Below are 229,363 nucleotides of genomic sequence, written 5' to 3' on the forward strand. Positions count from 1 at the left end.
TGCGCATAGTGTCGAGTCGCCATGTCTACCGCAGCGCGCAGCGCGCCCCGCCTCCCGTGGTCGCTCGTCGTCCCGGTGAAGGTCCTCGCCCGGGCGAAGACGCGGATGTCGGCCGCCGCCGGCCCGTACCGCGCGGACCTCGCCCTCGCCGTCGCCGCCGACACCGTCGCCGCGGCGCTGGCCTGCGACCGCGTCCAGAACGTGATAGTGGTCACGGACGATCCCGTCCCGGCCGCCGAGCTGGCGGCGCTCGGCGCCCGGATCGTCCCGGACGAGCCGGACGCTGGGCTGAACCCGGCCTTGGTGCACGGGGCGGGCCGTGGCAGGGTCCTCGCCCCGAATGCCGGAGTCGGAGCCATTTCGGCAGACTTGCCCGCTTTGCGTCCTTTTGAACTTGCCCGGGTGCTGGACGCCGCGGCCCTCCGTCCCGAGGCGTTCGTGCCGGACGCCGCGGGCATCGGCACGACGCTCTACACCGCGCTTCCGGGGGTCCCGTTCGCCCCCGCGTTCGGCGGCGGCTCCCGCGCCGCCCACCGCGCCCGGGGCGCCGCGGAACTGCTCCTGGACGGCATCGCCACCGTCCGCCGCGACGTGGACACCCCCGACGACCTCCGTGAGGCCCTGCTGCTCGGCACGGGCCCCCGCACGGCGGAGATCGCCGCCCGCCTCCCCGCCCTCCGCTGACCGGCCCGCCGCGGCGCCCGCGCCGACGGCGGACGGGGCCGGGATAGGGTGCCGTCATGCAGGGGACCGTACGGACCTTCGACACCGCCACGCGCACGGGCAGCGTGCTGCTCGACGACGGCACGGAGCTGCCGTTCGACGCGGAGGCGTTCGGGGCGGGCGGGCTGCGGCTGCTGCGGTTCGGGCAGCGGGTGAACCTGGCGCTGGACGGCGACCGCGTCGCGGTCGTGACGCTCTCGACGTTCCCCCTGCCGCCCGCGCGCTAGCCGCGCCGCGAACCGGATGCCGGACCGCGCCCGGAACAAGGCGCTGGGCCCCGCCGCGAGGCGGGTGCCGGGCAGCGCCGCGAGGCGGACCTGGCCTTGCGCATCGGGCCCGCAGCGGAGGTGGCCGCGTACGGGATCGGGAGTCTCCGCTCATGCGTCAGCGCCCGGGTCGTCCACATTCGGGACCCGGGCGCTGAGGCGATGAGGCCTACTTCTTGCCGGCCACGAGGTTCTTGAAGTCCGCCCCGGCCTTGAACTTGGGCACGGACGTCGCGGGAACCTCGATGGTCTTGCCCGTTGCGGGGTTCCGGGCCGTACGGGCAGGCCGGTCGGCCTTCTCGAACGAACCGAACCCCGTGATCGCGACCTTGTCGCCCTTGGCGACGGTGGTCTGGATCGTCTCCAGGATCGCGTCGACGGCCTCGGCTGCGGCCTTCTTGCTGCCCAGCCGGTCAGAGATCGCGTCGACCAGCTCACGCTTGTTCATGGGTTACTCCTCTGGTTCCCCCCTTGCCCAGACGAAACTAAGGGACCCATACCGAGGACACAATCACCTGCACGCAATAGTTGCCGTGTCGCTGGCGTTTTTGTCGGACTCGCCCCCGTCTCGCCGGGCGGCCGGACCGTATCCGGCCACTGCGCACGCTAACGGACGTCGGGTGCGTCCTGGAAATCGGCCGCACCCGGGTGGCCTGCCGCACCCTGCGGATCCGCCGGGTTCCGGAAGCCCGCCGCGCCCCCGACATCGGCGAGGAAGCCCTCCAGGCGGCGGCCGGCGAGACCGGCGTCCCGCTTGGCCAGGTCGGTGATCGCCAGCAGGTGCCGGATGAGCCGGCGGCGGGTCTCGGGCGGCAGCGGCGCGACGGCGCGGTGCGCGTCGCGGAGCCGCCGGGCGAGCCGGGTCAGGTCCGGGTCGTCCCACTGCGGCCCGGCCCATGGGACCGTGCTCAAGGTCATGCCCCCCAACGCTCGCGCCTTCTCGCCGTCGGGGACGATTGTCCGCCCACGGGACCGGGCGGCGGGCGGCGGGGTCGCCGAAAGCCCGGCCCGCGCTCGCGGACCGGGCCTGACGTGCGGCGGGTCAGAGGGTCACGGGCAGCCAGGCGGCCCGGTCCCCCTCGAACCCGCTGATCGCGTCGGCGTGGCGGAGGGTCAGCCCGATGTCGTCCAGGCCCTCCATCAGGCGCCAGCGCGTGTAGTCGTCGATCTCGAAGGACGCCGTGTCGGCGCCCCAGCGGACCTCGCGCCCGTCGAGGTCGACGGTGATCTCCAGGGCGGGGTCCTTCTCGACCGCGCTCTGCAGGGCCTCGACCTGCTCGCCCGTCAGGACGACCGGCAGCAGGCCCATCTTCGTGGAGTTGTTGCGGAAGATGTCGCCGAACCGGGCCGCGATCACGACGCGGAACCCGTACTGCTGCAGCGCCCAGACGGCGTGCTCCCGGGACGACCCGGTGCCGAAGTCGGGCCCGGCGACCAGGATGCCGGCGCCCTCGTACCGCGGCTGGTTCAGGACGAACTCCGGGTCCTCCCGCCAGGCGGAGAACAGGCCCTTGTCGAAGCCTGTGCGGCTGACCTGCTTGAGCCAGACGGCCGGGATGATCTGGTCGGTGTCGACGTTGCTGCGGCGCAGCGGCACCGCGCGGCCGGTGTAGGTGGTGAAGGCTTCCATGCTCTGCTTCCTCACAGGTCGGCGGGCGCGGCCAGGCGGCCGGTGACGGCGGTGGCGGCGGCGACGGCGGGCGACACCAGGTGGGTGCGTCCGCCCGGCCCCTGCCGTCCCTCGAAGTTGCGGTTGGACGTGGAGGCGCTGCGCTCACCCGGGGTCAGCTTGTCCGGGTTCATGGCGAGGCACATCGAGCAGCCCGCCTCGCGCCATTCGGCCCCGGCGGCGGAGATGACCTCGTTCAGCCCCTCGTCCTCGGCCTGCTTCTTGACCTTCATCGAGCCGGGGACGACCAGCATCCGGACGCCGTCGGCCACCTTGCGGCCCCGCAGCACGCCCGCGACGGCGCGGAGGTCCTCGATGCGGCCGTTGGTGCAGGACCCGACGAAGACGGTGTCGACCGCGATGTCGCGCAGCGGCGTCCCGGCCGTCAGGCCCATGTACTCCAGGGCGCGCTCGGCGGACTGCCGCTCGACCGGGTCGGCCAGGGTCGCCGGGTCCGGGACGGAGTCGCCCAGCGGCAGGCCCTGGCCCGGGTTCGTGCCCCACGTGACGAACGGCGTCAGCTCGGCGGCGTCGATGACGACCTCCTTGTCGAAGACCGCGTCGTCGTCGGTGCGCAGGGACGTCCAGTACTCGACGGCCCGGTCCCACTCCTCGCCCCGCGGGGCGTGCGGGCGGCCCTTGAGGTACTCGAAGGTGGTCTCGTCGGGGGCGATCATGCCGGCGCGGGCGCCCGCCTCGATGGACATGTTGCAGACCGTCATGCGGCCCTCCATCGACAACGACCGGATCGCCTCGCCCCGGTACTCGACGATGTGCCCCTGGCCGCCGCCGGTGCCGATCCGGGCGATGATCGCCAGGATCAGGTCCTTGGCGGTGACGCCCGCGGGCAGCCCGCCCTCGACCGTGACCGCCATGGTCTTCGGCTTGACCTGTGGCAGCGTCTGGGTGGCGAGGACGTGCTCGACCTCGCTCGTCCCGATGCCGAACGCCAGGGCGCCGAACGCGCCGTGCGTGGAGGTGTGGGAGTCGCCGCAGACGACCGTCATGCCCGGCTGGGTCAGGCCCAGCTGCGGGCCGATGACGTGGACGATGCCCTGGCCCTCGTCGCCCATCGGGTGCAGCCGGACGCCGAACTCGGAGCAGTTCTTGCGCAGCGTCTCGACCTGGGTGCGCGACACCGGGTCGGCGATCGGCTTGAGCAGGTCGGTCGTCGGGACGTTGTGGTCCTCGGTGGCGATCGTCAGGTCGGGGCGGCGGACCCGGCGGCCCGCCATCCGCAGCCCGTCGAACGCCTGCGGGCTGGTGACCTCGTGGACCAGGTGCAGGTCGATGTAGAGGAGGTCCGGCTCACCCTCGGCACGCCGTACGACGTGCGCGTCGTACACCTTCTCGGCCAATGTACGGCCCATGCTCCACCTCACCTGTCACGGTCGTCGGCGCTCCGCTGCGCCGTGGTCTCGGTCACCCTGACTTGCATCTCAGATTACGAGACTCCAATATCAAGACATGGACAACTCTAGCGGAGTCGGCGTACTTGACAAAGCGGTTCTCGTCTTGAACGCGCTGGAGGCCGGCCCGGCCTCGCTCGCCCAGCTCGTCCAGACGACCGGTCTGGCCCGTCCCACCGCCCACCGGCTCGCCGTCGCGCTGGAGCACCACCGCCTCGTCCACCGCGATACGCAGGGACGATTCATCCTCGGTCCGCGCCTCGCCGAGCTGGCCGTCGCGGCGGGGGAGGACCGCCTCCTCGCGATCGCCCAGCCGATCCTCGCCCAGCTGCGCGACCTCACCGGGGAGAGCGCGTCGCTGTTCCGCCGCCAGGGGGACGTCCGGGTCTGCGTCGCCGCCGCCGAGCGGACCAGCGGACTGCGCGACACGATCCCGGTCGGCGCCGCCCTCCCGATGATCGCCGGCTCCGCCGCCCAGATCCTGCTGGCCTGGGAGGAGCCGGACCGGATGCACCGCGGCCTGCGCGGCGCCAAGTTCGAGGCGACGACCCTGGCCTCGGTCCGGCGGCGCGGCTGGGCGCAGAGCGTCGGCGAGCGCGAGCAGGGCGTCGGCTCCGTGTCCGCCCCGATCCGCGGTGCCGGCGGCCGGGTGATCGCCGCCGTCTCCGTCTCCGGCCCGCTGGAACGCCTGACCCGCTCCCCCGGCCGCCTGCACGCCGGCCCGGTCGTCGCCGCCGCCGAGAAGATCTCCGAGGGGATGCGCCGCACCGCCTCGTGATCTCCGCCGCGTCGCGGCATAGGGTCGTGGACCGGGTGGTGGTGCGTCATGTCCGTTCCGGAGGACGATCTGCGCGGGCGGGTCGCCCGGCTGACCCTCGACGAGAAGGCCGACCTGCTGACGGGGGCAAACTTCTGGACGCTGCGGGCCGTCCCCGAGATCGGCCTGCGGCGGCTCGTCCTCTCGGACGGGCCGAGCGGCGTCCGGGGTGTGGCGTGGGACGAGCGGGCGCCCAGCCTGCTGTTCCCGAACGCCACGTCCTTGGCGGCGACCTGGTCGGTGCCCTCGGCCGAGCGGGCCGGGTTCCTCAACGGCGCGCAGGCGCGGGACAAGGGCGTCCACGTGCAGTTGGCCCCCACCGTCAACCTGCACCGGACGCCCCTGGGCGGACGGCATTTCGAGAACTACTCCGAGGACCCGCTGCTGACGGCGCGCATCGGCGCGGGATTCGTGCGGGGCGTCCAGTCCACGGGGGTCGCGGCGACCGTCAAGCACTTCGTGGGCAACGACTCGGAGACGGGGCGCATGTCGTACGACGCGCGCATTTCCCCCTCCGTGCTGGAGTCGGTGTACCTGCGGCCTTTCGCCGAGGCGGTCCGGGCGGGCGCATGGGCGGTCATGGCGGCCTACAACAAGGTCAACGGGACGTCCATGACCGAGAACCGGCCCTTGCTCACCGAGGTTCTCAAAGAGCGCTGGGGTTTCGACGGAGTCATCGTGTCGGACTGGACCGCGATCCGGTCGACGGAGGCGAGCGCCAACGCGGGAATGGACCTCGAAATGCCGGGCCTGCCGTCCAGCCGATGGCGCGCGAAACTGGCCGCGGCCGTTCGTGAAGGGCGGGTCGCCGAGGAACTCGTGGACGACAAGGTCCTGCGCCTGCTGCGTCTCGCCGCCCGCGTGGGAGCGCTCGAAGGCGTCCCGGAGCCGCCACCGGTGACCACACCGCCCGACGCCCGTGACCAGCTTCGGGGGCTCGCGGCCCAGGGCATGGTCCTGCTCCGCAACGAGGGCGGTGTACTGCCCCTCTCCCCCGGGTCCGCGATAGCGCTGATCGGGCCGAACGCGGTGCGTTTCAGCGCGCAGGGCGGAGGCAGCGCCCACGTGAACCCGGCCCACGTCGTGACCCCCGTGGAGGGCCTGCGACGGGTCTTCGGCCCCGCGTTCCCCGTCCATTCCGGCGTCCACCCACATGACCGTCTGGCGCCTCTGCCGATCGGCATGGCCACCGACCCCGAAACGGGGGAACGCGGCGTCCGGCTGGAATTCATCGACGCGGACGGAGCACTTCTGAACTCCGAGCACCGCTCGGCCGCGCATTTCATCATCCTGGACGGCCTCCCGCCGGGCACCGCACAGATCGTCCTCCGCGCGAACGTCACCCCCGCGACCGACGGAATCCACACGTTCGCGGCCGCGGGCGTCGGCGCGCACGAACTGCGGATCGGCTCCCTTTCCACAACGGCGACGCTCACCGCGGACGGCCTCGATCCCGTCGAGGCTCTGATGCGTCCACCGGAGCACCGCATGGAAGCCGAACTCTCCGCGGGACGGACCGTCCCTGTGGAATTGCGGCACGCGACCGGCGGACGGGGCGCCGCGTTCAGCCTCGGATATCAGGAGCCGCACCTGCCGGAGGACGAGGAATTCGCCGCCGCCGTCGCGGCCGCCCGCGCGGCGGAGACCGCCATCGTGATCGTGGGCACCCACGACGGCGTGGAGAGCGAGGGCTTCGACCGCACGACCCTGGCCCTCCCCGGCCGCCAGGACGCCCTGATCTCGGCCGTGGCCGCCGCCAACCCCCGCACGATCGCGGTGGTGAACGCGGGCGCGCCCGTCCTGATGCCCTGGCGGGACGAGGTGGCCGCGATCCTGTGGGCCTGGCTGCCCGGCCAGGAGGGAGGCGACGCCATCGCGGACGTCCTGTGCGGCGCCGCCGAACCGGGGGGCCGCCTCCCCACCACCTTCCCCGCCTCCGAGAGCGACCTCCTCTCCCCCGTCCCGGACGCCGACGGAACCCTCGCCTACGCGGAGGGCGCCGACATCGGCCACCGGCACTACGCGCCCGACGACATCGCCTTCCCCTTCGGGCACGGCCTCGGCTACACGACCTGGGAGTACACGTCGCTCAAGCTCCAGGACGGCGTCGCCGAGGTGACCGTCCGGAACACGGGCACCCGACCGGGCCGCGAGGTCGTCCAGTGCTACGACGCCTCACGGCTCGTGGGCTTCGAGGCGGTGGAGGCGGAACCGGGCGCAGAGGCGACGACTCGGATATCCCTGGACGGTGAGCCCCGCACCGTGCGCGCGGGCCGTTCGTCCGCCGACATCCGTCTGACCGGATGAACCCCGCGACCTGCACGGTTTCCGTGTATCCCGGCATATTCAGTGGGAATTCATATCGGCTTTCGTCGCCTACCATGAGTCCCCGGGCGCGATCGATCATCGCGCCCGCCGAGCGACGCAGAGGGGGATGATGACCGCGACGCAAGCCCCCGGCCCGTCCGGCGGCTGGGCCGACCGCCTGCTCGCCGAGGGAACGGACCCCGACCCCCGTTTCACTCTCGCCAACGAGCGCACGTTCCTCGCCTGGATCCGCACCGCGCTGGCACTGATCGCGGGCGGCATCGGCGTCGCGCTCAGCGGAGACCTCGTGGACGCGCCCCTCCGCATCGGCCTGGCGATCGTGTTCTCCGGGACCGGCGCCCTGGTCGCGGCCCTCGCCTTCCGCCGCTGGCTCCGCACCGAACGCGCCCTCCGCCGCGCCGAGACCCTGCCGCCCCCGGCCCTGGCCCCGCTCATGTCGTACGGCCTCGCCGCGACAGCGATCGTCCTGCTCGTCGCGCTGCTGGCGACGCGATGACCCTGTGGGACCGCGGAGCCCAGCCGGAACGGACGGCGCTCGCGTGGTCCCGCACGACCCTCGCGCTGATCGTCGCGGGTCTGCTGTGCGTCCGGTTCGCCCCGTCGATGCCGGCCGCCGCGGCGTCGGCCGCCGTCGTCTGCGGCGGCGCCGCCCTCCAGCTCCGCCGCGCCCGGATCGCCCTGCGCCTCCGCCACCACCGGCTCGCGGAGGGCACGAGCGTCGCCGACCCGGTCTCCGTCCTCCTGACGACCGCTCTGACGATCACCCTGGCCGTGGCCGGCCCCCTGCTCGCGCTGGCCTGAGCTAGGTTGCGGGTGTGCCCGGTGGTCGTCCGTTCATCAGCCTGGCCACCGACTTCGGTGCCGCCTACACCGCCATCTGCGCGGGAGTGATCTACAACATCGCCCCCGCGGCGAACGTCCTCGTCCTGAGCGACGAGATCACCCCGTTCGCCGTCACCGAGGGCGCGATGCTCCTGCGCCAGGCACTCCCCTACCTCCCGGCCGGCGTCCACGTGGGCATCGTCGATCCAGGCGTGGGCACCTCCCGCCACCCGGTCGCCGTGGAAACCGGACGCGGCGACGTCCTGATAGGCCCCGACAACGGCCTCCTCTCTCCAGCCGCGGAGAAGCTCGGCGGCCTGGTGAGGGCGCACCGCCTGGAGAATCCCGCCTACCGCCTCCGGGAGATCTCGACGTCCTTCCACGGCCGCGACATCTTCTCCCCGGCTGCGGCCCACGTCGCCTCCGGCGTCCCGATAGCGGAACTGGGCCCGCGGACCGAGCTCCTTCCGCTGGACGTCCCACGCCCCGTCCGCGCGGACCGCGCGCTGACCGTTCCCCTCCTCTACACCGACAGGTACGGAAGCCTGATCCTGGGCGCCGAGCGCCCCGACCTGACCGAGGCCTTCGGCGACCTGCCCTACGGGACGCCCATCACAGTTTCCTGGACGACCCCGGAAGGCGAACGCGCGATCGAGGTCCTCTTCGTGGAGACCTTCGGCTGCGTCGCCCGCGGTGAGCCCCTGCTCTGGATCGACTCGTCCGGCCTGCTCGGCCTGGCCGTCAACCAGGGCTCGGCGGCCGCGACCCTGGGCATCACCGGCCCCGTCACCCTCCGTCCCGGATACTGATGCGCATGGCGGTTCTGGACGTGGTGGCGTGGGTGCAGGTGTCGGACGGCCGGTTGCTGACCGTCCGGGCCCGAGGCCGAGACCTGCTGTACCTCCCCGGCGGCAAACGCGAACCCGGCGAATCGGACTGGACGGCGCTGTCCCGCGAGGTCCGCGAGGAACTGGCCCTGGACCTGGACGAGCCGTCCTTCCGAGAACTGGGCGTCGTCCACGCCGAAGCCCATGACCAGCCGTCCTTCACGCACGTCCGCATGGCATGCTTCACCGCCGGCTACAGCGGAACCCTCACCCCGGCGTCCGAGATAGGCGAGTACCGCTACGTCCTCCCGTCCGACCGCCGCCTCCTGGCGCCCGCCAGTCAAGCCGCCCTGGACCTGGCCGAAGAACACGGCCTTCTCGGCTAGCGCCGAGCAGGCGATCGCGACCCACCCGAACGGCCGATGTCAGTCGGCGAAGGTCGCAGGTGTCGCCGCGTCCCAGAGAATCGATGCCTCGTCGAGGAAATGCGCGAACCACGGGTCGTCCGGTTGCAGGGTGAATTTCGGCTCACCGGCCGCCTGGTACGTGTAGTACTCAAGGAACAGCGCGGGCCGCGCGGCGGGGTCCGGAGCGGGCCAGTCGGCGGCGAGAAGCCCGATCGCCAGGGGATGCTCGGTGAGCCGGACGCTCAGCCCCTCATGGGCGCGGCCGAGTTCCTCCAGGAGACGCAGCGTGTGGCGTATGCGTTCGCGCAGGCTGTCGGTGGAGCGCTGCGCGTAGTACCGTTCCGCGGCGACCGCCACGGCCGGCGAATCGGGATCGATGAGCAGGACGCGGATCTCGCATCCGTCCCGCAGCAGGCGCTCCAGCAGGCCGTATCGGGAATGCACGAGGCTGTTGCGGGTGACCCCGGTGACGAACAGCCGCCGGGCCGAGGCGAGCCGGGTATCGAATTCCTCATCGAATTCGGTCACGAACGAGGGTCGCGGCGTTCCCTCCGGAGGGATCCGCCGGTCCAGCGGCCACGGCAGCCCGTCCTCCCACATGCGGCGGGCCTCCGCCGTGAAGTGGTCGAACCAGGGGCCGTCGCGGCGTTCGAGCCACAGGATGGGGGCGGCCTCCTGTTCCGACCGGTGCTCGTAGTGCTGCACCAGAACGCCGCCGTCCCGGGATTCCAGGTCGATCCCGTTGAACCCGATGACGGGGACGAACGGGCTCACCCGGACCTCCAGATCACCGCCGGTCGAGTCGCGCAGATGGATCAGATCCTCGAGGGACGCCTCGATACGTCCGCGCAGCCTCTCGGGGCCGCCGTCCGAAGCGCGGTTGCGGGCCGCTTCACGGACGAGCCGCTCGTCCGTCGGATCGAGCAGGAGGATCCGCGCCTTTCCTCCCGCCTCCAGCATCCGCCGCAGATCACGATGCATCGTCCGGATCGTCCTCGACCCGGAGATGCCGACGAACAGGAAGGTCCGCGCCCGCGCCCTGCGCGCGTGGTACTCCTCCGGGAATTCCGTACGCAGCAGGACCAGATCGTCGCTCGCGCGCTCCCGCGCGATCGCGCCTATCTGGTTCCGGGACTTGATCTGCGAGAACGCCATGAAGGCCAGCAGCGCGAGAACCGCGGACGAGAGCGTCTTCACGTCCGAGATGCCCAACCCGCCGAGCAGGGTGAACACCAGGGCGGTGATGATCAGGCAGTAGAGGTCGAGGTTGGCGTCGGCGGCCACGCGGCCCAGCAGGGCCCTCAGTTTGCTGATCACGTTTTCACCCTAGAAGAGACGAATCCGCACGGGACCGGCAGCCTGCGGGTGCCGATCCTCAATGCGGGCACTCCGCGCCGAGGGTCACCCCCGCTCGCCCGGCGTGAAGCCGTCGACGCGGAAGACGGGGTGGTCGATCGCGACGCTCTCGAACCGGCTCAACGGCGCGGACCGGTCGACCGGGAAGTGCGGACGCGCGCCCGGCGCGATGTCGAGGTACCGCTTGAGGATCGGGGCGCGCTCGGCGGTGGGCACTTCGATGAGACGCACGTTCCACGAGCCGCCGTGGCGGATGAGCGCCTCGCCGTGGGCGGCTCGCACGTTACGGACCCAGTTCGCGTTCGCGCCGAGCATGGACACGGCGTACCAGACGCCGTCGACGTCGGCCAGGACGATCGGAAACGTGATCGGCCGACCGCTCGAACGTCCCCTCACCCCGAGTTCGACGTCACGGGAGCGTGCGAGGAGGGTTCCCGACCGGTACTGGCGCGACCAGTACCGGTTGAGCAGCTTCGCGACGGCGTGAGGCTTGTCCCCCCGATAGATCCACCGCTTGATCCAGTGCAGGCCGCGCAGGCGTGGGCGCTGATCGATCACGGGATCATCATCACACGCGGACCGGTACGAAACAGACGACCGGTCCTGCTGTCGGCGCCCACCGCTCCCGCCAGGGGGCTGCTCGAAGTCCTTACCGGGGGCAAAAAGGGTTAGGACTCCGAAGAGGTCGAAACAGAAAAGCCCGATCACCGTAGTGATCGGGCTTTGCGCTGTACCCCCGAGCGGATTCGAACCGCCGTTACCGCCTTGAGAGGGCGGCGTCCTAGGCCACTAGACGACGGGGGCCGGACTCAACGAAGCCTCCGCAGTCTCCCGCTCGGGCTTCGCCAAGCTTACCGGACGTTCACCTCTCCCTCGACCGGCTTTTCCCTACGCGGGGCCGGGCTCTCCGGGCGTTCCAGCGCGACCTCGGGCAGGACGCGGGCCAGCGGGGCGGGAAGCCACCAGGCCCGGCGGCCCAGCAGGTGCATGACCGCGGGGACGATCAGGCAGCGGATCACCACGGCGTCCAGCAGGATCGCGACCGTGAGGCCGAGGCCGAACTGCTGGAGCATCCGGTCGGGGCTCAGCAGGAAGGCGCCGAACACCACGATCATGATGGCGGCGGCCGCGGTGATGACCCCGCCGGTGGCGGCGAGCCCCTCGCGGACGGCCCGCGCGTGGTCGCGGGTCGCCGCCCAGCGCTCGTGGATGCGGGAGACGAGGAAGACCTCGTAGTCCATGGAGAGCCCGAACACGATGGCGAAGATCATCACCGGGATGAACGCCTCGATCGGGCCGGGCTGCGCGCCGAACCGGCCGTCCTGGAAGACCAGGGTGATCGCGCCGAGGGCGGCGGCGATCGACAGCAGGTTGAGGACGGCCGCCTTCAGCGGGATGAGCAGCGAGCGGAAGACGAGCATGAGCAGCAGCGACGACAGTCCCACGACGATCGCGACGAACAGCGGCATCCGGTTCTCGACGGAGTCGGCGAAGTCGAGCGCGGCCGCGGTCGGCCCGCCGATCAGGTAGGCCGTCCCGGTGTCGGCGGTGAGCGGCGGCAGCACGTCGGCGCGCAGGACGCGGACGAGGTCGGCGGTCTCGGCGGCCTGCGGGGCGCTCGCCGGGAACGCGATGACCGTCGAGATCGCCCCGTCCTTCGACGGGATCGGCGGTGTGGCCGCCGCGATGCCGGGGGTACGGGCCAGGGTGTCGCGCAGCTTCGCGGCGTCGCCGTCCGCGACGACGATCAAGGGGCCGTTGAACCCCGGCCCGAACCCCTCGGCGAGAAGGTCGTACGCCTGCCGGCTCGTGGACGCCTCGGCGTCATTGCCCGCGTCGGCGAAGCCAAGCCGCATGTCGAGCGCGGGCGCCGCGAGGGCGAGCAGCGCGGCCACGGCGACGACCAGGGCCGGCACGGGACGGCGCTGCACCCCGTTCGCCAGCGCCTCCCAGCGCCGTCCCTCCCCGCGCCCCTTCCGATCGGCCTTCGCCGCGCGGCGCAGCACGTGCCGCTGGACGCGCCCACCGAAGATCGCCAGCAGCGCGGGCAGCAGCGTCAGCGACGCCGCCATCGTGACCAGGACGGTCAGCGCCACGGCGAGCGCCACGCCCTGCAGCGACCCGAGCCCGAGGGCGACGAGACCGAGCAGCGCGATGATGACGGTGCATCCCGCGAAGAAGACGGTCCGTCCCGCCGCGTCGAGAGCGGCGCGGGTGGCGTCCGGGCGCTCCGCGCCGGCCATCAGCTCGTGCCGGTACCGGTAGAAGATCAGCAGGGCGTAGTCGACCCCCACCCCGAGACCGACCAGCATCATGATCGGCGGCGTGAAGTCGGCGACGGTGAACACGTGCGAGGCCAGCGTGATCAGCCCGATCGAGGCGGCCACCGCGAAGATCGCGGTGATGAGCGGCAGTGCCGCCGCGAGCACCGAACCGAACAGCAGGACGAGGATCACCAGCGCGGCGAGCATCCCGGCGCCCTCGCCGCCGCCCCCGCCCTCCTCGGACACGCCGCGCACGGCGTCACCGCCGACCTCGACCCGCAGGTCATCGGCCGCGATGCCGTGGGCCGTGTCGATGAGGCGCTTGACGTCCTCCTTGGGAACGGTCTCGGACGCGCCGTCCAGGACGACGGCGGCGTAGCCGATGGTGCCGTCACGGGAGATCGCGGAACGGTCGGTGAACGGGTCGCGGACGTCCGCGACGCCCGGCAGAGCACGGACCCGGTCGAGCATCGGCACGATCCGCGCCCGATCGTCGCGCAGCCCGCCGGGGGACTGGAAGACGATCTGGACGCCTCCGCCCGCCTGCGCCGACCCGTGCCGTTCCAGAAGATCGGCCGCGGCCTGGGAGTCGGTACCGGGCAGGGCGAAGTCGTTGCGCCACGCTCCGCCGGCGAGCTGCGAGCCGGCGACGACCGAGGCCACCACCGCGACCCACAGGACGATCGCGATGAACCGGCGCCGCTGCGCCCACCCGGCCAGGCGCCCGAGAACACCTGAATTGTCAGAGAAGGACATGCCGTCATCATCCGAACACGGCATGCCTCGGGGCATCGGCCGGGAGCTGTCACCTGCCGTACCCCAGCGGTTGCGGCCGGCGTCCCGGCATACCCCGGAAGTTGCGTCAGCGGTCCAGCCAGCCGGGCGTGACCATGCCCGACTCGTACGCCATGACCACCAGCTGGGAGCGGTCGCGGACGGCCAGCTTCGTCATGATCCGGCTCACGTGCGTCTTCGCGGTCGCGGGGCTGAGCGTCAGGTGCGCGGCGATCTCGTCGTTGCTGAGACCGACCGCCACGAGCCCCATGACCTCGCGTTCCCGCTCGGTGAGGGCGTTCAGCGCGGGGCTCGGACGGGGCGCCGCCACGCGTCCGGCGAACTCGGCGATGAGCCGCCGGGTGATCGCCGGGCTGATCAGCGCGTCGCCGCGCGCCGCGACCCGCACCGCGTGCACCAGCTCCTCCGGCTCGCTGTCCTTGACCAGGAACCCGGAGGCCCCGGCCCGCAGTGCCCCGTAGATGTACTCGTCCAGGTCGAACGTCGTGAGGATGACGACCTTGACCCCCTCCAGGCGGGGGTCCGCTCCGATGAGGCGGGCGGCCTCCAAGCCGTCCGTGCCGGGCATCCGGATGTCCATGAGGACCACGTCCGGACGCAGCTCACGGCACGCCGCGACGGCCGCCCCGCCGTTGTCCGCCTCACCGACGACCTCCATGCCGTCCTCGTCCTCGAGGATCGAGCGGAACCCCGCCCGGACGAGACGCTGGTCGTCGGCCAGCAACACCTTGATCATGAACGCGGCTCCGTCCCGGTGAAGGGCAGAACGGCCCGCACCGCGAACCCGCCGCCCGGCGCTGGACCGGCGGTCAGCTCGCCGCCGAGCGCCCGCGCCCGCTCCCGCATCCCGGCGATGCCACTGCCGGACGACTCGGCCCGCGCCGGACCGCGCCCGTCGTCCACGACCTCCACGGTGACGAGTCCGGGCGCGCACTCGACACGGACATCGACACGCGTCGCGTGCGCGTGGCGGGCCACATTGGTGAGCGATTCCTGGACGACCCGGTACGCGGCGAGCCGCACCTCCGTCGGCGGGGCGTGCCCCGCGCCGCCGATGCGCGTCCGGACGTCGAGGTCCGCGAGCCGAGCGGACGCGGCCAGCTCGTCGAGCCACGCGCCGTCGGCCGCGGGTGCCAGTGGGGCGGCCTCGCCTGGCCGGCGCAGGATCCCGAGCGTGGCGCGCAGGTCGCCGAGCGCCTCCCGGCTGGACCGCTTGATCTCCGCCAGGGCGGTCTCCGCCTGAGGCACGCCCACCTCCGGATTCTTGCGCATCCGCCGCAGCGCCGCCGCGGCCTGCACATTGATCATGGACAGATGGTGCCCGACCACATCGTGCAGTTCCCGCGCGATCCGGAGCCGCTCCTCCCCCGCCGCCCGCCGCTCGGCCTCGCGCGCGTAGGCCAGCCGGCTGTGCCGCGCCCACCCGAGCGAGACCATCCCGACCAGCCATCCGGTGAACATGAACAGCGCGACCGCGGTCACGTCGTCGTTCCCGGCGAGCGTCCCGGCGCCCGTCCCGAGGACCCCGAGCAGCCCCAGCACCACCGCCGACCGCAGCCGTCCCGCCGCCGCCACCCCGTACAGCGCGATGACGTACACGACCATCAGCGGCCCGTCGTAGGCGCTGGCGACGTAGTACACACCGGTCACGACCAGGGTGAACGCGGTCACGGCGACGGGATACCTGTGCCGCCACGCCAGCGAGGCGCAGGCGGCGAAGATGAGTGCCCACCCCATCGCGGTGGCGCCCCAGGACTCCTCCCGCGCGCCGAGCAGCGAATGGAGCGTGGCCAGCCCCACCAGCAGGAAAACACCCCCGGCGAACGCCGCGTCCGCCGCCCGCCCGGACGGCCGCCGCACCCCCGACACGGCAGACAACATGCCGCCACCCTATTCCGCCCCGCCCCACACCCCGAGTACGGGCCGACCGGCCCCGGCCCCACGCGCAACCCAACGGCGAGAGCCGAGCAGCGTGCCGATGCCCAGGTCCCGGACTCGCGTGTGGGGCATGGATTCAGAGTCTCCGATGCGCGCAGCGGCGGCCGGAATACCGACGCGTGGAACGGCCTCGATGCCGGATGGCCACGTTCGCGCGAGGTAGAGAGCCGAGAGGACCGCATGTCCGCACGGTTCCAAAAACAAGAAACCCCGCCCGATGGCGGGGTGTGGGGGCTCCGCCCCCACATCGGGGGTTCCAGGGGGTCGCCCCCTGGGAAGACACCGCGGGCCCTGGCGAAGTTGCCGCCGGAGGCGGCAACGAGCATGGAAGGCCCGCCACGTACCCCCGAGCGGATTCGAACCGCCGTTACCGCCTTGAGAGGGCGGCGTCCTAGGCCACTAGACGACGGGGGCGTGGTCCACGTATGAGCGTGGACTCAGCTGGGGTACCAGGACTCGAACCTAGACTAAGTGAACCAGAATCACTCGTGCTGCCGATTACACCATACCCCAGTGTGGTACTCGCTTCCGGCCGTTTCCGGCTGGTCGCTCGCGCCTCGAAGAGAATACAGGAGTCCGCGACCTTGGGCCAAAACGATTACCGAACGGCCCCGCCAAACGCGTTCAGCGGGTGGACTCGGCCGGCCCGATGTGCTCGTGCCCCCAGTCGACCAGGGGGCGCAGGAGGCGCCAGGAATCGCGGACGCGGGCGAGCACCTCGTCCGGGTCGGACATCCAGGGGTCGGCGGGCCAGCCCCGGTGGGCGTACAGGGAGCGGTGGCGGAGCAGGTCCAGGCGGGGATGGTCTTCCGGTGTGCCGCGCGGGCGGGTCTTGAGGCGGTCGCCGGCGATCTCCAGACCTGCGGCGCGGAGGCCGTCCACGATCTTCTGGAGTTCTCCGCCGGACGCGCCGGCGTCGACGGCGGCGCGGTAGCGGCGCAACTGCTCGGGGGTGGGGGCGTACATGCCGCCCGCGACCATGAGGCCGTCCGCGTCCACCTGGAGGTAGAAGCCCTCGCCGGTGTGCGCGCCCTGGTGCGTCTTGTAGGGCGTCTTGTCCTTGCTGAAGCGGACGTCGCGGTAGGGGCGGAAGAGTTTCGCGGGCCCGAACTCGTCTTCGAGATCCGCGCAGAGTTCCGCGAGGGGGCCGCGGACGTGGCGTTCGTAGTCGTCCTTGTGGGCCGTCCAGTAGGGCTTGCCGTTGTCGGACATCAGCCCCTCGTAGAACGAGAAGGTCTCGGTGGTGAATCCCGCGAACGCCACGTTCCCCTCCGGAGGTGTCAGTCTCGGGCGACGACCCGGTTGGTGAGGCCGCCGATGTCCTCGACGGTCACGGTGACCTCGTCACCGATCTCCAGGGGGCCGACGCCGGCGGGGGTGCCGGTGAGGATCACGTCGCCGGGCAGGAGGGTCATGACCTGGCTGACGTACTCGACGAGCGCCGGAATCGTGTGCATGAGCCGGGACGTCCGGGCCCGCTGGCGGACCTCGCCGTTCACGGTCGTGATGATCTCCAGGTCGGACGGGTCGGCCTCCGTCTCGATCCAGGGGCCGAGGGGGCAGAACGTGTCGAAGCCCTTGGCCCGGGTCCACTGGCCGTCCCTGGCCTGGAGGTCGCGGGCGGTGACGTCGTTGGCGCAGGTGTAGCCGAGGATGACGTCGGCGGCGCGGGCCGCGGGGACCTCGCGGCACATGCGGCCGATGACGACGGCGAGCTCGCCCTCATAGTCGACGCGCTCGGACAGCTTCTGCGGGTACGCGATCGCCTCGCCCGGCCCGATCACGGCCGTGGACGGCTTGCCGAAGATCAGCGGCTCCGCGGGGGCCTCGGAGCCCATCTCGGCGGCGTGCTCGGCGTAGTTCTTCCCGATCGCGATGATCTTGCTGGGCAGGATCGGGGCGAGGAACCGCACGTCGGTGAGCGGGTACCGCTGCCCGGTGAAGGCGAGATCCCCGAACGGGTGGGCCGCGATGGCGGCGACGGTGTTCTCCTCGACCACCCCGAAGGACATTCCCTCGTCGGTGGCGAACCTGGCGATGCGCATGCCGGGAACCTTAGTACGCGGCTACGACACGGTCAGAATCCGCACGCCTTGCCGTTGAGGCGGCACGCCTTCGGCGGCGCGGGGGCGCCGACCGCCCCGTACTGGATCTCCCAGGTGCCGCCGGGCGGGATGGCCGGGGCGTTCTCCAGGTTCTGGATCTCGGCCTTGGCGCCGCCGCGGGTCAGCCGGGCGCCCCAGATGTTCTTCACGTCCCGTCCGGGTGCGTCGAACGTGAGCTTCCACGCCTTCATCGGCTTCGTGCCCCGGTTGGTGATCACGATCCGGCCCTCGTAGTAGCCCGGGTCCTGCTGGACGAGCTGGTACGTGATGCCCTTGCCCCGCAGCAGCGGGCCGATGGGGGCGGTGGTCGGCGACGGCAGCGGGGACGCCGGCTGCTGGACGGGAGGCGTCCCGCCGGGCGTCGGGGCCCCGGACGGGACGGGCGAGCCGGGCGGGACGGGCGTACCGGGCGGAGGCGAGGCACCGGGACCGCCCGGTGCGCCGGGCTCCGTCGCGCCGCCGCTCGGTGCGGTGCTCGCGGCCCGCGGGGGCACGGGGTCCTTGCCTTCGGGCGAGTCGCCGTCCCCGGTCAGGAAGAAGGCCGCCGCGACCCCGCCCGCCAGCAGGAGGACGGCGAGAGCGGCGGCACCGATGACCAGAGGGAGCCGGGAGCCGCCCGGCCGGGGGGCGGACGGTATCGGCTGCGCGGCCGGCGGCAGCGGCGGGGCGGCGTGCTCCATGGGGGCCGGCGCCGGCGGCGCGGGCTGCGCCATGGCGGCGGGGGGCACCGGACCGTGTCCGGGGGCGGTGGCCTCGCTCCCGGCGCCGAACTGAGCCGTCCAGGGGGCCTGGGGCAGGATCGGCGGCTGCTCCGGCGCCTGGGGCGCGGTGCCCGGCTCGCCCGGCGTCGTGAAGGGAACGTCCGTGGCCGTCTGCGCCGCCCCCTCCGCGGAGAGGTCGGTGACGGTCTGGGGCGCGTCCCGCGCGGACAGGTCCGTGGCGGTCTGCGGGGGTTCCGCCGGCAGGTCCGTGGCCGTCTGCGGCGCTTCCGCCGCCAAGTCGGTGACGGTCCGGGGCGGTTCGTCGACGGGGGCACCGGCGAACGTGGTGTCCGCTTCCCCTGCCGCCTTGGCGGGGGCGGCGAACTCCGCGGTCGTCTTGTGGTCCGGGGGGATGTACCCGGGCTGGTCGCCGCTCACGTCGTCACCCTCCGTTCCGGCCGGCCTCTTGGTGTCCGACGCCGCCGGGAGCGTATCGGTTCATGCCGGACGTCGCGGATCACCCGGCGGGTGCGGGCTCGACGCCGCGGCGGGCCGCCTGCCGCTGGTGCCGGTTGAGCATGTCCGTGATCAGCTCGATGGCGTCGGGGGTGGTGGCGTCCGGTGCGCCGCTCAGCCAGCGGGTGGCCTCGGCCAGGAGGTCCTCGGCGGAGATGCCGGCGCGGCCGGTGTCGGCGAGGCGGCCGAGGACGGCGCCGAGCCGGAGGGCGGCGTCCGGGTGGCCGGCCTCGGCGGCGCGGCGGTACCAGCCGGCGGCCTGGTCGAGGTCGCGCATGCGCTCGTACAGTTCGCCGAGGCCGAAGAAGATGCCGGCGGCGGTGCCGTCCGCGATTCCGCCCGAGGGACGCCCGGGATCGGGGCTCCAGGGTCGGACAGGCATGCGATCACTCCGGCTGGTCGGGTGCTGGGAGACGGGCGCGCGGAGACGGCTCGCGCGCCGTGCGGCACCCATGCTGGCGGGCGGTCGCGACATCCGCCACCGCTTTTGCCACATTTGTTGAAATTTCTCCGCAACAGCCCCACGAGTACCGAATGGCGTTGCGCGTCCCGGCCACGTCCCGGCGGCGCGGGCGCCTCCCGGTACGGTGGTCGCGATTCAGATCATGAAGGGGGTGGGCACGTGTCCGTGGTGAAGATCAACGTGCTGACGGTGGCGCCGGAGATGCGCGAGGAGATCGAGCGGCGGTTCGCCGGCCGGGCCGGGCTCGTGGAGACCGCCGAGGGATTCGAGGGCTTCGACCTGCTGCGTCCCGTCGAGGGCCTGGACAGGTACATGGTCGTCACGAAGTGGCGCAGCGAAGAGGACTTCCAGCGCTGGACGGAGAGCCGCCAGTTCCAGCAGGGCCACGCGCAGGCCGCGCAGGACCGTCCCGCCGGGCACGGGCACGGCCACGGGCATGGCGGTCCCGCCGCGATGGGCTCGGAACTGTGGAGCTTCGACGTCGTGCAGAGCGCCGCGCCGAAGTCCGCCGAGGGCTGAGAACGGCGCGGCCGCGGGGGCTCGCCGCGGCCGCGCCACCCCTCTCAGGAGGCGGACGACTGCACGAGGTCCTGGTAGTCCGGGTGCTGGTCGATCCACCGCTTGACGAAGGAGCAGGCGGGCACCGCGCGCAGGCCCTGGCCGCGGACGTCGTCCAGCGCGCCCTGGACGAGCCTGCCGCCGAGCCCCCGGCCCTCCAGCTTGGAGTTGATCTCGGTGTGGGTGAAGACGACCCGGCCGGGCCGCGACTCGTAGTCGGCGAAGCCCGCGAGATCGCCGTCCAGGGTGATCTCGTAGCGGGCCTTGGCCTCGTTGTGGATGACCTCGGTGTTCATGACCGGATAATGCCCGCCTGACGGAGGGCATTCCCGATCCGGTCAGCCGGCCTCGTAGCCCGCGCGCAGCAGGCAGTACGAGACGGCCTCCTCCAGCGCCTGCCAGGACGCGGCGATGACGTTGTCCTCCACGCCGACGGTGCCCCATTCGCGGTCCCCGTCGCTGGACTCGATGAGCACGCGGGTGCGCGCCTCCGTCCCGTGCGTCCCCTCCAGGATGCGGACCTTGTAGTCGACGAGCTCCAGCCTCGCCAGTTCGGGGTAGAGGCGGCCGAGGGCGACGCGCAGGGCGTTGTCCAGGGCGTTGACGGGGCCGTTGCCCTCGCCCGTCGCGATGATCCGCTCGCCCTTGGCGCGGAGCTTGACGGTGGCCTCGCTGACCATGGAGCCGTCCGGGCGGCGCTCCACGATCGACCGCCACGACTCGACCTCGAAGTGGCGCTGCCGGACGCCGGTCAGCTCCTCGCGCAGCAGCAGCTCGAACGAGGCGTCGGCGGCCTCGAAGGTGTAGCCGGTGGACTCCAGCTCCTTGACGCGGTCGACGACGGCCTTGGCCTTCTCGCCGGACAGGTCGTACCCGAGCTCGCGGCCCTTCAGCTCGACGGACGCGCGTCCGGCCATGCTGGAGACGAGCATCCGCATGTCGTTGCCGACGCGGGCGGGGTCGATGTGCTGGTAGAGGTCCGGGTCGACCTTGACGGCGGACGCGTGCAGGCCCGCCTTGTGCGCGAACGCCGACAGGCCCACGTAGGGCTGCTGGGACGCGGGAGCGATGTTGGTGACCTCGGAGACGGCGTGCGCGATCCGGGTCATCTCGGCGAGCTGCGCGTCCGTGACGATCTGCATGCCGCGCTTGAGCTGGAGGTTCCCGACCACGGTGAACAGGTTCGCGTTGCCGCTGCGCTCGCCGTAGCCGTTCGCGCAGCCCTGGACGTGGGTCGCGCCGGCCTTCACGGCGGCGAGGGTGTTGGCGACCGCGCAGCCGGAGTCGTCGTGGCAGTGGATGCCGACGCGGACGCCGAGGCCCACGACCTCGTGGACGACGTCGGCCAGCTCGTCCGGCAGCATGCCGCCGTTGGTGTCGCAGAGCGCGACGACGTCGGCGCCCGCCTCGACGGCGGTGCGGACGGCCTCCAGCGCGTAGGCGCGGTTGGCCTTGTGGCCGTCGAAGAAGTGCTCGGCGTCCAGGAAGACGCGCTGGCCCTCCGCACGCAGGTGGGAGACCGTGTCGCGGATCATCGCGAGGTTCTCGGCCAGCGTGGTGCGGAGGGCCAGGTCGACGTGCCTGTCGTGGCTCTTGGCGACAAGGGTCACGACGGACGCGCCGGATTCGCGCAGGGCGGCCACCTGGGGGTCGTCGGCGGCCTTCACTCCGGCCCGGCGGGTCGCGCCGAACGCGGTGAGCTGCGCGTGCTTCAGGTCGAGCTCTGTTCGAGCCCGCCGGAAGAACTCGGTGTCCTTGGGGTTCGCCCCGGGCCAGCCGCCCTCGATGAAGCCGACGCCCAGGTCGTCGAGATGCCGCGCGATGACGAGCTTGTCGGGCACGGAGAGGTTGAGCCCCTCCTGCTGCGAGCCGTCGCGCAGGGTGGTGTCGTAGACGTGGAATGCGTCGCCTTGCATGTCGTGAACCCCCAGGGATGGGCGATCAGCGCCAGGGCACAAAAAAGACCCCTCACGGACGTGAGAGGTCTGCGCGCCGGCGGTGTCCCGTGTCAGATGCCGGCGCGCCAGCCGATAATGACGAGGCTGATGCGCATGATGTCCACAGTCTGCCACACCGCCACCGCGCCTGGGACATCCGTCTCGCATGTCGAGACGCCGCCTCGCCCTGACATCTGTCGCACAAAATGCGACATGGACGGCGATTCACCGGCTCGACCATTTATCTCCTCGGCACTCTTTCTGCATTCCGCAAAATGCCTTGCGCAATGCGCCGATGCCGACGGAGTATCGAATCGCTCGCCGAGAAATACCTGGTAGTGCCCGGCGGGACGGTCGTGCCCGGCGCGTTCGCGCGCCGGTCGGCCGACGGCCGACGGCGCACGGCGGTGGACCGGCCGCCGTACCGGGCGGGCATTCACGGAACATTTCCGAAGGGAAAATCCCGACATGCACATGCAGAAGTTCGGCCGGACGGCCGCGATCTCCGGAACGGCCCTGGCGCTGGCGCTCGGCGCCGCGCCCGCGATGTCGTCGGCGTCCGTCCTGCCCGGGGCGTCCGAAATCGGGGTCGTCGGGCATCCGGCCCCCGAGCGCGAGGACCGCTTCACGTTCACCCGGAGGCACGAGAACTACTGGCACCGGGACCGGATCGGGCAGTTCAGCGCCCGCGTGGACCTCGACGGGGAGCACTCCCGCCGGTACCCGATGCGGTGGAGCTTCCAGATCACCAGCGAGCGCCTGAAGGACATGGCGCGCGGACGCGCGGTGTGCACCACCGAGCGCGACGACGACCACGACCGCCGCGAGGACCGCGAAGTGATCCGGGTCGGCGACACCTGGCGCTCGGACGTGGCGTGGCACCGCATCCGCCGGGCCTACGAGCTCGAGGGCGAGTGCAAGTTCCGGGTCCGGGACGGCGGCCGGCGCGGCGAGGCCCGCGTCAGCTTCGAGTTCCGGTACGAGATCGACCCGGGGGCGCACGGCAGCGACCCGCACGAGGCCTCGGCGGCGTTCGAGACGGACTACGAGTTCGACCGCTGACGACCGTCCGGGACCCCGGTGGCCCGCCCCGCGCCGCAGGCACGCGCGGCCGGGGCGCGGGAAGCGGGCCGCCGGGGTCCCGGCGTCAGACGATGCGGTGCACCCAGCCGTACGGGTCGGGGCGGGTGCCGTACTGGATGCCGACCAGCTCCTGGCGCAGCCGCATGGAGATCTCGCCGGGCTCCCCGGTCCCGATCGCCCACTCGCGGTCGGCGCCCTTCACCCGGCCGACCGGGCTGATGATCGCGGCGGTGCCGCAGCCGAACACCTCGGTGATCGCGCCGGACTCGCAGCCCTCCTGCCACTCCTCGATGCTGATCTTGCCCTCCTCGGCGGGGATGCCGAGGTCGGGCGCCAGCTTGAGCATGGAGTCGCGGGTGACGCCGGGCAGCAGCGTCCCGGTGAGGGCCGGGGTGAGCAGCCGCGCGTCCGAGCCGGAGCCGTAGACGAACATCAGGTTCATCGACCCGACCTCCTCGACCCACCGGTGCTCCACGGCGTCCAGCCAGACGACCTGGTCGCAGCCGTGGGCGACCGCCTCGGCCTGGCCCGCGAACGACGCCGCGTAGTTGCCGCCGAACTTGGCCTCGCCGGTGCCGCCGGGCGCGGCGCGCGTGTACTCCTGCGACAGCCACACCGTGACCGGCTTGATCCCGCGCGGGTAGTACAGCCCGGACGGCGACGCGATGACCATGAACAGGAACTCGTTCGCCGGGCTGTTCACGCCGAGCGCGCGGGTCGTCGCGAACATGAACGGGCGCAGGTAGAGGCTGTGGCCCTCGGCGTCCGGCACCCACTCCCTGTCCGTGCCGACGAGCAGCTCGCAGGCCCGGACGAACAGCTCCTCCGGGATCCCCGGCATCGCCATCCGCTTCGCGGACCGGTTCATCCGGGCGGCGTTCATGTACGGCCGGAACGTGACGATCGAGCCGTCCGGCTGCCGGTAGGCCTTGAGGCCCTCGAACAGCTCCTGCGCGTAGTGGAAGACCTGGCTGGCCGGGTCCATCGGGATCGGCCCGTACGGTTCGAGCCTGGCGTCGTACCAGCCCCGGTCCGCGCTGTACCGGATCGTGATCATGTGATCGGTGAAGTGCCGTCCGAAGCCCGGGTCGGCCAGCACGGCGGCCCGCTCCTCCGCCGAGGCGGGCCGATCGGTCAGCGTGATCTCGAAGTCCAGTGTGCTCATCGCGGTTGTCCTCTCGCGGATCGCCGGCGCGGCCTCGTTGCCGCCACGGCCTTCCATAGTCCCTATTGTCGTACTCCGTCCAGTCCCCTCGCTCGTTCACGGCGCGCACAGGAAAAACCGGGCGCGCCGCGCGGCGCGCCCGGGGTGTCCCTGCCTGAGGCCGGAGAGGCGCGCCCTCAGCCCGATACTCGCTTGGCGATCGCGTCGCCGATCTGCGCGGTGGAGCGGGCGCCGAGAGCGGCGCGCTCCGCCAGGTCGTCCGAGACGGCCTGCTCGACGCGGCGCGCGGCGTCGCCGGCACCGATGTGGTCGAGCAGCATCGCCACGGACAGGATCGTCGCGGTCGGGTCGGCCTTGCCCTGGCCGGCGATGTCGGGGGCGCTGCCGTGCACCGGCTCGAACATCGAGGGGGCGGTGCGGTCGGGGTTGACGTTTCCGGACGCGGCGAGCCCGATGCCGCCCGCGATCGCGGCGCCGATGTCGGTGATGATGTCGCCGAACAGGTTGTCGGTGACGACGACGTCGAAGCGCCGCGGCTGGCTGACGAAGAACATCGTGGCCGCGTCGACGTGGCAGTAGTCGGTCGTGACCTGGGGGTACTCCGCGCCGACGCGCTGCAGCGTCCGCTGGTAGAGGTCTCCCGCGAAGGTCAGGACGTTGTCCTTGTGGACGAGCGTCAGCTTCTTGCGCGGACGCGACGCCGCGACCTCGAACGCGTAGCGGATGACGCGCTCGACGCCGAACGCCGTGTTCACGCTCTCCTGGGTGGCGACCTCGTGCGGCGTGCCCTTCCGCAGGACGCCGCCGACGCCCGTGTACGGGCCCTCGGTGCCCTCCCGGACGACGACCATGTCGATGTCGTCCGGCGTGACGTCCGCGAGAGGGGTCCGCACGCCCGGGAACAGCTTCACCGGGCGCAGGTTCACGTAGTGGTCGAGTTCGAACCGGGTCCGCAGCAGCAGCCCGCGCTCCAGCGTGCCGCTCGGGACGGTCGGGTCGCCGACGGCGCCGAGCAGGATGACGTCCTGGGCGCGCAGCTCCTCGAGGACCGAGTCGGGCAGCGTCTCCCCCGTGCGGTGCCAGCGGGCGGCGCCGAGGTCGTACGCGGTCTGCTCGAACGCGAGGTCACCGGCCGGGGCGACGGCATCGAGGACCTTCAGCCCTTCGGCGACCACCTCGGGGCCGATCCCGTCACCGGGGATGACGGCCAGTCGAATGCTGCGGGAAGCCATGGGCGAACTCTACTGCATGTCGTCTCATTGCTTGAACCTATGTCTCACCCTTTGGGCAGCAGGGCGCAGTCGCCGCACATCTCCCCGCCGGGCGGGACGCGGTAGTACAGGCAGCAGCTCCGCCGGACGAACCCGGCCGGCCCGAGGCCGCCCGTCCCCGTCAGGGGGGCACGGTCCAGCAGCGCCCGGACGAGCGCCTCCCGCACGGCGTCCCGAGGCCCGACGGCGAGCCCGCCCGCCAGCGCGGAGGCCGCGTTCCCCCAGATCAGGCCGTCCGGCAGCCGCACGAGGGCGCGCAGCGTCACGCTCAACGGCACGAGCTGCCCCGCGACGACCGTTCCGTGGACGAGAGCGGCGCCGTCCACCGGGCCCTCGACGCGCCACCCGCGCGGCTCGGGAAGGCGGAGCGCGGTGGGGGCGCCATGCGCCCAGAGCAGACCGGACAGATCGGGGACGATCCCGCGCGCGGCCGCCGCGACGACCGGCGACCAGAGCCGCGAGGCCAGGCCCTGGAACAGGATCGAGGCCGCGACGCGCCGCTCGTCCGTCGCGAGCCGTTCGGCGTAGACGTCGACGAGTTCGCCGAGGTGTCCGGGCGCGGTCTCCGCGAGAACGCGCCACCCGGCGCCGTTGTCCGGCCCGGTGTCGATCACGAAGTACGGCCCGAGGCGCGCCACGTCCGCGAGGACGGCCGCGACCTCACCGGGATCCGCTTCGCCGCCCCTGCGGCTCCTCTCCATCCCCACCCCCACATGGTCCCGCACGTCCCGGCCGGGCGGGTCGCGGCGTGGACGGCGGCGAGCGGGCTCCCTCAGTACCCCCGCCCGCCTCCGTGCCGCGGCCGATCCGGAACGGGGGCCGGGCATGGAAGAAGGGGCCGTCCAGGTGGACGGCCCCTTCCCGGAAGTCGGGTCACCGGCTGGGGTGACCGCCGTTGTCGCGGCGGTCCAGGGCGGTCTGGAGGGCGCGGGCCGCCTCGTCCTGCGCGTCGTCGGCCGGCACGGTGGTGTTCTGGTTCATGATGGCTCTCCCCGAGAGTCGCTGGGCTGGTGGGGCCGGGGAGCCGGGTCCGCGTGGTTCGCACGCTCCGGCCCGCCGATGATCAGGCCCTGCTGCGGCAGCGAAGGATCACAACGAGCGCCGCGACTGGACACCACGGTACCCGCGAATCCGCTGGTCATCCCGACCCGTGGCGGAACTTCCCAGAATGTGAGACGGCCGGCCGCCAGGGGAACCGGCCGCCCGACTCACGCCCTGCCAAGGAGTGCCCACCGCGACGAGTCATCTGACCACGACCGGAACGCCGTTCACACCGGGTCCAGGAGACCTCAGCCACCCACGCGAACGCGATGCCGCGTTCGCCCGGGAACGGTCACGAGCAGCCGTCAGGCGAGCGCAGTGGGCCGCAACCGCAGGGATTCAGCCGTCGAGGTCGACGCGGCGGCCCATGTCGGCGCCCACTCCGGCGGAGATGGCGTCGAGCAGCTGCGGCGGGATGGCCGAGTCGACGGTCAGGGCGATCAGCGCCTTGCCGCCCTTGACGTCCCGGCCGACCTGCATGCCGGCGATGTTGACCCCGGCGTCGCCGAGCAGCTTGCCGACGGCTCCGACGATGCCGGGGCGGTCGACGTAGGAGAAGAACGCCATGTGCTCGGTCGGGACGAGTTCCATGTCGTAGCCGTTGATCTCGACGAGGCGCTCGGCGTGCTTCGGGCCGGTGAGCGTGCCGGACACCGACACGACGGAGCCGTCGGCCATCGTGCCGCGCACTTGCACGACGTTGCGCCAGTCGGGGCTGTCCTCGCTGGTGGTGAGGGTGACCTCGACGCCGCGGTCGCGGGCCAGCAGCGGCGCGTTGACGAAGGTCACGGCCTCTTCGACGACGTCCACGAACACGCCCTTGAGCGCGGCCAGCTCCAGGACCTTGACGTCGTGCTCGGCGATCTCGCCTCGGACGACGACGTCGAGGCGGACGGGGACGCCGCCGGCGAGGGCGGTGAAGATGCGGCCGAGCTTCTCGGCGAGGGGCAGGCCGGGCTTGACGTCCTCGGCGACGGCGCCGCCCTGGACGTTGACGGCGTCGGGGACGAACTCGCCGGAGAGGGCGAGCTTCACCGAGCGGGCGACCTGGGTGCCCGCCTTCTCCTGCGCCTCGTGGGTGCTGGCGCCGAGGTGCGGGGTGACCACGACGTTGTCGTGGTGGAACAGCGGGCTGTCGGTGCACGGCTCGGTGCTGAACACGTCGATGCCGGCGCCGGCGACGCGGCCCTCCTTGAGGGCGAGGTCGAGCGCGCCCTCGTCGACGATGCCGCCGCGGGCCGCGTTGACGATGCGGACCTCCGGCTTGACCTGCCGCAGCTCCTTGTCGCCGATGAGCCCGAGGGTCTCGGGCGTCTTCGGCAGGTGGACGGTGATGAAGTCGCTCTCGCGCAGCAGCTCGTCCAGCGTGACGAGCTTCACGCCGAGCTGGGCGGCGCGGGCGGCCTGCACGTACGGGTCGAAGGCGACGACGTTCATGTCGAACGCGGCGAGGCGCTGCGCGACGAGGACGCCGATGCGGCCGAGGCCGAGGACGCCGACGGTCTTGCCCTGAAGCTCGACGCCGGTGTACTTGGAGCGCTTCCACTCGCCCTGCTTGAGGGCGGAGTGGCCCTGCGGAACGTTCCGGGCGGTGGCGAGCAGCAGCGCGATGGCGTGCTCGGCGGCGGTGACGATGTTGGACGTGGGCGCGTTGACGACCATGACACCGGCCTTGGTCGCGGCCTCCACGTCGACGTTGTCGAGGCCGACGCCGGCGCGGGCGACGACGCGGAGCTTCGTGGCGTGCTGGAACACCTCGGCGTTGGCCTTGGTGGCGCTGCGGACGATCAGCGCGTCGACGTCCGCGACGGCCGGCAGCAGCGCGGCGCGGTCGCTTCCGTCGACGTGGCGGACCTCGAAGTCGGACTCCAGAACGGCGATGCCGGCCGGCGAGAGCTCTTCAGCGACGAGGACGACGGGCTTGCTCAAGGAAAACAGTCCTTCGGGAAGTCGGATGTTCTGGTGGTGTGCAGGTGAAGTCGCGAGTCACCGCGTCGTGCCCTCGCCCCCGCGGCGAGTCTATCCCCCGCGGGCGGGCGCCCTGCGGGCACCACCGATCCCGGCCCTAAATTCCCATTTGCCCAATATCCTGCGGCAATGCGGCCGGTGGCCTGGTTCAGCGGACCGGGCGCACGTGGCCGGGTTCACCCGGGCGGCTCCGCCCGGCCGGTCAGGCGGCGCTGGGCGCCGGGACGGCCGCGAGGACGGCGGCCACCCGCTCGGCGTCCGCGACCCGGATGTGCGGGACGTCCACGAACACGCGCAGCGGCCCGGCGGGCAGCCCGAGCTCCTCGGCGACCTGCACCTGGACGGCCCGCAGCGGGATGTAGGTGAGGTAGCCGCCGAAGACGTTCTGCGACCGGAACGTCGCCGTCATGATCAGCCGGTAGCCGCGGATGCGGAACGACAGGGCGGTGAGGCACGGCAGCCCGTCGGCGGGCTCGCCCGGCAGCGTCAGGGAGATCCACGCGCTGGTCGTCCACGGCCGGGCCCGCAGCAGGTCGACGACCCAGCGGAGCTGGTCGACGCCGTCGAGGTCGTGCAGGCGCGGACCGTAGCGGCCGTGGACGGCCCGGCGCGTCCGCTCCCGGGCGCGGCCGGCGAGCACCGCGTGGTCGCCGTGCTCGCGGAGGATCGGGTCCTCCCAGCTCAGTGCGGAGACCTCGAAGAGGAACGGGGGCGCCTCGACGATCGGGCCGCCGTCCTCCAGGCCCGCCTCGCCGGCCCGCCAGACGTGCCGCAGGACCGCGATCCACGCCTGGCCGCAGGTGGCGAAGCGCGGAAGCGCGCGGCCGACCTCCACCGGTACATCACGACGTCGCGCCATAATTCACCCCATGGCCGTGAAAGGAGAACGGGGAATTACCTGCGCCCGGGTCCACCGCCCCGAGGATGAATTGCGTCTTCCGCGGGACGCGTCGCCGCGCGCCCGTCCCGGATCGCCTCGCGTCTCCCACGCACTCCGCCCCACCGCCGCCACGGCGGCGGCCGGACGAGCGGGCACGCAGGTCACCCGCACCGGCCGCGGCCGTCGCGACTTTCCTTAAGTATGGGGCAAAGTACCCACAACGGATAGCTTCTAATATCCGATCGGCACGACTTCACCGGCATTCTGACCGGATCCCGGGCGAGTGGTCATTTGGACAATGTGTCCAACGCTCTCACCACGGCTCGGGGGCGTCCCGGTGCAGCACCACATAGCCGCCGGAGCGGAACACCTCCCGGTATCCCTGCGCCCGCAGCGTCTCGACCCGGCGCCGCTGCTCGCCCGGCGCGACGAACGGGAACTCCAGCCGCTCCACGTCCGCGATCACCCACGGGGCCCGGCGCGGCTGCCAGTCCCACAGCAGGACGCGGGTCCGCCCGGTCAGCGCGGGACCGACCGTGTTCGGCGCCTCGACGAGCGCCCCGTCCGGGATCCGCGCCGCCGCCGCGGCGGCCGACCGCGCCCGCTCGTTCGGCCGCCACAATCCCGGGTCGGCGAGGTGCGCGAACGCGAAGAACGGCACGGCGGCCAGTGTCGCCGCCAGCATCCCGGCGGCGGGCAGCGCCCTCGGCACCCGCCGCGGCGGGCGGCGGTTCCCGAACCGGGCGCGCAGCGGGCCCGCGAAGCGCGTCCGCAGCCGCGCCGCGCCGTCCACCGCCGCGAGGACGAGGACCGCGATGAGGAACGCGTTGTAGTGGTAGCTCGGCTGCCACCAGTTCTCGAACCGGCTGGCGAGCATCCGCTCCGCCAGCAGCGGCAGGACGGTCAGCGTCAGCGGCGAGCAGAGCGGGAGCAGCAGCAGCGGCAGGACCAGCAGCGCCATCGTGCCGAGCTTGACGGGCGGGCTGCCGAGCAGCGCCAGCGCGTCCCACGGGTGGGTGAGCAGGTGCGCGGCGGCGCGCGGCAGGTCCGGGCCGAGCCCACCGTACGCCCAGTAGTAGTCGTTGTCGCCGCCGAACGCCGCGATGAGCACCCGGGAGCACAGCCAGGTCGCGACGAGGCCGCCCGCCACGTAGGCGGCGCCGGCGCGGCGGTCGCCCCGCCGGGTCAGCAGGAACAGCCCGAACCCGGCGAGCAGGAGGCCCATGTCCTCCTTGACGAGCAGCAGCGCGAGGGCCGCGGCCGCCGCCTGGCCGCGCCGCCCGGCGTCGTGGCGCTCGACCATCAGCGCGGACAGCGCCGGGACGAACGCGACCTCGTGGAAGTCGAACGCGAGCGCCTCCGCGACCGGCCACGACAGCGCGTAGGCGCCCGCCGCGCAGTACGCGCCCGCCGCGCCGGCCCGGCGCTCCGCGAACCGCCAGATCGGCACCATCGCCAGCGCGAACAGCACCGCCTGCGCGACGAGCAGCGTCCCCGGGCCGTCGTGGATCCAGTAGAACGGCGCCAGCAGCGCGAGGATCGGCGAGAAGTGGTCGCCGAGGATCGCGAAGTCGGGCCCGAACCCGTTGTGGACGCCCTTCACCATCGCCACCGGCCGCTCGAACCGGCTGTAGGAGCGCACCGCCTGGTCGAAGATCACCAGGTCGTAGCTGCTGGCCCGGAACGCCCGCAGGCGCAGCAGCGAGTACAGCGCGTACAGCGCGGCGCTCGCCACGACCAGCACCGCCAGCGCGGGCCGGCGCCCGCCTCTCCCCGTTCTCTCCGCGCGGGCTGGGGCCTCGTCCACCGGCCCCTCCAGCACAACCGCGTCAGCCACGCGCCGGACGCTACCAGCCGGAGCGCCGTGCGGCGTCCCGCGGGCCGTCCGGCGCGTCAGGCCGGCCGGCGGGTCACCGGCAGCCGGCTCCGGGTGGACAGCCCGGCGGCCAGCATCGCCAGCAGCGGCACCGCGACCCCGATGAGCAGGAGGAGCTGCCAGGGGATGTCGATCGTGGGGCCGTGACCCGGGGCGGCGACGGCACCGTCCGCGCCCGGCTGGGCGGGGATCTCCTCGACGGCCGTCAGCGGGCGCGCGACCGCGATGCCCGGGACGAGTCCGCCCGCGAGGCCGAGCCAGCAGCCGAGGACGGCGACGAAGCCGGCCTGCCCGGCCATCAGCAGCCGCCGGGTCCGGGGCCGGGCGCCGACGGCGGCGAGGGTGGCGAGGTCGGGCCGGGCGTCCGCGGCCGACAGGCCCGTCGCGATCAGCGTGCCGCCGAGCGCGAGCACCGCCCCGGCCGCCGCCAGCAGCAGGAGGACGGCGGACGCCGACCCGGTGAAGCCCCGCTCGACGTGCACGGACCCGTCGTCGCCGGAGTACCCGGCGAGCAGTTCCTTCAGCCGGGCCTCCTCGTCCGGGGTGACGCGGTGGTCGGCCCGGTCGACGCCGAGCGCCTCGATGCGCGGCGCCACCCCGATCCGCTTCGCGGCCGACGGCGGGACGATCGCCCGGACGTGCGCGTCCGCCGCGACGGCGACCGCGGGCAGGTCCGGGACCGCGCGCAGGACGTGCCGCTGATCGTCCTTCCACACCGCGACCGTCGCGGTGGTCGTGCCGTACGGCCTGGGCTGCCGGCCGAACAGGACCACCCGCCCGGCCGCCAGCGCCCGGCTCACCTCCGGATCGTCCCTGCCGAGCAGCAGGCGGGCCTCGCGGGCGCCCCCGACCACGATGTCGGCCACGTTCTCGTCGCCGGTGGCCACGCCGGGCCCGGCGGTGCTGCCCCCGCCGAAGGAGACCGACGGGCAGCGCGCGGTGTCCTCGTGCCCGCACACCGAGAACTCGCCCGGCAGGGCCTTCAGTTCCAGCACCGGCACGCCGGGCATCTCGCGCCGGGCGCCGGCGGCGACCGCGTCCGCGCGCTCCAGCGGCGGCCTGATCACGGCCGACCCCATGGGGAGCCGCGCCTCGTACTCCAGCCGCTCCTGCCGGAAGTCGCTGGAGGCGCCGACGGCCAGCGCGGTGACAGCGGCCGTCGCCGCCATGATCGCGGCGACGACGGGCGCGGCCCGGCCCCTGTTGCGGGCCCCGTCCCGGACGGCGAGGCGCAGCGGCAGCGGCAGCCACCGCGCGGCCCGTCCGGCCGCCCCCACCAGCCACGGCGCGGCGAACACCCCGCCGATGATGATCGCTACGGCGCCGAGGGCGGGACCGAACTCGCGCAGCCCGCGCGTCCCGGCGAGGCACAGCACGACGCCCGTGCCGGCGAGCGCTCCCCCGGCGAGCGGCCAGCCTCGCCGGGACCTGGCCGCCTCGCGGCGCCCGCCGAGCGCCGCGACGACGTCCATCCGGGCTGCCTGGACGGCGGGCACGGAGGCGGCGGCGACGGCGCTGCCGGCGCCGAGCGCCATGGTCGTCAGCACGAGCGGCCACGGGACGTCGAGCGGGCCGAGCACGTGCCCCGTCGTCGCGCGGATCACCGGCTTGGCGGCGATCGCGGCGAGCAGCCCGAGCAGCGCCCCGGCCAGCGCGGCGGCGGCCCCGAGCACCAGGCCGCCGGTCAGCACCACGGTGCGCAGATGCCCGGCGTCGCCGCCGGCCGCCGCCAGCAGCGCCAGATCTCGGCGCTGCCGCCGGATGCCGACCGCGAACGCGGGACCGGCCAGCAGCACGACCTCCAACACGATCATGGCCACCGCGGCCGCCATGATCGTCCGCTCCTCGGCGGCGGGGCCGCTGTCAGCCGCCGCCGCGGGATCCCGCCGAGGCGGATCGTCCACCACGGACCGCGACAGGACGGTGATGCCCTCCTGGTTGAGATCGGTCACGTCGTCCCACGTCACCGGGGCGCCGACGCTGATCAGCCACTGCGGGAGCGAGTCTGCCGGGCCGGGGATCCCGCCCGGCAGGGTCACCACGACATCGTCGCGGGGCGACCGCGGGTCCCGGGCGAACCCGACGACCCGCAACCGCACGCCGTCGCGGCCCTCCCGGACCGCCGCGCCGTCCCGGCCCGCCCGGACGGTGGCTCCGAGGGGGAACCGCCCGGCGAGCGACGGGGCGACGGCGATCTCGTCCGGCGCCGCCGGCGCCCTGCCCCTCGTCACCTCCAGGATCCCGCGCGTCATGGGGTCGCGCAGGTCGAGGCCCGTGTGCCGGACCGCCAGCACGCCGCGGCCGGTCTCCAGCGCGGCGCGTCCGCCGGTCTCGATCGGCTGGACGCGGGCGCGCGGCCCGTAGCGCGCGACGACCCTGCGGGTGATCTCTGCCGTGGTCCAGGGCCGCTCGGCGCCGGCTCCGGGCTCCGGCTCGGACGACCCGTGGAACGGCTCGTCCGACTCCGGATCCTGGCGGACGGGCGCGTGCCCGGTGCCGGTGAGGCGCGCGTCGGCGGCGCCGATCTCGTACGGCAGCGCCTCGCGCGGCGACCACGTCCCGGTCGCCGACAGCACGGCGAGCGCGACGACCGCCGCCACCGGCAGCCCGATCATGGCGAGCACGAGCGCCGTACGGCCGCGGGCCCGCAGCGCGTCCCGCCGCGCGATCCGCAGCGCGGCCAGGAACCCGCTCACGAGGCACCCTCCAGCAGGCTCTCCGGGCCTGGGCGGCCGGGGGTCGCATCGATGAGCAGGCCGTCGCGCAGGAACACGACCCGGTCGGCCCAGGCGGCGTGCCGCGACTCGTGCGTGACCATCAGGCAGGCGGCGCCCGCGTCACAGCGGGCCCGCAGCGCCCGCATGACCTCCTCGCCGGTGTGGCTGTCGAGCGCACCGGTCGGCTCGTCGGCGAGGACGAGCCGGCGGTCGCCGACCAGCGCCCGCGCGATCGCGACGCGCTGCTGCTGGCCACCGGACATCTCCTCGGGGAACCGGTCGGCCAGCTCGCCGACGCCCAGCTCGGCGAGCGCGTGCAGCGCCTCCCTGCGGGCCTGACGGGCACGGACGCCGTCCAGTTCGCGAGGCATCATGACGTTCTCGGCGGCGGTGAGGCTCGGGATGAGGTTGAGGTCCTGGAAGACGTAGCCGACCGCGCGGCGGCGCAGGGCCGAGCGCCCGGCGGGGCCGAGCGCGCCGAGGTCGGCGCCCTCGACGACGACCTGGCCGGACGTGGGGGTGTCGAGGCCGCCGGCGATCGTCAGCAGCGTCGACTTGCCGGATCCGGACGGGCCCATCACGGCGACGAACTCGCCCGCGGCGACGTCCAGGTCCACCTGGCGCAGGGCGTGGACGAGGGCGTTCCCCGTCCCGTGGTCGCGGGACACCTGGCGCATGCTCAGGACCGTCATCGACGCGTCTCCTCCGTCGGTTCGGCGGGTTCGGCGGCCGCACCGGCTCCGGCGGGCGGTGCCGGCGGGGCGGGGCGCCCGGCGCGGGCGACGTAGACCTCGCAGTGGTCGAGCCACCGCACCTCGGCCTCCGCCTGGAAGATCATCGATTCCAGGACGAGCCGCCACGCGCGGTCGGGCTGGTCAGCGGGCACGGCCGGCGCGCCCATCTTGAGGCGGGTGAGGTCCTGCAGCGTCCGCAGCGTCGCGGCGCGCTGTGTCTGGACGACCGCGCGCACGTCCACGCCGGGAGCGGTGACGGCCATCGCCAGCTTGATCGCGAGCTCGTCGCGGGGCCGGTCGGCGGCGGCGACGGGGGTGGCGAACCAGCGCCGGACGTCCGCCTCCCCGGCAGGGGTGATCTCGTAGACGAAGCGGCCCTCGCCGTCGTCCCCGGCGCGCACGACGAGCTCGTCGCGTTCGAGGCGGGCGAGGGTGGAGTAGACCTGGCCGATGTTGAGCGGCCAGGTCGCGCCGGTGGACGACTCGAACTCGGCGCGCAGCTGGTAGCCGTACCGGGGACCCTGCGACAGCAGGGCCAGCAGGCCGTGACGGATCGACATGGATACCAAGTATGCATACCGCGTATGCGCAAGGCAATACCGAGTATGCATCCAGGAGGACAGGCTCTACGGTCTTTCACTGTGCGCGACCGCACCGGGGCCTAACGTGACCCTCGTGACGACCGACGACACGATCAGCGTGCTACGCGACCTGCTGCGGGTCTACGACCAGCGATTCCTCTGCCTCGACGGCGGCCAGCGCGAGGGGCTGCTGGAGGGCACCCGCAAGGTCATCGGCGCCGAGGGGCTGAGCGAGGACGCCCGCGCCGTCCTGCCCTCGTCCGTCCGCCTGCGAGCGTTCTGCATCCAGCACGGCCTGCGCGACGAACTGGAGCGGCTGATCCGGGACGAGGCCGACGGCGGCCCCGCCGGCGCGGTCGTCGTGGGCGGACGCGTCTACGCGCTGTACCCGTACCTGCGGGGCGTGTCCCGGCAGGACGCCGACATCACCGCCGAGGTCGGCGTCGACCACCGCCTCGACGGCGCCGGCTGGCACGGCAGGAAGATCAGGATCCGGGGGACGGCCGCCCTCCAGCGCGTCGAGACGCACCGCACCGCCGTGGACGTCGTCGTGCGCGAGCGGACGTCCGGAAAGGAGCACCGCGTCGCCGCGCAGCCCCGCGACGGCGGCTTCGAGGCGGTCGTCGACCCGGCCGCGCTCGACCCGGGCCGCTGGGACGTGCACGTCGCCGCCACGTCCCTCGGCATCACCCGCGAGGCGCGGCTCGGCGCCGTCCGCGGCCCCGCCCTCAGGACCGGCCTCCAGCGCCGCACGACCGCCCCCGACCGCGACACCGTCATCTACTTCACGCGCGGCGGGCACCTGGCGCTCCAGGTGATCGCCGACCCGGGCACGCCCTCGCTGCTCACCCGGATCCGCCGCCACCTGACGCGCTGACCCCCGCTCCCGCGGCGGGGCCGGGGGCCGGCGCGTCGACGGCTCAGTCGTCGATCCAGCTCATCATCGGCCGCAGCTCGGCGCCGGTCTTCTCGATCGGGTGCTCGGCGAGCGCCTCGCGGTACTTGCGGAACCGCGTCTGGCCGCCCTCGAACTCCTCCACCAGCTCCTTGGCGTACTCGCCGGACTGGATCTCGCCGAGGATCTTCTTCATGGCGGCCTTGGTCTCCGGCGTGATGACGCGCGGGCCGCTGCGGTAGCCGCCGTACTCGGCGTTGTCCGACACCGACCAGTACATCTTGGAGATGCCGCCCTCGTACATGAGGTCGACGATCAGCTTCAGCTCGTGCAGCACCTCGAAGTAGGCGACCTCGGGCTGGTAGCCGGCCTCCGTCAGCACCTCGAACCCGGCCTTGACCAGCTCCGACGCGCCACCGCACAGCACGGCCTGCTCGCCGAACAGGTCGGTCTCGGTCTCCTCGGTGAAGGTGGTCTTGATGCCGCCGGCGCGCAGGCCGCCGATGCCCTTGGCGTAGGACAGGGCGAGCGGCCACGCGTTGCCGGACGCGTCCTTCTCCACCGCGACGATCACCGGGACGCCGCGGCCGGCGACGAACTGGCGGCGGACGAGGTGACCCGGGCCCTTGGGGGCGACCATGGCCACGTCCACGCCCTCGGGCGGCTCGACGAGCCCGTAGCGGATGCTGAAGCCGTGCCCGAAGAACAGGGCGTCGCCCTCGACCAGGGCGGGCCGGATGTCCTTCTCGAAGATCTCCCGGTGGTGGTGGTCGGGAGCGAGCAGCATGATGAGGTCGGCCTCCTCGGCCGCCTCGGCGGGGGTGACGACGCGCAGGCCCTCGGCCTCGGCCTTCTCCCGGCTGGCGGAGCCCTCGCGGAGCCCGACCCGGACGTCGGCGCCGGAGTCGCGCAGGGACAGCGCGTGGGCGTGGCCCTGGCTGCCGTAGCCGATGATCGCCACGTGCCGGCCCTGGATCACGCTCAGGTCGGCGGCGTCGTCGTAGAACATCTCAGCCACAGTGCTGCTGCCTTTCTGGATTTCGGTAAGAGGGATTACGCGCTGCGCTCGATGGCCCGCAGCGAGCGGTCGGTGATGGACCGGGCGCCGCGGCCGATGGCCACCATGCCCGACTGGACGAGCTCCTTGATGCCGAACGGCTCCAGGACGCGGATCAGGGCGTCCAGCTTGTCGCGGTTGCCGGTCGCCTCGATCGTGACGGCGTCCGCGGCGACGTCGACGACCTTGGCGCGGAACAGCTGGACGGTCTCCAGGACCTGCGACCGCGTCTCGGCGTCCGCCCGCACCTTGACCAGGACGAGCTCGCGCTGCACCGACGCCGAGGGGTCCAGCTCGACGATCTTCAGGACGTTGATCAGCTTGTTCAGCTGCTTGGTGACCTGCTCCAGGGGCAGGTCGGCGACGTTCACCACGATCGTCATCCGGGAGATCTCCGGGTGCTCGGTGGTGCCGACGGCCAGGGACTCGATGTTGAAGCCGCGCCGCGAGAACAGGGCGGCGACCCGCGCGAGGATGCCCGGCTTGTTCTCGACGAGCACGGAGAGGGTGTGCAGGCTCATCGTCAGTCTCCGTTCTCCCAGTCGGGAGCCATGTCCCGGGCGATCTTGATGTCGTCGTTGGTGGTGCCGGCGGCGACCATCGGCCAGACCATCGCGTCCTCGTTGACGACGAAGTCGATCACGACGGGAGCGTCGTCGATCTCCATGGCCTTGGCGATGACGGCGTCGACGTCCTCGGCGCGCTCGCACCGGAGCCCGATGCAACCGTACGCCTCCGCGAGCTTCACGAAGTCCGGAATCCGCTTGGCCGCGTGCAGGTTCGTGTTGGAGTAGCGGGCGTCGTAGAACAGCGTCTGCCACTGCCGGACCATGCCGAGATTACCGTTGTTGATCACGGCGATCTTGACCGGGATCCCCTCGATCGCGCACGTCGCGAGCTCCTGGTTGGTCATCTGGAAGCAGCCGTCGCCGTCGATGGCCCACACCTGGGTGTCCGGCGCGCCGACCTTGGCGCCCATCGCGGCCGGGACGGCGTAGCCCATCGTGCCCGCGCCGCCGGAGTTGAGGAACGCGCCGGGCCGCTCGTACCTGATGAACTGCGCGGCCCACATCTGGTGCTGGCCGACGCCCGCGACGTAGTACGCCTCCGGCCCGACGATCCTGCCGATGCGCTCGATGACGTACTGCGGCGACAGCGACCCGTCGTCCGGCGTGTCGTAGCCGAGGGGGTAGGTCTCCCGCCAGGCGTTGAGCTGGCGCCACCAGTCGGCGTAGTCGCCGCGGCGGCCCGCCTCGTGCTCGTTCTGGACCGCGACGATCAGGTCGGCGATGACCTCGCGGGCGTCGCCGACGATCGGCACGTCCGCGTGCCGGTTCTTGGAGATCTCCGCCGGGTCGATGTCGGCGTGGACGACCTTCGCGCCGGGCGCGAAGCCGTCCAGCTTGCCGGTGACGCGGTCGTCGAACCGGGCGCCGAGCGTGACGAGCAGGTCGGCGCGCTGGAGGGCGCCGACCGCGCCGACCGCGCCGTGCATGCCGGGCATGCCCATGTGCAGCGGGTGGCTGTCGGGCAGCGCGCCCTTGGCCATCAGGGTCGTGACGACGGGCGCGCCGGTCAGCTCGGCGAGCACCTTCAGCTCGGCGGACGCGCCGGCCTTCAGGACGCCGCCGCCGACGTACAGGACGGGCCGCCGCGCCTCGACGATCAGCCGGGCCGCCTCGCGGACCTGCTTGGAGTGCGGGCGGGTGACCGGCCGGTACCCCGGCAGCTGCATCTGGACGGGCCACTCGAACGCGACCGGGGCCTGGAGGGCGTCCTTGGCGATGTCGACCAGGACCGGTCCAGGGCGGCCCGTCGAGGCGATGTGGAACGCCTCGGCGATCGTCCGGGCGATGTCCTCCGCCTTGGTGACCAGGAAGTTGTGCTTGGTGATCGGCATCGTGATGCCGGCGATGTCGGCCTCCTGGAACCCGTCCGTCCCGATGAGGGACGTCGAGACCTGACCGGTGATCGCCACGATCGGCACCGAGTCCATGTAGGCGTCGGAGATCGCCGTGACGAGGTTCGTCGCGCCGGGGCCGCTGGTGGCCATGCAGACACCGACCCGGCCGGTCACCATCGCGTAGCCCTGGGCGGCGTGTCCCGCGCCCTGCTCGTGCCGGACGAGGATGTGCCGCAGCTTGTCGGAGTCGTACAGCGGGTCGTACGCCGGGAGGATCGCGCCCCCCGGGATGCCGAACACGGTGTCGACGCCGACGTTCTCCAGAGCGCGGACCAGCGCCTGGGCTCCCGTCATCTGCTCGGTCGTCATGATCCTGTTTCCTTGCGAAGGGTGTGGTCTGGCTCGCCGGGGCAACAAAAAACCCCCGTCGCCGCGACGGCGATCGAGGGGAGGCGCGCAGGTCGGAAAACTCGGTCAGCCCGCGCGCCGACCAAGTACTACGAGGATGGTGGAAGTGTTCTGCACGCAGCCACTTTCGCCGACTTCGCGCCCACCGTCAAATCCTTGGACGTGTGATCCCACCATCTGAGACCGCTCACCCGGGCAGCGGCAGCGGGAGCGCCCCCGGCGCGCCCGGCGCGCCCTGCTGGGACAGGTTCGTCCGGACGAGCGATTCCACCCGTCCCGCCGCCATCGGCCGCGCCACCAGGAACCCCTGGCCGCGCGGACAGTCCATCCCGCGGAGCAGCTCCAGCTGCTCGGGACGCTCGATGCCCTCCGCGACGACCGTGAGACCGAGATCACGGCCGAGCCGCACGATCGTGCGGGTCAGCAGCGTCAGCGTCTCGTCCGACCCGAGCCCCGCCACGAACGACGGGTCGATCTTGATGATGTCGACGGGCAGCTGCCCCAGGTAGGCCAGCGACGCGTAGCCCGTCCCGAAGTCGTCGATCGCGAGCCGGACGCCGAGGTCGCGCAGCGCCGACAGCCGCGCCACGTTCTGCGGGTCCTCCACGAGGACCTCCTCGCGGACCTCCAGCGTCAGCGCGTGCGGCGGCAGGCCCGTCTCCTCCAGCGCCGCCGCGACCGACTCCGCGAACCGGGGCGCGGCGATCTGCCGGGCGGTGAAGTTCACCGACAGGCCGACGTCCCAGGACTCGCGGCGCCAGCGCGCCACCTCCCGGCACGCCTCCCGCAGCACCCAGTCACCGAGCGGGATCATCAGGCCGGACTCCTCCGCCGGGCCGATGAACTCCTCCGGCGGGACGGCCTCGCTGCCCCGCCACCACCGCAGCAGCGCCTCGACCCCGGTCACCCGGGACGTCGCGAGCTCCACCACCGGCTGGAACTCCACCGCGAACTGCTCGTCGGCGAGCGCCCGCTGCAGGTCGCTGCCGAGCTCCAGGCGCCGGACGACGTCCGCGTGCATGTGCGGGGCGAACACCTCGACCCGGCCGCCGCCGAGCTCCTTGGCGCGCGCCATCGCGAGGTCGCCGTTGCGCATCAGGTCGGCGGCGCTGCGGCGCAGCCGCCGCCCCACCTCCGAGTCGCGGGCGGGCCGCGGGCTGCCGCCCTTCGGCGGCTCCTCGTCGCCGGCGAAGGCGATGCCGACGCTCGCCGTCAGCACCAGGTTCTTGCTGCCGACCTGGTAGGGGTCCTCGGACAGCACCCGCAGCAGCCGCTCCGCGAGCTCCACCGCGCCGCGCGTCTCCCGGTCGTCGGCGGGCAGCTGCACGAGCACGGCGAACTCGTCCCCGCCCCACCGCGCCACGGTGTCGTCGGCCTGGACGGTCGCGCGCAGCCGCCGCGCCGCCTGCGCGAGGACCTGGTCGCCCGCCGCGTGCCCGGCCGAGTCGTTCACGTCGGTGAAGCCGTCCAGATCGACGAACAGCACGGCGACCCGGCCGCCGGACGCCTGCCGGGACAGCACGTCCCGGGTCCGCTCCTCGAAGAACGACCGGTTCGGCAGGCCCGTCAGCCCGTCGTGGAACGTCAGGTGCGCGACCTGCCGCTGGAGCGCCGCCTGCTCGCTCAGATCGCGTGTCGTGATCAGCAGCCGGGTGGCGCCGCCCGTCCCGGCGTACCGGGAGATCGTCGACTCGGTGGGCAGCCACGTCCCGTCGGCCGCCCGGACGCGGCACGACACGCGCGCGGGGTCGGCGTCGGCGTCGTTCACGAAGTCGGCGAAGACCTCCTCGACGCGGGGCAGGTCCTCGGGATGGACGATCTCCGGCAGCGCCCGGCCGAGCAGCTCGCCCCGCGCGTACCGATACGAGCGCAGCGCGCCCGCGCTGGCGTACTGGACGATGCCGCGCGTGTCGCAGATCACGACCGCGTCGTTGATGCTCTCCGACAGCGCCCGGAAGTGCTCCTCGCCGGTGCCGACGGCGCGGCGCAGCACCGCGTTCTCGCCCAATAGCCCGGCGAGCCGCGCGACCAGCACCAGCGCGGCCGAGCCGGCCACGACCGGCACGACCGCCTCCAGGCCGTCGCGGCCGGCCAGCGCGTGCCCGGCGACGAACAGCGCGGCGGCGGCGGCGATCGCGGCGGGCGCGAGCCCGGCGCTCTGCATCCGCCCGGCCCCGTCCTCGGCCTCGTCCACGGTGACCGAGTCGGGGATGTCGTCGACCTCGTCGGGCGAGGCGCCCGCCGGGCCCGTCCACGGGACGAGCAGGAGCAGCAGCAGCCCGGCGAGCCGGAGGATGTCGGACGGGTCGTCGGCCGGGCCGCCGCCGCGCAGCCGCACGACCGTCGTGACGACGTCGGCGACCGCGAAGGCCGCCAGGGCCCCGTAGCCCATCCAGGCGGGCCGCCGGTGCCCGCGCGCGGCGCCGCGGACGAACGGCAGCGCCCCGCAGACCAGCACGATCCCGATCAGCGGGTACAGCAGCTCCAGGAAGAACTCGGACGCCGACTCGCCCGAGCGGTGGTACAGCGAGCCGAACAGGCCCACCCAGCCCACGACGAACAGGGCGGCCGCGCAGACGTAGGCGTCGGCGGCGTAGCGCAGCCAGGTGCCCGCGTCACGGGCCGGCCTGACCGGCACGATCAGGCCCGTCACCAGCGCGAACACGGCGAACAGATAGAACAGGTCGGGCACCGACAGCGACAGCGCGCTGCGGTTGACGCCCGCGGACGCGGCGCTTCCCACGGCGCCGACGAACCAGCAGGCCCCGGCGATCCCGAACCAGCGCCACGACGCCCGCCACAGGGGCCCCTCACCGGGCGCCGCGGCACGCGCACGGGTGCCCGCGGGACGGCGCGCCGACAGCAGGAGGGACGCCGCGGCGGCGCCCGCAGCGCACGCCTCCGCCCAGGCGATGAAGGCCGTGCCGCCCCACCCGAGCAGCGAGCCGACGGCGTACAGCACGCCGACGACCGCGGCCAGGGCGACGGGAGGCGTCCACGGCGGCATCCGCCGGGCGTTCGCGCCGCTCATCACGCCGTGTCCCTTCCTGCCCCGCTGGGAGGCGGTCAGCCCCTCGGAGGCGCAGCGGCGCGCCGGAGGGGATGTGGGTCCGTTCCTCATCGATCACCGGGATAACGGCCGTGAGGTCCTGGATCGTGCCCGCGCAGGGTCGGCGCGGGCCGGCGGCGGGCACGGGCCTCGCCGGCCGGAGATCAGCGACGTTGCTGCACTGCGGGATCACCGTGTCGCTCAATGTACGCTCCGTATGTCACGGAGCGATTGAGGCTGGGCGTCCTCCCGGCGACGAACGGGCATGTCGGCGATCCGATACGCCCCTCCGGCGGGGTGAACGTCCCTGCAACGGAAATGTGCCGGAGATCACGTTCCGTGATGAATTTTGGGGCATTTCTTCGGTGCCATCGGGTGGTTGTGGCGCATGTCGCTTTGTGTCTTGAATGGCGTATGCGCCGCCTCAGCGTCCTCACGGTCCTCACGCTGGCCGCTCCAGCGCTCGTCCTCACCGGGTGCGGCGACGACCCGCCGGAACCGGCGCCGGTCGTCCGGAACGAGAGCGCGCCGGTCTCGCCGCCACCGCCGGTGACCGGGTCGTCGCGTCCCGGCGACCCCCGCGTTCTCGTGCGGGGACGGCAGGTCACCTGGGGTCTGGCGTTCCTGCCGGGCGGAGACGCCCTGGTCACCGAGCGGGACACCGCGAAGGTGCTGCGGGTCTCCCCGGGGGGCCAGGTAAGAGAGCTCGGGAAGGTGCCGGGAGTGTCGCCCGGTGGTGAGGGCGGTCTGCTCGGGATCGCCGTCCGCGCGGGCCACGCCTACGTGTACTTCACGTCCGGGTCCGACAACCGCATCGCCCGCTTCCGCCACGACGGCGGCATCGGCGCGCTGGAGACGCTCGTCACCGGCATCCCCAAGGGCGTCAACCACAACGGCGGCCGGCTCGCGTTCGGCCCCGACGGGATGCTGTACGCCGCCACCGGCGAGGTCGGCCGGGAGGAGCTCTCCCAGAACAGGGAGTCGCTCGGCGGCAAGATCCTCCGCATGACCCCCGAGGGGAGGCCGGCACCCGGCAACCCGTTCGGGACCCTGGTGTGGACGTACGGGCACCGCAACGTCCAGGGCCTCGCCTGGGACGGCGACGACCGCATGTTCGCCACCGAGTTCGGCCAGAACACCTGGGACGAGATCAACCGCATCGAGAAGGGCCGCAACTACGGCTGGCCCGTCGTCGAGGGCAAGGAGGGCCGGGACGGCTTCACCGACCCGCTCCTCGTCTGGCGGCCGTCCGAGGCGTCCCCGTCCGGCCTCGCCTACGCGGGCCGCTCGCTGTGGGCCGCCGCCCTGCGCGGGCGGCGGCTCTGGCAGGTGCCCGTCCGCCCGGACGGGTCGCTCGGCGAACCCGTCGCCCACTTCGAGGGCCGCTTCGGCCGCATCCGCTCCGCCACCCGCTCCCCCGACGGCCGCGCCGTGTGGCTCACCACCGACAACGACGAGGACGACAAGGTCATCGTCGTCCCGCTCCGCTGACCCGCCGGGCGGGCCGCGGAGCGGGACGACGGCTCACGACGCGCCGAGCTTCTCCAGGATCAGCTCGCGGGCGCGCCCGGCGTCCGCCTGCCCGCGCGTCGCCTTCATCACCGCGCCGACCAGCGCACCCGCCGCCGCGACCTTCCCGGACCTGACCTTGTCGGCCACCGCCGCGTTGTCCGCGATCACCCGGTCGATGATCGACGACAGCTCGCCCTCGTCGCTGACGACCTTCAGGCCCCGCGCCGCGACGACCTCGTCCGGCGCGCCCTCGCCCGCGAGGACGCCCTCGAACACCTGCCGGGCCAGCTTGTCGTTCAGCTCCCCGGCCGCCACCATCGCCTGGATCCGGGCGACCTGCTCCGGCGTGATCGGCAGGGCGTCCAGTTCGACGCCCTGCTCGGTGGCACGCCGCGACAGCTCGTTCATCCACCACTTGCGCGCCGCCCCGGCGTCCGCGCCCGCCGCCACCGTCGCCTCGATCAGCTCGACGGCACCGGCGTTCACGACGTCGCGCAGCTCCAGGTCCGACAGCGCCCACTCGGCCTGGACGCGGCGGCGGCGCGCGGCGGGCAGCTCCGGCAGCGACGCCTTCAGCTCCGCCACCCACTCCCGCGACGGGGCCATCGGCACCAGGTCCGGCTCGGGGAAGTAGCGGTAGTCCTGCGCCTCCTCCTTGCTGCGCCCGCTCGTCGTCCGGCCGGTGTCCTCGTGGAAGTGCCGCGTCTCCTGGACGATCCGCCCGCCGCCCGACAGCACCCCCGCCTGCCGCTCGATCTCCGACCGCACGGCCCGCTCCACCGACCGGAGCGAGTTCACGTTCTTCGTCTCCGTCCGCGTCCCCCACTCGGCGGCGCCGCGCGGCATCAGGGACACGTTCACGTCGCACCGCATGGAGCCCTCCTCCATGCGCACGTCGGACACGCCCAGCGACCGGACCAGCTCCCGCAGCTCCGTCGCGTACGCGCGCGCCACCAGCGGCGCCTTCTCGCCCGTCGCGGGGATCGGCTTCGTGACGATCTCGACGAGCGGGATGCCGGCCCGGTTGTAGTCGACCAGCGAGTGGTCCGCGCCCTGGATCCGCCCGGTCGCGCCGCCGACGTGCAGCGACTTGCCGGTGTCCTCCTCCATGTGGACGCGCTCGATCTCGATCCGGTACGTCTCCCCCTCGGCCTCCACCTCGAGGAACCCGTTGACGCAGAGCGGCTCGTCGTACTGCGAGATCTGGAAGTTCTTCGGCATGTCCGGGTAGAAGTAGTTCTTCCGGGCGAACCGGCACCACTCCACGATCTCGCAGTTCAGCGCGAGCCCGATCTTGATGATCCCCTCGATCGCCGCGTGGTTCGTCACCGGCAGCGCCCCGGGAAGCCCCAGGCACACGGGGCACACTTGCGTGTTCGGCTCGGCCCCGAACCCCGTCGGGCACCCGCAGAACATCTTCGACGCGGTGCCGAGCTCGATGTGCGTCTCGATCCCGAGCACCGGCTCGTACTTCGCGAGCGCCTCGTCGTACTTCATCGGCGTTTCCACGCTCACAGAAATCCCAGTCCCTTCAACGCCTCTTCCGTCTCGGCAACCCAGGCGGCGTACGCCGGTATCTGCGCGAGCACATCGAGGTCGACGTTCTGTCCTATGTAGTCGTAATAGTCGGCCCGGGAACGCCGCCCGCTCCGGGGGCGGACGGCATCCAGCACGAGCTTCGGGTCTTGTAGCTTCTCCACGTCCCGGGGCCGCGCGGGCATCCTGGACGGGTCGCTCCCGCGCAGCCCCGCCCACACCGCCCGGTCGGCCAGCAGCCATGCCTCGGTCTCCCGCACCGGCACCAGCGGGATCACCGGCGTGGTCAGCCCCCGCTTGGCGAGATCCGCTCGCACCGCGTCGGCCTTGCCGCGTTCATTGTGGTCGTTGTGGACGCAGATCAGGTGGCAGTCCTCGGCGAGTTCCAGTACCGCCTGACAGACACGGTCGGGGTCCTTGATAGTCCAGCATTCGCCGACCTCGGTCCTGGCCACGTCCACGACATGCCGTGACCCCTTCTCCGTCAGCGCCCTGATCTGCCGGAACACCACCGCACCGAGGAAGCGCTCGTCGGTGGTGTTCTCCGCGACGAGCCCCGGAACCAGCGGACGGCTCACGGCGCGTCCTGCCGCACGGTGCCCAGGTACCTTCGCACCTGACGCGGCGACACGTACGTTCCCGGCTCCCCCTCGTCCCGGACGGGCTTGGCCACGCTCACGCGCGACACCCGGTCGTTCTCCGGATCGACACGCACCGCCGCGTCCATGAACACCAGCGACTCCGGGCATGTCCGGTACAGCTCGGACACCACCACGGGCGAATGGCTCGTGATGATGACCTGCCGCAGCGGTCTTCCCAGGGACTCCGGATCGTTGAGATCCGTGACCCTCTCCTGGATCCGCCGCAGCAACTCCGCCAGCCGCGCCGGATGCAGCCCGTTCTCGATCTCCTCGACCATGAGCACACCGGGATGATCCGGATCATGCAACGCCGCCAGGAGCCCGATGATGCGCAGTGTCCCGTCCGACAGCAGGCTGCTGGGGACGAGTCCCTGCCCCTCGACGACGAGGTCGAACGACCACTCCTGCCGCTTCTCGTCCAGTTCGGTCCTGATCTCCTTGACGTCCGGCATCAGTGCAGCCAGATCGACCATGAGATCGTCCAAGGCGTTGGAGGAACACATCCGGCCGAGCACGGCGGCCAGGTTGCCGCCATTGGTCAGCAGCGCCCGCCGGTCAGCCCGGTTCGCGACGGCCCGCATCTCGTGCGGATCGGGAACGTACGGCCGGACCTGCGCCATCTCTATTTCGACCGCGAATGCCAAGTCGCTGACGTCGTCGCCATCGGCAGCGGCATGTACCGTCCCGGACTCTCGCGCGCGGACGGCGTCCGGCACGCCCTGTTCAGTCCTCAGATGGAGGACCTTCCTGGCCAGATTCTTGGGAACTGGAACACCGCTCTCGAGGTATGCGCCCTCGCTCCATACGAATGCCGCAAATCCGTCGGCGATCCTCACCAGGCGACGTGTCTTGATCGTGAATTCGCCGACCGGACGGCCAACACCGTCTCGGTGGAACAACTCCTGCGGACGGCCCCGGCGCGCGGCCAGCAACGCCTCCTCCGACGACATCAAGGCGTCCCGGACGTAATCGATCGCGTCGAAGAGGTTGGACTTGCCACTGGCATTGGGGCCGACCAGGGCAAGGAAGGGCGGTACGTCCAGCTTGAAGTCCAGGAAGGACTTGAAGCCGTCGATCTCGATATGCGTGATCACTGACGTACCACCGTTCCGGTGCCTAGAGGGCCGGGGCCTGTGCGAGCAGCGGGCCGCCCCAGCGGTCTTCGAGCGCGCGCTCGATCGCCGCGCCGACCCGGTAGACGCGGTCGTCGGCGAGGACGGGCGCCATGATCTGCAGTCCGACCGGCAGGCCGTCCGACAGCCCGCACGGGACGGAGATGGCGGCGTTGCCCGCCAGGTTCGTCGGGATCGTGCAGAGGTCGGCCAGGTACATCGCCATCGGGTCGTCCGCGCGCTCCCCGATCGTGAACGCGGTCGTCGGCGTGGTCGGCGAGATCAGCACGTCGACCTGCTCGAACGCGGCCTCGAAGTCGCGCTTGATCAGGGTGCGGACCTGCTGCGCCTTGCCGTAGTAGGCGTCGTAGTAGCCGGACGACAGGGCGTAGGTGCCGAGCATGATGCGGCGCTTCACCTCGGGGCCGAAGCCCGCCGCCCGCGTCAGCGCCATGACCTCCTCGGCGCTGCGCGAGCCGTCGTCGCCGACGCGCAGGCCGTAGCGCATCGCGTCGAACCGGGCGAGGTTGGACGAGCACTCCGACGGCGCGATCAGGTAGTAGGCGGGCAGCGCGTAGGTGAAGTTCGGGCAGGACACCTCGACGACCTTCGCGCCGAGCGACTCCAGCACCTCGACTGCCTCGTCGAACCGCGCGGTGACGCCCGGCTCGTAGCCCTCGCCGTGGAACTCCTTCACGACGCCGACGCGCAGGCCGTTCACATCGCCCCTGCGCGCCGCCTCCACCACCGGCGGAACGGCCGCGTCGATGGACGTGGAGTCCATCGCGTCGTGGCCGCTGAACGCCTCGTGCAGGAGCGCCGCGTCCAGCACGTTCCGGGCGAACGGCCCGGGGGTGTCGAGCGACGACGCGAACGCGATCATCCCGTACCGGGACGCGCCGCCGTAGGTCGGCTTCATGCCGACGATGCCGGTCACGGCGGCGGGCTGCCGGATCGACCCGCCGGTGTCGGTGCCCGTCGACAGCGGCGCCTGGTACGACGCGACCGCGGCCGAGCTGCCGCCGGACGAGCCTCCCGGGATCCGGGAGGTGTCCCACGGGTTCCGCGTCGGCCCGTAGGCGCTGTTCTCCGTGGACGAGCCCATCGCGAACTCGTCCATGTTCGTCTTGCCGAGGATGACCAGACCGGCCTTGCGCAGGCGCGCCGTCACCGTCGCGTCGTACGGCGGCAGCCACCCTTCGAGGATCTTCGAGCCCGCCGTGGTCGGCATGTCGGCGGTGGTGAACACGTCCTTGTGCGCGATCGGCACCCCGGCCAGCGGGCCGAGCTCCTCCCCCGCCGCGCGCCGCTCGTCGACGGCCCGCGCCTGCGCGAGCGTCGTCTCCGCGTCCACGTGCAGGAACGCGTTGACCTGCCCGTCCACCCGCGCGATCCGGTCGAGATGCGCCCGCGCGACCTCCACGGCCGACACGTCGCCGCCGGCGATGAGCTCCCCGAGCTCCGCCGCGCCCTTCGTGACCAGCTCCGACATCAGGCTTCCTCTCCCAGGATCCGCGGGACGCGGAAGCGCTGCTCCTCGGCCGCCGGCGCGCCCGCGAGGGCCTGCTCCGGCGCGAGCGACGGGCGGACCTCGTCGGCCCGGTACACGTTGGTCAGCGGCAGCGCGTGCGAGGTCGGCGGGATGTCCTCCGCCGCGACCTCCTGCACCCGCGCGACCGCGGAGATGATCTGGTCGAGCTGGGCGGCGAGATGGTCGAGCTCGTCATCGCCGAGCGCCAGCCGGGAAAGCCGGGCGAGGTGAGCGACCTCGTCACGGGTGATGGCGGACATGTTCGAAGACCGTTTCTGAGATCGATTGGGTTCCCCAGCATCCTATGGGTCCGGCGTCCCGAGCCCCGCACCGTTCGCGGGGCACGCCAGCGGGTCGTTTCAGATCCTGGTGAGGGGAACATTGTCCAGCGTCCACCCCCAGGACGACGGAAGGAGCCCGCCGTGACCATCGGCGGCAGCATCGCCCTCATCATCATCGGCGCGATCCTGGCCTATGCGGTCAACTACGAGTTCAGCGGCATCGACATCCGGCTGGTCGGCGTCATCCTCATGATCGGCGGCCTGATCGGCCTCGTCATCGGCATCGCCCGCATCATGTCCGCCCGCCGCGCGGTCGACCGCCGCCCGCCCCCCGCGGTCCGCGAGGAGCGGTACTACGAGGACCCGAACCCCGAGATCCGCCGCCGCTACTGACCCCGGCGTCCCGGCCCCGTCACCGCCGCGCGGGAGAGCGGCGGTGTTCGTTCCGCCGCGCTAGCGGGTGAGGATGCCCGTGCCCGTGGGCGGGGGGTTCGACGGGGGGCGCTCTCCCCCGGCGAGGCTCCGGAGCCAGGCGGTCGCGGACGCGGCGTCCATCGGACGGCCGAAGTGCCAGCCCTGGGCGGCGTCGCAGCCCATCTCGCGGAGGGCCTGGGCGGTCTCGGCGTCTTCGACGCCTTCGGCGACGGAGCGCAGGCCCAGGGTGCGGACCAGGTCGACGATGGAGCGGACGATGACCGCGTCGTCGGAGGACGTGGTGAGGCGCTGGACGAACGACGCGTCGATCTTGATCTCTTCGACGGGAAGGCGCTTCAGCCGGACGAGGGACGAGTAGCCGGTGCCGAAGTCGTCCAGGCTGAGGGGGATGCCGAGCCCGGCGAGCGCGGCGACGGTGTCGGACGCGTAGGCGGGCTCGTTCATCAGGATGCGCTCGGTGATCTCCAGCTGGAGCGCGGCGGCGGGCAGGCCGTGGGCGGCGAGGCCCTCCTGGACCGTCTCGGTGAGGCCGGTGTCGAGCAGGTCGCGTCCGGACGCGTTCACGGCGACCTGGACGGTGAGGTCCTCGCGCCACCAGGTGGCGGCCTGCAGCAGCGCGGCCCCCACGACGTGGTGGGTGATGGAGCGCATCAGGTACGTCTGCTCGGCGATCGACAGGAACGCCTCGGGTTCGAGGAGGCCCTTGTCGGGGTGGCGCCAGCGCAGCAGCGCCTCCATGCCGACGAGCTGGCCGTCCCGCAGGGCGACCTTCGGCTGGTAGAAGAGCTCCAGTTCGCCGCGGTCGACGGCGCGGCGGAGGTCGCCGAGCATGCTGAGGCGGGCCGGCGAGTTGCGGTCGCGGGCGGGCGAGTACACCTCGACGCCGGTGCGCGACTCCTTCGCGTTGTACATGGCGACGTCGGCGCGCTGGAGGAGCAGCTCGAAGTCGGGGGCGTGGTCGGGGAACAGCGCGATGCCGACGCTGCCTTCCAGGTCGAAGGACATGCCGTCGAGGCGGACGGGTTCGCTGAGGGCCGCGCGGAGCCGGACCGCGACCTCGCGGGCGGCGGCCTCGTCGCGGACGGACGGCAGCAGCACCGCGAACTCGTCGCCGCCGAGCCGCGCGACGAGGTCGCCGGGGCGGACGCTGTGCGTGAGGCGGTGCGCGACGAGCTGCAGGAGGCGGTCGCCGGTCGGGTGCCCGAGGGTGTCGTTGACCTCTTTGAAGCGGTCGAGGTCGAGGAGGAACAGGCCGGCGCGGCGGTCGCCGGCGGCGGCCCGGCGGCGGCCGCCGCGGGCGTCGGCGAGGGCCTCCTCGGTGCGGATGATGAGCAGCTTGCGGTTCGGCAGGCCGGTGAGCCCGTCGTGCAGTGCCTGGTGCTCGCGCCGGACCGACACGGACGCGTTCAGGTAGACGGCGATGAACGGCAGGACGATCAGCGGGACGAACACGGCGGACCGGTCCATCGCGATGACCATCAGGGGCGCGAGGCCGAGCAGCGCCAGGTGCACGAGGACCTGGTACCCGAGGTCCCAGCGGAGCGCCTTCACGAGCGCCACCCGCTCGTGCAGGGCGACGGCGGCGCCGACGAGCGCGTCGTTGCAGATGAAGTAGACGGCGCCGGCGAGCGCGATCGCCGGCAGGTCGCCGCCCTCGGGCACCCACAGCGACGTCGGGGACGCGTCTACGCCGAACAGCGTGAGGACGACCTGCGCCGCGCCGAGGCTGAGCGTGTACTGGGCGGCGTTGAACGCGATGCGGTGGGACGCGCTGCCCCGCAGGACGCCGCACGTGATGACCGCCACGGCCTGCAGCGCGGCGGCGATCGGCAGGCCCGCGTACAGCAGCGCGGCGAAGGAGAAGGTGGTGGAGGTGGTGGCGCCGTTCTCGGAGCCGGGCGTGATGATCGGCCGCAGTTCGCCGAACACGATGAAGCAGCCGAGGATCCAGAAGACGGGATTGCGGGCGAGCGCGTTGAGGTCGTCGCCGTCCAGCCCGGTGAACGCGGCGGAGCCCGCGGCGACGCCGAGCACGACGACGGCGACGAAGTAGATCCACAACGGGGAACCGCGCCGGGGGGCCGTGTTCCGCGTGTTGTTCGGGTCCTTCATCACATCCTCGGGGGGAGGTTCGGGGGATCCGTCCCCCGGTCCCGGACGTCCCGGCCACGGGGGCTTCCCCGGGTGACGCGTCCGGACATTCAGGTGGGTCGTGATGTCTGGGAGGGTAAGGCCTGGATGGAACCTCGCGGAACCGGTTGCGTACGTACCGTTATTTCCATAGCGTACCGCCGCACAACCGGCGGGTAGCCGTAGTGTACCGCTGAGTAACCCGATACAGGTGACGGTCCCCGCCGATACGCGGGGGTCATTCGCCGGAGCGCACCGTCACGGACATGGCCGCATCCGGCCCCTCGGCGAGCAGAACACGAAAACCCTCCTCCGCGAGCACCGGCACCCCCAATTTGACGGCCTTGTCGTACTTGGAGCCCGGATTGTCGCCCACGACGACGAACCCCGTCTTCTTCGACACCGAGCCGGACACCTTCCCGCCGAGCCTCTGCACCGCCTCCGTCGCCGAGTCGCGGCTGTACCCCTCCAGCGAACCGGTGATCACGACGGTGACGCCCTCCAGCGGGCGCGGGCCGCGCGCGCCCTCGTCCTCCATCCGGACGCCGGCCGCGCGCCACTTCTCGACGATCTCGCGGTGCCAGTCGACCTCGAACCACGCCCGGACCGACCGGGCGATCGTCGGGCCCACGCCGTCGACCGCGGCCAGTTCCTCCTCCGACGCGTTCGCGATCCGGTCCATCGAGCCCAGCTCGCGGGCGAGGTCCTGGGCGGCGGACGGGCCGACGTGCCGGATCGACAGCGCCACCAGCACCCGCCACAGCGGCTGCCGCTTCGCCTTCTCCAGCTCCTCGAACAGCAGCTCGACGGTCTTCTTCGGCTCGCCCTGCCTGTTCGCGAAGAACGACACGACCTTCTGCTCGCCGGTCTTCGGATCGGTCTTCGGCGTGCCCGTCCGCATGTCGAGCACGAGGCTGCGGATCGGGAGGAGCTGCTCGACGGTGAGATGGAACAGGTCGCCCTCGTTGCGCACCGGGGGGTCGCTCGGCTCGAGGGGCTGCGTCAGCGCGGTCGCGCCGACGTAGCCGAGCGCCTCGATGTCGAGCGCGTTGCGGCTCGCGATGTAGAACAGCCGCTCGCGCAGCTGGCCGGGGCAGAACCGGGCGTTCGGGCAGCGGATGTCGGCGTCGCCCTCCTTCTCGTACGCCAGTTCCGTGCCGCATTCGGGGCAGTTCGCCGGCATGGTGAACGGACGCTCCGAGCCGTCCCGCAGCGCGGTCACCGGCGCGACGATCTCGGGGATCACGTCGCCCGCCTTCCGCAGGACGACCGTGTCGCCGATGAGCACGCCCTTGCGCTCCACCTCGCCCGCGTTGTGCAGCGTCGCGCGCTCCACCGTGGACCCGGCGACCTGGACCGGCTCCATCACGCCGTACGGGGTGACGCGCCCGGTGCGCCCGACGCCCACCTTGATGTCGAGGAGCTCGGTGTTGACCTCCTCCGGCGGGTACTTCCACGCGATCGCCCAGCGCGGCGCGCGGCTCGTCGACCCGAGCCGCCGCTGCAGCGCGAACTGGTCGACCTTCACGACGACGCCGTCGATCTCGTACTCGGGATCGTGCCGGTGCTCGCCGTAGTGGGCGATGTACTCCCGGACGGCCTCCAGCCCGCCGACGACCCGGTACCGGTCGCTGACGGGCAGCCCCCAGCCGCGCATCAGCTCGTACGCCCCGGACTGGCTCTCCGGCCTCGTCCCGCCGCGCCAGGCGCCGAACCCGTGGACGAGCATGCCGAGCGGCCGCCGCGCCGTGATCCGCGGATCCTTCTGCCGCAGCGACCCCGCCGCCGCGTTCCGCGGATTGGCGAACGGCTCCTTGCCCGCCTCGACCTGCGCCGCGTTGACCTGGTCGAATCCCTCGACCGGCAGGAAGACCTCGCCGCGGACCTCCAGCACCTCGGGCCAGCCGTCGCCGGCGAGCCGCCCTGGGACCGCGGCGATGGTGCGGATGTTGTTGGTGACGTCCTCGCCCGTTCGCCCGTCGCCGCGCGTGACACCGCGGACGAGCCGCCCGTTCTCGTACGTCACCGCGATGGCCAAGCCGTCGATCTTCGGTTCGCACAGATAGCCGGCGACCTCGCCGACCTCCTTGACGACCCGCTCGTCCCACGCGAGGAGCTCGTCGGCGCTCATCGCGTTGTCGAGGCTCTGCATCCGCTCCAGGTGCTCGACGGTCGCGAAGTCGGTGACGATCGGCGCGCCGACCCGCTGCGTCGGGGAGTCGGGCGTGACCAGCCCGGGGTACTCGGCCTCCAGGGCCTGCAGCTCCCGCATCAGCGCGTCGTACTCGGCGTCGGCGAGCGCCGGCCGGTCAAGCACGTAGTAGCGGTAGTTGGCGTCGTCGATCTGCTCGCTGAGGTCGAGATGCCGGTGCCTCGCCTCGCCGGGAACGCCGTCGCTCGTGGTCATGGGCCCATTCTGGACGCTGCGACCGACATTTCCAGGGCTGCCGCGCCCCGTCAGTCCGCCGCCTCGAACAGCATCCGGGCGGTGTCGCGGCACCGCTCCAGGGCGTCCCGGACGTACCGGGGCGACGCGCCCGCGAGCCCGCACGACGGGGTGATCACGACCTGCCGGGCGAGCCGCGCGGGCGGGAACCCGAGCCGCCGCCACAGCTCCCTCACCGGCTCCCCCGTGCGCCGCAGCGCGGGCAGGGCGGTGTCGGTCCCGGGCACCGCGCCGAGGAACAGCCCGACCCCCGCGTCGATCGTCTCGCCGATCGCGTCCTCGTCCCGCCTCGCCACGAGCGACAGGTCGACCGAGACGGCCCTGGCCCCCGCGCCGCGCAGCAGCCCGTACGGGACGTTCCGCGCGCAGCAGTGCACGACGGGGAACGCGCCGGCGGCCTCGATGACCCGCCGCAGCGCGTCCTGGACGAGCGGCGCCTCGACGGCGCGCAGGCGGGACAGCCCGCTGGCCGTCGGCAGGGCGCCCGCGAGCACGGCCGGCAGCGCGGGCTCGTCCAGCTGCAGCAGGATCTCGGCGTGCGGGGTCCGCCGCCGCACGTCCGCGACATGCCTGGCGACGCCTTCGGCGAGCGAGTCGACGAGGTCCCGGACGGCCCCGGGATCCCGCAGCGCCCGCTGGCCGTTGCGCAGCTCGATCGTCGCGGCGAGCGTCCACGGACCGCACACCTGGATCTTGAACGGCCCGTCGTGCCGGCCCGCGACCTCCTCCAGGACGTCGAGGTCGCGGGCCAGGTGATCGCGCGTCCGGACCGTGTCCCGTCCGGGCCGGTCGGAGAACCGCCACCCGGACGGCTCGAGGTGCACCGGCAGGTCCACCAGCAGCCCGGCCGTCCGGCCCGTGAGGTCGGCCCCCGGCCCCCGGGCGGGCAGCTCCGGCAGGTGCGGCAGCTCGGGCAGTTCGCCGAGGACGGTCCGGAGCGTCTCCTCCGGGTCGCTCCCCGGATAGGACCCGACGCCGGAGGCCGTCCCCGGCCGCCACGGAAAATCAGTCACGGCCGGAACCCTATCGACGCGATCAGAGCACTCCGGCGATCCGGTCGAGCCGGCGCAGTGTGTCGTCCGCCGGCTCGGTCGGCAGATTGAACAGGATCTCGGTGACGCCCGCGGCCTCCAGCTCGGCGATCACGGCGGGCTTGGGCGGGACGCCGAACAGCGTCACCGGCACCTCGCGCCCGGCCTTCTCACGGAGCTCGGCGATCTGCGCCTTCAGCGCGTCCGTGCCGCGGCCGAAGATGGGCATCCAGCCGTCGCCGAACTCCACGACGCGGTCGAACGTCGTCGGACCGGAACCGCCGATCATGATGGGCGGGTGCGGGTCCTGGACGGGCTTCGGGTAGGAGAACACCGGGCCGAAGTCGACGAACTCGCCGTGGAACTCCGCCCGCTCCTTCGTCCACAGTTCCTTGACCGCGAGGACGCGCTCGCGCAGCAGCCGCATCCGGGTGGCGGGATCGGTGCCGTGGTTGCGCATCTCCTCGCGGTTCCAGCCGGCGCCGACGCCGAGGACCGCGCGCCCGCCGGAGACCAGGTCGAGGGACGCGGCCTCCTTGGCCAGGATGAACGGATCCCGCTGGATGACCAGGGCGATGCCCGTCCCGACCCGCAGCCGCTCGGTGACCGTGGCGGCCGCCGTGAGCGCCACGAACGGGTCCAGCGTGCGGTAGTAGTGCCGCGGCAGGTCGCCGCCGCCCGGCCACGGCGTCTCCCGGCTCGCCGGGATGTGCGTGTGCTCGGCCAGGAACAGCGACCCGAACCCGCGCTCCTCCAGCGCCCGCCCGAGTGCCGCGGGGCCGATCCCGTCGTCCGTCACGAACGTGGAAACACCGAAGTCCATCTGTACTCTCCCAGCGCCGATCGTCTGCGTGACGATAACGGCACCGGAAGGGCCGCGGTTATTCCCGGATCAGGCGAGGACCCGGGCCGCCTCCGCGATCGTGGCGGAGCCGAGGACGCGATCGCCGTCGTAGAGGACGACGGCCTGGCCGGGCGCCACGCCCCGGGCCGGGGCGCGCAGGCGGATGCGCAGGCGCCCGCCGTCCGGCTCGACCTCGCATCCGTGCACCTCGCCGTGGGCGCGGAGCTGCACCTCGCAGGTGAACGGGCCGGCGGGCGGCTCGCTCAGCCACACCGGCCGCTCAGCGGTGATCTGCCGGACGTCCAGGGCCTCGCGCGGCCCCACCGTGACCGTGTTCGTCACCGGCGAGATGTCGAGGACGTAGCGGGGACGGCCGTCGGGCGCGGGGGTGCCGAGGCGGAGGCCCTTGCGCTGGCCGACCGTGTAGGCGTAGGCGCCGTCGTGGTCGCCGACCCGGTTGCCGTCGGTGTCGACGATGGGGCCGGGCGCCGCGCCCAGGCGTTCCCTCAAAAAGCCCCGGGTGTCGCCGTCCGCGATGAAGCAGATGTCGTGGCTGTCGCGCTTGGCGGCGACCTGGATGCCGCGGCGCTCCGCCTCGCGGCGGATGTCGGCCTTGGTGGTGTCGCCCAGCGGGAAGAGGGAGTGCGCGAGCTGCTCCGGGGTGCAGACCGCGAGGACGTACGACTGGTCTTTGCCGCCGTCCACCCCGCGGCGCAGGACGCCGTCCTCCAGGCGGGCGTAGTGGCCCGTGCAGACGGCGTCGAAGCCGAGCGCCATGGCGCGGTCCAGCAGCGCCGCGAACTTGATCTTCTCGTTGCAGCGGAGGCACGGGTTCGGGGTGCGGCCGGCCGCGTATTCGCTGACGAAGTCCTCGACGACGTCCTCGTGGAACCGCTCGGCGAGGTCCCAGACGTAGAACGGGATGCCGATCACGTCGGCGGCGCGGCGGGCGTCCCGGGAGTCCTCCAGGGTGCAGCACCCCCGCGCGCCCGTCCGGTACGACTGGGGGTTCGCCGACAGCGCCATGTGGACGCCGGTCACGTCGTGCCCGGCGTCCGCGGCGCGGGCGGCGGCCACGGCGGAGTCGACGCCGCCCGACATGGCGGCGAGTACGCGAAGAGTCATGGTTCTTCGAGGGTACGCGCCCCGGGAGGGTCGGCCGAAGCGGTTTCCGCGTACGATGAGGCGCGCTATGGGAATCTTCCGCCGCCCCCGCGACACGTCCGCCGCGACCCCGCCCGCGATCGGCGATTTCTGGGAATGGTGGGCGCAGGCCCGCCCGACGATCGAGGCGTCGCTGGCCGCGGCGCCCGGCGACCCCGCCGAGACGCCCGGTGAGGGGCTGTCCACCGACGTGGTCGAGGAGCTGTCCCGGCGCGTCCACCGGATCCACCCCGAGCTCCAGTGGGAGATCGGCGGGTCGGACGACCGGCACCCGAGCCTCACCGTGACCGGCGGCGGCGACCCGGCGCTGCGGGGCGTCGCCGAGCGGTGGTTCCGGGCGGCGCCCAAGAGCGGGAACTGGACGTTCCACCCGGCGCGGCAGGCGGACGCGGAGATGCTCTCGCAGGACCTCGTGCTCGGCGACCACGAGTTCGACCTGGAGTACGTGCGGCTCGGCATGCGGGCCGACACCGACCGGGCGCTCGTGCACGTCACGGCCTACCATCCCGACTTCCTCTTCGTGTCGGAGGAGCAGCGGCTCCAGGTGGCCATGCACGTCCTCGACTGGGCCATCGGCGAGGACGACGTCGCCCGCTGGATCGGCGAGGTGTCGATCGCGACGGAGGCGCCGATCGACTCGCTGCCGCCGTCGATGCTGCCGGTGGTGGTCGAGCAGGTGTCCGAGCCGTTCGGCGAGCCGGCCTGGCTGTCGGGCGAGGGCCGGACGCCCCGCGGCCACCCGGCCCGGGTCGCGGCCCGGTTCCCGCTGCACCGGCAGGACCACCCGCTGTGCGACCTGCACGTGGCGGTGACCGTCCCGTACGCGCACGGCAACCCCGACCGGCTGCCAGTGGAGCCGTCGGCGGGGGCGCTGCGCGCGTTCGAGAAGAAGCTCGCGAAGCTCGGCGACGGCGCGGTCCTCGCCGTCCGCGAGACGGGTGACGGGCTGCGGGTGTTCCACCTGTACGCCGACCCCGACTCGGGGGTGCTCGCCGAGCTCGACCAGCTCGCCGCGAGCTGGACGGAGGGCAAGGCCAAGGTCGCCTCCACGGGCGACCCCGGCTGGAAGGCCCTGGCCCCCTACCGCCCGTGACTCACCGAGTCGGGTGGACGGCCTCCACCTTGCGGTACCGGGCCTCGCAGAACGAGTACAGGCCGAAGATCAGGACGCCGATGGCCACCGCCACCAGGCCCCAGGGCCCGGCGGGAGTGTCGGCGAACTCGCGGAGGGTGCCGTCGACCCCCTGCGCCTTGTCCGGCTGGTATTCGGCGGCGGCGTAGCCGAACAGGGCGCCGGCCGCGATCGCGACCAGGCCGCGCGCCGAGTGGCCGACGATGCCGACGGTCTGGACGACGCGGTACGCCGTCCGGCTCATGCCGCCGGTCTTCAGGTCCCTGAGGAACTTCCGGCGGGCGGCCTTGACCAGCATGGCGACGCCCCAGACCACGAATCCGGCCGCGACGGCGAAGATCAGCCAGCGGCCGCCGGGCTGCTCCATCGCCCGCGCGGTCAAAGCCTTGGACTGCTTGTCGCTGGAGGAGGCCGGGCTGCCGAGCAGGAAGGCGACCGTCGCGGCGCATCCGACGGCGTAGACCGCGCCGCGGGCCGCGGACGAGAGCCGCTTCCGCGGCTTGTCGCCGTCCGGGACGGGACGGCCGTAGCGGGATTCGGCGAACTGCCAGAGCGCGAGCGCCGCGAACCCGATCGCCATCACCCACAAGATGATCTTGCCGCCGGGCTTGTCCGCGACGACCACCAGCGCGCCCTTCCGGTCGGCCTCCTGGCCGCCGTTCCCGAAGGCGATCTGGAGGGCCAGCCAGCCGATGAGCAGGTAGAGCAGGCCGCGCGCCCCGAGTCCGACGCGGGCCAGCCGGTGGAACCAGGGATGGCCGGCGACCTCGTGCCCCACGCCCCGGACCTTGTTGTCGACCGCCATGGTTCCCGCCTCCGTAAAGCCCGCTCCAAATGACGGCAGGGCTGTCCCCGAACAGCGGAACGCCAAACATGGGGAGCGCCGCCGCGGCGCGACGGGCCGGTCAGCTCAGACCGGCGCGCCGGGCGCGTTCCACCACCGGGCCGATGGCGTCGGCGAGGGCCTTGACGTCCGCTTCGGTGGAGGTGTGGCCGAAGGTGAAGCGGAGTGAGCCCCGGGCGCGTTCGGTACCCGCGTCCATCGCCAGCAGGACGTGGCTGGGCTGCGAGACCCCCGCCGAGCACGCGGATCCGGTGGAGCAGGCGATGCCGCGCGCGTCCAGGAGCATGAGGAGGGCGTCCCCCTCGCAGCCGGGGAACGAGAAGTGCGCGTTGCCGGGGAGCCGGCCGTCCGGGTCGCCGTTCAGGACGGCGTCGGGCACGGCCGCCCGGACGGCGTCGATGAGGCGGTCGCGCAGCGCGCCGAGCCGGGCGGCCTCGGACTCCCGGCGGGCGGCCGCGACCTGGACGGCGGCGGCGAACCCGGCGATCGCGGGGGCGTCGAGCGTGCCGGACCGGACGTCCCGCTCCTGTCCCCCGCCGTGCAGCAGCGGCACCGGGTCGCGGAACACCGGCTCCTTCGGCTTGGCGAGCAGCAGCGCGCCGACGCCGAGGGGGCCGCCGACCTTGTGGCCGGTGATGGTGAGGGCCTGCGCGCCGCTCGCGGCGAACCCGACGGGCAGGTGCCCGGCGGCCTGGACGGCGTCGGTGTGGAACGGGACGCCGTGCTCGGCGGCGACGGCGGCCAGCTCCGCCACCGGCTGGACGGTGCCGACCTCGTTGTTGGCCCACATGACGGTGGCGAGCGCCACGTCCGGGCCCATGGCCTCGCGCAGCGCGTCGGGCCGGACCCGGCCGAGGCGGTCGACCGGGACCCAGGTGACGGCGGCGCCCTCGTGGTCGGCGAGCCACTGCACCGCGTCGAGGACGGCGTGGTGCTCGACGGCGCTCGCGACGACGCGGACACGGGCGGGCTCGGCGGCGCGGCGCGCCCAGTAGATCCCCTTGACGGCGAGGTTGTCGGCCTCGGTGCCGCCGGAGGTGAACACGACCTCGCTGGGCCGGGCGTCGAACGCCTCGGCGATGATCTCGCGGGACTCCTCGACGACCCTGCGGGCGCGGCGGCCCGCGGCGTGCAGCGAGGACGGGTTGCCGAGAGCGCGCAGCTCGGCCGTCATCGCCTCGATCGCCTCGGGCAGCATCGGAGTCGTCGCCGCATGGTCGAGGTAGGTCACCACGCGGTCAACATTATCCGCGTGCGTCCTGTTCCTCTCGGGTGGTGCCGGACTTGGGCGCGGACGGTGCGCTGTGTTGGGGATCACCATGGTGACCTGGGAATACCACGGGATCGGCGGTGTTTCGTATACCGTCCGGCCGGTACAGTAGAGGAGCCATGAAGAGAGACGCCCTCCTTGACGCCGCCGAGTCCCTGCTCTCCGAGCACGGGACGCAGGCGCTGACGCTCGCCGCGGTCGCCGACCGCGCCGGGGTCAGCAAGGGCGGGCTGCTGTACCACTTCCCGACCAAGGAAGCCCTGGTCAAGGCGCTGGTCGCGCGGGTCATCGCGGAGTTCGACGAGCTGATCGCGTCCTATGACGACGGAACGCCCGGCTCCTACACCCGCGCCTACGTCCTCGCCACCTTCGAGATCCTGGGCGGCGAGGCCCGGACGCACCGACGATGGTCGGCGATCACCGCCGCGGCGACGGATCCCGAGCAGGCCGAGCCGCTCGGCCGGGCGATGCGCCGCTGGCACGGCCGCGCCCCCGCCGACGATCCGGACCCGGGCACGGCGGCGGTGGTCCGCCTGGCCGCCGAGGGCCTGTGGGAAGTGGTCAGCCACGCGCCGGACCTCTACGGCGAGGCGCAGCTGGCCGCGCTGAAGGCGCGCCTGCTGGCCCTTCTCTGATCCACCGCACCGGCGAACTCCGGGACGAACCGTCCTGGAGCGTTCCATGACGTCTGCTCCCATCGAGCCGAGAAAGAGGTGAACCATGCTGTCGCGCGCCCGTACCGGGACGTTCCTGACCTTCGCGCTGGCCGGCCTGCTGACCGGAGCGTGGGTGGCCCGCATGCCCGCCCTGGCCGCCAAGTTCGGGACGAACGAGGGCGAGATCGGCATCGTCGTCCTCGTCTGGGGCCTCGGCGCGATCGCGGCCATGCAGGCGCTGCGCGGCGTCCTGGCCCGCGCGGGCAGCCGCACCACCCTGCGCCTCGCGCTGCCGCTGACCGCCGTGTCCTACGCGGGCGTCGCGCTCGCCCCGTCCTACGGCCTGCTGCTCGTCGCCGTCGCCGTGTTCGGCATGGCGTTCGGCATCACCGACATCGCGATGAACGCGCAGGGCAGCGTCGTGGAGCGGGCCTACCGGCGGCCGATCATGTCCGCCATGCACGCCGGCTGGTGCGTCGGCGCGATGAGCGGCGGCCTGTTCGGCGTCGCCACCGCCGCCGCCGGGCTCGGCTTCACCCCGACCGTGCTCGCGGCGTCCCTGCTCAGCCTGCCGTTCGCGCTCGCGCTCGGCCGCACCTACCTGGCCGACCCCGCCCCCGCCGGCTCGGCGACCGGGCGCGGGGCCCGCCGCATGCCGCCCGCCGTCTACCTCATCGGCGCGCTCGCGTTCATCGCGTTCATGGCCGAGGGGTCCATCGCCGACTGGAGCGGGCTGCTCCTGCACGACGAGCTCGGTACCTCCCAGGCCGTCGCGGCGCTCGGCTACCCGGTCTTCGAGCTGGCCATGCTGATCGGCCGGCTGCGCGGCGACCGGCTCCGCACCCGGCTCGGCACCCGCCGCCTCCTCGTCGGCGCGGGCCTCGGCACCGCGCTCGGCATGACGGTCGTCGTCCTCGCCCCGGCCACCCCGGTCGCCATCGCCGGGTTCTTCGTCACCGGCCTCGTCGTCTGCACGATCGTCCCCACCACGATCTCCCTCGCGGGCACCGCCGACCCCGAGCGCCCCGCCGCGGCCGTCGCCCAGGTCGGCGCGATGGGCTACGGCGGCCTCCTCCTCGGCCCGGTCGTCGTCGGCTTCCTCGCGGACGCGACGTCCCTGCGCGTCGGCGTCGGCGTCGTCGTGCTCCTCGCCCTCCTCATCGCCGTCGGCGCCCGGTACGTCCCGATCCCCGCGGCCTTCGAGGAGGTCACCCCGGCGACCCCCGCGGACCCCCGCCCGGAACCCGTCGCCGCCTGACCGCGCTGCCCATCCTGCCCGGAGCGGAGCAACGCCCCACGAACGCGGCCGATCCTGTATAACGCGGGCATGTCGGTGTGGCGGGTCGGTGGGTACAGCGAGATGCGAGTGCTCGGGGAGGGCGCCCAGGGACGCGTCGTGCTCGTCCGGCACGACGCGACGGGGCTCCCCGCCGCGATCAAGTACCTGGGCGCCGCGTTCGTCCGGGACGCGGGGTTCCGGGAGAGGTTCCGCGGCGAGGCCGAGCTGCTGCGGCGGCTGCGGAACCCCTACGTGGCGCGGCTGTACGGGTTCGTCGAGGAGGAGGCGGGCGCGGCGATCGTCATGGAGGCGGTGGACGGGGCGCCGCTGAAGACGGTCCTGTCCGAGCGGGGGCCGCTGGAGCCGGAGGCGGCCCTGGCCGTCCTGAAGGGGTCGCTGCTCGGCCTGGCGGCGGCGCACGATCTCGGGATCGTCCACCGCGACTACAAGCCCGCCAACGTGATCGTGCGGGCGGACGGGCTGAGCAAGCTCATCGACTTCGGCGTCGCCGTGGAGGCGGGCGAGGCGGGCGCCTCCGGGACGCCGGTCTACATGGCGCCCGAGCAGTGGCGCGCCGAGCCCGCCTCGCCCGCGACGGACGTCTACGCGGCGACATGTGTGTTCCACGAGTGCGTGACGGGCCGGCGCCCCTTCGCCGCCGACGACCTGGACGCCCTGCGGGAACGGCATCTGACCGGGCCCATCCCGGTCGAGGACGTCCCGGAGGCGCTGCGCGGGCTCGTAGAGCGCGGCATGGCCAAGGACCCCTGGGAGCGGCCGCTCGGCGCCGCCGCGTTCGTCGCCGATCTGGAGGAGGCGGCGGCGCGGGCGTACGGCGGCGACTGGGAGGGACGCGGCCTGCGGACGCTCGCCGGCGCGGCGGCCGCGCTGTCGACGCTGTTCCCGCTGGCCGCGCTCGGCATCGGATCGGGCGGCGCCGGAGCGGGGGCCGGCGCCGGAGCGGGGGCCGCCGGCGGCGCGGCGAGCGCGACCGCCGGGAAGGGCGTCGTCGGGGCGCTCGGCGCCAAGGGGGCGGCGGCGATCGCGGGCGGCGCCACCGCCGTCGCCGTCGGCGGGGGCGCCGCCGTGTACGTCGCCGTCCAGGACGAGGCGCCGAAGCCGCCGCCGCCCATCGCGGTCGAACTGGTCGCGCTGAACGAGCCGCAGCTGCGCCTCGGGTCGGGCGGGACATGGCGGGCGCAGGGACGGGTCGTCCGGGTGAGGGGCATCGGGAACGCCGCGCTCGCGCAGCGCGTCGACCGGGCGCTGCGGGCGCCGATCGACCGGCGGTTCGCCCGCGACCGGGAGATGCTGGCGCGGTTCCCGGGGACGTTCACCGAGATCATCCGGCCGTCGGTCGTGCTGCGGAACGACCGGCTGGTGTCGGTCTGGTACGACACCGACGTCCAGGGGCAGCTCGGGGCGGGATGGAACACCCCCAGCGCGGTGACGGTCGATCTGAAGACCGGGACCGGGTACGAGGCGGCCGGCCTCTTCCGGCCGGGGGCGCGCCTGGCGCCTCTCCACTCCACGGTGGCGCGGCACCTGCCCGGCGGCGGCTACTGCCAGGGCGACCCGACGCCCGTGCCGCGGCGCCTCGTCCCCCTGCCGCCGCCCGACGAGATCGCGATGGCCCTCACGCCGCAGGGGCTGCGGGTGGGGTTCCACGGCGCGTCGCTGGGCTACGCGTCCGCGTGCGGGCTCCAGCTCGCGCGCGTGCCGTACGCGGAGGTCGCGGCGCTGCTGAAGCCGCCGCTGCTGGCGGCCGTCCCGTTCCCGTCGCCGGCGCGGTCGTGACGGCCGGACGCCCCGGCCGGTGGGAACCGGCCGGGGCGTCCGCAAGGCGATCGTCAGGCGCTCACTTGCGCTTGTTGATCTCCTCGGTGAGCTGCGGAGCGATCTGGAAGAGGTCGCCCACGACGCCGTAGTCGACGAGCTCGAAGATCGGCGCCTCCGGGTCCTTGTTGATGGCGACGATGGTCTTCGAGGTCTGCATGCCCGCCCGGTGCTGGATGGCGCCGGAGATGCCGACCGCGACGTACAGCTGCGGCGACACGGTCTTGCCGGTCTGGCCGACCTGGAACGTGTGCGGGTACCAGCCGGCGTCGGTCGCGGCGCGGGAGGCGCCGACGGCACCGCCGAGCGAGTCCGCGAGGTCCTCGATCAGCTTGAAGTTCTCCGCGCCGCCGACACCGCGGCCACCGGAGACGACGATCGCGGCCTCGGTCAGGTCGGGGCGCTCGCCCTTCTCCTGGACGACCTTCTCCACGACCTTGGCGCCCTTGTCGGCGTCCGACAGCGTGACCGACACCTGCTCCTCGGCCGGGGTGGCCGCGGCCGCCTCGGGGGCGATGGAGTTCGGCCGGACGGCGATGATCGGCGTGCCGGTCTTCACCTTGGCGTGCGCGATGACGCCGCCACCGAAGATCGAGTGCTCGGCGACGAAGCCCTCGGTGACGTCCACGACGTCGGTGAGGACGCCGGAGCCGGTCTTGACCGCGAGGCGGCCCGCGATCTCCTTGCCCTCGGCGGTCGCGGAGACGAGCACCGCGGCCGGGGCCCTGTCGGCGACGAGCTGGGCGAGCAGCGTGGCCTTCGGGGCGACGACGTAGGAGGTCAGCTCCTCGTCGGCGGCCACGTAGACCTTGCCGGCGCCGTACTCGCCGAGCTTGTCCTTGGCGCCCTCGTAGCCCGCGCCGACCCACACGGCGGCGGCCTCGCCGAGCCGGTTGGCCAGCGTCAGCAGCTCGAGGGTGACCTTTTTGACCTCGCCGTCGACGTGGTCGACGAGGACGAGAATCTCAGCCATTGTTGTTAAGTCCCCTTCCCCGGTCAGACGAACTTCTTCGACGCGAGGAACTCGGCGATCTTCGCGCCGCCGTCGCCCTCGTCGGTGACGATCTGACCCTGCGCGCGCGCCGGGGCGTCGGCGAAGTCGACCACCTCGGTGGCCGCGTTCGCCAGGCCGACCTGCGCGGCGTCGATGCCGGCGTCGCCGAGACCGAGCGTCTCGACCGGCTTCTTCTTGGCCGCCATGATGCCCTTGAAGGACGGGTAGCGCGGCTCGTTGATCTTCTCGACCACGCTGACCACGGCGGGCAGGGTCGCCTCGACCCTGTCGTAGCCGTAGTCGGTGACGCGCTGCGCCTTGATGGCGGAGCCGTCGATCTCGACCTTGTTGGCGAGCGTGATCTGCGGGACGCCCAGCCGCTCGGAGAGCATCGCGGCGAGGACACCGGTGCGGGCGTCGGTGGACTCCGACCCCAGGATCACGATGTCGAAGCCGGTGCGCCCGAGCGCCTGCTGGATCGCGTAGGAGGTCTGCAGCGCGTCGGAGCCGGCGAGGCCGTCGTCGACGAGGTGCACCGCCTTGTCGGCGCCCATCGCGAGCGCCTTGCGGATGGAGTCGGTCGCCTTGGCGGGGCCCATGGTGAGGACGGTCACCTCACCGCCGTGGGCCTCCTTGATCTTCAGCGCCTCTTCGATCGCGTATTCGTCGAGCTCGTTGATGACGCCGTCCGCGGCGGCGCGGTCGAGCGTGCTGTCATCGGACTTCAGCTTGCGCGGGCTCTCCGTATCGGGAACCTGCTTCACCAGGACGACGATGTTCATGGCCGGTGGCCGACCTCCCTGCATTCGGTTGGCCGCTTAACGGGTAAGCGGGCAGAGGGCGCCGCCCTGACGGGTCGACGCGGCATGCGTTCTCGTGGGTCACAGCCTGCCAAACACCCGAATGCGCTTCGGAGCCGGGTCCCCGGTTCGGCCGTGCGAGACAAATGTTACCCATCGGTAGCTCACTGGCAACTCCCAGCTCGTGAGACCTTACCCACCCATCGGCGATCATTTCGGCACGGTCCCGGCACGCAGGACGCCGTGACGCAGATCACGCCTCAGAGCCGGGTGAAGGCCGCCTGGAGCCGGTCGACGGAGTTCTCCAGCGTGCTCTGCAGGCCGTACATGGGGGCGAAGCTCGGCGTCAGCGACATCGCCCCGACGACCGCGAGCAGCGCCAGCACGCCGAGGACCGCCACCGCCGCCGCGATGCGGCGCGGCACCCGCGCGACGGCCAGGAACGCCGCCTCCAGCCGGCGCCGGGGACCGCGCACGCCCGGCGCGGCCCACAGCACGGCCGCCCCGGCGCCCGCGCCGAAGGCGCACGCCATCAGCGAGTCGATCTCGCCGCCGACCGCCGACACCGCAGCGAGCACCGCCGGCACCGCGACCGTGACCGCCGCCGCGTACGGGACGGTCACCAGCGTGCGGCCGAGCGCGCCCGGCCAGCCGCGCGGCCCCGGCGCCGCCGCCAGCCGCAGGCCGGCGACCGCCGCGAGCGACAGGACCAGGCCCGTGACCGGCATCATCACCGTGACACCGACCGCGACCACCACGACGAGCGCGGCCAGCAGCCGCGCCCACCCCTGGGCGACCGCGAGCTCGTGCGCCGCCGCGAAGTCTGGCATCCCCGTGCTCGCCGGAGGCGCCGGCGCGGGCTCTGGCCGGGGCGGCGGCGCCGGACGGGCCGTCCTCGCCGCCGGACGGGCGGCGGGGGCGGCGGGCAGCTCCAGCCGGGCGGCGGCCTCGGCCAGCTCGGCGGCGGACGGGCGGGCGGCCGGGTCCGGGTGCAGCGCCGCGGCCACGAGCGGGCGCAGGCCGTCCGGCAGCGATCCGTCCGCGAGCGCGTCCGCGGCGGGCACGCCGAGGCGCCCCGTCGCGGCGAACGTCACGGTGGCGGCCCAGCCGGGGATGTCGTCCAGGGGATCGGCGTCCGGCACCAGACCGAAGTCGACGACGACCGGCGCGCCGTCCACGACGAGGACGCTGTCCGGCACGAGCGCGCCGTGCGCGAGGCCGGCGCGGTGGATCGCCACGAGGGCCTTCGCCAGGCCCAGCGCCATGCGGCGCAGCTCGTCGCCGCCCATCGGTCCGCCCTCGGCGACGGCCTCGGGCAGCGGGCGCCCCGGCACGAACCGCGACACGACATGGCCGGGACCGCCGTCGAGGACGTCCACGGCGTACGGGCTGAGCACCGCGCGCATCCGGTCGACGTCGGGGCGGACGCCGGCCGGCAGCAGCCGGATCGCGACGTCGCGGCCGTCGGGGCCCGCGGCGCGGTGCACGTCGCCGCCGCCCAGCCGGGACAGCAGCCGGTACGGCCCGATGTGCTCCTGGTGGCTCGTCTCACCGCTCATATGGCCGTCACCCTACCGACAGCGGAGCGCCTCCCGGGATGCGTCAGAGGAACGGCAGCCAGTCCAGGAGGTCGCGGGCGTCCGCCCTCAGCTCCTCCAGGCTCTGGCCCATGCCGTCCAGCGGCGCCGTGTCCGGGGGCTGCCGCTGCGACAGCGCGATCAGCACCGTCGCGAACACCCCCACGATCAGCACCCCGGCGGCCGCCGCCTCCGTGCGCGGCAGCAGCGCCCCCCACACGCGCGCCAGCTGGCGGCGGGGCGCGCCGCTGCCGGGCGCCAGGCACAGCAGCCCGATCACGGCCATCGAGGAGTACGCGATCGCGTGCGACGCCGTCATGTCCGGCATCGCGAAGATCAGCACGATCAGCAGGACGAGCCCGGCGAGCAGGCTGAGCGCTCCGAGCAGGACCGTCGTCATGACGGCGCCCGGCAGGTGCAGGGGCGTGCGGAACGCCGCCGCGACCGCGTCGCCCGAGCGCGGGCCGCGCCGGGTGCGCCGGTCCTCCATGCCGCGGGCGGCCTTGTCGGACATCCGCAGGAAGAGGACGCCCACGAGCGTCGTGACCAGCGCGTAGATCGGCATGAACGCGGCGTAGCCGAGCAGCGCGGCCAGGACCAGGAGGCTGATCACCCGGTACAGGCCGTAGGGCTTGCGGCGTTCCGGCGCGGGGCCCGGCGGGCGCTCGGGGGGATGCCGCCTCGGATCCGGTTCCGGGTGCCGCCGCTGCGGCGGCCGGTGCGCCTGCTGCGGCGGCGCGTAGGGCGGCTGCCCGCCGTAGCCGTACGCGCCCGACTCGTACGGCGCGGGTTCGTACGGCGCGGGTTCGTAGGGCGCGGGTTCGTAGGGCACGGGGGCGGGCGGCGGCGCTGCCGGGGGCAGCTGGCCGACGAAGTCCTTGGGCTGCGCCGGGACGGGCGCGGGCACCGGCGCCGGGGTGGGGACGGGCGGCGGCGTCGGGGTGGGGGCGGGCGGCGGCGCGTCCGGCGCGGGCATGGTGAACACGCGGGAGTGGTCGGCCGCGGGCGGCGCGGGGGCGGGCTGGTCGACGGACGTGCTCTCCGCCGGCCGGTAGTGCTGGTCGATCCGGGTCTGGTCGGTGATCGTCGCCTCGACGTGGATGCGCCGCGTGAGCTGGACGAGCCCGACCGCGGTCGGGCGCTCGGCCGGATGCCGCGCCATCGCCGAGCGGAGGACGGGCAGCATCGCGTCGGGCACGCCGTCCAGGTCGGGCGTCCCTTGAATGATCTTGTAGAAGATGGACTCGAAGGTGCCGGATCCGAACGGCGGACGGCCGGTCGCGGCGTACGCGACGGTCCCCGCCCAGGCGTGCACGTCGGACGGCGGCCCCGCCTCCTCCCCCTCGATGATCTCGGGGGCGAGGTAGCCGGGCGTCCCGATCACCATGCCGGTCGCGGTCAGCCGGGTCGCGTCGGCCGCCTGCGCGATGCCGAAGTCGATGACGACGGGCTCCCCGTCCACGAGCATGACGTTGCCGGGCTTCATGTCCCGGTGCACGATCCCGGCGCCGTGGATCGCCGACAGCGCCGACGCCAGCCCGACCGCGAGCCGCTGCAGGCCCTGCCCGTAGACCGGGCCGGCCTCCTCGACGATCTCTTCGAGCGTCCGGCCGGGGACGTACTGCGTGACGATGTAGGGCTGGTCGGCGGTCACGTCCGCGTCGAGGATCTCGGCGACGTGCGGGCTGTGCACCCGCCGCATGGAGTCGACCTCGCGGGCCAGCCGGCGGCGCGCCGTGGCGTCCCCCGCCACCGCGGGCCGCAGCACCTTGATGGCCACGTTGCGCCCCTGCGGGTCGGCGCCGAGGTGGACGACGCCCATGCCCCCTTCCCCCAGGGTTCGGAGCACCCGATAGTGGCCGATACGGTCCCCGGACAGGACAACCCCCTCCATCGTTTCCGAAACCCTACCCCGGTCGCCTCAGGCCGCCACCCCGCGACCACGCAGCCGGTCCGGTCCGTCACCGTGCGGCGCGGGGCCGGCCAGCGCCCCGGCGAGCCAGCGGGCCCGGGGGCGGTCGGCCGGGTCGCGGCGCTGCGCCGCCCGCACCAGGCCCGCCACCGGTTCCGGGACCCCGTCCAGGTCGGCCTCGCCGCGCAGGATGCGGAAGCACACTCCGTGCAGCGACCCCCGCCCGAACGGCGGCCGCCCCGTCGCGGCGTAGGCGACCGTCGACGCCCAGGAGAACACGTCGGACGCGACGGTGGCGACCTCTCCCTCGATCAGCTCCGGCGCGAGGTAGGCGGGCGTCCCCACGACCATGCCGCGCCGGGTGATCTGCGGGGCCCCCGCCGGATGGGCGATACCGAAGTCGATCAGCGTGGGCCGGTCGCCCTGCACGATCACGTTGCCCGGCGCGACGTCCCGGTGCAGGACGCCCGCGTCGTGGACGTCCGCGATCGCGATGGCCAGCCGCCGAGCGAACCGGACGAGCCGGTCACCGGTCAGCGGCCCGTACGCGGGGACGAGGTCGGCGAGCGGCGTCCCCGGCACGTACTCCAGCACCACGAACGGCCGCTCCGCCGTGACCAGGCCGTCCAGCAGCCGCGCCACGTACGCGCTGCGCACCCGGCCCTGGGCGGCCATCTCGCGCGCCATCCGGTTCAGGGCCTCGGGCTCGCCGACGAACTCCGGCAGCAGCGCCTTGACCGCGACCTCCCGCCCCTGGGCGTCCAGCGCGAGGTACACCGCGGACGTGCTGCCCCGGCCGATCTCCCCCAGCAGCCGGTGCCCCCCGAGCCGCCGTCGCATCCCCATACCGGATCAGACGCCGGAGAGACCCGGAGCGTTCCGGCGGAGGCGCTACCGGCGCGCGGCCCTGCGCGCCCGGCGCTCCTCGCGGCGGGTCTCGAACCTGGTCGCGGCGGCGTCCAGCTGCTCCATGAACTCGCCGAGCTCCTCGCGGGCCTTCTCGCCGTCGCCGCTGAGGTCGGTGCGGTCGAAGACGTTCCACTTGCGCAGGACGGGGACGAGCACGTCGTCGTGGTGCAGCCGCAGGTCGTAGATCCCGGCGTTCGCGATGACGACGGACTTGCGGAGGAAGCCGTCGATGCCGTGGCCCGGCATCTGGAAGTCCTTGACGACCTCGGTGATCGCCCGCATCGTCTCGTTCGGGGAGGCGTCCAGGGCCGCGCCGAGCAGGTTGCGGTAGAAGATCATGTGGAGGTTCTCGTCGGCGGCGATGCGCGTCATCATCTGCTCGCAGACGGGGTCGCCGGACGCCCTGCCGGTGTTGCGGTGCGAGACGCGCGTCGCCAGCTCCTGGAACGAGACGTACGCGGCGCCGTGCAGGAACGAGTCGCCGTGCGCGGCCTCGTAGCCCTCCTCCATGTGGCTCATCCGGGCGCGTTCCAGCGCGACGGGGTCGACGGCGCGGGTCACGGTGAGGTAGTCGCGCAGGACGATCCCGTGCCGGTTCTCCTCCGCCGTCCAGCGGTTCACCCAGGTGCCCCAGGCGCCGTCGCGGCCGAAGACGGTCGCGATCGCGCGGTGGTAGCCGGGCAGGTTGTCCTCGGTCAGCAGGTTGACGATCAGCGACTCGCGGGCCTCCGGGCTCAGCTTGGACTGCTCCAGCGACCACTCCTCGCCGCCGAGCGGGCCGTCGAAGTCGCGGCCCTCGCTCCACGGCACGTACTGGTGCGGGAACCACTCCTTGGCCATCTCGAGGTGCCGGTTCAGCTCCTTCTCCACCACCGGCTCCAGGTCGAGCATGAGGTGGATCTGTGCCTTGTCTACGGACGTCACTGACATGCGGTTCCTTCGCTGGACGAGGGGTGGAGCGGACCGGTTCGGGCGGGGCCGCGGCACCGGCCGGCCGCCTTAACCTACGGAAGCGTAGGTTCCGATGGTCGCGATCGCCCCCCACCCGCGTCAAGTCACCAGGGCGACAATCAGCCGCACTCGTCTTTTGTAGGCCCGGTGGAACCGGGCGCTCAGCGGCTTCCGGCCGCCTGGTGCCACATCCGGTTCACGGCGGCCCGGAGCAGCGGCCTCGGTACCAGCTTCAGCGCGGGCAGCACCGCCTTGTACTGGACGCCCGGCACCGCGAGCGCGCGGCCCGCCGCGACGGCGTCCAGCCCGGCCCTGGCCACGTCGTCGCGGCGCAGCCACAGCAGGTTCGGCGCCGCGTCGTCCTCCGTCCGGGTGAAGCCGGGGCACAGCGCCGTCACGTGAACGCCCTTGCCCGCCACCTCCGCGTGCAAACTCTCCGAGAACGAGATCACGTACGCCTTGGTCGCCCCGTAGGTCGCGCTGCCAGGCGACGGCGCGTACCCCGACATCGACGCGACGTTCAGCACCCCGCCCCGGCCGCGCCCCAGCATCCCGGGCAGCGCCGCGTGCGTCAGCCTGACCAGCGCGGACACGTTCAGCTCGATCTCGGCGAGCTGGTCGTCCAGGGGGATCTCCGCGAACGCTCCGAAGGCGCCGTACCCGGCGTTGTTCACGAGGAGCTCGACCGGCTCGGCGCGCAGCCGCCGCTCCACCTCCCCGCGCTGCCCCGGGTCGGTGAGGTCCGCGGCGAGCACCTCGACCGCCACCCGGTACCGCTCGACGAGCTCGCGGGCCAGCGCGTCCAGCCGGTCGGCCCGGCGGGCCACGATCACCAGATCGGTGCCGCGGCCCGCCAGGATCCGGGCGAAGCTCTCGCCGATGCCGCTGGACGCGCCGGTCACCAGCGCCGTTCGGTACGCCTGTCGCATGGCGGCAGATGCTAGCCGTGATCTTGCTCCGGCACCCGGGACCGCGCCGAAATAGTGCTATCTACCCGCGAACTTGGCCTTACCTGGACCTTCCTCAATAAAGCTCTTCATCCCGGACGCCTGGTCCTCCGTCGCGAACAGCGCCGAGAACTGGACGCGCTCGATCTCCAGACCCGAGTCCAGATCGACCTCCAGACCCGCGTCGATGGCCTGCTTCGCCGCCCGCAGCGCGATCGCCGGGCCGCCGGCGAGACCCGCCGCCCACTCCCTCGCCGCCGGGTAGACCTCGGCGTCCGGGACGACCCGGTCGGCCAGCCCCATCGCGAGGGCCTCGGCCGCGCCGACGTGCCGTCCGGAGAAGATCAGGTCCTTCGCCCTCGCCGGGCCGACCAGCCGCGCGAGCCGCTGCGTCCCGCCCGCGCCCGGGATGATGCCGAGCTGGATCTCCGGCTGCCCCACCTTCGCGCCCTCGCCCAGCACCCGGAAGTCGGCGGTGAGCGCCACCTCCAGGCCGCCGCCGAGCGCGTACCCGTTGATCGCCGCGATGACCGGCTTCGGTATCGCGGCGAGCGCCTTCGTGAAGTCCTGCAGGAGCCGGGAGGGGCCCGCCGACATCTGCGCGTACGACATGGACGCCATCTCCTTGATGTCCGCCCCGGCCGCGAACACCCGCTCCCCGCCGTACAGCACGACCGCGCCGACCGCGCCGTCCTCGGACACCTCGCGGGCCGCGTCCATCAGCTCCCGCTGCATCCGCGCGTTCAGGGCGTTCATCTTCGGCCGGTCCAGCCTGATCGTCGCGACCCCGTCCTCGACCTCGACCCGTACGAACTCTCCCACGGCGCACTCCCTCACGAACTCGGCGGCGGACGCCCCGAGCCTAACGAGCGGGCCTGCGCGTCCCGTCACAGGCCGCTGGTAGCTTCGGGGACCATGCTCGTCGCGCACGCCACCTGGCACGGAGGGGCTCTCTGCGTGTGGGCGGAGCGCACCGGCCCGGACGGCGGCGCACCCGGCGGCGGCCAGCCGTTCGCGACCCGCGACTTCACCGGCACGTCCTACGAGCCCCTCGTGCGGGGCGCCGCGCGGGTGGAGCTGACGATGACGCTCCCCACCCGCTCCGGCCGCCCGCTGCACTCCTCCGAACCCGTGCCGGACGGGGCGGAGCTGCGCCCCTGGCCGGTCCCGGCCCTCGTCCTCGACCCCTTCCCGGCGATGGCCCTGCTCCAGGCGGCCGAGGAGAGCGGCGACGTGGTCCCCGGCGCCGACCTGCGCTACCTGTGCGCCCTCGCCCGCGAGGCGGTGCACCTGACCGGCCGCGGCCAGGTCCTGCCGGCGCTGCTGCGCGAGGACGGCGACCTGGTCGCCCGCTGGCGTCCCGTCCTGGACGATCCGGTCCGGTTCCGCGACCTGGCGCGCTCGATGCCGGCCGCCTGCCGCGCCGCCGGCGGCGGCCGTCCCGCCGCCGAGGTCCTCCGCGACGTCCTGAACGGCCTGGTCGACACCGCCGTGCGCGGGGTCGTCCCGCACCCCCTGCTCCCGGCCCGGCGCGGCAAGGCCCCCGACCGCCTGCCCCTGGCGGAACGCTGGGTGGAGGCGCTGACCGGCCCGAACCCGGAGGTCCGCCGCGAACCCCGCGACGACGCCGACGACCTGATCGCCGAACTGGACGCCTGGGCCGCCGCGGCCCGCCGCCCGTCCGGCCCCCTCCGCGTCTGCTTCCGCCTGGCCGAGCCCGGCGCGGAGGGCTTCGAGGAGGAGCCCGGCGAGAAGGCGGACGCGGATGCCTGGCGGGTCGAGTTCGCGCTCCAGGGCACCGACGACCCGAGCCTCTACGTCCCCGCCGCGATGGTCTGGCAGGGCGAGGCGACCTCGGTCCCGGACGCGGAGGAGACCCTCCTCGCCGGTCTCGGCCGCGCGCTGCGCCTCTTCCCCGACATGGCCCCGGCCCTCGACGGCCCGGCCCCGTCCGAGCTGGTCCTCGACACCGGGGGCGCGTTCCGCTTCCTGCGCCGGGCCGCGCCGATGCTGGCCGCCGCCGGGTTCGGCGTCCTGCTGCCCCAGTGGGCGGGCAGGGCGAAGCTCGGCATGAAGCTGACGACGCGCGCCGACCCCGAGGCGTCGTCCGGAGCGGCCGCGTCCTCGGGCTTCGACCTGAAGGCGATGGTCGACTTCCGCTGGGATCTCGCCCTCGGCGAGGAGACCATCGACGAGGCCGAACTGGAGGAGCTGGCCCGCCTGAAGACCCCGCTCGTCCGCCTGCGAGGCCAGTGGGTGGAACTGGACGAGGAGCAGCTGGAGGCCGCCCTCGACTTCCTCCGCCACCCGCGCCGGGGCCGCATGACGGCCGGCCAGGCGATGCAGGCGGCCATCCACGCGGGCGACGAGACCCTCCCCCTCACGGCCGTCGACGCCGACGGCACCTTCGGCGACCTCCTGTCCGGCGAGGCCGACCGCCGCCTCACCCCCCTCGCGACGCCCGCCGGGGTCACCGTGAGCCTGCGGCCGTACCAGGAGCGGGGGCTTGCCTGGCTGGCGTTCATGCACGACCTGCAAATTGGGACATTGCTGGCAGACGACATGGGATTGGGTAAAACAGTCACCGTGCTCTCCCTGCTCGTCCACGAGCGGACGGGCGGCGACCGCCCCGCCCCCACGCTCGCGATCCTGCCGATGTCGCTGGTGGGGAACTGGCAGCGGGAGGCCGCGCGGTTCACGCCTAAGCTGCGGGTCTACGTCCATCACGGGACCGGGCGGCATCGGGACGAGGAGCTCGTGCGGGCCGTGGCGGGAGCCGATCTCGTGCTGACCACGTACGGGACGGCGGCGCGCGACGCCGAGATGCTCGCCGGCATCGCGTGGGGGCGGGTCGTCTGCGACGAGGCGCAGGCGCTCAAGAACAGCGGGACGCGGCAGGCTCAGGCGGTGCGGGGGATCCCCGCGCGGACGCGGATCGCGCTGACCGGGACGCCCGTCGAGAACCACCTCACCGAACTGTGGTCGATCATGGAGTTCACCAATCCGGGGATGCTGGGGCCGCGCGCGGCGTTCCGGGAGCGGTTCGCGATCCCGATCGAGAAGGACGGGGACGAGCGGGCGGCGGCGGCCCTGAAGCGGGCGACCCGGCCGTTCATGCTGCGCAGGCTCAAGACCGACAAGTCGATCATCTCGGATCTGCCGGAGAAGCAGGAGATCAAGGTCTACTGCAACCTCACGCGGGAGCAGGCGTCGCTGTACCAGGCGACCGTGGACGACATGCTCCGGCAGATCTCGGAGGCCGACGAGAAGCAGCGGCGCGGTCTCGTCCTGGCGACGATGGCCAAGCTGAAGCAGGTCTGCAACCATCCGGCGCATCTGCTGAAGGACGGGTCGCGGCTGCCGGGCCGGTCGGGCAAGCTGGAGCGGCTGGAGGAGATCTGCGCCGAGGTCGTCGGGCAGGGCGAGAAGGCGCTGGTGTTCACGCAGTACGCCGAGTTCGGGACGATGCTGCGGCCGTATCTCGCGGCGCGCCTGGAGCGTCCGGTGCTGTGGCTGCACGGAGGGACGTCCAAGCAGGCGCGGGACGAGCTCGTCCAGCGGTTCCAGGGCGATGACGAGCCGAGCGTCTTCCTGCTGTCGCTGAAGGCGGCCGGCACCGGGCTGACGCTGACGGCGGCGAACCATGTCGTGCACGTCGACCGGTGGTGGAACCCGGCGGTGGAGGACCAGGCGACCGACCGGGCGTTCCGGATCGGGCAGACGAAGAACGTGCAGGTCCGCAAGCTCATCTGCGTGGGGACGATGGAGGAGCGGGTGGACGAGATGATCGAGCGGAAGAAGGCCCTCGCCGAGTCGATCGTCGGCACCGGCGAGGACTGGCTGACCGAACTGTCGGTCGCCGAGCTGCGCGACGTCCTGCGGCTGTCACCCGAGGCGGTGAGCGACTGATGACCGACGGTATCCGGGCCCGCAACAAGCGGGGGTCGATCGGCGCCGAGTGGTGGTCGCGGCGGTTCATCGACCTGGTCGAGTCGTTCGCCGACACCGGGCGCCTCCAGCGGGGCCGCACGTATGCGCGCAAGGGCAACGTGGTCGACCTGCGGGTCGCGCCGCATGAGGTGACGGCGCGGGTGCGGGGGTCGGCGCCGGAGCCGTACGAGGTGGCGCTCGGGATCGAGGCGATCGACGAGGCCGGCTGGCGGCGCGTGGAGGCGGCGCTCGCGTCGCGGGCGGTGTTCCGGGCGCGGCTGCTCGCCGGGGAGATGCCGCCCGAGATCGAGTGGGTGTTCGCCGAGCTGGGCCTCGCCCTGTTCCCGTCGTCGGCGGCCGACCTGCACCTGATGTGCGACTGCCCCGACTGGGGTGACCCGTGCAAGCACACCGCGGCCGTCCTGTACCTGCTGGCGGAGGCGTTCGACGACGATCCGTTCCTGATCCTGGAGTGGAACGGCCGTTCGCGGGACGAGCTGCTGACGGCGCTGCGGCGGAGCGCCCCCGCCGAGGCCGAGCCGGAGATCGAGGACGAGCCGCTCACCGTGTCGGGGTTCTGGACGGCGCCGTCCCTGCCCGCCCGGCCGGCCGCCGCGCCGGTGCCGCCGGATTTCGTCCTGCAGGTGGTGGCGCCGCCGCCGGTCAAGGTCCGCCGCCGCGACCTGGCCGACGTCCTCGCACCCGCGTACGAGGCGCTCGCCGACTCCTGACTTCCCCGCGATCCTCGATCTTGCGATCCTGCGATGAGATGTAGTACATCTACTATCACTCGTACTGATGATGTGGTCAATGGAGGAACCGGATGGGTGCCGATGAGCGAGAAGGAGCACGTCCACAACCGGATCGCGGTCCTGCGGGCGGAGCGGGGGGTGTCGCGGCGGGAGCTCGCGGCGGCGTTGGGCGTCCACTACCAGACGGTCGGGTACCTGGAGCGGGGGGAGTACAGCCCGAGCCTGCACCTGGCGCTGCGGATCGCGGCGTTCTTCGAGGTGCCGGTCGAGGTCGTGTTCGCGCTGGAGCCGTTCCCGAGGCTGGGCGCATGAGCCGGCGGGCCGGGCTCCTGCAGGACCGCCCCGTCCCGTCGTGGGCGCGGACGCGCCGGCGCCGCCGCGCGGTGGTCGCCGCCGGCGGCGCGGCCGTCGCGATGCCGTGGGCCGCGACGGTCGTGTGCTGGCACCTCGCCCCGAGCGACACGGCCATGGTCGCGACGTTCGTCCTCCTCGGGGTCGCGACGGCGCTCGCGTTCCCGGTGATCTCACTGCTGAACGCGGCGACACGGGGGGCGACGTCGCTGCAGGAGCACGAGCTGGACGAGCGGCAGGTCGCCGAGCGGCTCCGCGCCCACACGGCCGCGCACCGCACGATGCTGGCGCTGCTCGCCGGGCTCGTCTTCGCGGTGCTGGCCGTGCCGGGCGACCGGGGCACGGAGGTCCCCATCGCGGCGATCACCGTCGGCGTGGTGGCGCTGTTCCTGACGCATCTGTCGCTGCCGCTGCTCGTCGCCGGGTGGCGGATGCAGGATCCGCCGCCCGACGACGAGGACGGCGTCTAGCGCAGGTTGCCGTTGGTCATGCCCGCCGGGGCGGGCGGCAGGGCGACGAGGCCCATCTCCGCGCGCCCCGCCAGCATCGGGTGGGACGGGACGACCCGGACGCTGTACCCGAACGCGCCGCTGCGGGCGAGCGGCACCTCGCCCGAGTAGCGGACGCGGCCGTCGTCAGCGGGGCCGTCGGGCTTCAGCTCCAGATACGTCGGGTCGATGATGGTGTCGGACTCGTCGACGCGGCCGTAGGCGACCTCGACGGCGATGTCGTCGGGCTCCAGGCCGCCGGGCGCGACGACGACCCGGACCGGCAGCCGGGTCCCGGCGTGCGGGCTCTCCTCGCCCATCGACTCGACGTGCTCGACGGCGACGCCGGACCAGGCCGCCGCGACCCGCTGCTTCCAGGCGGCGAGGGCGCGGGCGCCCGCGTGCTTGTCGGCGCTCATCCTGCGGGCCGCCTCGGCGGCGGGCGCGTAGTACCCCTCGACGTAGTCGCGGACCATGCGGGTGGCGAGCACCTTCGGGCCGAGCGTCGCGATCGTGTGCTTGACCATCTCCAGCCAGTGCCGGGGCAGGCCCGCCCCGTCGCGGTCGTAGAAGGTGACGGCGACGTGGTCCTCGATGAGCTCGTAGAGGGCGGCCGCCTCCAGGGCGTCGCGCCGCTCGGGGCCGGCGAGGCCGTCGGCGGACGGGATCGCCCAGCCGTTCTGGCCGTCGTACCACTCGTCCCACCAGCCGTCCCGGATCGACAGGTTCAGGCCGCCGTTGAGCGCGGCCTTCATCCCGGACGTGCCGCACGCCTCCAGGGGGCGCAGCGGGTTGTTCATCCACACGTCGCAGCCCTGGACGAGGAGCTGCCCGAGGTCCATGTCGTAGTCGGGCAGGAACACGATGCGGTGCCGGACGTCCTCGGACCCGGCGAACTTCACGATCTCCTGGATGAGGCGCTTGCCGCCCTCGTCGGCGGGGTGCGCCTTGCCCGCGATGACGATCTGGACGGGGCGCTCGGGGGCGAGCAGGATCGACCGCAGCCGGTCGCGGTCGGCCATCATCAGGGTGAGCCGCTTGTACGACGGGACGCGCCGCGCGAACCCGATCGTCAGGACGTCCGGGTCGAGGGCGTCGTCGATCCAGGAGATCTCGGCCTCGCTGGCGCCGCGCTGCCGCCACGACTCGCGGAGCCGGCGCCGGGCGTCCATGACGAGCCGTTCGCGCAGCACCCGGCGCAGCCGCCAGATCTCCTCCTCGGAGACGTTGCGCACGGCCTCCCAGCCACGGCCGCCCTCGATCAGGACGGGGACCTCCCGGGCGGCGAGCTCCAGGATCTCGCGGGCGACCCAGGTGGGGGCGTGCACCCCGTTGGTGATCGATCCGACGGGGACGTCGGCGGTGTCGAACCCGCCCCAGAGCCCGCCGAACATCTCGCGGCTGACGTGGCCGTGCAGCCGGCTGACGCCGTTGACGCGCTGCGCGAGCCGCATGCCCATGACGGCCATGTTGAAAACGGTCCGGTCGCCGCCGGGGTAGTCCTCGGTGCCGAGCGCGAGGACGCGGTCGACGGGGACGTACGGGTCGGTGTTCTGCCCGCCGAAGTACTTGGTGATGAGCCCCCGGGGGAACCGGTCGATGCCGGCGGGGACGGGGGTGTGGGTGGTGAACACGGTCCCGGCGCGGGTCGCCTCCAGGGCCTCGTCGAAGGTGAGGCCCTGCTCGGACACCAGCTCGCGGATCCTCTCCACGCCGAGGAACCCGGCGTGGCCCTCGTTGGTGTGGAAGACCTCGGGCGCGGCGTGGCCGGTGATGCGGCAGTAGGCGCGGATGGCGCGGACGCCGCCGATGCCGAGCAGCATCTCCTGCAGGAGCCGGTGGTCGCCGCCGCCGCCGTAGAGCCGGTCGGTGACGTCCCGCGCGGCGGGGTCGTTGACCTCGACGTCGGAGTCGAGGAGGAGCTGCGGGACGCGGCCGACGCGCGCGAGCCACACCTGGGCGGTGAGGTCGCGGCCGGCGGGCAGCCCGATCGTGACCCGGACGGGCGTCCCGTCGGCTTCGCGGAGCAGGGTGAGCGGCAGCCCGTTCGGGTCGAGCGAGGGGTAGCGCTCGAGCTGCCAGCCGTCCGGCGACAGCGACTGGGAGAAGTACCCGTGCCGGTAGAGGAGCCCGACGCCGATGAGCGGGACGCCGAGGTCGCTGGCGGTCTTGAGGTGGTCGCCCGCGAGGATGCCGAGGCCGCCCGAGTACTGCGGCAGCGCGGCGGTGATCCCGTACTCGGGCGAGAAGTAGGCGATGGCGGAGGGGCCGCCCTCCTGCGACTGGTACCAGCGGGGCGCCGTCAGGTAGTCGCGGAGGTCCTCCACGGTGTCCTGGAGGCGGCGCCGGAACCGGCGGTCGCCGGCGAGCCGTTCCAGCCGCTCCGGTGCGACCTCGCCGAGGAGGCGGACCGGGTCGTGCCGGACGGACCGCCACAGGTCCGGGTCGACGGCGCGGAACAGGTCGAGGGTCTCGTGATGCCACGACCAGCGCAGATTGAGGACGAGCTCTTCGAGTTGGACGAGCGGCTCGGGAAGGACAGTGCGTACCGTGAGTCGTCGGATTGCCTTCACGTGTGACCACGTTATGCGGTGACCGCGAGTGCCGCGAGCGCGTCCATGGAAACATCACGCGCCGGGCGCAAAGATCTCGCCAACTACCGGAGAGTAAGGGCCGCTTCCCGGGCAAGGACGTTTTGGATGTCCCGATCGGGTAGGTGGTGGCACATGCACGTCGAGACCGAAGGTGTCGGCCGTATTCCCATTTTGGACGTGGAGCCGGTGGTGGGCTGCGGCCGGTGGCCCGCGAAGGCGGTGGCGGGAGAGACGGTCGAGGTGCGCGCGACGGTGTTCCGCGAGGGCCACGAGCGGCTGGGGGCGGCGGTGGCGCTGCGCACCCCGGACGGCGAGGAACTGCCGGGCGCGCACATGACCGAGGTCGGCCAGGGGCTGGACCGCTGGGCCGCGGAGGTGACCCCGACCGAGCCCGGATCGTGGTCGTTCCGCGTCGAGGCATGGGGCGACCCGATCGCGCACTGGCGGCACGACGCCCGCATCAAGGTGCCCCGCGGCCAGGACGTGGACCTGATGCTTACCGAGGGGTCGCTGCTGTTCACCCGCGCCGCGGACGCCGTCCCGAGCAAGGACCGTCCGACGCTGACGCGGCTGGCCAGGCACCTCGCGGACCCGACCGTCCCGGCGGGCGAGCGGCTGCGGGCCGTCGAGAACGCCGACGTGTGGGAGGTCCTGGAGCGGCACCCGCTGCGGGACCTGCTGACCGTCACCCCGTGGTTCCCGCTGGTGGTGCACCGGCAGCGGGCGCTGTACGGGGCGTGGTACGAGTTCTTCCCGCGGTCGGAGGGCGCGCAGACCGACCCGATGGGGCGGCGCGGCCCGACCTCCGGCACGTTCCGGACGGCGATGAAGCGGCTGCCCGCGATCGCCGACATGGGGTTCGACGTCGTGTACCTGCCGCCGATCCACCCCATCGGCACGACCTTCCGGAAAGGGCCGAACAACACGCTGGACGCGGGGCCGTACGATCCCGGTTCGCCCTGGGCGATCGGTTCGCCGGACGGCGGCCACGACGCGATCCACCCCGACCTCGGCACGCTCGCCGACTTCGACGCCTTCGTCGCCCACGCCAGCCACAACGGCCTCGAGGTCGCCCTCGACCTCGCGCTGCAGTGCTCCCCCGACCACCCCTGGGTCAGGGAGCACCCGGAATGGTTCACCACCCGCGCGGACGGCACCATCGCCTACGCCGAGAACCCGCCGAAGAAGTACCAGGACATCTATCCGCTGAACTTCGACAACGACCCCGAGGGGCTCTACTCCGCCGTCAAGGGGGTCATCCGCCACTGGATGGACCACGGCGTCCGCATCTTCCGCGTCGACAACCCGCACACCAAGCCCGTGCCGTTCTGGGAGCGGCTGCTGGCCGACATCCGGGCCACCGACCCGGACGTGCTGTTCCTCGCCGAGGCGTTCACCCGCCCGGCGATGATGCACACCCTCGCCAAGATCGGTTTCCACCAGTCCTACACGTACTTCACCTGGAAGAACTCCGCCGACGACCTGCGGGAGTACTTCTCCGAGCTGAGCGGGCCGGCGGCGTCCTACATGCGGCCGAACGTGTTCGCCAACACCCCCGACATCCTCAACGAGTACCTGCAGCACGGCGGCCGGCCCGCGTTCGTGATCCGAGCGGTCCTCGCCGCCCTCCTCTCCCCCACCTGGGGCGTCTACTCCGGATATGAACTGTGCGAGAACATTCCCGTCCGGCCGGGCAGCGAGGAGTATCGTGATTCGGAGAAGTACCAGTTCCGGCCCCGCGACTGGGACGCCGCCGAACGCGACGGCACGTCCCTCGCCCCCCTCATCACCCGGCTCAACACCTTCCGGAACGCGCATCCCGCCCTTCAGTACCTGCGCGGCCTCCATTTCCACCACGTCGACCAATCCGAACTGATCGCCTTCTCCAAACGCCATCCCGGCACCGGCGACACCGTTCTCGCCGTCGTCAACCTCAATCCGCACCAGGTCCGCGAGGCGACCGTCTTCCTCGACCTGCCCGCCCTCGGGCTGCCCGCGGACCCCGACCGGCCGTTCACCGTCACCGACGCGCTGGACGGCGCCTCCTACACGTGGCGCCACGCCAACTACGTCCGGCTGGATCCCCATGTCCAGCCGGCGCACATCCTCACGTTCCGGAGTGACGAGAGTTGAGCGGACCTTACGAACCTCGCTATCCAGGCGGCCCCGACGACGCGCCCGGCCCGATGCCGGGCGACGAGCTGCGCGGTGAGATCCCGCCCGAGGGGCTGCCCCCGGCGCACGAGCCGATCCCGGACTCCTTCAGCCCCGAGACGCCCCGCGATCCGCACTGGTTCAAGACCGCGGTCTTCTACGAGGTGTCGGTGCGCGGGTTCGCCGACTCCAACGGCGACGGCTACGGCGACCTGCGCGGGCTGATCTCCAAGCTCGACCATCTGCAGTGGCTCGGCGTCGACTGCCTGTGGCTGCTGCCGATCTACCAGTCGCCGCTGAAGGACGGCGGCTACGACATCGCCGACTACACCAAGATCCTTCCCGACTTCGGGGAGCTCGGGGACTTCGTCGAGCTGATCGAGCAGTCCCACGCGCGCGGCATCCGGGTCATCGCCGACCTCGTCATGAACCACACCAGCGACGCGCACGCGTGGTTCCAGGCGTCCCGCAAGGACCCGGACGGCCCGTTCGGCGACTTCTACATGTGGTCCGACACCGACGACAAGTACTCCGAGGCCCGCATCATCTTCGTGGACACCGAGTCGTCCAACTGGACGTTCGACCCGGTCCGCGGGCAGTACTACTGGCACCGGTTCTTCTCGCACCAGCCGGACCTCAACTACGACAACCCGGCCGTCCAGGACGCCATGCTGGAGGTCCTGCGCTTCTGGCTCGACCTCGGCATCGACGGGTTCCGGCTCGACGCCGTCCCGTACCTGTACGCCCGCGAGGGCACGAACTGCGAGAACCTCCCGGAGACGCACGCCTACCTCAAGCGGGTGCGGGCCGAGGTGGACCGCCTCTACCCGGACCGGGTCCTGCTCGCCGAGGCGAACCAGTGGCCCGCCGACGTGGTCGAGTACTTCGGCGACCCGGGCGCCGGCGGGGACGAGTGCCACATGGCGTTCCACTTCCCCGTGATGCCGCGCATCTTCATGGCGGTGCGCCGGGAGCAGCGCTACCCCATCTCCGAGATCATGGCGCAGACCCCGAAGATCCCGGAGTCCTGCCAGTGGGGCATCTTCCTGCGCAACCACGACGAGCTCACCCTCGAGATGGTGACCGACGAAGAGCGCGACTACATGTACTCCGAGTACGCCAAGGACCCCCGGATGAAGGCGAACATCGGGATCCGCCGCCGGCTCGCGCCGCTCCTCGACAACGACCGCAACCAGCTGGAGCTGTTCACCGCGCTGCTGATGTCGCTGCCGGGCTCGCCGGTGCTGTACTACGGCGACGAGATCGGGATGGGCGACAACATCTGGCTCGGCGACCGCGACGCCGTCCGGACCCCGATGCAGTGGACGCCCGACCGCAACGCCGGCTTCTCCAAGTGCGACCCCGCCCGGCTGTACCTGCCGATCATCATGGACCCGATCTACGGTTACCAGTCCGTTAACGTGGAGGCGCAGGCCAACAACCCCGGGTCGCTGCTGCACTGGACCCGCAAGATGATCGAGATCCGGCAGCGGCACCCGGTGTTCGGGGTCGGGACCTATGTCGAGCTGTCGGCGTCCAACCCCTCCGTCCTCGCGTTCACCCGCGAGATCCACAACGGTGAGAGCAACCAGTGGGGCGGGCAGGACACCGTCCTCTGCGTGAACAACCTCTCGCGCTTCCCGCAGCCCGTCGAACTGGACCTGCGGCGGTTCGAGGGGTCGACGCCGATCGAGTGCATGGGCGGCGTCCAGTTCCCGGCGATCGGCGAGCTGCCGTACCTGCTCACGCTGCCGGGGCACGGCTTCTACTGGTTCCTGCTTCCACCCCCGCCGGAACGCGCGGGCGAAGGAGGGGTGTGACCCATGCTCTTGTTGGATCGGTCCATCACGGACCTGCTCGCGAACTGGCTGCCCCGGCAGCGCTGGTTCGGCGGCAAGGACCGCGTCATCGACGGGCTGTCGATCGGCTCGGCGACCGAGCTGGCCTCCGGCGAGCCCGGCCTGCACCACCTCGTCCTGGACGTGCGCCAGGGCGGCGCCGTCGAGCGCTACCAGGTGCTCCTCGGCGTCCGCGACCACCTGCCGGACGCGCTGCGCGCGCACGCCATCGGGCGCGTCGCCGGCGGGCACGGCATCGGCGGGGAGATCTACGACGCCGTCCACGATCCCGAGCTCACCCGCCTGCTGCTCGCCCACCTGTCCGGCGAGACCACCGTCGGGCCCCTGCGGTTCCGCCGGGCGCCGGACGCCGTGATCCGCACGGGCCTGCACGGCGTCCCCACCTCGGCGGAGCAGAGCAACACCTCCCTGGTCTTCGGTGACGCCTACATCTGCAAGCTGTTCCGCCGGCTCTCGCCGGGCACCAACCCCGATCTTGAGATCAACCTCGCGCTGTCCCGGCAGGGGTGCGCGCACGTCCCCGCCCTGTACGGCTGGCTCGAGCTGGACGCGGGCGGCGCCGAGCCCGCCACGTGCGCGCTGCTGTCGGAGTTCCTGCTCAGCGCGACCGACGGCTGGCAGCTCGCGCTGACGAGCGCCCGCGACTGGTTCGCCCAGCCCGTCCCGCCCGGTCCGCCAGAACCCGTCTTCACCAGCGCGGACGCGGGCGCGGCGGGCGGCGACTTCGCCGCCGAGGCGGAGCGGCTCGGTGCCGCCACCGCCGCCGTGCACCGCGACCTCGCCGCCGCGTTCGGGACGGACACGCTGCCGGCCGCCGAGGTCCGCGACCTCGCCGGCCGGATGACCGCACAGCTCGACGAGGTGGCCGCCGCCGTCCCGCAGCTGCGGCCGCACGCCCCGGCGATCCGCGCCGCGTTCGGCGCCGTCGCGGCGGAGGCCGGCGAGCTGCCGGTGCAGCGCGTCCACGGCGACTACCACCTCGGCCAGGTCATGCGGACCGACGCCGGATGGGTGCTGCTCGACTTCGAGGGCGAGCCGGCCAGGACCCCGGCGGAGCGCCGCGCCCCGGGCCATCCGCTGCGCGACGTCGCCGGGATGCTCCGGTCGTTCGAGTACGCGGCGCGGTTCCTGCCCGTCCAGGACGGCGACGCGTCCCCGGACGCGGCCGTGTCCCTCGAGCGGCGCGCGGTGGCGTGGGCCGACCGGAACCGGGACGCGTTCTGCGCCGGCTACGCGGCGGCCGGCGGGCCGGATCCGGCCGCGCACGCGGCGCTGCTGCGCGCGTTCGAGCTCGACAAGGCCGTCTACGAGATCCGCTACGAGGCGCGCAACCGCCCGGCGTGGCTGCCCGTCCCGCTGCGCTCCCTCGCCCGCCTGTCCGGCTGAGCCGCCGCCCGCCCGCCGGTCCGCGTCACAGGTCGATCGAGTAGTCCAGGATCACGCGGTCGGCGGGCAGGACGATGTCGCGGCACACCTCCATCACGCCCCGTCCGGACAGCAGCCGGCGAGTGATCGCGAACACGGGCACGCCGCCCGGTATCCGCAGCGTCTCCATCTCCTCCGGGGTCGGCATCCGGGACCGGACGGACTCCTCCACCCGGGTCGGCGGGTGGCCGAGATAGGCCAGCTGCGCGAGCGTCCCGCCGGGCCACGGCTCGCGCGCCGGGTCGGCGACCGGCGTCTCCCCGACGAGGTCCCACGGCAGGAAGGTGACGGAGATCTGCTGCGGCTCGCCGCGCGCGTAGAACACGAACCGGCGGCGGAGCAGCTCCGTCCCGGCCGGGCGCTCGAACAGGGCGCCGAGGTCGGCGTCGGCCCGCACCCGGGTGAACTCCCGGTCGAGCCGGTACTCCTGCCAGGTGATCCGCTGGTCGCGGGTGAACGTCGTCTCCGGCGCCGCGCGGGCCTCCGCCACGCCCCGGTACCGGTCCATCGCGACGCGGCGGGCGGGCGGGACGACCCGGACGACGGTGCCGCCACCGCGCCGGGTCTCCACCAGGCCCTCTCCGCGCAGCAGCGCCACGGCCTGCCGGACGACGATCTCGGAGACGCCGTGGGCCGCGCAGAGCTCCGCCATCGTCGGCAGCCGGGTGCCGGGTGCCAGCGTGCCGTCCCGGATCCCCTCTCGGAGCCGGTCCGCGATGCGCAGGTAGGCGGGACGGTCGGGCACCGGCGTCACCTTCCCTTCGGCGGGGCGTTCGCGGGACGGCGCCCGCGCTATCCGCGGGGGCACGGTCCACTTACGCCCAGCTTGACACTCTTCAAGCGGAGTCAGACTTTTGTATACAGAAGAACCGTCTCGTGGAAAGGACGACCTTGATGGGCGACTTCGCGGAGCGGAAGGCGGCCATCGAGGAGGACTTCCCCGGCTGGCAGGTGTGGCGCAGCGACGCCGGCCGCTGGTACGCGACGCGCAGCGGCGACCTCACCGACGCTCAGCTCCGGGCGGGATACGCGATGACCGTGGCCGCCGACGACGCGGCCGGTCTGCGCGCCCTGCTGCGGGAGCAGACGCGGGAGGGCTCGTGAGCGGGCGGCGGGGGACGGGACGGGGAGCCGTGTGGCCTGCGGGGTGGGGAGCGGCACGTCCCGGTCCGCGCGGGGGCGGACCGGGACGGTGCCGAAGGGGGCACCGGGACGAAAGGTACCTGTGTCCCGGAGGTGACACCGGCGGCTGACCGCGGCGCCGGTGCCGGTGTCACTCCGGGGCCCGTACGAGGTCACCGCGGAGGCCGCCGGGCGGCGCCGCGGGGCCGCCGGACGTGGCCGCACGGGCGGCGCATCCGGCGCGACCCCCGACGAAGGTCGCGCCGCCCGTGCGGTCGCACCACGTCGGGCCGAAGGAACCGCAAATCTTCGCGGAATCAGCGTGGCGCACCGTGTGAGACGGGCCCGTCTCCGGGCAGTCCTAAGGAGGTACAGCCCTCTGGAGGACAGCAGCGAGGAGGCCATGAGGCCATGGCTCGGGTGACGCGCGCGGAGATCGACCGGCTCGTCGGCGGTGACCACCACGACCCACACGGTGTCCTCGGGGCCCATCCCGGGCGGGACGGGGTGACCGTCCGGGCGCTGCGGCCGCTCGCGGAGAAGGTGGACGTCCTGCTGCCCAACGGCGACCGGCATCCGCTCCGCCATTTCCACGAGGGCGTGTTCGCGGGCACCCTCCCCAAGACCGCCTCCCTGTCGGGCGGCGGCGCGGACAAGGCGCCGCTCGCCGTCCCCGACTACCGCCTCGCCGTCACCTACGGCGACGGCGCCGAGACGATCCAGGACGACCCGTACCGGCACCTGCCGACGCTCGGCGAACTGGACCTGCACCTCATCGGCGAGGGCCGGCACGAGGAGCTGTGGAAGGTGCTGGGCGCGCGGGTCCGCACCTACGCGTCGGCGTTCGAGACGGTCACCGGCACGGCGTTCGCGGTGTGGGCGCCGACGGCCCGGGGCGTCCGCGTCGTGGGCGACTTCAACCACTGGGACGGGCGGGCGCACCCGATGCGGTCTCTGGGCTCGTCCGGCGTGTGGGAGCTGTTCGTGCCGGGCGTCGGCGACGGCACCCACTACAAGTTCGAGATCCTCTGCGCGGACGGGCGGTGGCGCGCGAAGGCCGACCCGATGGCGCAGCACACCGAGGTCCCGCCGGCGACGGCGTCCCGGGTGTTCACGTCGCGGTACGAGTGGTCGGACGGCGACTGGATGGACGCCCGTAAGGGCCGCGACTGGCTGCACGAGCCGATGGCGGTGTACGAGGTGCACCTGGGGTCGTGGCGCCCGGAGCTCGGATACCGGGAGCTCGCCAAGGAGCTCACCGAGTACGTCACGGAGATGGGCTTCACCCACGTGGAGTTCCTGCCCGTCGCGGAGCACCCGTACGGTCCGTCGTGGGGCTACCAGGTGACGTCGTACTACGCGCCCACGTCCCGGTTCGGCGACCCGGACGACTTCCGGCACCTGGTCGACGAGCTGCACCGGGCGGGGGTCTGCGTCATCGTCGACTGGGTGCCCGCCCACTTCCCCAAGGACGAGTGGGCGCTGGCCCGCTTCGACGGCACGGCCCTGTACGAGCACGAGGACCCCGGCAAGGGCGAGCACCCCGACTGGGGCACGCTCGTGTTCAACTTCGGCCGCGCGGAGGTCCGCAACTTCCTCGTCGCGAACGCGTCGTTCTGGCTGGAGGAGTTCCACATCGACGGGCTCCGCGTGGACGCCGTGGCGTCCATGCTGTACCTGGACTACTCCCGCAAGGAGGGCGAGTGGACGCCGAACATCTACGGCGGACGCGAGAACCTCGAGGCCATCTCCTTCCTCCAGGAGATGAACGCGACCGTCTACAAGCGGAACCCCGGCGTCCTGACCATCGCCGAGGAGTCGACCGCGTGGCCCGGCGTCTCCCGCCCCACGCATCTCGGCGGGCTCGGGTTCGGGTTCAAGTGGAACATGGGCTGGATGCACGACACCCTCGAGTACCTCAGGCACGAGCCCGTCTTCCGGAACTACCACCACAACGAGATCACGTTCTCGCTCATCTACGCGTTCTCGGAGAACTACGTCCTGCCGCTGTCGCACGACGAGGTCGTCCACGGGAAGGGCTCACTGCTCAGCAAGATGCCCGGTGACGCCTGGCAGAAGTTCGCCGGGCTGCGCGCCCTCCTCGCCTACATGTGGTCCCACCCCGGAAAGCAGCTCCTGTTCATGGGGCAGGAGTTCGGGCAGGGCGCCGAATGGGCCGAGCAGCGCCCGCTGGACTGGTGGCTGCTGGAGAACGCCGCGGAGGGGGCCCTCCATGTCGGGCTGCAGAAGCTCGTCAAGGAGATGAACCACGCCTACCGCTCCCACCCCGCCCTTTGGCAGTGCGACAGCGAGGAGAACGGGTTCCGCTGGATCGACGGGAACGACGCCGCCGGGAACACTGTGTCCTACCTGCGGTACGGGTCCGGTCCGGACGAGGAGCGGCCCGTCCTGGCGTGCGTCGTGAACTTCGCGGGCGCTCCCCACGAGAACTACCGGATCGGCCTGCCGTCCGAGGGCGGCTGGCGGGAGGTCCTCAACACCGACGCCTTCGAGTACGGCGGCAGCGGGGTCGGGAACCTGGGCCGGGTCGAGGCGACCGGGGAGCCCTGGCACGGGCTGCCCGCGTCCGCGACGCTGCGCGTCCCGCCGCTCGGCGCCGTCTGGCTCGTCCCCGAGTGATCGGGGCCGGGCGGCTCAGCGGCGCGGCAGGTGGTCGAGGAGCCAGCGGGGGCCGGTGACGGCGGCGCCCGCCGCCTCGCAGCGGGCGCGCAGCTCGCGGTCGGCGGTCACGACCAGGTGCGCCTTGTCGGGGCCGCGGCCGGTGACGAGGTCGACGATCCGGTCGTCGCCGCTGCCGGGCGCGGCCACGACGCCGACGCCGTCCGCCGGCTCGTCCGCGACCGCCCTGGCGGCGCCCTCCACGACCATGACGACCTCGGGGAAGAAGCGGTCGAACGGGACGAGCCCGCCGCCGGGGACGCCCCCCGCGACCGCCTTCAGGTCGTCGCGCAGCCGCGCGTTGGCCCCGGCCCGGTCCTTCCACCACCCGTCCGCTCTGGCGCCCACGACGTTGGCCGCGTCCACCACCAGGACGACCTGCTTCATGGCGTTCCGGAGCACGGGCCAGGAGCGCGCGAACGGCGCGAACAGCCTGCGCTGCCCTACCTCCTCCGCCCGGACCCATTCGGCCCTCCGGGTCTCCCTGGAGGCGGGGCGGACGGGCACCATCTCCGGTATCTCGCCGGCCACCGAGGTGAAGGACCAGCCGCCGTGGTCCTCGATCCGGGTGCCCCTGACCTCCACGAGACCGATGTCGAGCGTGCACTCCTCCGACGTCTCCCGGAGGGCGCCCGTCACCGGGTCCTCATGGCTGTGGATGGCACCGCCGAACATGCCCCATGTCCCCGCCCCGAGCCCCCACATGCCCCGCTGCTGCAAGAGCACCCACACCTGGCCGTCCGCGTCGCGGTGGTACGCGAGCAGCCCCGCCGCGCCGTGCCGGCCCCAGTGCGTGTGCCCCTGCCCGCACCCGGCCCATCCGTCGCCGTCTCCCATGGTGGCGACGATATCCTCGTCACCCGCCCCGGCGCCCCTGGTGACGAACGGCACAGTGCCCGGCCCCGCTTGACCGAATACGATTCGGAGATTGTCCGCGGAGCAGGGAGAGTGGCGTTGAGCGTCGAGGCGGATCCTGGAACGTCCCAGCAGGAGGCGGCCGAGATGTGGAACAGGTTGTCCGGCGCCGAGCTCATCCGGGCGATCGGTGAGGGCCGCTTCCCGGAGGTGTCGGACGTCGCGTCCTACATCGGGCAGCGGATCACCGGCGCCGACCCGGGCCGCGTCGACATCGCCTGGACGCCCGGAGAGCGCCTCTGCAATCCGGGCGGCACCGTCCACGGCGGCTACATCGCGATGATCCTCGACAACGCGGTCTGCCTCGCCGCGACGAGCACCTGCGACGTGTTCATGCCGATGCTGACGCTCAACCTCAACGTCGACTACCTGCGCGCCGTCCACGCCGGCGAGACCTACACGGTGACCGGCACCTGCGTGCACCCGGGGAGGACCAGGATGTTCTCCACGGCCGCCATCACCGACGCCGCCGGGCGACCGCTGGCGCAGGCGTCGGCGAGCGTCATCCCCAACAAGGCCTTCACGCGATAGGCGGTACCGGCGCATAGGCTGGGGGCCATGGTGGATCCCGGCACAGTCGTCAACGTCATCAAGCAGGCGAAGGAGCGGCGGACCGCCCCGCTGGTCCTCGAACTGGACCTCACCGACGGGATCGTGGAGACCGCGCCCGCGGACCCGATCTCGGCGCTCATGTCGATGCGCCGCACGACCCTGCGGGACGTCCTGGACGGCCTGCGCCGCGCCCGCACCGACCCCCGCGTCCGGGCGCTGGTCGTGAAGATCAGCGGCGGTGTCGGGCTGGCGCTCGTCCAGGAACTGCGCGAGGCCGTCGCGGAGCTGCGGGAGGCCGGCAAGCTGACCGTCGCCTGGGCCGAGACGTTCGGCGAGAGCGGGCGCGGCACGATCTCCTACTATCTGGCGACCGCGTTCGACACCGTGCACCTGCAGCCCACCGGCGACGTCGGGCTGACGGGCGTCGCGCTGGAGGAGCCGTTCTTCGCGGGGGCGCTGGAGAAGGCCGGCGTCCAGCCGCGGTTCGGGCAGCGGTACGAGTACAAGACCATGGCGAACACCTTCATGGAGAAGGCGTACACGCCGGAGCACGAGGAGTCGTCCAGGCGCCTGGTCGCCTCCATCGCCGAGCAGGTCGTCCGCGGCATCGCGGAGGGGCGGGACCTGCCGGAGGACAAGGTCCGCGACCTCGTCGACCGTGGTCCGCTGCTCGCCGGCGAGGCTCTGGACGAAGGGCTCGTCGACCACCTGTCCTACCGCGACGAGGTCTACGGGGCCCTGCGGGAGCGGTTCGGCGCCGCCGTCCAGCTGCGCTACGTCGCCCGCTACAACCGGACGCACGGGCTCGCCCGCCGCATCCCCCAGCCCGGCCGCCACGACGGCATCGCGCTGATCAACGGCCAGGGCCCGATCCGGCTCGGCCGCAGCGGGCGCGGCGGCCCGCTGCCGGGCTCCGGCCCGGCCATGGGGTCCGACACGATCGGCGCCGCGTTCCGCGCGGCCGTCGAGGACGACCACGTCAAGGCGATCGTGTTCCGCGTGAACAGCCCCGGCGGCTCCGCGGTCGCGTCCGACGCCATCTGGCGCGAGGTCGTGCTGGCGCGCCGCGCCGGCAAGCCCGTCATCGTCTCCATGGGCAATGTCGCCGCGTCGGGCGGCTACTACGTGTCCATGGCGGCCGACACGATCGTCGCCCAGCCCGGCACCCTCACCGGCTCGATCGGCGTCGTCGTCGGCAAGGCCGTCGTCAACGGCCTCCTCGACCGGATCGGCGTCGGGATGGGCAGCGTCGCCGAGGGCGAGCACGCCCGCTTGTTCAGCTCGACGAAGGACTTCAGCGAGTCGGAGTGGGAGCGCGTCAACGCGTCCCTCGACCGGATCTACGACGACTTCACCGCCAAGGTCGCCGACGGCCGGTCCCTGACGCGCGAACGCGTCCACGAGCTCGCGCGGGGCCGGGTCTGGACGGGCGCGGACGCGAAGGAGCACGGCCTCGTCGACGAGCTCGGCGGCCTCGGCACGGCCCTCGACCTGGCGCGGAAGGCGGCGGGGCTGGCGGCCGACGCACCGGTCCGGAGCTACCCGCACACGTCGCCGCTGGAGCGGCTGCGCCCGCCGGAGTCCAGCGAGGACCGCACCGCCGCGTCCGCCCGCTTCGACGGCTGGGGGTCGCTCGGCGGGATCGCCGCGCGGCTGGGCCTGCCGTCCGCCGGGCCCCTCACCCTGCCGGGTACATGGAACATCCACTAGGGCGGCCGGACTTCCTGGACGCCGTCGCCGGGTTCGCGACGGGTGTCGTGGTCCTGACCGTCCGGGACGGGCGCGACGACCACGGGACGACGGTGACGTCGTTCATGTCGGTGTCGCTGGAGCCGCCGATGGTCGCGGTGGGGGTGGCGTCGTCGTCCTACCTGGCGGAGGTGCTGCGGCGCCGTCCCCGGTGGGCGGCGACGGTGCTCGGCGCGGGGCAGCGGGCCCTGGCGGGCCGTTTCGCGGCGGCGGGACGCCCGGGGGCCCGGATCCTGCTGGCGGCGGAACCGCACCATCGCGGCCCCCTGTCGGAGGCCCTCATCGTGGACGACGGGCTCAGCGCACTGGAGTGCGAGACCCGTCAGACGGTGGACGCGGGTGACCACGTCCTGTTCATCGCCGAGGTCCTCTCCGCGGAGTACGTGGCCGCTTCGGCGGATCCCCTGATCCGGGTGAACCGGCGCTACCTCACATGACCCGGCGGCCCGCCTTCCAGACGGCGGCCGTCTGGGGGACGCCGGGCCGGTAGGCGAGGTGGATGTGGGACGGGGCGTCCAGGACATGGACGTCCGCCCGCGCTCCCGGGGCGAGGTTCCCGACGTCGGTGCGGCGCAGCGCGCGCGCTCCGCCCGCCGTGGCGGCCCACACGGCCTCCGCCGGCGTCATCCGCATGTCCCGGACGGCGACCGCCACGCAGAAGGCCATGCTGGACGTGTAGCAGGAGCCGGGGTTGCAGTCGGTGGCGATCGCGACGGTCGCCCCCGCGTCGAGCAGGCGGCGGGCGTCCGGATACGGCTGGCGGGTCGAGAACTCCACCCCGGGCAGGAGGGTCGCGACGGTCCGCGACGAGGCGAGGGCGTCGACGTCCGCGTCAGCGAGGAACGTGCAGTGGTCGGCGGACGCGGCGTCCAGTTCCACGGCGAGCCGCACGCCCGGCCCCCGCGTGAGCTGGTTCGCGTGGAGCCGGGGCGCGAGACCGGCCTTGATGCCCGCCTCCAGGACCTCCCGGGCCTGGTCGGCGTCGAACGCGCCCTCCTCGCAGAAGACGTCCACCCACCGGGCGTGGGGGGCGCAGGCGGCGAGCATGTCCGTCGCGGCGAGGCGCGTGTAGGAGGACGCGTCGGAACCGGCCGGAACGACGTGCGCGCCCAGGTAGGTGACCTCGTCCGCCAGTTCGGCGGCGATCCGCAGGGAGCGCTCCTCATGCTCGACCGTGAGCCCGTACCCGGACTTGCACTCCACGGTCGTCGTCCCCTGGCGGGCCATCTCGCCGATCAGCCGCCGCAGGTTGGCGCGGAGGTCGTCGTCGGAGGCGGCGCGGGTCCGCTCCACGGTGGTGCGGATGCCGCCCGCCGCGTACGGGCGCCCGCTCATCCGGGCCTCGAACTCCTCCGCGCGCTCCCCCGCGAACACCAGGTGGGCGTGGGAGTCGACGAAGCCGGGCAGGACGGCCCGTCCGGCCGCGTCGAACCGCTCGTCGGCGGGCGGCGCGGCGGCGGACGGCCCCGTCCAGGCGACCCCGCCGTCCTCGATCACGAGCGCGGCGTCCCGCAGTACGCCGAGCGGCCCCTCCCCGGTGCCGGGCTCGTTGGTGACCAGTTCCCCGATATTCGAGATGACGGTGCTAATCGTCGGGCTCCTCGTAGGTGACGGCCTCGATGGCGGCCGAGAGCGCGGCGGGCACGTCCTCCACGAGGAGGTGGCGCCCATCGTGGACGATCTGCCGGCCCGAGACCACGACGTGCCGGACGTCGGCGGCCGTCGCGGCGAACACGGCGGCCTCCGCCGCACCCCCCGGCCCGGCACCCGCGGTGCGGACGGTGTCGAGCGCGACCGTGGTCAGGTCGGCGTACGCGCCGGGCTCGATGCGGCCGGCCTCGGGCCAGCCGAGCGCCTGGTGGCCTCCGGTCGTGGCGGCGGTGAGCAGCTCCCCCGCCGTCCAGTGCCCGCGCACGCGGGAGCGGAGCCGCTCGTTCAGCTCCACCGCCCGCGCCTCCTCGAACAGGTCGATCACCGCGTGCTGGTCGGAGCCGAGGCAGAGCGGCGCGCCCGCGTCCGCGAGGCCGCGTGCCGGGCCGATGCCGTCGGCGAGGTCCCGCTCGGTCGTGGGGCACATGCAGACGCCGGTCATCGTCGCGCCGAGCAGGCCGATGTCGTCCTCACTCAGATGGGTGGCGTGGACGGCGGTGGTGAGCGCGCCGAGCGCGCCCGCCTCGGCGAGCACCCGCGTCGGGGAGATCCCGTAGGCGTCCTCGCACGCCTCGTTCTCGGCGGGCTGCTCCGACAGGTGGACGTGGAGGGGCGCCCGGTGGTCGCGCGCCCAGTCCGCCACGGCGCGGAGCTGCTCGCGGGGAACGGCCCGGACGGAGTGGATCGCGGCGCCCACGCGGGCGTGCAGCCGTCCCGTCTTGCCGGTCTGCTCGAAGAGGGTGTCGACGCGGCGCGCCCAGTTGCCGGCGGTCCCGTCGCCGAAGCGCAGCTGCGGCCCGGTGAGCGGCTTCCCGATCCCGCCCGCCAGGTAGCAGGTGTCGAGCAGCGTGATGCGGATCCCGGCGTCGGCCGCGGCCGAGATCACCGCCTCCCCCATCGCGTTCGGCGCGTCGTAGGGGTCGCCGCCCGGCCGGTGGTGCAGGTAGTGGAACTCGCCGACGCAGCTGATCCCCGCGAGCGCCATCTCGGCGTACACGGCGGTGGCGAGCGCGCGGTAGGAGTCGGGGTCGAGGCGGTCGGCGAGCGCGTACATCTGCTCGCGCCACGTCCAGAAGGTGCCCCGGTGCATCTGGACGCGGCCGCGGAGGGCGCGGTGGAAGGCGTGGGAGTGGGCGTCGGCCAGGCCGGGGAGGGTCAGGCCGGGGAGGCGGAGGGCGTGCGGGGCGGAGGGGACGTCGCGGGTGACGCCGGTGATGCGCTCGCCGTCCGCCTCGATGAGGACGTCGGCGGCGACACCGTCACCGAGCCAGGCGAACTGGGCATGCCATTGCATATCGGGCTTCCTACCCGTTCGCCAGGTCGGCCAGCACCGAGGTGAGCGCTTCCACTCCGGCGAGGCAGTCGGCCGGCTCGGCGCGCTCGGCGGGCGCGTGCGAGACCCCGGTCGGGTTCCGGACGAACAGCATCGCGGACGGGACGCGCGACGAGAGGATACCGGCGTCGTGCCCGGCGCCGGTGGGGAGGACGGGAACGTCGCCGAGGACCGCGGCAAGGCGCTCACGGAGGCCCTGGTTGAAGTCGACGACCTCGGTGTAGGACTCCTGCTCCACCTCGACCTCCACACCGTGGGCGCGGCCGGCCCGGCGCGCCGCGTCATGGGTTTCGGTCACGGTCCTCTGGACGGCCGCGTCATCCGGGCCCCGCGCGTCGAGCCAGGCCGTGACCGACGACGCGATGGCGTTCACCCCTCCCGGCGTGACCCCCACCTTCCCGACGGTCGCGACGGTCTCATTGCCTTCCGCCGACGCGCGGGCGGCGAGCACCATCTCGGCGAAGGGAACCATGGGGTCGCGCCGGTCTCGCAGACGCGTCGTCCCCGCGTGGTTGCCCTCGCCGATGAAACCGAACCGCCACCGCCCGTGCGGGACGATCGAACTCGCGATACCCACCGGCTCGCTGAGGGCACGCCCCTGCTCCACATGGAGTTCGACATAGCAGCCGATGCGCGCCAGGAGATCCTCATCAGGCCCGATGGAGGCAGGATCCAGCCCGGCCTTGTGCAGGACGTCCGCGAACGCGTTGCCGTCCTCATCCGTGAGGGCGCGCGCCCGTCCCGGGTCGATGGCGCCGGTGAGGAGCCGCGACCCGAGGCAGGCGACCCCGAACCGGGCCCCCTCCTCCTCCGCGAAGACGGCGATGCCGATGGGCCTTCCCGGGGCGGTCCCGCGCTCGCGGAGCAGGTCGACGGCGGCGAAGGCCGACACGACGCCGAGCGGCCCGTCGAACGCGCCGCCGCCCGGCACGGAGTCGAGATGGCTCCCGGTCAGGACGGCGCCGTCCCGCGCCCCGCCGGCCGGCAGCCACCACGCGATCATGTTGCCGTTGGCGTCGTGCTCGACCTCCAGGTCGCGGCGGCGCGCCTCGTCCAGGAACCAGGCCCGGCAGTCGAGCTCCGGCGGCGTCCACGCGAACCGGTGGTAGCCGCCGGACGCCGCGTCCCGGCCGACGGGCAGCAGGTCCGCCCACATCTCCTCGAAGCTCATCGGCCGAGCATCGGGATGTGGACGCCCCGGTCGGCGGCGACCTCGGCGGCCCGGTCGTAGCCCGCGTCGACGTGCCGCATGACGCCCGTCCCGGGGTCGTTGGTGAGGACGCGGCGGAGCTTCTCGCCCGCGAGGGCCGTGCCGTCCGCTACGCAGACCTGCCCGGCGTGGATCGACCGCCCGATGCCGACACCGCCGCCATGGTGGATGGAGACCCAGGTCGCGCCGGACGCGGTGTTCAGCATGGCGTTCAGCAGCGGCCAGTCGGCGATGGCGTCGGAGCCGTCCAGCATCCCCTCCGTCTCGCGGTAGGGGCTCGCCACCGAACCGCAGTCGAGGTGGTCGCGACCCAGGACGATCGGCGCGCTGATCTCCCCGCGCGCCACCAGGTCGTTGAACACCTCCCCTGCCCGGTCACGCTCCCCGTATCCGAGCCAGCAGATCCTGGACGGCAGACCCTGGAAGTGGATCCGCTCCCCCGCCATCCGGATCCAGCGCGTCAGCGGCTCGTTGTCGGGGAAGAGCTCCAGGATCGCGCGGTCGGTGCGGGCGATGTCCTTCGGGTCACCCGACAGGGCGGCCCACCGGAACGGCCCCTTGCCCTCGCAGAACAGCGGACGGATGTAGGCGGGCACGAAACCGGGGAAGTCGAACGCCCTCCCGTACCCGGCCAGCTCCGCCTCACCACGGATGGAGTTGCCGTAGTCGAACACCTCCGCACCGGCGTCCTGGAAACCGACCATCGCCTCCACATGGGCGGCCATCGACTCCCGCGCCTTGGTGATGAACCCCTTCGGGTCCTTCTCCCGCTCCGCGGCCATGTCCGCGAACGCGACACCGCGCGGAAGGTACATGAGCGGATCGTGCGCGCTCGTCTGGTCGGTGACGATGTCGATGGGCGCGCCCCTGCGCAGCAGCTCCGGGACGACGTCCGCCGCGTTGCCGAGCAGCCCGACCGACAGGGGCCGCCGCGCCGCCCTCGCCTCCTCGGCGAGGCGCAGCGCCTCGTCCAGCGAATCGGTGCGCAGGTCGCAGTACCGGTGCGCGACCCGCCGGTCGATGCGGGACGGGTCGCACTCCACGCAGATCGCGACGCCGCCGTTCATCGTGACGGCGAGCGGCTGCGCGCCGCCCATCCCGCCCAGCCCGGCCGTCAGCGTGATCGTCCCGGCCAGGGACCCGCCGAACCGCTTCTCCGCGACCGCCGCGAACGTCTCGTAGGTGCCCTGGAGGATGCCCTGCGTGCCGATGTAGATCCACGACCCGGCGGTCATCTGCCCGAACATCGTCAGGCCGAGCGACTCCAGCCGGCGGAACTCGTCCCAGTTCGCCCACTGCGGCACCAGGTTCGAGTTCGCGATGAGCACGCGGGGCGCCCACTCGTGCGTCCGGAAGATCCCGACGGGCTTGCCGGACTGGACGAGCAGCGTCTCGTCCCCCTCCAGGCCCGTCAGCGACCGGACGATGGCGTCGTAGGCGTCCCACGTGCGGGCCGCCTTACCCGACCCGCCGTAGACGACGAGCTCGTCAGGGTGCTCGGCGACCTCGGGGTCGAGGTTGTTCTGCAGCATGCGGAGGGCGGCCTCCTGCGGCCAGCCCTTCGCGGACAGCGTGGTTCCGCGCGCGGCGCGGACGGGACGGGGACCGGACATGAAGGCTCCTTAGGCGAGGGGGCCGGTGACGGCTTCGGCGGCGGCGACGAGCGCCCCGTCCCGCACCAGCTCGACGGCGGCGGCGATCTCGGGCGCGAGATACCGGTCGGGGCCGGGGCCCGGGACGGCGTCCCGCAGCCGCCGCACCACCGCACCGGTGGCGGGGCCGGGACGCAGCGGGCGTCGCAGGTCCAGCGCCCGCGCGGCGGTGAGGATCTCGACGGCGACGACCTGCGTCAGTCCGTCGACCACGTTCCGGAGTTTGCGGGCGGCGTTCCAGCCCATCGACACGTGGTCTTCCTGCATCGCCGAACTCGGAATGGAATCGGCGCTCGCCGGCGCCGCCAGCCGCTTCAGCTCGGACACGATCGCGGCCTGCGTGTACTGCGCGATCATGTGGCCGGAGTCGACCCCCGGGTCGTCGGCGAGAAAGGCGGGAAGCCCACCCGACCGGGCCTTGTCGAGCATCCGGTCGGTACGCCGCTCCGACATGGACGCGACATCGGCGGCCGGAATGGCGAGAAAATCGAGAACATAAGCGACGGGCGCCCCATGGAAGTTCCCGTTGGACTCAACACGTCCATCCGGCAGCACCACAGGATTGTCGATGGCAGAGGCCAACTCCCGCCCGGCAACGAGCTCGGCATGGGCCAATGTGTCCCTGGCGGCCCCGTTGACCTGGGGCGTGCAGCGCAGCGAATAGGCGTCCTGCACCCGCGTGCAGTCGGGCCCCCGGTGCGACTCCATGATCTCCGAGCCGGCCAGCAGCGCCCGCAGATTCGCGGCGGAAACGGCCTGCCCGGGATGCGGCCGCAGGTCCTGCAGATCGGCGGCGAACACCCGGTCCGTCCCGAGCAGGGCCTCAACGGACATGGCCGCCGCGATATCGGCGGTCGTGATGAGCCGATGCAGATCCTGGATGGCGAGGACGAGCATGCCGAGCATCCCGTCCGTCCCGTTGAGAAGGGCGAGCCCTTCCTTCGCGGCGAGCTTCACCGGCGTCAGCCCGGCCTCGCGCAACGCCGTGGCCGCGGGCTTGAGTTCGCCCTCCGCGTCCCGGACGAACCCCTCCCCGATGAGCGCGAGCGCGACATGGGCGAGCGGCGCGAGGTCCCCGGAGCACCCGAGGCTCCCGTGCTCGAACACCTGCGGCGTGATCCCCGCGTTCAGCATCGCCGCGAGCGTCCGCGCCGTGACCGGCTGGACCCCGGTCCGCCCCGTCGCCAGCGTCCGCAACCGGAGCAGCATCAGCGCGCGGACGACCTCGCGCTCGACCTCCGGCCCCGACCCCGCCGCATGCGACCGGACGATGTTCAGCTGCAGCTGATCGCGCATCTCCGGCGCGATATGCCGGGTCGCGAGCGCCCCGAACCCGGTCGAGACCCCGTAGACGGGACGCGGCAGCGCCGACAGCTCCTCGATGTGCGCCCGCGCCTCGCCGATGAGCCGCAGCGCCTCGTGGGTCATCACGACCTCGGCCCCGCCCCGGGCGACGGCCACGACCTGCTCGAAGCTCAGCGGATCCGGACCGACCGCGACACCCTTGTCCCCCATGACGAAGCTCATACCCACCATTGCAGCCGCCTCGCGCCCGGTGAACGAGGGCCTGCGACCACATAACGTCTCGGATACGAGACAATGTCCTCATGTCCCAGGTACCGGCGGCACGCCGGGCCCTAGCGGTGCTCCGCCTCCTCGCCGCGTCCCCCGGCCCGGTGCCCGCGTCGTCCATCGCGACCGCCCTCGGCCTGCCCCGCTCCAGCACCTACCACCTGCTGACCGCGATGGCGGAGGACGGCTTCATCACCTACCTCCCCGACGAGCGCCGCTGGGTCCTGGGCGTCGCCGCATTCGAGATCGGCTCCGCCTACCTGCGCCACGAACCCCTGGAACGCCTGGCCCGCCCCCTCCTGCGCCGCCTCGTCGACCGAGTGGGAGAGACGGCCCAACTCGGCATCCTCCACGGCCCGGAGACCCTCTACCTCCTCAAGGAGCAGCCCCGCCGCCACGCCACCCTGGTCACCGACGTGGGCGTCCGCATGCCGGCCCCCCTGACCGCCAGCGGCCGCTCCCTCCTGGCCCACCTGCCGTCGGCCCAGGTGAGAGCCCTCTTCACGACCCCGTTCATCACCCGCACGGGCAAGGGCCCGAAGAACCTGAGAGACCTGCGCCGCCTCCTCGCGGAAGACGCCCGCCGAGGCTGGTCCGTCGAGGACGGCCACATCACCGAGGGCTTCGCCAGCATCGCCGCCGCCGCCTTCGACCACACGGCGCGCCCCACCGCCGCAGTGACCATCACATTCCGCCGAGAAGACCACCCGGAAGAGACTTGGCCGTCTCTGGCAGACCAGGCCCGCAAGACCGCCGCCACCCTGACGACCCGCCTCAACGGCCGCCCGCCCGCTCCTCCATAGGGCCGAAGACGGGGTTCGAATCTCGATCGCCGACAGTGGAGGGGCGCGCGGGCTGTGAGCTGCTGTCCTTGACCGGCTCAGGCCCCGCGCACCTGCTGTGTGGCCAGGGACACCAGGCGGCCGCGTGTCGTCCGGTCGCGCAGGCTCAGGGTGAATCCCGCGTGAAGGTGACGCCGGGCCGCCCACTCCAGGCAGTCGATGGCATCGGCCTGAGCGTGAAGGCAGAGTTGTTCGCCCAGGCGTGTTCGAGCGCCCACGCATGGGCCGAGCAGAGGTCGGCGCCAGCCGGCTCGAACTCGTCCGACGTCGCGTCCCACACTCCGCCGGTACGCATGCCCCGAACATGGACGCGGTAGGCGGCCAGCCCCTCGGCCACCGTCCCCGCCTGCGGGACGGGAATCGGTTCGACGATCACACGTCCATTGTCCGCCACAGGCGCCATGCGGCGCCCGGCGCCGCGGGACATGTGCGGGGTCAGTGCCAGGTGGCTTGTTCGAGGCGGGTGGTGAGGCCGAAGGTGTTCCAGTTGTCGACGACCAGGATCTTCGACTCCGGCAGGTAGACGGTCTTCTGGGTGAAGCCGCCCTCGTCGCCGCCGCCGGCGGGGCTGACGCACGTGAGGTTCCACTCGCGGTAGTCGGCGCGATGGCCGAGGCCGACCTGCAGAAGCTTCTGGACGGTCGGCGCGCCGTTCGTCGTCGTGAAGGCGGACGGCCTGTTGGGGCAGGGCACCGAGTCCGTCCGCGGGTAGAAGGGGCGGTCCGGGGTGAAGGGGCGGCCCTCGTTGCCCAGCGCGATGTCCTCCGCGCTGAACAGCCAGAAGCCGCGGCAGGTGTCGGCCTCCGGGTAGCCCTTCTTGTCGCAGTGGCCGCCGGTGGTGACGTGGACGCGATCGCCGACGGAGTCGTCCGCGAAGCCGCTCCACGTGTACGGGATGCGAAGCGTCATCCCCTGGAAGTCGAGCGGCTTGGAATTGCCGGAGGTCTTCTTCGTGCCGGTGTGCTTCCGCGTGGTGGACGAGTTGCCCGACCCGACCTTGACGGTGCAGGCCGACATCGGCAGCAGAGCGAGCACGAGCGTCAGCGCGACACAGCGGGACCTGGACAAGACCGAACTCTTCCCCTCAGAAGGCGATCCGCCGACCGGCCGACTCCGGCCCCGGCGAACAGCGTGATGTCCGACGCGGCCCTCACCCGATTTCGGGCGACTTCCGCGTCTCCTCCGAGAGGATGCCGCGAAGACATCGCTCGGCCACAGGGACCACCGTCCCGTCACGAACGGGCGCGCATTCAGGACACACCGCACCGAACTTTCCGTCCGCCACAATGCGTTCATGAATCGCCAGGAGATCAGCATGCTCGCGCATGCCGACCACCCCATCGCCGCTCCGCTGCACGACGCCTCCGTCGAACGCCTGCTCACCCGGGCACTTCGCCGGGGCGACGAGCGCGTCCTCGACCTCGGTTGCGCTGAGGGCGCCTGGCTGATCCGGGCCGCGACCGAACGTCCCGGCGTCCGAGGAGACGGCGTCGACCTGAGTGCGCCCGCACTGAAGCGAGGCCGTGCGCGGGTCGAGGCGGCCGGGCTCGCCGGTCGTGTTCGCCTCCATCAGGCGGACGCGGCGACCTACTCCGATCCGCAGCCGTACGACCTGGTCATGTGCGTCGGCAGCACACACGCGCTCGGCGGCCTCCTGCCCGCCTTGGACGCGGCGGCCCGCCATCTCGCGCCCGGCGGCACGCTCATGATCGGCGACGGCTTCTGGGAGCGGGAACCCGGCGAGGAAATACTGGCGGCGGGCTTCACGCCGGACGAGTACACCGACCTCCCCACCACCATCGATCGGATCGAGGCGAAGGGCTGGGTCACCGCGTACGCCCACACCAGCACCCGTGCCGAATGGGACGACTACGAATGGTCCTGGACCGGCACCCTCGCCCGCTGGGCCCTGGAACACCCGGAGGACCCGGACAGCGGGGAAGCTCTGCGGACGGCCCGGCGGCACCGCGACGAATGGCTCCGCGGCTACCGCGACACGCTCGGATTCGTCACCCTTCTACTCCAACGCGACGGAACCGCGCCGGAATACAAGTGAACAGAGCGGAAGCCATGGATATCCGGCTCGATCAACGGCCCCGCGGCAACGCCGCAATCGATCACTTAACTTCGCGACATTCGCGTGGGGTGGGGCGTGGGGAAGGTGGCGCGGACGGTGCGGGCGTGCTCGTTCCCGCGCCAGGACCAGGTGGCGGCGAGGGCGGCGACGGTGAGCAGGCCCCGGCCGCCCTCCGCCCATTCGTCGACGTCGCGCACGCTCGGCTCGCCGGGACCGCCCTGGTCATCGACGCAGACGACGACGCCGGCGAGGTCCTTGCCGATGTGCACGGTGAAGCGTCCGCCGCTGCTGCCCGAGCGCGTGTGGCGGATGGCGTTCACGGACAGTTCGTCCAGGACGAGCAGGACGTCGTCCAGCACCGGAAGGCCGGTGAGGAGGTGTGCGGCGAACGCGCGGACGGCGCGGACCTGGTCGGTCCGGCCGGGGAAGTCGCGCCGCCAGTACATCGCGTCGTCGGTCGTGTCAGGGGCGGGGATGGCGAGCAGCATCGATCACCTCGGTTAGCGGTTCGTTCGCAGGCCGTTCCATCGTCACGGGCCGCGCCCCTCCCGTCCGCGGAAGCGTCGACCGTGCCGCCCGCGACGGCACCGGGCACATGGGCGCCGGGAACGTTCGGATCGTTTACGTAAACGATCCGAACGTTCGCGCGCGGAACGGGGCGTCCTGGCGAACACGCTTTCGAGGACACCAACAGATGCCGCGTGGTAACACAGGGTGCGGCGCCGGTCACCGGACCGTCGCGGCCGCCCTCGTCCGCCGGACCGCTCCTGGAGGTCAGCGGTGACCAGCCCCTTCGTCCGCCGCAACCGCCTCGCCATCGAGCTGCGCGCCCTGCGCGAGCAGCGCGGCATGACCGCCGAGGACCTGTCCAAGCAGATCTTCCGGTCCCGCATGACCATCTCCAAGCTGGAGAACGCCCGCTGCCGCCCCCAGATCGGCGACGTCCTCAAGATCCTGGATGCCCTCGGCGTGGAGGACGACGAGTGGCGCCGCATCCTCGGCATCGCCCGCGACGCCGCCGAACGCGGCTGGTGGGACGCCTTCGGCGACGCCATGGGCGCGCGCCAGCGCATGTACGCCGACATCGAGTCCGGAGCCGACACGATCCGTGAATACAACCAGTTCACGATTCCGGGCTTTCTGCAGACTCCGGACTTCATCGAGTTCATCATCGAAATGGCGTTGGCCGAGGGCGAATCCAGCTTCACCCCGGACCGCCTCTTCGAAGCACGGCTGCGCCGCCAAGAACAAATCCTCGGACGAAGCGGTCCTCGCTACGAAGTCATCCTCGACGAACTCCTCATACGCCGCCCGACGGCACCCGCTCCCGTCATGCTGCGTCAGCTCAGAAGCGTGATCGACGTGGCACAGACCCATCCACGAATCACGGTCCTCGTCCTGCCGCTGGTCGCGGACTTCACGGGCCGACTACTCCCCAAGTCAGCGTTCTTCCTCTACACCTTCCCCGACCCGGCAGACCCACCGATGGTGGTCGTTGACACCGTGAGCGCCGACATCGTGCACACCACCGACAAGGAATTCATGAGGTATAACCAACGATACGAGCATCTTCGGCAGGCCAGCCTTTCGGGCGCCGCCAGCCTTGGCCTCCTGATCGATGCGGCCGACGCACTCGAGAACGGGATGACGTCCTCACCATGACCGCTCAGCTCACACGATGGCGCAAGGCCCGCTTCAGCGAGGCCGACGGTGCATGCGTTGAGATCGCGCGCTTTGCCGACGGCATGATCGGCGTGCGCGACTCGAAGGCCGGTGACCGTAGCCCCATCCTGAACCTCACCCCGAACCAGTGGACGGAGTTCCTTCACGTCATCCGGTCCTCATAGCGCGGGTCGAGCGGTCAGAGCAGGCGGGTGAGGGCTTGCGTCAGCTGGGCCTTCAGCGGGTCGTGTGCTGGGCTCAAGCGGTGGCGGGGAGCTTTTCGTTCCTCGCCGTACAGCCATATACCGGGGTGCGGCGGAACTCCTCCGGCTCCCACGTGTACCGGGGATGGACGTGGGCGTGCAGGTGGGGCCACGCGTTGCCGAGGATCTCGTAGTTGAGGCGCGCGAAACCGGAGTCGCGCGCGGCGCAGACCGTTTCCACCGCCTCCCCCAAAATGGCCATGTCCGAGAGGAACGCGGCACGTTCCGCCCGTGACAGGTCGGTCAGGTGGTCGGCGCGGCCCGCGTACAGAAGCAGGCTGTAGCCCGGCAGGTGCTGGGTGTCGCCCATGACGGCCCAGCCGGTGGTCATGCGGGCCAGGACGGTCGGGTTCTCGCCCTGCTCCGCCGCGGCGATCCGGTCGTCCAGCAAAGGTGTTCCTCTCCTGGAAATGGCGAGGCCCGCCGTCGGGTGACGGCGGGCCTCGGCGCGGGTTCTAGACCAGGGCGTTCTCGGTCAGCCAGGTCTTGGCGACCTTGGCCTGGTCCTCCTTGTCGATGGCGATCTTCTTCATCAGGTCGAGGAGGTGCTGCGTGGTGAGCTTGGCGGAGACGGCGTTGAGGGCGGCCCTCGCCTGCTCGTTCACCTGCGACTTGTTGATGAGGGGCGTGACGTTCTGGGCGCTGAAGACGTTCTTCGGGTCTTCCAGGACGACCAGGCCGTTCTCGGTGATGGTCGGGTCGGTCGTGAAGAGGTCGGCGGCCTGGATCTTGTTCTCGGTGAGGAGCTTCACCAGGGCGGCCTGGGCGCCGGCGTCGAACGGCTGGAACTTCTTGAACTCGACGCCGTAGACGTCCTTGAGGCCGACGAGGCCCTGCTGCCGGGTCTTGAACTCGGACGGGCCGCCGATGACGAGCTGGTTCGCGACCGGCTTGAGGTCGGCGATCGTCTTCAGCTTGTACTTGGTCGCCGTCTCCTTGTTGACGGTGACGGAGTCCTTGTCCTCGGCGGACGCCGAGTTCAGGATCTCGACGGCCGACGGGAGCTTCGCCTTGAGCGCGGTGTTGATCTCGTCGGTCGTCACGGCCTTGCTCGCCTTGTCGACCGAGGTGGTCAGGAGGGCGCCGTTGTACTCCGGCATGACGGAGATGCCGCCCTTGACGACCTGGTCGTAGTAGATCTCGCGGGCGCCGATGTTGAACTTCCGCTCGACCTTGAGGCCCTTGGCCTCGAGGGCCTGGGCGTAGATCTCGGCGAGGAGGTTGCTCTCGGGGAAGTTGGCGCCGCCGACGGTGATCGTGCCCTTCTCCCCGCCGCCTCCGGCCAGGGGGTCGTCGTCCCCGCCGCCGCCGCAGGCCGTCAAAGTCAGGGCGGCCACCAGGCCGACCACGGCGCCTCGGATCAATTTCTTCATATCGTCTTCCTCTCAGGACGCGCGGGCCAGGCCCGGCGAGATCACTAGGCGCCGCAGGGCGGCGAAGGCGAGCTGGACGAGCACGGCCAGGGCGACGACCAGGAACGTCCCGCCGACGACGAGCTGGTAGTCCTTGCGGGCCAGCCCGTCGATGATGTAGCGGCCGAGGCCGCCGAAGCCGGGGTAGGCGGCGATCGTGGCCGTCGCGACGACCTGGATCGCGGACGTGCGGAGGCCGAGGAGGATCAGCGGGAGCGCGATCGGGATCTCCGCCCGCCACAGGACGCCCCAGCCCGTCATGCCCATGCCGCGGGCGGCGTCCCTGGCGTCCGGGTCGACGCCGCGGACGCCCTCGTAGGTGTTCACGAGGATCGGCGGGACGGCCAGCGCCACGAGGGCGACCAGGACGGGCACGATGCTGTAGTCGATCACGACGATGAGGAGGATCAGGCCGAACGTCGGGATGGCGCGGGCGATGTTCGCGACGCTGACCGCGAGGAATCCGCCGCGTCCGGTGTGTCCGACGAGAGCGCCGAGGGTCAGGCCGATGAGGGCGGCGAAGAGGAGCGAGACGCCGCTGTAGTAGAGGTGCTCCAGGAGGCGGTGCGGGATGCCGTCCTCACCGTGCCATTGCGCGGACGCGGTGAGCCACGCCCAGGTGAGCTCGATCTGGTTCCACACGGTCATGCCGCCCTTCCGCGCGCCCAGGGGGTGAGGAGGCGCTGCACGAGGACGAGCAGCGCGTCCGTGATCAGGGCCAGCGCGACGATGAGCACGGACGCCGCGACGATCTGCGTCGGGAACTGGAGCTGGTAGCCGCGGATGATGTCGTAGCCGAGCCCGCCCTGGCCGATGAGCTGGCCGATCGCGACGAGGCTGATGGACGAGACGGCCGCGACGCGGACGCCGGCGATCACGATCGGGACGGCGATCGGCAGTTCCACCCGGACGAGTCGTCGGAGCGTTCCGAATCCCATCGCGGTCGCGGCCTGCCGGACGGGTTCGGAGACGGAGCCGAGGCCGTCCACGACGTTCGGGACCAGGACGGAGAGGCTGTAGAGGGTCAGCGGGATCATCACCGTGGCCGGTTCCAGGCCGGTGTACTGGATGAACACCATGAACAGGGCGATCGACGGGATCGCGTACAGGATGTTCGACACCGTCAGGACGGGCGCGTACAGCCGGCCCCAGCGGCGGCAGGCGAGCCCCAGCGGCAGGGAGATCAGGAGGCCGAACAGGACGGGCAGGAGCGCCAGCCTGAGGTGGGTCACGGCGTTCGCGGAGAGCGTGTCGGTGTGCTCTCCTATCCAGCCCCAGTCGATGTCCATCAGCGCGGGCCCTCCAGGAGGTCGGTCCCTCCGGCGACCCCCACGACGGACCCGTCGCCGTCCACGCCGACGGCCAGGCCGGAGGCGGACAGGACGGCCGCGTCCAGGGCGACCCGCACCGAGTCGGTACCGGGGCGGAAGGTGGGGCCGACCGGGGCGAGCGCCGCGTCCGCCAGGGAGCCGTCGACGTCGGCGCCCCGCGCCCATCCCAGCGGACGGCGTTTCTCGTCCACGACGAGCACCCAGTCGAGGCCCTCCGTGTCGCTGGAGGTGACCGGGCGTACGACGTCGTCGCGCAGCCTCAGCTTGGACGTCCCGGCGAAGGACAGGCTCCGGATGCCGCGGTTCTGCCCGATGAACCCGGCGACGAAGTCGTCGGCCGGGTCCGCGAGGAGCTCTTCGGGGGCCGCGACCTGGACGAGCTTCCCGCCCGTCCGGAAGACCGCGATCCGGTCGCCGAGCCTGATGGCCTCGTCGATGTCGTGGGTGACGAACACGATGGTCTTGCGGAGTTCGGCCTGGAGGCGGAGGAGCTCGTCCTGGAGTTCGGCGCGGACGACGGGGTCGACGGCGCTGAACGGCTCGTCCATCAGCATGACCGGCGGGTCGGCGGCGAGCGCGCGGGCGACGCCGACGCGCTGCTGCTGGCCGCCGGACAGCTGGTACGGGTACCGCTTCGCCATGCCGGGCTCGAGGCCCACGCGTTCCATCAGCTCGCGGGCGGCCGCGCGGGCGTCCTTCTTCCTGCGACCGAGCAGGTACGGGACGGTGGCGATGTTGTCCTCGATGGTGCGGTGCGGGAACAGCCCGGCGTGCTGGATGACGTAACCGATGCCGCGCCGCAGTTCGGCGGGTCTGCGGTCGCGCACGTCGCCGCCGTCGATGAGGACGCGCCCGCCGGTGGGATCGACCATCCGGTTGATCGTGCGCAGCGCGGTGGTCTTGCCGCCGCCGGACGTCCCGACGAACACGGTGATCCGGCCGGTGGGGCACTCGAGGGTGACGTCGTCGAGCGCCACGGTGCCGTCGGGGTAGCGCTTCGTCACGCCCTCAAAGGTGATCAAAGAGATTCACATCCTGATGATCGATTCCGGTCATCGCCCTGCACCCTAACCAAAAGTCCGTTATAGCCATCACGTCCCGGTGGACGCCCGGACGACGAGGGCGGGTTCCCGGACGACCCTGCGCCGCCGCGGCACGCCGTCGATGACGTCCACGACCAGCCGGACGGCGGCGTCGACGATGCCGCCCATGTCCCAGTCGACGGTGGTGAGCGGCGGGGTGAGCAGCCCGGACATGGGGTGGTTGTCGTAGCCGCAGACCGCGACGTCGCCGGGCACGCGCAGGTCGAGTTCGCGCGTGGCGGCGTAGACGCCGTAGGCGATCGAGTCGGCGAAGCAGAACACGGCCGTGGGGTGGTCGGGGCGGCCGAGGACCCGGGCGGCGACCTCGGTGGCCTCGCCCAGGGACTGCGGCACGGCCACCACGTCCACGCGCAGGCCGAGCCGCTGCGCCTCGGCGTGCACGTACACGTCGGCCGGGCGGTCCGGGGTGCTCGCCCGCGTGGACGTGAAGACGGTGACGCGCCGGTGGCCCAGCCCGCGCAGGTGCTCCAGGGCGACGGTGACGCCGCGCCGGTTGTCGAAGACCACCTCGCCCTGGGCGCGACCGCCGTGCAGGGAGTCCCCGATCGAGACGACCGGGACCGTCTCGGCGAGTTCCGCCCAGAGCTCCGCGGCGGGGTCGAGCGGCTGCACGATGAGGCCGTCGACGCGCTGGTCGCGCAGCCGCCGGGCGAGGGCGAGCTCGCGCGCCGGGTCGCCGCCCGCGTCCACGATCAGGGCGTAGCGGTCGCGGGCGAGGAGCGCCCGGCCGATCCCGACGGCGAGGGACTGCTGCCAGTAGTCCTCGAGGGAGCCGCACAGCAGCCCCACCTGCCCGGTGCGCCCGGACGCCAGGGCGCGCGCGATCGGGTGCGCCTCGTACCCCAGCTCCCGCGCCGCCGCGCGGACGCGCTCCTGCGTCCGCTCCGACGTCTGGATGCCGCGCAGGGCGTAGGACACCGCCGCGGGCGACAACCCTGTCGCCTGCGCCACCTCGCGGATGGTCGCGCGCTTGCGCCTGTCCGGCATCCCCCAACCCTAAAGCCAGGGTCGGACGAAACGACCGTCCGTTCTCGCCGCCAACCTGCTGAAACGCTTCAGTGAAACGTTTGAGCGACGTGATTCCGCCAACGTCGCGCAGGGCTCCGGCAGGCCCCGGACGGGGGTGACGGGGCCTGCCGGAAGGGGCCGCCGCCCGGATGCCGCCCTGCGCCGGCCGGCCGCCCTCATTCCTTAAGCGCCCGCCATGCGGGAAATGTCACCCCGCCCGTGCGGGCTGCTCCCGCACGTTCTCGGAACCGGTCTCCACGGCAGGACGCTGGACCGGGACGATCGCCTGCACCGGGTGCAGGGCCGCGCGGAGCCGGGGCCGCAGCCACGCCGCCGCCGGACGCTCGACCCACCGGTGCACGGCGTACGCGGCGGCCAGCGACACGGCGGTCAGGAGCACCAGCGCGGCCCACCTGTCCAGCGCCGGGTACACCGCGTCCAGCAAGGGGAGCGCCACCTGCGAGTGGACGAGGTACAGCGGGTACGTCAGCGCGCCGAGGACCGTCAGCCCGCTCCAGCGCAGCCGGCGGAGCCGCCCCGTCGCCACGAGGATCATCACGAGGAAGATCCCGGTCACGGCGGCGGACACGACCGTCTCCTCCCCGCCCTCGAAGGCGTGGCGGGCGCGCCAGGCGCCCCAGTGGAGCGCGAGCAGCCACGAGACCGCCACGAACCCCCACAGCAGGAGCGTCGGGCCGAACCGGTGGATCATGTAGAGCGCCATGCCCCCGATGAAGTACGGGCTCCATGTCGGCACCAGCATCACCTGGAGCAGTTCGCTGCCCGCCTCGTCCGCGTACAGCCCGCCGAACAGCCACGCCGCCATGAAGACGAGGCACGAGCGGTAGCTGAGGCCGATCCCGGCCAGCACGGCGACGAGCACGTAGAAGTGCATCTCGACCCAGAGCGTCCAGTAGACGGCGTCCACGTTCCGGACACCGAGGCCGCCCTGCATCATCGTCAGGTTCGGGACGACCAGCCCCGGCACGCCGTGCCCCTGCCGGAACACCAGGTACACCGCCGCGCCGAGCAGCACGCTCAGCCAGTAGGCGGGCATCAGCCGGACGAGGCGCGACACGCCGAACTCGCCCGGCCCGCGCCCCCACGCGCTCATCAGGATCACGAACCCGCTGATCATGAAGAACAGGTCCACGCCGAGATAGCCGTAGCGGGTGATCCCCGCGATCTCCGGAAAGACCTCGGCGGACGGCTCGGGCCACGCGCCGGGGCCGGCGAAACCGGTGAAGTGGTACAGCACCACCGCGAGCGCGGCGGCGAAGCGCAGCAGGTCGAGTTCGCGGAGACGGTCGTGTCGGGTCACCGCGGCACCCTCCCGCCACCGGATGGCCCGCCCCGATCCTGCGCGTGAGCCACCGGTGAACGCCGGGTGTAGCCCGGACGGCGCGGCCCGATGCGGACGCCGGGCGGGGCGATGCGCGCAAGCGCGTGTCCGGGGGCGGCATCGATCAGTAAGATGCTCGTGCCCCCCGATTGAACTGGTGGTATTCCATGACATCTCGCCGCGCCCGACGCGGCGCGGCGCTGCTCGCGCTGTGCCTCGGCCTCACGGCGCCGGCGACGGCCGGCTGCCTCGCGGGCGGCGGGCCGGGCCAGGGCTCGGCCGCCGCCGCCGGGCCCGCCTCGACCGCTGCGGCGGCGGCGCGCACGTCCCCGCCGGTCGTGATGATCCTCGGCGACAGCTACACCGTCGGGGAGCGCGGCGTCCGGCCCGAGACCACCTACGCGTCCGCGGCGGCGCGGCTGCTCGGCTGGCAGGTCGTCCTCGGCGGCCGCGGCGGGACGGGGTTCGTCGTGACCGGCGGCGGCCGGGACGCGTTCCTCCAGCTGTTCGAGAGCCAACTCGGCTGGCGGCCCGCGCCCGACATGCTGCTGGTCTCGGGCGGCCACAACGACTGGAACGTGCCGCCCGCGGCGGTCGCCGCGGCCGCGCACGTCGTGCTGGAGCGGGCCCGGCAGCGCTGGGCGGGCACGCGGCTCGCCCTGATGGGCCCGCTGTGGGGCGACGGGTCGCCGCCGCAGCGCGCCCTCGCCGTCCGGGACGCGCTGCGGAACCTGGCGGCGCAGCTCGGCATCCCGTTCATCGACCCGATCGCCGGCCGCTGGATCACCGGCGACCGGCTCTCCGGCATGGGGAACGCGCTCCGCTACATCAAGCGGGACGGGACGCACCCGACCCCGGCGGGCCACCGCTACCTGGCGACCCGCCTGGCCGAGGACGTCCGCCGGCTGGGCATCGCCCGGCCGCGCCGGGCCGGCTAGCCGGAACGCCGGCGCGGCGGGAACGCGCCGGGTCAGCCGGCCGGGCGCGCCAGGGACAGCGAGAAGTCACCGGCCTCGTCCGTCCAGAACTCCGCGAGTTCCAGGCCGGCCGCGCCGAGTTCCGTTTCGAGGCGGTCCCTGCGGAACTTGGCCGACACCTCCGTGCGCATCTCCTCGCCCTCGCGGAACGACACCTCCAGGTCGAGGGCGCCGACGCGCACGTCCTGGTCCCGGACGGAGCGGAGCCGCATCTCGATCCACTCGTCGCCGTCGTCCCAGACGGCGACGTGCTCGAACGCCGCCGGGTCGAAGTCGGCGCCGAGTTCCCTGTTGATGACGTGCAGGACGTTCCGGTTGAACTCGGCGGTGATCCCGGCCGCGTCGTCGTAGGCGGGGACGAGCCGTGCGGCGTCCTTGACGAGATCGGCGCCGAGCAGCAGGAAGTCGCCGTCGGACATGGTCGCGCGCAGGCCGCCGAGGAACCCGATGCGCGCCGCGGGCAGCATGTTCCCGATCGTCCCGCCGAGGAAGGCGATCAGGCGCCGCTCACCGCCGGGGAGCAGGTGCAGGTGCTGCTCGTAGTCGGCGGCGACGGACCGGACGGCCAGGTCCGGATGGTCGGCGGCGATCCCGGCGGCGGCGTCGGCCAGGAAGTCGCCGCTCACGTCGACCGGGACGTAGGCGCGCAGCGTGCCCGACAGCGCGTCCAGCAGCAGCCGCGTCTTCTCCCCCGACCCGGCGCCGAGTTCCAGCAGCGTCCGCGCGCCCGTGATGGCCGCGATGTCCGCCGCGCGGGCGATGAGGATCTCGCGCTCGCGGCGTGTCGGGTAGTACTCCTCCAACCGGGTGATCTCCTCGAACAGGGCGCTGCCCCGCTCGTCGTAGAACCACTTCGGCGGCAGCGTCTTCGGTGTCGCCGTGAGGCCCTCCCGGACGTCCTGGCGGAGCGTCTTGGCGAGGTCGTCGGCGGTCAGGAAGGTGTCCATGGGTTTCTCTCCTAAAGGGGGTCGATCCGGACGCCGGTCGCCGGCCCGGCCGTGACGAGCGAGCGGTCGGGCACCGGACGCCAGCCGGGGCCGTCGTCCAGTGGTTCCGACGCGATCCGGACCTCCTCCCCCGTCTCGTGGACGAACAGGGAGTCGCCCCAGGTCGTGGCGGCGAGGGCCGTCCCGTCCGAGGCGAGCAGGTTGTAGCGGCCCGGCGCGATCGCGGCGACCGCGTCGACGACCTCGGCGAGGCCGTCGCCGAGGGGCGTCCCCGCCCGCCACAGGCGGACGGCGTGGGCGAACAGCGGTGCGGAGTCGAGAGGGGCGCGGGCGTCGGGGACGTCGGCGACGTCCCCGGCGAGGTCCCGCAGCTTCGTCTCGACCGCCGGGAAGTCCTGGACGACGCCGTTGTGGCTGAACAGCCAGGGCCCGGAGCGGAACGGCTGCGCGCACGACTCGTCCACGGGGAACCCCGCGGTCGCCGAGCGGATCGCCGCGATCGCGCAGGACGCCCGGATCGCTCCCGCGACCTCGCGGAACGACTGGTCGGTCCAGAGCGGCTGCGCCCGCCGGAACCGGACGGGGCGGCCGTCCTGGTACCAGCCGGCGCCGAACCCGTCGGCGTTGAGGAGGTTCCCCCGCGTCATGCGGGGCGCGTAGGTCTGCCGCTCCAGCGAGTGCTCACCGTCGTAGATGAGGGAGCGCAGCGTGACGGGCGCCCCGAGATAGCCGAGGTGCCGGCACATCAGGCGCCCTCCCCGGCTGAGCGCGCGCAGCGGAAGCCGGCGAAGATCTGGCGCCTGACCGGGTAGTCCCAGTTGCGGAAGGTGCCGCGGACGGCGAGGGGGTGCGTCGCCCAGGAGCCGCCGCGCAGCACCTTGTACTCCGGGCCGAAGAACACCTCCGAGTACTCCTTGTACGGGAAGGACCGGAATCCGGGGTAGGCGTGGAAGTCGGACGACGTCCATTCCCATACGTCGCCGATGAGGCGCCGGACGCCGTGAGGGGACGCGCCGTCCGCGAACGCGCCCTCCGGTGAGGGACGCAGGGCGCGCTGCCCGAGGTTGGCGCGTCCCTCCTCGTACGTGTCGCCCCAGGGGAAGCGCCGGGAGCGCTGCGCGTCCGGGTCCCAGCGGGCGGCCTTCTCCCATTCGGCCTCGGTCGGCAGCCGCCGGCCCGCCCAGCGCGCGTAGGCGTCGGCCTCGTACCAGCACACGTGCTGGACGGGTTCGGACATCGGGACGGGCTCGGTCCGCCCGAAGCGCCGCCGCAGCCACGCCCCGCTATCGCGGTGCCAGAAGGCGGGGGCGCGTTTGCCGCTGAAGTTCCGCCACTCCCAGCCGGCGGGCGTCCACCAGCGGGGGTCGTCGTACCCGCCCGCTTCCATGAACGCGTGGTAGGCGGCGTTCGACACCGGTTCCGTGTCGATGAAGTAGGCGGGGACGTCGACGATGTGGCCTGGACGCTCGTTGTCGTAGGCCCACGGGTCGTCCGAGGTGCCCATCTCGAACGGCCCCGCCTCGATGAGCACCTCGGCGGCGTCCGTCCGGTCCGGAACCGCGGACGGCGGCGGCGGATCGAGCAGGGCGGGCGCACCGCGGCGGAGCTGGTGCGTGGCGAGCATCGTCTCGTCGTGCATGTGCTCGTGCTGCACGACCATCCCGTACACGAACCCGCCGCCGGTGAGCGGGTTCCCGGTGTCGAAGCGCACGGACGGCAGCGCGTCCAGCACCCGCTCCCGCACGGCGGCGAGGTAGGCGCGGGCCTCGTCGGGCGGCAGCAGCGGCAGCGACGGCCGCTCGGCGCGCGGGTGCTCGAACGCGTCGTACAGCCCGTCGATCTCCGGGCGTATCGCGTCCGCGCCGGTGACGGCGCGCAGCAGCCACAGCTCCTCGTAGTTCCCCACGTGCGCGAGGTCCCAGACGAGCGGCGACATCAGCGGCGACACCTGCGCGGTGAGGTCGGGGACGTCGAGGACGCCGGTGGTGAGGCCGAGGCTGCGGTCGCGGGACGCGCCCAGCTCGGACGCGATCAGCTCCTTGAGCGCATCCGGTTCCGGGTGGCTCAGCGGACCCATGAGGTCTCCTCCTGGACATGGCGGGCGGGCCGGTCGTCGGCGGGGCAGCGGCCGGCGTCGGGGTAGCGGCGGGTGTACTCGTCCACGACCGGGACGAGGGCGTCGGCGCCGAGCCTCGGCAGGGCGTCGAGCGCGGCGTGGAAGCAGGCGCGGGCGGCGCGGGCCAGGGCGGGATCGGACAGGCCGGCGCGGGCGGCCTCCGCCCACCGGTCCGCGACCGGTTCCGTCGCCTCCTCGGCCGCAGCCGACGCGGCGGGGTCGTCCATCAGCGCCGCGGCGACCGCGACCGGAACCGGCCAGTACCGGCCGGGCAGTGCGTCGATCATCCGGAGTTCCAGCCAGCCGCGCGGCCGGACCGGCGGGAACAGCGTCGACAGGTGGTAGCGCAGGTCATCGGCGTCCGGCTCGCCCTTGTCGAGCCATTCGCGAAACGACATGCCGGGGTCGGCCGCCCAGCCGCCGGCGGGCGTCCGCATCAGCATGACGCGCGCGTCGAGGGCGTACCGCGCCCATGCCTCGGCCGGGTCCCCGGCCGCGCCGTCACGCAGGACGGGCAGGGTGCGGCACGGGTCGAGCTCCGTCCAGATGCCCTGCCGGGACGACCGGAACCCGGTGCGCCGGCCCGCCCGGAACGGGGAGTTGGCGAACGCGGCGATGAGGACGGGCCCGAGAGCGTGCGCGAGGCGCCAGCGGCGGGCCGCGTCGGCGGTGTCGGCGCCGATGTCCACGCACACCTGGACGGACGCGGTGGAGCACATCATCGCGAGCCCGGCGTCGGGGAAGCCGCCCGCCTGGAAGTAGTCGCGCATGCACTGGTAGCGGGGATGCTCGGCCTGGAACCGGGGCCGCCGCACCGGGTCGACGCCGTGCCCCACGAGCGCGAGCCCGGCGGGGGCGAGCGCGTCCCGGACATGGGCGATGTCGCCGTCGAGCGCCGCGTACAGCGCGGCGAGGCCGGGGAAGGGCGCGGAGCTGAGCTCCAGCTGCCCGCCCGGCTCGTAGGTGACGCCGCTTCCGCCGGACGGCGGCCCGGCGTCCGCCACGAGCTCCCGGACGCGCGCGGCCGGGACGTGTGCCTCGGGATCGGCGGCGTCGACGACCAGCCACTCGGTCTCCGCGCCGACGGTCCCGGGCGGGCCGGTCTTGAAGCAGACCCCGCGGATGTGCTGATAGACGTCGTCCACGGTCAGGCGCGTCATGGGCCGACCCCCTCCGGATTTCGACAGCGAGTTCGAAGCCTTCCCAGCTGAACCGGATCAGAAATCCGGCATCGGGGAATGAAGTTGCTTAAATCTCGGTGAACATCACTCAGAGTAGTCATGCGGTGACATGAGGCACTATTCGGCGCCACGCCCGGCCGCCTGCTTCTCAGCCGTCCACCCGAGCCGCTAGAGTCCCGCTACCCGGCGGTAGGACCAGGACGGACCAGGACCGACATAGCACCGGCGCCGGCAGCACCCACCCGGAGGTCACATGCGCGGGGACTCGGGCTCCCTGTACGACGCGCACGCCGCCCGGCTCTACGCCCACTGCTGGTCGCTCGTCGGCGACCGGGCGGCGGCCGCGGCGCTCGCCGACACGTTCGCGGCGGCCGTGCACCAGCCCCCGCGCGGCGACCGCGTCCTCTGGCTGCACTCCCTGGCCCGCGCCGCCTGCGCCTCCCACGGCGACGGCGGGCCGTTCGGTGAGGACGACGCGCTGCTGCGCGCGGCCGGGACGCTCCGGCCCGACCAGCGCGAGGTCCTGCTGCTGTGGGCGGGCGAATGGCTCGAGACGCACGACATCGCCCGCGTCCTCGGCATCGCGCCCGACACCGTCGCGCAGCTGCTGGCGGCGGCCCGCACCCGGCTGGAGCGCGCCGTCCTCGACATCCTCATGCGCGGGACCGACACCCCGGAGCACGACCTCATCACCGCGTTCGAGAAGGGCCGCCTGCCGCAGCTGCTGGCCCGCCGCGCGCCGTCCGCCCCGCCCCCGCCGCTGCGCGACGAGATCATCGCGGCGTGCGAGCGGGAGGCCGCCCGGCTCCTGCCGAGCGTCGCCGCGCCGGCCCCGCTCATCGTCATCGGCGACGGCGGGACGCGGGAGCGGCGGGCGAAGCCCCGCGGGCTGTCGCGCGGGCTCTCCGCCGTCGCCGGGCTCGCCGCGTCCGCGGCCGCCGTCGTCGGCCTGCTCATCTCGTGGCCGATGGCGAAGGGCGGCCCGGCGGCGTCGCTCGTCCCGACGTCGGGCAGCGGCACCCCGGACCTGCCGTCCGCGGAGCCGGCCGGGCACACCCCCGCGCCGGACGCGACGCCCGGCGCGGGCCGCGGCCCGTCCGAGAACCGGGTGACCAGCGCGCACGACGGCGAGCCGGAGCCTGCCGGTCCCCCGTCGAACGCGAGCCTCCCGGCGCCCGGTGCCCGTCCGGCCGCGCCCCCGCCCGGCACCCCCGAGGCGTCCCCGGCCGAGCCGTCGAAGCCCGCGAAGCCGAAGCCGATCAAGCGGCCGGTGCGTCCGCCGACGCCCACGGCACCGCCGGAGACCCCGCCGGCCCCGGTGCCGGACGACTCCACCCCGCCGCCCGCGACGACGCCTCCGGCGGAGACGCCGTCCGAGCCGCCGAGCCCGGCGCCGACGGCCGGCCCGTCACCGGAGCCCGCCCCGGGCTGACGCGGAGGCGTACCGCCCTCACGCCGCGGCGGCGCCGTCGACGGGGCTCGTTCCCCTGCGGACGAGCAGCGCCGCCAGGATCGCGGCCAGCGCGACGGCGCCCGCCACGGTCAGCGAGGTCTGGAAGCCGTCCATGAAGGCCAGGTGGCTGCCCGTCGTGATGGCCTCCGCCACGGGTTCCGGCGAGCCGGGCGGGACGGGCGCGACGCCCTGCGACACGAGCCCGCCCTCCCCGGACAGCCGCTGCGCCGCGCTCCCCGGGACGCCCGCGTCCGTGAGCCGCCCGAACAGGACGTCGCCGACCCTGGTCGACAGCAGGACGCCGAGCACCGACGTGCCGAGGATCCCGCCGATCTGGGACGCGGTCTGCTGCAGCCCGCCCGCGACGCCGGCCAGCTCCGCCGGGGCGTTCCCCACGATGGCCTCCGTCCCGGCGACGATCACGAATCCGAACGCGAGCCCGATCAGCACGAACCACGGCCAGAGCTGGACGTAGGCGGCGTCCACTCCGATCCGCGACAGCCCGAACATCGCGCTCGCCGTGAACGCCATGCCGAGGGCGAGCGGCAGACGCGGACCGAACCGGCTGGTCAGCGCGCCCGCGATGGGCGAGGCGACGATGAAGACACCGGTCATCGGCAGCATCCGGACGCCCGCGTCCACCGGGCTCATGCCGTGCACCTGCTGCAGGTAGAGGGTGATGAAGAACAGCGTCCCGAACATGCCGAAGAACCCGAGGACGATCAGCCCGGTGGCCGCCGACAGGGCCGTCGAGCGGAACAGGCCGAGAGGCAGCAGCGGATGCGGCACACGCAGCTCGTTCCACACGAACACGGCGCCGAGCACCGCGGCGGCGGCGAACGACACCAGCGGCACGGTCGCGCCGAACCCGTCCTCGCCCGCCTTGATGAGACCCCAGACCAGCGCGAACAGCGAACCGCTCAGCAGGGCGACGCCGGACAGGTCGAACGCGCCGCCCGCGCTTCCGTCCCGCGACTCCCGGATCACCCAGGACCCGACGGCGAGCGCGATCAGGCCGAGCGGCGCGTTGAGGAAGAAGACCGACTCCCAGCTGACGTTCTCGACGAGCAGGCCGGCGACGATCGGCCCGCCCGCGATGGAGATGCCGACGGTCGAGCCCCAGATGCCGATCGCGGCGTTGAGCCGCTCCGGCGGGAACGTGTTGCGCAGGAGCGCGAGGCTCGCGGGCTGCAGCAGCGCCCCGGCGAACCCCTGCACGACCCGCCAGAAGATCACCATGCCGAGGCTCCCGGACGCGCCGATCAGCACGGACGCGACCGCGAACCCGATGACGCCCGCCAGGAACGTTCGTTTCCGCCCGAAGCGGTCGGCGATCTTCCCGGCCGGGATCAGGGTGACCGCGAGGGCGAGCAGGTAGGCGTTCGTCACCCACTGGAGACCCGCGAGGTCGGCGCCGAGGTCCTTGGCGATGGCGGGGTTGGCGATGGTCACGACGGTCGCGTCCAGGCCCACCATCATCACGCCGAGCGCGACGGCGAGGAGCGTGAGCCAGGGGTGCCCGTGCCCGGCGCGGCCCGGGGCGACCCGGTCGAGTGTCTGAGCCCGAGGGGCTCCACGTGTGTCGGTCTGCATGCGCCACAAACTGTCATGTGATGACATATGTCGTCAACCGTCGATCGACGTGATGCGACAAAATACATGGAACGACAAGAAGTACTTGGTGTCGCGTCGGCGTCCCGTTACAATGCGCGCATGACCGCGACCGCTCCCGAGGCCCACCCCGCGGAGCCCGGCTCCCCGCCCCCGGGCCGGCGCGAACGCAAGAAGCTGCAGACCCGCGAATCACTCATCGACGCGGCGTTCCGCCTCTTCGCGGAGAAGGGCTTCGACGCCACCACCGTCGAGGAGATCGCCGACGCCGTCGACATCTCGTCCCGCACGTTCTTCCGCTACTTCGCCTCGAAAGAGGACGTCGCGCTCACCTTCCAGGAGGAGCAGTCCCGGGCGCTGATGGCGGCGCTGGCCGCCCGCCCGCCCGACGAACCGATCATGACCGCGATCCGGCGCACCGTGGTCGGCATCACGCGCGCCTGCGAGAACGGCGAGCTCGGCTTCGACCCGCAGCGCTTCGAGTGCATGCTCTCCATGACCTCCGACAGCGGCGCCCTCATGGCGGGCAGCCTGGAGCACGCCCAGCGCAAGCACCGCGAGATGACCCAGGTCATCGGCGCGCGGATGGGCCTCGACCCCGCCACCGACCTGCGCCCCCACGTCGTGGCCGCCACGGTGATGGCCGCCTTCCGCGCGGCCTCCGAGGCCCTGGCCGATCCGAACTTCCCCTACACGACGCTCTCCGAGGCCGCGGACGCCGCCTTCGCCGTCCTCGAAGAGGGGCTCAACCTCCCCGCCCCGCAGAACGGCCGATGACGGCCCTCCACGGGTGGAGGGCCGTGGCCAAGGCTTCGTCGCACCCCGAGTAGGTCAGCGGGGGGCGCGGGGAAGCCCCAGGCCGATCATGGCGATGAGCTCGCGCTGGATCTCGTTGACGCCGCCGCCGAACGTCAGGACCAGGGCGCCCTTCGCCAGGCGGTCGGTACCGGTCATCATCTTCGCCGTCCGCGGGTCGCCCGGGTCGCCGTAGCGGGCCAGGACGTCACCGATGATGCGGCCCACCTCCTGCATGCGCTCCGAGCCGTAGATCTTGGTGGCCGACGCGTCGGCGGCGCCCAGCCACCCGAGGTCCTGGTTGGCGGCGACCTGCCAGTTGAGGAGTTCGTTGACGCGCAGGTAGGCGTACACCTGGGCCACGGCGCGGCGGACGGCCGGCTCGTCCAGCAGGGGACGGCCGTCGCGGTGCGTGGTGCGGGCCCACTGCTCGAACTTGTCGTAGAGGTGGCCGAGGTTCCCCGCGGGGCCGAGGGTGACGCGTTCGTGGTTGAGCTGGTTGACGATGAGGTCCCAGCCCTTGTTCTCCTCGCCGATGAGCTGGTCGGCGGGCACGCGGACGTCCTGGAAGTACGTCGAATTCGTGTGGTGCCGGCCGTCCATCGTGATGATGGGCGTCCAGGAGTAGCCGGGGTCCGCGCAGTCCACGATGAGCATCGAGATGCCCTTGTGCTTCTTCGCGGACGGGTCGGTCCGGGCCGCGAGCCACACGTAGTCGGCGGTGTGGGCGCCGGACGTGAAGATCTTCTGACCGTTGACGACGTAGTGGTCGCCGTCCCTGACGGCGGTCGTGCGGAGCGCGGCGAGGTCGGTGCCGGCGCCGGGTTCGCTGTAGCCGATCGCGAAGTGGCACTCCCCCGCGAGGATCCTCGGCAGGTAGAACGCCTTCTGCTCGTCCGTGCCGAACTCGAGGATCGTCGGGGCGACCGAGTTGAGCGTGATCAGGGGGTACGGGACCTCGGCGCGGGCGATCTCGTTGGCGAAGATCGTCTGCTCGACGGGGCCGTACCCGCGTCCGCCGTACTCCCTGGGGAGCGCGACGCCGAGCATGCCGTCGCGGCCGAGGCGCTTGCAGTGCTCCCGGTAGGCGTCGCCGAACGGGTCGTTGCGGATCGTCGCGAACTCGTCCGGGGTGAGGCAGTCGCGGAAGTAGGAGCGGAGTTCGGCGCGCAGCTTCTTCTGCTCGTCGGTCAGGTCGATGAACATTCAGGCCTCCTGGGCGACGAGCGCGCCGAGCGTGTCGAGCTGGTCCTCCGCACCGCCCAGAAGGTGGCCGCAGTGCTTGGCCAGGGCGAAGTAGCGGTGCAGGGGGTACGTGACGTCCAGGCCGATGCCGCCGTGGAGGTGCTGGCAGGTGTAGACGGCCTTCATCACCGGGTCGGACGCGTTGTACGACGCGATCGCCAAGATCTCGTCGGTGTCGTCGGCTTCTTGAGCCATGCGCCAGACGGCCGCCCACATCGCGACGTCCAGGGCGCGTTTGGCGATGTAGACGTCGCCTATCTGCATGGTGACCGCCTGGAACTGGGCCAAGGCGCGGTCGAACTGCTCGCGGGTCTTCACGTATTCGGTCGTGAGCTTGAGGGCGCCCTCGATGGCGCCCGAGGCCAGGGCGACCGCGCCCGCGACGGCCGAGCGGCGGAAGGTGCGCCATGCCCCCTCGCCCAGGAGGGCGTCGGGACCCACGCGGACGTCGTCGAGCTCTACGCGGGACAGCGGTTCCGTGGTCGCCGCGGGCTGCGGAGTGATGCCCGCCTGGTCGGGCCGCACCAGGAAGACCGCGACGGCGCCGTCCAGCCGGGCCGGGACCAGGATCACGGACGCCTCCGCCGCGTACGGGACGAACGTCTTCACGCCGTTCAGGACGTACCCGCCGCCGTCGCTGCGGGCCGTCGTCGCGACGGCGCCGGACGGACCCGGCTCGCGGTACGCGCCGGTCAGGACCGTCCCGCCCTCGGCAAGAGGGGTGAGGAGGGCGCGCTGCGCGTCGGTGCCGTGGGCCGCGACCGGGACGGCGGCCAGCGCGAGCGACGCGTAGGCCGGAACGGGCGCGGCGTGCGCGGCGACCTCGCGGAGGATCACCGCCAGCTCGACCGGGCCGAGGCCCGCGCCGCCGAGGTCCTCGGGCAGGACGGCGCTCAGCAGTCCCGCTTGCGCCAGCGCCCTCCACGTGCCGGCGTCGTAGGCCGCGCCCGTCCTCTCGAACGCTTCGAGGCGCTCCTGCGCGGCTTCGCGCGCGAGCAGATCCGCCGCGAGCCCTCTCAGTTCACGCTGGGTCTCGTCGAGGTCGAAATCCACTCATCCGCTCCCTTCCAGGAGATGCAGGCGGTCGCGCCGCTCGAACTCGGCGCGCAGCCGGGCCCGGTCGTCCGCGGTCATCGGGCGGTAGACGAGGTCCCTGCCGGGGCGCCACCAGACCGGGTCGCCGGTCGTCCAGCCCTCCGCCACCAGACGGCGCTTGAGGATCTTGTTGGACGCGGTGGCGGGCAGGTCCCGCATCAGGCGCACGTAGCGGGGCGGCCACTTCGGGCCGAGGTCGGCACGTCCGCGCAGGTAGGCGGCGAACGCCTCGGGGTCGAAGGCGTCGGCGGCGAGGGCGAGCATCACCTGGTCGCCGGACGCGGCGTCCGGCACCCCGTACACGGCGAGCTGCCGGACGCCCGGCAGGTCCGCGAGGACGCGCTCGACCTGGGCGGCGCCGAAGTTCTCACCGTCGACGCGAAGGCGGTCGGCGGTGCGTCCGGCGAAGAACGCGTAGCCGTCCGCGTCGGCGTAGGCGTGGTCGCCGCTCCAGAACCTGCCGTCGTGGAGCCGGTCGGGGGCGTCCTCGTTGTAGTAGCCGTCGAAGAGGCCGAGGTCTCCGGTCGCGACGAGTTCGCCGATGGCCTCCTCGCCGTTGACGAGGCGTCCGGCCTCATCGAACACCGCGGGAGGGCAGGGCTCGCCCGTGGCGGGATCGAGGATCGCCACCCCGTCGGTCAGCTTCCCCAGCGCGCCGTGCGGGCCGAAGGGGTCGGGCGCCAGGGAGATGGCCGTCTCGGTCGAGCCGTAGCCGTCGATGACGAAGCACCCGAAACGGTCGCCGAACGCCTTCTGCTCGGCGGGGGCCGCCTCGTTGCCGAACGCGAACCTCAGCGGATTGTCGCCATCGTCCTCCGCCTCGGACGTGGCGAGTACGTACGAGAGCGCCTTGCCGACATAGTGCAGGTAGGTGCAGCCGTACGTCCGGACGTCCGGCAGGACGCTCGACGCGGAGAAGCGTCCGCGCAGGACGAGTTCCGCACCCGACACCAGGGCCGGCGCGAAGGCGGCCATGACCGCGCCGGAGTGGAACAGGGGCATGGGGCAGTAGACGACGTCCTCCGCCGAGAGCATGCGCTGCGCGAGGTGCTCCCCGGGGATCACGACCTTCCGATGGGTGATGCGGACCGCGCGCGGCCGCCCCGACGTCCCGGACGTGAAGATGAGCATGAGCAGCGTGCCGTCGTCGATCCCCGGGTCATCGGGCAGCGGCGCATCGGCCGGCAGCCGCGACGTGTACGCGTCGTCCTGGACGTCCAGGACCGGCAGGCCGATCCCCGCCGCCAGCTCGGCGTGCGCGGCCTGCGTCAGCACCAGGTCGCAGTCGGCGCGCTCCGCGTCGCCCGCGAGCTCGGCGGCGGCGCGGGACGTGTTGAGCGCCACCACGGTCGCGCCCGAGAGCGCGGCGCCGCCCAGGAGGAATATCATCTCCGGCAGGTTGTCGAGCAGCACGCCCACGTGCACCGGACGGTCGGCGCGCGCCCGGCCGGCCATCCAGGCGGCCCGCGCGGCGCACTCGGCGACCGTCTCCCGCCACGTCCAGGACCGGCCGTCCTCCGCGGACCGCAGTCCGGGACGGTCGTCGCCGGCCCTCGCCCGCAGTAGCGCCGCCACCGTCATGCGCGTCCCACCTCCGCCCTCACCGGACGCAAAAGTAGAACAGATTCTAGTAACTGTCCAGAGGTCGGACCGGGACCGGGCGAACCCGAATTCTCCCCGCAAGTTAGGGCTCACTGACCCTCGCGGATCCCTCCGACATACGGCCGACGGCGGCCGGGCAGATAACACGTTCTCACCCGGACCTGTACCCTGGGACCGGGGAACCCGGCAGCGCAGAAGGGACGATCGTGACCGCAGAGCCGACAGTGACCGAGGACGACCCCCCCGGTCGGCCGGCGGCGGGTCCGAGCGTCCGCTCGCGCAGCCAGCACCAGCGACGCCGCCGGATCGTCCAGGCCGCGGCGGCGCTCGCGTCCCGCGGCGGCATCGAGGCCATGCAGATGCGCACGGTCGCCGAACGCGCCGGCGTCGCCCTCGGCACCCTCTACCGCTACTTCCCCTCCAAGATGGACCTCGTCGTCGCGGTCGTCGCCGAGGAGCTCGACCTGCTCGAAGCCAGTATCGAGCGGCGCCCGCCGCGCGCGGCGACCCGTCCGCAGCGGGTCGTGGACGTCCTCATGCGCGCGACGCGCGGCCTGATCCGCGAACCCGAGCTGGCCGACGCCCTGATCCGCTCCCTGCTGCTCTCCGACATCAAGATCGAGTTCGGCGACCGGACGACGAACCTGCTGCTCCGCGCCGCCTACGGCCCCGAGGAGCCCATCCCCGCCGGCGACGAGCGCCGCGTCGTCACGAAGGCCCTGACCAGCATCTGGGCCATGGAGATGATCGAGATCCTGCGCGGCCACAGCACCCTCGACGAGACGCAGGTCCGGCTCGAGGTCTCCGCCTCCCGCCTCCTCTCCGACGGCTGAGGCGGGCCCGCCCCTCCCTGAGCATCGCCGCCCAGGGGCCACTCCCGCTTCGCCGAATCCCGCCCCGCGTCCGCGCTCGACTATGCCGTGTGCGGGGCGTCACTCCGCACTACGCTGGGACGCGACCAAGCCCGGGACGAAGAAGGTGTGGCAGTGACCGAGCAGCAACCGATCCTCAGCGACGGGGTCATCATCGAGTTCATCGATGGCAAGGACGTGCCCGTCCAGCACAAGGACTTCGGTGAGAGGGCCGTCGTGATGCGGGACGCGAAGAACCCCGACGGCCCCATCCTCTACTTCACCGAGGCCGAGTGGGACGCCTTCATCCTGGGCGTCAAGGACGGCGAGTTCGACGACCTCCTCGAAGAGGAACCCTCCGAAGCCTGACCGCGAGCGAAGGCGCCCCCGGCCCATGCCCGGGGGCGCCTTTCCGGCTACCCGCCTACCCGCCTACCCGAAGATCTCCTGCGCAGAGGCGCTCCGGGCGGCACGTGTCAACCATTCGTCCAGTACGGACATGTCCTCACACGCGAGGACACGCTCCCGCACCTCATCGGACACGAGCACCCCTCGCGCGGCGCACAGCTTCAGTACCGCCCGCGCCGTGCCACGCGCCTCACCGCGGGCCTCACCACGGGCCTCACCGCGGGCCTCACCGCGGGCCTCGCCACGGGCCTCACCGATGGCCTGGTGTCGCAGCGCCAAATCGCTTCTGAACTGGTAGTCGTGGAAACCCACCGCGATCAGTCGAAGATGTCCTGAGCGGACGTGACGCTGGCCGCGCGCAGCAGCCACTCGTCCAGGACCGCCGTGTCCTCACAGGAGAGGACCCGCTCCCGTACCTCGGTCGACACGCACAGTCCGCGCCCTGCGAGCAGCTTCAACACCGCCTTCGCCTCTCCCCGGACCTCGCCGCGAGCCTGGTTGCGGAGGGCGAAGTCGCTCTTGAACTGGTATTCAGACGTTCCGGACTGCACGAGACCCTCCAGAATCTTCTCTGCCGCCGGCGGCAGGGCATCGAGTAGAACATCAGTGTAGTAGTGGGCGTTCTCATGGCCCTGGTTGTCGAGCGTGGCCAGGGCGGCGTGGGCGATCTCCATGACCTCCTCGGTGGGGTCGGTGACATTCGCGAGCGTGGCCAGGATGGTCATCTCCGGGTACCGGGCGGCCTCGGCCGTCGTGGTGACGAGTGGGCCGGTGCCGGGGCCGATCACCAGCGGTGTGAGATCGAACCTGGGGTGACCCGTCTCGATGCTCCGGCGCGCCCAGTCCGCCACACGACGCTTCGGGCAGAAGACGAGCAGGCAGCTCGGCGCCCGGATCTTCGCGCGGAGGGCCGCGACGTAGAGGGGCCAGCTGTAGGGCTTCTCGTCGTCGATCGCGAGCTGGGTCTCCACGACGACTCCCCTGGACACCCCGGACGCGTTGAGTTCGTAGAACTCCACGACGCTGTCCGCCCGGTACGCGGTCGGCACCAGCTGGGTGAAGTCCTCCGAGGCGCATTTGGTCTGGACGTTCTCGGGGATCTCGATACCGAAGGCGGTACGGAGCATCTGCGCCACTACGTCCGGCTTATCCCGAATGATTTGACCTGGCGTTTCGTGTTTCTTGGTGACCACGCACGGAAATTTACTCCGCGATCACCCTTTCCGATGCGTGTTTCTATCGACGGATACCGTGGCGCTCGTCACGGTCAAATTCCGCGATCCACGAAAAACCCGACAAGGCGTCTTCTGTATATTCCAGAGATATCCAGCCGCTATAGGACATTTCGTCGAGGGCCTTGAGGAGGGCGGCGAAGTCGAGGCGGCCGGTGCCGGGGCGGCCTCGGCCGGGGGCGTCGGCCAGCTGGACGTGGCCTATGTCGTCCGCGTGGGCTCGGATGACCCGCCGCAGGTCGTCCCCGTTGGTCGCCAGGTGGAAGGTGTCGAAGAGGAACTTGACGTTCGGTTCCGCTCTGACCCGGTCGAGGACGCTTCTCACGTCTTCCGCTGTTTCCAGGGGGTAGGCTCCGTTGAGGCCGCGCGACAGGGGTTCGATCAACACGGTGCCGCCCAGAGCGGCGTACCGGCGGGCCGCGTACGCGATGTTCTCGGTGGCCGTCTCGTCTTGTTCATGGATCGGGATGTCGTCCCGGCGCTGGCCGTAAAGGGCATTCGACAGGCGGACACCCGTGCGCTCCGCTATTTCCAGGAGAGGCGGGATGCTCTCGCGGAATTCGGTGGTCCGGGACGGGTCGGAGAGGACGCCCCGCTCCCCCGCCGCCATGTTCCCCGCATAGAAGTTCAGGCCGATCAGCTGCACGCCGGCCTCGTCGATCGCCCGGCAGAAGGCATCGATCTCGGAAGGTTCCGGGACGGGGCGGCCGTCCCAGGGCCACCAGAACTCCACCGCGTCGAAGCCCGCGGCCTTCGCGGCGGCCGGGCGGTCCAGGAGCGGCAGGCCGGTGAACAGGATCGAGCAGTTGACCGCGAAGCGGCGCGTCATCGGTCTCCCTACCAGGTGGCGGCGCCGGTGAAGGCGGTGGCGTGGGGCTCGTAGCCCAGGGTCGTGCGGGCGGCGGTGATGTCGTACGTGCGCTCGAACGCCAGGTGGCTGATCGCGTAGCGGGTGATGCGGGGCGGCTCCGGGCGCCGGGCCAGGAGGAACGCGCCTTCCACGGCGGCGGCCACGGGTGCCGCCGCGCGGTGCGGGATATAGACCGGGCGGGCCCTGACGCCGCGCTCGCGCAGGATCTCGCGGAACGCGTCGTCGATGACCAGGGGCGCCGCGTCCGTGATGTTGAAGACGCCCGATCGGGCCGGTCCGGTCGCGGCCAGGACGCAGGCCCGGACGAGGTTCGCCAGGGACGTCAGGCTGATGCGCTGGCGGCCCGTCCCGACGGCCGTGAGGAAGGGGCCCCGGACGGCGGACAGCACGCGCGGCAGCAGGGTCGTGTCACCCGGCCCGTAGACGGCGTGCGGGCGCAGGACGATCGCGCCGGCGGCGATGGCGGCGCGTTCGGCGGCGGCCTTGGAGGCTCCGTAGGCGTTCAGGTAACGGGCGACGGGCGCCTCGTCCTCGGTGGCCATGACGCTCGGACGGAACGGGTCGTACACGCTGGCGGTGCTGACGTGCACGAACCGGGCGCCGGGGAAGGACGCCAGCGCGCTGCGGGTGCCGGTGAGGTTCGCGGCGAAAAGGCCGGCCGGCCGGCCCCAGTCGGTGACGCTGCCCGCGCAGTGGATCACCGCGTCGACGTCCGGGGCGTCCGCGAGAGGGCCGCGGGTGAGGTCCCAGGAGCGGTACTCCGCGCCTGCGATGTGCTCGCGCGCGACCGATCGGCGGCGGCCGTACGCGTGGACGGTGTGGCCGTCCGGTGCGAGGGCCCGGCAGACGGCGCCGCCGATGAAGCCGGACGCGCCGGTGACGGCGATCCTCATGGCGTCACCAGTTCGCGGAGCCGGTCGCGGTCGAGTTTGCGGGTCCGGCCGGAGCGGGGCAGCTCGGGCAGGACGACGATGCGGTCGGGCAGCGCGTCGTGGTCGATGACGTCCGGGAGGCGGCGGCGGAGGGCCGCGGGCAGGTCGTCGGGGCCGACCACGGCGAGCACCACCTCCTCGTCCCCCGTGGACGGGTCGGGGACGCCGACGATCGCGGCCTCGGCGACGTCCGGCAGCGCGGCGATCGACGGTTCGTACAGGCCGGGGTACAGGTTGAACTTGCCGCGGATCAGCATGTCCTTCTTGCGGCCCGTGAGGACGAGGCGCCCGTCGTCGAGGCGGGCCAGGTCGCCCGTGGCGAGTTCGGCGCGGGGTTCGGCGCCGAGGTAGCCGCGGCAGAGGTTCGGGCCGGAGAGGATCAGCTCGCCGTCGCCGGCCAGCCGGGCTCCCACGCCGGGGAGGGGCGCGCCGAGCAGGTCGCCCTCCGCGCCGGATTCGGTGTGGGCCAGTTTCTCCTCGGCCGAGGCGATGGCGACGGGGAGGATCTCCGTCATCGCGTAGACCGACAGGACCTCTGCCGCGGGGGCGGCCGCGACGGCGCGGCGGAGGATGCCGGCCGGGGCGGGCGCCGCTCCGAGCAGGACGTGGCGGAGCGATTCCGGCAGGCGCGGCTCCGCGTCCAGGATCTCCGCGAGGTGGACGGGCACGCAGAAGGTGTGCGTGGCGCCTCGTTCCCGCATGAGCCGGACGAAGCCGGCGGGCGGGCAGAACAGCGGCGGCATCGACCAGCGGGCGCCCGAGATCAGGGTCGGCAGCCCCAGCATGAGCTGGTCGGTGTGGACGACGTCGCCCGCGCCGAGGGGCAGCCGGGCCCGGAACAGGTCGAGGGCGGCGGCGAGCGACGCCTGGGTGTGGACGACCGCGCGCGGGGCGGCCGTCGTCCCGGATGTGAAGATCACGGCCGCGGGGGCGCGCGGGTCGCCGTCGTCCTCCGGCTCGGGCGAGGCGCCCGCCGCGAGGTCCGCGAACGCCAGCGCGCCGCGCGGGACGCCCGGCAGGCGCCGCCCCACATGGACGTGCCGCATCGTCCCCTCACCGGGGATCCGCAGGTCGGCGAGGTTCGGCAGCAGCAGCCCGCGCCGCCGCGCGTAGGCGCGGACGAGCCGCAGCCGGCTCCCCGCGTACAGGATCGACTCGGCCGCCGACCAGCGCGGGCGCGCCAGCCGCAGCCGCGCCGTGAACATCTCCGGCCCGGTGCCGGGGTCGGCGAACACGACGACGCCTCCGGCGGCCACGACGCCGAGCGCCAGGACGAGCGATTCGGGCGAGGGGCGGACGGAGAACAGCACCCCGTCGCCCTTCTCGAGCCCGTTCGCGAGCAGCCCGCGCCGGACGGCGAGGACCCGCCGGCGCAGTTCACCGTAGGTCAGGGACGTGCCGTCCCCCGCGACGAGCGCGATGGCGGACGGCGTCCGCGCGGCCTGGTCGAGCAGTTCCCGTACGAGCGTCATCGCGCCGCCCTCCGCACGCGGAACGTCCGGTAGGTCGGGATCAGGACGCCGCGGGCCGCCGCCCGGCGCGTGATCGTCAGCGGGCCGGCGTCCAGCAGCGTCCGGACGATCAGGCGGATCTCCGCCATGGCCAGCGGGTAGCCGATGCAGAAGTGCGGGCCGGCGCCGAACCAGAGGCGCCTCAGCTCGGGCGGGTGCGGGCGATCGAGGTCGAAGTCGCCGAAGGCCCGGCAGCAGTTGTGCGTGGCGATCAGGATCCGGTCGCCGGGCCGTACCGCGACCCCGCCGACGGACGTGGCGCGGTGCACGCTCCGCAGCATCACGGGCGTCGGGGTCGCGACCCGCATCGCCTCCTCGATGGCGGGGTCGAGCAGCGTGTCCGGCGCGGCGGCCACCCGGGCGAGCTGCCCCGAGTCGTGCAGCAGCCCGATCAGGCGCGGGATGAGGGTCGCGACGGTCTCGGTGCCTGTCAGGAAGAACGCGCCCGCCGCGCCGCGCGCCTCGTCCTCCGAGAGCCCGAGGGTCCGCATGCGGCCCATGACGGTCGACTCGTCCCCGGACGCGTACGCCTTCGCCGCCGTGTCGCCCAGCGGGTCGAGCACCTCGCGCGCCCGCGCGACCTGCGACGGGGAGAGCCGGCGGGTGCGCAGCGACACCATCGACACGATCCGCTCGCCCTGTTCGAACAGGTGCCGGTGGGCGGCCTCGTCCCGCGCCTCGAGCCCGATGACCTCGCTGATCACGGCGGCGGCGAGCACGCGGGAGGCGTCCACGAGGTCCACCTCGGCGCCGCGCGCCAGCCGGTCGCCGAGCCGCGACAGGGGCGCGGCCAGGACGCGGCCGCACAGCTCCTCGGTGTAGGACGGCGTGAACAGCTCGGTCAGGCGGCGCCGCAGCGCGCGGTGCGCGTCCCCCTCCATGTTCAGCAGGACGGACGGCCCGAGCACCGGCGTCCACAGCTCGCCCGGGGAGCCCGGCCCGTCCTTGCGGAAGGTCTCGCCGTCCATCAGCACGGGCCGCGCCGCCGCGGCGGAGTTGACGATCACGCCGACGCCCGGCACCCGGACGACCGGACCGCGCCGCGCCGCCGCCCTCAGCAGCGGGTACGCGAACGGGTGCGCCGTCATGTAGAGGCGCCGCTCCCACGCCATGGCGCTCATCGGATGCCCGCCCCGCTCATCGGATGTCCACGACGGCGGGCCGGTACCGGTGGTCGGCGTACCAGCCGAGCGTCCGGACGAGCCCGAACGCGCGCAGCCGCCGCACCGACCCGTACACGATGACGTCCTTGCGCAGCCCGTACGCGGCCGTCAGGTAGCGGACGCGGTTGACCAGGGCGCGGTCCTCGTGGACGTCCTCGATGCGGGTGCGGGGGAAGCCGCCCGCCCGCTCGTACAGCCCGGCGGTGATCGCGATGTTGCAGCCGGGCATCATCACGTAGGGGCCGAGGTAGAGCGGGTCCTGGTTGCCGGGGCGGAACCGCCCGAACGCGGCCGCGATGTCGATCACCGCGGGCAGCAGGCGGCGCTCCCAGAACCGCAGGGGGAACTCGTCGGTGCGGGGCACCAGCGGCCCGCTGACCATCTCCAGCCCGGACGCGAACGCGCGCCGCACGGCCGCGATCCAGCCCGGGTGCGGGAGGCAGTCGGCGTCGGTGCGGGCGATGTGCGTGGCGCCCGCGGCGATCGCGTGCCGGAACCCGGTGTCGGAGGCGGCGCCGGTGCCCTTCTCCGGTTCGTCAACGATCCGGATGTCGAGCGCGGGGCGTTCGGCGGCGAACTCCTTGACGGCCTGCACGGTCCCGTCCTGGCTGCCGTTGTCGACGACGACCAGGGTGAACGCGGCGTCGGTCTGCGCCGCGAGGCCGCGGAGGGTGGCGCCGATCGAGCGTTCCTCGTTGTAGGCGGGGATGACGACCCAGAGGTTCACGTTCACAGCTCCGCGAAGAGGACGCCGAGGCTGACGCCGCCGGCGAGGCCGATGAGGGCGACGCGGTCGCCGGGCCCGCAGCGTCCCTCCCGGCGGGCGGTGGCGAGCTGGAGCGGCAGGCTCGCGGACGCGACGTTCCCGTGGTCGGGCAGCGTCACGACGAGCTTCCCGGCGGGGATGCCGAGGATCGACCGCAGCACCTCCAGGTACGGGAGCGTCACCTGATGCACGGCGATCACGGCGAAGGCGTCCCAGGTCAGCCCGGTCTTCTCCAGCGCCGTGAAGAAGATCTCGGGGCCGTTGCCGAGGAACGCGTCCTTGAGCTTGCGGCCGTCGCCGCTGAAATAGGTGGCCTCGGGGTCGCGGGGGTTCATCGACCCGCCGGCGGGGAGGGTGCCGACGTGCCAGGCGCTGGAGCGGGCGGCGAAGTCGCGGTAGAAGATCCCGCCGTCGGGGGCGGCCTCGACGAGCATCGCGGCGCCGCCGTCGGAGAGGGTGTAGCCGGCGAACGCGTCCACGAACTGGGCCCGGTCGCGGACCTTCCAGCGGATCGCCCGGGACGGGCTCTCCCCCGTGCAGACGAGCACCCGCTCGTGCTGCCCGGTGCGGATCAGCGCGTCCGCCATCTGGAGGCCGTTCAGGAAGCTGTTGCAGGCGTTCTTCACGTCGAAGACGGGGCAGGACGCGCCGAGCTTCGCGGCCACGATGTGCGCGGTCGCGGGCTCGATGAGGTCCTGGGAGGCCGAGCCGAAGATCAGCAGATCGATGCCGGACGCGTCCGTGCCGCGCTCGGCGAGGACCCGCCGGGCGGCGCCGGCGGCCAGGTCGGACGCCTGCTCGTCGTCCGCCATGACGTGCCGGGACCGGATGCCGGTCATCCGCTCGACGATCGTCGGGTGCGGCCGGTAGCCGGCGCTCTCGGCCGTGACGCGGGCCTCGACCTCGGCGCTGCTGACGGTGCGCGCGGGCAGGTGCGCCGCGACGGCGGTGATGCGGGCTCTCATGAGCGGATCCCCCGGTTCCTGTGCTCCCTTTGCCGGACCTATGCCGGTTCGTCGTCCTACCGGACCAAGCATCGGGGCTCCCGGCCGCTCCGGACAGGGAGACGATACGGAACCGCGGCCGGGCGATGTACCCCGGTACGCCGTGAGTACCAACACTCAAACGAAGTGAGAGGTATGTCCATTTCCACTGGGCGCCGCGAGACGGCACAATCTGCTCGTGACCAGCAGAAACGACGCGATCGCCGCACAGCATGAGGCCCGGCTGCTGTGGAGGGGCAACCGGGGCCTGTTCGCCCTCCTCCAGGCCGCCGCGCACGCCGGGCCGATCGCCCGCGTGCCCCGGCTGGGCTGGATCGTCACCGATCCCGTGCTGGCCCGCCGGGTCCTGAACGACCACGACGCGTTCAGCATGAACGGCGAGGGCGGCGTCGGCCACCTGTGGACACAGCTGTTCGGCGACGAGATGGGGCGGTTCTTCGGCGGCGCCCGGCACACCGAGGTGCGCACCCGCGTCCGGGACCTGTTCACCGAGGACGCCGCGCGCGCCCTCATCGAGCGGTCGCAGGGACCGCACCACCGGGTCCTCGCCGGGCGGCTCGCGGCGGGCGGGACCGTCGACATCGCCGACACCGCCCGGATCCTGGCCGGCCGGATGGTCGCCGACCTGCTCGGCCTCCCCGCCGGCCTCCCCGACGCCGCCTACCGGGAGGTCTTCGCCGCCGGGGAGCGCCTCGCCGGGCTGGCCATGGGCACCGCGGCGTCCACCGAACTCGACCAGGCCACGGTCGCGGAGGCGCGCTCGATCGTCGGCGAGATCACGGCCGGGGTGCCGGACGCCTACCGCACCGCCGGCGGCGACACCCTCCTCGGCCGCTGCCGTGAGATGGGCCTCGGCCTGCCCCTCGCCACGGGGCTCGCGACGCTCCTGGTGATCGCGGGAACGGAGACGGGGGCGTCCGGGACGGTCCGCACGGCGGCCCTCCTGCACGACACGGGCCAGCAGGACGCGCTCCTCGCCGACCCGTCGCTGATGGAGAACGCCGTGAGGGAGGGCCTGCGCGTCTCCACCCCCGCCCCCGTGATCGGACGGCACGTGGCACGCGACGCCGAGGTCGGCGGGCGCGTCCTGCGCCGCGGCGAGCGCGTCCTCGTCCTGACCTACCTCGCGACCAACGGCGCCGGGCCGTTCGACGTCCGGCGCCCTTACATCCCGGAGACGCGCCAGCTGTGGTTCGGCGCGGGACGGCACCTGTGCCTGGGCGCCGCCGTCGCCCGCGCGCAGGTCGCCCGGATGCTGGAGACCCTGCACGCGGACGGCCGCCCCTACCGCGTGGAGGGGCGCCGCGCCGCCCGCCGCGTCCTGGTCCCCGCCTACGCGGAACTGCGCGTCGCGGCCGCCCGCTGATCGGGACCCCGCTTCCGCGCAAAATTAGAACCGGTTACCGTCGGGGGTCGAATCTCGTTCTAGAAGGAGACCGCATGGGTACCCCGGTGATCGTGGAGGCGGTGCGCACGCCGCTGGGCAAGCGCAACGGCTGGCTCGCTGGCCTGAAAGCCCAGGCCGTGCTCGCCCACACACTGACGGCGGCGATCGACCGCGCGGGCATCGCGGCGGCCGAGGTGGAACAGGTTTTCGCCGGCTGCGTGACGCAGGCGGGCGAGCAGGGCGGGCACGTCGGCCGGTACGCCTGGCTGTACGCGGGGCTGCCCTGGCAGACCGGCGTGACCACGATCGACGCCCAGTGCGGCTCCGCGCAGCAGGCCGTGCACCTGGCCGCCTCGCAGATCGCGGCGGGGGTCGTGGACGTCGCGATCGGCTGCGGCGTCGAGGTCATGAGCCGGTCGCCGCTCGGCAGCAACGTGCTGCCCGCGAACCCGCGTCCGGACGACTGGTCGCTCGACATGCCGAACCAGTTCGAGGCGGCCGAGCGCATCGCGACGCGGCGCGGCCTCACCCGGGAGGACCTGGACGCGTTCGGCGCCCGGTCGCAGCAGCTCGCCGCGAAGGCGTGGGCGGACAACCGGTTCGAGCGGGAGATCGCGCCGATCGAGGCGCCCGTGCTGGACGCCGAGGGCAACCCCACCGGCGAGACCCGGACGGTCACCCGCGACCAGGGGCTGCGCGAGACGACCGCCGAGGGGCTCGGAAAGCTCAAGCCCGTCCTCGGCGAGGGCACCCGGCACACCGCCGGGACCTCGTCGCAGATCTCGGACGGCGCCGCCGCGGTGGTGCTGATGTCGGAGGAGAAGGCGCGCGCCCTGGGGTTGCGGCCGCGGGCGCGGATCCGGGCGCAGGCCCTGGTCGGCGGCGAGCCGTACTACCACCTGGACGGCCCGGTGCAGTCGACCGAGCGGGTGCTCGCGCGGGCCGGGATGACGATGAACGACATCGACATCACCGAGGTCAACGAGGCGTTCGCCTCCGTCGCGCTGTCCTGGGCGTCGGTCCACGAGCCGGACTTGGACAAGGTGAACGTCAACGGCGGCGCGATCGCGATCGGTCACCCGGTCGGCGCGACCGGCTCCCGGCTGATCACGACGGCGCTGCACGAGCTGGAGCGCCGGGACGCCGGAACGGCCCTGATCACGATGTGCTGCGGCGGAGCCCTCTCCACCGCGACGATCATCGAGCGTGTCTGACACCGGCGGGACGGGGCGGGCCGCGGCCCGCCCCGTCGTCCCGCGGCACGGAGGGCGTGGGCGTGCGACCGGAACCTGAGGATCTCGGCGGCGGACTGTGGAGCGTTCCGGTCCCCATTCCGGGCAATCCGCTCGCGTACACGCTGGTGTACGCGATCGAGAGCCCGCGCGGCCCGGTGCTCGTCGACGCGGGCTGGCAGCACGAGGACGCCTGGACCGCCCTGCGCGACGGCCTCGGCTCCCTCGGCGTGGACATCGCCGACGTGCACGGGGTCGTGGTCACCCACTACCACCCCGATCACGCGGGGCTGGCGGGCCGGGTGCGCGAGACGTCCGGCGCGTGGATCGGGATGCACCACCTGGACGCGGACGTCATCCGGAGGTTCCGCGCCGCCGTCGAGGACGATCCGCAGCGCGCCTTCGAGAAGGCGGCGGTGCGGATGGCGGGCGGCGAGGAGTCGGAACTCCCCGGCGCGGGCGAGCCGGGCGAGCGGGTCCAGCCGCCCGCGCTCCCGGACCGGGAGCTCACCGACGGCGACCTCGTCGACGTGCCGGGCCGCAAGCTGCGGGTCGTGTGGACGCCGGGCCACTCCCCCGGCCACATCTGCCTCCATCTGGAGGACGGCGACCGGATCTTCACCGGTGACCACGTCCTGCCCCGCATCACGCCGCACATCGGGCTCTACCCCTACGACCAGCCCGACGTGGACCCGCTGGGCGACTTCCTCGGCTCCCTGGCCCGGGTGGCGGGGATGGACGTGGCGGAGGTCCTGCCCGCCCACCAGTACCGGTTCACCGGGCTGCGGGGCCGCGCCGACGAGATCATCGGCCATCACGAGGAGCGCCTCGCGGAGGTCGCCGCGCTGCTGTCGGACCGCCCGGTCACGCTGTGGGAGCTGACCTCCGGGCTGACGTGGCGGCATCCCTGGCCGGCCATGGAGTTCCAGGCGCGCCGGATGGCCGCCGCCGAGGCCGCCGCCCACCTGCGCACCCTGGAGAACCGGGGCGTCGCGGTCCGTGTCGGCACGGACGATCCGCTCCGCTTCACCCTCCGTTAGTTCGGCCACCTCGGGCCCCTCCGCCGACCGCGGAGGGGCCTTTCGCGCGCGCCGTCAATGCCGGACGGGCCGGTGCGACCGATGTCACTATCGCCGTCTAGACCCTTGATGAGACTCCAGTCTCATGTTAGAAATCGTCTAGATCGTCTTGCCCAAGCAAGCGCTCAGTTATGCATCGTCGCCACCGTTCGGTGGGGTCACCCCCGGCATGAAGGGCCCGTCCACATGGCACCTGAACCCCGTACCGCGCCCGCGTTCGCCGCCGAGACCGCCGCCCCCGCCGCCCCCCGGATCGACGTCGTCGACCCCGGCGTCTACGAGAAGGGCGGCGCGCCCCACGAGCAGTTCACGTGGCTGCGCGCGAACGACCCCGTCCACTGGCACCCGGACCCGAACGAGGGCGTCCCGGGCTTCTGGGCGATCACGCGGCACGAGGACGTGGTGCGCGTCTCGCGGAACCCCGACCCGTACTCCTCGCACGCCCGGACGTCGATGTTCGAGGAGTTCACCGACGACGACATCGCGCTCTACGGGCAGATGATGCTGTTCCAGGACCCGCCGGACCACACCCGGCTCCGCGGCATGGTGAACAAGGGCTTCACCCCCCGGATGATCGGCCGGCTGGAGGACCACATCCGGGAGAGCTGCCACCAGCTCATCGACGAGGCGACCGGGCTCGGCGAGTGCGACTTCGTGGAGGAGTTCGCCGTGCCGCTGCCGCTGTTCACCATCTGCGAGCTGCTCGGCGCCCCGATGGAGGACCGCGAGAAGATCTTCCACTGGTCGAACAAGCTGGTCGCGTTCAACGACCCCGAGTTCATCGGTGACAAGACCGAGTCGACGGTGTGCGCCGCCGAGTTCGCCGAGTGGGGCGGGCAGCTCGCCGCCGCCCGCGCGTCCACGCCGCGCGACGACATCGTGACCAAGCTCCTGCAGCCCGACGCGGACGGCAACAAGATCACCCTTGAGGAGTTCCAGCTCTTCATCATCATGCTGTCGATCGCGGGCAACGAGACGACCCGGACCGCGACCGCCGGCGGCATGATCGCCTTCTTCGAGAACCCCGACCAGTGGGAGCGCCTCAAGGCCGACCGGAGCCTGCTGCCGACGGCCGTCGAGGAGATCGTCCGCTGGGTGAGCCCGCTCAACCAGTTCCGCCGCCAGGCGATCAGGGACGTCGAGCTCGGCGGCAAGCAGATCAAGGCCGGCGACAAGGTCGTCATGTTCTACCCGTCCGCGAACCGCGACGAGAGCGTCTTCGAGGACCCGTTCACGTTCGACGTGGGCCGCGACCCCAACCCGCACCTCGGCTTCGGCGGCGGCGGGCCCCACTACTGCCTCGGCACCCACCTCGCCCGGCTCAACCTGCGGATCATCTTCGAGACGATCATGGACCGGATGCCCGACATCCGGCTCGCCGGGGAGCCGCGGCGACTGCGCTCCAACTTCGTCAACGGGTTCAAGGAGATCCCCGTCCGATTCACCCCCACCAAGCGCTAGACCGGGAAGTGTCGGCGGGAGATCCTTTCCGCAACAAGGAGGTTCGCGGTGAAGATCACTCCCCCGGCGATCGACCTGGTGGACCCCGGCGCGTACGAGCGCGCCGGGATCCCGCACGCGCAGCTCGCCTGGCTGCGCGAGCACGATCCGGTGCACCGGCACCACGGCGACCCCGAGCGCGGCAACCCGCCCTTCTGGGCGGTGACCCGTCACGCGGACGTCGTGCACGTGTCGCGGCATCCGGAGCTGTTCTCGTCCTACGAGCGGCTCGCGCTGTTCGACGAGCCCACCGAGGAGCATCTGCTGCTCCAGCGGATGATGATGCTCAACCAGGACCCGCCCGACCACACCCGCAAGCGGAGCATCGTCAACCGGGGCTTCACCAAGCGCGCCATCGGCGCGCTGGAGGAGCACATCCGGGACATCTGCCGGCGGCTCGTCGCCGAGACCCTCGAGCGCGGGGACGAGGCCGACTTCGTCCGCGACCTCGCCGCCCCGCTGCCGCTCTACGTCATCTGCGAGCTGCTCGGCGCCCCGCCCGAGGACCGGCAGAAGATCTTCGACTGGTCGAACACGCTGATCGGCGCGGACGACCCGGACTTCCAGATCACGCCGGAGGACGGCCAGCGGGCCGCGGGCGAGCTGTACGCGTACGCCAACACCCTCGCGGAGGAGCGGCGGAGGAACCCGCGCGAGGACATCGTCACGAAGCTGCTCCAGCCGGACGCGGACGGCGAGATCCTCTCCGGCGACGAGTTCGAGCTGTTCATCATGCTGCTGTCGGTCGCGGGCAACGAGACGACGCGCAACGCCGCGTCCGGCGGGATGCTCGCGCTCCTGGAGCACCCGGACCAGTGGGCGCGCCTGAAGGCCGACCCGAAGCTCGTGTGGACGGCGGCAGACGAGATCGTCCGGTGGGTGACGCCGGTCAACCTCTTCCGCCGCACCGCCGTGCGCGACACCGAACTCGGCGGGCGGGAGATCGCGGCGGGCGACAAGGTCGTCGTGTTCTACGGCTCCGCGAACCGCGACGAGAGCGTCTTCACCGACCCCCGCACGTTCGACATCGGCCGCGATCCGAACCCCCACCTGGGCTTCGGCGGCGGCGGGCCGCACTTCTGCCTCGGCGCCCACCTCGCCCGCCTTGAGCTCGGTGTACTTTTCGAAACACTTTTGGACGCGATGCCCAATATTGAACTCAGCGGTAACGTACGGAGGCTAAGGTCTAGTTTCATCAACGGCATCAAGGAGATGCCGGTGCGCGTGCGCCCGGCGATCCTCGGCTGACGGGAGCGGTGTGTGGCAGGGGCATGGCGTGAGTGAGGCAGATGAGCCGCTGGACGGTCGCTTGCGCGTGGCCCTGCTCTCCTACCGGAGCAAGCCGCACTGTGGCGGGCAGGGCGTCTACCTGCGGCACCTGAGCCGGGAACTGGTCGATCTCGGGCACCGCGTCGAGGTGCTGTCCGGCCAGCCCTATCCCGAGCTGGACCGCGACGAGATCGTCCTGACGAAGCTCCCGAGCCTCGACCTGTACCGGGACGACGACCCGTTCCGCACCCCCGGGCTGCGCGAGTTCCGCGACTGGATCGACGTCCTGGAGTTCGCCCACATGAAGACCGGCGGCTTCCCCGAGCCGCTGACCTTCAGCCTGCGGGCGCTGCGCGAGCTGAGGCGCCGCCGCGCCGACTTCGACGTCGTCCACGACAACCAGGTCCTCGGCCTCGGCAACCTCGGCATCACCCGGCTCGGGCTGCCGCTCGTGACGAGCATCCACCACCCGATCAGCGTCGACCGCAAGATCGACCTGGAGGCCGCGCGCGGCATCAAGCAGAAGCTCGGCAAGCGGCGCTGGTACGGGTTCGTGCAGATGCAGTCGCAGGTGTCCCGGCGGATCGGCCCGGTGCTGACCGTCTCGGACTCCTCCAAGGTCGACATCGTCAAGGACTTCAAGGTCGACCCCCGCGACATCGAGACCCTTCCGCTCGGTGTCGACACCCGCATCTTCCACCCGCGCGGCGAGCGCGTCCCGGGCCGGGTCGTGGCGATGGCCAGCGCCGACGCCCCGATCAAGGGCGTGGACGTGCTGCTGCGCGCGGTCGCCAAGGTCGCCACCGAGCGGGACGTCCACGTCATCGTGGTGAGCCGCCCGAAGAAGGACGGCCCGACCGAGCGGCTCGTCCGCGAGCTCGCGCTCGGCGACCGGGTGCGGTTCGTCAGCGGCATCAGCGACGACGAGCTCGGCGAACTGCTGGCGTCCGCCGAGGTCGCGACCGTCCCGTCCCGGTACGAGGGCTTCTCGCTGCCGGCCGTGGAGCACATGGCCTCCGGGACGCCGCTGGTCGCGAGCCGCGCGGGAGCGCTGCCCGAGGTCGTCGGCGACGCCGGGATCCTGGTCGCGCCCGGCGACGTGGAGGAGCTCGCCGCCACCCTGCACCGGCTGCTCGGCTCCCCGGACGAGCGCGCCCGGGTGGGCGCCGCCGGGCTGGCCCGCGTCCAGGAGCGGTTCGCCTGGCCGGCGGTGGCGAGGGCCACCGTCGAGCACTACCGCGCGGCGATCGTCCAGCAGAACTACCTCAGGCTGGCGGCGGCGAAGAGGCGCCGGTCCGACACGGGCTGAGCCCGGCACGGGCCGGGCCGAGAAGGCCGAGTCTGGGAGAGACCAGGGGACCCCGCGACCGGGCGTCCCCCGTACGGAAGGAGCACGACCCTGCTGACCGTGGATTTCCAGCGGTTCCGCATCACCCACGGAGACCGCGTCCTCGACATGGGATGCGGTGCCGGACGGCACGCCTTCGAGCTGTACCGCCGGGGTGCGAACGTCGTGGCCTTCGACATGGACGCCGAGGAGCTCAAGGGCGTCGACACGATGTTCGGGGCCATGCGGCTCGAGGGCGAGGTCCCCGAGGACACGACCGCCGAGACCGTGCAGGGCGACGCGCTCGACATGCCGTTCCCCGACGACCACTTCGACTCGATCATCGCGTCCGAGGTGCTGGAGCACATCCCCGACGACATGCGCGCGATGCGCGAGCTGCTGCGCGTGCTGAAGCCCGGCGGGCGCCTCGCGGTGACCGTGCCGAGCTGGCTGCCGGAGCGGATCTGCTGGGCGCTGTCGGAGGACTACCACACCGCTCCCGGCGGGCACGTGCGGATCTACACCCGCGCCGAGCTCGAGGCGAAGCTCAAGTCCACCGGGTTCCGGATCGGCGGCCACCACCACGCGCACGGGCTGCACGCCCCGTACTGGTGGATCAAGTGCGCGGTCGGCGTCGACAACGACGGCAACCCGCTCGCGAAGGCGTACCACCAGATCCTCGTGTGGGACATCATGAAGCGGCCGCTCGCCACGCGCGCCGCCGAGGCCCTGATGAACCCGCTGATCGGCAAGAGCGTCGTCGTCTACGTCGACAAGCCCGCGGTGCCGGGCGCCGCGGCCGCACCCGCCGGGGAGACCGCGGATGCGGTCTGATCCGGCGGCCGGCGACGGGCTCCGCCCCGCACCGCCGGCCGTGCCCGGGGTGGTGACCTCGGAGGAGATCGTCGCGACCGCGCGCAGCATCGCGGCGCAGCAGGAGGCGTCCGGCGCGATCCCGTGGTTCTCGCCGGTCGGCGGCGTGCCGGGGCACGTCGACGCCTGGAACCACATCGAGGCGGCGATGGCGCTGACCGTCGCCGGGCTGGCCGACGAGGCGCGGCGCGCGTACGCGTGGCTCGCGTCGGTCCAGCGGCCGGACGGGTCGTGGCCGGCCAAGTGGGTCCTCGGCGAGGTCACCGAGCCGGGCGGCGAGTCCAACCACGCCGCCTACATCGCGGTCGGCGTCTGGCACGAGCTGCTGATGACGGCGGACGAGGAGTTCGCCCGTGAGATGTGGCCGGTGGTGCGGCGGGCGATCGGGTTCGTGCTGGAGCTGCAGACCCGGCGCGGCGAGATCATCTGGATCCGGCACGAGAACGGCGAGGCGTCCGACCACGCGCTGCTGACCGGCTGCTCGTCGATCTACCAGTCGCTGCGGTGCGCGGTCGCGCTCGGCGAGCGGCTGGGCGAGCCGCAGCCCGACTGGGAGCTCGCCGCCGACCAGCTCGGCCACGTGGTGGCGGCGCACCCGGAGGCGTTCGCCGACAAGAGCCGCTGGTCGATGGACTGGTACTACCCGGTGCTCTGCGGGCCGGTGCGCGGCGAGGACGCCGCGCGGCGGTTCGCCGGCGAATGGGACACCTTCGTCGTCCCGGGCCTCGGCTGCCGGTGCGTGTCCGACCAGCCGTGGGTGACGGCGGCGGAGAGCTGCGAGCTGGTCATGGCGCTGGACGCGGCGGGCGACCGGGAGCGGGCGCTGGAGCTGTTCGCGACGATCCAGCACCTGCGGCACGAGGACGGCTCGTACTGGACCGGCTGGCAGTTCGAGAACCGGCGGCACTTCCCGGGGGACCGCTCCACCTACACGGCGGCGGCGGTCGTCCTGGCCGCGGACGCGCTGGAGGGCGCGTCCCCCGGCGCCCGCATCTTCAAGGAGATCGCGGGCAGCCCGCTCGGTCCCGCGGAGGCGTCGGATCCCAACGCGTGCGGATGCGAGCTCGTCTCGGTCGCCAACCCCGTCCGGACGCGCCTGTAGTCATCGTGGAACGGCCGAGGGGCCGCATCGGAGGTTCCTCCGGCGCGGCCCCTTGTTTCGTGCCTGATGGGGCTTATGGGGCTTCTGCGAGCGGGTCGCCGCCGGAGACCCGCTCCAGGACCCGCAGGGAGCCCTCCGCGCGGCGCTCCTCGAACACTCCGCTCGCGAGCGCCCGCAGGTAGACGCGGTAGGGCGCCTGCCCGCCGTCCTTCGGATCGGCGAAGACGTCGTGGATGACGAGCGCGCCGCCCACGGCGACGTGGGGCGCCCAGCCGGCATAGTCGCCCTGCGCGTGCTCCTCGGCGTGGCCGCCGTCGATGAACAGCAGCGCCAGGGGCGTCCGCCAGAACGCCGACACCGTGCGGGACTGGCCGACGACGGCGACGACCTCGTCCTCCAGGCCGGCGTTCGCGATCGTCTTACGGAACGTGGGCAGCGTGTCCATCCGGCCGGTGCTCGGGTCGACCAGGGACGGGTCGTGGTGCTCCCACCCCGCCTGGTTCTCCTCCGAGCCGTGGTGGTGGTCGACCGTGAACACGACCGTGCCGGCCTGCCGCGCCGCGGCGCCCAGGTAGACGGCCGACTTGCCGCAGTACGTGCCCACCTCCAGGAGCGGGCCCTCGCCGGCGAGGCGGGTACCGTATGCCAGGGCCGTCTCGTACAGGGCGCGGCCCTCGTCCTCCGGCATGAACCCCTTCGCCTGGCGGGCGGCGCGCAGCAGCCCGGACGGCATCGGGAAAATCTCGCTGGTCGTCCCCGAACCGGTGGACGCCTCTGTGTGGGTCATCGATCTCCTCCGCGGGGCACACTATCCGAGATCACGGGGGGCGGCGCTCGGGTCTTGCCGACCCAGAATGTAACGTGTTCTACTTTCGAGGTGAGCGAGCGTACCTCACCGGGATCGTGAACGGAGCAATGCGATGAAGGTGACAGTCGACCCGCTCGTGTGCGAGGCCAACGCCGTGTGCGTCGGGATCGCGCCGGAGGTCTTCGACCTCAACGACGACGACATGCTGGAGATCCTCATGCCGGACGTGCCGGCCGAGCACGCGGACCGGGTGCGGCACGCCGTCCGGTCCTGCCCCAAGGCGGCGCTGGCCCTGGAGGACTAGCCCGGCCGTCGTCCCCACCCCCCGGACGGCCCGCCGAGGCCGCGGGCCGTCCCCACCTCGATGTGGAGGCAGCCATGGCTCGAGCCGCGGTACTGCACGCGGTCGGCGACGCCGAGCTCGACCTGCGCGACGACGTCACCGCCGTCGACCCCGGACCCGATCAGGTCAAGGTGCGGATCAAGGCGACGGGGGTGTGCCATTCGGACCTCTCCACGATGACGGGGGTGCTGCCGACCGCGACGCCCACCGTCATCGGGCACGAGGGCGCCGGCGTCGTGACGGCCGCGGGCGACCGCGTCCGCGGCGTCCGGGAGGGCGACCACGTCGTCGTCAACTGGACGCCCGACTGCGGCCTGTGCGCCGAGTGCCGGCGCGGCGAGCCCTACCTCTGCATGACCCACCTGGCCGAGTCGTTCTCCTCGCCGGGCTTCCGGCTCGGCGACGGCACCCCCGCGTTCGGCATGGCGGGCACCGGCACCTGGGCCGAGGAGATCGTCGTGCCCGGCCGCGGCGTCGTCCCGGTCGCCGACGACGTGCCGTTCGAGTACGCGGCGCTGCTCGGCTGCGGCATCCCCACCGGCGTCGGCGCGGTGTTCAACACGGCGCGGATCGCTCCCGGCTCGACGGTCGCCGTGGTCGGCGCGGGCGGCGTCGGCCTCTCGGTCATCCAGGGCGCCAAGATCGCCGGCGCGGCGACCATCCTCGCGATCGACCCGAACGAGGCCAAGCACCCCGTCGCCAAGCGGTTCGGCGCCACCCACACCACGACGCCCGACGGCCTGGAGGAGGCCAAGGGCCTGCTCACGGGCGGGGCGGGCTTCGACTGCACGTTCGAGGTCGTCGGCCGGTCCGCGGCCATCACGACGGCGTGGAACGCGACCCGGCGCGGCGGCGACGTCATCGTGGTCGGCGCGGGCGCGATCGACGACGAATGGAGCCAGACCGCGTTCGCCCTCCTCTTCGACGGCAAGAGCCTCAAGGCGTCCCTCTACGGCGGCTGCGACCTCAAGCGCGACATCCCGCTGTTCGTCGACCTGTGGCGCGCCGGGAAGCTCGACATCGACGGGCTGATCTCGCGCCGCATCCGCTTCGAGGACCTCAACGACGCCGTCCGCGCGCTGCGCGACGGCGACGTGATCAGGCAGGTCGTCCTCTTCGACTGATTCCGGCCCGGGGGAATGCCACTCCCGGGCCCGTCCCCGCGTACGATCCTTGGCGTCGGCGCGCCCTGTCGCCGGCGCACACGGACGATCGGGAGCGTGGGGTGGCGTACGCGCGTGGAGCGGGACGGGCCGTCCGTCCCGCGACGGTGCTGCTGGCGGCCGCGGCCGTCACCGTCCCCCTCGCCGTGCCCGCCCTCCCCGCCCTCCCCGCCGGCGCGGCCGCGGCGCCCGGTGTCCGCATCCGCGACGTGCAGGGCGCGGGGCACGTGTCGCCGCTGCACCGGCGGGCGGTCGCGAGGGTGCCCGGCGTCGTGACGGCCGTGACCGGCAACGGGTTCTGGATGCAGGACGCGGAGCCCGACGGCAGCGACGCCACGTCCGAGGGGGTCTTCGTCTTCACCCGCACCCGGCCGTCCGCCGCCCCGGGCGACGCGGTGCGGGTGGACGGCCGGGTCAGCGAGTTCCGGCCGGGCGGCGGCGCGTCCGGGAACCTCACCCGCACCGAGATCGACGCGGAGCGCGTCACCGTCCACGCGCGCGGCGCCGCGCTCCCCGCGCCCGTCGTGCTCGGGCCGGGGGGGCGCAGGGCCCCCGCGAGCGTCGTGCGCGCCAGGGCCGGCGACGTCGAGAAGAGCGACGCGTTCGCCCCGAAGCGCAACGGGCTCGACTTCTACGAATCCCTCGAGGGCATGCGGGTCCGCCTCCGGGACGCCGTCGCCGTGGGGCCGTCCGGCGACGGCGAGGTGGCGGTGCTGCCCGCGAACGGCGACGGCGCCGGGCCGCGCACCGAGCGCGGCGGGATCCTGGCGCGCGACGGCGACGCCAACCCCGAGCGGGTCCTGCTGGACGACACCCTCGCGCCGCTGCCCGGCATGAACGTCGGCGACCGGCTGCCCGGCCCGAACGACGGCGTCCTCGACTACTCCTACGGCCACTTCTCGCTGCTGCTCACCGCGACCCCGCGCCGCGCCGCCGGCACGCCGCGGCGCGAGACGACCCGTCCGCAGCGGGCCGGGGAGATCGCCGTCGCCACCGCCGGGCTGGACGGCCTGCACCCCGACGCGCCCAAGGCCCGGTTCCGCGCCCTCGCCGACGACATCGTGCGGGGACTGCGCAGCCCCGACCTGATCGCCATCAGCGGGCTCGAGGACAACAGCGGCCCCGCCGACGACGGCACCGTCGCCGCCGACCAGACCGTCGCCGAGCTGATCACCGCGATCAGCGAGGCGGGCGGTCCCGGCTACGACTGGCGGGCGGTCAACCCCCGCGACGACGCCGACGGCGGCGAGGACGGCCACAACAGCCGCGTCGGCTTCCTGTTCCGCACCGACCGGGGGCTCGCGTTCGTGGACCGCCCGGCCGAGCAGGACCCGATGCCGGACGAGCCGCCCGCGGCCCGCCCCGACCCCCGCACGACCGCCGTGCGCGCCGTCCCGCAGGGCGGCACGGCGGGCCTCAGCCTCAGCCCCGGCCGGATCGCGCCCGGCGACGGCGCGTGGGCGTCGACCCGCAAGCCCGTCGCCGGGGAGGTCACCTGGCAGGGCCGCCGGATCATCGTCGTCGCCGGCCGCCTGTACTCCGGCACCCGCGACGACCAGCCTGTCTTCGGCCGGTTCCAGCCGCCGCAGCGGCCCAGCGGCTGGCGGCGGGACGCGCAGGCCCGGATCGTCGCCGGATTCGTGCGGTCCGTCCGGGCCGTGGACGCGAACGCCAATGTGATCGTCGCCGGGTCCCTCAACGAGCGCGAGGGCTCCGCCCCCGTCCGGCGGCTGGAGAAGGAGGGCGGGCTGACCGACCTGCCCGCGCGGCTTCCCCGCGGCGACCGGTACACCGCCGTCACCCAGGGGAACGCGGAGACGCTCGACCACATCCTGCTCAGCCCGTCCCTCCGCAAGCGCAGGCACGAGTTCGACATCGTGCACCGCAACGCCGAGTTCGCCGAGCGGGCCGGTGACCGCGACCCGACCGTCGTCCGCATCGACCTGTCGGACGGATGACCCGTTTGGGCGGTGCCGAAAAGATCGGCACGACCCCGCCCTGAACACCTCCGGCGTTTTCCTTCGCCCCCCTGGGGAAACGGTCGATCGTCACATCCCCCCACATGGAGGTGTCGCCCACATGGCGTACCGTTCCCGGAGCGGCATCAGCGTCGTCGCCCTGATCTACATCATCATCGGCGTGTTCATCGCCTGGGACCGCGGCTACATCACCGCCGACCTGGTGCGCCGGGTCGCCAGCGCGCTGCTGGCCGTCTTCCTCTGGTTCCTCGTGCTGCTGGGCGTGGATCTGCACATCAACCCGTGAGATAGGCGCACATGCCCCCCGAGGTGATAGACCGGTGCGTGGCGCCGGGGTTACGTTCCGTCCATGGCGAACAAATCGTGCAGTTGCGGACATGGCAGCGGATGCTCGTGCCCCAAGGGATGCTCCTGCGGGTGCAACGGCTGACTCCGTGGCACCCCTGGGCTACGGCGCCCGGTAGAGCAGCGGCGCCTCGCCCCTGTGGTCGGCGGCCGCGCCGACCGCGACGAACCCCTTCCCGAGGCCCGACAGGGCGGTGAGCCGCCGGTCCCCCGGGCCGTCCAGCCCGGGGACCGGCAGCCGCCGCCAGGACGCGCCTCCCGGCCCCGCGGCCGTTCCGGTGGACCACGACCACAGGGCCGCGCCCCGCCCGCCGGCGGTGCCCGCGACGGTGAACCCCGTGGCCGTCGCCGTCACGGCGGTGAGGCCCGCGGCGCCCGGCGGCACGCCGGCGCCGCCCGTGTTCCAGGTGCCGCCCCCGTCCGGCGAGACGAGCGGCGCGGGCCCGGTGCCGACCGCCACGACCACGTCCCCGCGCGCGGCGACCTGCGTCAGCGGCCCGGTCGCCGGATCGGCGGGCAGCTTCACCGCCGTCCACTTCAGACCGTCGGGCGACGTCCACACGGCGGGCGCGGTGCCCTTCGCGCCGACCGCCGCGTACCCCTTCGAGGTGGCCACGACGTCGGCGAGCGTGCCGTCCACCCCGGCGCGCCGCCAGCCCTTGAGGTCGCCCGAACGCCAGGCGCCTCCCGGTCCCACCGCGACGTATCCGGCCTTGCCCGACGCGACGCCGGTCGGCGCCGGACCGGGCGGGAACGACGGCCGGCTCCACGTCCGCCCGTCGGGCGAGGCCAGCACGAGCGCACCGGCGACGCCGCGTCCGACGGCGACCCATCCCTGGGGGCCGTGGACGGCGTCCGCGAGCGAACCCGCCGCCATCGGGACGCCGGCCCGCGTCCACCGGGCCCCGTCCGGCGCGCTCCACACCGCCACCCCGCCGTTGGTTCCGCCGACCGCGACGAGCCCGCCCGGCCCCGCCGCGACGGCGCGGACCGTCCGCTCGGGACGGACGGCCCCCGGGACCGCGCGCAGATCCACGCCGGACAGGAAGGCGTCGTCCCCCCGCCGGCCGGCCAGCGCGACGGAACCGCCCGCGACCGTCAGCCCGTTCACCTGCGGCGGCCCGACGGTGCCCTGCCGCCGCCACGTCTTCCCGTCGGTGCTGCCGAGCACCGCGCGCGGCCCCTTCTCGACCCGTACGACGGCGGCGAACCCGTCCGCGCTCCCCCCGAACCGGTCGACGCCGGCGAACCTCTCCGCACCGAACTGCCCGGCGGGCTTCCACGTCCGGCCGTCCGGCGACGTGAACAGCACACCGAACCGCGACGTCTTCCGCTTCTTGCCCTTGCCGGTGGCGCGCTTCCCGTCCCGGGCGGTCGCGAACACTCCCCCGGGACCGGCCACGAGGCCCTTCGTCGGGCCATGCGAGCCCTGCGCCTGCGGGACGCCCACGGGCGCCCACGTCCGGCCGCCGTCGGCGGAGCGCCACAGCCCGTCCCCGCGCACGGTCGCGGTGACCTTCTTCTTGCCCTTCTTCTTCGTCACCTTCCGCGCGAACGTCCCGTGCGCGACGACGACCCGCCCGGACGCCGCGACCCGGTCGAACGCGGTCGCGTCCTTGCCGACCGGGACGCGCTGCCAGGCCCGTCCGTCCGCGGAGCTCCACACGACGGCCCCGCCGGCGCCCGCGCTGCCCACGGCCACGAACCCGCCCTCGGCCCGCACGAGCCCGTTCACGCGGTCGGCGGGCGTGAACCCGCCCGCCGGCTGCCGGACCCACGTCCCGCCGTCCGCACTCGTCCACGACACGACGGCCCCGCCCGCAGCGCGGCCGAGCGCCACCCATCCTCCGGCGGCGCCCGCCACGAGCTGGGCCCGGTCGCCCACCGGGGGCTCCGCCCCGTCCGCGTTCCGGACCCGCGCGAGCCGCCAGGTCCCCCGGTCGGCGTGGAGGAACTCGGCGCGCTCCCGGCCCGCCCCGCCCTCGTGGCCGACCGCGACGACCGTGCCCCCGGCCGCGGCGATGGACGCGAGCTCCTGGACGAGCCCGTCCGTCTTCGCCGCGGGATCGACGGCGAACGCCCGCTCGGCCACCACGGCGCCGGGTGCCGGAGCCCGCCGGAGCGTCCCCTCGTCCCGCGTGGCGACGTAGGCGGCCCCGCCTCCCGCGAGCACGACACCGGCCAGGACCACCGCGCCGGCACGCCGCCCCCGGCGCCTCCGCGCCTTCACCGGCGCGGCCGGAACCTCGGCGGCCGGGGCTCTCACGGCTGCGCGGTTCGCGACGGCCCGGTTCGCGGCGGCGGGGTCCCCGGCGGCGTTCGGCACCGGCTCCGCGGGGAGGTCGTGCCCCCAGGGCACACCGGCGGTGCGCCACGCCTCGTAGGCCCGCTGCCAGGGCGACATCCCCCCGGGCAGTCCGGCGAGTCCCTCGGCGACCCCGAACGTCAGGCGTCGCCGGACCGCACGAGACCCGGCGTGCTCGTCCTGCTCCGGAGTGCTGGCCGTCACGAATGCTCCCTCACTGCTGAATGCGGGAGCGTTCTATCAGCTCACCGCGGCTGCTTCCAACCTTTCACCACAATTGCCCCCTTGTAGGCGAAACCCTGGACATGCACGACGGGGGCACCCGGTGCGGGATCGCCGCCCACATCCGCGGAGACGCCGAGCCCGCCGGCCTCCACGCGGACGCCCGGGGGCACGACGATCTCGGAGTCCGACTTGTAGGCGATCACGCGGATCACCGTGACCGGCCCGGTCAGTTCGGCGGCGCTCAGATCGACCACCGCGTGGCTCTTGTAGAGGGCGGAGGTGAACCGGGAGGGCACCCGCCACCGCCCGGAACGCCGCACGCCGCCCTTGTAGGCCACCTGCAGCCGCCCGGCGGTCGCGCGCGCGGGCGCCGGCGCGTCCGCGTGCCCCTGCGGCAGGTCGGCCGCCACCCGTCCGAGATCACCCCGCGTGCGGGCTGCGAGCGCGAGGTCGATCCGCTCGTCCAGTTCGCTCTCGTCCAGCCTGCCTTCGGCGTAGGCGGTGTGGAGCCGCACCAGCACCTCATCGCGCTCGCGATCCGAGGCGCGCCGCTCGACGTCCATCGCGTCTCCCCTTCCGGGCGGAGTTGCGATGTATCTTAACTTCCCGATCCTCTCGGAACGAGAGGTCCGGACGACCGATCAGGGTGCCCGCGCGGACACCGCGACCGGCCCCGGCGCGCCGGCGCGGCCATCGCCCCGCTCAGCTCATACGCCTCATGATGTGCTCGACGAGGGTGATGAGGATCTGCTTGGCGTCCTCGCGGTCCCGGACGTCGCAGGAGACGACGGGGATGTCGGAGGGCAGGTCCAGGGCGTCGCGGACCTGGTCGGCGGTGTGCGGGGCCGCGCCGTCGAAGCGGTTGACGCCGATGATGAAGGGGACCCCGCGCCGCTCGAAGTAGTCGACGGACGCGAAGCAGTCGGCGAGTCGGCGGGTGTCGACGAGGACGACGGCGCCGAGGGCCCCCTTGGCGAGCTCGTCCCACATGAACCAGAAGCGGTCCTGGCCGGGGGTGCCGAAGACGAAGAGGACGAGGCCGTTCGGCAGCGTGATGCGCCCGAAGTCCATCGCCACGGTGGTGGTGGTCTTCGACGCGACCGCGCTGGTGTCGTCGATCCCGATGCTCTTCTCGGTGAGGGCCTCCTCGGTGCGCAGCGGGCGGATCTCGCTGACCGCGCTGACGAGGGTGGTTTTGCCCACGCCGAAACCGCCGGCGACGAGGATCTTGACGGTCAGCGCCGAGTCGCCCGCGGGCGGGGCGGCCGTGTCAGAGCGCACGGATTCCATCGATCACTTCCTTGAGTACGCGCTCGCTGGGGAACTGCGCCACCGGGGCGGGGCGCCGGACACCGATCAGCGAGTGGTCGAGCAGATCGCCGAGGAGGACGCGGACGACCCCGAGCGGGAGTTCGAGGTCCGACGCTATCTCGGCGACCGACAGCGGTGTACGGCAAAGGTCCAAGATCATCTCATGTTCCGGCTCCGGGGCCCACGGCGCGTGCGGGAGCGCGCCGTCGGCCTCGGGGGCGGCCTCCGCGGTGACGATCAGGGCGACGAGGTCGAACTCGCCGCCCTCATAGTGGGTGCGGCCGCGGGTGAGCGCGTAGGGGCGCACCACGGGGCCCGCCGCGTCGTCGTACCAGCCGGTGCCGTGCGGCCCCTCTCCTTCCGTGCCGTCCATGTCAGACCCCCGCCACCCGGGGATCGGCCGACAGGTGCTGGCCGACGCGCGTCACCAGCATCGCCATCTCGTAGGCGATCATCCCGAGGTCGGCGTCGGAGTCGGCGAGGACGGCGAGGCAGGCGCCGCGCCCGGCGGCGGTCACGAAGAGGAACGCCGACTCCATCTCCACGATGGTCTGCCGGACGGGCCCGCCGCCGAACGACTCCCCGGCGCCGCGGGCGAGGCTCTGGAAGCTCGCCGCGACGGCGGCCAGGTGATCGGACTCCTCGGCGGCGAGGCCGCGCGACGCGGCGATGCGCAGCCCGTCGCTGGACAGGACGACCGCGTTCTGCACCTGCGCGACGCGCTGCACGAGGCTGTCGAGCAGCCAGTTCAGCTCGGCGCCCGCACCGCCCTGAGACTCCTTGCCGGAGTGCTGGGCATTCGTCATGGGGTGTCGTCCTCCTGGTCGCCTCGGTTCCGCCCTGCCTCGCCGTGCTCCGCGTCCGGGGGCGGCGCGTCGGTACGGGCGCGCTCCCAGCCGCGTTGCATGGCGGACAGCTTGCTTCGCATCGTCTCTGGTGAACGGTCGTCCCCGCCCGGACCGGGGGGAGGGGGTACAGGGGCGGCCAAGGGCGCGGCGGGGGCGGGCTCCGCGGGAGCGGGCTCGGGGACCGGCAGGCCCTGGGCGGCGAGGTGGGCGTCCACCCGCGCCTTCAGCTGGGGCGCGAGGTGGGTCTGCCGGCGGCGCTTGGGAAGGTCGCCGCCGGGCTCGGGCGCGGCGGCCGGCTCGGGCGCGGCGGCCGTGGCGGGAGCCGGGTCGGGTGCCGCGACCGGTTCGGGGACGGTCTCGACGAGCCGGACGGGCGCCTCGACGGCGGGCGCGGCCGGGGCGGCGACCGCTGCGGGCGGCTGCGCCTGCGGCAGGGGGAGCGGGCCGGTGGTGCGGCGGACGGGCTGGTCCGGCTCGGCGTCCTCGACGAGGAGGGCGCCGGGGATCAGCGCGATCGCGGTCGTCCCGCCGTAGGGCGACGGCCGGAGCGTCACCTTGATCTCGTGCCGTTCGGCGAGCCGCGCGACGACGAACAGGCCGAGCTGGGCGCTGTCGGACGGGTCGAACTCGGGCGGGTGCGCCAGCCGCTCGTTGGCGGCGCGGAGGGCCTCGGGGGTCATGCCGAGGCCGCGGTCCTCGATCTCCAGGGCGAAGCCGTTGGACACGGGGTGGCCGCTGACCCGGACGGGCGACTGCGGCGGGGAGAACGTGGTGGCGTTCTCGACGATCTCGGCGAGCAGGTGGATGACGTCGGCGACCGCGGAGCCGACCAGCGCGACGCGCGGCAGCGGCTGGACGCGGACGCGGGGGTAGTCCTCGACCTCGGCGACGGCGCCGCGGACGACGTCGACGAGCGGGACGGGCCGCCGCCAGCCGCGTCCGGCGGACTTGCCGGCCAGGATGACCAGGCCCTCGGCGTGCCGCCGCATGCGGGTGGCGAGGTGGTCGAGCCGGAACAGGTCGGACAGCTCGGCGGGGTCCTCGGTGCGGCGCTCCATGGTGTCGAGCAGGCTGAGCTGCCGGTGGACGAGCGCCTGGTTGCGGCGGGCGAGGTTGACGAACACCTCGCTGACGCCGCGGCGGGCGGCGATCTCGCCGGCGGCCGCGCCGAGGAACGCGTCGCGGGCCCTGTCGAACGAGTGGGCGATCTGCTTGATCTCGTTGATCCGGTAGTCGAACTCGGGGGTCTCGCCCGGGTCCATCGGCTTGCCCTCGCGGGCCTGCCGGGCGAGCAGGGGCAGCCGTTCGCGCGTGAAGTCGACGACGCCCGCGGCGAGCGTCCGGCACTCGCGGATGAGCCGGCGGGACACCCGGACGGCGATGAGGGTCGACACCAGGATGGCGAGGAGGCCGAGGCCGCCGGCGACGGCGAGGCGCGCGAAGACGCCCATCGCGATGCCGCGGGCGTGCCCGACGATGTGGTCGAGGACCTGGTCCTCGAACGCGAACAGGCGCGCGTTGACCGTGTCCATGAGGGAGCGCCAGCTGCTCGGGTCGACGGGCAGGGCGCGGGCGGAGCTCGTGCGGGCGCCGTCGGCGGGCGTGCCCGTCCGCCGACGGGCGGGCGTCGCGGACGTCGTGGGCGACGTGGGCGCGGCGGGACCGGTGGTGCGGTCGAGCTCCCCGCGGATGACCTGGTTCTCCAGCGCGCGCAGCTGCGCGTACTGCGGCGAGGACGTGATGAGCCGGTACTTCGCGAGGTCGTCCTCGTAGAGGTCGCGGGTGCTGTCGCTGAACAGGTTCCGCTGGGCGCCGACGAGCTGGGCGAACTCGCCGCGCTCGGCGGCGGTGAGGCGGCCGGCGGCGAGCGCGCCGGTGAGCAGGGCGTCCTCGCGCGAGAGGTACTCGCGGGACCGGCTGATGGCGGTCAGCGCGCGCGCGTCGGAGGTGATGCTGCCGTCCTGGGGGGTGGCGGCGGTGTAGACGGCGTAGCAGGCGTCGATGAGGTCGGAGTACTCGCGCAGGGCGCGGGCGCGGTCGGTGGCGCGCTGGTCGACGCCGCGGCGGATCTCGTCCAGGGTGCCGAGCGCGGTGACGAGCGCGTCGAGCCGCTGGAGGACGCGGTGCTGGCTGACGCCGCGCAGGCTCTCACCCCGGACGTTGCTCCGAAGCACCTCGCTGATCTGGTCGGTGGCCTGCCGCTGGCTCCGCATGGCACCGGAGTTCGCGGTGCGCGGGTCGCCGAGCTCGGCGAGCGAGAGGCGGCGTTCCCTCTGCAGCGCGATGACGAGGTCCTGGGTGGGGGTGAGCCCCTCCTCCTGGAACGTCTGGCCCCGCACCAGGTTCAGGGCGTCGCCGAAGGTGACCGCGGTGAGGAAGCTCCACAGGGCGGCGAGCGCGAGCAGCGGCACGAGGACCAGCACGGCGGTCCTCGTGCGGATCGAGGAGAGGCGGGGGGCCATCACGATGGGCGGACCAGCCTCTGCTGCGGGAAGCTCACGGGTTCGGCCTTCGGCATTGGGGGTGCGACATGCGGGGAAACCTCCCGATGCGGGGTATACGGGGGTCTGCCGGAGCCTACTACGTCGGCGCTTCCGGCGATCGGACGGCCGGATGGCCCCGGACCCTGCGATGATAAAGGCGGACGGCCGCACCGGGAGAAGTTTCGTCCCATATGCCCCGTAGCCCCCTGTCGGTGGTAGAGAGTATCCAGCGACCCGTCTGGAAGGGAGACCGGCGATCTATACCGGCAGCGACCGCGGCGACGACGCCGCGACCGGCCCCCCGCGGCGGCCGGACGACCCCCCGTACCCGCGGCTTGAGCAGGGCATGGCGCCGCCGCACGACCGCGGGGGCGTTACGATTCCCGCCGTGAGTTCCGATAGCCAGGCATCCGAGGCACTTCCGTCGCGCCGCCGCCGCACACCCCGCGGCGGGCGGCACCGCGGCGACGAATCCTTCCTGCTGCCCCCCGGCTCGCCCACGCTCGTCCTGGCCGTGCCCGGCGCCGCCCGGCGGACCGGCGCGGAGATCGCCGCGGAGCTCGCGCGGCTGGTCGAGATCGAGCACACCGGCCAGCCCGCGCTCGTCGGCCACGTTGCGGGCGACGAGGCGAGCCTGCCCGCGGTCCTCGCGGCCCTGCCGCGCCAGGACGAGGTCACCGCCGTGGTCGTCCCCCTGACCACCGGGCCCGACCCGGCGCTCGAGGCCGCGATCGGCGCGGCCATCGCCGCCGCCCCGGTGCGCGCCGTCGCCGCCGAGCCGCTCGGCCCGCACCCCCTCATCGCCGAGGCGCTGCACGACCGGCTCGCCGACGCCGGCCTCGCCCGCGCCGACCGCATCCGGATGATGACCATGGTGACCGCCGCGACCGGCGTCATCGTCGCCACCCCCGGCGGCGCGACCGCCGTCCGGCAGGCCGAGGTCACCAGCGTCCTGCTGGCCTCCCGGCTCGCCTCCCCCGTCTTCACCGGCTCGCTCACCGACGACGCGACCCTCCGGGCCATGGCCGACCAGCTGCGCGCGTCCGGCGCCGCCAGCGTGGCGCTCGCCCCCCACCTCATCGGCATCGAGCCCGAAGCCGGCCGGATCCCCGCCGCGGCCGCGGCCGTCGGCGCCGCCTACGCCGCACCCCTGGGCGCCCACCCGGCCCTGGCCCGGCTGGCGGCGCTGCGCTACGTGGAGGCTCTTTCGTCCGCCCTGGCGGGCTGAGGGGGACGACCCCCCTCAGCCCGGGGCGGCGACGGGCAACCGCACGGCGTTCACCGGCGCTCGCTCCTGCGGTGCCCGCCGCCGGACCGGGTCGGGGATCCTCTCAGCGGTCGTGGAAGGTGGGCGGGCGTTTCTCCATGGTCGCCGACATGCCTTCGACCAGGTCCTCGGTGAAGAACGCCAGGGTCTGGATGCCCGTCTCCGCCAGCAGCTGCTGACGCAGGCCCGGGACGTCCAAGGACATGTTCAGCAGCTCCTTCGTGCGGCGCAGGCCGTACGGGGAGCGGGCCAGCAGGGCGTCGGCGAGGGCGTGCGCGGCGTCCAGGTCGCCGCCCTCGGGGGCCAGTTCGGTGATCAGCCCGAGCGCCTCGGCGCGCGTCACGTCGAGGCGCTGGGCCAGGTAGGAGATCTCCGCCGCCCGCGCGGGGCCCACCAGCCGGGGCAGCAGCCAGGACAGGCCGCAGTCGCCGGCCGACAGGCCGAGGTTGGTGAACGGGACGACGAAACGGGTGGTGGGGTCGGCGACCCGCAGGTCGCAGGCCAGCGCCCAGGAGACGCCCATGCCCGCGACCGGGCCGTGCAGGGCCGCGATCACCGGCTGCGGGATCTCCCGCAGCCGGGCGGTGACCTCGCCGCCCCGCGCGATGCCCTGGTAGAGGCGCTGCGCGCGGCCCTGCGAGCTCGTTTCGCCGCCGTCGCCCTGGATGTCCATGCCGGAGCAGAAGCCCCGGCCCGCACCGGTGAGCACGACGACACGGGTCGCGGTGTCGCGCATCAGCTCGTGCAGGACGTCGAGCATCTCCTCGGTCAGGGCGCCGTCGACGGCGTTGAGGCGGTCCGGGCGGGACAGGGTGATGGTGAGCACCCCGTCCCGCCGGTCGAGCGCGATCCCGCCCAACGGCTCAGGAGGTGAGCTGCTGGATGAGGGGACCCATCTGCTCGCCCACGTTCTTGAAGACCGTGAGCGGCTCGGCGGCGTTGACGGCCGCCCAGTTGTCGCGGACGTCCTCGACCGACAGGGTCGCCTTCTGGCCGTAGCCGGGGCCCTCCGCCACGAAGATCTTGGCGATCCGGCCGCCGCCGACCGTGTAGACCTCGCCGGAGTCGGTGTTGTCCTCGTGCGCGAGCCACGCCACGAGCGGCGTGACCTGGTCGACGCCGAGCTTGTCGGCGAAGTCGGCGGGCAGGAGGTCCTCGGTCATCCGGGTCCACGCGACGGGGGCGATCGCGTTGGCCTTGATGTTGTACTTGGCGCCCTCCTGCGCGAGCGTCTTGGTGAACCCGACGAGGCCCATCTTCGCGGTCGCGTAGTTGGCCTGGCCGAAGTTGCCGAACAGCCCCGCCGGGGACGAGGTGTTGACGATGCGGCCGTAGCCCTGCTCGCGCAGGTGCGTCCACGCGGCGCCCGAGACCAGGAAGGAGCCGCGCAGGTGCACGGCGATGACCGAGTCGAACTCCTCGACGGACATGTTCTTGAACGACTTGTCGCGCAGGATGCCGGCGTTGTTGACCACGATGTCGATCTTGCCGAACGCGTCCAGCGCGGTCTGGACGATCGCCTGCGCGCCCTCGGGCGTCGCGACGTTGTCGGGGTTGGCGACGGCCTCGCCGCCGTTCTTCTTGATCTCGTCCACGACCTCCTGGGCCGGGCCGGCGGAGGCCCCGGCGCCGGTCCGGTCGCCGCCGAGGTCGTTCACGACGACCTTCGCACCGCGTGCGGCCAGCTCGAGGGCGTGCTGGCGGCCGAGGCCGTGCCCGGCCCCGGTCACGACCGCGACGCGGCCGTCGTAGCGCAGTTCCGACATGTCTGTCTCCTCACATCGCACCGACTGCGATCACGGTGATCACCACGGGGTCGCCCCCGTGGCACCAGTAAACCGAATGTCGCTCGGCTTCGCCTCCCTGGGGTGCCCGCCGACACACCGGACCGGGGGCCACTCCTGCGGCTTCTGGGGAAGTTGCGTCGAATGCACGATTTCACCGGGACGGTACGCGTAGTCTCCTCTGCCATCGCCCGCCGACCCGGAGGTCCTCCCCCGATGAGCCCGGACGAAGCGACCCCTCCGCTCCCCCGCCCCTACCGCGTCGTCCAGTGGGCGACCGGGGCGGTCGGCCGCGCCGTGATCCGCGACGTCCTGGACCGGCCCGGCCTGGAACTCGCCGGCGCCTGGGTCCACACCCCGGGCAAGCACGGCGTGGACGCCGCCGCCCTGGCGGGCCGCGACCCGATCGGCGTGCCCGCCACCGGCGACATCGACGACATCCTCGCGCTGGACGCCGACTGCGTCGTCTACGCGCCCGGCCCGATGGGCGATCCGTTCGCCGACCTCGAGCCGGTCCGCGCGCTGCTCGCGTCCGGCAAGAACGTGATCTCCCTGACCGGGCTCGTCTACCCCTACGCGCACGGCCCCCGCCTGGCGAGCGAGCTGGAGCAGGCGTGCAAGCGCGGCGGCGTGTCCGTGCACGGCTGCGGGGTCAGCCCCGGCTTCATGCCGGACGTGATGCCGATCGTGCTGTCGCGGCTGTCCCGCCGGATCACGCACGTGTACGTCCGCGAATGCATGGACCTGTCGGAGCACCCGTCCTGGCGGCTGGTCCACGACACCCTCGGCATCGGCAGGGACGAGGAGTCCTACCTGCGCTCGCTGCGCCCCACCCGCACCGCCGTCCGGTCGGTGTTCTCCGAGAGCCTGCACCTGGTGGCGGCCGGGCTCCGCGTCGACCTCGACGACATCGACGTGGACGTCGACTACCGCTTCGCCGGCACCGACCTGCCCACCGCGGCGGGCGTCGTCCGGCGCGGGAGCGTCGCGGCCGCCCGCTGGACGGTCAGCGGCCTCGCGGGAGGGCGGCCCGTCATCACGATCGAGGTCGTCCACAAGGCGGACGCGGCCCGCATCCCCGACTGGGGGCCGCCCGGGTACGCCGTCCGCGTGCACGGCCGCCCCTCCATCACGCTCACCACCGGCGAGGACTGGGTCACCAGCGGGGTCGCCGCGGCCGCCTCGCACGCCGTCAACGCGATCCCCGTCGTGTGCGCGGCCGAGCCCGGCATCAGGACGTACCTGGACCTGCCCCTCGTCACCGGCCGGATGGAACTCGACGGCCCCTGATCCGCGCGGCGGGCGTAGTTTGCAAGCAGGAGCGGGCGGCGGGCACGCGGGAAGGGGCGCCAACATGATCGCGCAGGAGATCTCGGGCGGCCGGTTCGTCCGGCAGCCGAACCGGTTCACCGACACGATCACCGCGGACGGGTCGAGCGGGTATCCCGCCGAGCCCGGCCGGTACCGGCTGTTCGTGTCCTATGCCTGCCCCTGGGCGCACCGGACGCTGATCGTCCGGCGCCTCCTCGGCCTGGAGGCCGCCATCGGCGTCGGTGTCGTCGACCCGATCCGGGACGAGCGGGGCTGGCGGTTCCCCGAGCGCGACGAGGTGACCGGAGCGGTGTTCCTGTCCGAGCTGTACCTGTCGAGCGACCCGTCCTTCGAGGGCCGCTACACGGTGCCGTGCGTCTGGGACACGGTGACCGAGCGCCTGGTCACCAACGACTATCCGAAGATCACCACGATGTTCGAGACGGAGTTCGCCGCGCACCACCGCGCGGGCGCCCCCGACCTGTACCCGGCGGAGCTCCGCCTGGAGATCGACGCGCTGAACGAGGTCGTCTTCACGACCGTGAACAACGGCGTCTACAAGGCGGGGTTCGCCACCGCCCAGGACGCCTACGAGGAGGCGTTCGACGCCCTCTTCGAGACGCTCGACCGCCTGGAGGAGCGGCTGGCCGGCCGGCGCTACCTGTTCGGCGACCGCGTCACCGAGGCGGACGTCCGCCTGTACCCGACCCTGGCCCGGTTCGACGCGGTCTACTACTCGCACTTCAAGTGCAACCTGCGCCGGCTCGTCGACTATCCGAACCTGTGGGCGTACGCCCGCGACCTCTACGCGATCCCCGCGTTCGGCGGGACGACCGACTTCGACCACATCAAGCGGCACTACTACGGGACGCATCCGCACATCAACCCGTCCGGCGTCGTTCCCAAGGGGCCCGCCATGGACTGGACCGCCCCGCACGGCCGCGCGCACCTCGGCACCGGCTGACCAGCGCGATCAGGATCCCGATCGTCCGACGCCCGGATCAGGCCACCGGAACGAAAGCGTTCAAACCCGGTCGAATCAGATCGTTATGCTGGCGATACTCCGACCCACATGAGAGGCCACGACATGCGCAGCCAATTCTTCGGCAACCTCGACCAGGGCCAGCCGCTCCCCGGCCACTTCGCGCTCCAGAACTCCAAGATGCTCCGCGTCCACCTGAACGGCGACGTCCTCGCCCGCCAGGGGTCCATGGTCGCCTTCCAGGGCCAGATGGAGTTCGACTACGAGGGTTCGGGCGGCATCGGCAAGTTCATGAAGAAGGCCCTCACCGGCGAGGGCGTCCCGCTCATGCGGGTCAAGGGCCAGGGCCTCCTCTTCGTCGCCAACGACGCCGACGACATCCACCTCTTCTACCTGGAGAACGAGGGCATCACCGTCAACGGCAAGAACATCCTCGCCTACGACTCCACCCTCCAGTCCGACATCCAGCGCGTCCAGGGCGCCGGGATCGCCGCGGGCGGCCTGTTCAACACCACTCTGCAGGGCACCGGCTGGGTCGCCCTCACCACCCACGGCACCCCGGTCATGCTCGACTGCGGCCGCGCCCCGACGTTCGCCGACGGCCAGTCCGCCGTCGCGTGGAGCACCAGCCTCCAGGTCGGCGTCAACCGCACCTTCAAGGCCGGCGCCCTGATCGGCCGCGGCAGCGGCGAGGCCATGCAGCTCGCGTTCCAGGGCCAGGGCTTCGTCCTCGTCCAGGCCAGCGAGGGCCCCACTGTGGCGCCGCACACTCACTGACGTCTTTTCGGAGAGTGAAATAGGACGAACGTCCCGCAATTGCCTGAGAAGCGGCCCCTTCTCAGGCGGGACGGGCCACTCCACCGCAGGTTGGCGTCTCGGTGCGGTAAGTACGAGTAGCCTTGATGCCGTCTCTTATCTCACTTGCGAGCTGCGGAAGAGGGCGATCTCCGCCGTGTCGACAGAGTCAGCGCAGACCAGTGCCGACCCAAAGATCACAGACTTCGGTGCCAATGAGTGGCTGGTCGACGAGCTGTACCAGAAGTACCTCGAGGACCCCAACTCGGTCGACGAGGCCTGGTGGAACTTCTTCGCGGACTACCAGCCGGGCTCCCGGCCGTCCGTGACCACCGCTCCGGAGGAGGGCGCGGCGGCGGCCGGCGTCCCGAGCGGCACCGCGGCCGCGCCGCCGACACAGCCCCCGCCGGTGCAGGCGCCCAAGGCGCCTCCCGCCGAGCCGGCCCCCAAGGGCGCGGCCAAGGCGGCCCCGCCGCCGGCGCCCGAGGGCGCCGAGGAGGTGCGGCTGCGCGGCGTCGCCGCCCGGACGGCCCTCAACATGGAGGCCAGCCTCTCGGTGCCGACCGCGACGAGCGTGCGCGCCGTCCCGGCCAAGCTGCTGATCGACAACCGGATCGTCATCAACAACCACCTCAAGCGCGGGCGGGGCGGGAAGGTCTCCTTCACCCACCTGATCGGGTACGCGATCGTCAAGGCGCTCGCGGCGATGCCCGAGATGAACGCCGCGTACACCGAGGTGGACGGCAAGCCGGTGCTGGTCAGGCCCGAGCACGTCAACTTCGGGCTGGCGATCGACCTGCAGAAGCCCGACGGCACCCGGCAGCTGGTGGTGCCGAGCATCAAGGCCGCCGACACGCTGGACTTCCGCCAGTTCTGGGCCGCCTACGAGGAGATCGTCCGCAAGGCGCGCGGCAACAAGCTCACCCTCGAGGACTACCAGGGCACCACGATCAGCCTGACGAACCCGGGCACGATCGGCACGGTCCACTCGGTGCCGCGCCTCATGCCGGGCCAGGGCACGATCATCGGTGTGGGCGCGATGGAGCACCCCGCGGAGTTCGCGGGCGCGTCGGAGGACACGCTGTCCCGGATGGGGATCAGCAAGGTCATGACGCTGACCTCCACCTACGACCACCGGATCATCCAGGGCGCCCAGTCCGGCGACTTCCTGCGGCGCATCCACCGGCTCCTGCTGGGCGAGGAGGAGTTCTACGACGAGATCTTCGAGGCCCTGCGCATCCCGTACGAGCCGGTGCGCTGGGTCAAGGACATCTCCGCCTCGCACGAGGACGACGTCGCCAAGGTCGCCCGCGTCCACGAGCTGATCCACGCCTACCGGGTCCGCGGCCACCTGATGGCCGACACCGACCCGCTGGAGTACAAGCAGCGCCGGCACCCCGACCTCGACATCCTCAAGCACGGCCTCACCCTGTGGGACCTGGAGCGCGAGTTCGCGACCGGCGGGTTCGGCGGCAAGTCGACGATGAAGCTGCGCGAGATCCTCGGCGTGCTGCGGATGGCGTACTGCCGGACGGTCGGCATCGAGTACATGCACATCCAGGACCCGGAGGAGCGCGCCTGGATCCAGGAGCGCGTGGAGGTCCCGCACGACAAGCCGTCGCGCGAGGAGCAGCTGCACGTCCTGCGCCGGCTGAACAGCGCCGAGGCGTTCGAGACGTTCCTGCAGACGAAGTTCGTCGGGCAGAAGCGGTTCTCGCTGGAGGGCGGCGAGTCCGTCATCCCGCTGCTCGACTCGGTGATCTCGGCGGCCGCCAAGGCGAACCTGGACGAGGTCGTCATCGGCATGGCGCACCGCGGCCGGCTGAACGTCCTCGCCAACATCGTCGGCAAGTCCTACGCGCAGATCTTCGGTGAGTTCGAGGGCAACCTCGACCCCCGCAGCGCGCAGGGCTCCGGCGACGTGAAGTACCACCTCGGCGCGTCCGGCGACTTCGTCGCCGACGACGGGTCGAAGATCCGCTGTGAGCTGGTCGCGAACCCGTCGCACCTGGAGACCGTCGACCCGGTGCTGGAGGGCGTGGTCCGGGCGAAGCAGGACGTCCTGGACGTCGGCGAGGGCGGCTTCACCGTCCTGCCGGTCCTGATCCACGGCGACGCCGCGTTCGCCGGGCAGGGCGTCGTCGCCGAGACGCTGAACCTGTCGCAGCTGCGCGGCTACCGCACCGGCGGCACCGTGCACGTGGTGATCAACAACCAGGTCGGGTTCACCACCGCGCCCGAGTACTCGCGCTCCAGCGTGTACGCGACGGACGTGGCCCGGATGATCCAGGCGCCGATCTTCCACGTGAACGGCGACGACCCGGAGATGTGCGCCCGCGTGGCGCGGCTGGCGTTCGAGTACCGGCAGACGTTCAAGAAGGACGTCGTCATCGACATGGTCTGCTACCGGCGGCGCGGCCACAACGAGTCGGACAACCCGTCGTTCACGCAGCCGCTGATGTACGACCTGATCGACGCGAAGCGTTCGGTGCGCAAGCTCTACACCGAGGCGCTGATCGGCCGCGGCGACATCACGGTCGAGGAGGCCGAGCAGGCGCTGCGCGACTACCAGGAGCAGCTGGAGCGGGCCTTCACCGAGACCCGCGAGGCCGTGAAGAAGCCCCTGGAGCCGGGGTCGGTCGTCAAGCCGGACGTCGAGGAGAGCATCCCGATCGACCACGCGTCGGCCGGGTCCGCGATCCCGCCGGAGACCGTCAAGCGGATCATCGACTCGCAGGTCTCGCTGCCGGAGGGCTTCAGCGTCCACCCGCGCCTGCAGCCGATCCTGCAGCGCCGCGCGCAGATGGTCGAGGACGACGCGCTCGACTGGGCGACCGGCGAGCTGCTCGCGCTCGGGTCGCTGCTGATCGACGGCCGCCCGGTGCGGCTCGTCGGGCAGGACAGCCGGCGCGGCACGTTCGGCCAGCGGCACGCGGTGCTCGTCGACCGCAAGACGGGCGAGGAGCACACGCCGCTGAAGCAGTTCGGGCAGGGCGTGTCGAAGTTCTACGTGCACGACTCGCTGCTCAGCGAGTACGCGGCGATGGGCTTCGAGTACGGCTACTCGATGACGCGGCCGGACGCCCTGGTCTGCTGGGAGGCCCAGTTCGGCGACTTCGCCAACGGCGCCCAGTCGGTCGTGGACGAGTACATCTCGTCCGGTGAGCAGAAGTGGGGTCAGCACTCCGCGGTCGTGCTCCTGCTGCCGCACGGGTACGAGGGCCAGGGGCCCGACCACTCGTCCGCGCGGATCGAGCGCTACCTGCAGATGTGCGCGCAGGACAACATGACGGTCGTGTACCCGACGACCCCGGCGAACTACTTCCACCTGCTGCGCTGGCAGGTGCTGTCGGGCCGCGGCAAGCCGCTCGTGGTGTTCACGCCGAAGTCGCTGCTGCGGCACAAGGCGGCGACGTCGCCGGTCGCGGAGATCACCCAGGGCGCGTTCCAGCCGGTGATCCCGGAGTCGAACCCGGCGATCGACCCGGCGGGGGTGCGGCGGGTGCTGCTCACCACCGGCAAGATCTACTACGACGTGGCGGCGGCGCGGGACGCGAAGGGCGCCACCGACACCGCGATCGTGCGGGTCGAGCGGCTGTACCCGCCGCCGGTCGACGAGATCAAGGCGGAGCTGGCGAAGTACCCGGGGCACACCGAGGTCGTGTTCGTCCAGGACGAGCCGGCGAACATGGGCGCGTGGCCGTTCATGGCGCTGAAGCTGCCGCACCACATCGAGGGGCTGAGGCTGACGCGCGTGTCGCGTCCGGCGTCGTCGTCTCCGGCGGTGGGGTCGGCGAAGCTGCACATGGCGGAGCAGGAGGCGCTGCTCGCCCGCCTGTTCGGCGACGACCAGTAGAGACGGGACGGTCCGGAGGCTCCGGTGCGCGTTCGCGCCGGGGCCTTCGGCGTCCCCGCGGGAAAGGGCACGGCATGTACTTCACCGACCGCGGGATCGAGGAGCTGGCCGAGCGGCGGGGCCACGAGGAGGTGAGCCTGACGTGGCTGGCGGAGCGCCTCCGCGAGTTCGTCGACCTGAACCCGGACTTCGAGGTTCCGGTGGACCGCCTGGCGACCTGGCTCGCCCGGCTCGACGACGAGGATGAGGACGAGTAACGCGATATGTCTTGACCGCCGTCCTGGACGCGACATATCTTGAAGTCGTCGAGAGAGGCCGAGGTAAGGGGCGCCACGATGCCGCGCTGGACGATCGATGAACCGACCGCGCTCGACTTCGACGGCGTGGTCGCGCTGCGGGCCACACTGATCACGGGGAGCATATCGGTGCTCGCCTCCGACGAGCGGCCATCGGTCATGGTCAGCCTGGTGGAGGGGCCGCCGCTGATCGTGGCGCACGAGGCGGGCATCCTGACGATCACCCATGAGAAGCGCTGGGAAGGGCTGCTGACCTGGCTGCGCACCCAAAAGTGCCGTGCGGACATCACGGTCACGGTCCCGCCCGACTGCCCGGTCGGCCTCAACCTCGTGACCGCGGAGGCGGTCATCACGGGGCTGACGGCGCCCGCCCACATCAAGAGCGTGTCCGGCGACGTGACCCTCGACGGGGTGACCGGCACGATCGACGCGAACACCGCGTCCGGCGCGATCGAGGCCCGGGAAGTGGACGGCACGGTGTCGTTCACGTCCGTGGCGGGCGACCTGTCCCTCGCGGGCGGCGCCGTCGACCGGCTGTCGGCGCAGACCGTCAGCGGCCGTGTCGCCGCCGACGTCGACCTGATCGGGGTGGGCGACGTCCACGTGCACACCGTGTCCGGCGAGGTGACGCTCCGGATCCCCGAATCCGCGGACGCCGAGGTCACCCTGAGCTCCGCCGGCGGGCGGGTCACCTCGTCCTTCCCCGGGCTCTCCCGCGCCGACCGGACCGGTTTCCAGACGGTGTCCGGCAAGATCGGAGACGGTTCGGGCCGGCTGTCGGTGAACTCGGTGGCGGGTTCCATCGCGCTCATGGGCCGCCCGGACGACCCCGACGCCGAGATGGAGAAGTGACGTGAGCCCCGTTTTCGGCCATGGCCGCCTGCGGCTGTACCTGCTGAAGCTGCTGGAGGAGAGCCCGCGGCACGGCTACGAGGTGATCCGGCTGCTGCGCGACCGGTTCCTCGGCGTGTACTCGCCCTCCCCCGGCACGATCTACCCGCGGCTGGCGCGGCTGGAGGCGGAGGGCCTGGTCAGCCATGAGGTCGTCAAGGGCAAGAAGGTCTACTCGCTGACCGACGACGGCCGCGCCGAACTCGAACGGCGGATGGACGAGCTCGCCGACCTGGAGGACGAGATCTCCGCGTCCGCGCAGGAGTTCGCGCGGGGCGTCCAGGAGGACGTCCGGCAGACCGTCCGGACCCTCCGGGAGGAGCTCACGCAGGCCGCCCGGACGATGCGCGACCAGGGCCGCACCACGTCGAAGGAGGCGTGGAGGGAGCAGAAGGACCACTGGCGCGAGCAGACGCAGACGTGGAAGGAGGAGTGGCGGCAGAACTGGGAGGACGCGTGGAAGACCGCGACCGGCACTCCCGACGAGGTCGCCCGCCTCAAGCTGGAGCGGCTGCTCCGCACGTTCGTCGAGGACGTCCGCAAGGCGGCCAAGAACGCCAAGCTGGACGCGGACGCCCTCGCCGCCGCCCAGGCCCTGCTGGGCGAGACCCGGGAGCGGCTGAAGGACGAGGTGTTCCGCAAGGACGGGCGCTGAGCGCCAATCCCCGTCTCACGGCGTGAAGACGATCTTTCCGAAGAGGTCGCCGTCCGCCATCGCGGCGAACCCCTCGCGCGCCTCGGCGAGGGGCAGCACGCGGTCGATCGGCGGCCGCGTGCCCGTCTTCACCAGGAACCGCGCGAGCCGCTCCAGCTGCGCCCGCGTCCCCATCGTCGAGCCGACCACCGACAGCTGCAGGAAGAACACCCGGTTCAGCTCGGCCGGCGGCACCTGCCCGCTCGTCGCCCCGGACACCACGATCCGGCCGCCGGGACGCAGCGACTTCAGCGAATGCGACCAGGTCGCCTGCCCCACGGTCTCGATCACGGCGTCGACCCGCTCCGGCAGCCGCGCGCCCGGCTCGAACACGGCGTCCGCGCCGAGGTCCCGCGCCCGCTTCCGCTTGGCCTCGCTGCGGCTCGTCGCGTAGACGCGGAAGCCGGCCGCCGACGCCAGCGCGATCGCCGCCGTCGCGACACCGCCGCCCGCCCCCTGCACCAGGACGGACGACCCGGGCTCCAGGTCCGCCTTGCCGAACAGCATCCGGTACGCGGTCAGCCACGCCGTCGGCAGGCACGCCGCCTCCTCGAACGACAGTTCCGCCGGCTTGCGGACGAGATTGCGGCGCGGCACCGCGACCCTCTCCGCGAACGTCCCGTCGTGGAGCTCCGACAGCAGCGACCGCTTCGGGTCGAGGGTCTCGTCGCCGCCGCCCCGGTCAGGGTCGCCGATCACGGAGTGGACGATGACCTCGTCGCCGTCCTCGTCGATCCCGGCGGCGTCGCAGCCGAGGATCATCGGGAGACGCTCGGCGGGCAGCCCCACGCCCTTCAGCGACCACAGGTCGTGGTGGTTGAGCGCGGCGGCCTTGACCGTGACGGTCGTCCACCCGTCCGGGACCTCGGGGTCGGGCCTCTCCCCCAGCGTGAGCCCGTTCAGCGGATTGTCGGCGTCGATCTGCGTGGCCGTGACAGCGAACATGCCCGCACCCTAGCCGCTCCCGCGGACGCCGGACGGCCCGCCCCCGACGCGGGGACGGGCCGTCGGACGCGCCGCGTCAGAGGACCTTGGAGAGGAAGTCCTGCGTGCGGGGGTGCTGGGGGCGTGCGATGACGTCACGGGGGGTGCCCGCCTCCACGACCACGCCGCCGTCCATGAAGACGAGCGAGTCGCCGACCTCGCGGGCGAAGCCCATCTCGTGCGTGACGACGACCATGGTCATGCCGTCCCGCGCGAGCTGCTTCATGACCTCGAGGACGTCGCCGACCAGCTCGGGGTCGAGCGCCGACGTCGGCTCGTCGAACAGCATCAGCGCGGGTTCCATGGCGAGCGCCCGCGCGATCGCGACCCGCTGCTGCTGCCCGCCGGACAGCTGCGCCGGGTAGCTCTGCGCCTTGTCGGCCAGCCCGACCCGCTCCAGCAGCGCCAGCCCGCGCTCTTTGACCTGCGCCTTCGGCTGCCTCTTCACCCGGAGCGGCGCCTCCATGATGTTGTCCAGCGCCGTCATGTGCGGGAACAGGTTGAAGCGCTGGAACACCATTCCGATCTCGCGGCGCTGCGCGGCGACCTCCCTGTCGCGCAGCTCGTACAGCTTGCCGCCCTTCTCGCGGTAGCCGACGAGGTGCCCGTTCACCCACAGCCGTCCTGCGTTGATCTTCTCCAGGTGGTTGATGCAGCGCAGGAACGTCGACTTCCCGGACCCGGACGGCCCGATGACGCACATCACCTCGCCCCGCCGCACCTCCAGGTCGATGCCCTTGAGCACCTCGACCCGCCCGAACGACTTGTGGACCTGCTCGGCCTTGACCATCGGCCCGGTGTCGGCGGACGACCGCTCCCCGGCCGGATCCTTCTGCACGTTCATTGGCCGCCGCCTCCCCCGCGGAACCGGATGCGTTGCCTGGCCTCCGCGGACCTGCTCGTGCCGCGCGCGTAATACCGCTCCAGGTAGAACTGCCCCACCATCAGGATCGAGGACAGCAGGAGGTACCAGAGGCAGGCCATCACCAGCATCGGGATGATCTTGTAGGTGCTGGCATAGATGGTCTGCGCCGTGAACGTCAGCTCGGAATAGGGGACGGCCACGACCAGGGAGGTGTTCTTCAGCATCGAGATGGTCTCGTTGCCCGTCGGCGGGACGATCACCCGCATCGACTGCGGCAGCACGATCCGCCGCAGCGTCTGCAGGCGGGACATGCCGAGGGCGCTCGCCGCCTCGGTCTGCCCCTCGTCGACCGACTGGATCCCGGCGCGGACGATCTCCGCCATGTAGGCGGCCTCGTTCAGGATCAGCCCGAGGGCCGCGGCGAGCGCCACATTGACGAGTTCCTGCGTCTTCCACGTGTGGAACTCCGGGCCGAACGGGATGCCGACGCCGATCGTCGGGAGCAGCGAACCGATCGCACCCCAGATCAGCAACTGGGTGTAGAGCGGCGTGCCCCGGAAGAACCACAGGTAGACGAAGGCCGCACCCCGCAGCAGCGGGTTCTCCGACATGCGCATCAGCGCGAGCACGATGCCGAAGACGATGGCGCCGATCATCGCGGCGACCGTCAGCCAGATCGTGTTCCGGACGCCCTTGAGCACCGGATCGGAGAAGAGGTACTTCCACTGCTCCGGCCATTCCAGCGCCTTGCTGGTGACCAGGAAGTGGACGAACATCGCGATCAGGACGAGGATCACGGCCGCGCCGAGCCAGCGGCCCGGATGACGGACCGGGACGGCCTTGATCGCCTCAGGCCGTCCCGGTTCGACGTCGCTGTCGACGGTCATGCGATCAGCTCTGCGCGCCGTTGATCACCGGGTCGGTGATGGCGCCGCTCTCCACGCCGTTGTCCGTGAGGATCTTCTTGTAGGTGCCGTCGGCGATGAGGGCCTTCAGCGCGGCGAGGACGGCGTCCTTGAACTGGCCGCTGTCCTTCTTGAGCGCGTAGCCGTAGGGCGCCGTGTCGTAGGCCTGGCCGATGATCTCCAGCTTGCCGCCGGTCTTCTTCACCGCGTCGCCGACGATCGGGGAGTCGGCGGCCATGCCGTCCACCTTCCCCGCGACCAGGTCGTTGTTGACCTCGGTCTGCTGCTTGCGGACGACCGTCTTGATCTCCGGCTTGCCGGCGTCGGCGCACTTCTTGCTGCGCGCCTTCAGGTCGTCGACCTGCACGGTGCCCTGCTGGACGCCGATGGTCTTGCCGCACGCGTCGTCCGGGTTGACGCCCTTCGGGTTGCCCTTGAGAGCCGCCCACGTCGTGCCCGCGGAGTAGTAGGTGACGAAGTCGACGACCTTCTCGCGCTCCTTGTTGTCCGTGAAGGAGGAGACGCCGATCTCGTACTTGCCGGACTGGACGCCGGGGATGATGGTGTCGAAGCCCGCGTTCTGGAACTCGACCTTCAGCCCGAGCTTCGCCGCGACCGCGGTGAACAGCTCCACGTCCCAGCCGACGATCTTCTGGCTGGCCGGGTCGACCGACTCGTTGGGCGGGTAGGACGCGTCCGTACCGATGACGATCTTGCCGTCGCTCTTGACGGCGTCCGGCACCATCGCCGCGAGCTTGGCGTCGGCGTTGGCCGCGGGCGCCTTCGCGTCGTCGGAGCCGTCGTCGCCGCCGCAGGCCGACAGGGCGAGGGCGCCCGTCAGCACGAGGGCACCGGCGGCGAGGGTGTGGCGGCGCAGAGAACCGGTGATCACGGGTCCCCCTTCACGTGGAGTGACGGATCCGCAGAGATCCGAAGGTCAAGTGCACAGTTTGGCGCAATGTGGACCTGATCTGGATAAAGGGTCCGAAACAATCGGACAACGGGAAGGCCCGGCCGCCCGGCCTTCATTACCGTACGCCACCGATCCGTGACCTTGCGATATTTGACCGTGACGGTCACCACGAGCCCCGCACCGGGAAGCACGCCGGCGCGTATGGCACAATCGGACAACGGGTGACCCCCGTACGTCGCGAGTTGTCCCTCCAGGTGATCAGGCCATCAACCCACACCTACCGCGCGACATCGCCCGAAAGCCCATCTTTCACTGACAGGGGTCGCTGTGGCTGCTGAGCCCAATCCCAACGAACCGCTTCCGCTCGATCAGGATCCGGCCTTCCGCCTGCACCTCGGCGGCAAGCTCGAGATGCGCTCGACCATCCCCGTCCGCAACAAGGACGACCTCTCCCTCGCCTACACGCCCGGCGTCGCGCGGGTCTGCACCGCGATCGCCGACAACCCCGAGCTCGCCTACGAGTACACCTGGACCTCCAAGGTCGTCGCCGTCGTCACCGACGGCACCGCGGTGCTCGGCCTCGGCGACATCGGCCCGGCCGCGTCCATGCCGGTCATGGAGGGCAAGTCCCTGCTGTTCAAGGAGTTCGCCGGCGTCGACTCGGTACCGATCGCGCTGAACACCACGGACACGGAAGAGATCATCGAGACGGTGATCCGGATGGCGCCGAGCTTCGGCGGCATCAACCTGGAGGACATCAGCGCCCCCCGTTGCTTCGAGATCGAGGACCGTCTCCGCGCGGCGCTCGACATCCCCGTCTTCCACGACGACCAGCACGGCACCGCGATCGTCGCGCTGGCCGCGCTGAAGAACGCCGCCCGGTTCGTCGGCAAGCCGCTGTCGGAGCTGCGCGCCGTCGTCGCCGGCGCGGGCGCGTCCGGCATCGCGGTGTCCCAGATCCTCATCGAGGCCGGCATCGGCGACATCGCCCTGTCCGACAGCAAGGGCCTCATCTACGAGGGCCGGGACGGGCTGAACCCGGTCAAGGAGCGCATCGCCAAGATCACGAACCGGTCGAAGCTGACGGGCTCCACCGAGGAGGCGCTGCGCGGCGCGGACGTTTTCATCGGTCTGTCCGGCAGCACAGTCCACGAGTCGTGCGTCGCCACCATGTCGGAGAACGCGATCGTGTTCGCGCTGTCGAACCCGACCCCGGAGGTCCACCCCGAGGTCGCGCGCCGGCACGCGAAGGTCGTCGCCACCGGGCGCAGCGACTACCCCAACCAGATCAACAACGTGCTCGCGTTCCCCGGCATCTTCCGCGGCGCGCTGGACGTCCGGGCGCACACGATCACCGAGGGCATGAAGCTCGCGGCGGCGAACGCGCTCGCCGACATCGTCGGCAGCGACCTGACCGCCGACTACGTCATCCCCGGCCCGTTCGACGACCGGGTCGCCCCGGCCGTCACCGCCGCGGTCGCGGCGCAGGCCCGCGCCGAGGGCGTGGCGCGCATCTGATCGAGCGCCGGGAAATGACCCGCGCCCCTTTTCGGGGCGCGGGTCATTGCGGTTTATAGGGTGTAATATCCGTCACGGGGGAATGACCCTGGGGATTCGTCCGTTCCGGCCGAGACCAGCGGGGAGCGAATGTGGATCTCGTCTCTTATGCGGATCTCGCGATCGAGCTCGTGAACACCCAGCACGCCCACCACGACGACCTCCGTGACCTCGACGGGCTCCGGGCGCTGCTCACCCGCCGGCCGCATCTGGAGGGCCGCACGACGCACCGCGACCTCGACGCCGTGCGCGAGCTCCGCGCCGAACTGCGCGCCATCTTCGTCTCCGTCTCGCGGGGCGACGAGGACGACGCGGTGGACCGGCTCAACACGCTGATGATCCAGCATCCGATCCATCCGCAGGTGTCCCGGCACGACGACCAGGACTGGCATCTCCATTTCAACGAGGCCGGATCCATCCCGGACCGGGTCGCCGCCCGCACCGCGATGGGCCTCGCCGCCAAGATCGGTTCCGAGGGCATCGACCGGCTCGGGATCTGCCGGGCGGACGGCTGCGGGCAGGTCTACTTCGACACCACCGCGAACCACTCCCGCCGCTACTGCTCGGAGCACTGCGCCGGGCGGCCGCGGGCGACCGCGGCCTGCCATCCGCCCGTCGCCCGGGTGACGGCGCGTCCGCCGACGGCGACGCGCGAGAGCGGCCGGTAGCGCGCGGCGACGCGTCCGATCACCAGGTCGTCGGGGACGGCGCCGAAGTCCCAGCTGTCGCTGCGGCCCGGGGCGCGCTGGTTGTCGCTCTCCAGCCACCACCCGTCCCGCTCCCGGCGCGCGGCACGCTTCACGATGAGGAGTTCCGGACGCTCCGGATGCCGGGCGACGACCGCGTCGCCCGGCGCGGGGCGTCCGGGCGTCCACACCAGGAGCCAGTCGCCGGGCCGCAGGGCGGGCAGCATCGACTCCCCCGCCACCTCGACCGCCCGCACCCGGCGCTTGAGCAGCCCGAGCCCCAGCAGAACGGCCCCGCAGGCCGCCGCGGTCCGAATCACATGCCCCTCCCCGCATGGCCCGCCGCATCGCGGTCACCACTTCACCGGGACCGGGCGGCCTACGCCGAATTACCGACCGCCCTAGCCGTACGGCGTCCGGCCCTTCAGAGTAATGTCGGTGCCCTGAGCATGATCCGAACGAGGGAAGGGATTCGCAGGTGTTGCTCAAGCTTCTGCGCCCGAAGACGACGGTCTCCGCACACTGCGACCTGCCGTGCGGTGTCTACGACCCGGCGCAGGCCCGGATCGAGGCCGAGTCGGTCAAGGCGATCTGCGAGAAGTACGCGGCCAACGAGGACCCGGAGTTCCGGGCCCGCGCGATCCTGATCAAGGAGCAGCGTTCCCAGCTGGTCAAGGAGCACCTGTGGGTGCTCTGGACCGACTACTTCAAGCCGCCGCACTTCGAGAAGTACCCCCAGCTGCACCAGCTGTTCAACGAGGCCACCAAGCTCGCCGGCGCCGGCGGCACCAAGGGCTCGATGGACGTCAAGAACGCCGAGGACCTGCTGGGCCGGATCGCGGAGATCGACAAGATCTTCTGGGAGACCAAGCAGGCATGATCGAACGGTGAAGCCGGGGCCCGTCCAGCGGCTGGACGGGCCCCGGCTTCGCGACCGCCCCGCGTGCGCGGGGAGCAGCGCCTTGTAGCGCTATCGTCTCTTCTCCCCGCGGGCCACCGCCGCAATGGCATCGGCGTCGAGCCGGTAGACGGTCCACTCGTCCTGAGGGCGGGCGCCCATCGCCTCGTAGAAGGCGATCGCGCTGGAGTTCCAGTCGAGAACGGACCACTCGACGCGCGTGTAGCCGCGCTCGTCGGCGATGCGGACCAGCTCCGTCAGCAGGGCCTTGCCGTAGCCGTTGCCCCGGACGGCAGGGTCCACGAACAGGTCTTCCAGGTAGATGCCGTGGCGGCCCGTCCAGGTCGAGTAGTTGACGAACCACACGGCGAAGCCTGCGGCCTTGCCCTCGTGCTCGGCGACGTGGGCGAACACCTTCGGGTCGTCCCCGAACAGGCTCGCGCGGACCAGGTCCTCGGTGGTCTTCACCTCGTGCGGGGCGCGCTCGTACTCGGCGAGCGCGTGGATCAGCCGGAAGATCGCGGGTACGTCATCGGGACGAGCGGGTCGAATCACCCCGGCAGGCTACCGGCCTCCCGGAGTGATCATCGCCTCGCCGGGAAGGGGTTTGGAACGCGTCCTTTCACGTCGGCGCGGACATTGGTGAGAAAGCCACGCGCGGCGGATCGTCGCGGGGGGCCCGGGGCGCGGTAGTTTCGAAGACAGCGGGACCCCACCCTGCGAGGGAGTGACGTGACCGAGGAAACCGCAGCAATGCCGGCCGGCACACAGTTGTCCGTCCGCGACGTGGTGACCGTGAGGCTGCCCGCCGCGAGTGCCTACCTGTCCGTCCTGCGGACGGCGACGGCGGGACTCGCGGCCCGGCTGGACTTCACGCTCGACGAGATCGAGGATCTGCGCATCGCGGTCGACGAGGCGTGCGCGATGCTGCTCGCCCAGGCCGTCCCCGGGACGGATCTGACGTGCGAATTCGAGCTGACCGGGGAGGCCGTGCGCATCTCCGTGTCGGTCCTGACCATGGACGGCCGCGAACCGAGCCGCGACACGTTCGCCTGGACCGTCCTGTCGTCGCTCGCCGGCGAGGTCGACGCCCAGGTCGGCCCCGACGACCGGGTCATCGTGACGCTGCAGAAGCGGCGCGGTGCGGAGGCCCCGTGACGGAGAAGACGACCATCGCCGGAACCGGCAACGAGCGGTCCGACAGCTCCGTGCCGGACCGGGCCCGCGCGCGCGCCCTGTTCGAGCGGCTCAACGAGCTCCCCGAGGGCGACCCGGAGCGCCAGCGCATCCGCGACCAGCTGGTGGAGCTGCACCTGCCGCTGGTCGAGTACCTCGCGCGCCGCTTCCGCAACCGCGGTGAGTGGCTGGACGACCTCATCCAGGTCGCCACGATCGGCCTGATCAAGTCGATCGACCGGTTCGACCTGGAACGCGGCGTCGAGTTCTCCACCTACGCGACCCCGACGATCGTCGGGGAGATCAAGCGGCACTTCCGCGACAAGGGCTGGGCGGTGCGGGTGCCGCGCCGGCTCCAGGAGCTGAAGCTGTCGCTGACCAAGGCGATCAGCGACCTCGCGCAGCGCGAGGGCCGCGCGCCGACCGTCAGCGAGCTGGCCGCGCACCTGCAGATGAGCGAGGAGGAGGTGCTGGAGGGCCTGGAGTCGGCGAACGCCTACTCCACCGTGTCCCTGGACGCCCCCGACTCGGGTGACGAGGACGCTCCCGCCGTCGCCGACTCCCTCGGCATGGTCGACGAGTCCCTCGAGGGCGTCGAGTACCGCGAGTCGCTCAAGCCGCTGCTGGAGAAGCTGCCCGCGCGGGAGAAGAAGATCCTGCTGCTGCGGTTCTTCGGCAACATGACCCAGTCGCAGATCGCGGCCGAGCTCGGCATCTCCCAGATGCACGTGTCGCGGCTGCTGGCCCGCACGCTCGCGCAGCTGCGGGAGGGCCTCACCGCCGACGAGTGACGCTCACGACCCGTCGCCGGGCTCCTTGCGGGGCTCGGCGAGGACGGGTCCGTCGTCGTCCTCCGCCTGAGGGGTCTCGACCAGCCACGCCGTGCTGGGCGGGCTGAGGACGGCGACCAGCGTGAGGACGGCGACGAGCCCGAGCGGCACGGCCAGCGCGACCTGCTCGCTCTGCCACAGCGACCACGCGACCGGCAGCGCGAACAGCTGCGTCAGCACGGTGGGGGCGCGGCTCCACGGCTCGGCGCGCAGCATCCCCCGCGCGCACGCGAGCATGCCGAGCCCGCCCGCGAGGGCGAGGACGGTCACGCCGATCGCGCTCACCGGGTCGACGGCGGCGCCGCGGGCCGTCTCGGCCCCCGTGAACACCCCGAAGCCGACGGCGGCGAGGCCCTCGGCCGCTTCGAGCACGGCGGCGGCCCGCACGGTCTTGGGAGGCTTCGACACAATCGCCAACCCTACTCGCCCCCTGGTCGCCCGACCGCCCCGCACCCGCTGGGCCACCGGAGCGGGCGAACCCGTGGCCGAGCCGCGCGGAACGGCAGATAGCCTGGCGCTCGTGCGCGCCATGCTGATCGCCAACCCCAAGGCGACCTCGACCTCCCGGCGGGTCCGCGACGTCCTCATCCGGGCGTTCACCGGCGACATCGACCTCGTCCTCGCCGAGACGGCCCACCGCGGCCACGCCGCCGAGCTGGCGGGGCAGGCGGCCGCGGAGAACTACGACGTCGTGATCGCCCTCGGCGGCGACGGCACCGTGAACGAGGCGGTGAACGGGCTGCTCGCCGACGGCCCGTCCCCGGACCTGCCGGCGCTGGCCGTCCTGCCGTCCGGGAGCGCGAACGTGTTCGCCCGCGCCCTCGGCCTCCCCGGGGACCCCGTCGGCGCGACCCGCTCCGTTTTGGAGGCGCTCCGCGCCGGACGGCACCGGACGGTCGGTCTGGGCACGGCCGCGCTCGACGACGGCTCCGATCGCTACTTCACCTTCTGCGCGGGCGTCGGCCTGGACGCGGAGGTCGTCCGCGAGGTGGAGCGCGCCCGCGGGACCGGCGCGAAGGCGGATCCGTCGCTCTATGTGCGCACCGCCTTCCGGCATTTCTTCACCGGGACGGAACGGCGCCGGCCCCCGCTGACGCTGGAAGTCCCGGGCCGCCCGCCGAAAGCGGGGCTGTTCCTCGCGTTCATCTCGAATACGTCGCCGTGGACTTTCATGGGGCCGATCCCGGTGAATCCGAGCCCCCGCGCGCACTTCACCCGGGGCCTCGACGTGTTCGGAATGCGCTCGCTCGACATGGGGCCGACGCTCGGCGCGGTCGCGCAGATGCTCACCGCCCGTGGCCGTCCCGTGCAGGGCCGCCGGGTGGTGAACGTGCACGATGCGGCGGAGGTCACATTGCGCGCCGACCGTCCGATGGCCTTTCAGCTCGACGGCGAGTACCTCGGTGAACAGGCGCACATCACGTTCCGATCCGTCCCGAAGGCGATACGCATCGTCATATGAGTGCGCGACCGCGCTCCGTTAACGACAAAGCAACGCGGCCGACCCACTGATGTGACACAACCGACACCCATACTTTGAGAATCCTTTCTCAAAGCTCTTGCGTCGTCCCCGGCCGCCCTGACACGCTCAAAGTGCGTCCGGCCGACCGGGTACAACGTCGTCAGCCCAGGTCACGGCGCCGTCGAACAACAATCCCCGAATCCGGCCACCGCCGGCCTCCGGGCGTTCGCGACATGTGAAACCGTTCACAAGAGTGGAATGACTCCACCACCCCGACGAAGGAGTGGACCGCATGGACTGGCGCCACCGCGCAGCCTGCCGTGACGTGGACCCCGAGCTGTTCTTCCCCATCGGCAACACCGGCCCGGCGATTCTGCAGATCGAAGAGGCCAAGCAGGTCTGTCGCCGCTGCGACGTGACCGACGCCTGCCTCCGCTGGGCCCTGGAATCCGGCCAGGACTCGGGCGTATGGGGCGGAATGGGCGAGGACGAGCGACGCGCCCTGAAGCGCCGCCAGCGCCGCCTGGCGACGACGCAGGCGCGTCCGAGCGGTGCCCTCGGCGTCGGGCGCGGTGTTTGATTGCGTCGCCTTCGGCGTCGGGCGCTAGAACGCCCTCCTTCTACGGGCGCCGCGGTGCGATCGCTGCATCGCTTCGACTCGCCGAGGGCTCGCTGCGCGATCAGGTTCTCGCTTCGCTCGAACCTGGCTTCGCTCGCGATCGCTAGGGTTCCGGTCGTTGACAGCTGGGCCGCCGGTTGAGCATGTCGCACCTCTTTGAGCGCCCGCAGCATTCGCTGCGGGCGCTTTGCGTTCTAGGGGCGGGCCGGGCGGTGGTGCTGGTCCAGGGAGATGTCGACGATCACCTGGGTGCCGCCGCCCTCCCTCGGGTTGAAGTCGAGGCGGCCGCCCAGCTCGCCGACGATGAGGGTGCGGACGATCTGCAGCCCCAGGCTGTTGCTGCTCTCCACGTCGAAGTCCGGGGGCAGGCCGCGGCCGTTGTCGGTGACGGCGACGATCAGGCGGCGCCCCGAGGGGGCGTCCTGGCTCTGCCGGGGTTCGTGGTCGCCGGGACCGTGCAGCTCGCCCCAGGCGGGGGTGGCGCCGGGGGCATGCCCCTCGCCGTAGCGGTGCGCCTCGACCTCCAGGGTCCCGTTGCGGTTGGCGAGGCCGTGTTCGAGGGCGTTCTGGAGGAGTTCCGTCAGGGCCATCGCGAGCGGCGTGGCGATCTCGGCCGGAAGGACGCCGAAGTTGCCGATGCGCTTCGGGATCACCCTCGTCTCGGGGGTGGACACCTCCCCCGCCATCATGATCACGCGGTCCGCGATGTCGTCGAAGTCGATCAGCTCGTCCGGGGTCAGGGACAGGGTCTCGTGGACGATCGCGATCGACCCGACCCGGCGGACCGCCTCGTCCAGCGCCGCCCTCCCCTCCGGAATCCGCAGGCGGCGGGCCTGGAGGCGGAGCAGCGCCGCGACCGTCTGCAGGTTGTTCTTGACCCGGTGGTGGATCTCCCGGATCGTCGCGTCCTTCGTCATGAGCTCGCGGTCCCGCCAGCGCAGCTCCGTCACGTCGCGGCACAGGACGATGGCGCCGATGCGGGTCCCGCCCACCACGAGGGGGATCGTCCGCAGCTGCATGACCGAGCCGCGCGCCTCCACCTCGACCTCGCGCGCCGCGCGGCCGGACAACACGACGCTCAGCGCCTCCTCCATCGGCTCGCCGGTGTCGCACAGGTCAGCGGTGGTCCGGCCGAGCGCCTCCCCCACCAGGTCGGCCGGATGGCCGAGGCGCCGGTACGCCGACTGCGCGTTCGGGCTCGCGTAGATCACCTTGCCGGTGCGGTCGAGCCGCATCAGCCCGTCGCCGACGCGCGGCGAGCGGACCATGTTCGGCTCCTCGCCCGGCACCGGGAAGCAGCCCTCGGAGATCATCGTGGCGAGGTCGCTGGCGCTCTGCAGGTACGTCAGCTCCAGGCGGGACGGGGTGCGCGCCGAACTGAGGTTCGTGCTCCGCTGGATCACCCCGAGGACCTTCGCGCCGCGCCGCACCGGGATCGACTCCTCCCGGACGGGGATGCCGCTGCCCCATTCGGGGTCGCCCTCCCGGACGATCCGGCGCTCCCGCCACGCCACGTCGATCAGGCCGCGGCGGCCCGTCCGGACGACCTTGCCGACGAGGTCCTCGGGGTACGCGGTCGGGCCGGTAGTGGGCCGCATCTGCGCGATCGCGACCCAGCCGGGGACGTCCGCGCCCGTGTCGACCCGCCGCCGGCGGCGGCCGGGCTCGTCCTCGGGGGGCAGGATCTCGGCTGAGCGGAGCGGCACCCACAGCAGGAGGTCGGCGAACGACAGGTCGGCGAGGAGCTGCCAGTCCGACACCAGCGCGTGCAGCCACTCCAGGTCGGCCTCGGTGAGGTCCGTGTGATCGCGGACCAGATCGGTCAAGGTAGGCACGCGACCATCATCGCCCATCCGTTTTGTCGGACCGGCCGCTCCCCCGTCCGGCGCCACCTGGCAGGATGCCGGGCATGACCGCAGGCGCTGACCCGCTGGCGCGGCTCCGGCAGGCGACCGCGCGGCGCACCGCGGCGGGCCTCCGCCGGACGCTGCGCCCCCGCCCGCCCCGTCCCGGGCTCGTCGACCTGGCGTCCAACGACTATCTCGGCCTCGCCGGCGACCCCCGCCTGGTCGAGGCCGCCGTCGCCGCCGCCCGCGCGTGGGGGACGGGCGCCACGGGGTCGCGCCTGGTCACCGGCACCACCGAACTGCACGCCGAGCTCGACGGGCGGCTCGCCGCGTTCTGCGGGTCTGCGGCCGGGCTCGTCTTCTCGTCCGGCTTCCTGGCCAATCTCGGCGCGATCGCCGCCCTCGCCGGCCCCGGCACGCTGGTGGTGTCCGACCAGGTCAACCACGCCTCGATCGTGGACGCGTGCCGCCTCTCGCGGGCCCGGGTGGTGATCGTCCCGCATCGGGACACCGCCGCCGTCGAGGAGGCGCTGCGGGGGCGCGACGAGGACCACGCGCTCGTCGTCACCGACGCGGTCTTCTCCGTGGACGGCGACGTCGCCCCCCTGCGGGACCTGCACCGGACGGCCCGCGCCCACGGGGCCCTCCTCGTGGTCGACGAGGCGCACGCCCTCGGCGTCGTCGGCGAGGACGGCCGGGGCGCCGTCCACGCGGCGGGCCTGGCCGGCGAGCCCGACGTCGTCCTCACCCTCACCCTGTCGAAGTCGCTGGCGTCCCAGGGCGGCGCGGTGCTCGGCGCCCCCGAGGTGATCGAGACGCTGGTCGACACGGGCCGCGCGTTCATCTTCGACACCGGCCTGAACCCGCCCGCGCTGGGCGCGGTGCTCGCCGCGCTCGACGTCCTGGAATCCGAGCCGGAACTGCCGGGACGCGCCCGGGAGCGCGCCCTCCGGATGGCCGAGATCGCGGCCGGTTCCGGCCTGGAGACCGCCGCCCCGGCCGCCGCGGTCGTCCCCGTCTTCCTCGGCGAGCCGCACGCGGCGCTGCGTGCCGCGGAGATCTGTGCTGATCACGGGTTCCGTGTCGGATGCTTCCGCCCGCCGTCGGTCCCGAAGGGCCGCGCCTGCCTCCGGCTCACCGCGCGCGCCACCGTCGGCGAGTCCGACCTCACAGCCCTCGGCACCGCCCTGACAGAAGTCTCACGCTCTACCGGTCGTAGTCTTCACGAATAACATCGGGGGAAACCGATGATGAACGTGAGGAGATGCCGTGACGGAGGTCAGGGGCGGGCCCCGGCACGGGGGCGGATACGAGCGGCCTGCGCTCAGTGACCTGGGCAAGCACCACTCCAGCCAGGCGCCCCGCATCCCCAAGTACTACAAGCTCAAGGAACTGCTCGTCGAGCTGATCCAGTCGCTTCCTCCCGGCAGCCCCCTGCCCCCCGAGCGGACCCTCGCCGAGAAGTACGAGACGTCCCGGACGACCGTCCGGCAGGCCCTCGCGGAACTCGTCGTGGAGGGACGTCTCCAGCGCATCCAGGGCAAGGGGACGTTCGTCGCGAAACCGAAGGTGTCGCAGGAGCTCCAGCTCGTCAGCTACACCGAGGACATGCGCCACCACGGCCTCCGCCCGGAGACCCGCATCCTGGAGGCCGGCTACGTCAGCGCCGACGAGCGCCTCGCCACCCTTCTCGGGATCCGGCCGGGCGGGCGCGTCCTGCGCATCCACCGCCTCCGCCTCGCCGACGGCGAGCCCATGTCGATCGACACGTCCCACCTGCCGGCGCGCCGCTTCCCCGGCCTGCGCCGCGAGCTCCCCCGCCACCTCTCCCTGTACGAGACGCTCGCCACGGCCTACGACGTCCACCTGACGGAGGCCGAGGAGACGATCGAGACCGTCCTCGCCACCCCCCACGACGCGCAGCTCCTGGGCGTGGACGTCGGCCTTCCCATGCTCCTTCTCTCCCGGCACGCCTTCGACTCGACCGGCCAGCCGGTCGAATGGGCGCAGTCCCTGTACCGGGGCGACCGCTACAAGTTCATCACCCGCCTCCGCCGCGGCGACCACCGGTAGCGACGCTCCGGAGCGGGGCGCGTCGGAAGGCGGCCCGACCCGTCGGTCTCCCGATCGAGCCCGCGCGACCGCTCAGGCCGGGGACCCGGGTGCCGCGTGGTGGAGCATGGGGGTGATGATGCGGGCGATGACGTCGGCCAGGTCGGTGAGCGGCCGGTCCGAGCCGCTCTCGATCTCGGCCAGGGCGAGTTCGTTCACGGCGGCCATCGCCGCCATCATCTCGTGGACGGGCATCGGGCGCGGCACGGCGTGGCCCCTGGTCCGCTCAAGCTGGGCCCAGACCGCCGTGCAGTAGTCGAGGAGCACCTGGCGGCGTGCCTCCAGGCCGCGGTGGCCGAGGCCGTAGATGTCCATGTAGTGCGCGCGCGTGAGGGCGGGTTCACCGTCGAGCAGGGCGAGGAACGCGTGCATGGCCCGGCGCAGCGCGTCCGCCGAGGAGCCCTCCTGCTCGATGGCGGTGGCGATCGTCGCCGCCGCGCGCGCGCTGGCGATCTTGTAGAGGTCGAGGAACGCGTCGTCCTTGCCCGGGTAGACGCGGTAGAAGTCCCGTTTGGAGACGCCGGCGCGCTCGACGATGTCGCCGATGGTGGTCGCGGCCAGGCCCTTGTCGGTGATGGCGGACGCCAGACCGGCCAGCAGCCGCCGCCGGAACCCGTCCAGCCGCCGCTCACCGGCGCGCGCATCGCTCAACGAAGCCTCCCGGTCTGGCGCGGACCCCGATTGGTACCGTACGGTACCATCCCCGGTAACGGCCGGTACCACGGCGGCCCCGAAAAGGAGACGGCATGACCGACGTCCACGCCAGCACGAGCGCGCAGCTGTTCGACCTGACCGGGAAGAGCGCCGTCGTCACCGGCGGAACCCGCGGGATCGGGATGATGATGGCCCGCGGGCTGCTCATGGCCGGTGCCCGGGTGTGGATCAGCTCCCGCAAGGCGGACGCCTGCGAGCAGGCCCGCGCGGAGCTGTCCGAGTACGGCGAAGTGCACGCCGTTCCCGCCGACCTCTCCCGCGAGGACGAGTGCCTGCGACTTGCCGAGGAGGTCACCGCCGCGGCCCCCGAGCTGCACATCCTGGTGAACAACGCCGGCGCCACGTGGGGCGAGCCGCTGGAGACGTTCCCGGAGTCGGCGTGGGACAAGGTCCTCGACCTCAACCTCAAGTCGCCGTTCTTCCTCGTCCGCGCGTTCCTGCCCGCGCTGCGGGCCGCCGCGACCGCCGACGACCCGGCGCGCGTCATCAACGTGGGCAGCATCGACGGCATCCACGTGCCGATCCTGCCCACGTACGCGTACTCGTCCAGCAAGGCGGCGGTGCACCAGCTGACCCGCCACCTGGCCAAGGAGCTCGGCCCGCAGTCCATCACCGTGAACGCGGTCGCGCCGGGGCCGTTCCCGTCCAAGATGATGGCCGCGACGCTGGACGCGTTCGGCGACGAGATCGCCGCCTCCGCGCCGCTGCGCCGCATCGGCCGTCCGGACGACATGGCGGGCGTCGCCGTCTACCTGGCGAGCCGCGCGGGCGCCTACGTGACCGGCGCCGTCATCCCCGTCGACGGGGGCATCGCCACCACGGCCTGACGCCGTCCGCCCCTCACCTGTTGGGAGAACCGATGCCTTCTCAGCTCCTGTCGCGGCGCGACCTGGAGTTCCTGCTGTACGAGTGGCTGGACGTCGAGCGGCTCACGTCCCGCGACCGGTACGCCGACCACGACCGGTCGACGTTCGACGCGGTGCTGGAGCTGTCGGAGCAGATCGCGACCGACCATTTCGCCCCGCACAACAAGCTGTCGGACGCGCGGGAGCCGACGTTCGACGGCGAGCGCGTCCGGCAGATCCCCGAGATCAAGAAGGCCATGGAGGTCTTCTCCGGCGCCGGGCTGCTGGGCGCCGGGCTGGACGCCGAGCACGGCGGCATGCAGCTGCCGTACGCCGTCGGCAGCGCGGGGTTCGCCTGGTTCCAGGCGGCCAACGTCGCCACGTCCGCCTACCCCATGCTCACCCTCGGCAACGTGAACCTGCTGATGGCACACGGTTCACCGGAACAGATCGACAAGTTCGCGCGGCCCATGGTCGAGGGGCGCTTCATGGGCACGATGTGCCTGTCGGAGCCGCAGGCGGGCTCGTCCCTGACCGACATCACGACCCGCGCCGAGCCCCAGGACGACGGCACCCACCGGCTGACCGGCACCAAGATGTGGATCTCGGCGGGCGACCACGAGCTGAGCGAGAACATCGTCCACCTGGTGCTGGCGAAGATCCCGGGCGGGCCGCCGGGCGTGAAGGGCATCAGCCTGTTCATCGTCCCGAAATACCTGGTCACGGAGGATGGCGCGCTGGGCGAGCGGAACGACGTCGTCCTCGCGGGCCTGAACCACAAGATGGGGTACCGCGGCACGACGAACACGCTGCTCAACTTCGGCGAGGGCGTCCACACGCCGGGCGGGCGCCCCGGCGCCGTCGGGTACCTGGTCGGCGAGCCCCACCGGGGGCTGGCCTACATGTTCACGATGATGAACGAGGCGCGCATCGGGGTCGGCGCGGGCGCCACCGCGCTGGGCTACACCGGCTACCTCAAGTCCCTGGAGTACGCCCGCCGGCGGCCGCAGGGACGCCCGGTCGCTGGCAAGGACCCGGCGACCCCGCAGGTGCCGATCATCGAGCACGCCGACGTGCGGCGGATGCTGCTGGCGCAGAAGTCGTACGTCGAGGGCGCGATGGGCCTCGTGCTGCTGTGCGCGAGCCTGGCCGACGACGCGGCCACGGCCCCGACCGAGGAGGAGCGGGCCAGGGCGGGACTGCTGCTCGACACGCTCACCCCGATCGTGAAGAGCTGGCCGTCGCAATGGTGCCTGGAGGCGAACTCCCTCGCCATCCAGGTGCACGGCGGGTACGGCTACACCCGCGACTACGACGTCGAGCAGCACTACCGCGACAACCGGCTCAACCCGATCCACGAGGGCACGCACGGCGTCCAGGCCATGGACCTGCTCGGCCGCAAGGTCGTCGCCGGCGGCGGCGCGGGCCTGGCGGCCCTGACCGAACGGATCGGCGAGACCGTCGAACGGGCCGGGAAGGCCGGCGGCGAGCTCGCCGGACACGGCGCCGCTCTGCAGGCCGCGGTCACCCGGATCACCGAGGTCACCGCGGCCCTGTGGGCTCCGATGGACGTCGAGGCGGCACTGGCCAACGCGTCCGTCTACCTGGAGGCCGTCGGCCACACCGTGATCGCGTGGATCTGGCTCGAGCAGGCCCTCATCGCGGCCGCCGCGCCCCCGGACGCCTTCTACAGCGGCAAGCTCCAGGCCGCCCGGTACTTCTTCCGCTGGGAGCTGCCCCGGACCGGGCCGCAGCTCGATCTGCTCGCCTCGGCGGACCGCACCACCCTGGACATGCGGGCCGACTGGTTCTGAAGGGCCGGCCGGTCCTGAAGGGGGGCCGCCCGGTGCTTCCGGGCGGCCTCGTCCGTCAGAGGGTCTTGCTCAGGGCCTTGATCGGCATCTGGAGCTCGGAGAGCAGGTCCAGGTCCTTGTCGGCCGGGCGGCCCAGCGTCGTCAGGTAGTTGCCGACGATGATCGCGTTGATGCCGCCGAGCATGCCCTCCCGCGTGCCGAGGTCGCCGAGGGTCAGCTCGCGTCCGCCCGCGTAGCGCAGGATGGTGCGGGGCAGGGCGAGCCGGAACGCGGCGATCGTCTTGAGCGCCTCCGCGCCCTCCACCAGCGGGAAGTCGGAGAACGGCGTGCCCGGACGCGGCGTCAGGAAGTTCAGCGGGACCTCGTCCGGCTCCAGCTCGGCGAGCTGGCCGGCGAACTCGGCGCGCTGCTCGACGGTCTCGCCCATGCCGACGATGCCGCCGCAGCACACCTCCATCCCGGCCTCCTTCACCATGCGGAGCGTCTCCCAGCGCTCCTCCCACGAGTGCGTGGTCACGACGTTGGAGAAGTGGGACCGGGCCGTCTCCAGGTTGTGGTTGTAGCGGTGGACGCCCATCGCGGTGAGCTCGTCCACCTGCTCCTGGGTCAGCATCCCCAGCGAGCACGCGATGTTGATCTCCACGGCCTCGTTGATGGCCTTGATGCCGTCGCGGACCTGCGACATCAGCCGCTCGTCCGGGCCGCGGACGGCCGCGACGATGCAGAACTCCGTCGCCCCGGTCTTCGCGGTCTCCTTCGCCGCCTCGACCAGCTCGGGGATGTTCAGCCACACCGACCGGACGGGTGACTCGAACTTCCCGGACTGCGAGCAGAAGTGGCAGTCCTCCGGGCAGCCGCCCGTCTTCAGGGACACGATGCCCTCGACCTCGACCTCCGGGCCGCACCAGCGCATGCGGACCTCATGGGCGAGGGCGAGCAGCTCCTCCAGCCGGTCGTCCGGCAGCGTCAGGCACTCCAGGACCTGGTCGGCGGTCAGCCCCCGGCCCTCCTCCAGCACCTGGCGGCGCGCCGTTTCGAGGATGTCGCTCACATGATCTCCTTGTCGCGGAAGGCGGCGGCGTCGAACGCGCCGCCGAAGGCGGGGGCCAGGCCGCGGTGCGCGGCCACGAGGAATTCGGCGGGATCGAGGGAGCCGGCGCCGGCCGGCAGGGCGCCGGCGAGGGGGCGGGCCGCGATGGTCTCCAGGTCCCGGATGTTGCTGCGCATGGCGAGGTCGGGGTCGTCCGGCCAGCTGCCGAGGACGACGCCCGCGAGCTGGACGCCCCGGTGCGCCATCGCCTCCAGGGTCAGCGCGGTGTGGTTGAGCGTGCCGAGGTCGGGCCGCGCCACCACGACCACGGCGGCACCGAGCCACCGGGCCAGGTCGGCGATGGTCGTGCCCTCCTCGTCATAGCGGACGAGGAGCCCCCCGGCCCCCTCCACCAGGACCAGCCGCCGCGTCGCGGCCAGTTCCTGGACGTGCTTCGTGACGTCCGCGAGCCGGAGCGGCGGCACCCCGGCGCGCCGGGCCGCCGCGGCGGGCGACAGCGGGTCGGGGAACCGGGCGAACTCGTGCAGGTCGTCGACGCCCGCGAGCCGCCGCACGTCGTCGAGGTCGCCGGGCTCGCCCTCCGCCACGCCGGTCTGGCCGGGTTTGACGACGGCGACCGGCGCGCCGCGCGCGGCGGCCAGCGCCGCGAGCGCCGCGGTGACGACGGTCTTGCCGACCCCGGTGCAGGTCCCGGTGACTACGAGCACGCTCACGAGCGGCCACCCTAGCGCGCGCCCCTCGAGCGCCTGGAGCGCCGTACCCCACAGTCTTGACCGAACCTTTTTGTCATCGCGGAAACCCGGCCGTCCCCTTCCCGCGTCGAACCATCATGGCCGGACCCTACGCACGTTCCCGCTGGCTGCTCCCGCTGGCCGTCGCCATCGTCCTCGCCGCCTGCGGCGGCAACTCCAGCGCGAGCGATCCGCCGCCGTCGCCGCCCGCCGGATCCCCTTCGGGTCCCTCCGCGCGGGATGCTCCCGCCGAAGAGGACCTGGTCCTGCGCTGGCAGCGGACGGGCGGCATCGCCGGCCTCGGTGGGCCCGGAGCCCTGCCCGACTTCTCCCTGTACTCCTCGGGCCGCGCCCTGGCCGTGTCGCGGGACGGCCTGACCGAGTACCGCCTGAGGCCGGCCGCCCTCGACCGGCTCCTGGCCGACGCGCGCCGGGCGGGCCTCGGCCGCTCCCGCTCGGTCGGCTCCGAGGAGTACGCGGACGCGTTCACCGTCACGATCAGCATGGGCAAGGCCCGGACGACCATCATCGACCCGGCGCCGCCGTCCGATCCGGCCGTCCGCTTCCACAAGCGCCTGTTCCCCGAGGCGTGGCCCGCCGCCGACCAGAGCGTCCCGCCCTCGCCCTACCGCCCGGCCCGGACGGCCGTCCTGGCAGGTGAGAGCACCGGGAGCGGGACGCCCAGGCCCTGGCCCCTGAAGCCCTTGGGAGAGGGCGTCCAGGCGGCCGGCGGCATCTGCACCCTGGCCCGGACCTCCGACCTCCCGCGCGAGGCCGGCAAGAGCCTGTGGCGCAGTGAGGGCAGGATCTACTCGGTCCGGCTGCGCCCGCTCCTGCCGGACGAGGAGTCCTGCCGCGACCTAACCTGACCCCAGCGGACGGCCGGTGAGCTCGTCGGCGACCTCTCGGGCGGTGGCCGCCAGGTCACCGTCCAGGACGTCCAGGCGGGTGCCCAGGTCGTCGGCGAAGGTCAGGCGGTCCAGCGAGGGCGGGGCGGGGTTCGCCTCGGGCATCCAGGCCGAGTGGATGAGGAAGGGGACCGTCGTGCCCCGGGGCGGAGCCAGGACCGCGAGGGGGCCTCGGCTCACGTCGGCGGCGTCGAAGAGCTCCAGGCGGAACCGGTCGTCGTTGTGGACGGCGACGAGCAGGTAGCCGTCGTGGCCGCCCGGGGCCGTCCCCGCGTACCGGGTGCCGCCCTGGCCTCTCGGGATGAAGGACGGGGACGTCGGATAGTCGTCCAGGGAGAACGTCCACTCGGCCAGGGGCTTGAGGCCGTCGCGGTCGAGGGTGACGAGGGTGGCCGGGGTCTCCTCCTCGGGGAAGAGGGACGTGTCGATCCGGCCCTCGTAGTTGCTCAGGGCCCGCTGGTTGATCGCCTCCGGGTGGAAGCCCAGGAAGATGAGGTGGTGCCGGGTCGGGTTGAGCTGGCCCTCGAGGCTCCAGTCGATCGCGGAGAGCTCCGCCTGCCACCAACGGGACGGATCGTGCGCGCGGGCCTTCTCCGTGACCCTGCCCTTCTCGGGGTCGAAGTCCAGGACGGTCGTGAGGGCCGGGGTCATGCCGTGGCAGTACATGCCGCGCAGGGCCGGGTCGATGGGGCGGCCGTAGAGGTCGAGGTCGTCCTCGCGGAGGTACATGCCGATGTCGACGCCCTCGCTGTGCTCCATGACGACCTGGATGCCGTCCGTGTCGTCGTAGCGGGCGTAGAAGTGGTTCACCTCGGGGGCGATCCGGAACTCCTTGCAGGTGACCGTGGACCTGCCCGCGACGAGGTCGTCCTTGCGGATCAGCAGGAGGGGGCCGTCGGGGTTGTTCGCCACGGTGCGGTCGCCGCCGAAGATCTCCTCGACGTCGATGCGGTACGCGGTGTCGGCCAGGATCAGCCAGTCGCGGGTCTGGGTGATGGTGTGGGTCGCCTGCGGGAGGGCGGCGTTCTCGACGGCCCAGCGGGTGACGCGCTTGCCCGTCCCGGAGTAGCGGATGACGGAGACGGCGCCGGTCATCACGTCGCGGCTGACGCTCCACAGGCAGTCGCGGTCGGGGTCGATGACGGGATGGGCCGTCGAGGAGATGAGAGGCAGGACGGCGTCGTCCATCGGCTTCCAGTCGTCGCGGTGGCCGACCTCCGCGACGAACTCCAGCGTGACGGGATCCACCTCCACCGGACGGCCCGCGTCCCAGGTGGCGAACAGGCGGTCGCCCCACGGCAGGGGCGCGGTGTTCGCGGCGTTGACGAACCCCCACGGGGAGCCGGTGCCGACCGGCCCGGGGGTGAACAGGTCGGGGCGCTTGCGGCGGAGCCGGACCGAGGGCGTGTCGATGACGCGGCTCCGCCAGGCGAAGTGGGACGGCGGGGCGCCGTCGGTTCCGGGGGTCAGGGACAGGCGGGCCATGATGCCGTCGCCGAAGAAGGCGTGCAGGGGCCGGGTGCGCTGGTCGGACGTGCTGACGAGGTAGTGGCCGCGGACGTCGGACGGCCAGGCGCCGGCGACGACCCCGAGGTCCATGTCGGTTATCGGGTTCTTGCCGAGGATCGAGCGGGGGACCGGCATCCGTGCCTCCATACGTCGTCATGCCTCTAACGACTATTCGGGCACAAGCGGTCGCTTGTTACCGGGCCCGCGTGAGACGGCACGGCGGGACCGGAGAGAACGGGTCGTCGCGGTCACCGCGGCGCACCTCTACGGCGCGCCCGTGGTGGTGCTCAGACCGACGTCAGGGCGCCGTGCTCGGAGCAGCGGGCCGTCCAGCCCAGCGGCGTCACCTGGACGACCATCCGGCGGCGGCACTGGGTGCAGTAGCGCGGCGGCTCCATCCGGCGGGCCGCCCGGCAGGACGCGTGGTCATGGGCGGCCGCGGGCTCGCCGCACCGGTCGCAATAGGTCTCCACGGCCGTACCGTACTACCGTGCCGGTCGCTCAGTGCCCGCGCATCCGGCCGACCAGCCGGGTGTCGTACGTCCCGGCGGCGAACTCCGGGTGGTCGAGCAGCTCGGCGAGGAACGGCAGGTTCGTGCCGATCCCCTCGATGCGGAACGCGGCGATGGCGGCGCGGGCGCGGTCGAGCGCGGCGGCGCGGTCCGCGCCGTGGACGCACAGCTTCGCGAGCAGCGGGTCGGAGACGGCGGTGACGGTGTTGCCCTCGGCGTAGCCGGCGTCGATGCGGATGCCGTCGCCTGCGGGCTCCTCCCACACCTTGATCTCGCCGGTGCGGGGCTGGAAGTACTCGGGATCTTCGGCGTGGATGTGGAACGCGAACGCGTGGCCGCGCGGCGCCCCGCCGGGCAGGGTCGCCTGCCACCCGGCGGCGATCCGGAGCTGCTGCTCGACCAGGTCCACGCCCATGACCATCTCGGTGAGGGGGTGCTCGGCCTGCAGGCCGGTGTTCATCTCCAGGAAGAAGAACTCCTGCGCGGCGGGGTCGACGAGGCACTCGACGGTTCCGGCGCCGCGGTACCCGACGGCCTCGCCCGCGCGGACGGCGGCGTCCAGCATCCGCTCCCGCAGCTCGGGGCCGACCCCCGGGGACGCGGTCTCCGCCGCGACCTTCCGGTGCCGGCGCTGGACGGAGCAGTCGCGGTCGCCGAGGGCGACGACGGTGCCGTCGGCGAGGCCCAGGATCTGGATCTCGACGTGCCGGGCGGCCGGCAGGTACCGCTCGAGCAGGAGGTCGGGCCGCCCCGAGAGGCGCTCGGCGTGCGCGCGGGCCGTCTCGTACGCCGAGCGGAGCGCCGCGGGGTCGTGGGCGACCGCCAGGCCGGCGCCGTCCGTGCCGGCGGCGGGCTTCACGATCACCGGGTAGCCGATGCGCTCGGCCTCCTCCAGCGCGGTCCCGACGTCCGGCACGGGCTCCCACACGCCCGGCGCGACGGGAAGGCCCGCCTCCTTCATCAGGTTCCGGGCGTTGATCTTGTCGCCGAGGCGGGCGATGGAGAGCGGCGGCGGGCCGATCCAGGCGAGCCCGCGGGCCTCGACCTGGCGGGCGAACTCGGCGTTCTCGGCGAGCAGCCCGAAACCGGGGTGGACGGCCCGCGCGTTCGTCCGGCGCGCCGCCTCCAGCACCGCCTCGCCGCGCAGGTAGCTGCGGGCCGGGTCGCCCGGCCCGAGCAGGAGCGCCTCGTCGGCCTCCGCCACGAACGGGAGGTCCGCGTCGGCCTCCGAGTACACCGCGATGGCCTTCAGGCCGAGCGCGCGCACCGTGTGGATGATCCGGGCGGCGATCTCGCCCCGGTTCGCCACGAGGACGGACTCGAACACCAGCGCAACTCCCCTTTTCCATGGTCCGCTCTTCGATGGTCCACGGCCGACCCTAGTGGGCCCGCCGTCCCCCGGCCACCAGGGTCGGAGGCGGGCGCGGTCAACGGCGGGCGCGGTGAGCCCGGTGGGCTCACGGCCGGGTGCGGCGGTCGACCACGCGGCTGAGCGCCTCGACGACCGTCGGGTCGTACTCGGCGGCGGAGTCGAGCCGGAGCCGCTCCAGGACGGCGGCGCCCCGGTCCCGGTCGGACGACGCGCCGACGAGGTCGTCGTAGGCGTTGGCGGCCTTGATGATGCGGGCCGCGAGCGGCGGCGAGACCGGCCGCTCCCCGGCGGTGTCGCGGCCCGCGCGGTACGGGTGCGAGGACAGCTCGACGATGTGCGCGACGCGGTCCAGCACACCGGTCTCCTTGATGACCTCCGCGCCGAGCTCGGCGATGCGGCGCTGCTCCGTCGGGGACGCGAGGACGGTCGCGCCGCCCGGGATCGGGTCGCCGAGCGACAGCTGCCCGATGTCGTGCATCAGCGCCGCGTACTCCAGTTCGAGGAGCTCGGCCTCCGCCATGCCGAGTTCGCGGCCCATCGCGACGGCGAGCCGCGACACGCGCCGCGAGTGGCCCGCCTCGACGTACCCGCCGACCTCGGTGACCCGCGACAGCGCCCGGATCGTCTGCAGGTACGTCGCGCGGATCCCGGCGTAGCGGCGGAACGCGAACTGGGTGACGAGGATCGGCACCGTGAAGATCAGCAATGCGGCCTCGCCCATCGCGGTCGTGGCGACGGCGATCAGCATGGCGGTCGCGCTGGTCGCGACGCACAGCGCGATCTTCGCGTTGATCTCGTCCCGCAGCGCGATCCCGAACCGGGCCCGGACGGCCTCCGCCCGGATCATCGCGGCGATCAGCACGTCGGTGAAGCAGGACGCGACGACGACCCCGCACATCACGGCGAGCATCAGCAGCCAGGGCGCCTCGAGCGCGAGGAAGGGGCGGAAGGCCAGCGCGACGACCGCGACCGTGAACAGCCGGCGGGCCATCGCGTCCGGCCTCGGGGTGCGGCCGACCGCGGCGTGCGGCAGCGAGCCGATCAGCATCCCGGCCGCGGTGACCGCGACGACCTGCAGCGCCGAGTGCTCCGCCGGGACGACGCCGAGCGGCGCGTCCGGCGCGGCGCCCTCCGGGCCGACGCCGATGAGCAGCGCGTAGCCGATCGCGCCGGCGCTCGCGATGGGCGCGACCTCCCGGTTGCCCGGCATGACCATGCGGAACAGCTCGCCGAGCGAGATCAGCACGCCGAAGACGAGCGCGACGTCGGGCTGCCGCACCCCGGACGCCGCGACCTGGGTGACCGCGATGACGACGAGCAGCCCGGCGGTGGCGATCAGCAGCAGCTGCCCGGAGTCGATCGTCTGCCACGCGGCCCGCTCCCGCGCGCGCGCCCGCGCCGTGCCCAGTCGCGACGTGCCCGACTTCGACGCGCCCACCTTGGAGGTGCTCACCTGCTCGGTCACGGGCGGACCCCGCCGTCGCCGGTGACGCGGATGGGCGTGGACGGGTCGTCGTGGTCGTGCCGGGTCGTGTCGTGGACGTCGTCGTCCGGCAGGACGACCGCGTCCGGCGGCTCCCAGCCCTCCCGGTCGAGGGCGCGCAGGAACGCCTGCACCATCATCGGGTCGAAGTGGTCGCCCATCCCCCGCCGCAGCTCCTCGACGGCCTCCCCCATGCTGCGGGCCGGCCGGTACGAGCGGGTCGAGGTCATCGCGTCGAACGCGTCGGCGACGGAGATGACCCGGGCGAACTCGGGGATCTCGTCGCCGGCGAGGCCCATCGGGTAGCCGCGGCCGTTCAGCTTCTCGTGGTGGTGCATGATGCCGGCGAGCGCCTCGTCCAGGAAGCCGATGTCGCGGACGATCTCCAGCCCGCGCATCGGGTGCAGCTGGATCGCGGCGAACTCCTCCTCGGTCATCGGGCCCTCCTTGCGCAGCACCGTCGTGGGGACGCCGAGCTTGCCGACGTCGTGCAGCATCCCCGCGTACCGGATCGCCTCGACCCGGTCGGGCCGCATCCCGATCTCCTGCGCGATCATCACGGAGCCGCGCGACACCCGCTCGGAGTGGCCGCGGGTGTAGTAGTCCTTGGTCTCGACGGCCTGGCAGAGCGCGGCGAGGGTCGCGGCGTGCGCCCGCTGCTGCGCGTGCGCCTGCTCCAGCGCCCACCGGGCGATGAACAGCGGCAGCAGGACGAGGACGGCGGCGAACGGCCCGACCCGCGGCCACAGGCCCGCGATCAGCACGCCGAGCGTCCCGTAGCCGAGGCAGCCGAACGCGAGGGGGCCGCTCTCGCGGAGCAGCTCCCGCGGTGCGGCCTGCCGGCTGAGCAGCAGCACCCCGGCGAGGAGGGCCAGGTTGACCGCGACGAACGTGCCGAGCGCGCCGAGGAACGGGACGATCACGTGCTCGACCCAGCGGGCCGCGCGGGGGTCGGCGTCGTAGCCGCCGAGCAGGTCGAAGACGGTCCCGGCGGTGAACCCGCCGAGCGCGAACTGCGCGCCGTTGAACGCGCGCTTGACGGGGGCGAAGAACCGCTGCCCGGTGACGACGGCGCAGACGCCGAGCAGCGCCGCGCCGGCGGGGTCGAGCAGGACCACTCCGGCGAGGCTCGCGGCGAACCCGAGCGAGACCTTCGCACGTTCCAGGTTCAGCCGCGCGGGCGCCGAGTCGGCGACGAGGAACAGCACGGCCAGGACGGCCAGGGTCGTCCAGTCGAGGTCGGCGTAGGAGCCGGTGAGGGTCGACGCCGCGATGAGGCCGGCGGCGACGGCGACCACACCGCACACGTAGGCCCAGGCAGCCGGAGGTAGTCCACGCATTGCCGCCCCCTCGGGGATGACGGACGGGCGGACCGGGGCTCGGCCGCGATCGCCGGCGCCGCGGACCCGCGCGCCACCCGGCACGCTCGCCGCCGCACCGCCGGGCCTACACCCAGGACACGCCCTCGGGCATCATCAGCGACGACGACGAGGCGCGCGAGCCGTGGACGGCCGCCGTCACACGCTTGCGCATGGCTCCCCGCCTCCCCCCGCGAACCGCGCGGCCCCCGCCCTCCGGGTCGGCGCCACCCCGGTTCTCGCGGACGTGCACGTGCTCCCGTCGCTGAATTCCGCACAAGCCTAACGCCATGAGCCATGGCCACACAGGCATGCGGGGAATCGTGAGCAAAGTGTGAACCACCGATCACCCAAGACGCGCCCCGGGCCGCTCCCGCGCCCACGCGACGGTCGCGGCGAGGCCCTCCGCGAGCCCCATCCGGGGCTCCCAGCCGAGCTCGGCACGGGTCGGCCCGGGGTCGACGGACATGGCGGGCAGGTCGCCCAGCCGGGACGGGGCGAACTCCGGCTCGTCGGGCGCCCCGGCCGCGGCGGCGACGAGGGTGTGCAGCTCGCGGTCGGTGGTCTGGCGCCCGGTCCCGACGTTGAACCGGCGCCCGCCGCCCCGCTCGCCGGCCGCGCGGGCGAACGCGTCCACGACGTCCAGCACGTAGACGTAGTCGCGGGTCTGCTTGCCGTCGCCGAACACCCGCGTGGGGCGGCCCGCGAGAAGCGCGTCCGAGAAGATGGACACGACCCCCGCCTCACCCTCGGGCGTCTGGCGCGGCCCGTACACGTTCGCCAGCGTCAGCGCCGTGTAGTCGATCCCGTGCAGGGCCTTGTACGTGCGCAGGTAGACCTCGCCGGACACCTTCGACGCCGCGTACGGCGAGGCGGGCCGCAGCTCCGCGTCCGGCGGCACCGGCAGCGCGTCCGGGACCCCGTACACCGCGCAGCTCGACGCGAACACGACCTTGCGGGCGCCCGCCGCGCGCGCCGCCTCCAGCACGTTCGCGGTGCCGATGACGTTCACGCGCGCGTCGTGCAGGGGGTCGGCGACGCTCGCCCGGACGCTCACCTGCGCGGCGAGATGGCAGATCACCTCGGGGCGGCGCTCCGCCGCCCGGCCGGCCAGCGCCGGGTCCGCGACGTCCATCCGCAGGTACTCGACGCCGTCCCGGAAGTTGGCGCCGGACGAGCCGTCGTCCACGCCGGCGACCTCGTGGCCGTCGGCGACGAGGCGGTCGACGAGATGCGATCCGATGAATCCGGCCGCGCCGGTGACGAGAATCCGCATCCCCCGCACGATACGCGGGTCAGGCGCCCTCGGGCCGCCCGGCGCGGTCGGTGCCCTGCAGTTCGCCGCAGATCTCCTCGATCCGCCCGAGCACCTTCGCGCGCAGGTCGGTCGGCGCCTGCTCGCACCCGCACGACTTGCTGACGAGCTTCTTCACGACCTCTTCGAGGCCGTACTCCCGCAGGCAGGGCCCGCACTCGTCGAGGTGCTGGCGCACCTCGCCGCAGTCTCCCTGGTCGAGCTCGCCGTCGATATAGGCGTAGACCCGCGCCAGGACCTCGTCGCAGGGGGTCTCGTGGTGATCGCCACAGCTCATGGCTCACGCACCCTTCTCGCACACGCAGCCGACCGTGCCGTGCCTGTCACGCCGTCCTCCGCCCGCCGGGTTCCCGCGTTTCACGACGGGCCCCCCGTCGCGCGCGTGAGGCCGCGCTCCTGAGCGTAGTCCTCCAACATGCCGCGCAGCTGGCGGCGCCCCCGATGCAGCCGGGACATCACGGTGCCGATCGGCGTGCCCATGATCTCGGCGATCTCCTTGTAGGCGAAGCCCTCGACGTCGGCCAGGTACACCGCGATCCGGAACTCCTCCGGCAGGTCCTGCAGGGCGCGCTTCACGTCCGAGTCGGGGAGGTGCTCCAGCGCCTCCGTCTCGGCCGACTTCAGCCCGCTGGACGTGTGGGACTCGGCGCGCGCGAGCTGCCAGTCCTCGATGTCCTCGGTGGCCGCCTGCTGCGGCTGCCGCTGCCTCTTGCGGTAGGAGTTGATGAACGTGTTGGTCAGGATGCGGTAGAGCCAGGCCTTGAGGTTCGTCCCCTCCTTGAACTGATGGAAGGACGCGAAGGCCTTGGCGAAGGTCTCCTGGACGAGGTCCTCGGCGTCCGCCGGGTTGCGCGTCATGCGCAGCGCGGCCGAGTACAGCTGATCCAAGAACGGGAGCACGTCGCGCTGGAACCGCTCCTGGCGCTGCTCCACGGTCTCCGTGGTGCCCGCTACCTGACCCACCCCCTCGACTGTGGCCGTCCCGGCCCCCCGACGGGCCGTCCCGGCCCCGTCGCGGGGGCGGACGGCGTCATACCTCACAAACGATATCGGGCCGCCCTGCCCGGCGACGCGGGCGGGGACCTCCGGGATCTCCGCACCCGGCCGGAATCCGGCGACGGCTGTGGTCATCGGCGTGCACCTCCGTGGTCCGCGCCGTCCGGGCGCCGGACCGCCGGGGGTTCCGGGGCGGCGTTGCGCGGACGGTTATGAGACGGTGCAACGCCGGAAGGGCCGCGCCGATTCCCCGACCGGCGGGGATCCGGCGCCGTCGACTCCGGAGCGTCCCTACATACGCGGATCTTAACCCTGATCCTGTACGGAGGGTGATGACAGTCCACTAACGGGGAAAGAACTTCCATACACCACTAGAACAGGAGCAATCGGTGCTACCGGTGCCGGCGCGACCTCCCGAACCCACGATCGCGAACCTCCGCGACGCCTCCGGGTCCCTGACCCGCTACTGGACGTTCTACTGGGCGGTCGCCGACGCCCAGCTCACCCGATGGCTGCCCCGCCGCCCTTCCCGCGTGCTCGACCTCTCCGGCGGCCACGGGCGGACCGCCGGACGCGCCGTCCAGGCCGGGCACGACGTCATCGAGGTACGGGAGCCGGACCGCCCGGGCGCGCCCCCGAGCCCGCACCCGAACGGGCACCCGAACGGTCGCCCGGCCGCGCGGAACGCGCTGATCGCCGACTCCGGCGCCCTGTCGTTCCTCGGCGACGCCTGCGTCGACGCCGTCGTCGCCGAGAACCGCGTCCTGTCCCGTCATCTCGCCACCGAGGCGACCGTCGCCGAGATCGCCCGCGTCCTGCGCCCCGGCGGCCGCGTCCTGCTCAGCGTCGACTCCCTCACCCTCGGGATGGCGCTGCTCGCCGAGCAGAACTTCTGGGCCCACCTGTCGGACGTGCCCAGCGCGGAGGTCGTCCTCGTCCCCTGGCCGGACGGCACCATCACCCGCTGCTTCTGGGCCGACCAGCTGCGGGAACTGCTCACCGAATCGGGCCTGGAGGTCGAGTGGATCCGCCCCCGGACGGTGCTCTCGCCCTCGACGGTCGAGCACGTCCTGGCCTCGACGCCGGACGCCCTCCCCCGCCTCGTCCGGACCGAGCTGGACGCGCCGGTGAACGACGAGTCCCTCGGCATCCACCTCCTGGCGAGCGCGATCCGGCCCCGCTGACCCGGACCCGCCGGCGCCCCCGCCTCAGCGCCGGGCGCGGTCGTACTTCGACTGGCAGGGCAGGCAGCGCGCCGCGTCAGGCCGCGCCTCCAGGCGCCCTTCGGGAACCTTCTCGCCGCACCCGACGCACCGGCCGTAGGCGCCGGCGTCGATCCGCTCCAGCGCCTCGGTCACCGCGGCGCGGTGCAGGCCCAGCGATTCGAGTGCCGCCTCCACGCGGTCGCTGTCGGAGAGGCCGGAACCGGCGTCCGCGGCGGAGTTGTCGCGCTCGGGGTGCTCGCCCCGAAGGATCGCGATGGAGCGGTCCAGATCGTCCAGCATGGCCTCGAGACGGGAACGGGCTGCGGCGGTGTCCACGGTGCTCCGAACTCCTCCCGGTCATTCCCCTGGGCATGGGGGGTGGTGCCCGGCCGGGGCATGGCCGGTCAGAACAGGGCGTCCGTTTCGTTGCCTGGACTATCCCCGTTCCCGGACGGTTCTATGAGTTGCGGCCCGTTGTTTTTCACGTTGCTGACCAACGTGGAGACGGGAAAGGCGTCCATCGTCCCGGCCATGGCGGGCACGAGCAGGCCGCGCACCGTCTCCGTCTCGGTCAGGTCCGGATCGAGCCAGGCGTCCCACCGGTCCCGCTCGACGACCATCGGCATGCGGTCGTGGATCCGGCCGAGGTCGTCGGGCGCGTCGGTGGTGATGACCGTGCACGTCCAGACCCATTCGTCCTCGGGCGACTTCCACAGCTCGTACAGGCCGGCCATGGCCATGACGTGCCCGTCCTTGGGACGGATGAAGAACGGCTGCTTCTTCGGCCGCTTCGCCTTCTTCTCCCCCTCGGCCGGGTCCTGCCCCTCGAGCGCGTACCACTCGAAGTACCCGTCGGCGGGCAGCAGGCAGCGCCGCTTCGCGAACGCGCGCCGGAAGGACGGCTTCTCGTGCACCGTCTCCATCCGCGCGTTGATCATGCGGGACCCGATCGACAGGTCCTTGGCCCACGACGGCACGAGCCCCCACCGCACCGTGCGCAGCTGCCGGACGGCCTCCTCCTCCGGGGCGTCCTTGGGGTGCCGCGCAAGCACGACCGGCACCTGCTTGGTGGGCGCGACGTTGAAGTCGGGCTCGAGGTCGCCCTCCAGGGCGTCCACCTGCACCTGGAACTCGTCCAGCAGCTCCTGCCGCGCACGGGATGTCGCGTATCGACCGCACATGCGCCCCATCCTGCCCCACCCCTACGACAACGGCCCGTCCCTCGCGGCCGGGGCGGTGGCCGTTCGCGGACGGGCCGTTTCGGGCGGGGTCGCTTGAGGCGGGAAACGGTGGGCATGTAGGCGGTCATGCGACCCTTCACCAGCATGGCGCGCCCGTTCGTGGCGGCCCCGTACATCGTGACCGGCATCGAGACGCTGCGGAACCCCCGCGAGCGCGCGACACAGGTCGGGCCGGCGGTCAAGCCCGTCGCCGACCGGATCGAGTGGATGCCGAAGGACCCCGAGACGCTCGTCCGGATCGAGGGCGCGATCAGCCTCGGCACCGGCGCGCTGCTGCTCACCGGGCGGTTCCGGCGGCTCAGCACGCTGCTGATGGCGGCGCAGCTGCTGCCCGCGCTCGCGACCGGGCACCGCTACTGGAACGAGGACGATCCCGACCGCCGCGCGAGCGAGCGGTCCCATCTGCTGAAGAACGCCGGGCTGTTCGGCGCGCTGATCATGGCGGGCGGCAACCCGCGCCGGTCGCCGCGCGGGACGGAGGTCCGGAAGATGGCGCGGGAGGCCAAGGGCCGCGGCGGCGCCGAGGCCAACGCGCTGCGCCGCGAGGCCGCCCGGCAGATCCACGAGGCGCGGGCGGCCGGGAAGCGCAACGCGTCCAAGGCCGCCAAGGCGTCCAAGTCCGTGTCCAAGTCGGTGTCGAAGTCCGGCGGGGGCAAGTTCGGCGGGGGCAGGTCCGGCGGCGTGTCGGGGATGATGGGCAAGTCGCAGGCGAAGGCCGGGAAGCTGATGGCGAAGACCGGCAGGGCGCCCAAGGGACGGATGACGCAGGCCAAGGGGAAGGCCAAGCAGCTCGTCTCGCGGTGACCCCCTGAACGGAGACTTAAGAAAGTCTCAAACACCTTGAACCCCGCACCGTTCGGGCCGCGTACTGCCTCATGACGGACCGTTTCTCCGACGGAGACCCATGGCAGTGCCCGGCAGGGCCGCGGCAGCGCGGCCGACAGCGGCCGCCGGCGACGAACACGTCGTCGGCGCGCTGTTTCGCGAGTACCATCGGCCTCTGCTCGCCTTCGTCCTCCGGCTGACCGGCGGCGACCGCCAGTGGGCCGAGGACGTCGTCCAAGAGACCATGATCCGGGCATGGCGGGGCGCCGGCCGGCTCGACCGGGGCGCGGCCTCGCTGCTGCCGTGGCTGGCCACGGTCGCCCGACGCATCGTGATCGACCATCGCCGGCAGCGGGGGGCGCGGCCGGTGGAGGTCGGTGACGGCCCCCTGGAGAACGTGCCGATGGCGGACGAGACGGACGGCCTGCTGCGGAAGGTCATCGTGGTGGAGGCGATGGGCGCGCTGTCGCCCGCGCATCGCCGGGTGCTGACGGAGACGGTGTTACGCGACCGGACGGTGAACCAGGCCGCGGAGGTCCTGGGCATCCCCGTCGGCACGGTCAAGTCGCGCGTGTACTACGCGCTTCGCGCCTTGCGCGTCGCTCTGGAGGAGAGGGGGGTGACCACGTGACGGAGCGGGTGGAGCACACCGACGTCGGGGCGTACGCGCTCGGGCTGCTGGAGGAGGACGACCGGCTCGCGTTCGAGGCTCATCTGCGGGGCTGCGACGCGTGCGCGGCGGAACTCGGGCAGATGGCGGGCCTGGCCGGCGCCCTGGCCGGGCTCGGGCCGGTGGAGGAATCCCCGGACGCCGACGCCCCGGCCCCTGCGGACGAGGCGCCGGTGATCGACCTGATGCGCCGCAGGAGAGCGGCGGAACGGCGGTTCCGCCGCGGGACGGCCGTGATCGGCACGGCCGCGGCCGCGGCGTTCCTCGCGGCCGGCGTGACGATCGGCGCCGGGCTCGACGACGACCCGTCCGCTCCCGACGCGCACGCGTCCCACGGCCCCGCGCAGGCGCTGGTCATCTGGGGCGAGCGGCGTCAGGCCGCCGATCCGGAGACGGGGGCCTCCGGCGTGGTGGGGCTGGAGGGCAAGAAGTGGGGCACGCACGTCGGCCTGGAGCTGAAGGGGATCAAGGGGCCGCTGACCTGCCGCCTCGAGGCGGTGTCGCGGGACGGCACGCGGTCCGTCGTCACGGGCTGGCGGGTGCCGCCGCAGGGCTACGGCGTGCCGGGATCGCCGCAGCCGCTGGTGACGCACGGCGGCACCGCGACCGCGCGCGCCGATCTCGTCCGGTTCGAGGTGGTCGTCGACGGCGGCCGGACCCTGCTCGCCATCCCGGTCTGAGCGCGGGCCCGGTCCGAGCGCGGGGCCGGACCGGGCACGGCGGCCCGGTCCGAGCGGCGGCCCTCCGGGCGCCCGATAATCTTGGGGCATGTCCGCTCCGCACTGGCCCGCCCCTGTCGCGCCCGGCCCCGTCGACGCCGTCGTGCCGATCCCCGGTTCCAAGTCGATGACGAACCGCGCGCTGATCCTGGCCGCGCTGGCCGGTGATCCGGTGCGGATCGTCCGGCCGCTGCGCAGCCGCGACACCGCCCTGATGGCGGGGGCGCTGCGGGCGCTCGGCGTGGCGGTGCGCGACGACGGCGACGACTGGGAGGTCGTCCCGGGTGAGCTGACCGGCCCCGCCCGGGTGGACGTGGGTCTCGCCGGGACGGTGATGCGGTTCCTGCCGCCCGTCGCGGCGCTCGCGGCGGGCGAGGTCGCGATCGACGGCGACCCGCGCGCGCGGGAGCGCCCGATGGGCCCGATCATCACGGCGCTGCGGGCGCTCGGCGCGGACATCGACGACGGCGGGCGCGGCGCGCTCCCCTTCGTCGTGCGGGGCACGGGCGCGGTGCCCGGCGGCCCCGTCACGATCGACGCGTCGGGATCGTCGCAGCTGGTGTCGGGGCTGCTGCTGGCCGCTCCCCGGTTCGGCAAGGGCGTGGAGGTGCGGCACGAGGGCCCGCCCGTGCCGTCCGCGCCGCACCTGGCGATGACCGTGCGGATGCTCCGGGACGCGGGCGCCCAGGTCGACGCGGGCGACGACGTGTGGCGAGTCGCTCCCGGCCCGCTGCGCGGCGGGACGTCCGTCATCGAACCGGACCTGTCGAACGCGGCGCAGTTCCTCGGCGCGGCCCTGGTCACCGGCGGCCGGGTCACCGTCCCCGGCTGGCCCGCGGAGACGACGCAGCCGGGCGACGCGCTGCGCGGGCTGCTCGCGCAGATGGGCGCCGAGGTCGCGTGGAGCCCCGACGGGCTGACCGTCCGCGGCACCGGCGCGTTCCGGGGCCTGGACGCCGACCTGCACGAGGTCGGCGAGCTGACCCCCGTCCTCGCGGCCCTCGCCGCGCTGGCGGGCTCGCCGTCCCGGCTGACCGGCATCGCGCACCTGCGCGGCCACGAGACCGACCGGCTCGCCGCGCTGGTCGCCGAGATCAACGGGCTGGGCGGCGACGTGCGGGAGCTGCCGGACGGGCTGGAGATCCGGCCCCGGCCACTGCGCGGCGGAGTCTTCCGCACCTACGACGACCACCGTATGGTCATGGCGGCGGCGGTGCTCGGCCTCGCCGTCCCCGGTGTCGAGGTGGAGAACGCCGCGACCGTGGGCAAGACACTTCCGGACTTCACGGAACGGTGGGCGTCGCTGGTGGCGTCCGCCGCGTAGCCGAACCGGGCAGACGAGCAGGACAGGGGTCGGAGCGCTGGCACGCCGAACAGGGGACTACGACGAGGACGACGTCCGGGTGCGGCCCGGCCGCCGCGGGACCCGCCCGCGCACCCGCCGCCGCCCGGCGCACGAGGACGCCGCGGCGGGCTTCGTCATGGCCGTCGACCGCGGCCGCTACCGCTGCCTGCTCGATCCCGGCACGGACGGCGAACGCGAGGTCACCGCGATGCGCGCCCGGGAGCTCGGCCGCAAGGGCGTCGTGGTCGGCGACCGGGTCGCGCTGGTCGGGGACGTGTCCGGCACGCCCGACACGCTGGCCCGGATCGTCCGGGTGGAGCCGCGCGCGTCGGCGCTGCGCCGCACCGCCGACGACACCGATCCGTTCGAGCGGATCATCGTGGCGAACGCCGACCAGCTCGTCATCGTGACGGCCCTCGCCGACCCCGAACCGCGCCCCCGGATGATCGACCGGCAGCTCGTCGCCGGCTACGACGCCGGCATGGACCCGCTGCTGTGCCTCACGAAGGCCGACCTCGCGGACCCGGCGAACCTCGTCGCCGAGTACGCCCCCCTCGGGGTCCCCTATGTCGTGACGCGGCGCGGCGACCCGCCGGACGCCCTGCGCGAGCACCTCGCGGGCCGCACCAGCGTCCTCGTCGGGCACTCGGGCGTCGGGAAGTCGACGCTGGTGAACGCCCTCGTCCCGGACGCGGCGCGCGCCGTGAGCCACGTCAACGCGGTCACCGGCCGGGGCCGGCACACCTCGTCGTCCGCGCTGGCCCTCGAGCTCCCCGGCCGGGACGGCTGGATCATCGACACCCCCGGCGTCCGCAGCTTCGGCCTCGCGCACATCAGGCCCGAGAACGTCATCAACGCGTTCGAGGACCTCGCCGAAGGCGCCGCCGAACGCTGCCCGCCCGCATGCGACCACTTCCAGGAGGACTGCGGGCTGGACGGATGGGTCGAGGAGGGCCACGCCACCCGGGCCCGCCTCGATTCGCTCCGCCGCCTGCTCGCCAGCCGCGAGGGCGAAGCCGACTAGAAGGGCCGCGGGGACGGGCCGGCTAGGGGTTCTCGAACAGGCCGCGGGCGCGGGCCTCCACCTCGTTCAAAGCCTTGACGTGTTCGGGCGCCAGTTCCTCGACGCAGCGGGTGAGGGCCTCGGCGACCGAGCTGAAGGCGGTCTCCTCGGCGCCGCGCAGCGCGGCCCGGACGGTCGCGGAGCGGGCGCCGAGCGCGGCCCATTCCAGTTCGAGGCGGGCGACGGCCTCGTCGAAGGCGTGGGCGGTCCCGGCCGCAGCCTTGCGCAGCTCGTCCGGGATGGGGCCGCGGCCCGCCTGCCGCGCGCGGGTCGAGAGGCTGGAGATCTGCCCGGCGAGGGACAGCCCCTCGCGGGCGAGCGGCAGCACCTCGTGGATGAGGTCGGTCACGGCCTTCGCGAGCTCCTCGACGCGCGTCAGCAGCGTCCGCGTCGCGTCCTCCAGCGCGGCGGCCGTGCGGGCGGCGACCCGTTCCGCCACGTCGCGCTGGCGGCGGGACAGCGCGGGGACGAGGTCGCCGTCCATGAAGCGGCGCAGCTCCCGCTCGCGGTCGGCGGCGCCGGGACGCTCCGCCCAGTCGGCCCACACCCGCTCGACGCGCTCCCGGCCGGACGCCTCGATCTCGCCGTTGACCTCCTGCAGCGCCTCCCCCGCACGGGCCTTCAGGCGTTCGACGCGCTCGTAGAGGGCGTCCCGTTTGAAGGGCTCGTTGAGCTCGTTGAGCTGCGCCTGCAGCCGCCGGGACACGTCGATGGCGTGTTCGGCGAGCGGGACGAGTCGGTCGGCGAGCTCGTCGAGCGTCCGGGACCGCCGCGGGTCCGTCAGCTCGGCCACCCAGCCGGGAAGGTCGTGCACCATGGCCCCCATGCTGCCACTCCGGCCCTCCCCGCCGGTCCCGGAGAGCGGAATGCCAGGCCGAATGGCGGGTCGGCGGGGGGTGAGAGTGTCGGTGCGGCCCGTGATCGCGGTAGCGTGCACGCCGTGGCGGGCTATTCCGATGACCTGCGTCTCGCGCACGTACTGGCGGACGGGGCCGACGACATCACGACGAAGCGCTTCCGCGCGCTCGATCTCGACATCGAGACCAAGCCTGACCTGACGCCGGTCAGCGACGCCGACCGCAGCGTCGAGGAGCAGATACGCGGCACGCTGAGCCGGGCGCGGCCGCGCGACGCGGTGATCGGCGAGGAGTACGGCCGGACGGGCTACGGCAACCGCTGCTGGATCATCGACCCGATCGACGCGACGAAGAACTTCGTGCGGGGCGTCCCGGTGTGGGCGACGCTGATCGCGCTGATGGAGAACGACCAGGTGGTGGTGGGGGTCGTGTCGGCTCCCGCCCTGCACCGCCGGTGGTGGGCGGCGCGCGGCGGCGGCGCGTGGACGGGCCGCAGCCTGACCCGCGCGACCCGGATGTCGGTGTCGTCGGTGGCGGAGATGCCGGACGCGTCGCTGTCGTTCTCCAGCCTGGGCGGCTGGGAGGAGGGCGGCCGGCTGGAGCGGTTCCTCGACCTGACCCGCGAGGTGTGGCGGACGCGGGCGTTCGGCGACTTCTGGTCGCACATGATGGTGGCCGAGGGCGTCATCGACATCTCCGCGGAACCGGAGGTGTCGCTGTGGGACCTCGCCGCGCTCCAGGTGATCGTGGAGGAGGCGGGCGGGATGTTCACCGACCTGTCGGGCGTCCCCGGCCCGGACGGCGGCAGCGTCGTCTGCACGAACGGCAGGCTGCACGCGGACGTGCTCCGCACCCTGGGCGGCGGCCAGCTGTCCCTGCGCATCGACTGAGACCGGCGTCGAATGACCGGGCGCATGCGATGACCATGCCGATCGAATGACCGTGCCGATCGGGAGACCAGGCGGATCGGTGACCAGGCGGATCGCGTGACCAGGCGGATCGGGTGACCTGACTCTGGGGCGCCCTGATGCTGGCCCCGCGGTCACTCACGGCATACCGTGGAACGGCGGTCGCGGGACGGTCGTTGTCCTGAGGGGCGGCCCGTTCGGAGGTGGAGTCATGTCGACCCAGACCAAGGTCGTGATCGGCGGCGTCGTCGTCGGGTTCCTGACCCTGTTCGTGTTCCCGTGGTGGGTGAGCGCCCTGATCATCCTCGGTGTGCTGGGCGCGCCGCTGGCCGGCTACCTGATGCTCGACCCGGCCCAGCGCAGGCGGCTTCGCGCCCAGGGCCGCAAGCGCCTCGGCAGCTGAGCGGCGCGTCCGCCCGCTGCCGAGGGCCGGTTCCTAGTCCCAGAGGCCGCGGTCGTCGCCGCGCGGGTCCAGGACGATCGCGTCCGCGGCGCCGTCGAACACCTTGACCGGACGGGTCGCCGGGTCGAACGGCGTCCAGCCCGGGTCGCCGCCGACGGCGAAGTCGAGCCAGGCGCGGTGCATCGCGGCGGCGAGCCCGCGCGGCGGGTTCGGCCCGGCCATGCCGCCGGTGTCGGCGCGCAGGTTGTCGAAGACGAAGCCGAGTTCGAGGGCGTGGCAGGCGCCGAGCCCGGCGACGGGCGAGCGCCACGCGAACTCGTACATCCAGGTGCGGCCGCCGGACGCGGCGTGCCCGGCGGCGGTGCGGTGCGCCGGGACGCGGAACAGCGAGTCCGTGATGATCATTGCCATGAGCTCGCCGGAGGTCAGACCGGGGTGGCGCTCCCGGTAGGCGGCGGGCAGCGTCGCCGGGACTCCCATCCCGGCGGTGGCGGGGACGATCAGCTCCTCGGTGAAGACGTCCGCGAGACCGGTCGGCATGAGGAACAGCCGGAACTCCTCCGCGTTGTAGCCGATCAGGAGGTCGACGTCCCTCCCGGCGCCGGCCGCGATGGCGTCCTCGGGGCGGCGGGTGAGCAGCTCGCCGTCGATGACCGGGGTGAGGGACATCCCGCCCGCGGCGGTGGTGGCGCCCCAGCGGCCCGGGTCGGGCAGCGCCGCGACCTCGGCGGCGACGGCCGACTGGACGGGGATGATCGCCGCCGGGTCGAGCGCGGCGAAGCCCTCGGCGGTCGGCTCGACGCCGAGCCGGGCCGCCATCTCCTTGACGACGAGGAGGGCGTCCTCGGGCTCCTGCGCGATGGAGCCCGCGCCGCTCTGCGGGATCGCCCGCCGGAACAGGCCGAGGTCGAGGGAGAGCAGGGTGGTGACGCTCATCGCGCCCGCCGACTCGCCGAACACCGTGACCCGTGACGGGTCGCCGCCGAACGCCGCGATGTTGTCGCGGACCCATTCCAGCGCGGCGATCTGGTCGAGCAGCCCCCGGTTGGCCGGGGCGCCGGGCAGGTGCGCGAAGCCCTCGACGCCGAGCCGGTAGTTGATCGTCACGCAGACGGCGCCGTCGCGGGCGAAGTTGCGGCCGTTGTAGACGTCCACGGCGCCGGATCCGTTGCGGAAGGCGCCGCCGTGGATCCACACCATGACGGGCAGGCCGGAGCCGCCGGGATCGGGCGTCCAGACGTTCAGGTTGAGGCAGTCCTCGCCCGGGACGACCGGGTCGGGCAGCAGCTCGCTGAACGGCTTCGGGTACGGGGGCTTGGGCGCGGTGGGGCCGTAGGCGACGGCGTCGCGGATCCCGTCCCAGGACGCGGGCGGCCTGGGCTCCCGGAACCGGTTCGGGCCGAACGGCGGCGCTGCGTAGGGGATGCCGAGGAAGGCGGTGACCCCGCCCTCGGCCGTTCCGCGCACCCGCCCGTATGCGGTCTGAACGACTGCTCCCATGTCCGCGCCTCCGGTTTTAGAAAGATGTTCTAAGACCGCAGGGTAAGGGACGGGCGCTTCCGGCGTCAGCCCTCCCCGCGCCGCCCCTCGCGCTCCCCCGTGCCGCCCTGCCCGGGTCAGCCCTTCCCGGCGTGCAGCATCCGGGTGAGGTATCCGCGCGCGAACGCGCGCAGCTCGTCGTCGGTCTCCAGGACGAGTCCGCCGCCCGGGACGAGCAGCAGCGACGTCGCGACGCGCAGCAGCACCTCCGCGACCGTCGCCAGGTCGGCGGCGTCCCCTTCCGGACGGGCGCGGCGCAGCCGGTCGGCGAGGATGTCGCGCGCGGCGAGCATCACCGCGCCGCCGTTCATGCTGAGCTGCGGCAGGAACGCCTCGGGCTCGCTCTGCACGACCCGCGCCATCAGCGGGTGCTCGCGCGCGGCCTGCAGCCCCGCGACGAACCCCTCCACGACGGCGTCCTCGGCGGACGCGAGGCCGTCCGTGGCCGCCGCGATCGCCGTGAGGAACCGCCGCACCTCGCGCAGGATCACCGCCTGGACGAGTTGCTCCTTGTTCGTGAACCGCCGGTAGATCGTGGTGCGCGCGACGGCGGCCCGCTTGGCGACGTCCTCGACGCTGACGCGGCGCAGCCCGTAGGTCTCGAACTCGGTGAGCGCGGCGTCCAGGATGCGGGTGTCGAGGTCGTCGCCGCCGGAGTCGGGGGCGGACAGGCGGGCGAGCAGCCCTGCCTGGTTCACGGCCGTGCGGGTCGCGTCCATGGTCATGACGGCACCTCAGGGGGACGGGAGGGCCGGGCTGCCCGGCCGATGGCTACAGGGATACAATAAGCGTCGTTCTGTTTCTTCATCTCCTCGATGCGATGGTGCCCATGACGGATGGACTTGGCCCCGGCTCCCTCACCTGGCGCTTCTTCGGCGACACCCGCATGCTGCTCGTCGGGCCGCGGGCGGCCGTTCTGCAGAACATGCTCCCGGAACTCGGCCAGGGCGTCCTGGACCACTCGGTGTTCTTCAAGGAGACGTTCGCGCGCGTGAAGCGCTCCGCCGGCCCGATCCTCGACACCGTCTACGGCGGAGACCGCGCGGAGGCGACGGGGCACCGCGTCCGCGATTACCACCGCGGCATCAAGGGCGAGATGCCGGACGGCACCCGCTACCACGCCCTCGATCCCGAGACCTACTACTGGGCCCACGCCACCTTCCTCGACAACATGCTCTACGGGGTGGAGACGTTCATCCGCCCTCTCGGCGACGCGGAGAAGCGCCGCATCTACGAGGAGTCGAAGGTCTGGTTCCGGCTGTACGGGGTCAGCGACCGCGGGATGCCGGACGACTGGGAGTCGTTCCAGGCGTACTGGAAGCGGATGCTGGACGAGGTGATCGTCCCGCACAAGACCGCCCGGTACGGCGTCGGCTACGTCACCAAGGGCCTGCCGCGCCCGCCGAAGGTGCCCGCGCCGGTGTGGCGGGCGGTGTCCCCGCCGCTGAACGCGGTCGCCCGCTTCGTCACGGTCGGCGGCCTGCACCCGAGGATGCGGGAGCTCCTGGAACTGCCCTGGTCGGAGGCCGACGAGCGCCGCCACCGCCGCTTCGCCGCGGCCGTGCGGCGGGCGAACGCGCTCTGGCCCCTGCTGCCGGAGGCCGTCCGCTACGTCCCGCAGGCGCGAAGGGCGTTCCGCAGGCACCGCTGACGCCGCCGGTGCGCCGCGGCGAGGGGAGGTCTCCCCGCCGCGGCGCACCGCGCCGGCGCCGGTTCCGGACGCGAACGTCAGTTCCGGACGCGGGCGTCAGTTCCGGATGCGGGCGTCGTAGGCCTTGCGCGCTTCCGGGTCGTAGTCCAGGAAGATCTTGTCCAGGCCGTAGCGGCGGGACGTCGCCTGCCGCACCCTGTCGGGCAGCAGCGCGCCGATCTTCACCTGGCGGCCGAGCTTCTTCGGCACCACGGCCTGCGGCCGGGGCCGCCCGATCAGCTCGACGACCGCGGCGGCGATGTCCTCCGGCTCGCAGTTGTCCATGCCCTTCGGGCTCTGCGTCCCGGCGACGAGCTCGGTGTTGGTGAACGTCGGCAGGACGGCGCTGACGTGCACGCCCCGGTCCTGGACCTCCAGCCGGGTCGCCTCCGTGAACGCGATGACGGCGGCCTTGCTCGCGTTGTAGAGCGCGAGACCCGGCACGTACATGACGCCGGCCAGCGACGCGATGTTGATGATGTGGCCCTTGCCGCGCGGCAGCATCAGGCCGAGCGCGAGCTTCGTGCCGAGCATCACGCCGTGCACGTTGATGTCGAAGCAGCGGCGCGCGTCGGCGTCGCTCTCGTCGGTGACGGCGCCGATCGGCATGATGCCCGCGTTGTTGATGAGGACGTCGATCGGCCCGGCGGCCTTCTCCGCCTCCGCGAGGAACGCCTCGAACGATTCGCGGGACGTGACGTCCACCGGGAACGCGGGTGCGCCGAGCGACGCGCCCGCCTCCTTCGCGGCGGCCTCGTCGATGTCGCCGATGACGACGGTGGCGCCCTTCGCCTTGAGGGCGCGGGCGGTGGCGAGGCCGATGCCCCGCGCCGACCCGGTGATGGCGATGACCTTGCTCATGCGTTGTTCTCCAAGCTCATCTGTTCTGAAAACTCAGCCGACTAGAGGCGGTCGAGGCGGACGGGGAGGCCGTCCTTGGGCGAGGGCAGGGACGTGGTGTCGAGCGGCCACTCGTAGCGCGCCGGAACGCTCCACCGGTACCGCTGGAGGATCTGGTGCAGGACGCTCTTCACCTGCATCCCGGCGAAGTGCAGGCCGATGCACTTGTGCGCGCCGCCGCCGAAGGGCGCCCACGCGTACCGGTGCACCTTGTCCTCACGGCGCTCCGGGGAGAACCGCTCGGGGTCGAACCGCTCCGGGTCCGGCCAGTACTCGGCCATGCGCTGGTTGGTGAGGGTCGGCACGACGACGAGCGCGCCCTTCGGGATGTGGAACCCGAGGATCTCGGTGTCCTTCACGACCCGGCGGGGCAGCGCCGGGACGGGCGACACCAGCCGCAGCGACTCCTTCATGACCATGTCGATGCCGGTGAGCTCGTCCAGGTCGGTGAAGTCGAGGCCGGGGCCGCCCTTCCTCTGCGCGAGCGCGAGGGACTCGTCGCGCAGCCGCTCCTGCCACTCGGGATGCTTGGCGAGGTAGTACGCCATGGTCGTCAGCGTGATGGTGGTGGTGTCGTGCGCCGCCATCAGCGCGAAGATCATGTGGTTGACGACGTCCTCGTCGGTGAACCGCTGGCCGTCGTCGGTCTCGGCCTGGCAGAGCGCCGCGAACAGGTCGTCGCCGCCGTCCCGGCGCTTGGCCGGGAGGTGCCGGTAGAAGAACTCCTCGAGCGTCTCGCGCGCCTTCAGGCCCTTGTGCCAGCGCAGCCCCGGGACGGGGAAGCGCACGTACGCGGTGCCCGCCCGGACGGCGTCGATGAACGCGCCGTTGATCCGGTCGGCTTCGGCGCGGTCCAGTTCGACGCCCATGAAGACGTCGGTGGCGAGGTCGAGGGTGAGCTGCTTGATGCGGTCGTAGACGACGAAGTCCCGTCCGGGCGTCCACGCCTCGACGCCGGCGGCGATGCCGGGAGCCATCGCCTCCATGTAGGAGTGCAGCCGCTTGCTCGTGAACGCCTGCTGCATGATGCGGCGGTGGTGCAGGTGCTCCTCGAAGTCGAGCAGCATGATGCCGCGGTGGAAGAACGGCCCGATGTACAGGCCCCAGGCGGGCCCGTTCGCGAACGCCTTGTCGCGGTTGACGAGGACCGCCTCGGCGCCCGCCGGCCCCTGGACGGTGACCGTGCGCTGCCCGAGCAGCCAGCCCCAGGCCACCTCGCCGTACTTGTCGTACCGCTCGCGCGCGGTCTCGAACGGGTGCCGCATCACCTTCAGCGTGGCCCCGATGTAGGGAATGCCGGGCACGCCCGGGACCGGTTTGAGGCCGCTGCCCTCCGGCGGCGGCGCGAGCACGCTGACCATGGGACCTCCGGGGATGCGCTCACGCTTGCGCTACAGAAAACCGAGATCTGTTGCTTTGTTGTAACGCAGCGGACACCCGTAAGTCCAGACTTATCGGACGTGAGTTGCACCGGTCCCGGACCGGTCCGGATCCAGCAGCCGCCGCCGCGCCGCCTCGGTCAGCGGCCGGTACGCGCCCGTCCGGTCGCGGTGGAAGACGAGCCCGCCGCCCGCCGGGGGCAGGCCCTCCGCCCGCAGCGGCGCCGTGCGCAGCCGCCGCCCCGCCGTCACCGGCACCTCCGGCACCACCCGGACGATCTGAGGCCGCAGCCCGGGATCCACCTTCAGCAGCGCCTCGGCCAGGTCGATCGGCTTCAGCTCGGCGCCCTCCCGCAGCACGATCGCGGCCACCACCAGCTCCGCGTCCCCCACCGGAACGCCGTACACGGCGACCGTGTCGACGTACGCGAGATCGCCGAGCGCGTCCCGGATCGGGCCGGGCGGGACGATGCCGCCCGCCGTGCGGATCAGCTCCGCCTCGCGTCCGGCGGACCAGAAGTCGCCGTCCCCGTCCCGGGTGAACAGGTCACCGGTGATCGTCCAGGCGTCCTCGGGGGCGAACACGCCCCGCACCGGACGGGCCGCCGCCGCGAGCGTCGCCGGCCGGATCCGCGCGAGCAGCATCCCGATCTCGCCGGGCGGGCACTCGACGGCGAACCCGTCCGGCCCCTGGACGAGCTCACCGCGCTCCAGGTCGTAGCGGGCGAGCCGCACCTCGGCGCTGCCCGGCAGCGGACGGCCGAGCGCGCCCGGCTTCTTCCCGCTCAGGTTGACGAGGACGGCCTCCCCCGCCGTCGACGCGTAGAACTCCAGCACCCGGGCCGGCGCGAACCGCTCCTCCACCCGCCGCCACAGCCCGCGCGGCATCCCCGACCCGATGAACAGCCGGACCGGGTGGTGCCGCTCCCCCGGATGCGGCGGCGCGTTCACGAGATCGCGCAGCAGCGTCCAGGTGTAGGACGCGACCGTCACGCCGTAGCGGCGCGCCTCGTCCCAGAACGTCTCCGGGTCGTAGCCGCCGGCGAGCGCGAGCCGCGCGCCGCCCGCGACGGCCCCGCCGAGGCTCATCAGCACGGCGGACGGATGCTGCAGCGGCGTGATGCTGTAGACGGTGTCGGCCGGGGTCAGCGCCGCCGACGACGCGGTCCCGAACGCCGACAGCGCCCACCGCCGGTTCGTGACCCGGCTGGCCCGCAGGTGCTCGCCGTCGCCGGTGAACACGATGAAGGCCAGGTCGCCGGCCCGTCCCGGGTTCGCCCGGAACCAGCCGGGCGGCTCCACCTCGTCCGGGTCGATCTCCTCCATGTCCGGCAGGACACCGCGGTCACCGCTTCCGCTTCCGCTTCCGCTTCCGCTTCCGCCGAGCAGGTGCGCCGGGACGCCGATCTCCGCCGCGCGGGCCGCGTGCTCCGGGTCGGCGATCACCCGGGTGATCGCCCCGAGCCGCGCTTCGGCGGACGGGTCACCGTCCGGGCGCAGCAGGACGGCGACCGCGCCGAGCCGGCTCAGCGCGGCCATCAGCGCGAGCGCCGTCGGCCGGGTGCCCATCAGCACCCCGACCGCGTCGCCCTGCCGCACCCCGACGTGGATCAGCCCCCGCACGATCGCGTCGATCCGGCGCCGCACCGCGTCGTGCGTGTGCGCCCGCCCCCGGTAGAGGAAGAACACATCGTCCGGCCGGCGCCGCGCCTGCTCGTCCAGCAGCAGGCCGAGCGACACGCGGGTGGTGGCGTGGATGCGCTCCAGCCGCGCCAGCCGGGGCAGATGCCGCGCGGCCTGCCCGGCGAGCTGCCGGGTGCCCTGCACCACCTGCGCGGCGGACCGGGCCGCGCCCGCCCCGACGCCCGCCGCGAGCCGCAGCCCGTACGCGGCGGGCAGCCCGGCGGGCGGCACCTCCTCGTCCCCGGCGACCGGCGCGATGATCTCGGGCAGCGGTCCCGTGCCGTCCCGCCAGCGCGCCCACCCGGCGACCGCCGGCCACGTCCGCTCGGTCGCGAGGCTCCCCACGACCAGCCCGAAATGGCCCGCCTTGAGGGACGCCTCGTACACCTGCGCGCGCGGTGCGGCCCGCCGGATCCCGCGCACCATCGGCGGCGCCGCGATCTCGTCGACCTCACCGACGAACGTCAGCACGGGGCAGCCGATGTCGGCGAGCGTGACGAGCCGGTCGCCGATGACGAACCCGCCGGTCAGCATCCGGTTGTGCTGGACGAACTGCCGGATGAACTCGGCCAGCGCCGGGCCCGGCCACGACACCCAGCCCTCCCGCTCCAGGAACCTCCGCTGCCGCTCGCGCGGCGCGAGCCGCTCGCGGTCGTGCAGCTGCAGGATGAACTCGGCCCGCGACCGCACCGACTTCACCGGGCTGAGCAGCTGAAAGCCCATCCGCGTCACCCAGCCGGGCACCGCGAACCCGCCGAGCAGCCAGTCCGGGATCCGCTCCGCCGCGTCGGACGCGAGCCACCCCGGAACGCCGAACGGCAGCCCCACGCTGGTGTCGGCGGGGCTGCCGAAGGTGACGCACGACTCGATGCCGTCGCCGCGCCGGTACGCGGCGGCCTGGTACACGAACATGCCGCCCTGCGAGTACCCGGCGAGATGGACGTCCCGTCCGGTCGCCTTCCGCACCCGGTCGACGGCGTCGCTGACCGCGAGGACGTGGTCGGTGACCGTCCGCTCCAGCCCGCCCGGCTCCCGCTCGGGCGCCCCGAAGTCGACGACCCACGGGTCGACGCCGTCGCGGTGCAGCAGCCCGACCGCGCTGGTCCCCGCGGAGATGTCGTAGACCTCCGCGGTGATCATCAGCGGCGGGACGAGCAGCGCCACGGGCCGCTCGCCCGCCGCCGTCTCGGGGAAGTAGTGCCGGAGGCGGTACACCCGCTGCTCCGTCACGACCTCGCACGGGGACGCGTCCTCGGCGGTGTCGAATCCGCCGAATCGGGCGACCTCCAGCGCGTTCTGCGCGGTGGCGCCCAGCCGGGACCCGAGACGGAGGAGCGAGCTGGCAACAGGGGGCATCGTCGACCTCTCAGAAAGTCAACGACATCGTGTCCGTAATCACCGGCATTGGCAATTCATCCTCGCCCGCTCTCGGTCGGTCGGGACGGGTCAGGAGACGACGCGGGCCCCGTCCATCTTCCCGGCCTGGAGGCGCTCCCACATGTAGCGCCGGCGCGGCTTGCCACTGGACGTCCGCTGGATCAGCCCGCCGCCGACGACGATCGTGATCTCCACGTCGTCGCCGACGCGGCGGCGCAGCATCTCCCGCACGTCCGGCGCCCAGGAGTCGTCGCCCGTCTCGACGAACAGCGCGAGGCCCTTCTGCCCCGCCCCCGGGACGCCCACGACCACGATGCGTCCCTTCCCGAGCCCGCTCACCTCGGCGATCTTGGACTCGAGGTCCTCGACGTAGACCGACCGGCCGCGGACCTTGATGCTGTCGCCCATCCGCCCGAGGACGAACAGCTGCCCCTCGTGGAAGAACCCGGCGTCGCCCGTGTAGACCTTCCCGTCGATGAACCGCGTCGACTTGCCCTCGGCCCCGGCGTAGTACCCGCGGCACACGGACTCGCCGCCGACGACGATCTCACCGAGCAGACCCTCGCCGAGCTCGCGGCCGTCGTCGTCGACGATCGAGACCGGGACGTCGTCCTCGGGCGTCCCGCATCCGACGATCCAGCCCGCCTTGGCGCCGAGCACCGCCGGCCCGAGCGTGTGCTGCTCCTCGATCCGGACCGGCTGCCCGAACGCCAGCGACTCCGCCTCGGGCCGGACGGCCAGGGGGTCGCGGCGCTGCTGGTCCATGGTGACCGCGAGGGTCGTCTCCGCCATGCCGAACGCGGGCTTGAGGGAGTGCCGCGAGAACCCGAACGGCTCCAGCAGCTCCGAGAACGCCTCCAGCGCGTGCGGGTCGATCGGCTCCGCCCCGATGATGATCGTCTTCCAGCCGGACAGGTCGACGCCCGCCAGTTGCTCCGGCTTGACCCGCCGCGCGCAGTACGCGAGCGCGAACGGCGGCGCCGCCGTGTGCGCGGCCTCCCCGAAGCACCGGATCCAGCGTGCGGGGTCCCGGATGAAGTGGTCCGGACGCATCAGCCGCAGCGTTCCCTGCCGGGCGATCGGCGTGAGGAACGTGCCGATCAGACCCATGTCGTGGTACAGCGGCAGCCAGGACGCGACGACGTCGCCCTCTTCGTACGCGGCGAGCCGCGTGATCAGCTCGCTGTTGGCCTCGAGGTTCTCCCAGGTCACCATGACGCCCCGGGGGGCGCCGCTCGACCCGGACGTGAACTGCAGCAGTGCCAGCTCCCCGGCGGGCTGCACCGGGGCCTCCTCGGCGGCCTGGCGGGGCAGCCACGGCTCGCCCTCCAGCCCGGCCTCGGCCATGGCCCGCCCCGCGTACCCCGCGAGGTCCTCCGACGCCACCGTCAGCACCGGCTCGGCCTGCCGCAGGATCGCCGCGATGTGCGCGACGTAGTCATCGCCGTCCTGGAACAGCGGCGGCGTGATCAGGCAGGTCGTCGCGCCCGCCGCCCACACCGCGAAGTAGGTCTCGATACAGGTGAAGTCCGTGGGAAGGATCAGGCACACCACGTCGCCCGGCTTCACACCGGCCTCGATCAGCGCCCCGGCCGTCCTCCGGGCCGCGCCGGCGAGCGCGCCGTAGTCCCGGAACTCCCAGCCGCCGTCGTCGGCCGCCAGGTGAACGCCGCGTCCGGTGTTCGGCTTGTCCAGCCAGTCCCGCAGCGCAGATGCCATCGTGTCCCCTTCAAAGCTCCACGAGTCACCCCAGGCGTGACTCGTGGGTAACTTCACCAGCGCGCCGGTACCCCCGTCAACTGTGACGAATCAAAGAGACCGGGCGGTCATTTGGAGGACTCCACAGTTCCCGCTGAGTGGGACACCCGAGAGTTTGCGACGCACCTGACAACCTGCGCCCCGAAACCACTCACTTCCGGTGATGTCCGCCCCGTTCACCTCGTTGTTACGGTCTCGTCACGTCCACGATCGGAGACCGCATGGACAACCGGCGCACCTTCTGCCGCACCGCCCTGCTCTCGGCAGGGACCGTCCTCGGCGGCGGCCTCCTCACCGGCACCGCCGGCGCCGCCGTGGGCGAGAAGCGGATCAACGCCCGGACCCTGGACCTCACCGTCCCGTCCAAGGCCATGCGCAGGTCGCTGAAGGTGCGCCTGCTCCTCCCGAAGGGCTGGTCCCGCAAGGCGAAGCGGACCTGGCCCGTCGTGTGGGCCCTCCACGGCGGCAACACGAACTACACCGCCTGGACGAAGAACACCGACATCGAGAAGCTCGCCGCCACCCGCGACGTCATCGTCGTCATGCCGGAGGGCGGCTACGCAGGCGGCTACACCGACTGGTGGAACCACGGCCTGGGCGGCACCCCCGCCTGGGAGACGTTCCACCTGACCGAACTCCGCACCCTGCTGGAACGCTCGTACCGCGCCGGCAGGGCCAGAGCCGTCATCGGCCAGTCGACGGGCGGCTACGGAGCCCTGATCTACGCCGCCCGCCACCCCGGCATGTTCCGATTCGCCGCCGCGTACAGCCCCTTCGCGTCCACCCTCACCCCAGGCACGCCGGAGGTCCTGCTCACCGGCCTCTCCGGCCTGGGGCCCTTCACCGACAAGAACGCGATGTGGGGCGACCCCTTCTGGCAGCGCGCCATCTGGCGGGCGCACGACCCGCTCACCCAGGCCCACCGCCTGCGCGGCACGAAGCTCTACATCTCCGTGGCGAAACACGGCAAGAAGGGTCCCTTGGACCCGCGCACCGCCCAAGCGGTGGACCCGGCCGAGGAGTTCTGCCACTACACGGTGAAACCGTTCCTGGCGCGCCTGTCCCAGCTGAAGATCCCCGCCACGACCCACCTGTACGAGGCGGGCACCCACAGCTGGAGCTACTGGCAACGCGAACTGCACCGCTCCTGGCCCGCGCTGATGAAGGCGCTCGGCGCCTAACCTTCCCGCGCGACGACCCGTCGTCCCAGAACCACGGCCAGGGCCCGCCAGCCCAGGAGCACGGCCCCGAGGAACCCGGTGGCCACGAGGACGAACGCCACCGCCGTCCCCTGCCCGGAAACCGCCCGGAGCACCATCCCGACCGCAACGGTACTGACCCACACCACGACCCCGGTCGGCACGAGCGCCAGTGGTCGCCGCCATCCCCGGGAAGCCGCCCACCCGACCAGGAGCCCCGCGAGGAACGGCCAGGCGGCGGACGCGAACCCGAGCACCGACTCCGCCTCGGCGTGCGTCCGCCGTCCGATGCCCACGAACAAGAGCACGAGCAGACCGTCCACGACCAACCCCAAGAACCGCATCCCCACAGCATACGAATCCACCGCGCCGCACCGGCACTCGTGGGTGTCGCCGCATGCGCATTTTGCTCCAGCGTCGCACTGGCGCTGGATTCCTTCGGGGTTGGTCGGAGCTTATCGGCGACTCTTCTTGCTTTCTGGTTTTTCCAGTGTGTTGTTCAGCTCGTTTTTCGAGTTCGCTTTCGAATTCGGACTCGGGAGTGGGTGGTGGGGGCGGCGCTGCGTACGGGGCCGCCCCTCCAAAGTCAAGGGCGCTTCGCGTCGCTTCGCGATGGGACTCCGTCCCACCCTTGACTTCGGAGCCTCTACGGCCCCTGGGTGCAGCTTTCGTCGGGCAGGCTCCGCCTGCCCCCGCCCGACGCGCCGCCCCCACCACCCACCACAGAACCCAGAGGCGAAGGGCAGAAGAGAGACAAACTGCGTTCATCGACTGCGGCCGAATCGCGAGTTGTGGCCTTCCATTTCGGAGGGGTCAGATCGGCGGCGAAAATCTTGCGTTAAGTGCATTCGATCTTTTGTGGTCGGTTATCATTAGAACATGAGTTCGATGACGGCATCCGATATGGCCGGGGCGTCCACCGCCGAATTGGTGGACGTCGCCGCGCGGATCGCCGCCGAACTCGCCCAGCGCACCCCGCCCGAATCGGCGGCCGCGTGCCTGGAGCTGACCAAGGCGCTGGCCGCCGCTACCGACCACCACGAGGCAGCGATCGCCGGAATGGTGGGGGTGATCGATCGGGCCGGTGAGGCGAAGCGGTGGGGCTATCCCTCGACTCGCTCGTGGTTGCGGTCGGTGCTGGGGATGCGGGACGCCCGCGCGAGTGAGCGTTTGACGCTGGCGCGTCAGCGCGATCGTCTGCCGCAGGTCACGAAGCGGTTCGCGGGCGGGGATCTGTCGTTCGGGTACGCCGCCACGGTGGCTGACGCGGTGCAGACCGCGCGGATCACCGACCCGGGCGATGTCGAGGCCGCAGAGAGGATCCTGCTGGAGCTGGCCGACCAGGGATTCGCGCCCGGGAAGCTCGCGGCGTTCGGCCGCCGGATCCGCGAACTGGTCGCCGAACGCGACGGCACCGCCATCCCGGACGAGGATGTGCGGCGCGGGCACGAGGATTCCTGGACTTCGGTGGCGCGGTCGCTGGACGGCGGTGTGTTCTTCCGCGGCTACCTCACCCCCGAACATGCCGCCGTCTGGGACACCACCGTCACCCCGCTGGCCAAGCCCGCCGGCCCCGGCGACACCCGCGACACCGCGCACCGCACCGCCGACGCCCTGATCGGCATCCTGTCGGGTGGGCACGCGCAGGCGAAGGTCACCGTCGTGGTCGACCTCGATACCCTCACCGGCGGCGCCGCGCCCGCCCGCCTGGCCAACGGCACTCCCCTGCCGCCCGAGCAGGCCCGCCGCATCGCTTTGAGCGCGGGTGTGTCACCCCTGCTGCTCGGCAAGGGCACCACACCTCTGTACCTGGGTCATCGGGTCCGGTTCGCCTCCCCCGCCCAGCGCCAGGTCCTGGAGACGCTGTATCCCACCTGCGCGGTCCGCGAATGCGAGATCCCCGGGACGGCGTGCGAGGTCGACCACGTCGACGGCTGGGCCCTGGGACGCAGCCCCACCGACATCGACCGCCTCGCCCTCTGCTGCGGCTTCCACAACCGCTTCAAAGCCACCCACCCGAACCAGATCCACATCGGCCAACACTCCGACGGCCGCTACGTCTACCGGCTCCTTCCACCGGATGATCTAGGCCGCGGCCACCCCATCCAACGCGAAGGCCCCTGACCCGGCGGCCGGATTCCCGGCCATCCCGAGCACGACCGAACGTTGCGACGAGGGCCGGCACCGCCCCGCCGCCCATACCCACACGCCCGGCCGGGCTACGGCGACGGCCTCGCCGGCCTGGCCCGCGACTACGGCGTCACCGTCGACGGCGGGTGACGGCGTCCCGCCGTGCGGGCGGGAGCGAGTGGAATCCCCAGGGAACAGGCGCGGGGAACGAAGAAGGCCCGGAGGAAGGTGAGTACCTTCTTCCGGGCCTTTCCTTGGTAGCGGGGGCAGGATTTGAACCTGCGACCTCTGGGTTATGAGCCCAGCGAGCTACCGAACTGCTCCACCCCGCGGCGTTGGTTCAACTGTATGGGGAGCTGGGGAGTTGCGCAAACCGGTTACGGAGCGGGGGGTGCGGAGAGGGCCGCGGTGAGCATGGCGGTGAGGTCGGCGACGTAGGCGCCGTGGTCGACGGGGAGGTCGCGGCCGGGGGCGGCGGCCTCGATGCGGGTGGTGCGGTCGGCGAGGGCGGCGGTGAGGAAGGCGATGAAGAGGGAGACCCGCTCGCGGGCGAGGGGTTCGGGGAGGTGGGCGAGGCAGGCGGCCAGGAGATCGAGTTGCCGGACGAGGCGGGTGCCGTGGAGGAGCGCGGGGGTGGTGTCGTCGCGGATCCCGGCGCGTCCGGCGAGCTGGGCGGTGATGCGGAGGAAGTCGCGGCCGTGGGGGGTGCGGAGTTCGGCGGCGGTGGGCTCGACGATGGCGGTGACGACGCCGGGGAGGTCGGCGGGGGCGGTGGTCCGGGACGGTTCCATGCGTTCGACGCCGGCGCGGAGGATGGCTTCGAGGAGGCCCTGGCGGGAGCCGAAGTGGTAGGTGATCGCGGAGTCGTTGCCCTGGCCGGCCAGGGTGACGATGTCGCGGGTGCGGGCGGCGTCGATGCCGTGGGTGGCGAAGAGGCGGGCGCCGGCGGTGATGAGGCGTTCCCGGGTGGCGCTTGCGTCGCGTGGCACGCCGATGATACTAACGGAAGACGTTAATAACGGACGCCGTTAAAACTGGAGGTCCCGATGGCGGACGCCTACGACCCGTTCGATCCCGGCTTCCAGGCCGACCCCTATCCCGTGTACCGCCGGCTGCGTGACGACGACCCCGTTCACCGCCACGACGACCCGTCGTTCTGGGCGCTGTCGCGGTTCGAGGACATCTGGCAGGCGACCCGGGACGCGGGGACGTTCTCCTCCGCGCAGGGACTGACCTTCTACCCGGACGAGATCGGCACGCTCGGCCTCGCCCCCACGATCGTCATGCTGGACCCTCCGCGCCACACCGTCCTGCGGCGGCTGGTCAGCCACGGCTTCACCCCCCGCCGGATCGCGGCCATGGAGGATCTGATCAGGGAGTTCGTCCGGGGACGCATCGCGCTCATGGAGCGGAAGGCGGCGGACGGCGAGACGCCCGACCTTCACCGCGACTTCTCCTCACCCCTGCCGACGTTCGCGCTGGCGAATCTGCTGGGCGTCCCGGAGGCGGACAGGTCCCGGTTCGACCCGTGGGTGGCGGCCCTGACGACCCTCCAGGACGACGGGTTCGACCTGGCGTCCCTCGACGCCGGCGGCGCGGCTGAGGCGGTGGCCGAGATGTTCGCGTACTTCGCCGACGTGATCGCGGCCCGCCGGGCGGACCCGTCCGGCGACCTGATCAGCGCGCTGACGGCGGCCGAGGTGGAGGGAGAGCGCCTCACCGACTGGGACATCCTCGGCTTCTGCTTCGTCATGGTGGCGGGCGGCAATGACACGACCGGCAACCTGATCTCGCACGGCGTGATGCTCCTGGACGGCGACCACGCCCAGCGCGAGCGGCTGGCCGCCGACCGGGACCTCATCCCCAACGCCCTGATGGAGTTCCTCCGCCTAGAGGGTTCGGTCCAGGCGCTGGGCAGGACGACGACGCGCCCCGTGCGCCTCCACGACACGGAGATCCCGGAAGGGGAGAAGGTGATGCTGCTCTACGGTTCGGCGAACCGGGACGAGCGCGAGTTCGGGCCGTCCGCCGCCGAACTCGACATCACCCGGGACATCCCGCGGCATCTGGGTTTCGCGAGCGGTGTCCATTTCTGCATCGGATCGCACCTCGCGAAGCTCCAGGCCCGCGTGGCGTTCGAGGAGCTCTACGCCGCCCACCCGAACATCGGCGTGGATCTGGAGAACGCCGAGCGGATCCGATCGCCCTTCACCCGTGGCTGGGAACGGCTCCCGGCCACGGGCATCGGGGCCTAACCCATGTGCGGGTACCGGTAGTCCGTGGGCGGGACGAGCGTCTCCTTGATCGACCGGGGAGACGTCCACCGCAGCAGGTTCAGCGCCGAACCGGCCTTGTCGTTCGTTCCGGACGCCCGGCCCCCGCCGAACGGCTGCTGCCCGACGACGGCACCGGTCGGCTTGTCGTTGACGTAGAAGTTCCCGGCGGCGAAGCGCAGCGCCTCCATCGTCCGGGCGACGGCGGCCCGGTCGGTGGCGATGACGGCACCGGTCAGCGCGTACGGCGACACCGATTCCATCTGGGCCAGCATCTCCTCGTACCGCTCGTCCTCGTAGACGTGGACGCCGATGACGGGCCCGAAGTACTCCGTCCGGAAGATCTCGTTCGTCGGGTCGTCGCTCACGAGCACCGTCGGCCGGACGAAGTAGCCGACCGAGTCGTCGCATGTCCCGCCCGCGACGATCGTGACGGCGGGGTCGGCGGCGGCCCGGTCGATCGCCGCCTTGTTCTTGGCGAACGCCCGCGCGTCGATGACCGCGCCCATGAAGTTGGACAGGTCGGTGACGTCCCCCATCGTGAGCCCCTCGACCTCCGCGACGAGCGCGTCGCGGAGCCCGCCGTCCCAGAGGGAGCGGGGAACGTAGGCGCGTGAGGCGGCCGAGCACTTCTGCCCCTGGTACTCGAACGCGCCGCGCACGATCGCGGTCTTGAGGACGGCGGGGTCGGCGGACGGATGGGCGACGATGAAGTCCTTGCCGCCCGTCTCCCCCACGAGCCGCGGGTAGCTCCGGAAGTTCTCGATGCCGGCCCCGACGGTCTTCCACAGGTGCTGGAAGGTGGCGGTGGACCCGGTGAAGTGCACGCCCGCGAGTTCCGGATGCGCCAGCGCGACCTCGGACACGGCGATGCCGTCACCCGTGACGAGGTTGACGACCCCGTCCGGCAGCCCGGCCTCCTCCAGCAGGCGCATGAGCAGCACGGCGGAGTACGTCTGCGTGGGCGACGGCTTCCACACGACGACGTTCCCCATGAGCGCCGGCGCGGTGGGCAGGTTCCCGGCGATCGCGGTGAAGTTGAACGGGGTGATCGCGTAGACGAACCCCTCCAGCGGCCGGTGGTCGGTCCGGTTCCACACCCCGGGCGAGCTGATCGGCTGCTCGGCGAGGATCTGCCGCGCGAAGTGCACGTTGAACCGCCAGAAGTCGACCAGCTCGCACGGGCTGTCGATCTCCGCCTGCTGGACGGTCTTGGACTGCCCCAGCATCGTCGCGGCGAGGATCCGCTCCCGCCACGGTCCGGCCAGCAGGTCGGCGGCCCGCAGGAAGATCGCGGCCCGGTCGTCGAACGACAGCGCCCGCCATGCCGGCGCCGCCGCGAGGGCGGCGCCGATCGCGTCGCGGGCGTCGTCCTGCGTGGCGTTCCCGAACGTCCCCAGCACGGAGGCGTGCCGGTGCGGCTGCACGACGGCGACCTTGGCGCCGCCGCCGAGCCGCCGGACGCCGCCGATCGTCATGGGCAGATCGACCGGGCCCTCGGCGGTGAGCGCGTCGATCGCGGCCGCCAGCCGGGCCCGCTCGGGACTCCCGGGCGCGTATCCGAGCACGGGCTCGTTGACCGGCGCGGGCACGGAAGTGACGGCGTCCATGGACAAGACCTCCAAGAGAGGAAGGAGAGAAGGGCCGGTCAGCGGGAGACGAACGACCGGAGGAAGAAGGCGAGGTTGGCGGGCCGCTCGGCGAGCCGCCGCATGAAGTACCCGTACCAGTCGGCGCCGTAGGGGACGTACACGCGCATCCGCTGCCCGGCGTCCGCGAGGCGCCGCTGCTCGTCCGCCCTGATCCCGTAGAGCATCTGGAACTCGTAGGTGTCGGCGGGGCGCTCGGTCACCGAGGCGAGGGCCAGCGCGATCTCGATGATCCGCGGGTCATGGCTGCCGATCATGGGGTGCCCGTCGCCCTCCATGAGCAGCCGCAGGTCCCGGACGTAGGCGCGGTCGATCGACGCCCTGTCCTGGTAGGCGACGGAGGCGGGCTCCGCGTAGGCGCCCTTGACGAGCCGGACCCGGGAACCCTCGTGCGCGAGGTCGCGCAGGTCGCCGGCGGTGCGGCGGAGCATGGACTGGACGGCGACCCCCACCCACGGGAAGTCGCCCCGCAGCTTCCCGAGGGTCTCCAGCGTCGAGTCGACGGTGGTGTGGTCCTCCATGTCGAGGGTCACGGTCATCCCGGCCTCGGAGGCGGCGGCGCAGATGTCCTGGGCGTGGCCGAGAGCGAGACCGGCGTCCAGCGCCTGCCCCAGGGCGGACAGCTTCAGGGAGGCGTCGCCCCCGGCGGCGAGCCCGGCGGACCCGAGGAGCTCGAACAACGCGAGGTAGGCGTCCCGTGCGGCGGCGGCCTGACCGGCCTCGACCGTGTCCTCCCCCAGGTGGTCGAGGGTGACGGACAGCCCGGCGTCCGTGAGCTCCCGGACGGCCCCCAGCACGTCGTCCAGCCCCTCGCCGGCGATGAAGCGGTCGACGACCCCCCGCGTCAGGGGGACTCCGGTGACGAGCCCGCGCATCCGCGGACTGCGCGCGGCCGCGAGGATGAGGGGACCGAACAAGGCGCCTCCAGCCAAGGACGAGGGCAGACGAATCGCCCGGAACACCTTCGACGGTAGGTCAGCGCAGGCCGATCACATACAGTCAGATGTCACTTCGAGGACCGCGAATGGTCATACATATGGAGTACCGATGGCGCGCGATCTCCAAGAGCTGGTGGACGTGGCGGCCGACCTCCTGGGCGCTCCCGCGACTCTGGAGGACCGCGATCTCCACCTGGTCGCGTACGCGGCCCATGGCGACACGATCGACCCGATCCGGATGGAGTCGATCCTGCACCGCCGCGCGACGGAGGCCGTCCGCACCCGTTTCGAGAGGCACGGCATAGCCCGCGCGACGGGCCCGGTGCGCATCCCGGCGGATCCGTCGCTGGGCCAGCTGGGCCGCCTCTGCCTCCCGGCCCGCTGGAACAACGTGACGTACGGCTACCTCTGGCTCTTGGACGACCAGGAGCGGATCACCCCCGCGAAGGCGCGGGAGGCGATGCCGCTCTGCGAGCAAGCGGGCCTCCTCATGGCGCGCCGGGCGAGGGAGCGCGACGATTTCGGGTGGAAGGTGGCCGACCTCCTGTCGACGCACCCCGGGACGAGGGCCCAGGCGGCGGACGACCTGGCGGAGGCTGGCGCCCTGGACGCCCCCGTTTCGGTGGCGGTCCTGAAAACGGAGAGCCCGGAGCCCCTCAATCCCTGGCTGCTCCCCCATTCCGTCCTGACGACGGTCTGGCAGCGTGACCACGTCCTGCTGATTCCGCAGGCCGGCAATCCGCGAACGACGATAGAGAGGGCCCGCCGCCTCCTGGAGGAGAGGAACGCCACGGTTCGGGCGGGCTTCTGCACGCCGTGCCCGACCCTGGCCGACGTCCACGAGGGCTGGCTGCGAGCCAGGGTCGCCGCCAGAGCGGCGGCCCCGGGCGAGACGAGGGACTGGACGACCCTGGGCGCCCTGCGCCTCCTGCGGGCGGCGGACGACGGTTCCCTGATCCAGACGATCCAGACAGAGGGCACGTCCGAGCTCCTGAAGAACAAGGACCTGGCGGAGACCGCCAGGACGTTCCTGGACAACGCCGGAAGCGTCCAGCGAACGGCGAAGGACCTGAACATCCACCGCCAGACGCTCTACCACCGCCTGGCGCGGATAGAGAAACTGGCGGGCCTGTCCACGTCCAGTGGTCAAGACCGCCTCACCCTCCACCTGGCCCTGACCCTGGCCCCCCACCTGACCCAAGAAGAGGAAGAGGCACCCACCTGAGAAAGCCGCACGGGCGGGAGGGCGGCCTCACCAAGCCGCAGAGAAAAGGGGGGCAAGGGGCGAAGCCCCAAAAGGGGGCGTGGGGGCGGAGCCCCCACAGCCGGGGGGCTCCGGGGGGGTCGCCCCCCGGGGAAAAGCGAAGAGGTCCGCACGGAAGGCGCAAAGCGCCGACCATGCGGACCCGACCTCGTAGCGGGGGCAGGATTTGAACCTGCGACCTCTGGGTTATGAGCCCAGCGAGCTACCGAACTGCTCCACCCCGCGGCGTTGGCTCAACTGTAGGGCATGCGGGGGGTGGGGCCAAATCGGCTACTTGGTGCAGGTGGGGAGGTCGTTCTTGCCGGCGATGAGGTCGTTGAGGGCTTGGACGGTGTCGTGGAGGGTTTGGGCCCGGATGAGGCGGAGGCCGTCGGGGCGGGCGGCGACGGCGTCGGCGCAGTTGTCGGCGGGGGTGAGGAAGACGGTGGCGCCGGCGCGGCGGGCGGCGAGCATCTTCTGCTGGATGCCGCCGATGGGGCCGATCTGGCCTTGGGGGGTGATGGTGCCGGTGCCGGCGATGAACTTGCCGCCGGTGAGGGGGCCGGGGGTGAGTTTGTCGATGATGGCGAGGGAGAACATGAGGCCGGCGCTGGGGCCGCCGACGTCGCCGACGCTGATGTCGATGGTGAAGGGGAATTTGTACTGTTCGGCGAGGACGACGCCGATGACGGCGCGGTTCTCGGGGCCGGCGGCGGCGGTGAGGGTGTGCTGCTGGGCGGTGGAGCCGCGCCGGGTGCTGAGGGTGACCTTGTCGCCGGGTTTGCGCCGGGTCATCGCGCCGGTGATCTGGGCGACGGTGGTGACCTTGGCGCCGTCGAGGGCGGTGATCTCGTCGCCGGGCTTGAGGCGTCCGTCGGCGGGCCGGCCCTTCTGGACGGAGTCGACGAGGACCTGGGTGGTGTAGGGGATGCCGAGTTCGTGGAGGGCGGCGGCTTCGGCGTTCTGCTGGGAGGCGCGCATCTGGCGGGTGTTCTCTTCGTCGACCTGTTCGGGCGACTCGTCCTCGGGGAAGATCGTTTCTTCGGGGACGATCGCGACGTCGGGGTCGAGCCAGCCGCGCAGGGCGGTGAAGAGGTCGATGCGGCCGCCGGGTCCGCCGCGGTAGGTGACGGTGGTGAAGTTGAGGTGGCCGGTGGCGGGGTGGACGGTCCGCCCCTCGATCTTGACGAGGGGGACGCCCTTGCCGGTGGTGCCGAGGGTGTCGGTCGTCGGGCCGGGCATCAGCGCCACGTAGGGGACGGGCATGAGGGACCCGATGGTGGCGAGCAGGAGGACGAGCACGCTCGCGACGGCGAGCGTGGCGGCACGACGTGACATGGCGGAAACTCTATGCGCAGCGGGGGGTTCAGCAGGCCCCGACCCACTCGTCGCCGCCGTCGGCGAAGGTCTGGTGCTTCCAGATGGGGACCTGCGCCTTGAGGTCGTCGATGAGGCGGCGGCAGGCGGCGAAGGCTTCGGCGCGGTGGGGGCAGGACGCCGCGACGACGACGGCGTGGTCGCCGATGTCGAGGTCGCCGACGCGGTGGACGGCCGCGATGGCGCGGACGGGGAAGTCCGCGACGATCTTCTCCATGAGGGCGCGGAGTTCCCGTTCGGCGCTGGGGTGGGCGCTGTAGGAGAGGGCGGTCACGGCCCGGTCGTGGTCGGTGTCGCGGACGGTCCCGATGAAGACGGCGGTGCCGCCGGCGCCGGGGTCGCCGACCGCGCCGAGGACCTCGTCGACGGAGAGCGGGGTGTCGCGGACGGCGGCCAGCCGGATGACGTCCGGCCGGCCGGCAGCGGTGTCGTCGTTCACATAGGGCAGGCTACTCGCCGGGTTCGTCCGGTTCGAATGTGGCGTGCAGGGCGTCGGCGAGTGCGGGGACGAGTTCGGGGCCGGTGACGACCTCGTCGTCGGCGTCGTGGCGGCGGAGCCGGAGGGCGGAGTGGCGGGTGCCGTCCCGCAGGACCGCGACGATCATGCGGACGTCCTCGCGGCCCGGGTGGTTCGCCGCGTAGGCGGCGGCTTCGGCCTCGTCGTCGGGGATGTCGTCCTCGGCTTCGGGTGGGAGGACGACGCGTTCGATGACGAGTGCGCAGCCTTCGACGGGTTCGGGCCAGGCGATGGTGGCGAGGGCGTCCTCGACGGTGGCCTGCTCGGGCAGCGCGGGCTGCTCGAGGGCGGCGAGGGTCTCGGTGCCGGGGTCGAGGCCGAGCTGGTCGGCCAGTTCGGGCTCGGCGCGGCGGAGTTCACCGCTGCTCACCAGCGCGTACATGCAGGGCGCCGCGTCCCAGCCCCGTTCGGCCCAGTGCCGTTCGAGGTCGAGGACGACTTCTTCGAGGAGGCTCACGCGCCCATCCTTCCCTGTTCGTGCATGTGGAAATGCCGGAACCCCTCGCGTTCTCGGTAAGTTGCATACACAGCACCGGCTGCCCGCCGGTGGGCGCATCACGATCGGAGGGGGCCTTGGCCTTCCGGACTCCCGGCCTCGGCCGTCGGCTCGGCGCGGGGCGGACGCGGCTCGTCCTGCCGGCACTGGTGGTGTCGGCGGTGCTGCTGGTCGCCTTCATGCTGTTCGCCGCGATGTACACGAACCTGCTCTGGTACCGGTCCGTCGGCTTCTCGTCGGTCTACACGACGCAGCTGTGGGCGAAGGCGGCGCTGTTCTTCGGCGCGGGCCTTTTCATGGTGCTGGTGGTCGGCGCGAACGTGGTGGTGGCGTACCGGCTGAAGCCGGCGTACCGGCCGCTGTCGATGGAGCAGCAGGGGCTGGAGCGGTACCGGTCGGTGATCGATCCGCGCCGCCGGCGGATCGCGGGGGGGCTGCTGGGGCTGCTGGGCGTCCTGACCGGGTCGACGGTGGCGGGGCAGTGGCCGGTGTGGCTGGCGTTCCTGAACCGGACGCCGTTCGGCGTGGAGGACCCGCAGTTCCACAAGGACGTGTCGTTCTACGTCTTCACGTACCCGTTCCTGCGGCTGGTGCTGGGCATCGTGTTCGCGACGGTGGTCCTCTCGATCGTGGCCGCGGTGATGGTGCACTACCTGTACGGGGGACTGCGGCTGCAGGGTCCCGGCGACAAGGCGAGCCCGTCGGCGCGGGCGCACCTGTCGGTGCTGGTGGGCGTGTTCATCCTGCTGAAGGCCTTCGCGTACTGGTTCGACCGGTACGGCCTCGTGCATTCGGAGCGGGGCGCGACGACGGGCGCGTCGTACACGGACGTGAACGCGCTGCTTCCGGCGAAGACGATCCTCGCCGTCATCGCGGTCATCTGCGCGGGGCTGTTCTTCAGCAACCTGCTGCGGCGCGGGATGATGCTGCCGGGCGTGGGCTTCACGCTGCTGGTGCTGTCGGCGATCCTGGTCGGCGGCGTGTACCCGCTGCTGATCCAGCAGTTCCAGGTGAAGCCGGACGAGCTGGCCAAGGAGCGCCGCTACATCGAGCGGAACATCAAGGCGACGCGGGACGCCTACGGCGTGGCGGGCGCGCAGGTCGTCCAGTACGGGTCGCAGCAGGTGACGGACAAGAAGCAGCTGCAGACGGAGGCGGCGAACCTGCAGGGCGTCCGGCTCCTCGACCCGAACGTGGTGGGCGAGACGTTCCAGCAGCTCCAGCGGATCCGTCCGTTCTACCGCTTCCCCGACACCCTGGACGTCGACCGGTACAAGGTCGACGGGAGCCTCGTGGACACGATCGTCGCGCTGCGGGAGCTGTCGGGCGCCCCGGCAGGGCAGCGCAGCTGGGTGAAGGACCGGATGGTCTACACGCACGGCTACGGGTTCGTGTCGGCGTTCGGTGACCGGTTCGGAAGCGGCGGCGTCCCGGAGTTCATCACCAAGGACATGCCGGCGGCGCCGGGCCAGAAGATCCGGGTGGACCGCCCGGAGATCTACTTCGGGGAGCGGTCGCCGCTGTACTCGGTGGTCGGCGGCAAGGGCCAGCAGGAGCTGAACTACCCGGACAACAGCGCGTCCGGCCAGCAGAGCAACACCTACGCGGGCAAGGGCGGCGTCCCGGTCGACTCGTTCTTCCACAAGCTGCTGTTCGCGGCGAGGTTCCAGGAGAAGAACCTGCTGCTGTCCGGCGCCATCAAGCAGGACGCGAAGATCCTCTACAACCGGCGGCCGCGCGAGATGGTGCAGCGCGTGGCGCCGTGGCTGACGCTGGACGGCGACCCGTACCCGGCGGTCGTGGGCGGCCGGATCACGTGGATCATCGACGGCTACACGACGTCCGGCGGCTACCCGTACTCGGAGCGGATGAGCCTAGGCGACGCGACCCGCGACACGGTGACCGACACCCGGTCGGCGGTGGCGCGGCAGGCGAACGACCACATCAACTACCTGCGCAACTCGGTGAAGGCGACG

General features: G+C 72.7%; 209 protein-coding genes, 5 tRNA genes and 1 pseudogene (1 of these 215 only partly in view). 84 read left to right on the top strand and 131 right to left on the bottom strand.

The annotated features are described in order from the left end of the window. Positions 1-21 precede the first annotated feature (21 nt). Complete coding sequence (gene cofC, locus IE99_RS0105350) at positions 22-684, top strand: 2-phospho-L-lactate guanylyltransferase (RefSeq protein ID WP_030164455.1); 663 nt, start codon at positions 22-24, stop codon at positions 682-684. Positions 685-740: 56 nt separating this feature from the next. After that, complete coding sequence (locus IE99_RS0105355) at positions 741-950, top strand: hypothetical protein (protein WP_030164458.1); 210 nt, start codon at positions 741-743, stop codon at positions 948-950. A 208-nt stretch (positions 951-1,158) separates the two neighbouring features. Here the strand turns inward: IE99_RS0105355 and IE99_RS0105360 are convergent, their stop codons facing one another. The 4 genes and pseudogenes from IE99_RS0105360 to leuC form a co-directional block, all read right to left on the bottom strand. Next, a complete protein-coding gene (locus tag IE99_RS0105360) occupies positions 1,159-1,437 on the bottom strand; it encodes an HU family DNA-binding protein (RefSeq protein WP_030164461.1) in 279 nt (92 codons plus the stop codon). A 248-nt stretch (positions 1,438-1,685) separates the two neighbouring features. After that, positions 1,686-1,901: pseudogene (locus IE99_RS0105365) on the bottom strand (SCO5555 family protein); the annotation flags it as partial. Positions 1,902-2,031: 130 nt separating this feature from the next. After that, positions 2,032-2,619 carry a 3-isopropylmalate dehydratase small subunit gene (leuD, locus tag IE99_RS0105370; protein ID WP_030164466.1) on the bottom strand — a complete coding sequence of 196 codons (588 nt, stop codon included), beginning with the start codon at positions 2,617-2,619 and terminating at the stop codon, positions 2,032-2,034. Positions 2,620-2,630: 11 nt separating this feature from the next. Then, positions 2,631-4,028, bottom strand: coding sequence for a 3-isopropylmalate dehydratase large subunit (gene leuC, locus IE99_RS0105375; RefSeq protein ID WP_030164469.1), 1,398 nt, complete (start codon positions 4,026-4,028; stop codon positions 2,631-2,633). A gap of 97 nt (positions 4,029-4,125) precedes the next feature. Between leuC and IE99_RS0105380 the strand changes: the two genes are divergently transcribed. From IE99_RS0105380 to IE99_RS0105405, 6 genes are all read left to right on the top strand, one after another. Beyond that, entirely contained in the window at positions 4,126-4,845 is a 720-nt protein-coding gene (locus tag IE99_RS0105380) for an IclR family transcriptional regulator (protein WP_030164472.1), read from the top strand. Between the two features lie 48 nt (positions 4,846-4,893). Further along, positions 4,894-7,191, top strand: a complete 2,298-nt coding sequence (locus IE99_RS0105385; RefSeq protein ID WP_030164479.1) for a glycoside hydrolase family 3 protein — start codon at positions 4,894-4,896, stop codon at positions 7,189-7,191. Between the two features lie 130 nt (positions 7,192-7,321). Continuing rightward, on the top strand, positions 7,322-7,708 hold the full coding sequence (locus IE99_RS0105390; RefSeq protein WP_030164482.1) for a YidH family protein: 387 nt from the start codon (positions 7,322-7,324) through the stop codon (positions 7,706-7,708). Beyond that, entirely contained in the window at positions 7,705-8,013 is a 309-nt protein-coding gene (locus IE99_RS0105395; protein WP_030164484.1) for a DUF202 domain-containing protein, read from the top strand. The genes IE99_RS0105390 and IE99_RS0105395 overlap by 4 nt, the downstream gene beginning before the upstream one ends. Before the next feature lie 14 nt (positions 8,014-8,027). Next, the gene (locus IE99_RS0105400; RefSeq protein ID WP_030164488.1) at positions 8,028-8,843 is read left to right on the top strand and encodes an SAM hydrolase/SAM-dependent halogenase family protein; all 816 of its coding nucleotides are present in this window, start codon (positions 8,028-8,030) and stop codon (positions 8,841-8,843) included. 5 nt (positions 8,844-8,848) lie between these two features. Continuing rightward, complete coding sequence (locus IE99_RS0105405) at positions 8,849-9,247, top strand: NUDIX hydrolase (protein WP_030164491.1); 399 nt, start codon at positions 8,849-8,851, stop codon at positions 9,245-9,247. Positions 9,248-9,286: 39 nt separating this feature from the next. Here the strand turns inward: IE99_RS0105405 and IE99_RS30045 are convergent, their stop codons facing one another. From IE99_RS30045 to IE99_RS0105465, 12 genes are all read right to left on the bottom strand, one after another. Beyond that, positions 9,287-10,585, bottom strand: coding sequence for a hypothetical protein (locus IE99_RS30045; protein WP_051712061.1), 1,299 nt, complete (start codon positions 10,583-10,585; stop codon positions 9,287-9,289). Between the two features lie 84 nt (positions 10,586-10,669). Further along, complete coding sequence (locus tag IE99_RS0105415) at positions 10,670-11,182, bottom strand: PNPOx family protein (RefSeq protein ID WP_211258734.1); 513 nt, start codon at positions 11,180-11,182, stop codon at positions 10,670-10,672. Between the two features lie 173 nt (positions 11,183-11,355). Then, positions 11,356-11,428 (bottom strand) — tRNA-Glu (locus IE99_RS0105420). 47 nt (positions 11,429-11,475) lie between these two features. Next, a complete protein-coding gene (locus tag IE99_RS0105425) occupies positions 11,476-13,644 on the bottom strand; it encodes an MMPL family transporter (protein ID WP_245623073.1) in 2,169 nt (722 codons plus the stop codon). 106 nt (positions 13,645-13,750) lie between these two features. Beyond that, entirely contained in the window at positions 13,751-14,419 is a 669-nt protein-coding gene (locus tag IE99_RS0105430) for a response regulator (RefSeq protein WP_030164502.1), read from the bottom strand. Continuing rightward, positions 14,416-15,564, bottom strand: a complete 1,149-nt coding sequence (locus IE99_RS0105435; RefSeq protein ID WP_030164505.1) for a sensor histidine kinase — start codon at positions 15,562-15,564, stop codon at positions 14,416-14,418. The genes IE99_RS0105430 and IE99_RS0105435 overlap by 4 nt, the downstream gene beginning before the upstream one ends. Before the next feature lie 398 nt (positions 15,565-15,962). Then, positions 15,963-16,035, bottom strand: a tRNA-Glu gene (locus IE99_RS0105440). 27 nt (positions 16,036-16,062) lie between these two features. Further along, positions 16,063-16,134: transfer RNA gene (locus IE99_RS0105445), tRNA-Gln, on the bottom strand. 111 nt (positions 16,135-16,245) lie between these two features. After that, a complete protein-coding gene (locus IE99_RS0105450) occupies positions 16,246-16,884 on the bottom strand; it encodes a DUF2461 domain-containing protein (protein ID WP_030164508.1) in 639 nt (212 codons plus the stop codon). A 17-nt stretch (positions 16,885-16,901) separates the two neighbouring features. Beyond that, a complete protein-coding gene (locus IE99_RS0105455; RefSeq protein ID WP_030164511.1) occupies positions 16,902-17,666 on the bottom strand; it encodes a fumarylacetoacetate hydrolase family protein in 765 nt (254 codons plus the stop codon). A 32-nt stretch (positions 17,667-17,698) separates the two neighbouring features. Beyond that, on the bottom strand, positions 17,699-18,865 hold the full coding sequence (locus tag IE99_RS31695) for a cellulose binding domain-containing protein (RefSeq protein WP_030164513.1): 1,167 nt from the start codon (positions 18,863-18,865) through the stop codon (positions 17,699-17,701). Positions 18,866-18,944: 79 nt separating this feature from the next. Further along, positions 18,945-19,325 carry an SEL1-like repeat protein gene (locus tag IE99_RS0105465; RefSeq protein ID WP_030164516.1) on the bottom strand — a complete coding sequence of 127 codons (381 nt, stop codon included), beginning with the start codon at positions 19,323-19,325 and terminating at the stop codon, positions 18,945-18,947. A gap of 240 nt (positions 19,326-19,565) precedes the next feature. On the opposite strand from IE99_RS0105465, the gene IE99_RS0105470 reads away from it, so the two are divergent. Further along, positions 19,566-19,925: an antibiotic biosynthesis monooxygenase family protein gene (locus tag IE99_RS0105470; RefSeq protein ID WP_030164519.1), complete on the top strand. Its 360-nt coding sequence runs from the start codon at positions 19,566-19,568 to the stop codon at positions 19,923-19,925. A 44-nt stretch (positions 19,926-19,969) separates the two neighbouring features. Here IE99_RS0105470 and IE99_RS0105475 read toward each other — a convergent pair whose 3' ends face one another. Together IE99_RS0105475 and cimA are read right to left on the bottom strand one after the other, a co-directional pair. Next, positions 19,970-20,260 (bottom strand): GNAT family N-acetyltransferase, encoded by a 291-nt coding sequence (locus tag IE99_RS0105475; protein WP_030164522.1) that lies wholly within the window; start codon positions 20,258-20,260, stop codon positions 19,970-19,972. Positions 20,261-20,302: 42 nt separating this feature from the next. Further along, positions 20,303-21,880 carry a citramalate synthase gene (gene cimA / locus IE99_RS0105480; RefSeq protein WP_030164525.1) on the bottom strand — a complete coding sequence of 526 codons (1,578 nt, stop codon included), beginning with the start codon at positions 21,878-21,880 and terminating at the stop codon, positions 20,303-20,305. Between the two features lie 489 nt (positions 21,881-22,369). On the opposite strand from cimA, the gene IE99_RS0105490 reads away from it, so the two are divergent. Next, positions 22,370-22,963, top strand: a complete 594-nt coding sequence (locus IE99_RS0105490) for a hypothetical protein (RefSeq protein WP_030164528.1) — start codon at positions 22,370-22,372, stop codon at positions 22,961-22,963. An 85-nt stretch (positions 22,964-23,048) separates the two neighbouring features. Here the strand turns inward: IE99_RS0105490 and IE99_RS0105495 are convergent, their stop codons facing one another. The 9 genes from IE99_RS0105495 to IE99_RS0105540 form a co-directional block, all read right to left on the bottom strand. After that, positions 23,049-24,149, bottom strand: a complete 1,101-nt coding sequence (locus IE99_RS0105495; RefSeq protein WP_030164530.1) for a branched-chain amino acid aminotransferase — start codon at positions 24,147-24,149, stop codon at positions 23,049-23,051. 176 nt (positions 24,150-24,325) lie between these two features. Further along, on the bottom strand, positions 24,326-25,381 hold the full coding sequence (locus IE99_RS0105500) for a 3-isopropylmalate dehydrogenase (protein ID WP_030164533.1): 1,056 nt from the start codon (positions 25,379-25,381) through the stop codon (positions 24,326-24,328). 44 nt (positions 25,382-25,425) lie between these two features. Next, positions 25,426-26,121 (bottom strand): (2Fe-2S)-binding protein, encoded by a 696-nt coding sequence (locus tag IE99_RS28865; RefSeq protein ID WP_037558762.1) that lies wholly within the window; start codon positions 26,119-26,121, stop codon positions 25,426-25,428. Positions 26,122-26,800: 679 nt separating this feature from the next. Beyond that, on the bottom strand, positions 26,801-28,390 hold the full coding sequence (gene serA, locus IE99_RS0105515; protein ID WP_030164540.1) for a phosphoglycerate dehydrogenase: 1,590 nt from the start codon (positions 28,388-28,390) through the stop codon (positions 26,801-26,803). Between the two features lie 241 nt (positions 28,391-28,631). Further along, the gene (locus IE99_RS0105520; RefSeq protein WP_245623074.1) at positions 28,632-29,264 is read right to left on the bottom strand and encodes a thymidylate synthase family protein; all 633 of its coding nucleotides are present in this window, start codon (positions 29,262-29,264) and stop codon (positions 28,632-28,634) included. 358 nt (positions 29,265-29,622) lie between these two features. Then, positions 29,623-31,146, bottom strand: coding sequence for a DUF2079 domain-containing protein (locus IE99_RS31000; RefSeq protein ID WP_169744396.1), 1,524 nt, complete (start codon positions 31,144-31,146; stop codon positions 29,623-29,625). A 56-nt stretch (positions 31,147-31,202) separates the two neighbouring features. After that, positions 31,203-33,881 (bottom strand): ABC transporter permease, encoded by a 2,679-nt coding sequence (locus IE99_RS0105530; protein ID WP_030164549.1) that lies wholly within the window; start codon positions 33,879-33,881, stop codon positions 31,203-31,205. Continuing rightward, complete coding sequence (locus IE99_RS0105535; protein ID WP_030164550.1) at positions 33,878-34,594, bottom strand: ABC transporter ATP-binding protein; 717 nt, start codon at positions 34,592-34,594, stop codon at positions 33,878-33,880. Before IE99_RS0105535 ends, IE99_RS0105530 begins: the two co-directional genes overlap by 4 nt. Then, positions 34,591-35,196: a PadR family transcriptional regulator gene (locus IE99_RS0105540; RefSeq protein ID WP_030164553.1), complete on the bottom strand. Its 606-nt coding sequence runs from the start codon at positions 35,194-35,196 to the stop codon at positions 34,591-34,593. Before IE99_RS0105540 ends, IE99_RS0105535 begins: the two co-directional genes overlap by 4 nt. 115 nt (positions 35,197-35,311) lie before the next feature. Here IE99_RS0105540 and IE99_RS0105545 point away from each other — a divergent pair, with 115 nt between their 5' ends. Beyond that, positions 35,312-36,094: a hypothetical protein gene (locus IE99_RS0105545; protein ID WP_051712068.1), complete on the top strand. Its 783-nt coding sequence runs from the start codon at positions 35,312-35,314 to the stop codon at positions 36,092-36,094. Between the two features lie 43 nt (positions 36,095-36,137). Here the strand turns inward: IE99_RS0105545 and ilvC are convergent, their stop codons facing one another. From ilvC to IE99_RS0105565, 4 genes are all read right to left on the bottom strand, one after another. Next, positions 36,138-37,121 carry a ketol-acid reductoisomerase gene (ilvC, locus tag IE99_RS0105550; RefSeq protein WP_030164560.1) on the bottom strand — a complete coding sequence of 328 codons (984 nt, stop codon included), beginning with the start codon at positions 37,119-37,121 and terminating at the stop codon, positions 36,138-36,140. A 44-nt stretch (positions 37,122-37,165) separates the two neighbouring features. Then, positions 37,166-37,690, bottom strand: a complete 525-nt coding sequence (gene ilvN, locus IE99_RS0105555; protein WP_030164564.1) for an acetolactate synthase small subunit — start codon at positions 37,688-37,690, stop codon at positions 37,166-37,168. Between the two features lie 2 nt (positions 37,691-37,692). Then, positions 37,693-39,486, bottom strand: a complete 1,794-nt coding sequence (locus tag IE99_RS0105560) for an acetolactate synthase large subunit (protein WP_281176502.1) — start codon at positions 39,484-39,486, stop codon at positions 37,693-37,695. A 181-nt stretch (positions 39,487-39,667) separates the two neighbouring features. Beyond that, complete coding sequence (locus IE99_RS0105565; RefSeq protein ID WP_030164570.1) at positions 39,668-42,511, bottom strand: bifunctional diguanylate cyclase/phosphodiesterase; 2,844 nt, start codon at positions 42,509-42,511, stop codon at positions 39,668-39,670. A 432-nt stretch (positions 42,512-42,943) separates the two neighbouring features. On the opposite strand from IE99_RS0105565, the gene IE99_RS0105570 reads away from it, so the two are divergent. Beyond that, positions 42,944-44,020, top strand: a complete 1,077-nt coding sequence (locus IE99_RS0105570; protein ID WP_030164573.1) for a PQQ-dependent sugar dehydrogenase — start codon at positions 42,944-42,946, stop codon at positions 44,018-44,020. A gap of 33 nt (positions 44,021-44,053) precedes the next feature. Here the strand turns inward: IE99_RS0105570 and gatB are convergent, their stop codons facing one another. From gatB to gatC, 5 genes are read right to left on the bottom strand one after another with little or no spacing between them, the layout of a single operon-like run. Further along, a complete protein-coding gene (gene gatB, locus IE99_RS0105575; RefSeq protein WP_030164576.1) occupies positions 44,054-45,538 on the bottom strand; it encodes an Asp-tRNA(Asn)/Glu-tRNA(Gln) amidotransferase subunit GatB in 1,485 nt (494 codons plus the stop codon). 14 nt (positions 45,539-45,552) lie between these two features. Then, the gene (locus IE99_RS0105580) at positions 45,553-46,155 is read right to left on the bottom strand and encodes a DUF4276 family protein (RefSeq protein ID WP_051712070.1); all 603 of its coding nucleotides are present in this window, start codon (positions 46,153-46,155) and stop codon (positions 45,553-45,555) included. Further along, a complete protein-coding gene (locus IE99_RS0105585; RefSeq protein WP_030164582.1) occupies positions 46,152-47,312 on the bottom strand; it encodes an AAA family ATPase in 1,161 nt (386 codons plus the stop codon). The genes IE99_RS0105580 and IE99_RS0105585 overlap by 4 nt, the downstream gene beginning before the upstream one ends. Positions 47,313-47,334: 22 nt before the next feature. Next, positions 47,335-48,822 carry an Asp-tRNA(Asn)/Glu-tRNA(Gln) amidotransferase subunit GatA gene (gene gatA, locus IE99_RS0105590; protein ID WP_030164585.1) on the bottom strand — a complete coding sequence of 496 codons (1,488 nt, stop codon included), beginning with the start codon at positions 48,820-48,822 and terminating at the stop codon, positions 47,335-47,337. Beyond that, positions 48,822-49,121 (bottom strand): Asp-tRNA(Asn)/Glu-tRNA(Gln) amidotransferase subunit GatC, encoded by a 300-nt coding sequence (gene gatC / locus IE99_RS0105595; RefSeq protein ID WP_030164588.1) that lies wholly within the window; start codon positions 49,119-49,121, stop codon positions 48,822-48,824. The genes gatA and gatC overlap by 1 nt, the downstream gene beginning before the upstream one ends. Before the next feature lie 162 nt (positions 49,122-49,283). Between gatC and IE99_RS0105600 the strand changes: the two genes are divergently transcribed. After that, positions 49,284-49,535: a DUF6458 family protein gene (locus tag IE99_RS0105600; protein WP_030164590.1), complete on the top strand. Its 252-nt coding sequence runs from the start codon at positions 49,284-49,286 to the stop codon at positions 49,533-49,535. A gap of 60 nt (positions 49,536-49,595) precedes the next feature. Here IE99_RS0105600 and IE99_RS0105605 read toward each other — a convergent pair whose 3' ends face one another. The 5 genes from IE99_RS0105605 to mnmA form a co-directional block, all read right to left on the bottom strand. Beyond that, positions 49,596-51,689, bottom strand: a complete 2,094-nt coding sequence (locus IE99_RS0105605) for a putative bifunctional diguanylate cyclase/phosphodiesterase (RefSeq protein WP_051712072.1) — start codon at positions 51,687-51,689, stop codon at positions 49,596-49,598. A gap of 256 nt (positions 51,690-51,945) precedes the next feature. After that, positions 51,946-54,114, bottom strand: coding sequence for an NAD-dependent DNA ligase LigA (gene ligA, locus IE99_RS0105610; protein ID WP_030164595.1), 2,169 nt, complete (start codon positions 54,112-54,114; stop codon positions 51,946-51,948). Between the two features lie 50 nt (positions 54,115-54,164). Next, a complete protein-coding gene (locus tag IE99_RS0105615; RefSeq protein WP_030164598.1) occupies positions 54,165-55,166 on the bottom strand; it encodes a methionine synthase in 1,002 nt (333 codons plus the stop codon). Between the two features lie 22 nt (positions 55,167-55,188). Then, complete coding sequence (locus IE99_RS0105620; RefSeq protein ID WP_030164600.1) at positions 55,189-56,007, bottom strand: LLM class F420-dependent oxidoreductase; 819 nt, start codon at positions 56,005-56,007, stop codon at positions 55,189-55,191. A 69-nt stretch (positions 56,008-56,076) separates the two neighbouring features. Beyond that, positions 56,077-57,153, bottom strand: a complete 1,077-nt coding sequence (mnmA, locus tag IE99_RS0105625) for a tRNA 2-thiouridine(34) synthase MnmA (protein WP_030164603.1) — start codon at positions 57,151-57,153, stop codon at positions 56,077-56,079. A 67-nt stretch (positions 57,154-57,220) separates the two neighbouring features. Between mnmA and IE99_RS0105630 the strand changes: the two genes are divergently transcribed. Then, positions 57,221-58,285, top strand: a complete 1,065-nt coding sequence (locus IE99_RS0105630; protein ID WP_030164606.1) for a DUF695 domain-containing protein — start codon at positions 57,221-57,223, stop codon at positions 58,283-58,285. A 1-nt stretch (position 58,286) separates the two neighbouring features. On the opposite strand, the gene IE99_RS0105635 is transcribed toward IE99_RS0105630, so the two are convergent. Both IE99_RS0105635 and IE99_RS0105640 read right to left on the bottom strand, forming a co-directional pair. Beyond that, positions 58,287-59,129 carry a DUF1206 domain-containing protein gene (locus IE99_RS0105635; RefSeq protein WP_030164609.1) on the bottom strand — a complete coding sequence of 281 codons (843 nt, stop codon included), beginning with the start codon at positions 59,127-59,129 and terminating at the stop codon, positions 58,287-58,289. A 100-nt stretch (positions 59,130-59,229) separates the two neighbouring features. Continuing rightward, a complete protein-coding gene (locus tag IE99_RS0105640; RefSeq protein WP_030164612.1) occupies positions 59,230-60,399 on the bottom strand; it encodes a cysteine desulfurase family protein in 1,170 nt (389 codons plus the stop codon). Between the two features lie 158 nt (positions 60,400-60,557). Between IE99_RS0105640 and IE99_RS0105645 the strand changes: the two genes are divergently transcribed. The 3 genes from IE99_RS0105645 (at position 60,558) to IE99_RS32595 (ending at position 64,170) form a co-directional block, all read left to right on the top strand. Continuing rightward, positions 60,558-61,073, top strand: coding sequence for a TetR/AcrR family transcriptional regulator (locus IE99_RS0105645; RefSeq protein WP_030164614.1), 516 nt, complete (start codon positions 60,558-60,560; stop codon positions 61,071-61,073). Between the two features lie 85 nt (positions 61,074-61,158). Then, on the top strand, positions 61,159-62,352 hold the full coding sequence (locus IE99_RS0105650; protein WP_030164617.1) for an MFS transporter: 1,194 nt from the start codon (positions 61,159-61,161) through the stop codon (positions 62,350-62,352). Positions 62,353-62,421: 69 nt separating this feature from the next. Further along, positions 62,422-64,170, top strand: a complete 1,749-nt coding sequence (locus IE99_RS32595) for a serine/threonine-protein kinase (RefSeq protein WP_084219306.1) — start codon at positions 62,422-62,424, stop codon at positions 64,168-64,170. 61 nt (positions 64,171-64,231) lie between these two features. Here IE99_RS32595 and IE99_RS0105660 read toward each other — a convergent pair whose 3' ends face one another. The 8 genes from IE99_RS0105660 to IE99_RS0105695 all read right to left on the bottom strand — a co-directional run bounded on the left by IE99_RS0105660 (position 64,232) and on the right by IE99_RS0105695 (position 73,121). Continuing rightward, positions 64,232-65,182 (bottom strand): electron transfer flavoprotein subunit alpha/FixB family protein, encoded by a 951-nt coding sequence (locus IE99_RS0105660; protein ID WP_030164622.1) that lies wholly within the window; start codon positions 65,180-65,182, stop codon positions 64,232-64,234. A gap of 23 nt (positions 65,183-65,205) precedes the next feature. After that, positions 65,206-65,985: an electron transfer flavoprotein subunit beta/FixA family protein gene (locus IE99_RS0105665; protein ID WP_030164624.1), complete on the bottom strand. Its 780-nt coding sequence runs from the start codon at positions 65,983-65,985 to the stop codon at positions 65,206-65,208. A gap of 278 nt (positions 65,986-66,263) precedes the next feature. Further along, positions 66,264-67,562 carry a hypothetical protein gene (locus tag IE99_RS28875; protein WP_037558763.1) on the bottom strand — a complete coding sequence of 433 codons (1,299 nt, stop codon included), beginning with the start codon at positions 67,560-67,562 and terminating at the stop codon, positions 66,264-66,266. Positions 67,563-67,605: 43 nt separating this feature from the next. Next, positions 67,606-69,474: a serine/threonine-protein kinase gene (locus IE99_RS30055; protein ID WP_084219307.1), complete on the bottom strand. Its 1,869-nt coding sequence runs from the start codon at positions 69,472-69,474 to the stop codon at positions 67,606-67,608. A 27-nt stretch (positions 69,475-69,501) separates the two neighbouring features. Beyond that, a complete protein-coding gene (locus IE99_RS0105680) occupies positions 69,502-70,332 on the bottom strand; it encodes a serine/threonine-protein kinase (RefSeq protein ID WP_169744397.1) in 831 nt (276 codons plus the stop codon). A gap of 51 nt (positions 70,333-70,383) precedes the next feature. Then, on the bottom strand, positions 70,384-71,331 hold the full coding sequence (locus tag IE99_RS0105685; protein ID WP_030164633.1) for an acyl-ACP desaturase: 948 nt from the start codon (positions 71,329-71,331) through the stop codon (positions 70,384-70,386). A gap of 182 nt (positions 71,332-71,513) precedes the next feature. Beyond that, positions 71,514-72,281: an SDR family NAD(P)-dependent oxidoreductase gene (locus IE99_RS0105690; RefSeq protein WP_030164636.1), complete on the bottom strand. Its 768-nt coding sequence runs from the start codon at positions 72,279-72,281 to the stop codon at positions 71,514-71,516. A 57-nt stretch (positions 72,282-72,338) separates the two neighbouring features. Then, positions 72,339-73,121: an enoyl-CoA hydratase/isomerase family protein gene (locus tag IE99_RS0105695; RefSeq protein WP_030164638.1), complete on the bottom strand. Its 783-nt coding sequence runs from the start codon at positions 73,119-73,121 to the stop codon at positions 72,339-72,341. Positions 73,122-73,214: 93 nt separating this feature from the next. Here IE99_RS0105695 and IE99_RS0105700 point away from each other — a divergent pair, with 93 nt between their 5' ends. The 4 genes from IE99_RS0105700 (at position 73,215) to IE99_RS30060 (ending at position 77,802) form a co-directional block, all read left to right on the top strand. Then, a complete protein-coding gene (locus tag IE99_RS0105700; protein ID WP_030164640.1) occupies positions 73,215-76,208 on the top strand; it encodes a DEAD/DEAH box helicase in 2,994 nt (997 codons plus the stop codon). After that, a complete protein-coding gene (locus IE99_RS31705) occupies positions 76,208-76,960 on the top strand; it encodes an SWIM zinc finger family protein (protein WP_037558765.1) in 753 nt (250 codons plus the stop codon). Before IE99_RS0105700 ends, IE99_RS31705 begins: the two co-directional genes overlap by 1 nt. A 102-nt stretch (positions 76,961-77,062) precedes the next feature. Beyond that, positions 77,063-77,293 (top strand): helix-turn-helix transcriptional regulator, encoded by a 231-nt coding sequence (locus tag IE99_RS0105710; RefSeq protein WP_030164642.1) that lies wholly within the window; start codon positions 77,063-77,065, stop codon positions 77,291-77,293. Then, entirely contained in the window at positions 77,290-77,802 is a 513-nt protein-coding gene (locus tag IE99_RS30060) for a hypothetical protein (RefSeq protein WP_051712078.1), read from the top strand. Before IE99_RS0105710 ends, IE99_RS30060 begins: the two co-directional genes overlap by 4 nt. On the opposite strand, the gene glgP is transcribed toward IE99_RS30060, so the two are convergent. After that, entirely contained in the window at positions 77,799-80,393 is a 2,595-nt protein-coding gene (glgP, locus tag IE99_RS0105720; protein WP_030164646.1) for an alpha-glucan family phosphorylase, read from the bottom strand. The two genes, IE99_RS30060 and glgP, sit on opposite strands and share 4 nt — an antisense overlap. A 153-nt stretch (positions 80,394-80,546) precedes the next feature. On the opposite strand from glgP, the gene IE99_RS0105725 reads away from it, so the two are divergent. From IE99_RS0105725 to IE99_RS0105735, 3 genes are read left to right on the top strand one after another with little or no spacing between them, the layout of a single operon-like run. Further along, the gene (locus IE99_RS0105725) at positions 80,547-82,547 is read left to right on the top strand and encodes an alpha-1,4-glucan--maltose-1-phosphate maltosyltransferase (RefSeq protein WP_030164649.1); all 2,001 of its coding nucleotides are present in this window, start codon (positions 80,547-80,549) and stop codon (positions 82,545-82,547) included. A gap of 53 nt (positions 82,548-82,600) precedes the next feature. Further along, positions 82,601-84,388, top strand: coding sequence for a maltose alpha-D-glucosyltransferase (gene treS, locus IE99_RS0105730; protein WP_211258739.1), 1,788 nt, complete (start codon positions 82,601-82,603; stop codon positions 84,386-84,388). A gap of 3 nt (positions 84,389-84,391) precedes the next feature. Further along, positions 84,392-85,813 carry a maltokinase N-terminal cap-like domain-containing protein gene (locus IE99_RS0105735; protein WP_030164653.1) on the top strand — a complete coding sequence of 474 codons (1,422 nt, stop codon included), beginning with the start codon at positions 84,392-84,394 and terminating at the stop codon, positions 85,811-85,813. A 25-nt stretch (positions 85,814-85,838) separates the two neighbouring features. Here IE99_RS0105735 and IE99_RS0105740 read toward each other — a convergent pair whose 3' ends face one another. Continuing rightward, positions 85,839-86,597: a GntR family transcriptional regulator gene (locus IE99_RS0105740; RefSeq protein WP_030164656.1), complete on the bottom strand. Its 759-nt coding sequence runs from the start codon at positions 86,595-86,597 to the stop codon at positions 85,839-85,841. A gap of 149 nt (positions 86,598-86,746) precedes the next feature. Between IE99_RS0105740 and IE99_RS0105745 the strand changes: the two genes are divergently transcribed. Together IE99_RS0105745 and glgB are read left to right on the top strand one after the other, a co-directional pair. After that, positions 86,747-86,956: a hypothetical protein gene (locus IE99_RS0105745; protein ID WP_030164659.1), complete on the top strand. Its 210-nt coding sequence runs from the start codon at positions 86,747-86,749 to the stop codon at positions 86,954-86,956. 429 nt (positions 86,957-87,385) lie between these two features. Beyond that, entirely contained in the window at positions 87,386-89,614 is a 2,229-nt protein-coding gene (gene glgB, locus IE99_RS0105750; protein WP_030164662.1) for a 1,4-alpha-glucan branching protein GlgB, read from the top strand. Positions 89,615-89,629: 15 nt separating this feature from the next. Here glgB and IE99_RS0105755 read toward each other — a convergent pair whose 3' ends face one another. After that, entirely contained in the window at positions 89,630-90,490 is an 861-nt protein-coding gene (locus IE99_RS0105755) for an NUDIX hydrolase (protein WP_030164665.1), read from the bottom strand. A gap of 111 nt (positions 90,491-90,601) precedes the next feature. On the opposite strand from IE99_RS0105755, the gene IE99_RS0105760 reads away from it, so the two are divergent. Genes IE99_RS0105760 through IE99_RS0105770 form a run of 3 tightly spaced genes read left to right on the top strand, consistent with a single transcriptional unit; the run spans position 90,602 to position 93,306 of the window. Then, positions 90,602-91,099 (top strand): PaaI family thioesterase, encoded by a 498-nt coding sequence (locus IE99_RS0105760; RefSeq protein WP_425423794.1) that lies wholly within the window; start codon positions 90,602-90,604, stop codon positions 91,097-91,099. Between the two features lie 27 nt (positions 91,100-91,126). Further along, on the top strand, positions 91,127-92,830 hold the full coding sequence (gene sppA, locus IE99_RS0105765) for a signal peptide peptidase SppA (RefSeq protein WP_030164671.1): 1,704 nt from the start codon (positions 91,127-91,129) through the stop codon (positions 92,828-92,830). Continuing rightward, complete coding sequence (locus IE99_RS0105770) at positions 92,815-93,306, top strand: flavin reductase family protein (protein WP_030164674.1); 492 nt, start codon at positions 92,815-92,817, stop codon at positions 93,304-93,306. The genes sppA and IE99_RS0105770 overlap by 16 nt, the downstream gene beginning before the upstream one ends. Here IE99_RS0105770 and hutI read toward each other — a convergent pair. The 5 genes from hutI to hutH are packed head-to-tail and all read right to left on the bottom strand — an operon-like array spanning position 93,299 to position 100,229. Then, entirely contained in the window at positions 93,299-94,459 is a 1,161-nt protein-coding gene (gene hutI / locus IE99_RS0105775; RefSeq protein WP_030164677.1) for an imidazolonepropionase, read from the bottom strand. The genes IE99_RS0105770 and hutI overlap by 8 nt on opposite strands. Then, positions 94,455-95,813, bottom strand: coding sequence for a formimidoylglutamate deiminase (locus tag IE99_RS0105780; RefSeq protein ID WP_030164678.1), 1,359 nt, complete (start codon positions 95,811-95,813; stop codon positions 94,455-94,457). The genes hutI and IE99_RS0105780 overlap by 5 nt, the downstream gene beginning before the upstream one ends. A 10-nt stretch (positions 95,814-95,823) precedes the next feature. Further along, complete coding sequence (locus tag IE99_RS0105785; RefSeq protein ID WP_030164681.1) at positions 95,824-97,023, bottom strand: allantoate amidohydrolase; 1,200 nt, start codon at positions 97,021-97,023, stop codon at positions 95,824-95,826. Next, on the bottom strand, positions 97,020-98,675 hold the full coding sequence (gene hutU, locus IE99_RS0105790) for a urocanate hydratase (protein ID WP_030164683.1): 1,656 nt from the start codon (positions 98,673-98,675) through the stop codon (positions 97,020-97,022). The genes IE99_RS0105785 and hutU overlap by 4 nt, the downstream gene beginning before the upstream one ends. A 9-nt stretch (positions 98,676-98,684) precedes the next feature. Next, on the bottom strand, positions 98,685-100,229 hold the full coding sequence (hutH, locus tag IE99_RS0105795; RefSeq protein ID WP_157610085.1) for a histidine ammonia-lyase: 1,545 nt from the start codon (positions 100,227-100,229) through the stop codon (positions 98,685-98,687). 92 nt (positions 100,230-100,321) lie between these two features. On the opposite strand from hutH, the gene IE99_RS0105800 reads away from it, so the two are divergent. Continuing rightward, positions 100,322-101,089 carry an IclR family transcriptional regulator gene (locus tag IE99_RS0105800; protein WP_030164690.1) on the top strand — a complete coding sequence of 256 codons (768 nt, stop codon included), beginning with the start codon at positions 100,322-100,324 and terminating at the stop codon, positions 101,087-101,089. A gap of 145 nt (positions 101,090-101,234) precedes the next feature. On the opposite strand, the gene IE99_RS0105805 is transcribed toward IE99_RS0105800, so the two are convergent. Both IE99_RS0105805 and IE99_RS0105810 read right to left on the bottom strand, forming a co-directional pair. Further along, positions 101,235-101,504, bottom strand: a complete 270-nt coding sequence (locus IE99_RS0105805) for a hypothetical protein (RefSeq protein ID WP_030164693.1) — start codon at positions 101,502-101,504, stop codon at positions 101,235-101,237. Between the two features lie 59 nt (positions 101,505-101,563). Beyond that, entirely contained in the window at positions 101,564-102,196 is a 633-nt protein-coding gene (locus IE99_RS0105810) for a hypothetical protein (RefSeq protein ID WP_030164696.1), read from the bottom strand. A 226-nt stretch (positions 102,197-102,422) separates the two neighbouring features. On the opposite strand from IE99_RS0105810, the gene IE99_RS0105815 reads away from it, so the two are divergent. Further along, on the top strand, positions 102,423-103,184 hold the full coding sequence (locus IE99_RS0105815) for an SAM-dependent methyltransferase (RefSeq protein ID WP_030164698.1): 762 nt from the start codon (positions 102,423-102,425) through the stop codon (positions 103,182-103,184). 65 nt (positions 103,185-103,249) lie between these two features. On the opposite strand, the gene IE99_RS0105820 is transcribed toward IE99_RS0105815, so the two are convergent. Continuing rightward, positions 103,250-103,693 (bottom strand): ATP-binding protein, encoded by a 444-nt coding sequence (locus IE99_RS0105820; RefSeq protein ID WP_051712079.1) that lies wholly within the window; start codon positions 103,691-103,693, stop codon positions 103,250-103,252. Between the two features lie 292 nt (positions 103,694-103,985). Here IE99_RS0105820 and IE99_RS0105825 point away from each other — a divergent pair, with 292 nt between their 5' ends. Together IE99_RS0105825 and IE99_RS0105830 are read left to right on the top strand one after the other, a co-directional pair. After that, positions 103,986-104,867, top strand: coding sequence for a helix-turn-helix domain-containing protein (locus IE99_RS0105825; RefSeq protein WP_030164701.1), 882 nt, complete (start codon positions 103,986-103,988; stop codon positions 104,865-104,867). Then, on the top strand, positions 104,864-105,052 hold the full coding sequence (locus IE99_RS0105830) for a DUF397 domain-containing protein (protein WP_030164705.1): 189 nt from the start codon (positions 104,864-104,866) through the stop codon (positions 105,050-105,052). The genes IE99_RS0105825 and IE99_RS0105830 overlap by 4 nt, the downstream gene beginning before the upstream one ends. 73 nt (positions 105,053-105,125) lie before the next feature. Here the strand turns inward: IE99_RS0105830 and IE99_RS28890 are convergent, their stop codons facing one another. The 7 genes from IE99_RS28890 to IE99_RS0105865 form a co-directional block, all read right to left on the bottom strand. Further along, complete coding sequence (locus IE99_RS28890) at positions 105,126-105,521, bottom strand: HIT family protein (protein WP_245623075.1); 396 nt, start codon at positions 105,519-105,521, stop codon at positions 105,126-105,128. A gap of 64 nt (positions 105,522-105,585) precedes the next feature. Then, positions 105,586-106,503, bottom strand: coding sequence for an ABC transporter substrate-binding protein (locus IE99_RS0105840; protein WP_030164707.1), 918 nt, complete (start codon positions 106,501-106,503; stop codon positions 105,586-105,588). 12 nt (positions 106,504-106,515) lie between these two features. Further along, positions 106,516-107,190, bottom strand: a complete 675-nt coding sequence (locus IE99_RS0105845; protein WP_030164720.1) for an ABC transporter permease — start codon at positions 107,188-107,190, stop codon at positions 106,516-106,518. Further along, entirely contained in the window at positions 107,187-107,831 is a 645-nt protein-coding gene (locus tag IE99_RS0105850) for an ABC transporter permease (protein ID WP_030164724.1), read from the bottom strand. Before IE99_RS0105850 ends, IE99_RS0105845 begins: the two co-directional genes overlap by 4 nt. Then, entirely contained in the window at positions 107,831-108,895 is a 1,065-nt protein-coding gene (locus IE99_RS0105855) for an ABC transporter ATP-binding protein (protein ID WP_030164729.1), read from the bottom strand. The genes IE99_RS0105850 and IE99_RS0105855 overlap by 1 nt, the downstream gene beginning before the upstream one ends. 69 nt (positions 108,896-108,964) lie before the next feature. Then, the gene (locus tag IE99_RS0105860) at positions 108,965-109,963 is read right to left on the bottom strand and encodes a LacI family DNA-binding transcriptional regulator (RefSeq protein WP_030164731.1); all 999 of its coding nucleotides are present in this window, start codon (positions 109,961-109,963) and stop codon (positions 108,965-108,967) included. Between the two features lie 229 nt (positions 109,964-110,192). Beyond that, positions 110,193-111,305 (bottom strand): acyltransferase family protein, encoded by a 1,113-nt coding sequence (locus tag IE99_RS0105865; protein ID WP_051712081.1) that lies wholly within the window; start codon positions 111,303-111,305, stop codon positions 110,193-110,195. A gap of 188 nt (positions 111,306-111,493) precedes the next feature. Between IE99_RS0105865 and IE99_RS0105870 the strand changes: the two genes are divergently transcribed. Then, positions 111,494-112,264 (top strand): SGNH/GDSL hydrolase family protein, encoded by a 771-nt coding sequence (locus IE99_RS0105870; protein WP_030164736.1) that lies wholly within the window; start codon positions 111,494-111,496, stop codon positions 112,262-112,264. 32 nt (positions 112,265-112,296) lie between these two features. Here the strand turns inward: IE99_RS0105870 and egtD are convergent, their stop codons facing one another. From egtD to egtA, 4 genes are read right to left on the bottom strand one after another with little or no spacing between them, the layout of a single operon-like run. Then, complete coding sequence (gene egtD, locus IE99_RS0105875) at positions 112,297-113,250, bottom strand: L-histidine N(alpha)-methyltransferase (protein ID WP_030164739.1); 954 nt, start codon at positions 113,248-113,250, stop codon at positions 112,297-112,299. An 11-nt stretch (positions 113,251-113,261) separates the two neighbouring features. Continuing rightward, the gene (gene egtC / locus IE99_RS0105880; protein WP_030164743.1) at positions 113,262-113,996 is read right to left on the bottom strand and encodes an ergothioneine biosynthesis protein EgtC; all 735 of its coding nucleotides are present in this window, start codon (positions 113,994-113,996) and stop codon (positions 113,262-113,264) included. After that, a complete protein-coding gene (gene egtB / locus IE99_RS0105885; protein WP_030164746.1) occupies positions 113,996-115,327 on the bottom strand; it encodes an ergothioneine biosynthesis protein EgtB in 1,332 nt (443 codons plus the stop codon). Before egtB ends, egtC begins: the two co-directional genes overlap by 1 nt. Beyond that, a complete protein-coding gene (gene egtA / locus IE99_RS0105890; protein WP_030164750.1) occupies positions 115,315-116,526 on the bottom strand; it encodes an ergothioneine biosynthesis glutamate--cysteine ligase EgtA in 1,212 nt (403 codons plus the stop codon). Before egtA ends, egtB begins: the two co-directional genes overlap by 13 nt. A gap of 274 nt (positions 116,527-116,800) precedes the next feature. Here egtA and IE99_RS0105895 point away from each other — a divergent pair, with 274 nt between their 5' ends. After that, positions 116,801-117,979, top strand: coding sequence for an RNA polymerase sigma factor (locus IE99_RS0105895; RefSeq protein ID WP_030164752.1), 1,179 nt, complete (start codon positions 116,801-116,803; stop codon positions 117,977-117,979). Positions 117,980-117,997: 18 nt separating this feature from the next. Here IE99_RS0105895 and IE99_RS0105900 read toward each other — a convergent pair whose 3' ends face one another. Then, on the bottom strand, positions 117,998-119,593 hold the full coding sequence (locus IE99_RS0105900) for an MFS transporter (RefSeq protein ID WP_051712083.1): 1,596 nt from the start codon (positions 119,591-119,593) through the stop codon (positions 117,998-118,000). 120 nt (positions 119,594-119,713) lie between these two features. Between IE99_RS0105900 and IE99_RS0105905 the strand changes: the two genes are divergently transcribed. Further along, positions 119,714-120,388 (top strand): TetR family transcriptional regulator, encoded by a 675-nt coding sequence (locus tag IE99_RS0105905; protein WP_030164758.1) that lies wholly within the window; start codon positions 119,714-119,716, stop codon positions 120,386-120,388. 54 nt (positions 120,389-120,442) lie between these two features. Here IE99_RS0105905 and IE99_RS0105910 read toward each other — a convergent pair whose 3' ends face one another. The 3 genes from IE99_RS0105910 to IE99_RS0105920 are packed head-to-tail and all read right to left on the bottom strand — an operon-like array spanning position 120,443 to position 124,327. Further along, positions 120,443-121,612 (bottom strand): acyl-CoA dehydrogenase family protein, encoded by a 1,170-nt coding sequence (locus IE99_RS0105910; RefSeq protein WP_030164760.1) that lies wholly within the window; start codon positions 121,610-121,612, stop codon positions 120,443-120,445. Then, entirely contained in the window at positions 121,613-122,704 is a 1,092-nt protein-coding gene (locus IE99_RS0105915) for an acyl-CoA dehydrogenase family protein (RefSeq protein WP_030164763.1), read from the bottom strand. Beyond that, a complete protein-coding gene (locus IE99_RS0105920) occupies positions 122,705-124,327 on the bottom strand; it encodes an AMP-binding protein (protein ID WP_030164765.1) in 1,623 nt (540 codons plus the stop codon). A gap of 227 nt (positions 124,328-124,554) precedes the next feature. On the opposite strand from IE99_RS0105920, the gene IE99_RS0105925 reads away from it, so the two are divergent. Together IE99_RS0105925 and IE99_RS0105930 are read left to right on the top strand one after the other, a co-directional pair. Further along, positions 124,555-125,181: a TetR family transcriptional regulator gene (locus IE99_RS0105925; protein ID WP_030164767.1), complete on the top strand. Its 627-nt coding sequence runs from the start codon at positions 124,555-124,557 to the stop codon at positions 125,179-125,181. 153 nt (positions 125,182-125,334) lie between these two features. Beyond that, positions 125,335-125,568 (top strand): DUF397 domain-containing protein, encoded by a 234-nt coding sequence (locus IE99_RS0105930; protein WP_030164770.1) that lies wholly within the window; start codon positions 125,335-125,337, stop codon positions 125,566-125,568. A 63-nt stretch (positions 125,569-125,631) separates the two neighbouring features. Here IE99_RS0105930 and IE99_RS0105935 read toward each other — a convergent pair whose 3' ends face one another. The 8 genes from IE99_RS0105935 to IE99_RS0105970 are packed head-to-tail and all read right to left on the bottom strand — an operon-like array spanning position 125,632 to position 133,047. Next, entirely contained in the window at positions 125,632-125,919 is a 288-nt protein-coding gene (locus IE99_RS0105935; RefSeq protein ID WP_051712087.1) for a hypothetical protein, read from the bottom strand. 5 nt (positions 125,920-125,924) lie between these two features. Then, positions 125,925-126,800: a hypothetical protein gene (locus IE99_RS0105940; RefSeq protein WP_157610069.1), complete on the bottom strand. Its 876-nt coding sequence runs from the start codon at positions 126,798-126,800 to the stop codon at positions 125,925-125,927. 43 nt (positions 126,801-126,843) lie between these two features. Further along, positions 126,844-127,668: a hydroxypyruvate isomerase family protein gene (locus tag IE99_RS0105945; RefSeq protein ID WP_051712090.1), complete on the bottom strand. Its 825-nt coding sequence runs from the start codon at positions 127,666-127,668 to the stop codon at positions 126,844-126,846. 8 nt (positions 127,669-127,676) lie between these two features. Then, on the bottom strand, positions 127,677-128,603 hold the full coding sequence (locus IE99_RS0105950; protein WP_030164779.1) for an NAD-dependent epimerase/dehydratase family protein: 927 nt from the start codon (positions 128,601-128,603) through the stop codon (positions 127,677-127,679). Continuing rightward, positions 128,600-130,114, bottom strand: a complete 1,515-nt coding sequence (locus IE99_RS0105955; RefSeq protein ID WP_030164781.1) for a class I adenylate-forming enzyme family protein — start codon at positions 130,112-130,114, stop codon at positions 128,600-128,602. Before IE99_RS0105955 ends, IE99_RS0105950 begins: the two co-directional genes overlap by 4 nt. After that, the gene (locus tag IE99_RS0105960; RefSeq protein WP_030164783.1) at positions 130,111-131,274 is read right to left on the bottom strand and encodes a cytochrome P450; all 1,164 of its coding nucleotides are present in this window, start codon (positions 131,272-131,274) and stop codon (positions 130,111-130,113) included. The genes IE99_RS0105955 and IE99_RS0105960 overlap by 4 nt, the downstream gene beginning before the upstream one ends. A 16-nt stretch (positions 131,275-131,290) precedes the next feature. Further along, a complete protein-coding gene (locus IE99_RS0105965; protein WP_030164785.1) occupies positions 131,291-132,043 on the bottom strand; it encodes a glycosyltransferase family 2 protein in 753 nt (250 codons plus the stop codon). 2 nt (positions 132,044-132,045) lie between these two features. Next, complete coding sequence (locus IE99_RS0105970; RefSeq protein ID WP_030164787.1) at positions 132,046-133,047, bottom strand: 3-oxoacyl-ACP synthase III family protein; 1,002 nt, start codon at positions 133,045-133,047, stop codon at positions 132,046-132,048. 217 nt (positions 133,048-133,264) lie between these two features. Here IE99_RS0105970 and IE99_RS0105975 point away from each other — a divergent pair, with 217 nt between their 5' ends. From IE99_RS0105975 to IE99_RS0106010, 8 genes are all read left to right on the top strand, one after another. Continuing rightward, complete coding sequence (locus tag IE99_RS0105975) at positions 133,265-134,452, top strand: cytochrome P450 (protein ID WP_245623076.1); 1,188 nt, start codon at positions 133,265-133,267, stop codon at positions 134,450-134,452. 74 nt (positions 134,453-134,526) lie between these two features. Continuing rightward, positions 134,527-135,687: a steroid 3-ketoacyl-CoA thiolase gene (locus tag IE99_RS0105980; RefSeq protein ID WP_030164791.1), complete on the top strand. Its 1,161-nt coding sequence runs from the start codon at positions 134,527-134,529 to the stop codon at positions 135,685-135,687. A 56-nt stretch (positions 135,688-135,743) separates the two neighbouring features. Beyond that, on the top strand, positions 135,744-136,745 hold the full coding sequence (locus IE99_RS0105985) for an MBL fold metallo-hydrolase (RefSeq protein ID WP_425423797.1): 1,002 nt from the start codon (positions 135,744-135,746) through the stop codon (positions 136,743-136,745). Positions 136,746-136,970: 225 nt separating this feature from the next. After that, positions 136,971-138,245, top strand: a complete 1,275-nt coding sequence (locus IE99_RS0105990) for a cytochrome P450 (protein ID WP_051712092.1) — start codon at positions 136,971-136,973, stop codon at positions 138,243-138,245. Positions 138,246-138,293: 48 nt separating this feature from the next. Further along, the gene (locus tag IE99_RS0105995) at positions 138,294-139,532 is read left to right on the top strand and encodes a cytochrome P450 (protein WP_245623077.1); all 1,239 of its coding nucleotides are present in this window, start codon (positions 138,294-138,296) and stop codon (positions 139,530-139,532) included. 28 nt (positions 139,533-139,560) lie between these two features. Then, on the top strand, positions 139,561-140,862 hold the full coding sequence (locus IE99_RS0106000; RefSeq protein ID WP_030164803.1) for a glycosyltransferase family 4 protein: 1,302 nt from the start codon (positions 139,561-139,563) through the stop codon (positions 140,860-140,862). 90 nt (positions 140,863-140,952) lie between these two features. Further along, positions 140,953-141,714, top strand: a complete 762-nt coding sequence (locus IE99_RS0106005; protein ID WP_211258740.1) for a class I SAM-dependent methyltransferase — start codon at positions 140,953-140,955, stop codon at positions 141,712-141,714. Then, positions 141,704-142,855: a prenyltransferase gene (locus IE99_RS0106010; RefSeq protein ID WP_030164812.1), complete on the top strand. Its 1,152-nt coding sequence runs from the start codon at positions 141,704-141,706 to the stop codon at positions 142,853-142,855. The genes IE99_RS0106005 and IE99_RS0106010 overlap by 11 nt, the downstream gene beginning before the upstream one ends. Positions 142,856-142,928: 73 nt before the next feature. On the opposite strand, the gene IE99_RS0106015 is transcribed toward IE99_RS0106010, so the two are convergent. Further along, positions 142,929-143,642 (bottom strand): class I SAM-dependent methyltransferase, encoded by a 714-nt coding sequence (locus tag IE99_RS0106015; RefSeq protein ID WP_030164815.1) that lies wholly within the window; start codon positions 143,640-143,642, stop codon positions 142,929-142,931. 133 nt (positions 143,643-143,775) lie between these two features. Here IE99_RS0106015 and IE99_RS0106020 point away from each other — a divergent pair, with 133 nt between their 5' ends. The 4 genes from IE99_RS0106020 to IE99_RS0106035 all read left to right on the top strand — a co-directional run bounded on the left by IE99_RS0106020 (position 143,776) and on the right by IE99_RS0106035 (position 147,434). Beyond that, positions 143,776-143,967, top strand: a complete 192-nt coding sequence (locus IE99_RS0106020; protein ID WP_030164818.1) for a ferredoxin — start codon at positions 143,776-143,778, stop codon at positions 143,965-143,967. A gap of 74 nt (positions 143,968-144,041) precedes the next feature. Next, positions 144,042-145,130, top strand: coding sequence for an alcohol dehydrogenase catalytic domain-containing protein (locus tag IE99_RS0106025; protein WP_030164821.1), 1,089 nt, complete (start codon positions 144,042-144,044; stop codon positions 145,128-145,130). 101 nt (positions 145,131-145,231) lie between these two features. Next, positions 145,232-147,127: an endonuclease/exonuclease/phosphatase family protein gene (locus tag IE99_RS0106030; protein WP_245623078.1), complete on the top strand. Its 1,896-nt coding sequence runs from the start codon at positions 145,232-145,234 to the stop codon at positions 147,125-147,127. Between the two features lie 121 nt (positions 147,128-147,248). Continuing rightward, positions 147,249-147,434 carry a hypothetical protein gene (locus IE99_RS0106035; protein ID WP_030164829.1) on the top strand — a complete coding sequence of 62 codons (186 nt, stop codon included), beginning with the start codon at positions 147,249-147,251 and terminating at the stop codon, positions 147,432-147,434. Between the two features lie 162 nt (positions 147,435-147,596). Here IE99_RS0106035 and IE99_RS0106040 read toward each other — a convergent pair whose 3' ends face one another. The 6 genes from IE99_RS0106040 to IE99_RS0106065 all read right to left on the bottom strand — a co-directional run bounded on the left by IE99_RS0106040 (position 147,597) and on the right by IE99_RS0106065 (position 154,605). Beyond that, positions 147,597-150,002, bottom strand: a complete 2,406-nt coding sequence (locus IE99_RS0106040) for a hypothetical protein (protein WP_030164831.1) — start codon at positions 150,000-150,002, stop codon at positions 147,597-147,599. Positions 150,003-150,043: 41 nt separating this feature from the next. After that, the gene (locus IE99_RS0106045; protein WP_037558767.1) at positions 150,044-150,586 is read right to left on the bottom strand and encodes a DUF1707 SHOCT-like domain-containing protein; all 543 of its coding nucleotides are present in this window, start codon (positions 150,584-150,586) and stop codon (positions 150,044-150,046) included. A gap of 139 nt (positions 150,587-150,725) precedes the next feature. Further along, on the bottom strand, positions 150,726-151,313 hold the full coding sequence (locus IE99_RS0106050) for a GTP-binding protein (RefSeq protein WP_030164842.1): 588 nt from the start codon (positions 151,311-151,313) through the stop codon (positions 150,726-150,728). Beyond that, positions 151,294-151,707 carry a DUF742 domain-containing protein gene (locus tag IE99_RS0106055; protein WP_030164845.1) on the bottom strand — a complete coding sequence of 138 codons (414 nt, stop codon included), beginning with the start codon at positions 151,705-151,707 and terminating at the stop codon, positions 151,294-151,296. Before IE99_RS0106055 ends, IE99_RS0106050 begins: the two co-directional genes overlap by 20 nt. A 1-nt stretch (position 151,708) precedes the next feature. Next, on the bottom strand, positions 151,709-152,140 hold the full coding sequence (locus IE99_RS0106060; protein WP_030164847.1) for a roadblock/LC7 domain-containing protein: 432 nt from the start codon (positions 152,138-152,140) through the stop codon (positions 151,709-151,711). Continuing rightward, positions 152,137-154,605 carry a sensor histidine kinase gene (locus tag IE99_RS0106065; RefSeq protein WP_245623079.1) on the bottom strand — a complete coding sequence of 823 codons (2,469 nt, stop codon included), beginning with the start codon at positions 154,603-154,605 and terminating at the stop codon, positions 152,137-152,139. Before IE99_RS0106065 ends, IE99_RS0106060 begins: the two co-directional genes overlap by 4 nt. 448 nt (positions 154,606-155,053) lie before the next feature. On the opposite strand from IE99_RS0106065, the gene IE99_RS0106070 reads away from it, so the two are divergent. Next, positions 155,054-155,893: a sirohydrochlorin chelatase gene (locus tag IE99_RS0106070; protein ID WP_030164853.1), complete on the top strand. Its 840-nt coding sequence runs from the start codon at positions 155,054-155,056 to the stop codon at positions 155,891-155,893. A 103-nt stretch (positions 155,894-155,996) separates the two neighbouring features. On the opposite strand, the gene IE99_RS0106075 is transcribed toward IE99_RS0106070, so the two are convergent. After that, the gene (locus IE99_RS0106075) at positions 155,997-156,791 is read right to left on the bottom strand and encodes an enoyl-CoA hydratase/isomerase family protein (protein ID WP_030164856.1); all 795 of its coding nucleotides are present in this window, start codon (positions 156,789-156,791) and stop codon (positions 155,997-155,999) included. 4 nt (positions 156,792-156,795) lie between these two features. After that, the gene (locus IE99_RS0106080; protein WP_030164859.1) at positions 156,796-157,698 is read right to left on the bottom strand and encodes an SDR family oxidoreductase; all 903 of its coding nucleotides are present in this window, start codon (positions 157,696-157,698) and stop codon (positions 156,796-156,798) included. A gap of 234 nt (positions 157,699-157,932) precedes the next feature. Here IE99_RS0106080 and IE99_RS0106085 point away from each other — a divergent pair, with 234 nt between their 5' ends. From IE99_RS0106085 to IE99_RS0106115, 7 genes are all read left to right on the top strand, one after another. Continuing rightward, the gene (locus tag IE99_RS0106085) at positions 157,933-159,006 is read left to right on the top strand and encodes an NAD(P)H-dependent amine dehydrogenase family protein (RefSeq protein ID WP_030164862.1); all 1,074 of its coding nucleotides are present in this window, start codon (positions 157,933-157,935) and stop codon (positions 159,004-159,006) included. Between the two features lie 64 nt (positions 159,007-159,070). Beyond that, positions 159,071-159,991, top strand: coding sequence for a glutathione S-transferase family protein (locus IE99_RS0106090; RefSeq protein WP_030164865.1), 921 nt, complete (start codon positions 159,071-159,073; stop codon positions 159,989-159,991). Between the two features lie 123 nt (positions 159,992-160,114). Continuing rightward, positions 160,115-160,786, top strand: a complete 672-nt coding sequence (locus tag IE99_RS0106095; RefSeq protein ID WP_030164867.1) for an AIM24 family protein — start codon at positions 160,115-160,117, stop codon at positions 160,784-160,786. Between the two features lie 175 nt (positions 160,787-160,961). Beyond that, positions 160,962-164,660, top strand: coding sequence for a multifunctional oxoglutarate decarboxylase/oxoglutarate dehydrogenase thiamine pyrophosphate-binding subunit/dihydrolipoyllysine-residue succinyltransferase subunit (locus tag IE99_RS0106100; protein WP_051712093.1), 3,699 nt, complete (start codon positions 160,962-160,964; stop codon positions 164,658-164,660). Between the two features lie 74 nt (positions 164,661-164,734). Further along, positions 164,735-164,917, top strand: a complete 183-nt coding sequence (locus tag IE99_RS0106105; RefSeq protein WP_030164871.1) for a DUF6104 family protein — start codon at positions 164,735-164,737, stop codon at positions 164,915-164,917. 78 nt (positions 164,918-164,995) lie between these two features. Next, positions 164,996-165,808 (top strand): DUF4097 family beta strand repeat-containing protein, encoded by an 813-nt coding sequence (locus tag IE99_RS0106110; RefSeq protein WP_030164874.1) that lies wholly within the window; start codon positions 164,996-164,998, stop codon positions 165,806-165,808. Position 165,809: 1 nt separating this feature from the next. Beyond that, on the top strand, positions 165,810-166,502 hold the full coding sequence (locus IE99_RS0106115; RefSeq protein ID WP_030164877.1) for a PadR family transcriptional regulator: 693 nt from the start codon (positions 165,810-165,812) through the stop codon (positions 166,500-166,502). A gap of 15 nt (positions 166,503-166,517) precedes the next feature. Here IE99_RS0106115 and IE99_RS0106120 read toward each other — a convergent pair whose 3' ends face one another. The 4 genes from IE99_RS0106120 to IE99_RS0106135 form a co-directional block, all read right to left on the bottom strand. After that, the gene (locus tag IE99_RS0106120) at positions 166,518-167,486 is read right to left on the bottom strand and encodes a zinc-binding dehydrogenase (protein WP_030164880.1); all 969 of its coding nucleotides are present in this window, start codon (positions 167,484-167,486) and stop codon (positions 166,518-166,520) included. 76 nt (positions 167,487-167,562) lie between these two features. Further along, on the bottom strand, positions 167,563-168,369 hold the full coding sequence (locus IE99_RS0106125; protein ID WP_051712095.1) for an amino acid ABC transporter ATP-binding protein: 807 nt from the start codon (positions 168,367-168,369) through the stop codon (positions 167,563-167,565). After that, on the bottom strand, positions 168,366-169,277 hold the full coding sequence (locus IE99_RS0106130; protein WP_030164884.1) for an amino acid ABC transporter permease: 912 nt from the start codon (positions 169,275-169,277) through the stop codon (positions 168,366-168,368). The genes IE99_RS0106125 and IE99_RS0106130 overlap by 4 nt, the downstream gene beginning before the upstream one ends. Positions 169,278-169,281: 4 nt before the next feature. After that, positions 169,282-170,187, bottom strand: coding sequence for an ABC transporter substrate-binding protein (locus tag IE99_RS0106135; RefSeq protein WP_030164888.1), 906 nt, complete (start codon positions 170,185-170,187; stop codon positions 169,282-169,284). 348 nt (positions 170,188-170,535) lie between these two features. On the opposite strand from IE99_RS0106135, the gene IE99_RS0106140 reads away from it, so the two are divergent. Continuing rightward, positions 170,536-171,726 carry an NAD(P)-dependent malic enzyme gene (locus tag IE99_RS0106140; protein WP_030164891.1) on the top strand — a complete coding sequence of 397 codons (1,191 nt, stop codon included), beginning with the start codon at positions 170,536-170,538 and terminating at the stop codon, positions 171,724-171,726. 131 nt (positions 171,727-171,857) lie between these two features. Continuing rightward, a complete protein-coding gene (locus IE99_RS0106145; RefSeq protein ID WP_084219311.1) occupies positions 171,858-172,433 on the top strand; it encodes a CGNR zinc finger domain-containing protein in 576 nt (191 codons plus the stop codon). Here IE99_RS0106145 and sodX read toward each other — a convergent pair. Beyond that, positions 172,322-172,771, bottom strand: a complete 450-nt coding sequence (gene sodX / locus IE99_RS30065) for a nickel-type superoxide dismutase maturation protease (RefSeq protein WP_245623080.1) — start codon at positions 172,769-172,771, stop codon at positions 172,322-172,324. The two genes, IE99_RS0106145 and sodX, sit on opposite strands and share 112 nt — an antisense overlap. Before the next feature lie 158 nt (positions 172,772-172,929). Between sodX and sodN the strand changes: the two genes are divergently transcribed. After that, positions 172,930-173,331, top strand: a complete 402-nt coding sequence (gene sodN, locus IE99_RS0106155; protein ID WP_030164901.1) for a superoxide dismutase, Ni — start codon at positions 172,930-172,932, stop codon at positions 173,329-173,331. 90 nt (positions 173,332-173,421) lie between these two features. Here the strand turns inward: sodN and IE99_RS0106160 are convergent, their stop codons facing one another. Next, on the bottom strand, positions 173,422-173,904 hold the full coding sequence (locus tag IE99_RS0106160; RefSeq protein ID WP_030164904.1) for a GNAT family N-acetyltransferase: 483 nt from the start codon (positions 173,902-173,904) through the stop codon (positions 173,422-173,424). A gap of 177 nt (positions 173,905-174,081) precedes the next feature. Between IE99_RS0106160 and IE99_RS0106165 the strand changes: the two genes are divergently transcribed. Together IE99_RS0106165 and IE99_RS0106170 are read left to right on the top strand one after the other, a co-directional pair. Next, the gene (locus IE99_RS0106165) at positions 174,082-174,507 is read left to right on the top strand and encodes an ATP-binding protein (protein ID WP_030164908.1); all 426 of its coding nucleotides are present in this window, start codon (positions 174,082-174,084) and stop codon (positions 174,505-174,507) included. A gap of 50 nt (positions 174,508-174,557) precedes the next feature. Then, a complete protein-coding gene (locus tag IE99_RS0106170; RefSeq protein WP_030164912.1) occupies positions 174,558-175,316 on the top strand; it encodes an RNA polymerase sigma factor SigF in 759 nt (252 codons plus the stop codon). A 3-nt stretch (positions 175,317-175,319) separates the two neighbouring features. Here the strand turns inward: IE99_RS0106170 and IE99_RS0106175 are convergent, their stop codons facing one another. Next, on the bottom strand, positions 175,320-175,763 hold the full coding sequence (locus IE99_RS0106175) for a hypothetical protein (RefSeq protein WP_245623081.1): 444 nt from the start codon (positions 175,761-175,763) through the stop codon (positions 175,320-175,322). Positions 175,764-175,875: 112 nt separating this feature from the next. Between IE99_RS0106175 and IE99_RS0106180 the strand changes: the two genes are divergently transcribed. Together IE99_RS0106180 and IE99_RS0106185 are read left to right on the top strand one after the other, a co-directional pair. Continuing rightward, the gene (locus tag IE99_RS0106180) at positions 175,876-176,817 is read left to right on the top strand and encodes a diacylglycerol/lipid kinase family protein (RefSeq protein WP_030164917.1); all 942 of its coding nucleotides are present in this window, start codon (positions 175,876-175,878) and stop codon (positions 176,815-176,817) included. A 292-nt stretch (positions 176,818-177,109) separates the two neighbouring features. Then, positions 177,110-177,397 (top strand): WhiB family transcriptional regulator, encoded by a 288-nt coding sequence (locus IE99_RS0106185; RefSeq protein ID WP_030164920.1) that lies wholly within the window; start codon positions 177,110-177,112, stop codon positions 177,395-177,397. A gap of 233 nt (positions 177,398-177,630) precedes the next feature. On the opposite strand, the gene IE99_RS0106190 is transcribed toward IE99_RS0106185, so the two are convergent. Then, a complete protein-coding gene (locus tag IE99_RS0106190; protein WP_030164924.1) occupies positions 177,631-179,271 on the bottom strand; it encodes a sensor histidine kinase in 1,641 nt (546 codons plus the stop codon). A gap of 65 nt (positions 179,272-179,336) precedes the next feature. Between IE99_RS0106190 and IE99_RS0106195 the strand changes: the two genes are divergently transcribed. Beyond that, a complete protein-coding gene (locus IE99_RS0106195) occupies positions 179,337-180,515 on the top strand; it encodes an 8-amino-7-oxononanoate synthase (RefSeq protein WP_425423798.1) in 1,179 nt (392 codons plus the stop codon). A 37-nt stretch (positions 180,516-180,552) separates the two neighbouring features. Beyond that, on the top strand, positions 180,553-181,356 hold the full coding sequence (locus IE99_RS0106200; RefSeq protein ID WP_157610071.1) for a GntR family transcriptional regulator: 804 nt from the start codon (positions 180,553-180,555) through the stop codon (positions 181,354-181,356). 72 nt (positions 181,357-181,428) lie between these two features. Here IE99_RS0106200 and IE99_RS30070 read toward each other — a convergent pair whose 3' ends face one another. Beyond that, positions 181,429-182,046 (bottom strand): TetR/AcrR family transcriptional regulator, encoded by a 618-nt coding sequence (locus IE99_RS30070; protein ID WP_051712097.1) that lies wholly within the window; start codon positions 182,044-182,046, stop codon positions 181,429-181,431. 95 nt (positions 182,047-182,141) lie between these two features. Between IE99_RS30070 and IE99_RS0106210 the strand changes: the two genes are divergently transcribed. Together IE99_RS0106210 and IE99_RS0106215 are read left to right on the top strand one after the other, a co-directional pair. Then, positions 182,142-182,936: an SDR family oxidoreductase gene (locus IE99_RS0106210; protein WP_030164935.1), complete on the top strand. Its 795-nt coding sequence runs from the start codon at positions 182,142-182,144 to the stop codon at positions 182,934-182,936. A gap of 32 nt (positions 182,937-182,968) precedes the next feature. Then, positions 182,969-184,768 (top strand): acyl-CoA dehydrogenase, encoded by a 1,800-nt coding sequence (locus IE99_RS0106215; protein ID WP_030164938.1) that lies wholly within the window; start codon positions 182,969-182,971, stop codon positions 184,766-184,768. A 55-nt stretch (positions 184,769-184,823) separates the two neighbouring features. On the opposite strand, the gene bioB is transcribed toward IE99_RS0106215, so the two are convergent. Beyond that, complete coding sequence (gene bioB / locus IE99_RS0106220; protein WP_030164940.1) at positions 184,824-185,819, bottom strand: biotin synthase BioB; 996 nt, start codon at positions 185,817-185,819, stop codon at positions 184,824-184,826. Then, the gene (gene bioD / locus IE99_RS0106225; protein WP_030164943.1) at positions 185,816-186,532 is read right to left on the bottom strand and encodes a dethiobiotin synthase; all 717 of its coding nucleotides are present in this window, start codon (positions 186,530-186,532) and stop codon (positions 185,816-185,818) included. Before bioD ends, bioB begins: the two co-directional genes overlap by 4 nt. A 116-nt stretch (positions 186,533-186,648) precedes the next feature. Between bioD and IE99_RS33355 the strand changes: the two genes are divergently transcribed. Further along, positions 186,649-187,419: a hypothetical protein gene (locus tag IE99_RS33355; protein WP_030164946.1), complete on the top strand. Its 771-nt coding sequence runs from the start codon at positions 186,649-186,651 to the stop codon at positions 187,417-187,419. On the opposite strand, the gene IE99_RS0106235 is transcribed toward IE99_RS33355, so the two are convergent. The 8 genes from IE99_RS0106235 to IE99_RS0106275 all read right to left on the bottom strand — a co-directional run bounded on the left by IE99_RS0106235 (position 187,411) and on the right by IE99_RS0106275 (position 195,970). Then, a complete protein-coding gene (locus tag IE99_RS0106235; RefSeq protein ID WP_030164949.1) occupies positions 187,411-189,102 on the bottom strand; it encodes a carotenoid oxygenase family protein in 1,692 nt (563 codons plus the stop codon). The genes IE99_RS33355 and IE99_RS0106235 overlap by 9 nt on opposite strands. Before the next feature lie 152 nt (positions 189,103-189,254). Beyond that, positions 189,255-189,440, bottom strand: a complete 186-nt coding sequence (bsaP, locus tag IE99_RS0106240; protein WP_030164952.1) for a biotin synthase auxiliary protein BsaP — start codon at positions 189,438-189,440, stop codon at positions 189,255-189,257. Positions 189,441-189,468: 28 nt separating this feature from the next. Continuing rightward, complete coding sequence (locus IE99_RS0106245) at positions 189,469-190,806, bottom strand: acetyl-CoA carboxylase biotin carboxylase subunit (protein ID WP_030164955.1); 1,338 nt, start codon at positions 190,804-190,806, stop codon at positions 189,469-189,471. A 130-nt stretch (positions 190,807-190,936) separates the two neighbouring features. Next, positions 190,937-192,259 carry an HD-GYP domain-containing protein gene (locus IE99_RS0106250; RefSeq protein ID WP_030164958.1) on the bottom strand — a complete coding sequence of 441 codons (1,323 nt, stop codon included), beginning with the start codon at positions 192,257-192,259 and terminating at the stop codon, positions 190,937-190,939. A 53-nt stretch (positions 192,260-192,312) separates the two neighbouring features. Further along, positions 192,313-193,674: an HD-GYP domain-containing protein gene (locus IE99_RS0106255; RefSeq protein WP_030164961.1), complete on the bottom strand. Its 1,362-nt coding sequence runs from the start codon at positions 193,672-193,674 to the stop codon at positions 192,313-192,315. A gap of 364 nt (positions 193,675-194,038) precedes the next feature. Continuing rightward, on the bottom strand, positions 194,039-194,968 hold the full coding sequence (locus IE99_RS0106265; protein ID WP_030164964.1) for an NAD-dependent epimerase/dehydratase family protein: 930 nt from the start codon (positions 194,966-194,968) through the stop codon (positions 194,039-194,041). Positions 194,969-194,987: 19 nt separating this feature from the next. Continuing rightward, on the bottom strand, positions 194,988-195,284 hold the full coding sequence (gene rsrA / locus IE99_RS0106270; protein WP_030164970.1) for a mycothiol system anti-sigma-R factor: 297 nt from the start codon (positions 195,282-195,284) through the stop codon (positions 194,988-194,990). 80 nt (positions 195,285-195,364) lie between these two features. Next, a complete protein-coding gene (locus IE99_RS0106275) occupies positions 195,365-195,970 on the bottom strand; it encodes a sigma-70 family RNA polymerase sigma factor (RefSeq protein ID WP_037558770.1) in 606 nt (201 codons plus the stop codon). 431 nt (positions 195,971-196,401) lie between these two features. Here IE99_RS0106275 and IE99_RS0106280 point away from each other — a divergent pair, with 431 nt between their 5' ends. Next, a complete protein-coding gene (locus IE99_RS0106280; RefSeq protein ID WP_030164975.1) occupies positions 196,402-197,187 on the top strand; it encodes a class I SAM-dependent methyltransferase in 786 nt (261 codons plus the stop codon). 24 nt (positions 197,188-197,211) lie between these two features. Here IE99_RS0106280 and IE99_RS0106285 read toward each other — a convergent pair whose 3' ends face one another. Further along, positions 197,212-197,544, bottom strand: a complete 333-nt coding sequence (locus IE99_RS0106285; protein WP_030164978.1) for a TraR/DksA family transcriptional regulator — start codon at positions 197,542-197,544, stop codon at positions 197,212-197,214. A 68-nt stretch (positions 197,545-197,612) separates the two neighbouring features. Further along, entirely contained in the window at positions 197,613-198,389 is a 777-nt protein-coding gene (locus IE99_RS0106290) for an SOS response-associated peptidase (RefSeq protein ID WP_037558771.1), read from the bottom strand. Between the two features lie 126 nt (positions 198,390-198,515). On the opposite strand from IE99_RS0106290, the gene IE99_RS30075 reads away from it, so the two are divergent. From IE99_RS30075 to rsgA, 5 genes are all read left to right on the top strand, one after another. Further along, the gene (locus IE99_RS30075) at positions 198,516-199,253 is read left to right on the top strand and encodes a DoxX family protein (protein ID WP_084219314.1); all 738 of its coding nucleotides are present in this window, start codon (positions 198,516-198,518) and stop codon (positions 199,251-199,253) included. Between the two features lie 100 nt (positions 199,254-199,353). Then, positions 199,354-199,905, top strand: a complete 552-nt coding sequence (locus tag IE99_RS0106300; RefSeq protein ID WP_030164987.1) for a sigma-70 family RNA polymerase sigma factor — start codon at positions 199,354-199,356, stop codon at positions 199,903-199,905. Next, the gene (locus tag IE99_RS0106305; protein ID WP_037558774.1) at positions 199,902-200,624 is read left to right on the top strand and encodes an anti-sigma factor family protein; all 723 of its coding nucleotides are present in this window, start codon (positions 199,902-199,904) and stop codon (positions 200,622-200,624) included. The genes IE99_RS0106300 and IE99_RS0106305 overlap by 4 nt, the downstream gene beginning before the upstream one ends. An 88-nt stretch (positions 200,625-200,712) precedes the next feature. After that, positions 200,713-201,987 carry a 3-phosphoshikimate 1-carboxyvinyltransferase gene (gene aroA, locus IE99_RS0106310; RefSeq protein ID WP_030164993.1) on the top strand — a complete coding sequence of 425 codons (1,275 nt, stop codon included), beginning with the start codon at positions 200,713-200,715 and terminating at the stop codon, positions 201,985-201,987. Between the two features lie 79 nt (positions 201,988-202,066). Continuing rightward, positions 202,067-203,032 (top strand): ribosome small subunit-dependent GTPase A, encoded by a 966-nt coding sequence (gene rsgA, locus IE99_RS0106315; RefSeq protein ID WP_211258737.1) that lies wholly within the window; start codon positions 202,067-202,069, stop codon positions 203,030-203,032. 22 nt (positions 203,033-203,054) lie between these two features. Here rsgA and IE99_RS0106320 read toward each other — a convergent pair whose 3' ends face one another. Further along, the gene (locus IE99_RS0106320) at positions 203,055-203,888 is read right to left on the bottom strand and encodes a hypothetical protein (RefSeq protein WP_157610073.1); all 834 of its coding nucleotides are present in this window, start codon (positions 203,886-203,888) and stop codon (positions 203,055-203,057) included. Positions 203,889-204,011: 123 nt separating this feature from the next. Between IE99_RS0106320 and hisN the strand changes: the two genes are divergently transcribed. Then, positions 204,012-204,818, top strand: a complete 807-nt coding sequence (gene hisN / locus IE99_RS0106325) for a histidinol-phosphatase (RefSeq protein WP_030165002.1) — start codon at positions 204,012-204,014, stop codon at positions 204,816-204,818. A 229-nt stretch (positions 204,819-205,047) separates the two neighbouring features. Continuing rightward, the gene (locus tag IE99_RS0106330; protein WP_030165004.1) at positions 205,048-205,239 is read left to right on the top strand and encodes a hypothetical protein; all 192 of its coding nucleotides are present in this window, start codon (positions 205,048-205,050) and stop codon (positions 205,237-205,239) included. A gap of 33 nt (positions 205,240-205,272) precedes the next feature. Here the strand turns inward: IE99_RS0106330 and IE99_RS0106335 are convergent, their stop codons facing one another. Together IE99_RS0106335 and IE99_RS0106340 are read right to left on the bottom strand one after the other, a co-directional pair. Beyond that, positions 205,273-206,739 carry a carboxylesterase/lipase family protein gene (locus IE99_RS0106335; protein ID WP_030165007.1) on the bottom strand — a complete coding sequence of 489 codons (1,467 nt, stop codon included), beginning with the start codon at positions 206,737-206,739 and terminating at the stop codon, positions 205,273-205,275. Positions 206,740-206,855: 116 nt separating this feature from the next. Continuing rightward, a complete protein-coding gene (locus IE99_RS0106340) occupies positions 206,856-207,503 on the bottom strand; it encodes a TetR/AcrR family transcriptional regulator (protein WP_245623082.1) in 648 nt (215 codons plus the stop codon). A gap of 104 nt (positions 207,504-207,607) precedes the next feature. Here IE99_RS0106340 and IE99_RS0106345 point away from each other — a divergent pair, with 104 nt between their 5' ends. After that, positions 207,608-208,429: an oxygenase MpaB family protein gene (locus IE99_RS0106345; protein ID WP_245623083.1), complete on the top strand. Its 822-nt coding sequence runs from the start codon at positions 207,608-207,610 to the stop codon at positions 208,427-208,429. A gap of 96 nt (positions 208,430-208,525) precedes the next feature. On the opposite strand, the gene IE99_RS0106350 is transcribed toward IE99_RS0106345, so the two are convergent. From IE99_RS0106350 to IE99_RS0106365, 4 genes are all read right to left on the bottom strand, one after another. Continuing rightward, positions 208,526-209,329, bottom strand: coding sequence for an SDR family oxidoreductase (locus IE99_RS0106350; protein ID WP_030165015.1), 804 nt, complete (start codon positions 209,327-209,329; stop codon positions 208,526-208,528). A gap of 41 nt (positions 209,330-209,370) precedes the next feature. Next, the gene (locus IE99_RS0106355) at positions 209,371-210,729 is read right to left on the bottom strand and encodes a cytochrome P450 (RefSeq protein ID WP_030165019.1); all 1,359 of its coding nucleotides are present in this window, start codon (positions 210,727-210,729) and stop codon (positions 209,371-209,373) included. Between the two features lie 90 nt (positions 210,730-210,819). Beyond that, positions 210,820-213,786, bottom strand: a complete 2,967-nt coding sequence (locus IE99_RS0106360) for an AMP-binding protein (protein ID WP_051712100.1) — start codon at positions 213,784-213,786, stop codon at positions 210,820-210,822. Between the two features lie 90 nt (positions 213,787-213,876). Then, positions 213,877-215,526 (bottom strand): AMP-binding protein, encoded by a 1,650-nt coding sequence (locus tag IE99_RS0106365; RefSeq protein WP_030165026.1) that lies wholly within the window; start codon positions 215,524-215,526, stop codon positions 213,877-213,879. Positions 215,527-215,786: 260 nt separating this feature from the next. On the opposite strand from IE99_RS0106365, the gene IE99_RS0106370 reads away from it, so the two are divergent. Beyond that, on the top strand, positions 215,787-216,746 hold the full coding sequence (locus IE99_RS0106370) for an alpha/beta hydrolase (protein WP_030165029.1): 960 nt from the start codon (positions 215,787-215,789) through the stop codon (positions 216,744-216,746). Here the strand turns inward: IE99_RS0106370 and IE99_RS0106375 are convergent. After that, entirely contained in the window at positions 216,743-217,108 is a 366-nt protein-coding gene (locus tag IE99_RS0106375) for a DUF3054 domain-containing protein (protein ID WP_030165037.1), read from the bottom strand. The two genes, IE99_RS0106370 and IE99_RS0106375, sit on opposite strands and share 4 nt — an antisense overlap. A 535-nt stretch (positions 217,109-217,643) precedes the next feature. Here IE99_RS0106375 and IE99_RS0106380 point away from each other — a divergent pair. Then, on the top strand, positions 217,644-218,888 hold the full coding sequence (locus tag IE99_RS0106380) for an HNH endonuclease signature motif containing protein (protein WP_084219315.1): 1,245 nt from the start codon (positions 217,644-217,646) through the stop codon (positions 218,886-218,888). A 261-nt stretch (positions 218,889-219,149) separates the two neighbouring features. Here the strand turns inward: IE99_RS0106380 and IE99_RS0106385 are convergent. Both IE99_RS0106385 and IE99_RS0106390 read right to left on the bottom strand, forming a co-directional pair. Further along, positions 219,150-219,226: transfer RNA gene (locus IE99_RS0106385), tRNA-Met, on the bottom strand. A gap of 45 nt (positions 219,227-219,271) precedes the next feature. Continuing rightward, entirely contained in the window at positions 219,272-219,883 is a 612-nt protein-coding gene (locus tag IE99_RS0106390; RefSeq protein WP_084219316.1) for a TetR/AcrR family transcriptional regulator, read from the bottom strand. 57 nt (positions 219,884-219,940) lie between these two features. On the opposite strand from IE99_RS0106390, the gene IE99_RS0106395 reads away from it, so the two are divergent. Further along, positions 219,941-221,149, top strand: coding sequence for a cytochrome P450 (locus IE99_RS0106395; protein WP_030165046.1), 1,209 nt, complete (start codon positions 219,941-219,943; stop codon positions 221,147-221,149). Here IE99_RS0106395 and pruA read toward each other — a convergent pair. Beyond that, positions 221,146-222,777: an L-glutamate gamma-semialdehyde dehydrogenase gene (gene pruA, locus IE99_RS0106400; protein WP_030165048.1), complete on the bottom strand. Its 1,632-nt coding sequence runs from the start codon at positions 222,775-222,777 to the stop codon at positions 221,146-221,148. The two genes, IE99_RS0106395 and pruA, sit on opposite strands and share 4 nt — an antisense overlap. A gap of 38 nt (positions 222,778-222,815) precedes the next feature. Further along, the gene (locus IE99_RS0106405) at positions 222,816-223,733 is read right to left on the bottom strand and encodes a proline dehydrogenase family protein (protein WP_030165050.1); all 918 of its coding nucleotides are present in this window, start codon (positions 223,731-223,733) and stop codon (positions 222,816-222,818) included. Positions 223,734-223,863: 130 nt separating this feature from the next. Between IE99_RS0106405 and IE99_RS0106410 the strand changes: the two genes are divergently transcribed. After that, entirely contained in the window at positions 223,864-224,979 is a 1,116-nt protein-coding gene (locus tag IE99_RS0106410) for a PucR family transcriptional regulator (protein WP_037558777.1), read from the top strand. A 190-nt stretch (positions 224,980-225,169) separates the two neighbouring features. On the opposite strand, the gene IE99_RS0106415 is transcribed toward IE99_RS0106410, so the two are convergent. The 4 genes from IE99_RS0106415 to IE99_RS0106430 all read right to left on the bottom strand — a co-directional run bounded on the left by IE99_RS0106415 (position 225,170) and on the right by IE99_RS0106430 (position 227,348). Beyond that, positions 225,170-225,243 (bottom strand) — tRNA-Met (locus IE99_RS0106415). Positions 225,244-225,288: 45 nt separating this feature from the next. Then, positions 225,289-226,335 (bottom strand): YlbL family protein, encoded by a 1,047-nt coding sequence (locus IE99_RS0106420; protein ID WP_030165056.1) that lies wholly within the window; start codon positions 226,333-226,335, stop codon positions 225,289-225,291. A 28-nt stretch (positions 226,336-226,363) separates the two neighbouring features. Continuing rightward, positions 226,364-226,813: a molybdenum cofactor biosynthesis protein MoaE gene (locus IE99_RS0106425; protein ID WP_030165059.1), complete on the bottom strand. Its 450-nt coding sequence runs from the start codon at positions 226,811-226,813 to the stop codon at positions 226,364-226,366. 10 nt (positions 226,814-226,823) lie between these two features. Beyond that, positions 226,824-227,348 carry a PPA1309 family protein gene (locus IE99_RS0106430; RefSeq protein ID WP_037558778.1) on the bottom strand — a complete coding sequence of 175 codons (525 nt, stop codon included), beginning with the start codon at positions 227,346-227,348 and terminating at the stop codon, positions 226,824-226,826. 116 nt (positions 227,349-227,464) lie between these two features. Here IE99_RS0106430 and IE99_RS0106435 point away from each other — a divergent pair, with 116 nt between their 5' ends. Beyond that, positions 227,465-229,363, top strand: the 5' portion of a protein-coding gene (locus IE99_RS0106435; protein WP_030165065.1) for a UPF0182 family membrane protein. It continues 1,017 nt past the right edge of the window; the window shows 1,899 of its 2,916 coding nt (coding positions 1-1,899); it begins with the start codon at positions 227,465-227,467; the stop codon falls past the right edge of the window.

It is taken from the genome of Spirillospora albida (assembly GCF_000718255.1).
GTDB classification, from domain to species: Bacteria; Actinomycetota; Actinomycetes; order Streptosporangiales; family Streptosporangiaceae; genus Spirillospora; species Spirillospora albida.

Coding starts and splice junctions, on each gene's coding strand:
- cofC (WP_030164455.1), top strand. CDS start 22: ATGTCTACCGCAGCGCGCAGCGCGCCCCGCCTCCCGTGGTCGCTCGTC.
- IE99_RS0105355 (WP_030164458.1), top strand. CDS start 741: ATGCAGGGGACCGTACGGACCTTCGACACCGCCACGCGCACGGGCAGC.
- IE99_RS0105360 (WP_030164461.1), bottom strand. CDS start 1,437: ATGAACAAGCGTGAGCTGGTCGACGCGATCTCTGACCGGCTGGGCAGC.
- leuD (WP_030164466.1), bottom strand. CDS start 2,619: ATGGAAGCCTTCACCACCTACACCGGCCGCGCGGTGCCGCTGCGCCGC.
- leuC (WP_030164469.1), bottom strand. CDS start 4,028: ATGGGCCGTACATTGGCCGAGAAGGTGTACGACGCGCACGTCGTACGG.
- IE99_RS0105380 (WP_030164472.1), top strand. CDS start 4,126: ATGGACAACTCTAGCGGAGTCGGCGTACTTGACAAAGCGGTTCTCGTC.
- IE99_RS0105385 (WP_030164479.1), top strand. CDS start 4,894: ATGTCCGTTCCGGAGGACGATCTGCGCGGGCGGGTCGCCCGGCTGACC.
- IE99_RS0105390 (WP_030164482.1), top strand. CDS start 7,322: ATGACCGCGACGCAAGCCCCCGGCCCGTCCGGCGGCTGGGCCGACCGC.
- IE99_RS0105395 (WP_030164484.1), top strand. CDS start 7,705: ATGACCCTGTGGGACCGCGGAGCCCAGCCGGAACGGACGGCGCTCGCG.
- IE99_RS0105405 (WP_030164491.1), top strand. CDS start 8,849: ATGGCGGTTCTGGACGTGGTGGCGTGGGTGCAGGTGTCGGACGGCCGG.
- IE99_RS0105425 (WP_245623073.1), bottom strand. CDS start 13,644: ATGTCCTTCTCTGACAATTCAGGTGTTCTCGGGCGCCTGGCCGGGTGG.
- IE99_RS0105430 (WP_030164502.1), bottom strand. CDS start 14,419: ATGATCAAGGTGTTGCTGGCCGACGACCAGCGTCTCGTCCGGGCGGGG.
- IE99_RS0105435 (WP_030164505.1), bottom strand. CDS start 15,564: ATGTTGTCTGCCGTGTCGGGGGTGCGGCGGCCGTCCGGGCGGGCGGCG.
- IE99_RS0105455 (WP_030164511.1), bottom strand. CDS start 17,666: ATGCGCATCGCCAGGTTCGCCACCGACGAGGGAATGTCCTTCGGGGTG.
- IE99_RS0105465 (WP_030164516.1), bottom strand. CDS start 19,325: ATGCCTGTCCGACCCTGGAGCCCCGATCCCGGGCGTCCCTCGGGCGGA.
- IE99_RS0105475 (WP_030164522.1), bottom strand. CDS start 20,260: ATGAACACCGAGGTCATCCACAACGAGGCCAAGGCCCGCTACGAGATC.
- cimA (WP_030164525.1), bottom strand. CDS start 21,880: ATGCAAGGCGACGCATTCCACGTCTACGACACCACCCTGCGCGACGGC.
- IE99_RS0105490 (WP_030164528.1), top strand. CDS start 22,370: ATGCACATGCAGAAGTTCGGCCGGACGGCCGCGATCTCCGGAACGGCC.
- IE99_RS0105495 (WP_030164530.1), bottom strand. CDS start 24,149: ATGAGCACACTGGACTTCGAGATCACGCTGACCGATCGGCCCGCCTCG.
- IE99_RS0105500 (WP_030164533.1), bottom strand. CDS start 25,381: ATGGCTTCCCGCAGCATTCGACTGGCCGTCATCCCCGGTGACGGGATC.
- IE99_RS28865 (WP_037558762.1), bottom strand. CDS start 26,121: ATGGAGAGGAGCCGCAGGGGCGGCGAAGCGGATCCCGGTGAGGTCGCG.
- IE99_RS0105535 (WP_030164550.1), bottom strand. CDS start 34,594: ATGACGGTCCTGAGCATGCGCCAGGTGTCCCGCGACCACGGGACGGGG.
- IE99_RS0105540 (WP_030164553.1), bottom strand. CDS start 35,196: ATGTCGATCCGTCACGGCCTGCTGGCCCTGCTGTCGCAGGGTCCCCGG.
- ilvC (WP_030164560.1), bottom strand. CDS start 37,121: ATGTTCTACGACGACGCCGCCGACCTGAGCGTGATCCAGGGCCGGCAC.
- ilvN (WP_030164564.1), bottom strand. CDS start 37,690: ATGAGCCTGCACACCCTCTCCGTGCTCGTCGAGAACAAGCCGGGCATC.
- IE99_RS0105565 (WP_030164570.1), bottom strand. CDS start 42,511: ATGAGCGGCGCGAACGCCCGGCGGATGCCGCCGTGGACGCCTCCCGTC.
- IE99_RS0105570 (WP_030164573.1), top strand. CDS start 42,944: ATGCGCCGCCTCAGCGTCCTCACGGTCCTCACGCTGGCCGCTCCAGCG.
- gatB (WP_030164576.1), bottom strand. CDS start 45,538: ATGAAGTACGACGAGGCGCTCGCGAAGTACGAGCCGGTGCTCGGGATC.
- gatA (WP_030164585.1), bottom strand. CDS start 48,822: ATGTCGGAGCTGGTCACGAAGGGCGCGGCGGAGCTCGGGGAGCTCATC.
- gatC (WP_030164588.1), bottom strand. CDS start 49,121: ATGTCCGCCATCACCCGTGACGAGGTCGCTCACCTCGCCCGGCTTTCC.
- IE99_RS0105605 (WP_051712072.1), bottom strand. CDS start 51,689: ATGAAGGACCCGAACAACACGCGGAACACGGCCCCCCGGCGCGGTTCC.
- ligA (WP_030164595.1), bottom strand. CDS start 54,114: ATGACCACGAGCGACGGCGTTCCCGGCGAGGCGAGGCACCGGCATCTC.
- IE99_RS0105620 (WP_030164600.1), bottom strand. CDS start 56,007: ATGGACTTCGGTGTTTCCACGTTCGTGACGGACGACGGGATCGGCCCC.
- mnmA (WP_030164603.1), bottom strand. CDS start 57,153: ATGACTCTTCGCGTACTCGCCGCCATGTCGGGCGGCGTCGACTCCGCC.
- IE99_RS0105630 (WP_030164606.1), top strand. CDS start 57,221: ATGGGAATCTTCCGCCGCCCCCGCGACACGTCCGCCGCGACCCCGCCC.
- IE99_RS0105635 (WP_030164609.1), bottom strand. CDS start 59,129: ATGGCGGTCGACAACAAGGTCCGGGGCGTGGGGCACGAGGTCGCCGGC.
- IE99_RS0105645 (WP_030164614.1), top strand. CDS start 60,558: ATGAAGAGAGACGCCCTCCTTGACGCCGCCGAGTCCCTGCTCTCCGAG.
- IE99_RS0105650 (WP_030164617.1), top strand. CDS start 61,159: ATGCTGTCGCGCGCCCGTACCGGGACGTTCCTGACCTTCGCGCTGGCC.
- IE99_RS32595 (WP_084219306.1), top strand. CDS start 62,422: ATGTCGGTGTGGCGGGTCGGTGGGTACAGCGAGATGCGAGTGCTCGGG.
- IE99_RS0105660 (WP_030164622.1), bottom strand. CDS start 65,182: ATGGCTGAGATTCTCGTCCTCGTCGACCACGTCGACGGCGAGGTCAAA.
- IE99_RS0105665 (WP_030164624.1), bottom strand. CDS start 65,985: ATGAACATCGTCGTCCTGGTGAAGCAGGTTCCCGATACGGAGAGCCCG.
- IE99_RS28875 (WP_037558763.1), bottom strand. CDS start 67,562: ATGAGCGGTGAGACGAGCCACCAGGAGCACATCGGGCCGTACCGGCTG.
- IE99_RS30055 (WP_084219307.1), bottom strand. CDS start 69,474: ATGGAGGGGGTTGTCCTGTCCGGGGACCGTATCGGCCACTATCGGGTG.
- IE99_RS0105680 (WP_169744397.1), bottom strand. CDS start 70,332: ATGCGACGGCGGCTCGGGGGGCACCGGCTGCTGGGGGAGATCGGCCGG.
- IE99_RS0105685 (WP_030164633.1), bottom strand. CDS start 71,331: ATGTCAGTGACGTCCGTAGACAAGGCACAGATCCACCTCATGCTCGAC.
- IE99_RS0105690 (WP_030164636.1), bottom strand. CDS start 72,281: ATGCGACAGGCGTACCGAACGGCGCTGGTGACCGGCGCGTCCAGCGGC.
- IE99_RS0105700 (WP_030164640.1), top strand. CDS start 73,215: ATGCTCGTCGCGCACGCCACCTGGCACGGAGGGGCTCTCTGCGTGTGG.
- IE99_RS31705 (WP_037558765.1), top strand. CDS start 76,208: ATGACCGACGGTATCCGGGCCCGCAACAAGCGGGGGTCGATCGGCGCC.
- IE99_RS0105710 (WP_030164642.1), top strand. CDS start 77,063: ATGAGCGAGAAGGAGCACGTCCACAACCGGATCGCGGTCCTGCGGGCG.
- IE99_RS30060 (WP_051712078.1), top strand. CDS start 77,290: ATGAGCCGGCGGGCCGGGCTCCTGCAGGACCGCCCCGTCCCGTCGTGG.
- IE99_RS0105725 (WP_030164649.1), top strand. CDS start 80,547: ATGCACGTCGAGACCGAAGGTGTCGGCCGTATTCCCATTTTGGACGTG.
- treS (WP_211258739.1), top strand. CDS start 82,601: ATGCCGGGCGACGAGCTGCGCGGTGAGATCCCGCCCGAGGGGCTGCCC.
- IE99_RS0105735 (WP_030164653.1), top strand. CDS start 84,392: ATGCTCTTGTTGGATCGGTCCATCACGGACCTGCTCGCGAACTGGCTG.
- IE99_RS0105745 (WP_030164659.1), top strand. CDS start 86,747: ATGGGCGACTTCGCGGAGCGGAAGGCGGCCATCGAGGAGGACTTCCCC.
- glgB (WP_030164662.1), top strand. CDS start 87,386: ATGGCTCGGGTGACGCGCGCGGAGATCGACCGGCTCGTCGGCGGTGAC.
- IE99_RS0105755 (WP_030164665.1), bottom strand. CDS start 90,490: ATGGGAGACGGCGACGGATGGGCCGGGTGCGGGCAGGGGCACACGCAC.
- sppA (WP_030164671.1), top strand. CDS start 91,127: ATGGTGGATCCCGGCACAGTCGTCAACGTCATCAAGCAGGCGAAGGAG.
- IE99_RS0105770 (WP_030164674.1), top strand. CDS start 92,815: ATGGAACATCCACTAGGGCGGCCGGACTTCCTGGACGCCGTCGCCGGG.
- IE99_RS0105780 (WP_030164678.1), bottom strand. CDS start 95,813: ATGCAATGGCATGCCCAGTTCGCCTGGCTCGGTGACGGTGTCGCCGCC.
- IE99_RS0105785 (WP_030164681.1), bottom strand. CDS start 97,023: ATGAGCTTCGAGGAGATGTGGGCGGACCTGCTGCCCGTCGGCCGGGAC.
- hutU (WP_030164683.1), bottom strand. CDS start 98,675: ATGTCCGGTCCCCGTCCCGTCCGCGCCGCGCGCGGAACCACGCTGTCC.
- hutH (WP_157610085.1), bottom strand. CDS start 100,229: ATGGGGGACAAGGGTGTCGCGGTCGGTCCGGATCCGCTGAGCTTCGAG.
- IE99_RS0105800 (WP_030164690.1), top strand. CDS start 100,322: ATGTCCCAGGTACCGGCGGCACGCCGGGCCCTAGCGGTGCTCCGCCTC.
- IE99_RS0105815 (WP_030164698.1), top strand. CDS start 102,423: ATGAATCGCCAGGAGATCAGCATGCTCGCGCATGCCGACCACCCCATC.
- IE99_RS0105820 (WP_051712079.1), bottom strand. CDS start 103,693: ATGCTGCTCGCCATCCCCGCCCCTGACACGACCGACGACGCGATGTAC.
- IE99_RS0105830 (WP_030164705.1), top strand. CDS start 104,864: ATGACCGCTCAGCTCACACGATGGCGCAAGGCCCGCTTCAGCGAGGCC.
- IE99_RS0105840 (WP_030164707.1), bottom strand. CDS start 106,503: ATGAAGAAATTGATCCGAGGCGCCGTGGTCGGCCTGGTGGCCGCCCTG.
- IE99_RS0105845 (WP_030164720.1), bottom strand. CDS start 107,190: ATGACCGTGTGGAACCAGATCGAGCTCACCTGGGCGTGGCTCACCGCG.
- IE99_RS0105850 (WP_030164724.1), bottom strand. CDS start 107,831: ATGGACATCGACTGGGGCTGGATAGGAGAGCACACCGACACGCTCTCC.
- IE99_RS0105860 (WP_030164731.1), bottom strand. CDS start 109,963: ATGCCGGACAGGCGCAAGCGCGCGACCATCCGCGAGGTGGCGCAGGCG.
- IE99_RS0105870 (WP_030164736.1), top strand. CDS start 111,494: ATGACATCTCGCCGCGCCCGACGCGGCGCGGCGCTGCTCGCGCTGTGC.
- egtD (WP_030164739.1), bottom strand. CDS start 113,250: ATGGACACCTTCCTGACCGCCGACGACCTCGCCAAGACGCTCCGCCAG.
- egtC (WP_030164743.1), bottom strand. CDS start 113,996: ATGTGCCGGCACCTCGGCTATCTCGGGGCGCCCGTCACGCTGCGCTCC.
- egtB (WP_030164746.1), bottom strand. CDS start 115,327: ATGGGTCCGCTGAGCCACCCGGAACCGGATGCGCTCAAGGAGCTGATC.
- egtA (WP_030164750.1), bottom strand. CDS start 116,526: ATGACGCGCCTGACCGTGGACGACGTCTATCAGCACATCCGCGGGGTC.
- IE99_RS0105895 (WP_030164752.1), top strand. CDS start 116,801: ATGCGCGGGGACTCGGGCTCCCTGTACGACGCGCACGCCGCCCGGCTC.
- IE99_RS0105900 (WP_051712083.1), bottom strand. CDS start 119,593: ATGCAGACCGACACACGTGGAGCCCCTCGGGCTCAGACACTCGACCGG.
- IE99_RS0105905 (WP_030164758.1), top strand. CDS start 119,714: ATGACCGCGACCGCTCCCGAGGCCCACCCCGCGGAGCCCGGCTCCCCG.
- IE99_RS0105910 (WP_030164760.1), bottom strand. CDS start 121,612: ATGTTCATCGACCTGACCGACGAGCAGAAGAAGCTGCGCGCCGAACTC.
- IE99_RS0105920 (WP_030164765.1), bottom strand. CDS start 124,327: ATGACGGTGGCGGCGCTACTGCGGGCGAGGGCCGGCGACGACCGTCCC.
- IE99_RS0105945 (WP_051712090.1), bottom strand. CDS start 127,668: ATGACGCGCCGCTTCGCGGTCAACTGCTCGATCCTGTTCACCGGCCTG.
- IE99_RS0105950 (WP_030164779.1), bottom strand. CDS start 128,603: ATGAGGATCGCCGTCACCGGCGCGTCCGGCTTCATCGGCGGCGCCGTC.
- IE99_RS0105955 (WP_030164781.1), bottom strand. CDS start 130,114: ATGACGCTCGTACGGGAACTGCTCGACCAGGCCGCGCGGACGCCGTCC.
- IE99_RS0105960 (WP_030164783.1), bottom strand. CDS start 131,274: ATGAGCGCCATGGCGTGGGAGCGGCGCCTCTACATGACGGCGCACCCG.
- IE99_RS0105970 (WP_030164787.1), bottom strand. CDS start 133,047: ATGAGAGCCCGCATCACCGCCGTCGCGGCGCACCTGCCCGCGCGCACC.
- IE99_RS0105980 (WP_030164791.1), top strand. CDS start 134,527: ATGGGTACCCCGGTGATCGTGGAGGCGGTGCGCACGCCGCTGGGCAAG.
- IE99_RS0105990 (WP_051712092.1), top strand. CDS start 136,971: ATGGCACCTGAACCCCGTACCGCGCCCGCGTTCGCCGCCGAGACCGCC.
- IE99_RS0106010 (WP_030164812.1), top strand. CDS start 141,704: ATGCGGTCTGATCCGGCGGCCGGCGACGGGCTCCGCCCCGCACCGCCG.
- IE99_RS0106015 (WP_030164815.1), bottom strand. CDS start 143,642: ATGACCCACACAGAGGCGTCCACCGGTTCGGGGACGACCAGCGAGATT.
- IE99_RS0106020 (WP_030164818.1), top strand. CDS start 143,776: ATGAAGGTGACAGTCGACCCGCTCGTGTGCGAGGCCAACGCCGTGTGC.
- IE99_RS0106025 (WP_030164821.1), top strand. CDS start 144,042: ATGGCTCGAGCCGCGGTACTGCACGCGGTCGGCGACGCCGAGCTCGAC.
- IE99_RS0106035 (WP_030164829.1), top strand. CDS start 147,249: ATGGCGTACCGTTCCCGGAGCGGCATCAGCGTCGTCGCCCTGATCTAC.
- IE99_RS0106045 (WP_037558767.1), bottom strand. CDS start 150,586: ATGGACGTCGAGCGGCGCGCCTCGGATCGCGAGCGCGATGAGGTGCTG.
- IE99_RS0106050 (WP_030164842.1), bottom strand. CDS start 151,313: ATGGAATCCGTGCGCTCTGACACGGCCGCCCCGCCCGCGGGCGACTCG.
- IE99_RS0106055 (WP_030164845.1), bottom strand. CDS start 151,707: ATGGACGGCACGGAAGGAGAGGGGCCGCACGGCACCGGCTGGTACGAC.
- IE99_RS0106060 (WP_030164847.1), bottom strand. CDS start 152,140: ATGACGAATGCCCAGCACTCCGGCAAGGAGTCTCAGGGCGGTGCGGGC.
- IE99_RS0106080 (WP_030164859.1), bottom strand. CDS start 157,698: ATGTCGGAACTGCGCTACGACGGCCGCGTCGCGGTCGTGACCGGGGCC.
- IE99_RS0106085 (WP_030164862.1), top strand. CDS start 157,933: ATGAGCCCGGACGAAGCGACCCCTCCGCTCCCCCGCCCCTACCGCGTC.
- IE99_RS0106090 (WP_030164865.1), top strand. CDS start 159,071: ATGATCGCGCAGGAGATCTCGGGCGGCCGGTTCGTCCGGCAGCCGAAC.
- IE99_RS0106095 (WP_030164867.1), top strand. CDS start 160,115: ATGCGCAGCCAATTCTTCGGCAACCTCGACCAGGGCCAGCCGCTCCCC.
- IE99_RS0106105 (WP_030164871.1), top strand. CDS start 164,735: ATGTACTTCACCGACCGCGGGATCGAGGAGCTGGCCGAGCGGCGGGGC.
- IE99_RS0106110 (WP_030164874.1), top strand. CDS start 164,996: ATGCCGCGCTGGACGATCGATGAACCGACCGCGCTCGACTTCGACGGC.
- IE99_RS0106120 (WP_030164880.1), bottom strand. CDS start 167,486: ATGTTCGCTGTCACGGCCACGCAGATCGACGCCGACAATCCGCTGAAC.
- IE99_RS0106125 (WP_051712095.1), bottom strand. CDS start 168,369: ATGAACGTGCAGAAGGATCCGGCCGGGGAGCGGTCGTCCGCCGACACC.
- IE99_RS0106130 (WP_030164884.1), bottom strand. CDS start 169,277: ATGACCGTCGACAGCGACGTCGAACCGGGACGGCCTGAGGCGATCAAG.
- IE99_RS0106185 (WP_030164920.1), top strand. CDS start 177,110: ATGGACTGGCGCCACCGCGCAGCCTGCCGTGACGTGGACCCCGAGCTG.
- IE99_RS0106195 (WP_425423798.1), top strand. CDS start 179,337: ATGCCGGGCATGACCGCAGGCGCTGACCCGCTGGCGCGGCTCCGGCAG.
- IE99_RS0106210 (WP_030164935.1), top strand. CDS start 182,142: ATGACCGACGTCCACGCCAGCACGAGCGCGCAGCTGTTCGACCTGACC.
- IE99_RS0106215 (WP_030164938.1), top strand. CDS start 182,969: ATGCCTTCTCAGCTCCTGTCGCGGCGCGACCTGGAGTTCCTGCTGTAC.
- IE99_RS33355 (WP_030164946.1), top strand. CDS start 186,649: ATGGCCGGACCCTACGCACGTTCCCGCTGGCTGCTCCCGCTGGCCGTC.
- IE99_RS0106235 (WP_030164949.1), bottom strand. CDS start 189,102: ATGCCGGTCCCCCGCTCGATCCTCGGCAAGAACCCGATAACCGACATG.
- IE99_RS0106255 (WP_030164961.1), bottom strand. CDS start 193,674: ATGCGTGGACTACCTCCGGCTGCCTGGGCCTACGTGTGCGGTGTGGTC.
- IE99_RS0106265 (WP_030164964.1), bottom strand. CDS start 194,968: ATGCGGATTCTCGTCACCGGCGCGGCCGGATTCATCGGATCGCATCTC.
- rsrA (WP_030164970.1), bottom strand. CDS start 195,284: ATGAGCTGTGGCGATCACCACGAGACCCCCTGCGACGAGGTCCTGGCG.
- IE99_RS0106290 (WP_037558771.1), bottom strand. CDS start 198,389: ATGTGCGGTCGATACGCGACATCCCGTGCGCGGCAGGAGCTGCTGGAC.
- IE99_RS30075 (WP_084219314.1), top strand. CDS start 198,516: ATGCGACCCTTCACCAGCATGGCGCGCCCGTTCGTGGCGGCCCCGTAC.
- IE99_RS0106300 (WP_030164987.1), top strand. CDS start 199,354: ATGGCAGTGCCCGGCAGGGCCGCGGCAGCGCGGCCGACAGCGGCCGCC.
- aroA (WP_030164993.1), top strand. CDS start 200,713: ATGTCCGCTCCGCACTGGCCCGCCCCTGTCGCGCCCGGCCCCGTCGAC.
- IE99_RS0106320 (WP_157610073.1), bottom strand. CDS start 203,888: ATGGTGCACGACCTTCCCGGCTGGGTGGCCGAGCTGACGGACCCGCGG.
- IE99_RS0106330 (WP_030165004.1), top strand. CDS start 205,048: ATGTCGACCCAGACCAAGGTCGTGATCGGCGGCGTCGTCGTCGGGTTC.
- IE99_RS0106335 (WP_030165007.1), bottom strand. CDS start 206,739: ATGGGAGCAGTCGTTCAGACCGCATACGGGCGGGTGCGCGGAACGGCC.
- IE99_RS0106340 (WP_245623082.1), bottom strand. CDS start 207,503: ATGACCATGGACGCGACCCGCACGGCCGTGAACCAGGCAGGGCTGCTC.
- IE99_RS0106345 (WP_245623083.1), top strand. CDS start 207,608: ATGACGGATGGACTTGGCCCCGGCTCCCTCACCTGGCGCTTCTTCGGC.
- IE99_RS0106350 (WP_030165015.1), bottom strand. CDS start 209,329: ATGAGCAAGGTCATCGCCATCACCGGGTCGGCGCGGGGCATCGGCCTC.
- IE99_RS0106355 (WP_030165019.1), bottom strand. CDS start 210,729: ATGGTCAGCGTGCTCGCGCCGCCGCCGGAGGGCAGCGGCCTCAAACCG.
- IE99_RS0106360 (WP_051712100.1), bottom strand. CDS start 213,786: ATGCCCCCTGTTGCCAGCTCGCTCCTCCGTCTCGGGTCCCGGCTGGGC.
- IE99_RS0106365 (WP_030165026.1), bottom strand. CDS start 215,526: ATGGCATCTGCGCTGCGGGACTGGCTGGACAAGCCGAACACCGGACGC.
- IE99_RS0106370 (WP_030165029.1), top strand. CDS start 215,787: ATGGACAACCGGCGCACCTTCTGCCGCACCGCCCTGCTCTCGGCAGGG.
- IE99_RS0106375 (WP_030165037.1), bottom strand. CDS start 217,108: ATGCGGTTCTTGGGGTTGGTCGTGGACGGTCTGCTCGTGCTCTTGTTC.
- IE99_RS0106380 (WP_084219315.1), top strand. CDS start 217,644: ATGAGTTCGATGACGGCATCCGATATGGCCGGGGCGTCCACCGCCGAA.
- IE99_RS0106395 (WP_030165046.1), top strand. CDS start 219,941: ATGGCGGACGCCTACGACCCGTTCGATCCCGGCTTCCAGGCCGACCCC.
- pruA (WP_030165048.1), bottom strand. CDS start 222,777: ATGGACGCCGTCACTTCCGTGCCCGCGCCGGTCAACGAGCCCGTGCTC.
- IE99_RS0106410 (WP_037558777.1), top strand. CDS start 223,864: ATGGCGCGCGATCTCCAAGAGCTGGTGGACGTGGCGGCCGACCTCCTG.
- IE99_RS0106420 (WP_030165056.1), bottom strand. CDS start 226,335: ATGTCACGTCGTGCCGCCACGCTCGCCGTCGCGAGCGTGCTCGTCCTC.